154 protein-coding genes (1 of these 154 running past the window's edge) are annotated in these 174,102 nt (G+C 72.8%); 95 read left to right on the plus strand and 59 right to left on the minus strand.

Going from position 1 to position 174,102, the window contains the following annotated elements; translation table 11 throughout:
- From GD748_RS15195 to GD748_RS15225, 7 genes are all read left to right on the plus strand, one after another.
- Positions 1-124 carry the 3' end of a carbohydrate ABC transporter permease gene (locus GD748_RS15195; protein WP_152196061.1) on the plus strand. The gene continues 824 nt to the left of window position 1, outside the view, so 124 of the gene's 948 nt are visible here — the last part of the coding sequence; its start codon lies off the left edge, out of view; its stop codon occupies positions 122-124.
- Entirely contained in the window at positions 121-960 is an 840-nt protein-coding gene (locus GD748_RS15200; RefSeq protein WP_152196062.1) for a carbohydrate ABC transporter permease, read from the plus strand. The genes GD748_RS15195 and GD748_RS15200 overlap by 4 nt, the downstream gene beginning before the upstream one ends.
- Positions 957-3,065 carry an ADP-ribosylglycohydrolase family protein gene (locus GD748_RS15205; protein WP_152196063.1) on the plus strand — a complete coding sequence of 703 codons (2,109 nt, stop codon included), beginning with the start codon at positions 957-959 and terminating at the stop codon, positions 3,063-3,065. Before GD748_RS15200 ends, GD748_RS15205 begins: the two co-directional genes overlap by 4 nt.
- Positions 3,065-3,973: a ribokinase gene (locus tag GD748_RS15210; RefSeq protein WP_152196064.1), complete on the plus strand. Its 909-nt coding sequence runs from the start codon at positions 3,065-3,067 to the stop codon at positions 3,971-3,973. Before GD748_RS15205 ends, GD748_RS15210 begins: the two co-directional genes overlap by 1 nt.
- A complete protein-coding gene (locus tag GD748_RS15215) occupies positions 3,970-4,914 on the plus strand; it encodes a nucleoside hydrolase (RefSeq protein ID WP_152196065.1) in 945 nt (314 codons plus the stop codon). The genes GD748_RS15210 and GD748_RS15215 overlap by 4 nt, the downstream gene beginning before the upstream one ends.
- Before the next feature lie 59 nt (positions 4,915-4,973).
- On the plus strand, positions 4,974-7,112 hold the full coding sequence (locus tag GD748_RS15220) for an ADP-ribosylglycohydrolase family protein (RefSeq protein ID WP_152196066.1): 2,139 nt from the start codon (positions 4,974-4,976) through the stop codon (positions 7,110-7,112).
- A 175-nt stretch (positions 7,113-7,287) separates the two neighbouring features.
- The gene (locus GD748_RS15225; protein WP_152196067.1) at positions 7,288-7,935 is read left to right on the plus strand and encodes a cyclase family protein; all 648 of its coding nucleotides are present in this window, start codon (positions 7,288-7,290) and stop codon (positions 7,933-7,935) included.
- A gap of 13 nt (positions 7,936-7,948) precedes the next feature.
- On the opposite strand, the gene GD748_RS15230 is transcribed toward GD748_RS15225, so the two are convergent.
- Positions 7,949-8,539, minus strand: a complete 591-nt coding sequence (locus tag GD748_RS15230) for a GNAT family N-acetyltransferase (protein WP_152196068.1) — start codon at positions 8,537-8,539, stop codon at positions 7,949-7,951.
- A 109-nt stretch (positions 8,540-8,648) separates the two neighbouring features.
- On the opposite strand from GD748_RS15230, the gene GD748_RS15235 reads away from it, so the two are divergent.
- On the plus strand, positions 8,649-9,386 hold the full coding sequence (locus tag GD748_RS15235; RefSeq protein WP_152196069.1) for a hypothetical protein: 738 nt from the start codon (positions 8,649-8,651) through the stop codon (positions 9,384-9,386).
- Positions 9,387-9,416: 30 nt separating this feature from the next.
- On the opposite strand, the gene GD748_RS15240 is transcribed toward GD748_RS15235, so the two are convergent.
- A complete protein-coding gene (locus GD748_RS15240; protein WP_152196070.1) occupies positions 9,417-10,067 on the minus strand; it encodes a response regulator transcription factor in 651 nt (216 codons plus the stop codon).
- A gap of 9 nt (positions 10,068-10,076) precedes the next feature.
- Complete coding sequence (locus GD748_RS15245; protein WP_226921418.1) at positions 10,077-11,366, minus strand: sensor histidine kinase; 1,290 nt, start codon at positions 11,364-11,366, stop codon at positions 10,077-10,079.
- 135 nt (positions 11,367-11,501) lie between these two features.
- Here GD748_RS15245 and GD748_RS15250 point away from each other — a divergent pair, with 135 nt between their 5' ends.
- Positions 11,502-12,305 (plus strand): class I SAM-dependent methyltransferase, encoded by an 804-nt coding sequence (locus GD748_RS15250; RefSeq protein WP_152196071.1) that lies wholly within the window; start codon positions 11,502-11,504, stop codon positions 12,303-12,305.
- A 29-nt stretch (positions 12,306-12,334) separates the two neighbouring features.
- Here the strand turns inward: GD748_RS15250 and GD748_RS15255 are convergent, their stop codons facing one another.
- Positions 12,335-13,048, minus strand: coding sequence for a DUF4386 family protein (locus GD748_RS15255; protein WP_193312972.1), 714 nt, complete (start codon positions 13,046-13,048; stop codon positions 12,335-12,337).
- Positions 13,049-13,298: 250 nt separating this feature from the next.
- Here GD748_RS15255 and otnK point away from each other — a divergent pair, with 250 nt between their 5' ends.
- Together otnK and GD748_RS15265 are read left to right on the plus strand one after the other, a co-directional pair.
- A complete protein-coding gene (gene otnK / locus GD748_RS15260) occupies positions 13,299-14,528 on the plus strand; it encodes a 3-oxo-tetronate kinase (RefSeq protein ID WP_152196073.1) in 1,230 nt (409 codons plus the stop codon).
- A complete protein-coding gene (locus GD748_RS15265; RefSeq protein WP_152196074.1) occupies positions 14,525-15,181 on the plus strand; it encodes a class II aldolase/adducin family protein in 657 nt (218 codons plus the stop codon). Before otnK ends, GD748_RS15265 begins: the two co-directional genes overlap by 4 nt.
- A 45-nt stretch (positions 15,182-15,226) precedes the next feature.
- Here the strand turns inward: GD748_RS15265 and GD748_RS15270 are convergent, their stop codons facing one another.
- Positions 15,227-15,490: a type II toxin-antitoxin system RelE family toxin gene (locus GD748_RS15270; RefSeq protein ID WP_152196075.1), complete on the minus strand. Its 264-nt coding sequence runs from the start codon at positions 15,488-15,490 to the stop codon at positions 15,227-15,229.
- On the minus strand, positions 15,487-15,762 hold the full coding sequence (locus GD748_RS15275; protein WP_152196076.1) for a type II toxin-antitoxin system Phd/YefM family antitoxin: 276 nt from the start codon (positions 15,760-15,762) through the stop codon (positions 15,487-15,489). Before GD748_RS15275 ends, GD748_RS15270 begins: the two co-directional genes overlap by 4 nt.
- Before the next feature lie 155 nt (positions 15,763-15,917).
- Here GD748_RS15275 and GD748_RS15280 point away from each other — a divergent pair, with 155 nt between their 5' ends.
- The 5 genes from GD748_RS15280 (at position 15,918) to GD748_RS15300 (ending at position 20,275) form a co-directional block, all read left to right on the plus strand.
- On the plus strand, positions 15,918-17,177 hold the full coding sequence (locus GD748_RS15280; protein ID WP_152196077.1) for a sensor histidine kinase: 1,260 nt from the start codon (positions 15,918-15,920) through the stop codon (positions 17,175-17,177).
- On the plus strand, positions 17,174-17,830 hold the full coding sequence (locus GD748_RS15285) for a response regulator transcription factor (protein ID WP_226921420.1): 657 nt from the start codon (positions 17,174-17,176) through the stop codon (positions 17,828-17,830). Before GD748_RS15280 ends, GD748_RS15285 begins: the two co-directional genes overlap by 4 nt.
- An 81-nt stretch (positions 17,831-17,911) precedes the next feature.
- The gene (locus tag GD748_RS15290; RefSeq protein ID WP_152196079.1) at positions 17,912-18,628 is read left to right on the plus strand and encodes a DUF2306 domain-containing protein; all 717 of its coding nucleotides are present in this window, start codon (positions 17,912-17,914) and stop codon (positions 18,626-18,628) included.
- A 166-nt stretch (positions 18,629-18,794) separates the two neighbouring features.
- The gene (locus GD748_RS15295) at positions 18,795-19,166 is read left to right on the plus strand and encodes a type II toxin-antitoxin system RelE/ParE family toxin (RefSeq protein WP_226921422.1); all 372 of its coding nucleotides are present in this window, start codon (positions 18,795-18,797) and stop codon (positions 19,164-19,166) included.
- Between the two features lie 17 nt (positions 19,167-19,183).
- A complete protein-coding gene (locus GD748_RS15300) occupies positions 19,184-20,275 on the plus strand; it encodes a HigA family addiction module antitoxin (protein WP_152196080.1) in 1,092 nt (363 codons plus the stop codon).
- 310 nt (positions 20,276-20,585) lie between these two features.
- Here GD748_RS15300 and GD748_RS15305 read toward each other — a convergent pair whose 3' ends face one another.
- Positions 20,586-23,348, minus strand: a complete 2,763-nt coding sequence (locus GD748_RS15305) for a glycoside hydrolase family 2 TIM barrel-domain containing protein (RefSeq protein ID WP_193312973.1) — start codon at positions 23,346-23,348, stop codon at positions 20,586-20,588.
- A 202-nt stretch (positions 23,349-23,550) separates the two neighbouring features.
- Between GD748_RS15305 and GD748_RS15310 the strand changes: the two genes are divergently transcribed.
- Genes GD748_RS15310 through GD748_RS15330 form a run of 5 tightly spaced genes read left to right on the plus strand, consistent with a single transcriptional unit; the run spans position 23,551 to position 26,575 of the window.
- Positions 23,551-23,805 (plus strand): type II toxin-antitoxin system Phd/YefM family antitoxin, encoded by a 255-nt coding sequence (locus tag GD748_RS15310; protein WP_319593321.1) that lies wholly within the window; start codon positions 23,551-23,553, stop codon positions 23,803-23,805.
- A 1-nt stretch (position 23,806) separates the two neighbouring features.
- Entirely contained in the window at positions 23,807-24,187 is a 381-nt protein-coding gene (locus GD748_RS15315) for a type II toxin-antitoxin system VapC family toxin (RefSeq protein WP_226921424.1), read from the plus strand.
- Between the two features lie 30 nt (positions 24,188-24,217).
- A complete protein-coding gene (locus tag GD748_RS15320) occupies positions 24,218-24,583 on the plus strand; it encodes a DMT family transporter (protein WP_152196083.1) in 366 nt (121 codons plus the stop codon).
- Positions 24,580-24,894 (plus strand): DMT family transporter, encoded by a 315-nt coding sequence (locus tag GD748_RS15325; protein ID WP_152196084.1) that lies wholly within the window; start codon positions 24,580-24,582, stop codon positions 24,892-24,894. Before GD748_RS15320 ends, GD748_RS15325 begins: the two co-directional genes overlap by 4 nt.
- A 58-nt stretch (positions 24,895-24,952) precedes the next feature.
- A complete protein-coding gene (locus GD748_RS15330; RefSeq protein ID WP_226921425.1) occupies positions 24,953-26,575 on the plus strand; it encodes an AAA family ATPase in 1,623 nt (540 codons plus the stop codon).
- Positions 26,576-26,586: 11 nt separating this feature from the next.
- Here the strand turns inward: GD748_RS15330 and GD748_RS15335 are convergent, their stop codons facing one another.
- Complete coding sequence (locus GD748_RS15335) at positions 26,587-28,011, minus strand: APC family permease (RefSeq protein WP_152196085.1); 1,425 nt, start codon at positions 28,009-28,011, stop codon at positions 26,587-26,589.
- 203 nt (positions 28,012-28,214) lie between these two features.
- On the opposite strand from GD748_RS15335, the gene GD748_RS15340 reads away from it, so the two are divergent.
- Positions 28,215-28,964 carry a VIT1/CCC1 transporter family protein gene (locus GD748_RS15340; RefSeq protein ID WP_152196086.1) on the plus strand — a complete coding sequence of 250 codons (750 nt, stop codon included), beginning with the start codon at positions 28,215-28,217 and terminating at the stop codon, positions 28,962-28,964.
- Positions 28,965-29,070: 106 nt separating this feature from the next.
- Here GD748_RS15340 and GD748_RS15345 read toward each other — a convergent pair whose 3' ends face one another.
- The 3 genes from GD748_RS15345 to GD748_RS15350 all read right to left on the minus strand — a co-directional run bounded on the left by GD748_RS15345 (position 29,071) and on the right by GD748_RS15350 (position 31,194).
- Positions 29,071-29,526 (minus strand): hypothetical protein, encoded by a 456-nt coding sequence (locus GD748_RS15345; protein ID WP_152196087.1) that lies wholly within the window; start codon positions 29,524-29,526, stop codon positions 29,071-29,073.
- A 321-nt stretch (positions 29,527-29,847) separates the two neighbouring features.
- Positions 29,848-29,991 (minus strand): hypothetical protein, encoded by a 144-nt coding sequence (locus GD748_RS19615; RefSeq protein WP_193312974.1) that lies wholly within the window; start codon positions 29,989-29,991, stop codon positions 29,848-29,850.
- A gap of 81 nt (positions 29,992-30,072) precedes the next feature.
- Positions 30,073-31,194, minus strand: a complete 1,122-nt coding sequence (locus GD748_RS15350; RefSeq protein ID WP_152196088.1) for a class I SAM-dependent methyltransferase — start codon at positions 31,192-31,194, stop codon at positions 30,073-30,075.
- Between the two features lie 182 nt (positions 31,195-31,376).
- On the opposite strand from GD748_RS15350, the gene GD748_RS15355 reads away from it, so the two are divergent.
- From GD748_RS15355 to GD748_RS15365, 3 genes are all read left to right on the plus strand, one after another.
- Positions 31,377-32,084, plus strand: a complete 708-nt coding sequence (locus tag GD748_RS15355; RefSeq protein WP_152196089.1) for a winged helix-turn-helix transcriptional regulator — start codon at positions 31,377-31,379, stop codon at positions 32,082-32,084.
- 290 nt (positions 32,085-32,374) lie between these two features.
- Positions 32,375-34,075 carry a calcineurin-like phosphoesterase C-terminal domain-containing protein gene (locus tag GD748_RS15360; protein WP_193312975.1) on the plus strand — a complete coding sequence of 567 codons (1,701 nt, stop codon included), beginning with the start codon at positions 32,375-32,377 and terminating at the stop codon, positions 34,073-34,075.
- A 48-nt stretch (positions 34,076-34,123) separates the two neighbouring features.
- Entirely contained in the window at positions 34,124-35,176 is a 1,053-nt protein-coding gene (locus tag GD748_RS15365) for a glycerophosphodiester phosphodiesterase family protein (RefSeq protein WP_152196091.1), read from the plus strand.
- A 201-nt stretch (positions 35,177-35,377) separates the two neighbouring features.
- Here the strand turns inward: GD748_RS15365 and GD748_RS15370 are convergent, their stop codons facing one another.
- Positions 35,378-36,613, minus strand: a complete 1,236-nt coding sequence (locus GD748_RS15370) for a saccharopine dehydrogenase family protein (RefSeq protein ID WP_152196092.1) — start codon at positions 36,611-36,613, stop codon at positions 35,378-35,380.
- Between the two features lie 140 nt (positions 36,614-36,753).
- On the opposite strand from GD748_RS15370, the gene GD748_RS15375 reads away from it, so the two are divergent.
- Positions 36,754-37,740: a chymotrypsin family serine protease gene (locus tag GD748_RS15375; protein ID WP_152196093.1), complete on the plus strand. Its 987-nt coding sequence runs from the start codon at positions 36,754-36,756 to the stop codon at positions 37,738-37,740.
- Between the two features lie 30 nt (positions 37,741-37,770).
- On the plus strand, positions 37,771-37,989 hold the full coding sequence (locus GD748_RS15380) for a hypothetical protein (protein ID WP_152196094.1): 219 nt from the start codon (positions 37,771-37,773) through the stop codon (positions 37,987-37,989).
- Between the two features lie 202 nt (positions 37,990-38,191).
- On the opposite strand, the gene GD748_RS15385 is transcribed toward GD748_RS15380, so the two are convergent.
- The gene (locus GD748_RS15385; RefSeq protein WP_152196095.1) at positions 38,192-38,524 is read right to left on the minus strand and encodes a TfoX/Sxy family protein; all 333 of its coding nucleotides are present in this window, start codon (positions 38,522-38,524) and stop codon (positions 38,192-38,194) included.
- Positions 38,525-38,899: 375 nt separating this feature from the next.
- Between GD748_RS15385 and GD748_RS15390 the strand changes: the two genes are divergently transcribed.
- From GD748_RS15390 to GD748_RS15445, 11 genes are all read left to right on the plus strand, one after another.
- Entirely contained in the window at positions 38,900-44,575 is a 5,676-nt protein-coding gene (locus GD748_RS15390; protein ID WP_152196096.1) for a metallophosphoesterase, read from the plus strand.
- A 9-nt stretch (positions 44,576-44,584) separates the two neighbouring features.
- Positions 44,585-45,151 carry a hypothetical protein gene (locus GD748_RS15395; protein ID WP_152196097.1) on the plus strand — a complete coding sequence of 189 codons (567 nt, stop codon included), beginning with the start codon at positions 44,585-44,587 and terminating at the stop codon, positions 45,149-45,151.
- 632 nt (positions 45,152-45,783) lie between these two features.
- Positions 45,784-47,589 (plus strand): HNH endonuclease, encoded by a 1,806-nt coding sequence (locus tag GD748_RS20005; RefSeq protein WP_405002689.1) that lies wholly within the window; start codon positions 45,784-45,786, stop codon positions 47,587-47,589.
- A gap of 108 nt (positions 47,590-47,697) precedes the next feature.
- Positions 47,698-48,075 carry a VOC family protein gene (locus GD748_RS15410; RefSeq protein WP_152196098.1) on the plus strand — a complete coding sequence of 126 codons (378 nt, stop codon included), beginning with the start codon at positions 47,698-47,700 and terminating at the stop codon, positions 48,073-48,075.
- A 166-nt stretch (positions 48,076-48,241) separates the two neighbouring features.
- Positions 48,242-48,838: a CueP family metal-binding protein gene (locus tag GD748_RS15415; RefSeq protein ID WP_226921427.1), complete on the plus strand. Its 597-nt coding sequence runs from the start codon at positions 48,242-48,244 to the stop codon at positions 48,836-48,838.
- A 149-nt stretch (positions 48,839-48,987) separates the two neighbouring features.
- Positions 48,988-49,242, plus strand: a complete 255-nt coding sequence (locus GD748_RS15420; protein WP_152196099.1) for a hypothetical protein — start codon at positions 48,988-48,990, stop codon at positions 49,240-49,242.
- A gap of 73 nt (positions 49,243-49,315) precedes the next feature.
- Positions 49,316-50,347: an Rv2578c family radical SAM protein gene (locus tag GD748_RS15425; protein ID WP_152196100.1), complete on the plus strand. Its 1,032-nt coding sequence runs from the start codon at positions 49,316-49,318 to the stop codon at positions 50,345-50,347.
- Between the two features lie 128 nt (positions 50,348-50,475).
- On the plus strand, positions 50,476-51,636 hold the full coding sequence (locus GD748_RS15430; protein ID WP_152196101.1) for a toll/interleukin-1 receptor domain-containing protein: 1,161 nt from the start codon (positions 50,476-50,478) through the stop codon (positions 51,634-51,636).
- Between the two features lie 187 nt (positions 51,637-51,823).
- Positions 51,824-52,033 carry a hypothetical protein gene (locus GD748_RS15435; protein ID WP_152196102.1) on the plus strand — a complete coding sequence of 70 codons (210 nt, stop codon included), beginning with the start codon at positions 51,824-51,826 and terminating at the stop codon, positions 52,031-52,033.
- A 78-nt stretch (positions 52,034-52,111) separates the two neighbouring features.
- The gene (locus GD748_RS15440) at positions 52,112-52,888 is read left to right on the plus strand and encodes an AfsR/SARP family transcriptional regulator (protein ID WP_152196103.1); all 777 of its coding nucleotides are present in this window, start codon (positions 52,112-52,114) and stop codon (positions 52,886-52,888) included.
- 60 nt (positions 52,889-52,948) lie between these two features.
- The gene (locus GD748_RS15445) at positions 52,949-53,974 is read left to right on the plus strand and encodes a M12 family metallopeptidase (protein ID WP_226921430.1); all 1,026 of its coding nucleotides are present in this window, start codon (positions 52,949-52,951) and stop codon (positions 53,972-53,974) included.
- A 189-nt stretch (positions 53,975-54,163) separates the two neighbouring features.
- Here GD748_RS15445 and GD748_RS15450 read toward each other — a convergent pair whose 3' ends face one another.
- From GD748_RS15450 to GD748_RS15470, 4 genes are all read right to left on the minus strand, one after another.
- Entirely contained in the window at positions 54,164-54,562 is a 399-nt protein-coding gene (locus tag GD748_RS15450) for a hypothetical protein (RefSeq protein ID WP_226921432.1), read from the minus strand.
- 13 nt (positions 54,563-54,575) lie between these two features.
- Complete coding sequence (locus GD748_RS15455) at positions 54,576-55,721, minus strand: eCIS core domain-containing protein (protein WP_226921434.1); 1,146 nt, start codon at positions 55,719-55,721, stop codon at positions 54,576-54,578.
- A gap of 9 nt (positions 55,722-55,730) precedes the next feature.
- Positions 55,731-56,948 carry a trypsin-like peptidase domain-containing protein gene (locus GD748_RS15465; protein WP_226921436.1) on the minus strand — a complete coding sequence of 406 codons (1,218 nt, stop codon included), beginning with the start codon at positions 56,946-56,948 and terminating at the stop codon, positions 55,731-55,733.
- 68 nt (positions 56,949-57,016) lie between these two features.
- A complete protein-coding gene (locus GD748_RS15470) occupies positions 57,017-57,424 on the minus strand; it encodes a hypothetical protein (protein WP_152196104.1) in 408 nt (135 codons plus the stop codon).
- A gap of 160 nt (positions 57,425-57,584) precedes the next feature.
- On the opposite strand from GD748_RS15470, the gene GD748_RS15475 reads away from it, so the two are divergent.
- The 8 genes from GD748_RS15475 (at position 57,585) to GD748_RS15510 (ending at position 70,714) form a co-directional block, all read left to right on the plus strand.
- The gene (locus GD748_RS15475) at positions 57,585-59,147 is read left to right on the plus strand and encodes a phage tail sheath family protein (protein ID WP_152196105.1); all 1,563 of its coding nucleotides are present in this window, start codon (positions 57,585-57,587) and stop codon (positions 59,145-59,147) included.
- A gap of 11 nt (positions 59,148-59,158) precedes the next feature.
- The gene (locus GD748_RS15480) at positions 59,159-59,680 is read left to right on the plus strand and encodes a phage tail protein (RefSeq protein ID WP_152196106.1); all 522 of its coding nucleotides are present in this window, start codon (positions 59,159-59,161) and stop codon (positions 59,678-59,680) included.
- Positions 59,681-59,697: 17 nt separating this feature from the next.
- The gene (locus GD748_RS15485; protein WP_152196107.1) at positions 59,698-60,378 is read left to right on the plus strand and encodes a hypothetical protein; all 681 of its coding nucleotides are present in this window, start codon (positions 59,698-59,700) and stop codon (positions 60,376-60,378) included.
- Entirely contained in the window at positions 60,375-61,577 is a 1,203-nt protein-coding gene (locus GD748_RS15490) for a hypothetical protein (RefSeq protein ID WP_152196108.1), read from the plus strand. The genes GD748_RS15485 and GD748_RS15490 overlap by 4 nt, the downstream gene beginning before the upstream one ends.
- Positions 61,574-62,827: a DUF4255 domain-containing protein gene (locus GD748_RS15495; protein WP_152196109.1), complete on the plus strand. Its 1,254-nt coding sequence runs from the start codon at positions 61,574-61,576 to the stop codon at positions 62,825-62,827. The genes GD748_RS15490 and GD748_RS15495 overlap by 4 nt, the downstream gene beginning before the upstream one ends.
- Positions 62,828-62,988: 161 nt before the next feature.
- The gene (locus tag GD748_RS15500) at positions 62,989-64,887 is read left to right on the plus strand and encodes an ATP-binding protein (RefSeq protein ID WP_152196110.1); all 1,899 of its coding nucleotides are present in this window, start codon (positions 62,989-62,991) and stop codon (positions 64,885-64,887) included.
- On the plus strand, positions 64,887-70,274 hold the full coding sequence (locus GD748_RS15505) for an eCIS core domain-containing protein (RefSeq protein WP_152196111.1): 5,388 nt from the start codon (positions 64,887-64,889) through the stop codon (positions 70,272-70,274). Before GD748_RS15500 ends, GD748_RS15505 begins: the two co-directional genes overlap by 1 nt.
- A gap of 26 nt (positions 70,275-70,300) precedes the next feature.
- A complete protein-coding gene (locus GD748_RS15510) occupies positions 70,301-70,714 on the plus strand; it encodes a hypothetical protein (protein WP_152196112.1) in 414 nt (137 codons plus the stop codon).
- A gap of 49 nt (positions 70,715-70,763) precedes the next feature.
- On the opposite strand, the gene GD748_RS15515 is transcribed toward GD748_RS15510, so the two are convergent.
- From GD748_RS15515 to GD748_RS15560, 10 genes are read right to left on the minus strand one after another with little or no spacing between them, the layout of a single operon-like run.
- Entirely contained in the window at positions 70,764-73,916 is a 3,153-nt protein-coding gene (locus GD748_RS15515; RefSeq protein WP_152196113.1) for a DUF6519 domain-containing protein, read from the minus strand.
- 1 nt (position 73,917) lies between these two features.
- Positions 73,918-76,056 carry a phage tail protein gene (locus tag GD748_RS15520; protein WP_152196114.1) on the minus strand — a complete coding sequence of 713 codons (2,139 nt, stop codon included), beginning with the start codon at positions 76,054-76,056 and terminating at the stop codon, positions 73,918-73,920.
- Positions 76,053-78,602, minus strand: a complete 2,550-nt coding sequence (locus GD748_RS15525; protein ID WP_152196115.1) for a putative baseplate assembly protein — start codon at positions 78,600-78,602, stop codon at positions 76,053-76,055. The genes GD748_RS15520 and GD748_RS15525 overlap by 4 nt, the downstream gene beginning before the upstream one ends.
- Positions 78,599-81,136: a baseplate J/gp47 family protein gene (locus tag GD748_RS15530; RefSeq protein ID WP_152196116.1), complete on the minus strand. Its 2,538-nt coding sequence runs from the start codon at positions 81,134-81,136 to the stop codon at positions 78,599-78,601. The genes GD748_RS15525 and GD748_RS15530 overlap by 4 nt, the downstream gene beginning before the upstream one ends.
- Positions 81,133-81,501, minus strand: a complete 369-nt coding sequence (locus tag GD748_RS15535) for a GPW/gp25 family protein (protein WP_152196117.1) — start codon at positions 81,499-81,501, stop codon at positions 81,133-81,135. The genes GD748_RS15530 and GD748_RS15535 overlap by 4 nt, the downstream gene beginning before the upstream one ends.
- Positions 81,498-81,815 carry a hypothetical protein gene (locus tag GD748_RS15540; protein WP_152196118.1) on the minus strand — a complete coding sequence of 106 codons (318 nt, stop codon included), beginning with the start codon at positions 81,813-81,815 and terminating at the stop codon, positions 81,498-81,500. Before GD748_RS15540 ends, GD748_RS15535 begins: the two co-directional genes overlap by 4 nt.
- Complete coding sequence (locus GD748_RS15545; RefSeq protein WP_152196119.1) at positions 81,815-82,312, minus strand: phage baseplate assembly protein V; 498 nt, start codon at positions 82,310-82,312, stop codon at positions 81,815-81,817. The genes GD748_RS15540 and GD748_RS15545 overlap by 1 nt, the downstream gene beginning before the upstream one ends.
- The gene (locus GD748_RS15550) at positions 82,309-83,451 is read right to left on the minus strand and encodes a hypothetical protein (RefSeq protein ID WP_152196120.1); all 1,143 of its coding nucleotides are present in this window, start codon (positions 83,449-83,451) and stop codon (positions 82,309-82,311) included. Before GD748_RS15550 ends, GD748_RS15545 begins: the two co-directional genes overlap by 4 nt.
- 4 nt (positions 83,452-83,455) lie before the next feature.
- Positions 83,456-83,755 (minus strand): LysM domain-containing protein, encoded by a 300-nt coding sequence (locus GD748_RS15555; RefSeq protein ID WP_152196121.1) that lies wholly within the window; start codon positions 83,753-83,755, stop codon positions 83,456-83,458.
- Positions 83,755-84,405 carry a hypothetical protein gene (locus GD748_RS15560; RefSeq protein ID WP_152196122.1) on the minus strand — a complete coding sequence of 217 codons (651 nt, stop codon included), beginning with the start codon at positions 84,403-84,405 and terminating at the stop codon, positions 83,755-83,757. The genes GD748_RS15555 and GD748_RS15560 overlap by 1 nt, the downstream gene beginning before the upstream one ends.
- Positions 84,406-84,589: 184 nt before the next feature.
- On the opposite strand from GD748_RS15560, the gene GD748_RS15565 reads away from it, so the two are divergent.
- The gene (locus GD748_RS15565) at positions 84,590-85,726 is read left to right on the plus strand and encodes a serine hydrolase domain-containing protein (RefSeq protein ID WP_226921462.1); all 1,137 of its coding nucleotides are present in this window, start codon (positions 84,590-84,592) and stop codon (positions 85,724-85,726) included.
- A 19-nt stretch (positions 85,727-85,745) separates the two neighbouring features.
- On the opposite strand, the gene GD748_RS15570 is transcribed toward GD748_RS15565, so the two are convergent.
- Positions 85,746-86,585 (minus strand): hypothetical protein, encoded by an 840-nt coding sequence (locus GD748_RS15570; RefSeq protein WP_152196124.1) that lies wholly within the window; start codon positions 86,583-86,585, stop codon positions 85,746-85,748.
- A gap of 141 nt (positions 86,586-86,726) precedes the next feature.
- Positions 86,727-87,362, minus strand: a complete 636-nt coding sequence (locus GD748_RS15575) for a DUF2461 domain-containing protein (protein ID WP_152196125.1) — start codon at positions 87,360-87,362, stop codon at positions 86,727-86,729.
- Positions 87,363-87,531: 169 nt separating this feature from the next.
- Between GD748_RS15575 and GD748_RS20010 the strand changes: the two genes are divergently transcribed.
- The 3 genes from GD748_RS20010 (at position 87,532) to GD748_RS15590 (ending at position 88,785) form a co-directional block, all read left to right on the plus strand.
- Complete coding sequence (locus tag GD748_RS20010) at positions 87,532-87,756, plus strand: type II toxin-antitoxin system Phd/YefM family antitoxin (protein WP_226921439.1); 225 nt, start codon at positions 87,532-87,534, stop codon at positions 87,754-87,756.
- Positions 87,747-88,142, plus strand: a complete 396-nt coding sequence (locus tag GD748_RS15585) for a type II toxin-antitoxin system VapC family toxin (protein ID WP_152196126.1) — start codon at positions 87,747-87,749, stop codon at positions 88,140-88,142. The genes GD748_RS20010 and GD748_RS15585 overlap by 10 nt, the downstream gene beginning before the upstream one ends.
- A gap of 94 nt (positions 88,143-88,236) precedes the next feature.
- On the plus strand, positions 88,237-88,785 hold the full coding sequence (locus GD748_RS15590; protein WP_152196127.1) for a type 1 glutamine amidotransferase domain-containing protein: 549 nt from the start codon (positions 88,237-88,239) through the stop codon (positions 88,783-88,785).
- Between the two features lie 15 nt (positions 88,786-88,800).
- On the opposite strand, the gene GD748_RS15595 is transcribed toward GD748_RS15590, so the two are convergent.
- The 4 genes from GD748_RS15595 to GD748_RS15610 form a co-directional block, all read right to left on the minus strand.
- Positions 88,801-89,223: a type II toxin-antitoxin system VapC family toxin gene (locus tag GD748_RS15595; RefSeq protein ID WP_152196128.1), complete on the minus strand. Its 423-nt coding sequence runs from the start codon at positions 89,221-89,223 to the stop codon at positions 88,801-88,803.
- 6 nt (positions 89,224-89,229) lie between these two features.
- Positions 89,230-89,493: a type II toxin-antitoxin system Phd/YefM family antitoxin gene (locus GD748_RS15600; RefSeq protein ID WP_152815591.1), complete on the minus strand. Its 264-nt coding sequence runs from the start codon at positions 89,491-89,493 to the stop codon at positions 89,230-89,232.
- Between the two features lie 223 nt (positions 89,494-89,716).
- Positions 89,717-91,054 (minus strand): hypothetical protein, encoded by a 1,338-nt coding sequence (locus tag GD748_RS15605; protein ID WP_152196129.1) that lies wholly within the window; start codon positions 91,052-91,054, stop codon positions 89,717-89,719.
- Positions 91,054-91,581 (minus strand): RNA polymerase sigma factor, encoded by a 528-nt coding sequence (locus tag GD748_RS15610; RefSeq protein ID WP_152815594.1) that lies wholly within the window; start codon positions 91,579-91,581, stop codon positions 91,054-91,056. Before GD748_RS15610 ends, GD748_RS15605 begins: the two co-directional genes overlap by 1 nt.
- Positions 91,582-91,818: 237 nt before the next feature.
- Between GD748_RS15610 and GD748_RS15615 the strand changes: the two genes are divergently transcribed.
- A complete protein-coding gene (locus GD748_RS15615; protein WP_152196131.1) occupies positions 91,819-92,736 on the plus strand; it encodes a GDSL-type esterase/lipase family protein in 918 nt (305 codons plus the stop codon).
- Positions 92,737-92,786: 50 nt separating this feature from the next.
- On the opposite strand, the gene GD748_RS15620 is transcribed toward GD748_RS15615, so the two are convergent.
- Positions 92,787-94,058, minus strand: coding sequence for an MFS transporter (locus tag GD748_RS15620; RefSeq protein ID WP_152196132.1), 1,272 nt, complete (start codon positions 94,056-94,058; stop codon positions 92,787-92,789).
- Between the two features lie 135 nt (positions 94,059-94,193).
- On the opposite strand from GD748_RS15620, the gene GD748_RS15625 reads away from it, so the two are divergent.
- A complete protein-coding gene (locus GD748_RS15625) occupies positions 94,194-94,610 on the plus strand; it encodes a VOC family protein (protein ID WP_152196239.1) in 417 nt (138 codons plus the stop codon).
- A 2-nt stretch (positions 94,611-94,612) separates the two neighbouring features.
- On the opposite strand, the gene GD748_RS19620 is transcribed toward GD748_RS15625, so the two are convergent.
- The 3 genes from GD748_RS19620 to GD748_RS15640 form a co-directional block, all read right to left on the minus strand.
- Complete coding sequence (locus GD748_RS19620) at positions 94,613-96,316, minus strand: hypothetical protein (protein WP_193312977.1); 1,704 nt, start codon at positions 96,314-96,316, stop codon at positions 94,613-94,615.
- Between the two features lie 52 nt (positions 96,317-96,368).
- Positions 96,369-98,792 (minus strand): DNA/RNA non-specific endonuclease, encoded by a 2,424-nt coding sequence (locus tag GD748_RS20015; protein WP_226921441.1) that lies wholly within the window; start codon positions 98,790-98,792, stop codon positions 96,369-96,371.
- Positions 98,793-98,885: 93 nt separating this feature from the next.
- On the minus strand, positions 98,886-99,941 hold the full coding sequence (locus GD748_RS15640) for a C40 family peptidase (RefSeq protein ID WP_152196133.1): 1,056 nt from the start codon (positions 99,939-99,941) through the stop codon (positions 98,886-98,888).
- 314 nt (positions 99,942-100,255) lie between these two features.
- On the opposite strand from GD748_RS15640, the gene GD748_RS15645 reads away from it, so the two are divergent.
- Positions 100,256-101,842: a serine protease gene (locus GD748_RS15645; protein WP_152196134.1), complete on the plus strand. Its 1,587-nt coding sequence runs from the start codon at positions 100,256-100,258 to the stop codon at positions 101,840-101,842.
- A gap of 198 nt (positions 101,843-102,040) precedes the next feature.
- Here GD748_RS15645 and GD748_RS15650 read toward each other — a convergent pair whose 3' ends face one another.
- Positions 102,041-102,514: a hypothetical protein gene (locus GD748_RS15650; protein WP_152196135.1), complete on the minus strand. Its 474-nt coding sequence runs from the start codon at positions 102,512-102,514 to the stop codon at positions 102,041-102,043.
- Positions 102,515-102,677: 163 nt separating this feature from the next.
- Between GD748_RS15650 and GD748_RS15655 the strand changes: the two genes are divergently transcribed.
- Complete coding sequence (locus tag GD748_RS15655; protein WP_152815103.1) at positions 102,678-103,067, plus strand: PRC-barrel domain-containing protein; 390 nt, start codon at positions 102,678-102,680, stop codon at positions 103,065-103,067.
- Positions 103,068-103,155: 88 nt separating this feature from the next.
- The gene (locus GD748_RS15660; RefSeq protein WP_152196137.1) at positions 103,156-103,419 is read left to right on the plus strand and encodes a hypothetical protein; all 264 of its coding nucleotides are present in this window, start codon (positions 103,156-103,158) and stop codon (positions 103,417-103,419) included.
- Positions 103,420-103,490: 71 nt separating this feature from the next.
- On the opposite strand, the gene GD748_RS15665 is transcribed toward GD748_RS15660, so the two are convergent.
- The 4 genes from GD748_RS15665 to GD748_RS19625 form a co-directional block, all read right to left on the minus strand.
- Entirely contained in the window at positions 103,491-104,411 is a 921-nt protein-coding gene (locus GD748_RS15665) for an LLM class flavin-dependent oxidoreductase (protein WP_152196138.1), read from the minus strand.
- Positions 104,412-104,510: 99 nt separating this feature from the next.
- On the minus strand, positions 104,511-106,649 hold the full coding sequence (locus tag GD748_RS20020) for a M1 family metallopeptidase (protein ID WP_193721597.1): 2,139 nt from the start codon (positions 106,647-106,649) through the stop codon (positions 104,511-104,513).
- A gap of 115 nt (positions 106,650-106,764) precedes the next feature.
- Positions 106,765-107,622, minus strand: coding sequence for an ABC transporter permease (locus GD748_RS15680; protein ID WP_152196139.1), 858 nt, complete (start codon positions 107,620-107,622; stop codon positions 106,765-106,767).
- On the minus strand, positions 107,622-108,344 hold the full coding sequence (locus GD748_RS19625; protein WP_193312978.1) for an ABC transporter ATP-binding protein: 723 nt from the start codon (positions 108,342-108,344) through the stop codon (positions 107,622-107,624). The genes GD748_RS15680 and GD748_RS19625 overlap by 1 nt, the downstream gene beginning before the upstream one ends.
- 490 nt (positions 108,345-108,834) lie before the next feature.
- Here GD748_RS19625 and GD748_RS15690 point away from each other — a divergent pair, with 490 nt between their 5' ends.
- The 6 genes from GD748_RS15690 (at position 108,835) to GD748_RS15715 (ending at position 114,345) form a co-directional block, all read left to right on the plus strand.
- Complete coding sequence (locus tag GD748_RS15690; protein WP_226921443.1) at positions 108,835-110,844, plus strand: PQQ-dependent sugar dehydrogenase; 2,010 nt, start codon at positions 108,835-108,837, stop codon at positions 110,842-110,844.
- 186 nt (positions 110,845-111,030) lie between these two features.
- Entirely contained in the window at positions 111,031-112,155 is a 1,125-nt protein-coding gene (locus GD748_RS15695; protein ID WP_152196142.1) for a sensor histidine kinase, read from the plus strand.
- On the plus strand, positions 112,152-112,799 hold the full coding sequence (locus GD748_RS15700) for a response regulator (RefSeq protein ID WP_152196143.1): 648 nt from the start codon (positions 112,152-112,154) through the stop codon (positions 112,797-112,799). Before GD748_RS15695 ends, GD748_RS15700 begins: the two co-directional genes overlap by 4 nt.
- A gap of 41 nt (positions 112,800-112,840) precedes the next feature.
- The gene (locus GD748_RS15705) at positions 112,841-113,062 is read left to right on the plus strand and encodes an antitoxin (protein ID WP_152196144.1); all 222 of its coding nucleotides are present in this window, start codon (positions 112,841-112,843) and stop codon (positions 113,060-113,062) included.
- Positions 113,059-113,442, plus strand: coding sequence for a type II toxin-antitoxin system VapC family toxin (locus tag GD748_RS15710; RefSeq protein ID WP_152196145.1), 384 nt, complete (start codon positions 113,059-113,061; stop codon positions 113,440-113,442). The genes GD748_RS15705 and GD748_RS15710 overlap by 4 nt, the downstream gene beginning before the upstream one ends.
- A 120-nt stretch (positions 113,443-113,562) precedes the next feature.
- Complete coding sequence (locus GD748_RS15715) at positions 113,563-114,345, plus strand: CDP-alcohol phosphatidyltransferase family protein (RefSeq protein WP_152196146.1); 783 nt, start codon at positions 113,563-113,565, stop codon at positions 114,343-114,345.
- Here GD748_RS15715 and GD748_RS15720 read toward each other — a convergent pair.
- Entirely contained in the window at positions 114,342-115,145 is an 804-nt protein-coding gene (locus GD748_RS15720; protein ID WP_226921445.1) for an FkbM family methyltransferase, read from the minus strand. The genes GD748_RS15715 and GD748_RS15720 overlap by 4 nt on opposite strands.
- Positions 115,146-115,280: 135 nt before the next feature.
- Here GD748_RS15720 and GD748_RS15725 point away from each other — a divergent pair, with 135 nt between their 5' ends.
- Positions 115,281-116,075 (plus strand): SurA N-terminal domain-containing protein, encoded by a 795-nt coding sequence (locus GD748_RS15725; RefSeq protein ID WP_152196148.1) that lies wholly within the window; start codon positions 115,281-115,283, stop codon positions 116,073-116,075.
- Positions 116,076-116,141: 66 nt separating this feature from the next.
- On the opposite strand, the gene GD748_RS15730 is transcribed toward GD748_RS15725, so the two are convergent.
- Genes GD748_RS15730 through GD748_RS15740 form a run of 3 tightly spaced genes read right to left on the minus strand, consistent with a single transcriptional unit; the run spans position 116,142 to position 118,865 of the window.
- The gene (locus GD748_RS15730; RefSeq protein ID WP_152196149.1) at positions 116,142-116,933 is read right to left on the minus strand and encodes an ABC transporter ATP-binding protein; all 792 of its coding nucleotides are present in this window, start codon (positions 116,931-116,933) and stop codon (positions 116,142-116,144) included.
- Positions 116,933-117,847 carry an ABC transporter permease gene (locus GD748_RS15735; protein WP_152196150.1) on the minus strand — a complete coding sequence of 305 codons (915 nt, stop codon included), beginning with the start codon at positions 117,845-117,847 and terminating at the stop codon, positions 116,933-116,935. Before GD748_RS15735 ends, GD748_RS15730 begins: the two co-directional genes overlap by 1 nt.
- 7 nt (positions 117,848-117,854) lie before the next feature.
- Positions 117,855-118,865: an ABC transporter substrate-binding protein gene (locus GD748_RS15740; RefSeq protein ID WP_152196151.1), complete on the minus strand. Its 1,011-nt coding sequence runs from the start codon at positions 118,863-118,865 to the stop codon at positions 117,855-117,857.
- 427 nt (positions 118,866-119,292) lie between these two features.
- Here GD748_RS15740 and GD748_RS19630 point away from each other — a divergent pair, with 427 nt between their 5' ends.
- Positions 119,293-119,451: a hypothetical protein gene (locus tag GD748_RS19630; protein ID WP_193312979.1), complete on the plus strand. Its 159-nt coding sequence runs from the start codon at positions 119,293-119,295 to the stop codon at positions 119,449-119,451.
- Positions 119,452-119,605: 154 nt separating this feature from the next.
- Positions 119,606-122,479: a helix-turn-helix transcriptional regulator gene (locus tag GD748_RS20225; RefSeq protein ID WP_193312980.1), complete on the plus strand. Its 2,874-nt coding sequence runs from the start codon at positions 119,606-119,608 to the stop codon at positions 122,477-122,479.
- A 228-nt stretch (positions 122,480-122,707) separates the two neighbouring features.
- Here the strand turns inward: GD748_RS20225 and GD748_RS15750 are convergent, their stop codons facing one another.
- Positions 122,708-123,700, minus strand: a complete 993-nt coding sequence (locus tag GD748_RS15750; protein WP_152196153.1) for an AraC family transcriptional regulator — start codon at positions 123,698-123,700, stop codon at positions 122,708-122,710.
- An 81-nt stretch (positions 123,701-123,781) separates the two neighbouring features.
- On the opposite strand from GD748_RS15750, the gene GD748_RS15755 reads away from it, so the two are divergent.
- Together GD748_RS15755 and GD748_RS15760 are read left to right on the plus strand one after the other, a co-directional pair.
- On the plus strand, positions 123,782-124,642 hold the full coding sequence (locus tag GD748_RS15755) for a Rossmann-fold NAD(P)-binding domain-containing protein (protein WP_152196154.1): 861 nt from the start codon (positions 123,782-123,784) through the stop codon (positions 124,640-124,642).
- A complete protein-coding gene (locus tag GD748_RS15760) occupies positions 124,639-125,100 on the plus strand; it encodes an anthrone oxygenase family protein (RefSeq protein ID WP_152196155.1) in 462 nt (153 codons plus the stop codon). The genes GD748_RS15755 and GD748_RS15760 overlap by 4 nt, the downstream gene beginning before the upstream one ends.
- 73 nt (positions 125,101-125,173) lie before the next feature.
- On the opposite strand, the gene GD748_RS15765 is transcribed toward GD748_RS15760, so the two are convergent.
- Positions 125,174-126,784 carry an ATP-dependent DNA ligase gene (locus GD748_RS15765; protein ID WP_152196156.1) on the minus strand — a complete coding sequence of 537 codons (1,611 nt, stop codon included), beginning with the start codon at positions 126,782-126,784 and terminating at the stop codon, positions 125,174-125,176.
- A 71-nt stretch (positions 126,785-126,855) separates the two neighbouring features.
- On the opposite strand from GD748_RS15765, the gene GD748_RS15770 reads away from it, so the two are divergent.
- The 8 genes from GD748_RS15770 to GD748_RS15810 all read left to right on the plus strand — a co-directional run bounded on the left by GD748_RS15770 (position 126,856) and on the right by GD748_RS15810 (position 138,630).
- Positions 126,856-127,776, plus strand: a complete 921-nt coding sequence (locus tag GD748_RS15770) for a DNA-3-methyladenine glycosylase family protein (RefSeq protein WP_152196157.1) — start codon at positions 126,856-126,858, stop codon at positions 127,774-127,776.
- 382 nt (positions 127,777-128,158) lie between these two features.
- A complete protein-coding gene (locus GD748_RS15775; protein WP_152196158.1) occupies positions 128,159-129,664 on the plus strand; it encodes a xanthine dehydrogenase small subunit in 1,506 nt (501 codons plus the stop codon).
- On the plus strand, positions 129,661-132,069 hold the full coding sequence (gene xdhB / locus GD748_RS15780) for a xanthine dehydrogenase molybdopterin binding subunit (RefSeq protein WP_152196159.1): 2,409 nt from the start codon (positions 129,661-129,663) through the stop codon (positions 132,067-132,069). Before GD748_RS15775 ends, xdhB begins: the two co-directional genes overlap by 4 nt.
- Before the next feature lies 1 nt (position 132,070).
- Positions 132,071-132,982: a xanthine dehydrogenase accessory protein XdhC gene (gene xdhC, locus GD748_RS15785; RefSeq protein WP_152196160.1), complete on the plus strand. Its 912-nt coding sequence runs from the start codon at positions 132,071-132,073 to the stop codon at positions 132,980-132,982.
- A 20-nt stretch (positions 132,983-133,002) separates the two neighbouring features.
- Entirely contained in the window at positions 133,003-134,370 is a 1,368-nt protein-coding gene (locus GD748_RS15790; protein ID WP_152196161.1) for an 8-oxoguanine deaminase, read from the plus strand.
- Between the two features lie 132 nt (positions 134,371-134,502).
- Entirely contained in the window at positions 134,503-135,615 is a 1,113-nt protein-coding gene (locus GD748_RS15800) for a M14 family zinc carboxypeptidase (RefSeq protein ID WP_152196163.1), read from the plus strand.
- Positions 135,616-135,900: 285 nt separating this feature from the next.
- Positions 135,901-138,225 (plus strand): HelD family protein, encoded by a 2,325-nt coding sequence (locus tag GD748_RS15805; protein ID WP_152196164.1) that lies wholly within the window; start codon positions 135,901-135,903, stop codon positions 138,223-138,225.
- Positions 138,226-138,303: 78 nt separating this feature from the next.
- Complete coding sequence (locus tag GD748_RS15810) at positions 138,304-138,630, plus strand: hypothetical protein (RefSeq protein WP_152196165.1); 327 nt, start codon at positions 138,304-138,306, stop codon at positions 138,628-138,630.
- 116 nt (positions 138,631-138,746) lie between these two features.
- Here GD748_RS15810 and GD748_RS15815 read toward each other — a convergent pair whose 3' ends face one another.
- Positions 138,747-140,672: a penicillin-binding transpeptidase domain-containing protein gene (locus tag GD748_RS15815; RefSeq protein WP_152196166.1), complete on the minus strand. Its 1,926-nt coding sequence runs from the start codon at positions 140,670-140,672 to the stop codon at positions 138,747-138,749.
- Between the two features lie 187 nt (positions 140,673-140,859).
- Here GD748_RS15815 and GD748_RS15820 point away from each other — a divergent pair, with 187 nt between their 5' ends.
- The 6 genes from GD748_RS15820 (at position 140,860) to GD748_RS15845 (ending at position 146,191) form a co-directional block, all read left to right on the plus strand.
- Positions 140,860-141,633, plus strand: a complete 774-nt coding sequence (locus GD748_RS15820; RefSeq protein ID WP_152196167.1) for an SDR family oxidoreductase — start codon at positions 140,860-140,862, stop codon at positions 141,631-141,633.
- Positions 141,634-141,777: 144 nt separating this feature from the next.
- Entirely contained in the window at positions 141,778-142,224 is a 447-nt protein-coding gene (locus GD748_RS15825; RefSeq protein ID WP_152196168.1) for a hypothetical protein, read from the plus strand.
- A gap of 219 nt (positions 142,225-142,443) precedes the next feature.
- Complete coding sequence (locus GD748_RS15830; RefSeq protein WP_152196169.1) at positions 142,444-143,049, plus strand: dihydrofolate reductase family protein; 606 nt, start codon at positions 142,444-142,446, stop codon at positions 143,047-143,049.
- 86 nt (positions 143,050-143,135) lie between these two features.
- Positions 143,136-144,152, plus strand: a complete 1,017-nt coding sequence (locus GD748_RS15835; protein ID WP_152196170.1) for a PHP domain-containing protein — start codon at positions 143,136-143,138, stop codon at positions 144,150-144,152.
- 127 nt (positions 144,153-144,279) lie between these two features.
- A complete protein-coding gene (locus GD748_RS15840; protein ID WP_152196171.1) occupies positions 144,280-145,269 on the plus strand; it encodes an NAD-dependent epimerase/dehydratase family protein in 990 nt (329 codons plus the stop codon).
- A gap of 25 nt (positions 145,270-145,294) precedes the next feature.
- Entirely contained in the window at positions 145,295-146,191 is an 897-nt protein-coding gene (locus GD748_RS15845; RefSeq protein WP_152196172.1) for an LLM class F420-dependent oxidoreductase, read from the plus strand.
- Between the two features lie 169 nt (positions 146,192-146,360).
- Here the strand turns inward: GD748_RS15845 and GD748_RS15850 are convergent, their stop codons facing one another.
- Both GD748_RS15850 and GD748_RS15855 read right to left on the minus strand, forming a co-directional pair.
- Positions 146,361-147,083: a DNA alkylation repair protein gene (locus GD748_RS15850; protein ID WP_152196173.1), complete on the minus strand. Its 723-nt coding sequence runs from the start codon at positions 147,081-147,083 to the stop codon at positions 146,361-146,363.
- 24 nt (positions 147,084-147,107) lie between these two features.
- Complete coding sequence (locus GD748_RS15855) at positions 147,108-148,139, minus strand: LLM class flavin-dependent oxidoreductase (protein ID WP_226921447.1); 1,032 nt, start codon at positions 148,137-148,139, stop codon at positions 147,108-147,110.
- 244 nt (positions 148,140-148,383) lie between these two features.
- Between GD748_RS15855 and GD748_RS15860 the strand changes: the two genes are divergently transcribed.
- Positions 148,384-149,136 carry a hypothetical protein gene (locus GD748_RS15860; protein WP_152196175.1) on the plus strand — a complete coding sequence of 251 codons (753 nt, stop codon included), beginning with the start codon at positions 148,384-148,386 and terminating at the stop codon, positions 149,134-149,136.
- Between the two features lie 69 nt (positions 149,137-149,205).
- On the opposite strand, the gene GD748_RS15865 is transcribed toward GD748_RS15860, so the two are convergent.
- Positions 149,206-150,276: a DUF932 domain-containing protein gene (locus GD748_RS15865; RefSeq protein ID WP_152196176.1), complete on the minus strand. Its 1,071-nt coding sequence runs from the start codon at positions 150,274-150,276 to the stop codon at positions 149,206-149,208.
- A gap of 332 nt (positions 150,277-150,608) precedes the next feature.
- On the opposite strand from GD748_RS15865, the gene GD748_RS15870 reads away from it, so the two are divergent.
- From GD748_RS15870 to GD748_RS15905, 8 genes are all read left to right on the plus strand, one after another.
- Entirely contained in the window at positions 150,609-151,364 is a 756-nt protein-coding gene (locus GD748_RS15870) for an SDR family NAD(P)-dependent oxidoreductase (protein ID WP_152196177.1), read from the plus strand.
- A 73-nt stretch (positions 151,365-151,437) separates the two neighbouring features.
- Entirely contained in the window at positions 151,438-151,839 is a 402-nt protein-coding gene (locus GD748_RS15875) for a DUF6855 family protein (RefSeq protein WP_152196178.1), read from the plus strand.
- A gap of 99 nt (positions 151,840-151,938) precedes the next feature.
- Complete coding sequence (locus tag GD748_RS15880) at positions 151,939-152,925, plus strand: ABC transporter ATP-binding protein (protein WP_152196179.1); 987 nt, start codon at positions 151,939-151,941, stop codon at positions 152,923-152,925.
- 1 nt (position 152,926) lies between these two features.
- The gene (locus GD748_RS15885) at positions 152,927-154,093 is read left to right on the plus strand and encodes an ABC transporter permease (protein ID WP_226921448.1); all 1,167 of its coding nucleotides are present in this window, start codon (positions 152,927-152,929) and stop codon (positions 154,091-154,093) included.
- Between the two features lie 5 nt (positions 154,094-154,098).
- Complete coding sequence (locus GD748_RS15890) at positions 154,099-155,253, plus strand: ABC transporter permease (RefSeq protein ID WP_152196243.1); 1,155 nt, start codon at positions 154,099-154,101, stop codon at positions 155,251-155,253.
- A 55-nt stretch (positions 155,254-155,308) separates the two neighbouring features.
- Positions 155,309-156,250: a 5'-3' exonuclease gene (locus GD748_RS15895; protein ID WP_152196180.1), complete on the plus strand. Its 942-nt coding sequence runs from the start codon at positions 155,309-155,311 to the stop codon at positions 156,248-156,250.
- Positions 156,251-156,543: 293 nt separating this feature from the next.
- On the plus strand, positions 156,544-158,250 hold the full coding sequence (locus GD748_RS15900) for an HNH endonuclease signature motif containing protein (RefSeq protein ID WP_152196181.1): 1,707 nt from the start codon (positions 156,544-156,546) through the stop codon (positions 158,248-158,250).
- A 180-nt stretch (positions 158,251-158,430) separates the two neighbouring features.
- Positions 158,431-159,063 (plus strand): ATP-dependent endonuclease, encoded by a 633-nt coding sequence (locus tag GD748_RS15905; RefSeq protein ID WP_152196182.1) that lies wholly within the window; start codon positions 158,431-158,433, stop codon positions 159,061-159,063.
- Positions 159,064-159,088: 25 nt separating this feature from the next.
- On the opposite strand, the gene GD748_RS15910 is transcribed toward GD748_RS15905, so the two are convergent.
- Together GD748_RS15910 and GD748_RS15915 are read right to left on the minus strand one after the other, a co-directional pair.
- On the minus strand, positions 159,089-160,171 hold the full coding sequence (locus tag GD748_RS15910; protein WP_152196183.1) for a GNAT family N-acetyltransferase: 1,083 nt from the start codon (positions 160,169-160,171) through the stop codon (positions 159,089-159,091).
- A gap of 232 nt (positions 160,172-160,403) precedes the next feature.
- Complete coding sequence (locus GD748_RS15915) at positions 160,404-162,449, minus strand: glycoside hydrolase family 3 protein (RefSeq protein WP_193312981.1); 2,046 nt, start codon at positions 162,447-162,449, stop codon at positions 160,404-160,406.
- Between the two features lie 243 nt (positions 162,450-162,692).
- On the opposite strand from GD748_RS15915, the gene GD748_RS15920 reads away from it, so the two are divergent.
- Positions 162,693-164,210 (plus strand): molybdopterin-dependent oxidoreductase, encoded by a 1,518-nt coding sequence (locus GD748_RS15920; RefSeq protein ID WP_152196185.1) that lies wholly within the window; start codon positions 162,693-162,695, stop codon positions 164,208-164,210.
- Between the two features lie 108 nt (positions 164,211-164,318).
- Here GD748_RS15920 and GD748_RS15925 read toward each other — a convergent pair whose 3' ends face one another.
- Positions 164,319-165,131 carry an ABC transporter permease gene (locus GD748_RS15925; protein WP_152196186.1) on the minus strand — a complete coding sequence of 271 codons (813 nt, stop codon included), beginning with the start codon at positions 165,129-165,131 and terminating at the stop codon, positions 164,319-164,321.
- Positions 165,128-166,153 (minus strand): ATP-binding cassette domain-containing protein, encoded by a 1,026-nt coding sequence (locus GD748_RS15930; RefSeq protein ID WP_152196187.1) that lies wholly within the window; start codon positions 166,151-166,153, stop codon positions 165,128-165,130. The genes GD748_RS15925 and GD748_RS15930 overlap by 4 nt, the downstream gene beginning before the upstream one ends.
- Positions 166,154-166,366: 213 nt before the next feature.
- On the opposite strand from GD748_RS15930, the gene GD748_RS15935 reads away from it, so the two are divergent.
- The 3 genes from GD748_RS15935 (at position 166,367) to GD748_RS15945 (ending at position 168,780) form a co-directional block, all read left to right on the plus strand.
- Positions 166,367-167,164 carry an MBL fold metallo-hydrolase gene (locus GD748_RS15935; protein ID WP_226921449.1) on the plus strand — a complete coding sequence of 266 codons (798 nt, stop codon included), beginning with the start codon at positions 166,367-166,369 and terminating at the stop codon, positions 167,162-167,164.
- A complete protein-coding gene (gene idi / locus GD748_RS15940; RefSeq protein ID WP_152196188.1) occupies positions 167,161-167,718 on the plus strand; it encodes an isopentenyl-diphosphate Delta-isomerase in 558 nt (185 codons plus the stop codon). The genes GD748_RS15935 and idi overlap by 4 nt, the downstream gene beginning before the upstream one ends.
- An 87-nt stretch (positions 167,719-167,805) precedes the next feature.
- The gene (locus tag GD748_RS15945; protein ID WP_152196189.1) at positions 167,806-168,780 is read left to right on the plus strand and encodes an aldo/keto reductase; all 975 of its coding nucleotides are present in this window, start codon (positions 167,806-167,808) and stop codon (positions 168,778-168,780) included.
- 10 nt (positions 168,781-168,790) lie between these two features.
- Here the strand turns inward: GD748_RS15945 and GD748_RS15950 are convergent, their stop codons facing one another.
- On the minus strand, positions 168,791-169,435 hold the full coding sequence (locus tag GD748_RS15950; protein ID WP_152196190.1) for an NADPH-dependent F420 reductase: 645 nt from the start codon (positions 169,433-169,435) through the stop codon (positions 168,791-168,793).
- A 377-nt stretch (positions 169,436-169,812) separates the two neighbouring features.
- Between GD748_RS15950 and GD748_RS15955 the strand changes: the two genes are divergently transcribed.
- A complete protein-coding gene (locus GD748_RS15955; RefSeq protein WP_226921450.1) occupies positions 169,813-170,262 on the plus strand; it encodes a VOC family protein in 450 nt (149 codons plus the stop codon).
- Positions 170,263-170,608: 346 nt separating this feature from the next.
- Here the strand turns inward: GD748_RS15955 and GD748_RS15960 are convergent, their stop codons facing one another.
- On the minus strand, positions 170,609-170,815 hold the full coding sequence (locus GD748_RS15960) for a hypothetical protein (RefSeq protein WP_152196192.1): 207 nt from the start codon (positions 170,813-170,815) through the stop codon (positions 170,609-170,611).
- Between the two features lie 68 nt (positions 170,816-170,883).
- Positions 170,884-172,134, minus strand: a complete 1,251-nt coding sequence (locus tag GD748_RS15965) for an aspartate aminotransferase family protein (protein WP_152196193.1) — start codon at positions 172,132-172,134, stop codon at positions 170,884-170,886.
- A 234-nt stretch (positions 172,135-172,368) separates the two neighbouring features.
- Between GD748_RS15965 and GD748_RS15970 the strand changes: the two genes are divergently transcribed.
- Complete coding sequence (locus tag GD748_RS15970; RefSeq protein WP_152196194.1) at positions 172,369-173,835, plus strand: NAD-dependent succinate-semialdehyde dehydrogenase; 1,467 nt, start codon at positions 172,369-172,371, stop codon at positions 173,833-173,835.
- Positions 173,836-174,102: the final 267 nt, after the last annotated feature.

Consider the following 174,102-nt stretch of genomic DNA (forward strand, 5'->3'; position numbering starts at 1 on the left):
CAGCCTCGCGTTCGCCACGTTCCAGTTCGGCAAGGCTGCCGCCGTCGGCGTCGTCATGGGTCTCTTCGGCCTTGTCGCCGCGGTCTTGTACACCCGTCTGAGCAGAAGGGGCATGGACGTATGAGTACCCGAACCGTCCGTCGCGCGCTGCGCGCGACCCCAGGGCACGTCGTCCTCGCCGTCCTGGCGATCATCGCGCTCTTCCCGATCGCGCTCGTCCTCGTCAACGCGCTCAAGGACGCCCCCGAGGTCGTCCGCAACCCGCTTGCCCTACCCGAGATCGTGGACTGGGCGAACATCCCCGAAGCCTGGACGTACGGCAACTTCGGGCGCGGGTTCATCAACAGCGTCCTGCTCACCGGGACCACGATCATCACGGTGCTGGCCACCGCCGCACCGGCCGCGTACGTCCTCGCAGCCCGAAAGATCAAGATCGCCGGGCCGGTGATGATCTACCTCATGATGGCGATGACCGTCCCCATCCAGCTCTTCCTCTTCCCGCTGTACGCCGCGTTCGCAAGGCTCGGCCTCCTCAGCAACGTCTTCGCCGTTGGTGTGGTCATCGCGGCCATCAACATGCCGCTCGCGGTCCTGCTCCTGCGCACGTTCTTCCTGCGCATCCCGGCGGAGCTGCCGGAGGCGGCGGCGATGGACGGGGCCAACACGTGGCAGGTCCTGCGCCACGTGCTCATCCCGGCGGTCAGCCCGGGGATGATCACGGTGGGGATCGTCGTCGGCCTCATGGCGTGGAACGAGTACCTGATCTCGGTGACGTTCCTCCAGGACCCGACCAGCTACACCGCAACCCTCGGATTCCTGTCCCTGACCGGGACGTTCGCGGTCGACCAGGGCGTCCTCATGGCGGGTGCCGCGCTGCTGATCGTCCCCATCATCGCGCTGTTCCTCGCTGCGCAGCGCCGGTTCGTCGACGGTCTCGTCAGCGGCTCGGTGAAGGGGTGAGCACTCCCGAGGACTACCTCGTCCGCACCTACGCCGGCGTCCTCGGCAAGATCATCGGGGTCTATCTCGGCCGGCCAGTCGAGGGCTGGCCGGTCGAGGACATCGAACGGCGGTTCGGGACGTTGCGCCACTACGTCAACGACCAGCTCGGGATCCCGGTCGTCACGGCAGACGACGACATCTCCGGCAGCTTCGCCTTCGCCCGGGCCGTCGTCGACCACGGCCGAGCGGGCGTGCCCACCGCGCGGCAGGTCGGAGAGACGTGGCTCAACTACATCATCGAAGACAAGACGATCCTCTGGTGGGGCGGGCGCGGGCGCTCGACCGAGCACACGGCCTACCTCAACCTCGCGGCCGGGGTGCCCGCACCGGAGAGCGGCTCCTTCGCCCGCAACGGGCGCACTCTGCCCGTGCAGGTGGGCGCCCAGATCTTCGTCGACGCCCTCGCGATGATGTCCCCCGGAGACCCCGAGCGGGCAGCCGCCACAGCCCGGGCGGCGGCGAGCGTCAGCCACGACGGCGTCGCCGTCGAGGCCGCGGGGTTCGTCGCCGGCATGGAGGCGCTCGCGTATACCGAGCGGGACCTCGACATCATCGTCGACACCGCCGTGCACCAGCTCTCAGACGCGACCCTGCTTCGCATCGTCGAGGACGTGCGCTCCTGGTGCGCGGACACCGATGACTGGCGCACCGTGCGGGACCGCATCGAGCACCGGTACGGCTACTCGGTCTTCGACGGGCCCTGCCCGGTACCAACGAACAGCGCCGCCGTGCTGGCGGCGCTCCTCCTCGGCGAGGACAGCTTTCACCGGGCCGTCTCCGTCGCTGCGTCCGCCGGGTGGGACACGGACTCCAACGCAGGCGTCGTCGGCGCCCTGAACGGCATCCGCCTCGGCCTCGCCGGCCTCGACGCGGAGGCGGACCTGCGCGGTCCCGTGGCCGACCAGCTGCTCGTCGTCACCGCCGACGGCGGCGAGTGCCTCACCGACGCCCTCCGAGAGACCCTGGCCGTCGACGCGGGCCGTCGGGTGCTCGACGGGGACGCGCCGGCGCCCCGTTCGCCGCGGTTCTCGTTCGCGCTGCCGGGATCCGTCCAGGGGTTCGGCCGCTGCGAGGACGCCTCGTCTCCCTACGTCGCCGTGAGCGTGACCAACGCTGGACCCGGCCTGCGGGTCACCGTCCGCGGCGTCAGCGCGGGGGCCGACGCGGCAGTGTCCACGCCGACCTTCCTCGCCCGCCCGGGCGACGGAGACAACTTCTCGACCCTGGCCAGCCCCACGCTGTACCCGGGGCAGACCATCCGGGCGCGCGTCCGGCTCGAGCATGAGCGCGACGACGTCGAGGCGTGCCTGTACGTCCTTGCCGAGGATGCCCACGGCGACCTCGTCGCGACGGTCTCTCCGCCGGTGACACTCGGGACGGCCGGCCGTGATCTCGGGTGGACGGTCCCCGACGTCGGGCCGAACCCAGTCCTGCGGGTCGGTCTGCAGGTCAGGACGGCGCGGCGGCTCGACGGTGACGTCGTGGTCGAGCATGTCGACTGGGCCGGCGCGCCCGAGCGGTACAGCCAGTCGGGTGTCCTGCTCACCTCGATCTGGGACCTCGAGCCGGAGTCGCTGCGCCAGTGGGTCAGCTCGGCCAAGAACTTCGAGCCGGACTTCCGGTACACCTACTCGGTCTCGCACCCGCAGGGCACAGGACTCGCGACAGTCGGCACCCGGGACTGGGACGACTACACGGTCAGCTCCACCCTGGTCTTCAACCCGCACGAGCGGGGCGGGATCGTCGCCCGGGCACGCGGACACCGGAACTACTACGCCGCCGTGCTCGACTCGTGGCGCACGCTCACCCTCGTCCGGCGCGACCACGACGAGGAGCACGTCCTCGCACGCGCCGACGTGGAGTACGCCGAAGACTCCCCGCTCGACCTCGCTCTCACGTGCCGCGGCACGCAGCTGTCATGCACTGTCGGCGGGAGAGCGGTGCTCGTCGCGGAGGACGACTCCTCCAGGGCTCTGCGCAGCGGTGGTGCCGGGTTCCTGGTCACGACCGGGACCATGCTCGCCGACGGCTTCACCGTCACCGCACAGGAGGGCAGGAGCTGATGGTCGACGTCGCCGTCGTCGGCAGTCTCAACCTCGACCTCGTCGTCTCCACGGCGGCCGTGCCGGTCGCGGGTGAGACGATCCTCGCCCGCGGCCACCGGCAGGGGCTGGGCGGTAAGGGCGGCAACCAGGCGGTGGCCGCCGCGAGGCTCGGCGCCGCCGTCGCCATGGTCGCGCGGATCGGCGAAGACGCCGCCGGAAGCCGGTACCTCGACCTGCTCGACCGCGAGCACGTCGACCGCCGGGCCGTCACCAGCGGCGCGGGGGAGACCGGCCTCGCCGTCGTCCTCGTCGAGGACACGGGAGAGAACCGCATCCTCGTCAGCCCGGGCGGCAACGCCGCGCTCTCCCCGGCCGACGTGACCGCGGCGGGCGAGACGGTGGGTGCGGCCAGAGTCGTCCTCGCCCAGCTCGAGGTGCCCCTCGCGACCGTCACAGCCGCCTTCCGGCTCGCCACGGGCACCCGCATCCTGAACGCCGCACCACCGACGCAGCTGCCCGCCGAGCTCCTCGACGTCGTCGACGTCCTCGTCGTCAACGAGACCGAGCTGGCCGCGGTCGCCGGCGCACCGGTGCCACGCGACCCGGCCGAGGCGGCCGAGGTAGCCGCGCGCACCGGCTGCCGCGGAACAGTCGTCGTCACTCTGGGCGAGCGGGGCAGCGTCGCCCGCACTCCGGACGGCCGGTGGTGGCACGAGCCCGCGCGACCCGTCACCGCGGTCGACACCACCGCTGCCGGCGACGCGTTCTGCGGGGCGCTGGCCGTCGAGCTGGGCCGCGGCACACCGCTCGACGAGGCGCTGAGCCGGGCGACCCTCGTCGGTGCCGTGACAGTCAGCCGTCCCGGCGCCATCGACTCTCTGCCCACCGCGGCCGACCTCATCAGTGAAGGACAGACCACGACATGAAGCTCCTCATCGACTGCGACCCCGGCATCGACGATGCCGTCGCCATCATCTCCGCGCTCAAGCGCAGTGACGTCGACGTGCTAGCCCTCACCGCCGTCACGGGCAACCTCCCTGCCGACCGGACGTCGGTCAACGCCCGGAAGATCCTCGAGCTCATGGGCGCCACCGACATACCCGTCGCGCAGGGCCCGCTCCAGCCACTGTCCCGTGAGTACCCGGCCGACCCGTTCTCGCACGGCGACGACGGCCTGGCCAACACCGGCCTTCCGGAGCCGACCGCTCGGCTGGACCCCCGCGCGGCCGCCCAGCTCATCGTCGATGTCGTCAACGACCACCCCGGCGAGGTGAGCATCGCCGCGCTCGGGCCGCTGACCAACCTCGCACTCGCCCTGCGGATCGACCCTGAGCTGCCCCGCAAGGTCCGTCGCGTCGCCGCGATCGCGGGCTCCTTCGGCTTCACCCCGTACGCCTGGACCCAGGCCACCGGCGACAACCCGGTCAGCGAGTGGAACGTCTACGTCGACCCAGGCGCGGCCGCCGAGGTATTCGCCGCCGGCTTCGACCTCACCGCCGTCGGCCTCGACACCGCCACGCACCCCGCGGTCAACCTGGATGAACGACGGTTCTCCGTCCTGCAGGACAGCGACCGACCGGAGGCGCGCTTTGCTGTCGACACCGTCCACTTCGTCCGGGGCCGCAACTACCAGAGCTACTGCGCGCTCATCGACGCGATGGCCGTCGCGGTGCTGACCAACCCCGAGTGGTTCACCACCGAGCAGGTGCGGTGCGCCGTCGAGACGGCCGGCGAGCTCACCCTCGGCATGACGGTCGTCGACCGGCGAAACCATCACCGATGGCAGCACCTGCCGCTACTGCAGGCCGTCAGCGACGTCGACTACGCCGCGTTCCTCGATGACCTCGTAGCAACGCTCACCCGCTAGGCCGCAGCCCCGACAGCGCTGCCAACTCGATTGTCCCCCCCAACCCATCAGAGGTGCTCATGCTCGTCCAGGCCGACCCGTCGACCCTGCCCGCCGCGCTGCCGGCGGCCTACCCCGAACAGGTCTATGCCGGAGTCCTCGGCAAGATCCTCGGCGTCTACCACGGCCGGCCCGTCGAGGGCTGGGCGTACGAGGACATCCAGGAGCGGTTCGGCGACATCCATCACTACGTCGCCGCCGACACGGGCTGGCCGCTCATCGTCCCGGACGACGACATCTCGGGCACCTTCGTCTTCTTCCGCGCGCTCGAGGACAACCTCGACCGACTGCCGCTCACTGCTGACATGGTCGGCGACAGCTGGCTCAACTACATCATCGAGAACCGGACGGTCCTGTGGTGGGGAGGGCTGAGCCGGTCCACCGAGCACACCGCGTACCTGCGCCTGAAGTCCGGCCTGCGCGCCCCCGCCTCTGGAGCGATCTCCCTCAACGGTCCGTCGATGGCCGAACAGATCGGCGCCCAGATCTTCATCGACACCTGGGCGCTCGTGAACCCCGACGACCCGGAGCGCGCTGTCGCGATGGCACGTGCGGCGGCGTCCGTCAGCCACGACGGCCTGGCGGTCGAGGCCGCCAGCCTCCTGGTCGCGATGGAGTCCATGGCCTTTGCCGAACGCGACGCGGGCGTCCTCCTGGACCGGGCGACGCAGTTCGTCGCCGACCCGCGGCTGCTCCGGATCGTCGACGACGTGCGCGAGCAGTGCGCCCGGACCGACGACTGGCGCGTGGTGCGCGACTGGATCGAGACCCACCACGGCTACGACCACTACCCCTCGAACTCGCCCGCGGCGACAAACCACGCCGCGATCCTCATGGCGCTGCTCATGGGCGGGGAAGACTGGCAGCGCGCCTCCATGATCATCACCTCGGCCGGCTGGGACACCGACAGCAACGCCGGGAACCTCGGCTGCCTCAACGGCATCCGGCTCGGGCTCGAGGGCCTCGACGCGGGCTCCGACTTCCGCGGTCCGGTCGCCGACCGGATGTACGTCGTGAGCGCCGACGGCGGGGAGTGCCTGAGCGACGCCGTTCGCGAGACCCGCCGCATCGTGCGGACGGCCGCCGCCATGCGCGGCGCCGAGCTGGCCGACCCCAAACGGTTCGCGTTCGAGCTGCCCGGTTCGGTCCAGGGGTTCCGCTCTCACCCGGATCTCGGCGTGCGCCAGGCGTGCACGAGCGTCAGCAACGAGGGCGACGGGCTGGCGATCGCGTACCGGTCACTCGGTGCCGGCACCGAGGCGACCGTGTGCGTCGACACGTGGGTGGAACCCGCGGGGCGGGGCGTGGCCGGGACGAGCTACTTCGAGGTCGTCGGGAGCCCGAGCCTGTACCCGACCCAGCACGTCACCGCGACGGTTCGCGCCGACGCCGACGCGCCGGCGCTGGCGTTCTTCATCGAGAGCTATGGCGACGACGGCGTGATCCGGCGGACCGTCGGCGACGCCTTCGCCCTCGTCCACGGTGAGAACCAGCTGCGGTGGACGGTCCCCGGCACCGACGGCCGGCCGATCTTCCGGCTCGGGTTGCGCCTCACCTCGGCGTACCGCACCGACGGGGCCGTCACACTGGTGGATCTCGACTGGACCGGCGCGCCCGAGGACTTGCTGCTCGGCCGCTCCTACGAGCTCACGCCGGGGTTGACCCCGTGGACGACGGACACGGCGTGGCTACGTTCCTTCGTCAGCTCGGCGACGAATCTTGCGCCCGACTACACGACGACGATGTGCGTCTCGCACAGCGGCCGGCACGGCCTCGTCACGACCGGTACCCGTGACTGGAACGACTACTCCGTGAGTTCCAGGATCGAGTTCAACCAGAACGACGGCGCCGGTCTTGTCGCACGCTCTCGGGGCCACCGCCGCTACTACGCGGCCATCATGAGGGGACGGGAGCTTCAGATCCTGCGGGTCCGGGATACCGACGAGGCTGTGCTGGCGGCGACGCAGGTCGACCATGAGACGGACCAACGCCACGACCTCGAGTTCCGCGTCTCGGGGCGAGACCTCTCCGTCGTCCTCGACGGCGAGCAGCGGCTCAGTGCGACCGACGACGCCTACGTCAGCGGTGGTGCTGGCTTCGTCATGAACGAGGGTGCGATGCTCGTTGACGGTTTCCGGGTGCGTCGGATTCCGCGGTGAGCACCGACTGGCGATGGGTCGCCACGATGTCATCCCGCGCCCGCGCGTTCGGCTAGGGGGTGGGTCACTGTCGGCGCCGTGCACCAGGACCTGGCGGAGCACGCCGCCGAACCTGCCAGCACTCGGTGAGGTCAACGCCCTGTGCAGGGGAGTGTGACGGTGTCATCCTCGAGGCATGCCACTGGTCGATCTCAGCCACGACATCGAGCACGGGATGCTCACCTACCCCGGCCTGCCCGGCCCGGAGATCGGCGAGCACCTGACCTTCGACGCATCCCGGGAGAGCTACGCGGCCGGCACCGAGTTCGCGATCGGGCGCATCAGCATGGTCGCCAACACCGGCACGTACCTCGACACGCCGGCGCACCGCTACCGCGACGGGCACGACCTCGCCGGTCTCGCGCTCGAGCGCTGCGCGGATCTGCCGGCCGTCGTCGTCGACGCGGACGGGGTCGTCGAGGCCGACGCCTTCGCCGGACTGGCGGTGAGCGGTGCGGCGGTGCTCCTGCGGACCGGGTGGGACCGGCACTGGGGTACCGACCGCTATGGCGACCCCGCACACCCCTCTCTCACCGCGGAGGGTGCTCGTGCCCTGGTCGACGGGGGAGCGGTCCTCGTCGGGATCGACTCGGTCAACATCGACGCCACCACCACCGGCGAACGGCCAGCCCACAGCCTCCTGCTCGGGGCCGGCATACCCGTGGTCGAGCACCTGACGAACCTGGCTGAGCTACCCACCACCGGAGCGCGCTTCACCGCCGTGCCGCCCAAGGTGCGCGGGATGGCCACGTTCCCGGTGCGGGCGTTCGCCGTCGTGCCGTAGGGGCCCGCCACCATCACCGCCGGCTGTGCTCGCCCCACTCGTCGGCCAGAAGCGCGTAGCCCATGCCGTCGAGCCACCCGTCGGTCCGGTGGAGCGACTCCCGGACCGTGTAGAGCTCTCGGCGCATGCCGAGGCGCTCCATGAGCCGCCACGACGGCTCGTTGGCGGCGAAGCAGTTCGCCGTCACCCGCCGCAGGCGGAGGTCCGCGAAGCAGATCCGGAGGAGCTCGCGCACCGCCTCGGTGGCGTAGCCGCGGCCGGCGTAGTCCGGGTGCAGCGACCAGCCGAGCTCGGCCTGCACGCCGCGTGCGTGCTCGGCCACCTCGGCCTGGGCCCATGCGTCCTCGACCGCGACCATGAGATCGCCGACGACGACGCCGTCGAGCTCGACGACGAGCGTCTTCGCCAGCGATGCCGGTTCCTCGAACTGCACCCGATAGGCCTCGAACGTCTCAGGCGCCCGGGTGAGCCAGCGGTTGACGACCTCGAGCCGGCGGTAGCGCCACGTCGCCTCGGCGTCGGCCGGCGTCGCCGGCCGGATCGCCAGACGGTCGGTGTGCACGGGCCACGCCACGGCTGCGAGCGGCGACGGATCGGCAGACATGGTCACCAGCATGACAGCGCCCCGGGACGGAGGATGCTCCACCCTGCGGCGTCAGGGTGGAGCCGAAAGGTGGATCACGGGAGCTGCGCCGTCGCCGTAGCGTCGAAGCGTGACCGAGATACAGCGCTGGGACCTCACTGTGCGCGGCAGGCGCCACCGGGTCGAGATCACCGGTGGCGCGCCACGGACCGTCCGGTGGTACGCCGACGACGACCTCCTCGCGACGCGGACGACCGCCGACGACACCGTCCGCCTGGCGCCGGAGGACGGTGGCACCGAGGCGGTCAGGGTGAAGTTCACGGCCCTGGGGCGCACCCGGCGCGTGACGCTCTTCGAGGACACCGCGGAGCAGGACGCCGAGGCACAGGCACTGCTCGGGCTCGGCGGCATCGACCTCGATCCCGAGGCCGGGTCGCCGGCCGCGCTGCGCGAGCAGCGGATCCGTGAGCACCCCGGCCGGTACGCGGCGATCGCGGCGGCGGGCGGCGTCGCCAAGGTGGTCGTCCCGCTGGTGCTCAGCCTGCTGGCGGTGCGGTTCGTCGTCGACCTGCCATGGCCGAGCTGGGACATCCCCTGGCCCGAGATCGACCTCCCGAGCATCCCGTGGCCGGACATCGACCTGCCGGACATCGACCTGCCGGACTGGCAGGCGCCGGCATGGCTCGCGTGGATCCTCGAGCGCGCCAGGTTCGTCTGGCCCGTGGTCCTCGCCCTCGTCCTCGCCAGGGGAGAGATCGCCCGCCGGCGCAAGCAGGACGCGCTCAAGGCCGAGCTGGCCGGCCAGGCCGACGACGAGTCCGGGTCGACAATGCCCGCCGAGCCGGCGGACCGGGACACCACGCCGTAGCCCCGACGGCGCCCGGACGGCCGGTGCCCGCTACCGGCGGTGGGCCCGCAGCCAGGTCAGCACGGCGAGCACCCGGCGGTGGTCGTCGGCCGACGGCGGGAGGTCGAGCTTGTCGAAGATCGAGGACACGTGCTTCTCGACGGCCTTCTCGGACACGAAGAGCTCGCGGGCGACGGCCGCGTTGGTGCGCCCCTGCGCCATCTGCTCCAGCACCTCCCGCTCCCGCGGGGTGAGCCGGTCCAGCGGGCTCGCACGCCGGCGGACCATGAGCTGGCGGACCACCGTGGGGTCGAGGACCGTGCCGCCGGCGACCACACGCTCGAGCGCGTCGGAGAGCTCGGCGAGCGAGGCGACGCGGTCCTTGAGCAGGTAGCCGAGGCCGCCGTCGCCGCTGGCCAGGAGGTCCTCGGCGTAGGACTCCTCGACGTACTGCGACAGCACGAGGACAGCCGTGCCGGGCAGCTCGGTGCGGATCTCCGCCGCCGCCCGCAGCCCCTCGCTGGTGAAGGTCGGCGGCATCCGCACATCCGCGACCACGACGTCGGGCCGGTGCCGGCGGGCCTCGGCGACGAGGGCCTCGCCGTCGCCGACCGCCGCCACCACCTCGCAGCCCGCCTCGGCGAGCAGCCGGACCAGCCCCTCGCGGAGGAGGACCGAGTCCTCGCCGAGCACCACCCTCACGGAGTCAAACTACCGGCCGACAGGGATCCGTCCGGTCACGACCGTGCCACCGCCGTCGGGGCTGCGGACCTCGAGCGTGCCGTCCAGGCCGGCGAGGCGGTCCGCGAGACCGGACAGCCCGTGCCCCTTGCCCAGGTGCGCACCACCGTCACCGTCGTCCGCCACCGTCACCGTGACGACGTCGCCCGAGCGCGTGACCTCGACGTCGATCTCGCCGGCGCCGCTGTGCTTGGCGGCGTTGGTGAGGGCCTCGACGACGAGGAAGTAGGCCGCGTTCTCGCGCGGCCGGAGGAGCCGCTCGCCGTCGAGGTCCACGCGCAGCCGCACCGGGATCGGGCTCTGCGCGGCGGCGGCGCTGAGGGCCGCCTCGAGCCCGCGGTCGGCCAGGACGGGCGGGGCGATCCCGCGGGAGAGGGCGCGGAGCTCGGCGACGCTCTCCTGGACCTGGAGCACGGCCTGGTCGACCAGCTCGCGTGCGGCAGGCGTGTCGTTCTCGGCCAGGCGACGCTGCGCCGCCTGCAGGTCCATGGAGGTGCGCAGGAGGCGCTGCTGGGGTCCGTCGTGGAGGTCGCGCTCGATGCGACCCAGGGTGTCCGCCTCGGCGTCGACCGCTGCCGAGCGGCTGCTGGACAGCGCATCCACCTGCTCGCGGAGCCGCGCGGCGTGCGTGGCGCCGAGCGTCGCGTACGCCAGCCCGTGCTCCAGCGCGAACGCCGCCCGGACGACGAAGGGCAGCAGGAGGAGGAAGACCAGGCCGACGGCGGTGCTCAGGACGACGTCGGCCGTGCGGCCGGGGTACCCCAGGAGGTCCGCGAGCGAGGTGTTGTCGACCGGGAGGAACTGCTCCCACACCACGTAGGTCAGCCCACCGAGCGCGACGGACCACCAGGTGACGAGAAGGACGAACGTGAAGGTGGAGACCGGGAAGCGCAGGAACGCGTGCAGCAGATCGAGCCAGCTCTGGCCGTGACGCAGGCGCGCGAGCACCCGTGCCAGGCCGCGCTTCTCGCGGCGGAACGGCTGCGTGGGCGGTAGCGGCCGGCCGACAGCGGCGAACCGGCGCCGCTCGAGGTCGCCGAGGCCCTGGGCGACGAACAGGGTGCCCGCGACGACGAACAGCCCGACGAAGATGATCAGCAGGCCGGCGCCGAGCGCCACCCCGGTGACAGCGACGACGAAGGCGACGATCGCCAGCGGGAACGAGGCGAGGAGGAAGGCGGACTCGCGGCCCAGACGGGCGAGGAGCCCGGTCCGGGGGAGCGGCTGGTGGATGGGGATGGTCATGGTCTCGGTGCTCATGGAACCACTCTCCAGCGCCCGGCAGGTGCCTCCCAGTGTGCCCGCACCCGAACGGGGGTAGGGACAACCCCCCGAGATCACGTGGACGCCCGGTACACCCCGGCTCCGGGTCTCCGGCGGCCGTAGCCTGTCCGCATGAGAGTGCGCGGGCTCGCGTGGCGAGGGCTGTACGAGGTGCTCGCCGTGCGGATCCGCCGGTCCGAGTGGGCTTTCATGAACTACGGCTACGCACCCCCGCCAGGAGGTCCACCCCTGCTCCTGGACGCTGCCGACGAGCCCGACCGGCTGTGCATCCAGCTCTACGACCACGTCCTCGGGGACACGCCGCTACAGGACGCCGACGTGCTGGAGGTCGGCTGCGGACGCGGTGGCGGCGCCTCGTACATCGCTCGTGACCGCGGCCCGCGGAGGACGACGGCGGTGGACTTCTCCCGCAGCGCGATCGCCCTGTGCCGACGGTACCGGCACGGCCCCGGGCTCACGTTCACCTGGGGGGACGCGCTGGACCTGCCGTTCCCGGACGGCTCCTTCGACGCCGTCGTCAACGTGGAGTCGTCCCACTGCTACGGCTCGATGGAGCAGTTCCTCGCGGAGGTGCACCGGGTGCTCCGGCCGGGCGGCCACCTCCTCTTCGCCGACCTGCGGTCCGCGGATGGCGCGACCACGCTCCGGGACCAGCTCGGCGCGAGCCGGCTGGAGGTCGTCGAGACGCACGACATCACCCCGCGCGTGCTTGCCGCGCTCGATCTGGACGACGACCGCAGGCGCAGCCTCGTCGGGACGTGGATACCCCGCGCGTTCCGTCGCCCTTTCAGCCGCTTCGCCGGTCTGCGGGGCACCCGGACCCACGCGCGGCTGACCGAGCGCGAGACCCGGTACCTCAGCGCCCGCCTGGTCAAGCCGGGGGCGCCAGCTCGCGGGGCCCACGCGCAGCCGTGACCGACGCGAGCCGGCCCGCGGGGAAGCCGTCACTCCTGATCGGTCGGACCACGTCCTGGGGCGGCGAGCGGGACGGCGAGGGTGCCACGAGCGGCACGGACGAGGAGCACGACGCTGAGAACGGGCAACCAGAGCCCGAACGCGAACAACCCGAAGGCGGGGACGGCGACGGAGACCAGCGAGGCCGCGGCGACCACGAGCCCCACGTATCCCAGCCAGCGGGGCAGGAGGCGGGTCCGCAAGGCGAGGACCGACACCGCGAGGACCAGCAGGCCACGAGGGATGCCGGCGACGTCCCCGAAGGTCTCGCCGAGCCGCCCGATCGGCTCCAGCGCGAGGAGAGTGCCGTCGTCGTACGCGGCGAGCGTGCCGTCGTCGTCAGCCAGCACCAAGGGGATCGCGTCCAGGCTCGCCTGGAGCGTCAGCCACACTGCGACCACCGCGCCGCACACGATCGCCAGGTCGCTCCAGAACCGGCGGGGCGTCTCGGCCGGGCGCAGCAGGGAGTTCAGCGCCGCGACGAGGACGAGGACGGCACCCACGCCGACCAGCTGTCCCGCCACGGCCCAGGTGAGGGCGTCGAAGCTCTCCTCCACGTGGCGGCGGACCGCTTCACCGGACGCGCCGCCCGCGGGGTAGCCCGGGGAGTCGACCCAGAACGCCGCAGCGGTGACAAGTCCAGCGCACCCCGCAAGGAGCCCGGCGCGCCGCAAACCCAGATCGTCGGCGACCGTTGCCGTCATGATGACGCCTCTCGCGCGTGGCGGCGCCCACCACACCGCCACGTCCGAGTATGCGCTCCACGCCACCTGACGTGGTACCCCATGGTCTCGACTGCTCTCACCGTCCCCGTCCTCGTCATGGGCGTCGGATCTTGCGTCGGTCAGCCGGCGTCGACTCGCCCTTGCCCGGCCTCCCCGGCACCATCGACCCGACACCACCCTGAGGAGAACGAACCATGACCCACGGTGCTCCCTCGTCGGAGCCGGCCCGATGATCCGGCTCGGCGCCATCGCCGACGACCTCACCGGCGCCACCGACCTGGCCATCACCCTGACCGCCGCCGGGTTCCGCTCGGCCGTCGTCGTCGGCCACGAGGCGGTCACCACGGAGCTCGGTGAGCAGGCCGACGCGGTGGTCGTCGCCCTGAAGTCGCGCACGTCCCCGGTCGACCAGGCCGTGAGCGCCTCCCTGGCCGCTCTCGACGCCCTGCAGCGGATCGGCGCCGAGCGCTTCTACTTCAAGTACTGCTCGACCTTCGACTCCACCCCGGAGGGCAACATCGGCCCCGTCACGGAGGCCCTGCTCGACGCCCTCGACGAGGACGCAACCGTTGTGTGCCCGTCGTTCCCGGCGAACGGCCGCACGGTCTACCAGGGCCACCTCTTCGTCGGCTCGCAGCCGCTGGACGAGAGCCCGATGCGTCACCATCCCCTGACACCGATGACGGACTCGAATCTCGTGCGCCTCATGGCGGCCCAGACGAGGGCGACGGTGGGACTGGTGCCGCTCCAGGAGGTGCACCGCGGGTCCTCGGCCCTCCGAGAGGTCCTCATGAGCCGCGCCCGCGACGGAGTGCGGCACCTGGTGGTCGACGCGGTCACCGACGACGACCTCAGGACCGTCGCCGAGGCCGCCGGTCACCTCAAGCTCCTCACCGGCGGCAGCGGTCTCGCCCAAGGGCTCGACGGGCCGCGTGCCCGGGCGCAGGAGCCGATCACGGTGCGTGACCGGCGTCGAGTCGTCCTCTCCGGCAGCGCGTCGAGCATGACCCAGACCCAGGTGCGCCACGGCCTGGAGGAAGGCGACGGGGTGCAGCTGGACCCGAGCGCCCTGCGGGCCGACCTCGCCGGCTGCGTGGGAGGGATCGTCGCGCGCGCACTCGCCGGACCTGCCACCCCGTTCGTCGTCTACGCGACGGCCGCGCCGTCCGACGTGCGCAACCTCGACGACGCGCCGCTGATCGAGGAGGCGCTCGGTGCGATCGCCCACGACCTCGTGGATCGGGGGGTGGACTCCCTCGTCGTGGCCGGCGGCGAGACCTCGGGCGCCGTCGTCAGCGCGCTGGACATCACCGACCTCAGGCTCGGGCCGACACTCAGCCCGGGCGTGGCGTGGGCGCGCGCGGCCCGTCGGTCGGGGGATGACGTCATGGTCGTTCTCAAGTCCGGCAACTTCGGCGGTGCCGACCTCTTCACCACGGCCTGGGACGGTGTCGCGTGACTGCAGGCGACCCGGACGCGAACGCCGCCGAGCTCCTGTGCGAGGCCGGCCGGCGCGTCGTCGACCTCGGGCTGAGCCCAGGCAGCTCGGGCAACATCTCGGTCCTGGTGGACGGGCACATCCTGATCAGCGCGACCGGCACCTCGCTCGGCGCCCTGCGGCCGGACGACCTGTCCACCATCGGCCTCGACGGTGCCCTCGGCGACGGACCGAAGCCCTCGAAGGAGTACCCACTCCACCTCGAGATGTACCGCCGTGAAACCTCCGCCAGGGCGGTGGTGCACCTGCACTCCCCGGCCGCGACCGCCGTGTCCTGCCTCTCGCCGTGGTCCGAGCACTCGGCCCTGCCTCCGATCACGCCCTACCTCGTCATGCGGGTCGGACAGGTGCCACGCGTGCCGTACGCCGCGCCCGGCAGCCGCAGGCTCGCCGAGAACCTGGCGACCGTACCCGGCGAGCTCCGCGCCGCACTGCTTGCCAACCACGGATCCATTACCTCCGGGCGCGACCTCGAGGCGGCGATCGACGCGGCCATCGAGATCGAAGAGGCCGCGCGGATAGTCGTCGCGTTGTGCGGGCGCGAGGTCGACCTGCTCAGCAGGCAGGACGTCGACGAGCTCACGGCACGGTACGGGACCGTCTGGGACTGGTGAACAGCCGGTGCCAGCCGGCGAGCAGGACGTAGGGAATCGTCCGGTTCAGCGCTTTCGGTAGACCGCGCCGCGGTGTCCGGCACGGAGAACCAGGACGACCAGTCGATCGTCCTCGATCTCGTAGATCACGCGATAGTCGCCCGTCCGGACGCGCCACTCGCCGGTGCCGCCGACGAGGCGTGTCGCGGCCGGTGGGCCGGGATTCTCGGCCAAGAGCTCGAGCACGGCCTGGATCCTCCGTCGAACGGGTGGATCGAGCTTGCGGAGCTCGCGGGCAGCGGCCGGCGAGAGGACGACGTCGTAGGTCACGACAGGCCCAGGTCCGCCTTGACCTCTTCCCAGGGGATGGGTTCCTGCGCCGTCGCTCGCATCTCCTCACGGGCGGCCTCGGCGGCGAGGACATCTTCCATGTCCTCGGCCAGCTCGGTGATGCGGTCGAGCTCTGCCGCATCGATGATCGCTGCGACCCGTTTGCCCCGGCGGGAGATGTAGACGGGACGATGGTTGGTGGTCGCCTGCTCGATGACGGCGGCGAGCCGCTCCCTCGCCTGAGAGACGCTCAGCTGGTTCATCCCGCTCATGGACGGATCGTACAACTGAGGATCTAAGTGTACGAGAGTGCGACGGTCGCACCTGCCATGCGTGGACGGTCCAATCTGCGCTGGAAGGCCCCGTCCGTCGGTGCGGCGGTGGCCGGCCTCAACTTCCGGCCACGGGGCGCGGTAGCGTCACGTCCATGCTGGGGACCGTGCGTTCCGCCCTGCGGGAGCCGCTCGCCGGCCGGCGGCTCATCACCCCGCTCGCGGCCCTGTTCTTCCTGGCCGCCGCGGTCGACACCGGCCGGTGGTGGGAGCTCGCCCTGCTGGCAGTGCCGGTCGCACTGTTCGGGATCTGGTACGTCCGGCCGCGCTTCCTGCCCGTGCTCGCCGTCGTGACGCCGGTGACGGTCTGCCTCGCCCTGTGGGACGGCGGGCTCGAACCCGGGGTGTTCCTGGTCTCGCTGCTCGCGCTGACCGTCTCGGCGTGGGCGGACAACCGCGTCTTCGCGGCAGTGGTCGTGGTCGCCTGCCTGCTGACGCCCGTGGTCGTGGACGTCCTCTCGCCGGAGGCCCACATCGTGTGGGGCATCTGGATGCTCGGCATCATGTTTCCCGCAGTGCTGGGCCTGACCGTCCGGCGGCTCGAGCACGTCACGGCCGAGCTCGCCCGTGCCCGCCACGAGCTCGCCGAACGGGCGGTCGTCGACGAGCGCCAGCGCATCGGCCGCGACGTGCACGACCTGGTCGGGCACGGGCTCGCCGCCGTCATGCTCCACATCACGGGCGCCCGGCACGTGCTGCGCCGCGACGTCGACGCCGCGGACGAGGCGCTGCGTACCGCGGAGGAGGCGGGTCGGGCGAGCATGCAGGAGCTGCGCCGCACCGTCGAGCTGCTCAGGCGTGATGACGAGACCACCGGCGCGAGCGCGCCGGGCGGGGCCGACCCGCCCGCGCCGGGGCTCGGCCAGATACCCGACCTGGTCGCCACCTACCGGGCGGCCGGCCTGCCGGTGCGGCTCCGGTCCACCGGTGACCTCGACATTCCCGACGGCGGCCTCGACGTCCCGGCGACGGTGGGCCTGACGGCATACCGCATCGCGCAGCAGGCCCTGGCGAACGCGGCGCAGCACGCGCCGGAGGCGGCCACGACAGTCACCGTCGAGGTCACCGGCACCGCCGTCCGCCTCGGCTTCGACACCGTCGGACCGACGAGGGCCGGCGTGCCTGGGCACGGTCACGGGCTCGTCTCCATGCGCGAGCGGGCGCGGGTGGCCGGCGGAGCGCTCTCTGCCGGCCCGACCGCTACGGGCTGGTCGGTGCGGTGCACGCTGCCGCTCGACCCCGCGGCAGACGCCGGCCCCGCCGAGACGGACGGATGGATCACCGGCGCCGGGCCGGGCGGGCAGCACGACCCCGCCGAGCCGGCCGCCATGCCGGGCGAGGAGGCCCGGCCGTGATCCGGGTGGTGCTCGCCGACGACCAGCAGATCGTGCGGGCGGGCGTGGCCCGCATCCTCGGGCCCGGGGACGGGTTCGAGGTCGTCGCCGAGTGCCGGGACGGCTCCGAGGTCGTCGCTGCCGTGCGCGCGAGCAGTCCGGACCTGGTCGTCATGGACGTGCGGATGCCGGGTGTCGGCGGGCTCGAGGCCACGCGGCTCGTGCGTGCCGAGCCGGACCCGCCGCCGGTGCTCGTCCTCACCACGTTCAGCGACGACGACGTGCTCTGGGGAGCGCTCGAGGCCGGGGCAGGCGGCTTCGTGCTCAAGGACACGACGGCGACCGATCTGATCGCGGCCGCCCGCGCCGTCGCAGCCGGGGCGGCCTGGTTCGACCCGGCAGTCACCCCTCGGGTGCTGTCCGCCTACCGCGGCTCGGTCGCGCCCGCCCAGCGCGACGTCCGCAGGCTCGAGGCCCTCTCCGACCGCGAGCTCGAGGTGCTGCGGCAGATGGCCCGCGGAGCCACGAACCGGGAGATCGCCGCGTCGCTCGTGGTCAGCGAGGGGACGGTGAAGTCCCACGTCGGCGCGATCTTCACCAAGCTCGATGTGCGCGACCGAGCCGCGGCGATCGTGCTGGCCTACGACCGCGGCGTCGTCACCCCGGGCGGATGAACCGACTCAGACCACGGTCCAGGTCCAGGTCTGGACCGCAGGGGGAGGTCCGCCGTCGCCGCGCGCGCCAGCATCGTGACCATGACCGCCACGACCCGCACCGCTCCACACCCACCGGCGCGACGCCTAACGAGGCCGCCCGCGCGCGGCCCACGCCGGGGACGTCGGCTGTGGGGCCTCGTCACCTTCTTGTCGCTCGGCGTCGTCGGGTACGCGGTGGTGGTCTACTTCGGGTTCGACCCGTCGAGGTCGACGGTCGAGCTGCGCGAGGACGTGCCCTGGCACTACGCCGTGCTGATGGGGCACATCGTCACGGCGGCCGTCGCGCTCGCCGTCGGACCGCTGCAGCTGTCTCGGCGCATCCGGGCGCACCGGCGGGTGCACCGCTGGATCGGGCGGACCTACCTCTTCGCCGGCGTGCTGCCCTCGGTGGTGTTCGGCGTGCCGGCCGCGATCCTCTCGACCCAGGGGGCGGGGGCCGCCGCGGGGCTCCTCGTGGGCGACGTCGCATGGGGCGTGACCGCCGTCGTCGCCTACCGCGCCGCCCGGCAGCGGCGGTACCGCGACCACGCGCGGTGGATGGTCCGGAACTTCGCTCTGACTTTCGCGGCTGTGACGTTCCGGGTGTGGCTGCCGCTGCTGATCCTCGCGCAGGTCCCGTTGCTGGAATCGGTGCATGGCGGGGACTTCGACGCCCTGTTCACCGTGGCGTACACGGCCACCTGCTGGCTGGCGTTCCTGCCGAACCTGGCCGTCGTCATGCTGATCCAGCGACGCCAGGGCGTGCCGAGCAGATGACGGTGGCCGCCAAGTAGGGCCCCCACCGTGGCCGCTACTGAGGGCTGACGCCCGCGGGGTGCCGCAACGCCGCGCCCCATCCTTGAAGTTGCCGTGCCGTCACGTCCGGCAGTCAGTGTCAACCGATACGGTCCGAGCACGGTGGCGTCATTGAGGTGCGGTCATCGTGTGGCTGGGAAGATCCAGCCTCGTTAATACGCTATGCTGTAACGAGATCGGTGACAGGATGCAGGTTCGGTACGACGACAAGTCGCTCGAGCGGCTGTGCACTGATGAGAGAGAGATGAAGAGGAAGCGCGCCGATATCGCACGGAAACTCCCGTTGCGTATCAAGGCGCTTGAGGCAGCACCGAACGTCGGAGCGCTGAGGCAGTTCGACCCGCTGGGTAACTGGCACCCGCTGACCGGGAATCGTGTCGGTACGTGGGCGGGATCGGTTAGCCGCAACCACCGCATCATCATCCGCCCGGAGGGCGGTAACCCTGGCGTCGAATCCGTCACGGTCACCGTGCTCGAGGCAGGCGAGGACTACCACTAGAAGGAGGGGCGAGCACGATGGCGACGACCAACTACGCAGTTCCCCCTGGTGCCTTCCTGGAGGAGTGGCTCGACGACGAGGCCATGACCCAGGGGGAGGCTGCCGCACGACTCGGCTGCAGCCGCAAGCAGATCAACGAGATCGTCAACGGTCGTGCCCCCGTCACCGCAGACACGGCCTCACGGCTGGCCCGTCTGACGAGTGTCCCGACGGACGCCTGGCTGCGGTACGAGGCCCTCTACCGTGCTGACCTTGCGCGCATCCGTGACGAGGAGACTCTCGCCCAGTACGTGGACGCCATCCACCCTGGCGCCGCGTCCTATCTGCGCGAGGTCGGCGCGACGAGGGCCACGAGACGCCGGCCGGGCGAACTCGTCTCCGACTTCCTCGCGTTCCATCGGTGCGGCACGTGGGAGGCGTACGAGCAGCTCCAGCACACCGAGTCGTCAGGTGACTACGCCCTCGCCGCATTGACGGAGAGCAGGGCAGATCTTGATCCGACCCTGCTCTCTACGTGGGTGCGCGCCGGTGAGCTCGATGAGCGGTTCGAACTCGGACGCCGCGGCGACTATGACGAGCGCGAACTTCGCGCCTTGCTGCCCGAACTACGCGAGCGCACGGCCAGACCGGACCAGAAGCTGCTGGCCGACGTCGGCCAGATCCTGCGTCGGGCCGGCGTCGTCTTCATGCTGATCTCGCCGCCCAGGGGACTTCCGCTGTACGGCGTGACTCGCTGGATCGACAAGCAGGTACCCATCATCCAGCAGAGCGGGCGCCGCCAGCATGACGGGTTCGTCATCTGGACCCTGTTCCACGAGATCGGACATGTTCTGAACGATCCGCGCGGTGAGCTTCATGTGGAGTACTCCACGAAGAAGATGCGCACCTCGGTCGCCGAGAGGTCCGCCAACCAGTTTGCCCTCGACACGCTGTTCGGTCCGGAGGGGTTGGCGCCGTTCAGCGACCTGAGGTACGACCGTGAGATCCGTGACACGGCTGCACGCATCGGTGTGGCCCCAGGGGTTGCCGTGCAGCAGATGCACCGCAACCGCATCCTTGACTACTCCCGTGGCAACAGGCTTTTCGTCGACGTCGGCACCGCCGAGTAGGCGACGGTGGACTCGCCGCGCCATTCCAGCGCATCGGCGTGGTGAGCGGGAGACGGACGTGGACTCGAGGCTCTGGGAGACGATGACCCGGGATCTTCCGCCTATGGCGAGGCACGTTCAGGACATCCTTGGCCGCTGAGCGGCGGATCGCTCCTCGTCGGCAGCTGGTCGCCGTCAGCCGCGGAGCGTCTGGCCGTGCCGGCAGGCGACGGCGGCCGCCCCGTGAGGGAACGGCCGCCGCCGGTCACGCCTTACCCACAGCCTCCTGGCGGTCCGGACCGAAAGCCTCCTGGCGGTCCGGGCAGTGCGGTCAGGAGGCCCGGCGCACGTCGATCGCGCTGACGACCGGAACGTTCTTCAGGCCGGTGAAGCCGATCTCGATGCCGTCGCCCGACGCGGTGACCGTGGTGGTCACGTCGTACGGCGTGTGCTGACCGACCTTCGCGACGAGGTCCAGCCCGGTCTCCAGCGCCTCGCCGTTGACGGCGACGTCGAAGATCCGCCACCCCTCGGGCACCTGCACGGAGCCGTCCGGCGCGGGCACCGCCGTGCCGTCGCCCCCGGTGTCACCGGCGGAGGTGATCTCGGCGAACCGCAGCGTCACCTCGTAGGTGCCGTCGGGCACGTCGAAGCGGTAGCCGGACATGCCCTTGCGGTAGGTCTGGTAGAGCGGGTCCTCCTCGGTGCCGTTGACCCAGTTGTTCTTCATCCACCCGTAGCCGGCGGTGAAGTCCTCGGTCACGGCGCCGAACCCGCCCGGGGCGTACTCGCGGTCCTCGAGCCAGACCGTGCCGTCCGGGTCCTCGTACTGCACGATCGCACCGGCCGAGACGCTGAGCCGCTCGAACGGCACGTCCGGGTCGGCGAGCGTGGGGGAGTGGTACGTGAAGCGCACGGTCTTCTCGTCCGTCAGCGTTGCGCCGGACGGGGCCGTGCCGACGGCGGCCAGGTGGTTCTCGCCGTCGACGAACGGCACCATCCAGGAGACGTACCCGATGGAGTCGGTCGCCTTCGTGCCGAGCGAGGTGCCGTTGTGGACGAGCTCGACCTCGTCGGCGTTGGAGTAGACCGTGACCGTCTGCTCGATCGGCTGGTACCCGCTCGCGCCGTCGGAGCCCACGCCCGCCCGGTTGTCCCACAGCCCGGCGGCGATGTGCAGGACGTCGACGCCGCGCCAGGCCTGCATGAGGTGGTAGACGGGCTTGGGCGTGCGGTCGGTGAGCATGAGCCCCTTCATGTTCACGTGCGGGACCGAGCCCGTGCGTGACTCCGAGCCGAAGTCGAACTGCGACCAGTACGTGGTCCCGGCGAGCCAGGGCCGCTCGTCGATCTGGCGCAGGTAGCTCTCGAGGAAGTACTGCTGGAACTCGGTGGACTGGTCCTGGTAGATCCGCTGGCCGGCGAGCTCGGGCAGGTCGCCGGGGACGACCTTGTGGAGCCGGGGGTCGGAGTCCGCGCCGAACTCCGAGACCCACACCACCCGGTCCGGGTACGTCGCGTGCTGCTCGTCGAGCCACGGCCCGAACTGCTCGGCCCTGCCGCCGTACCACCCGTGATAGAGGTTCCATCCCCAGATGTCCGGGATGTCCGCGATGCCGGCCTCGTTGTAGGCGTTCGACTGGTGGCCGACCATCGCCGTCAGACGGTCGGTGCCCTCGGCACGCAGCGCGTTCTCGCCCTGCTGGAGCATGTCCCGGGTCCACTCGAAGTAGTTCTCCGGCTGCGGGTCCGGACGGCGCAGCAGGATCTCGTTCATCGTCCCGAAGACGAGGATCGACGGGTGGTTGAAGTGCTGCCTGGCCATGTCGCGGATGTTGCTCACGTGGTTGTCGATGAACGGCTGGGTGAGGATGGCTCGGTTGACCATCGGTGCCTCCTCCCAGATCGCCAGGCCGAGCTCGTCGGCGGCCTCGAGGACGGCGGGCGCCTGCGGATAGTGGGCGAGCCGGATGACGTTGGCGCCCATGTCCTTGATGATCTGCAGGTCGCGGATGTGGTCGGCGTCGGACAGGGCGTTGCCCTTGCCGACGATGTCCTGGTGACGGTTGGTTCCACGCAGCGGGTAGCTCTTGCCGTTGAGGTAGAAGCCACCGTCGGCGTGGGCGGAGAACCAGCGCACGCCGAGCGGCGCGTCGACGCGGTCGCGTCGGCCCTGGCCGGAGTCGACGACGGTGACGACGCGGTACAGGTACGGCGACTCCGGCGACCACAGGTGCGGGTCCTTGATGGCGGGCAGGTGGAGCGTGAACTGGGCAGTGCCCCATGCCTCGAGCCGTACCGTCTGGCGGAGCTCGGCGACCGTGACTCCGTCGGCGTCGACGACGGCGCTGTGCACCTGCGCGGAGGTGGGTCGGTCGGAGTCGTTGACGACTCGCCCGCGCGTGCGGACGGCGGCACGGGACACCGTCGCCAGGGGCGTGTCGACCCTGACTCCCGGCGAGGCGTGGTCGAGGACGTCGAGGTGGACCTCCTCGGTGGCCACCAGCCAGACGTTGCGGTACAGGCCGCCGTAGAAGGTCCAGTCGCCGGAGAAGGGCGGGATGTCGTCGACATGGGTGTTGTCCACCCGCACGGCGACGACGGCCTCGCGGCCGGGCCCGACCCGGCGCAGCTGGTCGGTGATCTCGACGCTGAACGCGGTGTAGCCGCCGACGTGCCCGCCCACGCGCTCGCCGTCGACATAGACGTCGGCCACCTGGAAGGCGCCCTCGAAGTAGAGGAAGACGCGCTTGTCCTTGAGCTTTCCGGTCATCTTCACGCCGCGGCGGTACCAGCCCGGGCCGCGGTAGAAGCCGGCCTCGTCGTCGAGCGAGTCCTGGGCGTTCCACGTGTGCGGGACGGAGAGCTTCTCCCAGCCGGCGACGTCGGCGTCGGGTCGCTGGGCACCTGCCGGGTCGCCGAGCGTGTGCAGCCAGCCGTCGTTGAGCAGCTCGCGCTCGCGGTTGCGGGTGGCGTGCGGCGGGCGTCGGTTCTGCGCCTGGGCGGGCTGCGCCAGGATCGACAGCGCGGTACCGGCGGCCATGCCGGTCAGCACGGTCCGGCGGGAGACGCCGGCTCTTGCGGAGTTGGTCATCGTTGATTCCTTCCGTGGCTGACGCACCCCCTGCGCGTCAGCGCACCGACCATCGCCGTCGCGGGCGTCACATGGCAAGGCGGTTGCCATCAGTTGCCCGCGGACCGCCGCGGTGCGGTGGGCGGCGTCCGCCGTCGTTCCAGAGCCCGTGCCTGTGCTTGTGCCTGTGGACGAGCCACGTTGGTCAACTAGACTAAGCACCGTGGTGACCGAGGTGAACGTGCACGAGGCGAAGACGCACCTCTCGCGTCTGCTCAAGCAGGTCGAGGACGGCGAGCGTGTGGTCATCTCGCGCGGTGGCTCGCCCGTGGCCGATCTGGTCCAGCACGTGCGACCGCGCCTGACCGCGGGGTTGCTCAGGGGCCAGCTCCACTACGACTCCGAGACCTTCGACGACCCGGACCGTGCGCTCGCGCGCCAGATGGTCGACGGTCCCCTCGGTCCCGAAGCGGGCTGAGGTGCTGCTCGACAGCCACGTCCTGCTGTGGTGGATGGACGACGACTCACGGCTCGGCCCGCAGTCGCGGCGGTCCTTGAGCTCCGCCGCGCGTCCCTCCTTCTCTGCCGCGAGCATCTTGGAGCTCATGCTCGAGGTGCGCGAGGGAGGCCTGACCATCCCGGAGACGTTCGAGAGTGAGGTCCGGCGGAGCGGTCTGGACGAGATCCCGGTGACCGCCGAGCATGCGCGCGCCGTGCTGAGCTTCCCTGAGCTCGCCCGGCACGACCCCTTCGACAGCCTCCTCGTCGCGCAGGCGCACGCCGAGCGGCTGGAGCTGCTGACCGCGGACCGGGTCCTGCTGGCGCTCGACCTGCCGTTCGTCAAGGACGCGCGTGCCTGACCTGGACGACCTACCGGAAGCGACACGGGTATGAGGAAATGGCTGCTGCTCGCCGGGGCGATCGTCAGCGAGGTGATCGGCACCATGTCCCTGCGGGCGGTGATCGACAACCCCGCCTGGCTGCCCCTCGTCGTGGTCGCGTACCTGGCCGCCTTCACGCTGCTCGGGCTGACCCTGAGGACCGGTATGGCGCTCGGGGTCGCCTACGGCATCTGGGGCGCCTGCGGAGTGGCCCTCACCGCGGTGCTCGGTGCGCTGATCTTCGGCGAGTACCTCAGCGTCACCGCGGTGGTGGGCATCGCCGTCATCATCGTGGGCGTCATCGTCGTCGAGACCGGTGCGCACCGGCCCGGGCCGGACTCCCGAGCCACCGAGCCCACCGAGGCCACCGCGTGAGCTGGGTGTGGTTGGCCGCAGCCATCGTGGCCGAGCTGGCCGGCACGCTCAGCCTCCGCGCCTCGGACGGCCTGCGCGAGCGCGCCTGGCTCGTCCCGGTCGTGGCGGGCTACGCGGTCGCGTTCACGTTCCTCGGCCTCGCGCTGCGTGCGGGCATGCCGGTCGGGGTCGCCTACGGCATCTGGACGGCCACCGGCATCGCGCTGATCGCGCTGCTCGCGCGAGCCATCTGGCAGGAGCCACTCACGCGGCGGATGCTCGCCGGGATCGCGCTCATCACGCTGGGCGTCGTCCTCGTCGAGATCGGGTGAACGCCAGCTCCGTCCGAAAACCTGCGCACGCCGGGCGGGTGCCTGCAAGGATCCGGGCATGACCGACTCCCACCACCGTTCCGAGGCCTCCGGCGACGTCGACTCCTCGATGGCCGCCGCCGACCACTCCGCCGATGCAGCGTCTTTTGGCTGGTCGGCCGCGCCCGGCTGGGCTCCCGCGCCGGACGGGCTCCCGGCACCTGGCTATGGTGGCGTGCCGACGCCGGGCGCTGCCTCGCCGGCGGACGCCGCCTCGACGGCGGATGCCGTCCCCGAAGGGAGGCTCGCCGAGTTCCTCGCCGCCTTCCAGCGGCTCAGCGAGGCCGCCGCCGAGCAGGCGTCGGCCGCCCGTGCGTCGGGCGGGAACCCGCTGCTCCCGCCGCTGACCGAGCACCTCGGGGTCGACCCGCGCAGCCTGCCGGTGCTGACCGAGCTCGTCAGCCCCCTGCGTGAGGTCGACGCCGACGTCGGCCTCGAGCACGTGATCGCCGCGCACGGCGGCGGCACCCTGCTCGGCGTCGGCGGGGGCGAGCAGCGCTGGCACCACAGTCTCTCGGAGATCCTCCAGATGGCGGGCAGCTACGGCCAGTTCCGCCTCGGGCCCGTCGACTACCGCACGGCCCCGGTCGGCCCGGACGCCGAGCGCGCGACGGTCGCCTTCGGCCTGCACCTGTTCCACGTCGGCGACGACGGCGACCGCAGGCCCGTCGTCGTGCTCGAGCGGATGGGCAACGCACGCTTCGGGCAGCCGCCACAGCTCGAGGTGCTCGCCGAGGACGGCGTCGCCGCCGCCGTGCTCACCGAGATCCGTGACGCCATGAACGCCCACAGCGTCCTGCGCGGGCAGGTGGTCACCTTCACGGGGTCGGTGTACGAGCCGAGCTCCGGCGGCGTCACCTTCGTGCGCCGGCCCGATGTCGCGGCGGCCGACGTCGTCCTCCCGGCCGGGCGGCTGGACCGGATCGAGCGGCACGTGCTCGGCATCGCCCACCACCGTGACGAGCTGGTCGCCGCGGGGCAGCACCTCAAGCGCGGGGTCCTCCTCTACGGACCGCCCGGGACGGGCAAGACGCACACCGTGCGCTACCTGGTCGGTGCCGCGCAGGAGGCGACCGTCATCCTGCTCTCGGGCATGTCGCTGCAGTTCGTCTCGCAGGCGGCCGAGACCGCCCGGGCGCTGCAGCCGGCGATCGTGGTGCTCGAGGACTGCGACCTCGTGGCCGAGGAGCGCAGCCACCACAGCTCCTCGCCCCTGCTCTTCGAGGTTCTCGACGCCCTGGACGGCCTGGCCGCCGACGCCGACGTCGTCTTCCTGCTTACGACCAACCGCGCGGACATCCTCGAGCCGGCGCTGGCGCAGCGTCCCGGCCGGGTGGACCTGGCCGTCGAGATCCCGCTGCCGGGCACCGGGGCGCGGCGCGCGCTGCTCGACCTCTACGCCGCCGACCTGCCGTTCTCGGCCGCCGTGCTGGACGAGGTGGCCGGCGCCGCCACGGGGACGACCGCGTCCTTCACCAAGGAGCTCGTCCGCCGGGCGGTCCTGCTCGCCGTCGAGCGCGGCGACGCGAGCGGCGTCGGGGACGCGGACCTGCGTACCGCCCTGACGGAGATGATGGACGACGGCGGAGCCCTGACCCGGTCGCTGCTCGGCGGGTCCGGGAGCGGAGGCGACGAGGGGTAGCCGTCGGATCCTCAGCGCGGCTCGTCGCCCAGGGCCTCGGGTTCCCGGAACCGCGTCGTCTTGGCGCGGACGCCGCGGTTCCACAGGAACGTGAGGACCCACAGGAAGACGCCGAGACCGAGCATGACCCCTGCGATCCGGTACTCGATCGGGTCCTGCGCCCACGGACCGACCAGGAACGCGCACGTGAGCGCGCCGAGGTACGGCAACCCGCCCGGGGAACGGAAGTGCTCGCCGTCGTGCGGGCGGCGGCGCAGCACGAGGACGGCGATGTTGACGATGGTGAACACCGCGAGCAGCAGCAGCGCGGTGGTGCCGCCGAGGGCGGCGACCGTCTCCTCGCCCATCACGTTCGTGACCGTGACGATGAGGCCGACGGCGATCAGCGTGGTGAAGACGATCGAGCTCCACGGGGTGCGGTTCCGCGGCAGGACCTTGCCCAGCACGCCCGGCAGCACGTCCTGCCGGGCCATCCCGTAGATGAGGCGGCTGGCCATCATCATGTTGATGAGCGCGGTGTTCGCCACCGCGAACATGGACAGGAACGGGTAGATCGTCTCCACCGGCAGGCCGGGCGCGCCCGTGCGGACGACCTCGAGCAGCGGTGTCGCGCTCTCGGACAGTTCGCCGACCGGGACGAGAGCTACCGCGACGATCGAGACCAGCACGTAGATCGTCACGGTGATCCCCAGGCCGGTGAGCATCACCTTGGGGAAGGTCCGGACCGGGTCCTTGGTCTCCTCGGCCATGTTGACGGAGTCCTCGAACCCCACCATCGAGAAGAACGCCAGCGACGTGGCTGCGGTCAGGGCGAGGAACACGCTCTTGTCGGCGCCTGCCTCGAACACCGTGACCCGGCTGAAGTCGGCCTCGCCCTGGGTGACCGCCGCGAACCCGATCACGATGACGATGAGCAGTCCGGTGAGCTCGACGAGCGTGAGCACCACGTTGAACTTCAGGCCCTCGGTGACACCGCGCAGGTTCACCAGCGCCAGCAGGGCGATGAAGGTCACTGCCACGGCCGTGACCCCGCCGGCCCCCCAGTCCACCCCGAACCCGACGACGAAGTTCTCGGCGAGGAACTTCGCCGCGGTCGAGGCCGAGGTGATGCCCGAGCTCAGCACGGCGAAGGTGACGAGGAACGTCAGGAAGTGGATGCCGAACGCCTTGTGCGTGTACAGCGCGGCGCCGGCCGCCTGGGGGAACTTGGTGACCATCTCGAGGTAGGACAGCGCCGTGATCGTGGCGACGGCGAAGGCGAGCAGGATCGGTGCCCACGCCGCGCCGCCGATCTCGCCGGCCACCTGGCCGGTGAGGGCGTACACCCCCGTGCCGAGGATGTCGCCGATGATGAACAGCAGGAGCAGCTTCGGGCCGATGACGCGCCGCAGGCGGGGCCGCTCCGTCTCGGTCTGGGCGCTCGTGTGCCCACTCATCTGCCCCACCCCCTCGTGGCTGTCCTTGTGGACTCTGTCGGAGGCGGCCGGTGCCCGCAACTCGGTGGTCCGGGGCCCGCGGGCCGGCCGGCGGCCGCGGCGCGCCGGCTCTCGCTGCCGGGTGCGCCGCAGCGGTAAAAGACCAGGTCAGGACAGCCTTTCCTTGCTGGTGGACGCTCGGGAAGGCGCCTAACGTCGTGACCATGGATGGGTCGTCGACCGTCGAGGCGCATCCGCCGGGGGTGTCGGCGCCGCCGGTGGAGCGGCAGGGGCGTGGGCTCGAGCAACGACTGAACGCGCTGCGCGCCGGCGTGCTCGGGGCCAACGACGGCATCGTCTCGACGGCAGCCGTCGTCGTCGGCGTCGCTGGCGCGACGACCGCCACCGGACCCATCGCGATGGCCGGGCTGGCCGCCGCGATCGGTGGTGCGGTGTCGATGGCGCTGGGCGAGTACGTCTCGGTCAGCAGCCAGCGCGACAGCGAGCAGAACCTCATCGCCGTGGCGCGTCGATCTCTCGCCGAGGATCCCGAGCGCGAGTTGCAGGCGCTCGCCCGGCTGTACGAGGCGCGCGGGATCTCCGCGGCGACCGCCCGTCAGGTGGCCGAGGAGCTCTCGTCCCACGATGCGCTCGACGCCCAGGTGCGCGCCCGGCACAACATCGACACCGACGACGTCGCCAGTCCCTGGCACGCCGCCGTCGTCTCGTTCCTGGCGTTCGCGCTCGGCGCCGTGCTGCCGCTCCTGGCGATCCTCCTGCCGTCGCCGGAGGTGCGGGTGCCCGTCGCCTTCGTCGTCACGCTCGCCGGGCTCGCGCTCACCGGCACGGTGGCTGCGGCCATCGGCGGCGGGTCGAGGCTGCGGGCCGCGGTCCGCGTGGTGGCCGGCGGTGCGCTGGCGCTGCTGGCGACCTACGTCGTCGGCGTCCTGCTCGGCACCTCGGGCATCCTCTGAGGCCGCGCGTCCCGGACCGGGAGGCAGCGCGGGCTGCCCGGCACGCGCCACGGACCGCCGCGACCTCGAGCGCCCGTGACAAGCCCCTCGCTGCGCGAACGCCCGATCAGTTCCGCTCGAGGTAGCGCTCGTACGCGGGCAGCGTGCCGTCGAGCACCGGGATGAACGCCTCCTGTGAGCCGGCCTGGTCGAGCGAGAGGGTGGCTTGGAGCGTCGCCCCCGGCGGGTCGTCGACGCTGGCGGGGGTGAGCTCGGCGTCGGCGAAGTTCACGACGTCCTGAGGGCCGAGATCGAAGTCGTAGACCGGTCCGCCCGCCAGCTCGATCTCGACCGCGACGTCCTCGTCCGACCGGTTGACCACGGCACCGAGGAGATGGCCCTCGCGGCCCTCGCCCCGGGTGAGGATCATGAGGTTCTCCGCCGAGACGTTCTCGGAGAGCTCGACCCGGACGCCGTCGCTCGGTGCGTACTCGAGCTGTGTCGTGATGGGGTTCGCCACGGAGCAGCCTGCGAGCGTGGCGAGCAGGGCGGCCGCGGTCAGCGATCTCGTCGGTCGGGCCATCGCGGTCTCCTTGTCCGGTCTGTGTCTGTGTCTGTGCCTGTGCTGCCTGTGCCTGTGCCGCGTCGGTCCGGCGGCACCGCGCACGTACGCCGGCGTGCGCCTCCGGGTGTCCCCGTTCCCTGCTCCTGCTTCGGTAATCCATTAGTAAATACTTCGCCTCGGCGCGCAACCGGAGGGACGGCGTCAGCGCCGTGCTGCCCGGGGCCGTGCCGCCCGGGGCCGTGCCGGTCAGGGCCGTGCCGCCCGGCGCCGCCGAGCGGCCCCCGTGCGCCTGGCTTAGCGTCACGAGGGCCGCCTGGGTGGCCAGGGCACTCGACGTCGTCAGGTCACCGGTGGACTCCCAGGTGTGCGGAAGTCGGTGTGCCGCCGCGGCGCACGGCTCGTCGTCCGGCGGGCGTGGGCGTCTTCCGCCTCGCGCACCAAGTCGCGGTAGCGGATCTCGTGCAGATACAGCCAGTCGTCCATGACTGAGGTCTCCTTGCTCTCGAATGTTTGGTCGCTGAGTGCTCAGTTGCTCAGGCGTGCCGGTACCTAGGTGCGCAGGTATCAGGCGCGCCGGCCCCAGGTGAGGGCGTGCACCGGGGTGAGGCTGGTCGAGCCGATCTCGGTGAAGCCGTGGCGCTCGAGGAGATCGTCGTACGTGGCGCGGGGCAGCAGCTGGTCGTCGATCTGCGCCTCGAAGAACTGGATGCCGGACATGATCCGGCCCGGCACGGTGCGCAGCCCGGCGTCGGTGTCCGGGAACGGGAAGTCGGAGATGACGAACCAACCGCCGGGCACCAGGGCCTCGCGCACCCGTTCGGCGACGAGATCGATGTCGCGGCACTCGTGCATCGAGATGTTGTTGACGACGACGTCGACCGGATGGTCCACGCGTAGCTCCTCGAGCGGACTGACCGTGACCTGGACCCCTTCGATGCCGGCCTCGGCGAGGAGACCACGTGCGGCGGAGACCGAGTGGGCGTCGCCGTCGACCCCAGAGACCGTGGCGGCGGGGTAGGCCCCGGCGAGGCGCAGCAGGCCGTAGCCGGAGCCGCAGGCGGTGTCGAGCACGTGGCCGCCGGCGGCGAGCCGTTCCGACAGCCCGGGCACGTTCTGGAGCCCGGCGGGGACCAGCCGGGTGTAGAACGGCCGCCCGGTCTGGGCGACGCCGGCCGTCCAGCCGTCGCTGGTCTCGTCCCACCACAGCCGTGTGCCGGTGGCGAGCTCGCGCTCGAACCGCCCGAACATCTCGTCCTGCTCGAAGACGGTGAACAGGCCGCCGGCGAAGGCGGGGGAGTCCGCGTCGAGCAGGAGCGTGCCGATGTGTGGCGCCAGGCGGTAGCCCGTGGCGCTCCGCTCGAGGATCCCGGCCGCGAAGGCCGACCGGGCCCAGACCGAGACGTAGAACGGGTCTAGACCGAGGGCGGCGGCGAGCTCGTCCGTGCTCGCTCCGTCCATGTCCGCGAGCCGTCGTACCAGGCCGGTTCGCAGCCCGGTCGCGACCGTGCGGTGGGCGATGTACCCGGCGACGTGCTGCAACAGCTTGGGGGCCTGGTCGGCCAGGGTGACCGGGGCCTCCTGAGCGACCGGAGGTTCTTGTGCGACCGGCGCTTCCCGCGGGACCGGCGCTTCCTGTGCGGCTGGTGCCTGCTGCGCGACCGTCGCGGTGCCCTGCTGGTTGTCCATGGTGGTTGCCTCTCGTGGTGGGTGGACGTGCGAGCGCAACGATCCGCCGTCGTCGAGGCCGTGGGCAGTGCACGATCCGGTACCTCGCCAGTACTGGATCTGTACCGCCGCAACGGCCCCGAAGTGCTTGGAGGCCGCATGGGTGCGCGCGTACCGTTGAGCCGTCGACAAGGAAGTGGACGATGACCGGGTATGGACAGTTCTGTCCCATCTCGAAGGCGATGGAGCTCCTGGACGAGCGGTGGACCGTGCTCGTCCTGCGCGAGCTGATGCTGGGCAGCACGCACTTCAACGAGCTGCGCCGCGGAGTGCCGCGGATGTCGCCCGCCCTGCTCTCCAAGCGGCTGCGCAGCCTCACCCGCGCCGGGCTGGTCGTGCGCCGCACCGACCGCGGCGACGTCCGTTACGAGCTGACCGAGGCCGGCCGTGAGCTGGGGCCGATCATCGAGAGTGTCGGCGCATGGGCGGTCCGGTGGATGCCCGACCTCGGTGACGCCGATCTGGACCCGCACCTGCTCATGTGGGACGTGCATCGCAACATCGACCTGCAGGCCGTCCCGCCCGGGCGCACCGTTCTGCACTTCGCCTTCACCGATCTCGCGCAGTCGGGCCGCTGGTGGATCGTCGTCGACGGCGGCGACGTCGACCTGTGCGACTTCGACCCGGGTCACGGCGTGGACGTCACGCTGACCACCGACCTGCGGACCATGGTGCGGGTGTGGCGCGGCGACGTCGCCTGGGTCGAGGCCATGCGCGACGGGCGGCTGGACGTCGCCGGCCCCAGCCAGGCGCGCCGCGGCGTGGTCCGCTGGCTGATGCTCTCACCCTTCGCGAAGGTGCCCAGGCTCCCGGCAGACTCGCCCGCAGTGCGGGTTGCCGAGCCCGCGTAGCCCCCTTCGGCGCGACGGGCCCGCGGCTGACGAGAGCCGCGGTTACTGGCCGCTAGTGCACTGACAGCCAGTGCACCGCGCGGTAGCCGCGCGATGCGTACGCGCGTCGCGGAGGGGGCCGGGGGTGGCGTCGCCCACCGTTAACCGGCGCGTTCATCCCGCGACGCCAGCGCGGAGGTGTCGCCTCATCCGATGTTGCAGGGACCGACAGACGCCGTTCACGGCCTCGTGGCACCGGACTCCTACGGTCGGGAACGTCCGAGCCACCCAGCAGAAGGATGTGTCCCGAGATGATTGTGACAACGCGCAGGCTGACCTTGGCCTGCACCGTGGTGACCGCCGCCGTGCTGCTCCCGGGGGCGGCCGCCGTCGCCGCCCCGACGAGCGAGAATGCCGAGGGCGTCGTCTACCACGACCTCAACGAGAACGGCTCCCGCGACGCCGGTGAGCCAGGCATCGCCGACGTGCCGGTCTCCAACGGCTTCGACGTGGTGACCACCGACGCGGACGGTGCTTACACGCTCCCCGTGGACGACGAGACGATCATCTTCGTCAGCAAGCCGAACGGGTACATGGTGCCCGTCAACGAGGTCCAGCTCCCGCAGTTCTACTACCTTCACTACCCGAACGGGACCCCGCACGAGCTGCGCTACGGCGGCATCGCGCCGACTGGGCCGCTGCCCGAGTCGGTGGACTTCGCGCTCGTGGCGCAGGAACAGAGCGTCGAGTTCGACGCGCTCGTCTTCGCCGACCCGCAGACGCGCACGTCCGGCGAGATCAGCGAGCTGCGCCAGGACCTCGTGGCCGAGCTCGTCGGCTCGGACGCCGCGTTCGGCCTCACCGTCGGCGATGTCGTCAACGACCCGCTCCACCTCTTCCCGGAGCACAACGCGGCCGTCGCGGAGATCGGGATCCCGTGGTGGAACCTGCCCGGCAACCACGACATGGACTACGACGCGCCCAGCGACGAGCACGCGACCGACACGTTCAAGTCCGTGTTCGGCCCCACGAACTACTCCTTCGACTACGGCCAGGTGCACGTGGTCGCGATGGACAACATCGAGAAGACCGGTGCCGGTTCGGCCTACCGCGCACACCTGAGCGAGGCGCAGCTCGCCTGGCTCGCCAACGACCTCGCACTCGTTCCCGACGACAAGCTGGTCGTGCTGGCCACCCACAGCCCGCTGCGCACGGACGCCACCATCTCCAGCGGCCTCAACCTCAGCGACGAGAGCCTGCAGGGGCTCTTCGACGTCCTCGGCGACCGCGAGCACGTGTACAGCTTCGCCGGCCACGACACGTCCAACAGCTGGCAGATGTTCCTCGGCGAGGAGGAGGGCTGGACCGGCGCCGAGCCGTTCCACCACCAGGTCCTCGCCGAGGCGCGCGGTGGCGGCTGGGGCTCCGGGCCCGTGGACGAGCGCGGCGTGTCCGCCGCCGATATGGCCGACGGCAACCCCAACGGGTACTACACGATGAGCTTCGACGGCGTCGACTACACCCCGCGCTACAAGGCGGCCAGCCTCCCGGCCGACTTCCAGATGCGACTGACCTTCGACGGCGGCGCTTCGGACGAGGTCCACGTGCCCACCGGCCCCAGTGGTTCCGGCGGGTTCACCGAGCCCGTCACCTACCACCCGCGGGACTGGGACACCGAGCGGTGGACCGCGCCCACGGTGACGGCCAACGTCTTCGACGGCGGTTCGCGCCACACGGTCGAGGTCTCCGTCGATGACCGGCCCTTCGCCGAGATGACGCACTCCGAACCGGTCACCGACCCCTACATCTCCGCCCTGTATGAGCAGTACCGGGGCACGCCCGAGCAGCCCGCCCGACCGGAGTGGTCCTCCCACCTGTGGACTGCGGCGCTCCCGACCGACCTGGGTCCGGGCTCGCACACCGTCACGGTGCGCAGCACCGATCCGTACGGCCAGGTGTCGACGTCCACCAGCGAGATCGAGATCGTGGCCGGCCGGCCCACCCACGGCTGAGCCGCGAGCCCGCACACGCCGAGAACGACCCACCGAGAGGACACACCCATGAACGTGAAGACAACCGTCGTCGCCGTGCTCACCGCCGCGGCCGCCGTCGTGCCCGCCGCATCGGCATCTGCCCAGAGCCCGGCCGACCGGTTCGACCTCCAGGCACACCGGGGCGGGATCGCCCTGTACTCGGAGAGCACCCTCGAGGCGTTCGCCAACGCTCTCGAGCTCGGGGTGACCACGCTGGAGCTGGACACTCAGGTCACCCAGGACGGCGCCGTCGTCGTCACGCACGACAGGCAGATCAGCGCCGGCAAGTGCGCCGACACTGGGCCCGCCTTTGAGGGCGACCCGGAGTTCCCGTACGTCGGGAAGTACATCACCGACCTCACGCTCGCCCAGGTGCAGACCGTCGAGTGCGGCATCGCACCGGTCTACGAGGGGCAGCAGCTCGCTCCCGGCCCGATGGTCGAGGTGGGCGAGGTGTTCGACCTCGTGCGGTACTACCGTGCGAACAACGTCATGCTCAACATCGAGACGAAGGTCGAGGCAGGGGCACCGCACGAGACCGCGCCTCGAGACCTCTTCGTCTCTCGGGTCGTCGAGGAGATCAAGGAGGCCAAGATCGGTCGCCAGGTCAGCATCCAGAGCTTCGACTGGGGATCCCTCCGGGTGGTCGAGGAGCTCGCGCCCGAGCTCGACCGGGTGGCACTGACCAACGGGGACTTCCTCCAGGTCGGCCTGCCGGGGGCGTCCCCGTGGCTCGGCGGGCTCGACGCAGACGACTTCGACGGCGACCTCGTCGCGATGGCCGAGGAGCTTGGGGTCGAGGCGATCTCCCCGGTTCACGGCAACCCGCAGGGCGGGAGCGTCGCGGACGAGGGCTACGAGCCGTACGTCACGGCCGGGATGGTCACCGACGCTCACGACGCCGGGATCGAGGTGATCCCGTGGACGGTCAACGACCGGCCCACCATCGAGCACCTCATGGACCTCGGGGTCGACGGCATCATCACGGACCGGCCCGACCTGCTGCGAGAGCTCATGGCCGAGCGAGGGTTGAAGCTGCCCCGGCCGCTGAGCGCGCCGCACGGATCGATCCTGGGATGACGACGGGCGTCGCCGGGCCGGACTAGAGGCGCCGACCGTGCCGCGCGTGGCCGCCTCCCCGCGGGGAGGCGGCCACCACCGCGTCACCGCCGGCCGCGGCCACCCTGCGTCGCCGAACTGGTGCGCATGGTGCCCCCGGCACTCCTGAATGGAACACGGGAGGCGGCCGGCCACGGTCCGACGGGCCTTTCGAGCGCCGGCCTACGCGGGATCGGCTGACGGCACGACCTCGTAGGCGTGTCCCGCCGCACGGAGCCGCCTCACCAGCACGTCTCCGAGTGCGGTGGCCGGCGTCAGCGAGCCGGCCCGAGGGGGCAGCCGGTCGCCGTCGAGCGCGAGGGCCAGCGCGCTCTCGCCGAACATGACGGCCGTCGCCGCGTACCCCGGGTCGCCTGGCCCGGCCGCGGTGGCGCGGTAGCGGCGGCCGAGGTCCGTGCGTGCCTCCACGACCATGCGGAACCAGCCGCTCTGGCGAGCAGCGTGGTCCGGGCCGGTGCCCGGTGCCGGGAGGAACCGGTCCAGCAGCGCGCGCGAGGGGGCGAACCTCATGGCGCCGAGCAGACCGGCCAGTCCGGCAGTCATGCCGACGGCGGTGGCCGCACCTCTCGCTCCCCGTCCGCAGCCCATGACCTCCCCGTAGGTGAGGCCGCGTCCGTAGGACCAGCTCTGCAGGGCGTTGCTGCGGCGCACCAGCCGGGTGTTGTACGGCGCCATGACGAACGGTGCCGTCCAGCGGCCGTCGCGGGTGCGGGACGGGAGCGTGGCGTCCGGCGGCTGAGAGGTATCGGGCTCGGCGGGACGGTCGGGGCTGAGCGCGAACGGGTCGTCGGCGAGGCGCCGTGCCGACGGGTCACGCCGTCTGATCGCGGCCTGTCCCCGCATCGAGGCGACGGTCCCGCCGCTCACGCCCCCGCGGGAGGTCGCGACCAGGCGGACGTCCCGCAGCTCACCGGCCCCGTCGGTGCGGGCCTGTTCGGCGAGCAGGAGCACGGCGAGGTCCGACGGGAGGGAGTCGTAGCCGCACGAGTGGACGATGCGCGCACCCGACTCGCGAGCCGGTGCGTCGGTGCGGTCGATGGCGTCGCGGGTGAAGGTCAGCTCACCGCTCAGGTCTGCGTAGTGCGTGCCGGCCCGGGCACAGGCCTCCACGACCGGCATCCCGAGGACGGCGTAGGGGCCGACGGTGGTCACCAGCACCCGGGTGCTCTCGGCGAGCGCGACGACGGAGCCCGGGTCAGCGGTGTCCGCCAGGACCAGCGGCCACTCGCGGGCCGCGCCCGGCAGTTCCGCCCGGACGGCCGCGAGCTTCTCCCGTGAGCGTCCGGCCAGCGCGACCCGCAGGCCGGCTGGGGCAGTCTCGGCCAGGTAGGCGCTGAGGAGCTTCCCGACGAAGCCAGAGGCGCCGTAGACGACGAGGTCGTGCTCGCGGCGGCGCATGGCCCCCATGCTCACCGGTGGACGCGGGCACCGCCACAGCGCCGCGCGGTCGGCCGTCGTCGGGAAGGTCGGCACACCGCGACCGTGCGGGAGGTCGAGCCGGCGGGCCGATGTCGGTGCCGGCCGCCAGACTCGGTGCCATGGATCTGGACGAGGCGAGGACCCTGAAGCAGCAGCTCGCCGCCCATGCGGCGGACCTGCTCACCGATCGTGTGAGCGCGGAGTCCGCGACGGCCCCGGTTGCGGTCGCTGTCGGGATCGCGCCGCTGGCCGACGGGTCGTTCGGCGTCGCCGTCCGGTATCCGCTGGGGACCCCGACGGCGCGGATGGTCGCCCGGCGCCTCGAGGCGGCGGCCGGACCCGTCGTCGACGTCCGACGCACCGGACGGGTGCGTACGCTCGCCGTCCGCGGGCCACGTGGCCCCGTCGCCACCGCGCAGGCGCAGGGGGAGACCGGCCGGGTCCGGCCCCTCCGGCCGGGCGTCTCGATCGCCCACCAGGCGGTGAGCGCTGGCACACTCGGCGCCTTCGTCACGCTCGACGGTGCTCCGGGCACCCACATCCTCTCCAACTACCACGTCCTGGTCGGATCCCCGACGGCGCGCACGGGCGATCCGGTCCTGCAGCCCGGCCCGGCAGACGGCGGATCGGACTCGGACCGTGTCGGCCGGCTCGCCGGGTTCGTCCCGCTCAGCGCGGGGGAGCGGGCCCGCGTCGATGCGGCTTTGGCCCTGGTCGACGACGGCGTCGGGGTCGACCCCACCTACCCAGTTGGGCTGCTGGCCGGCGTCGCCGAGGCCATCGGTGACGACGTCGTGCAGAAGATCGGCCGTACCACCGGGGTCACCGACGGCCGGGTCACCGCCATCGAGCTCGACGGGGTGGTCGTCGGTTACGGGCCCGAGCTCGGTGAGCTCACCTTCGACAACCAGATCGAGGTCGAGGGCAGCGCCGACCTGCCCTTCTCCCGGGGCGGGGACAGCGGGTCGCTGGTCTACCGGCCGGCGGACCGCCGCGCCGTCGGCCTGCTCTTTGCCGGGAGCGAGACGGGAGGGGAGAATGGCAGGGGGCTGACGTATCTCAATCCCGTCGACGAGGTGCTGACCGCGCTGCGTGCCACGCTCTGACCGCGGCCCGGCGGCACACGGAGGTGTCCGATGGCCGACCTGCCGCAGGCACGTGCCGCGAAGGAAGGCCTGCGCGCCCGGATCCGCGACCGCGACGGGGTGGTCGGCGTAGGGATCGCGCGCAGGGGCGACGGATACTGCCTCAAGGTCAACGTCACCACCGAGGACGTCGCCACCCGCGTGCCGTCCGACATCGACGGCGTCGAGGTCCGCGTCCGCGTCGTCGGCCGGATCACCGCCCAGGCCTGACCCGCCTCGCCGGCATCTCTCCGAACGTCGCCGGGCCCTCGCCCTCGTCGTCGATACCTCGCCTACGTCGTGGGTGGGTCACCTTCGTCGCCGGTACCACGCCTACATCGTGGGTGGCTCGCCTTCGTCGCCGACACGTCGCCAACCTCGCTGGCACTTCCACTGACGTCTCCGGCACCTCGCCGAGGTCGTGCACCTCGTCCTACTTCGGAGGAAGGGTGCGGGCGCGGGTGAGTCCGTGGCGCACCCAGCGGCGCAGCTCGTCGTCGCTCTCGAGCCCGTCCGGAGCGATCCTGACCCAGCCGGTCATCCTGTGCCCGCGCATCTCGACGAGTCCGACGTGCGGCTCGTCGAGAAGGGCGGCGATCTCGGCCGGGTCGGCCCGGACCATCATCCCGCCGGCACTGCTGGCGCTGACCGCGAGGTTGCCCTCGACCAGGAAGCCGAGTCCGCCGAACATGCGCTTCTCGCGCACGCCGGGCTCACGCTCGAGCATCTGCCGGATGCGCTGCGCCAGGACGTCGCTGTAGGGCATGGCACGAGTATGCCGCCGGGTTCGCTCCGCCGGGGCGTCGCCGCCGTCGTCCTCGTTCGGCACGCATCGGGAGCGTCGTCGTGTCCGCCGGCCCGACGCCGTTGGGGTCGTCCTCACCCTTCGCCCCACCCGGCTGGCGGCCGGCCGGCCGCCGCGCTCAGCGCAGAACGGGGTGCGGTCGATGACGACCTCGACGTCGGCCGGGACGTCACGGCTGGTGCGGCCGCGGCGTCGACGAGCGGGTCGGAGCGGTCGACCCCATCGTCCGACACCGATCTGCCCGCTGGCGTTCACACCGCGGCCACCTGCCGTGCCCGTGCCCGTCATCGACCGTCCGTAACTTCTCGTCTCGGACATCTCGACCGAGGAGACACGATGATTCGCCCCAGACCCGCCGTTGGCACGACAGCCGCAGGTATCGCAGCAGCACTGGCAGCGGCTGTCGCCGGCGCCGTCGTCGTCGCCGCTCCGGCGGTGGCGCAGAACGCCGACGACGCCGCGCACCCCGAGTACCTCGGTCGCACCCACTACACCGGCGAGTTCCACTCCCACACGTCGATCAGCGACGGCCAGGCCCTGCCGGTGGACGCCTTCACACACGTGGCGGAGAACTCCGACGCCGACTTCTTCGGCCTCGCCGAGCACGACGTCACCTTCGACCTGCGCAACGCCGACGACTTCATCACCGACTGGCGCGACGCCGCCTCCGACGAGTGGCGGTACCTGCACGAGGAGTCCGAGGCGTTCAATGCGAACAGCGACCTCGAGACGGTCATCGGCGAGGAGCTGACCTGGTACGACGGCACCGGTCACATGAACATCTTCAACGCCGACTGGCTCGCGACCGCCAACAGCCCGTCCGGCGGCACCTTCGGGACCGGCAACATCATGTACGACCTGCCCACCATGTACGCCCGGCTGGCGCTCGACCCCGAGGCGGTCGCGCAGTTCAACCACCCGGGCGCCACCGGCTGGGGCGACTTCTACGACTTCAGCCACCTCACGCCCACCGCAGACGAGAGCGTGCAGCTCTTCGAGTACAAGTCCCCGAGCTACCACAGCCAGTGGATCCTCGCCCTCGACAACGGCTGGCACCTCTCGCCCACCTACAGCGGCGACGAGCACGCGCGCACCTGGGTCACCGGCAACCCGGCCACCACGGGAATCTGGGCCACCGAGCAGAGCGCCGACGGCCTGTACCAGGCCATGCGCGAGCGGAGCACCTACGCCACCTTCGACGCCGACGCCATCCTCCAGCTCGGCGCCAACGGTCGGATGATGGGCTCGATCCTCCCGGCCGGGACCACCGAGCTCACCCTCGACGTCGACCTCACGGACCCCGAGGACACGTTCGAGACCGTGCAGGTCTACACCAACGGCGGCGAGGTCGCCGCCGAGTTCACCGATCTCGACACCTCCACGGTGAGCGTGGACCCCGTCATCGACGTCGCCGACGGCGACTACTACTTCGTCAAGGCGACCCAGGCCGACGGCGAGGAGGTCATCTCCGCACCGGTCTGGATCGGCGAGCGCGTGCGCGGGGCGAACTACGCGCCCGAGATCACGGTAGCCGACACGCTGCCGGCGAGCGCCGCCGACGGCGAGGTCGTCGCGCTCCCCGAGGTCATTGCCACCGACGACAGCGGCGCGGCCCCGCAGATCGACATCACGGTCTTCACCGGATCCGGCGAGCTCCCCGTCGCCGACGGCACCTTCACGGTGACCGGGCACGACGACCACTTCGTCGTCGTCAAGGCCACCGACGGGAACGGCTCGACCGCTGCCGACCTCGTCCGCACCACCGTGACCCAGGACCAGCTCGACCCCGACACCGTCTTCCGGCACCAGGGCACCGTCGCCGCCGTCGGCGCCCGGCCCGGCGAGGCCGGCGTCACTGCGGTGACCGACCGGTCGATCACCGAGACGTACCTCCAGGTGCTCCCCGCCGGCGCGTCCGACTGGGCGGCGGCCCAGACCGTGGCCTCCGACGGCGGCACGGTCTTCGAGATGGACCGCATCGCCCGCGAGGCCAAGAGCTACCAGGACTCCATCACCGGCCAGGTGCTGCGCAGCCACGAGTTCGACCTCACCGCCCTCACCCCCGGCGAGCGATACCAGTACCGCCTCGGTGTCACGCCGGAGGGCGGCTGGACCGATGTCGCCGGCGAGTTCGTGGCCGGCGGCGAGACGAACGAGCCGATCTACGTCCTCGGTGACCTCCAGGTCGTCAGCTCGGAGCCGGCCGACTACGCACTCTTCGACGCCATGCTCGAGCGTCTGCGCGCCGAGCACCCGGGCGGTGACCTGCTCGTCCAGATGGGTGACCTCGTCGACCGCGGCGGGCGCGCCGAGTACTGGGACCAGGCCTACGAGCACGTCCTGGACGACCTCGACCTGCAGGTGGCGACGATGGTCGGCAACCACGAGACCTACGGGGACAAGGAGTTCCACGACGTCATCGCCGACGAGCGCAGCGCCATCTTCGCCGGTATGTACAACCTGCCGGGCAACGGCTCGGCGGTGGGGGAGTCGAACTACTCCTTCGACCGCGGCGACATCCACTTCGCCGTCCTGAACTCCAACTACGACCTCGACACCCAGCTCGACTGGCTGATCGAGGACATGCGCGCCACCGACAAGCCGTGGAAGGTCGTGCTCAGCCACTTCCCGTACTACGGGGGCAACCACAGCGACGACGCCGGCATGGCGAACCAGCGCGCCCAGATCACCGAGGTCCTCGACCAGCTCGGCGTGAACCTGCACGTCGGCGGGCACGACCACGTCTACAAGCGGTCCACCGTCTACGACGGCCGGCTGGCCGAGACTCCCGAGGAGGAGGCGGCCGGGACGACCTTCGTCACCACCGGGTCCGCCGGGCCGAAGTTCTACAACAACCAGGTCCAGTGGTGGGACGACGTCGTCTACGACGACGACCTCCAGACCGGCACGGTGCTCGAGGTGACCGACGCCGGGCTGCGGCTGCTCACCTACAACAGTGCGGGCGAGACCGTCGACGACTACACCGTGACCAAGCCCGAGAGCACCTGGGAGCTCAGCTCCGCCCGGATCGTCGACGACGAGCTCGCGGGCGTCGGGTTCCTCAGCTATCCGGGCGCCCGCGAGGGCCTGACCGTCACCGCCGTCGCCATGGACCACGCCCAGGAGGAGACCCTCGCGGTCCGCACGGCCGACGTCACGCTGAACCACTCGGGGACCGAGCAGTACGTCGCCTTCGACGCACCGCTGCCCGTGGACCCCAACAACGCGGTGAAGATCATGGTCTGGGACAGCCTCGGGAGCGGCCGCCCGCTCGTCCCCGCCACCGTGCTGCGCGAGGGGGTGCTCGGCGAGGGCACCGCGGAGGAGCCCTTCGAGGTCCGCACCTGGGCCGACGTGGAGAACATCCGCCACGCCCCCGAGGCGCACTACGCCCTGATGAACGACATCGAGCTGGACGACCTCGAGCGGGCGCAGATCGGCTCCGGCACCGAGACCTTCCGCGGCGTCTTCGACGGTCGTGGGCACGCCATCAGCGGCTTCCGGGCGAACGCCGACGGCGGAGGCGGGCTCTTCGCCACCAACGAGGGCACCATCCGCGACCTGGCCGTCACGGACGCGGACATCGACACCACCAAGGGCACCATCGGCATCCTCGCCGACTACAACACCGGCACGATCGAGAACAGCTGGAGCTCGGGCTCGATCATCGGCCAGGGTCGGGTGGGCGGCCTCGTGGGCGACTCCACCGGAGTGGTGCGCGACAGCTACTCGACGGCGGACGTGCGCTCGCGCTCGACCGAGGCCGGCGGCGTGGTCGCCGTCGCGCTGGCGGGCTCGACCACGGAGAACGTCTACTCCACCGGCAACGTCACCTCCGACACGCGCAACGTCGGCGGCGTCGTCGGCTACGGCTACACCGGGACCACGGTGCGCAACGTCCTCTCGCTGAACGAGTCGGTGACGGCGCCCAACTACGCCCACGCCGTCGTCGGCCGGGTGCTCAGCGGCCACACGGCCACACTCGAGGGCAACCTGGCCACCGACGCCGCCTACGTCAACGTCCAGAGCCTCGACGAGGAGCCGGCCGAGACCAACCTCAAGGGCCGGGTGGTCCCCGCCGACGCCACCCGCACGCAGGCCCTCTACTCCGACGATCTCGGCTGGGACCTCACCGACGTGTGGGTCTGGGACGAGGAGGCCGGACGACCGCTGCTGCGCGCCAACACGGAGGACTACGTCGCGAAGAGGCCGGCCGGCGAACCGAACGCGGACGGCTACTACGAGATCGCCAGCGCCGAGGACCTGGCCCAGATGTCGCAGTACCGGAGCGAGAAGTACGTCCTCACCGCGGACCTCGAGGTCTCCGGCGTCTCCGACTGGACCCCGATCGGCGGGCTCGCCCCCTTCACCGGCGAGCTCGACGGCAACGGTCACACCATCAGCGGCCTGACCTCGACCCGCGGCGGGCTGATCAACATCAACAACGGCACCGTCCACGACCTCGGCATCGTCGACGCCGACGTCTCCCTGGACGGCGGACGCGTGGGCATCCTCGCGAACGTCAACGGGGGCGTCGTCAGCGGCGTCTACACCACTGGGTCTGTCAGCGGGACCTCCCGGGTCGGCGGCGTGGTCGGCGACTCCGCCGGGACGGTGCGCGACTCGTACTCCACCGCGACCGTGCGCTCCGCCTCCACGGAGTCCGGCGGCGTGGTCGGCGTGGCGCTGGCGGGCTCGGTCACCGAGAACGTCTACTCCACCGGCGCTGTGTCGGCCGACACCCGCAACACCGGCGGTGTCGTCGGCTACGGCTACACCGGCACCGAGATCCGCAACGGCATCGCGCTCAACCCGAGCGTGACCGCCCCGAGCTACGCCCACCGGTTCCTCGGTCGCGTGCTCTCCGGGAACACGGCCACGCTGGAGAACAACTGGGCCTCCGCGGGCGTCGTCGCGTCGGTCCAGTCGAACCTCGACGAGCCGACCGCCACGAACTGGTCCGGGGCGACGGCAAGCCTGCACCAGACCCGCGACCCGCTGTTCTTCGCCGAAACCCTCGGCTGGGACTTCGAGAGCGTGTGGAGCTGGCACGACGCGGCGGCCCGGCCGGTCCTCACCGCGGCGCCGGAGCGCTACACCGGCGAGCCGGTGCCGCCGCTGCCCGCGCCTGAGCTCCCCGCGCTCGAGCAGGACACAGACGGTGCGTACCTGATCGACGAGGTCGCCGACCTCGCCGAGGTCACGGCACACCCGGACCAGCAGTTCCGCCTCGCCGCGGACCTGGACCTCACGGGCCAGGACGTGCGGATCGCGCCAGAGGGCTTCACCGGGGTGCTCGACGGGGCAGGCCACGTCGTCACCGGCTACACCTCGGACGACGGCGGGCTGTTCCCGCTCAACGAGGGCACCATCACCGCGCTGAGCCTCGACGCCGTCGTGACGACCACCGCCGACAACACCGGACTGCTCGTGGACGTCAACCGTGGGGAGATCTCGCAGGTCTCCACCTCCGGCGCGATCAGCGGCGGCTCCACCGTCGGTGGCGTCGTCGGCTACTCGTACGGAGAGCTCCGCGACTCCTACTCGACGGCGGACGTCACCGCCACGGGCGGGCGCCAGGCCGGGGGCGTCGCGGGCATCACCGGTCGGGGCAGCCTCACCGAGAACGTGTTCGCCACGGGCCGGGTGGAGGTGGTCGGCAACATGAACGCCGGCGGCGTCAGCGGCTACGCCTACACCGGCACCACGCTGCAGAACAGCGTCGCGCTGAACGAGGCGGTCGTCGCGACCGGGTACGCCGGGCGGGTCGTCGCCCGGGTGCTCTCCGGCGACGTCGCCACCCTGGTGAACAACTACGGCGTCGAGACCGTCGAGGTCGGCGTCGAGACCGAGCCCGAAGAGGGCACCGACACCACCAAGGGCGCCACCCTGACCACCGAGCAGGCCACTGACCGGGGGACCTACGAGAACGTCCTCGGGTGGGACTTCGCCGCCATCTGGGCGTGGGACGACACCAGCGCCCGCCCCGTCCTGCAGCACGAGATCGCCTGAGGAGCCACCATGAACCGCATCGTCACCTCTGTCACCGCCGTCGGCGTGCTCGCCCTCGGGGGGCTGGCGCTGAGCACCTCGGCGTCGGCCACGGACCCCTTCGCCCACGTGGCCACCGTCGCCGGCGACCGCGTCGACGTCGTCATCGCCGGCGAGGGAGCGCTCGCGGGGGAGGAGGTCAGCATCCTCATCCTCGACGGCGACGCCGACCCGTGGGATCCCGTCGTGGCGGACATCGTCTATGCGAACCAGCTCGTGCTGGACGCCGAGGGCGACGCCTCGCTGCGCGTGGCCCTGCCGACGACGGAGCTCGAGGACTACGTCATCGCGCTGAACACGAGCGGGGAGACCGAGCGGTATGTCGCCCTGCTCGACGGCTCAGAACTCGCCGACGACGATGGCCGCCCGGGTAACCGTCCGGACCATGCTGACGAGACGGGGCGTCCGGACCACGCCGATGAGACGGGCCGCCCGGACCACGCCGGTGAGAAGGGTCGCTCGGACCACGCCGGTGAGAAGGGTCGCTCGGACCACGCCGGTGAGAAGGGTCGCCCGGACCACGCCGGTAGGCCGTAGCCGGACAGACCGGGCCCGCCAGCCCTAGTCGTCCCGACCGCGGTTGGCAGGCCGTAGCCGACCAGGCCACGCGGCAAGCGGAAGCCGGCCTGACCAAACCACCGAGTCGCGGCCTGCCCTGCGCCAGCCGGGGAAGGCGGCGTCGTGCCTTCCCCACCGTCGTCCCGCACGGTCGGAGTGTGATGCTGCCGGCCTGCGTGACGGTCGGAGCTGGTCGGGTCGGGATGTCGGAGGGCGCCGATAACGTCAGCGACATGGTGGAGCGGCAGCGTGGCCTGGGCCGGGGCGGTGAGCGTCCCGGCTCTTCGGCTGCCCGTCCGGCGCCGTTGGACCAACCAGGGGCTACCGGTGGTCCAGCGTCGTCGTGGATGTCGGCGGGCGCCGATAGCGTCAGCGACATGGTGGAACGGCAGGGTGGCCAGGACCGGGACGCGACGCGTCCCGGGCTCTCGGCTGCCGCCGCGCCGATGTCTGCGAGGGAGACGAGCGCGCCTGACGCTCGCTCGGCCGCCGGCACAGCGGCTACTGCCGACACGGCGTCTCCGGCCTCTACAGCCGGCACGGCCTCTGCTGCCGGTTTTGGCTCTGCTGCCAGTCCTGCCAGTCCTGCCGGTCCTGCTTCTGCTGGGGGCGTGCTGTCGCGAACGGGTCTTCTCGTGGCGGCGGACGTGGCCGGGTGGCGGGAGGCGGTGGCGAGTCTGGATCGTGACGTCTCGGACGCGGAGCGGGTGGACCAGCTGCGGGCGTTGGAGGACCTCAAGGCCGCGGCAGCGGCCGCGCAGGCGCGGATCGCGGTGGATCTGCAGGCCTCGCAGCTGCAGGCCCAGGCCTCCGCCGGGGTCCCGGCCGCCCGGCGTGGTCGGGGTATCGGCGCTCAGGTCGCCCTCGCCCGACGTGAGTCGCCCGCCCGCGGCGGGCGGCTGCTCGGCTTGGGCAAGGCGCTGGTGACCGAGATGCCCCACACCCTGGCCGCCCTGAGTCTCGGGGTGATCAACGAGTGGCGTGCCACGCTGCTGGTGCGTGAGTCGGCCTGCCTGTCCGTGGTCGACCGGGCCGTCTTCGACGCCGAGGTCGCCGCGGATCCTGCCGCCCTGGCGGGTCTGGGCGAGCGGCGCCTGGTCGCGCGGGCCAAGCAGGTCGCCTACCGGCTCGACGCCGCAGCGGTAGTCGCTCGGGCGGCCAGGGCGAGCAACGAGCGGTGTGTGTCGCTGCGCCCGGCGCCGGAGACGATGACGTACCTGACCGGGCTGCTGCCCGTCACCCAAGGCGTGGGTGTCTACGCGGCGCTGACCCGGGTCGCCGACGCGCTGCGCGCCCAGGGCGATGCCCGCAGCCGGGGACAGATCATGGCCGACACCCTCGTCGAGCGCGTCACCGGCCAGGCCCGCGCCGAGGACGTCCCCATCGAGGTCCACCTCGTGATGACCGAACGGACCCTCCTCGGCGGCGATGACGAACCCGCCCAGATCCCCGGCTACGGCACCATCCCCGCCGAGCTCGCCCGCCAGCTCATCAAAGACCGCACCCAGCACCCAGACACCACTCAGGGCGCCGGGGACCCAGACACCGCCAGCGGGACGGACACCGGCGCCACTGCCGGCAGGCCGGACGCCGCCGGCGGAACCGACACGGACAGCACCGCCGGCGGGCCCGACGCCGACGCCGCCGCCAGCAAGAGCGACACGGACAGAGCCGCGGGCTGGCCGGACACCGGCGCCACAGCCGGCGAAGCGCCCGGGCCGACGAGTTCCGGCGCACCGATGAGCATGGTCAGCGGGGACGACGCCGGCACCGGCTCCGGCAAGACGGATCCCGCGGTGCTGTTGTGGCTGCGGCGGTTGTTCACCGCCCCCACCACCGGGCAGCTGATCGCGATGGACTCGCGGCGCCGGACCGCACCGCCCGGCCTGGCCCGGTTCATCGATGCCCGCGACCAGACCTGCCGCACCCCATGGTGCGACGCCCCGATCCGCCACCGCGACCACATCACCGCCCACGCCGACGGCGGCGCCACCACCGCGACGAACCTCGAAGGGCTGTGCGAGGCCTGCAACTACGCCAAAGAGGCCCCCGGCTGGCACGCCCGCACGATCACCGAGAACGAACACGCCAGAGCCGAGACAGACCACCCGCGACGCGCCGGACCCGAGCCCGACATCGACCAGGATGCCGGACCCGAAACAGGCCGCGCGCGACGCGCCGGACTCGACCTCGACCTCGACCTCGGCCTCGACATCGACCAGCGCGCCGGACCCGACCCCGGACACGTCGTTGAGATAACCACCCAGACCGGGCACCGGTACACCTCGAGCGCCCCACCCCTGCCCGGACACCGAGACAGTCCACGACAACCGGGCACGGCGCCACCGGCGACGCCACTCGCCCAGGCCGACAGCCCCGTCGAACGACTCCTCGCCGAGTACATCCGAGCGGCCTGATCGCCGGTCCATGCGGGAGTCGGTGGACGGACGTCGAGGTCGCCTTGTCCCGGACGTGGTGGAGGGGAAAATGAGCGTGAGGTCTGGTCCTCGTCACGGAGGTGCACGATGAGCGCCGAGCTCAACCACACCATCGTCAACGCCACGGACAAGCACGCGTCCGCCGCCTTCCTCGCCGAGATCCTCGGTCTGCCCGCGCCGACCACGTACGGGCCGTTCGCCGTCGTCGAGCTCGCCAACGGCGTTTCGCTCGACTTCGCCGACGACCATGGTCCGGTCGTTCCCCAGCACTACGCCTTCCTCGTGAGCGAGGAAGAGTTCGATCTGATCCACGGGCGCATCGTCGAGCGCGGGCTGACCTACTGGGCGGATCCCTTCCACCGGCGCTCGGACACCGTCAACACCAACGACGGCGGGCGTGGGCTGTACTGGTCAGACCCGGACGGGCACAACCTGGAGATCATCACCCGACCCTACGGCGGCTGAGTCCTGGCGAGCGGGCTCACCTGCAGCGGCCTGGCAAACGACGGGGCGCTCCGTACGTCGGCACGGTGGCGGCGGGATGGGCCGTTCGGCCCATCCCGGGCATCTCGGGCAGTGCGAGCATGGCGTGGTACCGGACCCAGGGGTGGTCGGCACGGCAGGAGGAGACATGATGGTTCGCCGGTTCACGGTTGCGCTCGGAGGCGTCGCGCTGGTCCTGACAGGCTGTGCGGCGGAGCCCGAGACCGGTGCCGAGCAGACCACCGTGCAGTCGGCCGTCACGTCGGGCGTGGAGGAACGCCTCGCCGCGCACGGCCTGGACGGGCTGCCGGCCACCGAGCTCATCGGCGAGCTGGACCAGCTCGCGGTCGAGGACCGGCCGAGGGATCTCATGGCCTCGGTCCGCGTCGACGAGCTCGTCCTCGCCACCGAGGACGAGGAGGTTGCGCTCGACCTCCCCGAGGACAGCTTCTACGTCTCCATCGCCCCGTTCATGAACCAGACGCACGAGTGCTTCTACCACTCGCTGACGACCTGCACCGGCGAGCTCGGCGCCGAGGACGTACAGGTCACCATCGTCGACGACGCCGGCGAGGTCCTGGTCGACGAGCAGACCACGACCTACGACAACGGCTTCGTCGGGTACTGGCTGCCACGCGACATCGGCGGCACTATCACCGTGACCCACGACGGGCACACCGGGGAGATGGCCTTCTCCACCCAGGAGGACAGCCCCACCTGCGTGACGACGCTGCAGCTCCTGTAGCCCACGACACGCTGCGGCTCCTGTGGCCCACGACAGCGTCCGAGTGCGCGATCCCACACCGGGGGATGGCGGCCGGGGCCGGTCTGCGCGAGCATCGATGGGATATACCGGTACGTAGATCCCGTACCGCCGTCGAGAAGGGGCTGATCGTGCCCAACACCGCTTCGCACACCCACACCACCGTGGGCGGCCCGTCAGCACCGATGCACGTGCACACGACGCCCGACGGTCACCACTACCTCGTCGACGGCCCGGCGGAGTCATGCCCCGCCCACGCGACGGCGGAACGGATCATCGAGCCCCGTGCGCTGGACCGATCCGAGCGCCGGGGCGTGGCTCCCAGGGTTCTCGCCGCGGCCGCGGTCGCCATCGCGCTGGTCGTGGCGGTCCGCCGGCTTCGCTGAACCCGGCAGCGCGCCGTCGCCCGCGCGGCGCGCCAGTGTGGACACCTGTTCGAAAGCGTGCTCGAATGGGACCGTGCGATGGGAAGCGCGGGAGCTCAAGGTCACCGACGAGGCGGCACTGCTGCCGCTCGCCGGCCTGGTCCGCAGCGTCCGGACGCCAGAGTTCGCCGGGGTGACGTTCCACGAGGTGCTCTGCAAGAGCGCCCTCAACCGTGTGCCGGCGGCCTCGTCGATGCCGTTCAGCTGGACGATCAACCCCACCCGCGGATGCCTGCACCGCTGCACCTACTGCTTCGCCCGGCGCACCCACGAGTATCTCGACCTCGACTCCGGCAAGGACTTCGACACCCAGATCGTCGTCAAGACCAACGTCGTCGAGGTGCTGCGCAAGGAGCTCGCCCGGCCGTCCTGGAAGCACGAGCACGTGGCGCTCGGGACGAACTCCGACCCCTACATGCGGGCCGAGGGGCGCTATCGCCTCATGCCGGGGATCATCACCGCGCTCGCCGGATCCGGGACTCCCTTCTCCATCCTCACCAAGGGCCCGCTGCTCAAGCGCGACCTGCCGCTCCTCGTGGAGGCGGCGCGCACCGTGCCCGTGTCCGTCGCCGTGTCGCTGGCGCTCGTCGACCCCGAGCTCCAGCAGAAGGTCGAGCCCGGCACCCCGACCCCGAAGGCCCGCCTCGACCTGGTCCGTGCGCTGACCGACGCCGGCCTCGACTGCTCGGTGCTGGCGATGCCGATCCTGCCCTGGCTGACCGACTCCGAGGAGCAGCTCGACGCGTTGTTCGGAGCCCTCGCCGAGGCCGGTGCCGCGGACGTGACAGTCGGTGCCCTGCACCTGCGGCCCGGCGCGCGTGAGTGGTACCTCGCCTGGCTCGCCCGCGAGTACCCGGCCCTCGTCCCGCGTTACCGCACGCTCTACGGACGCGGGTCCTACGCCCCGGCCGACTACCGCACCTGGCTCGCCGAGCGTGCGGGCAAGGCTCGCCGCCGGCACGGCTTCGACCGTCGCGCCCCGCGACGATGGGCTCGATCGCCGGAGCCCACCGCGATGCCCGGCCCGGTGCGCGCCCTCGAGCCGGCGCAGCAGGCGCTCTTCTGATCGTCGAAAGGTCTCTCGACCCTGGCGGCGACGACGTCCGTCCGCGTCACGGGTGACGGCGATACCCTGGCTCTGACGGCTCGTCGTCGCGCGGGCCGAGACGTGACCTCTTGACAGGAGGCGCAGAGATGCGCCGCGAATCGCAGCCTTCGCCACTCGCGATCTTCATCAGCTACCGGCGCAGCGGCGCGGCCGGCACCGCCGGACGGCTCTACGACACCCTCGCCAACCGGTTCGGCGACGACCACGTCTTCATGGACGTCGACTCCATCGAGCCCGGAGAGGACTTCACCGAGGTGCTGGCGCGCACCCTGCGCCGCTCGCGCGCGATGGTCGTGGTCATCGGACCCACGTGGCTGGACGTGCGCGACAGCGAGGGCAACCGGCGGCTGGACGACCCCGACGACTTCGTCCGCATGGAGGTCGAGCACGCACTCTCGGCCGGCCTGAAGGTCCTCCCGGTCCTGGTGGAAGGGGCCACCATGCCGACGGCGGACCAGCTCCCGGGACCGATGCGCAAGCTCGCCGCGAGGCAGGCCATCGAGATCAGCCCCACGCGTTACAGCTACGACGCCGGACGGCTCGTCGCTGCCCTGGCGCCGAAACCGTCGGGGCACCCGTCGCGACGGATGCTGGCGGCCGCGGGCACGGTGGTCCTCGTCGGCGGGGCCGGCGTCGCGTGGGCGGTGCAAGGGCGGGACCGCGAGCCGGACCCGGACGGCACCGGCACGGCCACCACGGCGGATCCCACGGATGAGGTGACGCCGGAGCTGCTAAGACTGCGGGTCAACTTCCAGAACGCTGCGGCGCAGACGCCGGAGGGCTACCTGGCCGACTTCGGGGAGCCGTTCGGTCCGCGTACCGGCCCGGACCAGGGGGAGGGGCAGGTGTACGGCTGGGTCCACGAGGGGACCCACGACCCGCTCGACCTTGTGGCCATGGGCCGTGACCGGGACACCCCCGGGCAGGAGGACCAGCGCCTCGACACCCTCATGCACATGGAGGGCGCCGACCCGCAGACGGGCGAGCTCGCCAGGGGCGCCTGGGAGATCGAGGTGCCGGACGGACGGTACGTCGTCACGGTCGTCGTCGGGGACGCGGCGCCGACGAGTATCCACACGATCAACGTCGAGGGCGTTCCGGTGATCCGCGGGTTCGACGGGCTGAGCGAGAACTACGAGGAGAGCTCGGCACAGGTCGAGGTGACAGACGGCGTGCTGACGGTCGACAGCGTCGGCGGGACCAACACGAAGATCAACTACCTGCACGTCGTCGAGGTGCCTTCCTGACGTGGGGTGGCGCGACGTGGCCTAAGCACAGGGCGCGCTGGGGGGCAGCGTGCTTCGCCCGGACGCGCGTCGCCGCGGCACGCTTCGCCCGGACGCACATCGTCTCCGACGTCGCTCGTGCCCCGCCGTGTGCCGACGGTGACGTCCGCGTGCCGTCGCCGTGACGTCCGGCCTCCATGCTGTGCGGATGACGGGCGGGTCCGAGCGGGTCGGGGTGTGCACGTTGCGGGCCTGGCGGTACGGCGGAAAGACCGTGGTCCGGCTCCAGATACGCGACGACGTCGAGGCGCTCGGCAGTGAGCGCGTCATCCTCGCCACCGACGTCGAGGCCGCCCTGGAGGAGGTGCGACTGTTCCTCGAAGGGCTGTCGGTGGACGACGCCACCTCGACCTCGTGACCCCCAGAGCCGTGACGGTCGTGTGACGGTGCTCGCTATCATGGGACGCGTAACTCTGCGGGGCCACCGGGGGTCGCGATGACGCTACATCTGGTCAATGCACTGGCGAACGAGGACACCGAACGACCTCTCGTCCATCTGCTCGGGCGGCCGTACGTGAGTCGTGGCACCAGCTCGTGCGCCGTGGGCGAGGGAAGCTCACGGTTGCTGGCGTTCCTCGCCGTCAACCGCGGGGACAAGGAGCGGCGCTACGTCTGGGGCCGGCTGTGGCCCGACGCCGAGGAGGAGCGCGGAGCGGGCAACCTCCGCTCCGCCATCTGGCGGCTCAACGGGCTCGGCCCGAACCTCGTGCACTCCGACAAGCACACGGTGCGCCTCCACGACGCGGTCGAGGTCGACGTCGAGCTCATCGGTGCCTGGGCGAACCGCCTCATCACCGGGATGCACCGCCCCGAGGACCTCACCATCATGCCGTGGGACCTCGACCAGCTCGACATGCTTCCCGGCTGGTACGACGACTGGGTCCTCCTCGAGCGCGAGCGGCTGCGCCAGCGGCTCCTGCACGCCATGGAGTGCCTGAGCCGGGAGCTCCTCCGGCTCGGGAGGTACGCCGAGGCAGTCGAGTCCGCGCTCGTCGCGGTCGGGTCGGACCCGCTCCGCGAGAGCGCCCAGCGGGTCCTCATCGAGGCCCACCTCGCCGAGGGCAACCGGTGCGAGGCCCTCCGCCGGTTCGAGGAGCACCGGGCGCTGGTGCGGCGCGAGCTCGGCGTGGACCCGTCCCCGGCGCTCGCGACACTGGTCGCGCTGCGCCGCCCGGCGGTGTCGGCGCCGTCGCCGTTGCACGCTGCCGTCTGAACGCCCTGCACGCTGCCGTCCGACAGCCTGCACCCAGCCGTCTGACACGAGGAGGCCCTGGTGGACACTCCGTCCGGCCCGCACTGCGACGTGCGCCCGCGAACCGCTCCGGCGCTGCCGCCGGACCTGGCGGTGCCGCGCGAGCGCCTCATACGGCTGCTGCGCTCCCAGTGGGTCAACGGGACGCGGCTGCACTACTGCTTCATGGACGGCCCGGCTCCCCAGCGCGACGCGGTCCGGGCGGCCTTCGCGGAGTGGAAGGACCTCGGGATCGGGCTGGAGTTCGCCGAGGTCGCCGAGCCAGGTGAGGCCGAGGTGCGGATCGCGTTCGACCAGAGCGACGGCTCCTGGTCGTACATCGGCCGGGACGTGCTGCAGATCCAGGTGGGCGAGCCGACCATGAACTTCGGCTGGGACCTCACCACCGAGTACGGCCGCAGCACCGCCCTGCACGAGATCGGACACACCCTGGGGATGCCGCACGAGCACCAGAACCCCTTCGCCGGCATCGTCTGGGACGAGGAGAAGGTCTACGCCTACTTCGGTGGCCCGCCGAACGGCTGGTCCCGTCAGCAGACCCACCACAACGTGCTGCGCAAGATCGATCCGAGCGAGGTCGAGGGCTCGACCTGGGACCCCGACTCCGTCATGGAGTACTGGTTCCCGGCCGGCCTGATCAGGGAGCCGGCCAGGTTCCAGGCCGGCCTCAACCCGCCCGGGGGCCTCTCGGCCGCCGACCGGGAGTGGGTCAGCACCTTCTACCCGCCGCTGGACACCTCCGCGCCCCTCCTCGAGCCCTTCGCCTCCCGTCCGCTCTCCCTCGCACCCGGGGAGCAGGCCGACTTCCGCATCGAGCCCCCGGCCTCACGCAGCTACCAGGTGGCGACCTTCGGGACCGCGGACACCGTGCTCGTCGTCTTCGAGGACGTCGACGGCGACATGCGCCACGTGGCCTCGGACGACGACAGCGGGGAGGACCGCAACGCCACCGTCACGGTGACGCTGCTGCACGGCCGCCGCTACGTGGTCCGCGCGAGGCTGTACTGGGCGGGGGCGTCCGGTCAGACCGCGGTGATGTACTGGTAAGCGCGCCTCCTCCTGTGCCGCCCGGCGCGGTGGTGCCTCCCGGTGCGGTGGTGCCGCCCGACGCGCGGTGATGCCGCCCGGCGCGCGGTGATGCCGCCCGGCGTGGCGATGCCGCCGTCGATCTCAAGCGTCGCCACCTGGCCGACCTCATGCGTCGCCGCCGGCCGAGGCGTCGCCGCCCGGCCGGCCTCAGGCGTCCCTGGTGCCGGACTGGGTCGCAAGGAGGTACGCCGTGCCGTCGGCGTACCCCATCGCGAGCCACCCGCCCGGCACTAGAGGTCGGGCGCGCAGGTCCCGCAGCCCGCTCGGGTCCGTGGGCCACCAGGACGGCGGGTCTCCCGGTTCGACGCGCCAGCCGGCCGGCATCAGGACCGCGGTGAAGGCGCGTGCGGCCGACGTCGCCAGCCCGGCGGCCGCCCACAGCGCCTCGGTTCGCTCCGGCGGGACCGTCAGGGCACCGTAGGACACCCGGTAGTCGAGCCCGCCGGACAGCGAGAACGTCTGTCCGCGCAGCGGCAGCCCGCGGTCCACGGGGCTGCCCAGCAGCTGCTCGACGTCGTCGTGCGTCAGTGCCCTGGTCTCGCTCACTGGTCCGGCTTCCTCATCTGTTCACGTCCTCCGAGCCCTGGGCCCCGATCTCGCCGCCGATGTCGGCGCCCGGCGGACCCGCGGGCGCCCCGGCCACCTCGCCGCCGGCGATGTCCGCACCGGTGGTCCCGGCCCGGTCCGGCACGTGCACCGGTGCCGCCATCGTGCCCCACTGAGCCCGGACGTCGGAGTCGGACTGGGTCACCGCCACCGCCGTGCTCTCGATCGCGAACGGGCTGCCAGGCAGGAGGGTCGCGGCGACGCGGACCTTGACCTCTGCGCCCAGCGGCCTGCCGGACCCGCTGCCCTTGGGGTCGAAGTCCCAGTAGTCGTAGAAGGTGAGCACGCCGGTGAAGGTCCAGGTGCCGTCGGCCCTGACGACGACAGAGCCGTAGTACCTGATCGTGAAGTTGCCGAGCGTCCCGTTGGTCCGGGCGCCGCCCCACCCGCTCACCTGGACCGGCACGGTCCCCCCGCCGGCCGCGGCGAGGCGGGCCACCAGGGTCATGAAGGCGGTGCTGCGGCGGATGTCGACGATGGCGTTGCAGTCCTGCATCTCGGTCGGGGTGAGCACGATGGTCCGCCCCGTGTCGTCCATGTAGTTGCCCAGGAACTTGCGCGGCAGGTAGTGGGAGTAGAGCGACAGCCATGCCCGGCGCTCGAGCCAGGTGGCGGAGCGCAGGTGCACACCCGGGACCCCGGCGGCGACGTGGCTGAGCTCGTGGCGCATCAGCGCGGCGTCGGTGGGGGACTCACCCTCGGCGAGGAACACGTCCCGGCCGTGGGTCGCCGCCCGCGCACCGAGCCGCGCGGCGAACCGCCTGTCCGCCGGCCCCTGGTGCACCCGCACCCGCGCGAGGTCGGGCCCCAGCGGCAGCGACCCGGCGGCCCGGCGCACGGACTCGTCCAACGGTCGGCCCTCGTCCCCGGCGAGGGGGGACCGGGCCGGCGCACGTCCAGCCGGCGCGCGTGCGGCCGCAGCGCCGGCTGCCGACCGGGATCCGGTCCCGGCTGCCGACCTGCCAGGCTCCGACGGGGTCCGCCCGGACTCCGCGGCGTCGGCCGCCCGCTCGTCGGTGCCGTGGCGGGGCGCGACCCTGGGCAGGTCGGTGTCGCCAGGGACCTGCTCGCGCTCCCGCCACATCGACGACCCGGCCACATCGCTCCTTCAGGGCAGCAGCGTCGCCATCACGGCGCGGGTGCTGGGCCCGACCTTGCCGTCGGCGGCGAGGGAGTGCTCGCGCTGGAACGCCCGCGTGGCGGCGTCCGTGGCCGGGCCGAAGATGCCGTCGACCTCGATGACCGCGCTGCGCACCTGGTTGAGCTGGCCCTGCCACTCGGCCACCTCCAGGCCCTCGCTGCCCAGCTGCAGCAGGGTGATGCGGTCGAGCATCCCGTCCAGCAGCGGGGTGAAGACCGTGGTGCGCGTGACGTCCTCGCCGCGGCAGCCGCTCGTCGGGCACACCAGGGAGATGTCGCAGCTGCCGGTGCTGACGAAGTCGGTCTCCCCGCGCACGAGCACCCCCTCCACCTCGTGGGTCTCCGAGCTGATCACCGGGGAGCCCGAGTTGCCGCCGTAGGTGTCCAGGTTGGCCACGAACATCGCGACCTCCGTGCTCTCGCGCACCTCGGCACCGCCCGCGACCTTGGTGGGCAGCCCCACCGGGTGGCCGATGACGTGCAGGTCCTGCCCCACGGCGACGGCCCCGGCCCGGCGCACCGGGAGCGCACGGTGGTCGGTCGCGGGCCGGTCGAGGCGGACCAGCGCCCAGTCGGGTCCCGGGGTGTCGGCCAGCTGCCGCCCGAGGATGGCTCGGGCGGAGAAGACCTGGTCGTTGTGGACGACGGACGGCGCCGTCGTCGCATCGCTCATCCGGAAGCCGAAGACGAAGCGCACGTCCGCCAGGGTCGACGCCGTCAGGCAGTGACCGGCCGTGGCGACGACGTCGGAGTCGACGAGGAATCCCGAGCAGAACGGGCCGGTGGGCTGGTCGAAGAACCGTTCCTCCGCGCAGAGGCCACGGGAGAGCCCGTACGGCGCGGTGACCAGCGTCGACGTCCCGTCACCGTTGTCGAGGACGCGGTCGGAGGCGAAGAGGGCGACGACGCCGTCCGCGTCGGCCAGGAGGTCCTCGTCCGTCACGGCGAAGACGTCCTGCCGGTCGTCGACGCCGTAGATCACCTTCTGTCTGGACAGGAGCTCGCGGGTCAGGGTCGCGGTGTCGACAGCCGCCAGGCGGTCGGCGGTGACGGCGTCCGCGGCGGCCGGGTCGCTGGGGCGGCCGGGGCCGCCGGCAGGCTCGTCGGAACTGGCGGTCTCGCGGGCACGCAGCTCGTCGAGGAGGTCGGTGACACTGACGTCGTCGAAGCTCTCGGTCGTGGTCATGACGAGCCTCCGCTCTCGGTCGTGGTCATGACGCGCCTCCGCTCTGTCGTGATCATGACAAGCCTCCGCTACGCGCCGGTGTCGAGACCGGTGAGGATCTCGACGGTCACCGGCACGTCGGTGTGGTTGGTGAGCGTGAGCGAGCGCGGCCCGCCCTCCACCAGCGCGGCGAGCACACCCGCGCCCGGCAGGAACAGGGCGCCGTCGACCTCGAACGCGGTCCCGGTCGCCGTCGGGCCCGCGGGGGTGACCTGCACCCGGGCGGCGGACCCGTCGCCGCGGCGGGCGGCCAGCGCGAGCAGGGCGACGGCGCCGCCGTCGGGCAGCAGCGGGACCACCTGCTCGTCGTCGTCGCCGCCCGCGGGTCCGAGTGCCTGCCCGGCGAAGGTGTACGACTCCGGCTCGAGCACGCCGCCGACGTCGAGCGACGGCCCACCGGAGGCCTTGACCGTCGCCGTCACCAGCACCCTGACCATGTCAGCCTCCCCGTGGTTGCCCCGGTCCGAGCTGCGGGGTGGACCCACCGTGCCGGGAGCACGTCACGGCGGCGTCGCCCCCGCGTCACCGGTGAGGTGACGTCCCGGTGACGGCAGGTCGCCAGAGTCGTCTCAGGCGCGGGACGACGAAGGAGCTGCCATGTCCGTTCTCACCACCTACCCGGGGGTCTACATCCGCGAGATCCCCAGCGGCAGCCGGACGATCACCGGTGTCGCGACGTCGATCACCGCCTTCGTCGGCCGCGCCCAGCGGGGCGAGCTGGACGAACCCGTCCCGATCGGCAGCTGGCCCGACTTCGAGCGCCGCTTCGGCGGCCTGTGGCGCGAGAGCGGCCTCGGCTACGCCGTCCGCGACTTCTACCTCAACGGCGGCTCGACCGCCCTGGTGGTACGGGTGGCGCGCGACGCGGCCACCGCGACCTTCGAGGTGGGGGAGGTGACCGTTGAGGCGCTGGGCCCGGGCTCCTGGGCGAACCCGATGCTCCTCAGGGTCAGCCACCCCAGCCCCGGTGACGCCGCCGAGGTGGCCGCGGGGCAGGGCGGCGACGTGACCGCCACCGACCTGTTCACCTTGGAGGTCTACGAGGATGCCGAGAAGGTCGACGACGAGGCCCCGGTCGAGACCCACCTCAACGTCACGATGGTCGACGGCCCCCGCCGGTTCGACCTCGTTCTCCAGTCATCCCGGCTGCTGCGGGCCACCGGCGTGCCCACCGGTGCGCGGCCGGACACGGGGGACATCACGCCGGCCACCGAGGGCTCCGACGGCGACGCCCCGGAGGCCGAGGACTACGTCGGGGACCCCGCGGCCGGCGACGACTTCGCCGCCGACAAGCGCGGCCTCTACGCGCTGAGCAAGGCCGACCTGTTCAACCTCCTCGTGCTGCCGCCGCCGACCCCCGCGGGCGACCTGCCCGTCGGCCTCTGGGTCGACGCCGCCGCGATGTGCGTGGACCGCCGGGCGTTCCTGATCGTCGACCCACCGGGCGCGACCACGCTCGACCAGCTCAAGACCTGGCCCGCCACCAGTGCCGGGCTGGGTGGGCCGGCCACCCGGAACGCGGCGGTGTACTTCCCCCGCATCCGCCGGCCCGACCCGCTGCGCGGCGGCGCCGTCGCCGACTTCGCCGCCTCGGGCGCCGTCGCCGGCGTCATCGCCCGTACCGACGCGACCCGCGGCGTATGGAAGGCGCCCGCGGGCACCGACGCCTCCGTCGTTGGGGCAGTCGGCCTGAGCGTGCCCCTGACCGATGCCGAGAACGGTCAGCTCAACCCGCTGGGGCTGAACTGCCTGAGGACCTTCCGGGTCATCGGATCCGTCGTCTGGGGCGCCCGCACCCTGCGTGGCGCGGACGCACTGGCCGACGAGTACAAGTACGTCCCCGTCCGCCGCCTCGCGCTCTTCCTCGAGGAGACCCTCTACCGCAGCACCCAGTGGGCGGTGTTCGAGCCCAACGACCGGCCGCTGTGGTCCCAGCTGCGCAGCTCCATCGGGGCGTTCATGCAGGACCTCTTCCGCCAGGGAGCGTTCCAGGGCGCGTCCCCGCGCGAGGCCTACTTCGTGCGGTGCGACGAGGAGACCACCACCCAGTACGACATCGACCGCGGGATCGTGAACATCATCGTCGGCTTCGCCCCGCTCAAGCCCGCGGAGTTCGTGGTCGTCGGCATCCAGCAGAAGACCGCACAGAACAGCGCCTAGGAGGAAGTGGGATGGCCGAGTTCACCGTCAACGCCTCGCGCTTCGACCCGTACAAGAACTTCAAGTTCCGGGTGAAGTGGGACGGCCGCTACGTCGCCGGGGTGTCGAAGGTCGGTGCCCTCAAGCGGACCACCGAGGTGGTCAAGCACCGCCACGGCGGCGACCCGAGCACGAGCCGGAAGTCACCGGGCCGCTCCGAGTACGAGGCCATCACCCTCGAGCGCGGCGTCACCCACGACGTCGACTTCGAGCAGTGGGCGAACAAGGTCTGGAACTGGGGGGCCGGGCTGGGGGCCGAGACGTCGCTGGCCGACTTCCGCAAGGACGTCATCATCGAGGTCTACAACGAGGCCGGCCAGGTGGTGCTGACCTACACCGTCTTCCGCTGCTGGGTCTCCGAGTACCAGGCGCTGCCCGACCTCGACGCCAACGCCAACGCCGTCGCCATCCAGACGATCAAGCTCGAGAACGAGGGCTGGGAGCGTGACTACGCCGTGGCCGAGCCGGCCGAGCCCTCCTTCGTCGAGCCCTGACCGGCTCGGGGACGACGGTGTCCGCCCTGCGTGAGGCCGAGCTCCTCCACGCGTGGGAGCGTGGCGCCGCGGCACCGCCCGCAGCCCGCGGCGCACGGCTGCTCGACGCTGCCGAGCAGGCCACCCTCGCGGAAGTCGCCCACCGGGCGGCCGCCGTGTACGCCGAGACCTTCTCCGCGGCCGCCGAGGTGCTGCTGACCTGCCGCTGCGGCGAGACCCTCGAGCTGTCCCTGGACCTGGCCACGCTGGCCGGCCCCGCACCCAGGCCCGAGGAGCGGACCGTTCCCGGGGTCGACGGGGACCTCACCGTACGGGCCCTGCGGGTCGGTGACCTGGTCGCCTCCGCGACGGCTGCCGACCCCGTCACCGAGCTCCTCGCGCGCACGGTCACCCGGGCCGGCCTCACGGCGGCGCCGACGACGCTCGCACCGGCCGAGCTCGAGGCGGTCGACGACGCCGCCCGAGACCTTGCGGGGGCGGCGGCCATCACCGTGCGCACCACCTGCCCGAGCTGCCACGACCTCCTCACCGCCGGCGTCGACGTCCTCGCCCTGCTGTGGGAGGCGGTCGACCGCAGGGCCCGCACGCTCCTCGTGCAGGTCGTGACGCTGGCCGCCGCGCTCGGCTGGAGCGAGGCCGATGTCCTGGCGCTCACCCCGCAGCGCCGCCGCGCCTACCTCGAGCTGGTGGGTGCATGAGCTTCCTGCAGGAGGTCGTGGCACGTGCCCGGGGCACCGAACGGGTCGTGCGGCTGCGAAGCCCGCTCCCGTTCGAGGACGGCGCCAGGCCCGGGCCGGCCGGCGCGGACCGGCTCCGCGCCGAGGATTGGGAGCCGCGGACTCGCCCGGCGGTCCGGACACCCGTGGCGACCACACCCGACGAGGGCCTCGGTGTGCAGGCACTCGACGGCGAGCGCGGCGACGGGCGTCGTGACGTCCGCCTGCCCGGGCGCAGCGGGGCTGGAGCCGGTGCCGAGGCAGGACGTCCGCCGCCCGGGAGCACCGTGCGAGAGCCTGCCGGTGCCGCCCCGATCACCGAGGGCCCGCTCGGCCGCGGCCTGCGGTCGGGGGAGCGGACCGACCAGGGGAACGTGCCCGGGACGGCCCGGGTCGGGGACCTCGCGGACCCGTCCGGCCGAGAGGCCGACGACGTCCCGAACGACCTGCCCGCGATGGGGGCACGGGCCGGTGTCCCGACGGTGAAGGCGAGCGACGGCGCGGCCGGCACGCGGATCGGCGGCGTGCCGGGCGGGGAGGCGGGCGTTGCTGTCACTGCTGTGCCGCTGCCCGTCCGGAGCGTGCGAGATGGGCGGCGGGTCGGGCGGGGGAATGGCTCGCCCGCCGGACGCCCAGGAGATGGCGAGCCCGCGGGGGACGACTCTCACGACGAGCGCCCGGGGGACGACGGGCACCTGCGGGACGATGAGCGCCGGGCGGACGACGACCGCCCGAGGGGCGACGAGCGCGCGGGGAACGACGAGGACCCTGGGGACGACGAGCGCCGGGGGCATGAGGTGCCCGACGGCTCGGTGCCGCCGCGGCGCGCCCAGGCCCGGAGTGCGTCCGAGCCCGTGTCCGACCTGGTCCGCGCCCAGGTGGTGCGCGCCCTGCTCGCGCGAGGGGTGGTCGACCCTGGCGAGCGCCTGGAGGTGCACGTCGGCGGCGCCGCGCCCGTGCCCCACCGCCGGGTGAGCCCGAGCGGCGCGCGGTCCACGGCCGTCTCCACGACGCCGGCCTCCACAGTGACGTCCGACGGCGCCGTGGTCGTGCACATCGACCGCATCGACGTCGTCCGGCCCACGCCCGCAGCGCCCGCAGCGCCGGCCGCGGCCCCGCGGCGGCCCCGGGTAGAGCACGATTCGTACCTGGCCCAGCGTCGTCGTCGGGGCGGGCCATGAGCAACTCCCTCGCGATCGCCGCGGTCACCTCGACGCTTCGCTACGTCATCGACCGCTCCCTCTCCGGTGGTGCCGCCCCCGTAGGCGGGGCGCGGGTGACGACGCTGCGACCCGACCGGATCGCCGACCTCACCGCCGGCGACACCCCGACCCCGGGACTCAACCTGTTCTGCTTCCAGCTCACGCCCAACCACGCCTGGAACCTCAGCGACCTCCCCACCAGGCACACCGACGGCTCGCTCGCCCGTCGGCCGGTTGCCGCCCTCGACCTGCACTACCTCCTCACCGGCTACGGGGCCGAGCCCACCCTCGACGCGCAGCGACTGCTCGCCCGGGCCGTCCTCGCCCTGGCCGTGACCCCGGTGCTGACCAGGGCCGTCGTCACCGAGGCGCTCGACCTCTACGCCGCGGACGACGGCATGGACTTCCTCGCCGCGGCCGACCTCGCCGACCAGCTCGACCTGGTGAAGCTGTCCCCGGATCCGCTGTCGCTCGAGGAGGTCTCCAAGCTGTGGGGGGTGGTGGGCAGCCACTACGAGCTCTCGGCCGCCTACGTCGCCTCGGTCGTCCTCCTCGAGGCCGACGTCGTGCCGACGACCGCGCTGCCGGTCCGCTCGCGCCACGTCGTCGTCTCGGCGGCGGGACCCCCGCGCATAGCCGAGGTCGCGACCGTCCCCGCCGGCGGCGCCGTGGTCACCGGTACCGAGCTCGTCGTCTCCGGCACGGGCCTGCTCGGCCCGGCCACCGAGGTGCGGGTGGGTGCCGCGGTGCTCGATCCCGCCGACGGTGCCACCGCCCAGCGGATCGGCGTCACGGTGACCGCGGACGTACCGTGCGGGGTGCACAGCCTCCGGGTACGGCACCGCGCCGCCCCGGACGGCGCCGGCGGCCCGCAGCGGGTGCTCGCGACGTCGGGCGCCGTGCCCCTCATGGTCCGGCCGACCGTCACCGTCAGCCCGCCGGAGCCGGGTGCGGAGCTCGCCGTCGGGCTCGTGCCGGCGGTGCAGGCGGGGCAGCGCGCCGTCGTGACGCTGCGCCGCCTCTCCGGCGGGGACCCGCAGGACCCGTCGTACCGCTCGGTCGACTTCCCGCCCGCACCACCAGGCTCGCCCCCGCGGGACACGTTGCTCGTCGACCCGGCCGACGTCGGCCCGGGTCGATGGCTGGTTCGGGTCGCGGTCGACGGCGTCGAGAGCCTGCCGGAGCTGGACGGCGACACCTACGGCAGCCCGTCCGTGGAGCTGCCGTGATCACCGACCCGTCACAGCGCCTGTCGACTGCGGACGAGCGAGTCGGGCGGGCGTCCGCAGTGCACTCGCCCGACGGCCGCGCACGCACCCAGCTCGCGCCCGATGGGGGCGTCGCCGACGGACGCGCCGACGGACCCATTGACGGGCGCACGGGCGCACCTGTGCACCCGCGTCCTGTCGAGGAGCGCAACCGCGACGTCGTGGTGGCCGAGCTCGCCCTCCTGCGGGCGCGGATACGGGGCGACCCGGCCGGCGCGGCGCTGGAGTCGCTCCGGCACGCCCGTCGCGAGCTCGGGCTGGCCAGCACGCTCGACTCGGTGGTCGAGGCGGCGCGGCTCACCCCGTTCGAGCGCGACGTGCTGCTCCTGGCGGCCGGCCCGGACTTAGTGGCCGAGACGGCCGACGACCTGGTGGCAGCGGGCTGCGGCGCGCGCCTCACCTTCGGCGCGGCCCTCGCACTGCTCGACGGCGCCCACTGGAGTGCGCTGACCCCAACAGGGCCGCTGCGTCGCTGGGACCTCGTGCGGCCCGCCGAGCCGTCCGCGCCGACCGCGAGCCCGCTCGTCGTCGACGAACGGGTCCTGCACCACCTCGCGGGAGCCGGGGACGTCGATCCCGAGCTGGCGATGCTCAGCTGGCCGGCCCCGCCGGTGCCTGACCTGCCGCGCTCCCTGCTCGTGCGGGCGCGGGAGGTCGTGGAGGCCTGGCGAGGGGACCGCGCGGCGGTGCTCCACGGACCGCAGCCGGGCAACCTGCGCACGGTGGCCGCCGCGGCGGCGGCGCTGGTCGGGATGCAGCTGCGCGAGCTCGCCGGCATTGACCTGCCACCCGACGCAGCCGGACGCGCTCGCCTCGTCCGGCTCCTCGGACGCGAGTCCGTGCTCTCGGCGACGGCGTGGGCCGTCGACCTCTCGGACGCGCGCGCGGAGGACGCACCGGGGATCGCCCGGGCGCTGGTCGGCTGCGGCACGCCCCTCGTCCTGCTCGACGGCGGTCCGCCCCGGGCATGGCCCCGCGCCGTGCCCGTCGAGGTGCCCCGCCTCGAGCCGCGGGAACGACGGGAGGTCCTGACCGTTGCCCTGCGCCGGCACGGCGCCGCGGTGGCCGAGGAGGTCCTCGACGAGGTGGCCGGTGTGTTCGACCTGCCGGTCGGCGACCTGGAGGAGGCCGCCAGGGAGACCGCTGCCGGCACCACCCTCTGGCACGCCTGCCGGGAGCGGTCGCGCCCGCACTTCGACGGCCTTGCCGAGACCGTCACCCCACGAGCCGGCTGGGACGACCTCGTCCTCCCGGAGGCCCAGCGGGCTCAGCTCAGGGCGCTCGTCGCCGCCGTCCGGCACCGTACCCGGGTGCTCGACCAGTGGGGTCTCGCGGCCCGGTCGTCCCGCTCGCAGGGCGCGACGGCGCTCTTCGCCGGCCCGAGCGGCACGGGCAAGACCATGGCCGCGGAGGTGATCGCCGGCGACCTCGGCCTCGATCTCGTCCGGGTGGACCTGAGCCAGCTCGTGGACAAGTACATCGGCGAGACCGAGAAGAACCTCAAACGGGTCTTCGACGCCGCCGAGGACTGCGCGGCGGTCCTGCTCTTCGACGAGGCCGACGCGCTGTTCGGGCGGCGTACCGAGGTCCACGACAGCCACGACCGGTACGCCAACGTCGAGGTCGGCTACCTCCTGCAACGGCTGGAGAGCTTCCGGGGCATCGCCGTGCTCACCACGAACGCCCGGTCCGCGATCGACCAGGCCTTCCTCCGGCGTCTGCGGGTGCTCGTCACCTTCCCATACCCCGACCTCGCCGCCAGGGTGGCGCTGTGGCAGCGGGCCTTCCCGCCGTCGACGCCCACCCGGGGCCTGGACCCGGCCCGGCTGGCCGCCATCGACCTCCCTGGCGGCGGGATCACGGCCGCCGCCCTGACGGCGAGCTACCTCGCCGCCGACGACGGCGAGCCGGTCTCCGAGGACCACGTGCGCCGCGCAGCCAGGTGGGAGCTGTCGAAGTCCGGTCGCACCGCCGCCACGGTCGGTCCTGCTGCGGCCGGCAGCCCCGGGAGCAGGCCCTGATGGGACAGGTCCGCGCCCAGGACCGTGACCGGCGTGACGCCCCACGGGCGCACGAGAGCGCCGACCCCCGGGCCGCGGCGGTCGCCGCCGCGGTCAAGGAGCCCGGCCGTCCTGCCGGCGCGGACGTCGGCGCCGCCCTGCCGCCGCACCTGCGGTACGACCTGGGCAGGGTGCGGGTCCACACGGACGCCCCGGCGGACCGGGCCGCCCGGGCCGTCGGCGCGAACGCCTGGACGGTGGGCAACCATCTCGGCTTCCGGGCCGGGCGCTACCGCCCCGCCACAGCCGAGGGACTGGCACTGCTGGCCCACGAGCTCGTGCACGTCCGCCACAGCCCCGCCGGCCCGGACCCGGCGGCCGTGGACGGTGCCACCTTCCTGCTCGCCGACCCCGCCGGGGCTCAGGAGGAGGCGGCACGGCACGCTCTCTCAGGCGGGGCGGCGGAGCCGCTGCGGACGACACGGGCCGGTCAGGACACCACCTGGTACATCCACCGCCAGGAGGTGGGTACCGCGACCCTGGAACCGAGCGCGGTCCTCGCCGCGGACGAGGGGTTCCGCTGGACCGGCACGTCCAAGCGACCGCTGCTGGTGATCCGACCGTCCTGGCTGGTGGCGCAGGGCGTGCCGCGGGGGACCACTCTGATCCACGGCTCCGAGCACCCCCGGGTTCTGGAACCGGTCCTGCGGGGCCTCCTCGCCGCACTCCCGTGGACGGACCCCGCGCGCGCTCTGGCCGGCATGGACGGCCTCGCCATCCAGCTCAGCCCCGAGAGCTGGGGGGTCGAGGAGGCCCAGGTCCCGGTCGGCAGCTCGGTGTTCGAGATCATCGGGCTGCCGCCCCAGGCCCCGATCTTCATCACCTACCTCGCCGACGGAGGCATCCGGATCCTCGTCGACATGGTCCACCTCGCACCGCAGGCGCCGGCCGACGGGACGCTCACCGCCGACCCTTCGGCGGACGTGCCGGCGGCTGATGCGGCCGCCGAACGGGTGGTGCAGACCCTCGAGCGGACCGTCGGGGGCCCGGTCGTCCCGCAGTCCCGGCACCTCCTGGTCGAGGTGGTCCGGCGTGGGCTCGCCGCCGAGACCGGGGTGTGGACCGGTGGACTGAACGCCGAGAGCATGACCGACCTCTTCGGCGAGGCGACCTACCGCGGCTACGTCGGGCGCCAGGGGGAGGGCGGTGAGCACGGGTCGGTGGTGCCGCTCGCCGGGGGCGGGACGGTCACCCTGCCACCGGGCGTCACGGTCGGACAGCTCGAGATCCTCAGTGCGTTGATGGACGAGCTGGGGGTCGCCGGGGAGCAGTCCTCCGCCGAGACGCCCGTACCGCTGACCACCTCCGACGTCGAGGCGCTGCTGGAGCTCGCGCAGAGCGAGGACCGGGCGGAGGTCGTCGCCGAGATCCGCGCGGCCAGGACGGCCGCACCCGGGGCACCGTCGACGGCAGCGACCGTGCGGGACGTCATCGAGTCCGCGCGCGAGATCCTCGACTGGCGCGCGTCCGCCGCGTCCATCGGCACCGACTTCGACGAGGGCAGGGCCGAGGAGCCGATCGTCCCGCGGCCGGTGCACGGCGAGATCCTCAACCCCGACCGGCTCGTGCCCGGCCTGGAGGCCCACTTCACCTTCCGCACCACCGACGCCGTCGACGCGTTCCGCGTCCCCCACGTCGCGATCCACTGGTACGCCCGGGCCGCCCCGGCCCCGGACGGCACCCCCGGGCGGGTCGTCGAGGACGACGTCACGCGGTACATCGAGGTCCGTCCGCACGGGGTGCTCAACGAGCGGATCTTCGAGGTGACCTTCACCGAGCCGGGGATCTACGAGGTGCACGCCTTCGTCAACCACAACTTCTACCTGCCGGCCCACATCAGGTCCACGGTGGAGGTCGTCACGGAGGCCACGGTCCTGGAGGAGCTCCGGGCACAGGCGGCACCGGGCTGGGGCGCGGACGAGACGACGGCGGAGTTCGAGTTCGCGGAGATCGCCGCCGACGAGGAACGCGACCTCGCCCTGGCGGTCGCAGTGCCGCTGGCCGTCGCCGCCCCGCGCCTGCTGCCGCTCGCCGAGACCGTCGCGGGCCAGGCGTCGAGCGGCTACGCCGTCGGGACCCGGTCCGAGGGCCGGCTCACGGCCGCCGCAGCGGCCGAGTCGCCGGTGGTCTTCGCCCGACGGAAGGCGCAGCTCGAGGCCGAGCTCACCCGGCTCGCCGAGCTGGAGGCGGACTACGGCGGTCGGGGGCACGAGGGCGCGCTCGACGCCATCCGTGAGCGCCGTGACCGCGTGGGCGAGACGGTCGCCGAGCTCGACCGCCTGGCGTCCGACACCACCACCCGCGCGGTCCCCAGCCGAGGGTTCTTCGCCAGCCGTACCCACGGCGTCCCGAGCGCACCGCTGACGCTCGTCACCTACTTCACCACCAGCGGCACGGGGGACGAGCTGCGCTACCACGGGCACATCCTCGACCAGAGCCAGCTGCTCGAGGCCCGCCACTACCACCTGACCCGGTCGGGGAGGACCTTCGCCGAGGTCATGGAGGGCCTCTTCGTCGACCTCACGCAGGTGTACCCCAACGGGCGGGTCAGCCTGGCGTTCCAGCAGTGGGACGAGGCGTCGGGCGCGTGGACGGACCGCTTCGTGCGGTTCGAGCGCGTGACCGACACGCTGGAGCAGGACGTCACGGACGTCGCCTTCTCGCCAGGGGTGTCCCTCGGCGTGAACATCCTCGCCACCCTGCTCACCCTGTTCCCGCCGACGGCGCTCGTCGGCATCGGCCTGGGGCTCGCCTACAACGCGGCGTCCGTGGCGCACAACATCTCCGACGACCTGCGCCGCGGGACCCTGACGGCGGAGCGGACCACCGTCGAGCTCCTCATGCTCGGCCTCGACCTGGTGCCCGTCGTCGGCAAGGCCGGCCGGTTCGTGACGATCGGTGCGCGGACCTACCGGGTCGTCGACGTCGCCCAGCTGGCCGGGATGTCCTACCTGCTCCACGAGGACGCCGAGCTGCAGATCCGCACGCTGCGGGAGGGCGGGATCACCGAGCTGGCCGCGCTCGACGCCGAGATCGAGCGGATCAGCGCGGTCAACGCCTCCGACCCCGCCCTGGGGGACCTGCGCCGCCGGCGCACCGAGGTGCTGGAGCGGGTGCAGACCGCCGCGTCCCGCGTCTACACCGAGGCGATCACGACCCAGGCGCTGACCCTGGGCGCGACCGCCGTCATCGGCCGCGTGGGCGAGGCCGTGCTCGAGCGGCCCGGTTCGGCCCCCCGCACCGGCGAGCCCGCGGTCCGTCCGGACACGGACACCGCGCCCCGGCCGACAGATGTCGCCGGACGACCGGGGGACGCCGGCCGGCCAGGGGACGCCGGACGACCAGGGGACGCTCCGGGCCCACGGACGGACGTCGCGGGCCGACCCACCGGCCCCGCCGCCCGCCCTGGGGACCCTGCCGCCCGCACCCCCGCGGCCCCGACAGAGACCGCGGCCGAGGGTGGTGCGACGCAGCGACGTGAGGCCGAGAGCCCGACGGCCCACCGGGAGGGCCCCGCCGCGCCCGAGAGGACACCTGCCGAGTGGGAGGCCCTGCAGGACGCACTCGGCGACCTGGCGGACCGCGTGCCGATCCACGCCGGCGAAGGCCTGGGCGGCAACACCGTGCGGGTGCACTACGGCGAGGACGGCGACCTGCGGGTGGTGGTCGGCCGCGAGGCGGGCCCGGCCGACATCCGGCGCCACCTGGCGACCATCCGCATGCTGCGCCGCTTCGAGGGCCCGCTCGGCCGCCTCCTCCGGCTGGTCGACCGTGCCCGGTCGCTCCTGACCGGCTACCCGCCCTACGGGTCGGCAGGTTTCGAAGCGCGCGCAGAGATCACCAAGCTCACCTCGATCATCGACGAGCTGACCGGGCAGCGCCGCACCGTGCAGGAGCGGGCCGACCGGATGACCACCGACCCCGCCGCCGCCCGCGCCGAGGTCGAGGCGATCGACCGGGAGATCGCCGCCCTGGAGGAACAGCTCGCCAGGTACGAGGGGGAGGTCGACTCCCTGCGCGCCGGCCGCGGCTACGTCGCCCAGGAGGACACCACCGGCGGCGGCACCGCCCGACCCGAGGGCGAGCCCCGCGCACCGCCCGAGGTGGCGCAGGAGGCACCGCAGGAGGCGCCGGCGGCACGGCCGGCGGGCGGTCCACGACCGGCCGCCGGAGCGGCGGCCGACCTCGGCACCGTCGAGGGACTGCAACGTGCGCGCGACCAGGCGAGCGCCGACGTGGACAGGCTGCGCGCCGAGCGGGCCGAGCGTCACCGGTGGAACGACGAGGTCAACCGGATCGAGACGGAGCGTGCGGCGGTGGCGCGCGCCCCGTCGAGCGCGGAGCGCACCGCGCAGCTGCGCGAGCTGGTCCGCCGTCGCGAGGAGGCGAGAGCCAGCCGTGACGAGCTCCGCTCCCTGGGGGACATCGCCGACGACCTCCGGGCCGCCGAACGCCGACAGGCCCGCTTCGAGACGTTGCTCGACCCACAGTCGCGTGCCCCGATCCCGTGCTTCCACCCGAGCACACCCGTCCACGTCCCCGACGGCGTCCGCCCCATCGCCGAGCTCGCCCCGGGGGACCGGGTCCGCACCTACGACCGGGCCCGCGCCGCCACGGTGACCGGCACGGTCACGGCGGTGCACCGCAACCGCACGGCGCACTGGTACGTGCTCGACGTCGGCGGGGCAGCCGTCCGGGTCACCGGCCGGCACCGGTTCGACGTCCCCGGCGCCGGCTGGGTCGAGGCGCGCCGGCTCGAGGTCGGGGACGAGGTCCGCTCCGCCGACGGCCGAACCGTCGAGGTCACCGGCGTCTCGTTCGAGGACGGGCTGGACACCGAGAGCTGGAACCTCACCGTCGCCGGTAGCGCGTCCTACTTCGTCGGTCCCGGGATCCTCGTCCACAACCAGGGCGTGGACCTAGGCTTCGACGGCCCGTGGGTGGTGTACCGCGGCACGAACCCGGCCTACCCCGGCCTCGTCTACATCGGGCAGACGGACCAAGGCGCGGAGACCCGTCAGGGGCAGCACCGTGCCCTCGCGGAGGCGGAGATCGCGGTGCTGGACGCCGTCGCCCTCCGTCGACCGCTCACCCTGAAGGAGACGCAACGGCGCAGGTTCTTCGAGTTCATGCGGGCGGTGGACCTGGAGGTGGCGGTCAGCGGGATCCCCGACCAGGCGCTGGCCGACTACCTCGAGCAGCACAACATCGACTACGAGCGCACGTTCGTCGGCGGCGAGGAGTCGCTCATGAACCGGCGCGAGCAGATCACCCGGGAGATCCACCGGGACGAGGTCCTGCGACGGATCCGGGAGAATCCGGTCCTCGCCCCATACTGCCCTTCCTGAGGACTCCCAGAGCGAGGAGGAGAAGCATGTCCTGGTGGGAGCTCGCCGACGGGGCCTGGCTCGGCGACGGCCCGGCCGACGCGCTCGGTGCGGCCCTGAACCAGGCCGCTGCGGAGTCGTTGGCGGAGGTCGTCCCGGTCCCCGACCTCCTCGCAACGGTGGTCGAGGGGATCACCGGTGCCCTCGGCGACGACGCCCGGGTCCAGGTCTCGCTCGGCGACGAGTCGTCGGAGCAGGGGAGCCCCGTGCCGGCGCTGCGTCAGGCACTCGCCTCGGCCCTGGAGGCGGTGGTGGGGCAGTACCGCCGCGAGTGGGGACGCGACCCCACTCCCACCGAGCTGGTGCACCTGGTCGTCTTCTGCCTCGCGCCGGACGGCGCGGGCATCGTGGCGCCCCTCGCGCCGGGGAGCCGTGCGGTGGTCCGCCCGGACCGTGGCTAGCCGGCGGCGCCCGCTCTGGTCGTGCCGTCGGCGTGCCGTCCGTCCGGCTCTACCCCCGTCCGGTCGAGACCCGCAGCACCACCGTGGCGCCCGGTTCCGCCTCGGCGCCCGCCGGTGGGTCGGTGCCCACCACGCTGTTGCGGCGGACCTCCTCGCTGGTCTCCTCGGCGAGCTCGACCACCAGGCCCGCCTCGTCGAGCAGCCGCTCCGCCCGCGCCCGGGTCATCCGCGTGACGTCGGGCACGGGCACCCGGATGGGCCGCACCGGGTCGACCGGGACAGGCCGTCCCGGGTCGATGGGGTCGAACGGGTCGTCGGGGATGATGCGCGTCATCGCGACGGTCAGGTTCACGGCCGTGCCGACCGGCACGCGCGTCCCCGGCGTGGGCTCCGCCGCGATCACGGTCCCGCGCGGCACCCCGACCGCCACCTGCTGACGGACCCGCCCCACACCGAGGTCGGTGCGTGCCAGGAGCTCGCGCGCCTGGTCCAGCGGCGTCCCGACGACCTGCGGCACCACCACCAGCCGGTCCTCCTGGGTCTGCTGGGAGAGCCGGAACCACTGGACGAAGGTGCCGCCGGCGACCTCGTCGTCGGTCGGCAGCCGCAGCCGGGTGCGGGGGCCGACGAGCACCGCGTCGGCGTGGGTGTTGACGTGCTGGGACTCGTCCTGCTCGTGGACGACGGCCCAGCCCTCGAGGACGAAGCGGCCGGTCAGCGGCGGCTCGCGGCCGAGCTCGGCGAGCATCGTCCACAGCTGCTCCATCAGCCACCGCCGGGTCAGGTCCGCCGGGCGCCAGACGATGAGCGGCCCGTCGGCGTTCCACTCCGCCGCGAGCTCGACGGTACGGAAGGCGACCATCTGCTGGGCCCAGATGTCGCCGTCGGGACCGTGCGGCCACGGCAAGTCGAGCTCGACGCGCACCACCGGCTTGCCCTGCACCGAGCGCTGCGCGACGGGCGCGTCGAGGTTGACGACGATCCCCGTGGCCAGGTCCGCCCCGGTGAGGTCGGAGTCGTTCTCGAACGGTGCCCCCGTGCTCAGGGCGAGCCCGGTGATGTGCACCCCGGGACGTCGTGCACCCGCAGCCGCGATCTGGGCGGTCACCCGGACCGGTGCCGCCTCCTTCAGGGACAGGTCCACGACGGCGGAGCGCAGGTCGCCGAACCCGGGCTGCCACCACAGACTCACGACACCGTCGGCACCCGGGCGGAACGAACCCTCACGGCTGCCGGTGCCCTCCAGGGTCTCGGGGGTGGGCTCGTCCTCGGCGGCGGGCTGGATCAGCCCGTCCTCGCCCGCGCGCACCTGCACCTCGACGTCGGTGACCGGCCCGCACGCGCTGTCGACGACCACCCGCACGGGACGGGGAACCAAGGCGCCGCGCCGGGGCACGGTCTGACCGTCCCCGCCGAGCAGGCGGAGCTCGGGGGTCGTGACGATCAGCTCCAGCGCGTCCTGGACCGTGCGGGTGCGGCCGAACCGGTCGCAGGCCGGGTCCCACTGCACCTGCGCCGCGACGGACAGGCGGCCGGTGACCACGACGGACGCGCCGACGTCGTCGAAGTGGTCGTCGACCAGGCGGGCCCGCAGGGTCTGGGTCGTCGGGTCGCCGGCCGCGCTGCCCAGGCGCCAGCGCATCGTCGCCAGGCCGTCCGGGCCGGTGACCACGTCGGCCTCGAGGTCGGCGGCGGGCGTCGCCGGGTCGATGCCGCCGCGCTCGGCGGTCCAGCGCACGGTGGCGCCGGCCACGGGCAGCCCGCCGCGGCGCACGACGACCCGGACCGGCTGGGGCAGCGGGTCGCCGGGCATCGCCTCCTGCCCGTCCCCGCCCACCAGGTCCAGCGACACGAGGTCGGTCAGGGCCGGGAAGAGGTCCCGGCAGTCGGAGTCGAGGGTCCAGGCGCCGCCGGTGCCGCTGAGGATGCCCAACGGAGCGACGTGGTGCACCGGGCCGGCGGGCGGCAGCGGCGCCCCGCTGCCGTCGTCGAGGGTTGGCCACTCGATGGTGCCGCTGACCGCACCGACCCCCCAGGCCACCTGGACGGTGCGCGCCGGGACCAGCCAGTGGTCGCCGGTGCGCGGCTCGCCCATCACCGGGAAGGACACGAGGATCCCGCCCTCGAGCTCCTGGGGCTCCGCCTGCAGCGGCAGCGGGCCGCCCTCCCAGCGCCGCACGAGGGGGTGGTCGCCGAGGTCGTCGAGGGTGGGCGCGCCCGCCGGCCAGGCGACGGCGAGGTCGAGCCCGTCCGGCGCGGTGACCGACGTGAGGAACCCGCGCCGCCCGCCCAGCTGCCAGGCGGTCGAGGTGAGCTCGACGACGTCGCCGGCGTGGAAGGACAGCGCGTCGTCACGCCCGAGCCGGTCCAGCGCCAGGACCGCGTCCGGGTTGCTCGCCGTCGGCGGGGTGATGGAGAGCAGCCGGGCGACGACGCTGCCGTTCTCCCGCGACCACAGGAAGGTCGCCGCGGCGCCGCCGTCGTGCACCTGGACGCGGTACAGCTGGTTCTCGAGCAGCTCGTACCCCTGCACGGCGGTGATCTGGCACGGGTCGTCCGACCCCGCCTTGACCTCCAGGGCGGCGACCATGGTGGGCGGCTGCGGGCGCAGCCACCCGGGGTCGCGCAGGTCCGAGCACCGCTGCTCGTCCAGCTCCGCGGTGCGCACCTGCCAGACGGTGCGGGCCCGGGTCGTGGTGTCGGGCCCGCCCAGCGCCGGGTCGGCGAGCGCCGGCTCCTCGTCGGCGGTGACGTGGTGGGTGAAGACGTCGAGGTAGAGCGCGTGACGCCGCTCCTCGCCGTCCGGAACCTCCGGCTCGGGCAGCGTGGTGCTCCCGTCCTCGCCGGTCCCCAGGTGCGGCTGGCCGGCCAGCGGCCAGCCCGGGTCGGGGGCGTCGCCGCTCTCGCACAGGACGCCGTCGACGTAGTAGCGGCCCGGGACCACGAAGAGCTCGGCCCACGGCCGGCCGGCGGGTCTGGCACCGTCCGGCCCGACCAGCGCGAACGCCCCGGGGCTGCCGTCCGTGGGGGCGCGCGTCCCGGTGCGGCCGACGACGTCGAGCGTGCGGGTCTCGTCGTGGTGCGCGGTGATCGCCGTCTGCTCGTTCCAGTCGGCGTCGAGCAGGACCCGACCCTGCTGGAGCAGGACCGAGCGGTTGTGGTCCTCGGGCCGGTGGGTCCACCGCGTGAAGTCGCCGTGCATGTCAGCTCCTGAAGATTCCGGTCTCGAGGCCGACGGGGACGTAGGGCGCCAGGAGGCGCCCGGCCGCGGCCAGGCGCTGCGGGCGGTGCAGGTGGTGGTGGGCGCCCATCTCGGACTCGTCCTCGCCGCCGGCCGCGATCAGGGGCGAGCAGTCCCGCGACAGCGCCAGGTAGCCGGGGGAGCCCGCGTCCTGGGCGGCGTAGACCGGCCGCGGTGCGGGTGCCCCGTCGGCGCCCGGGACGCACCGGTAGCGGCGCGGGACCCTCGACCCCGGACCCACGTAGCTGAAGCGCACGCAGCCCGTCTGGCGGTGCTCGGCGGTGACCGTGCCGTCCAGGATCGCCGACGACGCGTCGAGGACCCGGACCCCGACCGTGCCGCGCACGGTCGCGCCGGACACCGACAGGTGCGTCCCGGAGGCGTCCACCGCGGTCCCCGCCGGGGCGTCGACGACGGCGTCGACCAGGTCGAGGGCGGGGACGGTGCCGGCGAGGACGACGCGTCCGACCAGGGAGCGCACGAGGCGCACTCGGCAGTTCTCGTTCGGCTCGGCGGCGGCCTCGACCCGCACCCCCGCCACGGTGCACTGGCCGAGCGTGAGGTCGCCGAGGTCACCCGGGCCGACGACCACGTCGCCGGTGACCACCAGCCCGTCGAGGAGGACGGCGCTGCCCGGGTCGCCGGTGACTCGCAGGTCGCCGACCACGACCGGGCGCAGCCCCTCGGTGCCGTACACCCCGGGCACCGGCGGCACGACGTCGCCCAGCGGCAGCGTCCGCCCGCGCCACGCGGCGGCGACGACCACCAGCCGGGTCGCGGTGGGCACGTGCACCGCGAGGTCGCCGACGTGCCGGTCGCTGTCGCCGACCGAGACCACGTAGGTGCCGCCGGCGGGGGAGCCGGGGGCAGTCCACTCGGCCTCGGCCGCGGCGAGGGCGTCGGCCAGACCGAGCGCGGGACCGACCGCCACCTGTGCGCGCACCGCGGCCCCGCCGCCGTCGCCGACGTAGCCCTGGGACTGCAGGAGGTCCTCGTGGACGCCGGTGCGGTCGTACGGGCCCGCACCGATGTCCGCCGTCGAGCCGTAGGCGTGCAGCACCCGCACGCGGTCCGGGGTGGCCGGGCTGCCGTCGAGGTAGGTGTGCACCCGGCCGGTGACGGTGTCGACCATGGCCTGCCAGCCAGGCAGCGCGGCGGGCGGGTCGCTGCCGAGGACGGTGGCCAGGTCCTCCAGGCGGCACACCCGCACCCGGACCGGCTCCAGCGGGTCGTCGTCGTCCACCTGGACGCCGACGGGCAGGGTCTCGGGGTCGGCCCCGGCGGCGCGGGCCGCGCGCAGCAGGGCGAGCAGGCGGCGCGGGCGCAGCGGCACCGGCAGCTCCTCCTCCCGCGCGAGGGCGTCCACGTGCTGCTCGGCGGGGACCGCGAAGAGCGGGGTGTCCAGGCCGAGCGGGTGCACGGCCCAGCCCGCCGGGGTCGGCGTCGCCTCCGGCCAGGCGACCTCGTCGCGCTGCGCCGCGAAGGCGTTGGCCCGGTCGCCGAAGAGGAAGACCCCGACGTTCGGGATGCCGTAGCGCCCCCGCCCGGTCGCGATGCGTCGCACCTCGGCGCTGTGCGCGAGCGACTCGAGCGCCCCGCGGGCGCCGCTCCGCAGGTCGAGCGCGTCGGCGTCGCGCAGGGAGGCGGTGGCCGGCCGGTCCAGGCGCACGTGCCGGGAGTGCGTCGAGGTCGCGAGCAGGCGGTAGAGCTCGACCACGCGCGCCGGCCAGCCCGTCACGTCCCGGGCCACCTGCTCCAGGGCGCCCGGTGTGCCCTTGCGCCGCCGGTACGCCAGGGTGTTGGCGACGAACGCCCGCCGGCTCAGTGCCGCGCCGGCCGCGGCACCGCCGAGACCGCCCGGGCCCCCGGACAGGTCGGGCGGCAGGTCCTCGACCCCGACGAGGTCGGCGAGGTAGGGCACCACCCACTCGGGGCACGTCTCGATGAACCACGACGCGTACAGCGCGTCGAGGTCGTCCTCGAGGACCTCCAGCTCGTGCCCGGCGGCGTCGAGGAGCGCCCGCAGGAGTCCGCCGGTGGCCTCGTCGCGCGCTCGCACGTGCACGGGGAGCAGGTCGAGCAGCCGGTCGGCGGTGCTCATGTCATCACCCCGATCACGACGACGTCGGTGGCCAGCGCCGGCAGCTCGGCGGGCAGCGGGCCGGGGACGGCGGGGTCGTACCGGCCGGGCCGGGCGCGCAGCACGACCGGGGAGGGGTCGGTGCCGCCGAGGTCTGTGAGCACGGGCATCGTGCAGGCAAGCACGCCCGCCACGCCGCGCACGACGACGAGCGCCTCCGCGGCGGTCACCGGTCGGGCGAAGGCCCGGGCGGGTGGCCCGAGCGCGTGTGCCAGCGCCGACCGGACGGCCGCCTCGACGTCGGCCCGCTCGTACGCGGGGTCGTGCTCGACCAGCACCGAGACGCCGAGGTCGAGCACGTCGCCGACGAGCACGTGCACCGGAGTCCCGGGGTCGCGGACCTGCTCGACGGCGGCCGCCAGGTCCGTGAGGAGGGCCGGCCCCGGGTCGGTGGCGTCGACGCCCCGCACGGTCAGGACGAGCCGGGTGCGCCGCCCGTCCCAGACCGTGTCGGTGCGGGCGGGCCCGACCCCGGCGTAGCCGTGCGCGAAGTCGGTGAGGTCGGCCGCCGAGACGACGCGGTCGAGGGTCCGCACCAGCAGCGGGGCGCCCCGGCGGGCGTCCTCGAGCGTCTCCGCCGGTGCCCAGCCGTGGGCGGGCGCGGGGTTGGTCACCGCGTGCAGCCCCAGCGGGCGACGCACGAGCTGGCTGACCTGGTCGGCGCCGACCGCGCCCTCGGCACCGATGCCGACCCGGTACGCGGCGGTGATGTTCTCCTCGCCCGCGGCCGGCCGGGCGCCGTGGCTGCCGTCGCCGAACACCACCCGGGGCGGGGCGTCCTCCTCGTGCCGCAGGACGTAGACGCGGTCCTGCGGGCCGGCGGCGTCGAGCCCGGGGACCTGCTGCCAGGCGACGCCGTCGACGCGGACCGTCAGCTCCGCCCGGGTGCCGCCGGGCGTGGTGGAGCGCACGTGGGTCAGCGGCCCACGACGCGGCCGCACCTCCGCGAAGTCGGTGCGGCCATCCCCGCTGCCGAGCACCTGGGCCACCGACTCCCCGTGCGTGGCCGTGACGACGTTGCCGTGCACCACGAGGCTCGCCGGGGCGTAGCCGTGGACGAGCGGGTGGTCCAGCGTCAGGGTCATCCACTCCGCGCCCGGGCCCGCCGCGCAGGAGACGACGGCGGCGAGCTCGGTGCGACGCTGACCGTCGGCGGCGTCCGTGCCCTCGACGAGGACCGCGCGGCCGGGCGGCAGCGGCGGGTCGGTGGCAGGCACCTGCAGGACCGGGGTGCCGGTGACCGGCCCGGTGAGCGGCACCTCCTCGGCAGGCAGCGCGACGGACGTGCCGTGGACCTTCACGCGCCGGGGGGTCAGCGCCCCTAGCTGCTCGGCGAGGTCGACCTGGACACGGGTGACGGGGCCGGCCAGCCCCCACCGGGCGGCACCGTCCGGAGTCGCCGCGACGATCTGCACCGCCGCCGCGTGGTCGGGCTCCTCGAGCACCAGCCAGCTGCCGACGACGACGCCGGGGTGGTCGCCGTCGAGCTCGACGACGTCCGCCGGGTCGAATGCATCGATGCCGTCCCAGACCCACCTCTTCCGGGTCGGGGGCGCGGGGTCCTCCCGCGGGTCCTCCCGCAGGTCGGGGACCGGCGAGGCGCCCGGCGGACCGCCGTCCTCGGTGACGAGCAGGCTCGGGTCCGGCGCCTGGTGGCCGAAGACCCGGGTGCGCTCGGTGAGCAGGTGGACCCGGGGGTGCTTCTGCGGGACGAGCGGCCGGTCCGGGGTGTGGCCCAGCGGTCGGTCCAGGTCCAGCCGTACCCAGCCGGTCCGGCCGTCCGGCTCGGCGGTCACCGCCACCACCCGTCGCGCCGCCCAGGTCTCGGCCCAGTCCGCGAACGGGGGGCGGTCCGCCGGGGCGAGCGCGGCGTAGGCGACCCGCTCGTCGCCGACGACCAGGACCGTGTCGCCCGGTCGTACGGGCGTCGTCGGGGTGCGCAGCCAGATCTCGGCGGTGCCGAGGGCGAGCTCCTGCGGCGCCGACGCCCGCACCGGCAGGTGGTTCCAGACGCCGCGGGCCTCGAGGTCGGTGCCGGTCTCGAAGATCTGCGGGAGCTCGCCGGCTCCCGGGACGCTGCGCACGGGCGTGGCCCGGGGCACGGTCACGACCGCCGGCGCCCCGGGAGCGGTCTGCGCCTCCAGCACGAGGTCGACCTCGGCGGCCACCCCCGGGCGCAGCTCGTGGCCGAGGGTGCGGGCGAGCTCGCGCACCGAGCGTCGCTCGGTCGCCGTCCGCAGGAAGCCCTCCTGGGCGATCCGCTCGGAGTAGAACGTCACGACGTCGGCGACGAGCGCCCACGTGTCCAGGAGCGCGATCGCGGGGTCGTCGGCCGGATGGCGGGCGAGGGTGCGCAGCTTCTCCGGCCGGCCCGGCGCGCCGGCCGCGAGGTCGCCGCGCATCCGGGCGAGCGAGGTGGAGTGGGCCGTGACCCGACGGCGCAGCCGGTCCGCGCCCGGCGGGTTGGCCGGGCCGGCGTCGGGCACCTCGCACCCGCAGTCGTTCATCGTCCCTCACCCACCCGGACCTCGACCCGGCCCATCTCCGGGTTGTCGGGGTCGGTGTCGCAGCGCAGCACCTCGCGCGGCGCCATCGCCAGCCGGCCGGCGGCGAGGGCGGTGGCGCTGCCCTCCGGGGCGTCCAGGCGGGCGAAGGTGGTGACCTCCACCCAGGACAGGCCCGTGACGGCCATGGCGGCGGCGACGACGTCGCTGAGGAAGAGAGGCTGGCCGAACGTGAACGCGTCGGGGTGGAAGAAGCCGGGCCGCCCGTCCGGTCGCACCCCCGCGGAGAACACCTGGCGCAGGCCCGCCTCGACGTCGGTGCGGTGATGACCCGGCGCCGCGCAGCCCTGGAGGACGATGAGCAGCGGGACGTGGACGGGCCCGGCGAGGGTGACGTCGACCCCGGCCATCCGACGTCCCTCCAGGACGGCCCGCAGCGACTCGCGCAGGCCCGGGTCGTCGGTGCGCGCCGCGACGGGGTCGATCGTGACCTCCTGGGCGTACCAGGACCCGGTCCACCGGCGCCGGGCCACCGCCCGCTGCAGGCCCGGGTCGAGCATCGCCGTGGCGGCGTAGTCGCTGCTCGTCACGGCCCGCAGCGGGGCACGGAACGCCAGCGGTGCGAGCTCGCGCACCTCGGCCAGCGGCTGCGGGTCGGTCCCGCCCGTCGCCGGCAGCGGGTTCCGCACGGTCACGGCGGCCCCGGACGGGACCGGCGGCGAGCCGTCGGCGCGGGGCAGGAGGTGCACGAGGCGGTCGGCGGCGACGTTGCCGCGGCTGCCGCCGCCGATGCGGTACCAGGCGCGCATCGGTGCGCCCGACGGGCGCCGACCCGTGACGCCGTCGCCGAAGCGCAGCCAGGTCACCCCGTCGTCGTCCGGCTCGGCCACCACGTGCGCGGCCAGCCGGTCGCTGGCGAGCAGGTCGGGCCGCGGCTCCCAGCGCCGTCGGCCGTCGTCCAGGACGAGCTGCGCGGCCGCCCGGGCCGGGTCGGGGGAGAGCAGCTCGGCCGCGCTCGCCACGGGCGGGTCGAGCCTGACCGGGTCGGCGAACGTCAGGCCGGTGCGCGCGAGGCGGGCACGGCGGGGCCGTGACCCTTCGACGAGGTCCTCGCCGGGCACCGTGGCGCCGTGGTCGGCGAGCACGACGTTGGCGAGGGCGACGGCCCGGACGACCGGTCCGCCGTCGGGGCCGGGCTCGCTGACCACGAGCGGGTGCGGCAGCGCGTCGCCGCCGGCCCAGTGCACCTGCAGGACGGCCACGCCGGTGACCTCGTCGGTCAGCGGCACCGGGTCGCGGTCGAGGCGGACGGCATGCCGCCGCCCGGGATCGCCGTGGCCGTCGAGGGTGCCGCGCGTCGTGTCGGCCAGCACGAGGAGGTCGCCGCGGGCGAGGGCGGGGCCGGTAGCGCCGTGCTCGGCCGCGAGGAAGGCGGTCGTCGCCCCGACCGGCAGGCAGTGGGCGGGATCGCCCCACGGGTACAGGGCGATCGCGTTGCGCACCGCGCGCAGGCGCGCGCCAGCGGCGGTCTGCACGACCACCGCGCCCGCCTCCGCGGCATCCACGGGCGCCGGCGGCGCGGCCGGGTCGAGGACGCTGTCCGCGACCGGGGTGCCGGCCGGGAGGGTGACGTCGGTGTCGGTCGTGAGCGCGAGCAGCACCCGCGCCGCGCACCCCTCGTGGACGCGGTAGTCGAGCAGCCGGGCGTGCCGGTGGACGGAGGTGCGCAGCCGGGCCCGGCCGAGGTAGGCCTCCTCGGCGACGGCGTCCTGCCAGGTGGCGAGCCGGTCGCCCAGGTGGGCGAAGAGCTCCATGACCATGACGGCGACGTCCGCGGGGTTGCGGTCGTCCCAGCCGGGCACCAGGGAGGCGAACCGGTCGAGGAGCCGGCCGCGCAGCGCGTCGTAGTCCCGGGCGAGGTAGTCCAGCAGCGGTGAGGTGACGGCCTCCGGGGGACAGCTCGGCTCGACGGCGCAGTCCAGGTCGGACGGGCAGTCGACGGAGAACACCACCGGTGCCTCGGCCAGGACCGCGTCGAAGCCCTCCGGGTGCCCGGTGCCGTCCGCCCCGAGCAGGCGCAGCACGTAGCCCGACCGGTCCCCGCTGCTGGTGGTGCGGACCACGAGGACCCCGCCCCGGTCGTCGGCGGGCACCGCACCGGTGACCAGCGCCTGGTCGAGGGCGTCCCACGGCGCCTCGGGCGGGGGCGGGGCGCCGTCGCCGACCACCTCGTCCGCCGGTGCGGCCCACGCCACCCGGACCGGGTTGATGGCCGGGTCGTGCCGTACCCCGCCGACGACGGCGACCCGGGCGGCGTCCCAGCCGGCGGGGACGTCTCGCTTGAGCAGATGGACCAGCAGGGTGCGCTGCCGGGGCGCGCCGGGCACGTGGCCCGGTGTGCCGGGGGCGTTGGCGAGCACCTCGACGAAGTCGATGCCCTCGAGGTCTCCTGGCCCGCCGGTGACGCCGAGCACCAGGCGGCGCCGGGCCGCCCGGTCGACGTCGGCACCGAAGGTGGTCGGGGGTGCGGCGCTCATGCCGGCCCCTGCACGGTCAGGGCCCGGCGCGGGTCGTCGGCCGGTGCCCGCAGCGGCCGGTAGACCACCGTGACGTCGAGGACCGCGTCGCGCGCCTCCACCCGGACCTCCTCGATGCGCAGGAGGTCGCCGAGCCACTGCTGCAGGGCGCCGTGGACCAGCGCGTGGGTGGTGCGGGCGACCTCGTCCCCGCCGGGGTCGAAGACGAGGCGGTCGATGCCGCTACCCAGCTCGGGGCGGTTGACCCGCTCGCCCGGCCGGGTGAAGAGCACCTGCTCGATCAGCCCGCGCAGGTAGCCCTCGTCGTCGGCGAGGGCGGTGCGTCCGCGGCTGTCGAGGCGGAGCGGGAAGGCGACGTGGGTCATGTCGCGATCACCCGCTGCTGCGCGCGGGTGACCTGCAGCGGCACCGCCGTCGGCGCGCAGGTGGAGGTGCCGGTGCTGAGCACGAGCGGCTGCCCGCCGGAGGTCACCCGCGTCGTGCCCGCGGTCCAGGACGCCGTCGCGCACGGCCCGCCTGAGTTCGGCGGCAGCGTGCAGCTCGCAACCGTCCACGGGGTCGGCAGCAGGATGGCCGCCGCGCCGTCCAGGCTCACCCGCGGCGAGCCTGCGCCGGGGCTCGCCTGGCCCTGGTGGGGGCAGGTGACGGTCGCCCCCTGCTCCACGAGGCTGCCGGCCATCAGATCACCTCCAGGGCGCCGCCGTTGACCGAGACCTTCGCCGCGGTGAGCTCGACGGTGGACGCGCCGACGGACAGGGCGATGCCCTCCGAGGTCATGGTCAGCTTCATCGGGGTCTGGACGGCGGGGGAGGCCACCTCGACGGTGAGCCCGCCGGCGCCCGGGAGGTCGCTGAGCGTGAGCGTGACGCCCTCGGTGCGCCAGACCTTCACCTCGGGCACGGCCGGGTCGGCGGGGACCTCGTCCGGCGCCCAGTAGCAGCCCGCGACGATCGGGCGCTGGCTGTCGCCAGCCTCGAACTCGACCCACACGTGGGCGTCGACGGGCGGTACGGCGAAGAGCCCCACCCCCTTGCCCGCGTAGGGAACGCACACCTCGGCCCAGCTGAGCTCGCCGTCGCCGAGGACCGCCGGCACCGAGACCTGGACCCGGCCGAGGAGGAGCGGGTCGACGTTCTGCCTGACGACGCCGCGGTACTTGCCGTAGAAGGTGCTCACGCGACCACCGCCGGGACCGTGGAGCCGTAGCCCTCGCGGGCGATGGTGAACTCCTGCTCGTAGGACCCCGGCCGGAGCCGGTGCACGACCCGCCGCACGTACCACAGGCCGTCGTGGGACCAACCGGCGCCCCGGACGCCGACGAGCGCCCGCGGACGCAGGACGCCGCCGTAGCGACCGCCGTCCAGGGTGCCGTCCCCCACGACGCAGTCGTTGCTGCGGTCCACCTCGGCCTGCGCCCGCGCCTGGGCGGCGACGGGCGAGAGGCCGCTGTCCCGGAACCGGCGCTCGCGGAGGTCGCCGCCCAGGGTGGTCCATGCGGGCACGGCGGCCAGCGGCGGCCGCAGCGGGGTGCGGGCCTGCACCGCGGTGGTGGTCCCGGTGCGCGGGTCCTGCACGCTCCCGGTCACGCTCGCCGGGGCGAGGGAGTCGAGGCGGAAGCGCGGCGGGCCGAGGACGTTCGTGTGCGGACCGAGGTCCACCGAGATGGCGGGCTGGGGGAGCCCGACCCGCACCGGCGGGCCCCAGTAGAAGCTCGAGGTGCCCGGGGCGGGGCCGGGGACCATGTAGGCCACGTACCCGTGCCGGTGCGCGAGCTCGACAAGATGGTCGAGGTCGGTGCCGTGCTGCGTGGGGATCCGCTCGATCGGGAGCGGCGGGTCCATGTCCACGGGCGGCACCACGAGCGGGACGATGCCCTGCGCGGCGTAGGGCGCGAGGACGGCGAGGACCTGGGGGTAGTCGTCGAGGGCGGGCCACTCGGCGTCCCGCTCCTGCCGGTCCAGCAGCAGGGTCGTGTCCTCGCCGGTGACCTCGAGGGTGGCGGATCCCGGCCCCTCGGCGGGCGTCAGCTCGACCCGGGTGACGATCCCGTCGAGCAGGACCGTCGGCACCGCACCCAGCGTGACGACCAGGCAGACCCGGGCGTCGACACCGACCGGTGAGTCCAGCAGCAGCGGGGAGTCCAGGGCCGCGAGAGGGCCCGACCGGCCGGCGTCGAGCGTGAGGGTGAAGGCCGATCGCTCGTCGTCGGTCTCCGTCACCACGACCTCGCGCAGGCGCACCGCGATCTCCCCGGGGACGGGGAGCGGGATGGTGCTCCCGGCCAGCAGGCTCAGGCGAACCCCGGGCGCGCTCATGCCGTCACACGCCCGGCGTCGGGATCACGAGGATCCTGGACTCCGCCCGGGGGCCCACCAGCTCGTCCGGGTCCAGGGCGCGGTTCGCGTCGCAGATCCGCCAGGACGCCGTCGGGTCGCCGAGGTAGCGGGCGCTGATCAGGTCCAGGCGGTCGTCCGGCCGGACCCGGTGGTGGGCGAGGGGCACGGCGGCGACCGCGGGGATCGGGCGACGGCGCAGGTACCGGACCTCCCGCTCGCCGTCACCGTCCGCCACGACCACGACGGCGACCTCCAGGCCGTCGTAGCGGCTCCGGCCGGCCATCAGGGCCCCCCGGTGAGGGCGTCCACCGCGCCGGTCACCCCGCCGACGACGGCCATGGTCTCCTTGAGGACCTGGTGCACGAGGAAGAGGGCGTACCCGGGGTCGGTCACGGGCAGGTCGTCGTAGCTGAGGACCTGCACGGCCAGGGCCACGGTCGCCCGCACGGGGAAGAGCAGCGTGTCGAACGCCTGCTCCGTGACCGTCATGCTCTCCACCCGCACCGGGACGGCGCGGCCGGGACCCAGGACCAGCACGGTGAGCGGACCCTGCGGGGGGAGGATCTCGATCGTGCCGGCCTGCAGGAGCACGGCGTTGGCGATGACCAGCGCGCTGGACGGGTAGAGGAGCATCTCCAGCGCCGCGAGCTGCGGGGCGATGCCGCTCACCGCGGCGACCGGGTCGGAGTCGGCGAGCTGGTCGGTGGCGTCGACCTCGACGGTCATCGTGATCTTCTCGACCGGGGCGCCCCAGATCCGGTGCGCGTCCGCGGCACCGCCGGACGTCTCGGTGTTCGGGCCACGCCGGGTGAGCGCGCGGGTGACCTCGTCGGGGTTGTACTGGAAGATGACCAGCCGGGAGAGCGGGCTCAGCGGGTCCACGGCCACGATCGCGCCGCGGAGCGTGCGGGGGCTGCCGGAGAAACCGCTCATGTGCCGAGCGTGGCCGGGCGGCGTCACCCGGGCGTCACCCCGACGTGGCCCCCGCGCCAGGGTGAGGCCGTTGACCGTCGTGGTCACTGTGCCCTGGACGGTGGACGCCGCAAGGCATCGACTTGCGGCCGTCGCAGGAGGATCATCGAGCCATCACGACTCCTCACAGACGCGGGGCGTGGCGATGCGCGAGCTACGGGCGGCTGCCGCCCTCCTCCTGCTGCTGACGGCCTGCGCCTCCGCCGCCGAGCCCGACGGCGACACCACGACCGGCGTCGAGACCCTGGCGCCGTCCCCCGACGAGACCGCGACGCCTCCCACCGGCTCCGACGCCCTTGCCGCCGCGGTCGAGGACAGGTTCGTCAACGACCCCAGCGACCGCGGCTACGAGGACGTGCGCGCGTTCCTGGTCGTCGCGGGCGGTGAACCGCTGGTCGAGCGGTACGACGACGCCACACCGGAGACCGGGCACAACGTCTTCTCGGTCACCAAGAGCGTCACGTCGGTCCTCGTCGGCATCGCCCTGGCGGAAGGACACCTCACCTCGGTCGACCAGACGCTGTCCGAGCTGCTGCCGGAGCACGCGCCGGACATGGAGCCCGAGCTCGCGGGCGTCACGCTCGAGCAGCTCCTGACGATGACCTCCGGGCTGCCTCTCAGCTTTCCCCGCGTGACGGCCGAGAACGACGTTGTCGCGGCGATCGTCGAACGAGGCCTGACCGGTCCGGCCGGTGAGCAGTTCTTCTACTCCGACGCCGGGGTGCACCTGCTCTCGGCGATCCTCACCCGGGCGACCGGGATGTCTGCGATGCAGTTCGCCCGAGAGCATCTCTTCGACCCGTTGGGCGCCTGCGCGGGCCCAGCACCCGAACCGCTCGCCCTGGCGGAGGACCAGACCTCGTACGACGAGGCGAGCTGCGCCTGGCCGGTCGACGCGCAAGGGCACAACATCGGGAGCTGGGGGCTGAAGCTGATCCCGGAGGACATGGTCAAGATCGGCCGGCTCATGCTCGACGGCGGAGCGTGGGAGGGCGAGCAGGTCGTCCCGGCCGAGTGGGTGGCCCGGTCGACCGAGGCGCACGTGGACGTCCGAGGGGCACCGGACTACATGCCCTCGTACGGCTACCTCTGGTGGGTGACGACCGCCGGTGGCCACGACGGGTTCGCGGCCCTGGGGTACGGCGGGCAGATGATCGAGGTCGTCCCGGCGCTCGAGCTCGTGGTCGTCGCGTCGACGACCGTGCCCGAACGCCCGAACATGGAACCGGCGTTCCTGGTCTACGTCGTGGACCGGGACATCGCCCCTGCCCTCGAACCGTGAGCCGCCTGCGGGCGTCGGGTCAGGAACCGAGCGTCGCGGTGATCGTGAACCGCTCGCCGAGCTCGACGTCCAGGCTCGTGAGGCGGGCGCCGGCGAAAGTCTGCTCGGTCAGCGGGAACGACCGGTTCCGGTAGCGCCCGAGCACGGACTCGATGATGCCGCCGGCCAGCGCGCCGATGATCCCGCCGGCCTGGGCCGTCAGCTCGTCGACGTGCAGCACGAGGGCTTCGTCCAGGCGCACCTCCGCGCGTGCGGTGACGTTGCTCGAGGCGAAACCCTTCGTCACCCGCGCGGCGATGTCCACGCTCCACCGGTTCGGTCCGACGGTGCGCGGCCGCACCTGGACGTCCTTGACGCTGACGCCCTTCTGGCGTCCGACCGCTGCGGCCGCGGTGCCCACGGCCTCGCTCAGGGCTGCGACGTCGCCCTCGACGACCGCACGACCCGCCGTCGCGCCCGAGGTCGACCGTTCGTCGCGGAACGCGAGCCAGAGCCGGTCGCCGTCGTCGTGGAGCCATGCGGCGGGCACGTGCTCGACGTCGAGCTGGAGCTCGACAGGCGCCCCGAAGACGACGAGCGGGCGCCCGGTCAGCGTGCCGGACTCCAGCGTGGCGGGCACGCCGCCGGTGGTGGACGCCGGCGGGCGGAGACTGATGGCGCTGCCGGAGAGGTACCGGTTGTCGATGACGCCGCCCGAGAGGTCGACGGCCAGCCGGGTCACCCTCTCCTGGGACGGCAGCTCGGCCGAGACGGCGACGTTCTCGGGCTGCAGGTGGAGCGACTCCGTCAACGCGTGGGCCACCCGGTGCGCCAGCTCGTCGCCGTCTGCCGGGATGTCGGCGCTGCCCACAGGGATCATGTGCACTCCTCGAGAACCTGGCAGCCGCGGCTGCGTCGTCGCGGCTCCGAGCTGGAGCCTGTTCGATCGTACGCAGCCCGCGGTGTGCTTCGCTGCCGCTGCCGCTGCCGCTGCCGCTGCCGCTGCGGGGCGCAGGACCCGTCAGTCGGTGCCGACGTTCGCGTCGAGCCAGTCGGCGAGCGGCCGGACCTCGCGCCAGGCCGCGCGCACGTGGTCGAGAGCAGTCGGCGTCCGCAACCACGTCGGCTGTCCCACGTAGCTGATGGCCATCAGCTCCTTGCGGCGCAAGAGGCCGATGCGCGGATGGTCGTCCCGGTACCCACGTGGACGGGTCTTCACGGAGGCTCCCTCGATCGAGTACCCCCTCGCCACGAGGTCGCCGACGATCGCGGGCAGGACGCCGTCCGCGTCCTCGTCGACCGCGCGCCGGAACCGGGCCGTCTGAGCGGCGGAGCCTGACCGGAAGCCGCCGCCGACGGCGAGACCGTCGGCGTCGAGGTGGAGGTAGAAGCCGAGGCCGGGGCTGGGGCCGTTGATGACGCCCTGGTGGGTCTTGTACGGCGAGCGGTCGGCGCTGAACCGCAGGTCGCGGTTCGGCCGGCGGACGGTGAGAGGACCGAACTCGGGCTCCAGCGCCGCAGCGAGCGCACGCATCGGGTCGCGCACCTCGCGCTGCCAACGGTCCTTGTTCGCGGTCCAGTACTCATGGGTGTTCTGGCCCTCGAGCGCGGAGTAGAACTGCGGTCCCCACGGCGAGAACCCGGTGAAGTCGCCCATGGCCGACATCATGCACGCCCGCCGACGAGGCGCGTTCGGGGGTGTGGATGCCGTGCGGCTGTGGACGCCGGCGGTGGACGACGTGCGGCTATCGACGACGTGCGGCTGTGGATGGGGGAGGTCGCCTTGGTCTGGTCAGGCTGGTCAAGCAGGTTGTACGTTGAGGTACGTGGCGGTGACCGTGAACGTTCAGGAAGCGAAGACGCGGCTCTCCGAGCTTCTCGGCCGGGTCGAGCGCGGCGAGGAGATCGTGATCGCTCGGGCGGGCGTGCCTGTGGCCAGGCTGGCGGCTGTCGCTCCGGTCCCGGCCCGCACGTTCGGCACGATGTCGTTCCACGTCCCGGACGCGTTCTTCGAGGCCCTTCCTGACGCGGAGATCGACGCATGGGAGTGAGATATCTGCTGGACACGCACGTCGTGCTCTGGCTGCTCGGCGACCCCGACAAGGTGCCGTCGACCGTCCGCGAGCAGCTCGCCGACCGGTCGAACGAGCTGCTGGTGTCCGCCGTCTCGGCGATGGAGGCCGCGACCAAGGTCCGCCTCGGAAAGCTCGAGGCCGCCCGTCCGCTCGTCACCACGTGGTCGGTGCGTACCGCGGAGATCGGTGCGGCGCCGGTGCCGCTCTCCACAGAGGCGGCGCTGCTCGCCGGATCGCTCGAGTGGGAACATCGCGATCCGTTCGACCGTCTCCTCGTGGCACAGGCGATCGAGGGCAACCACGTCCTGGTGACCAGCGATGCAGCCCTGCAGGTGCCCGGGGTGCGGATCCTCGGGTGGTGACCCCTCCCACCTTCGCCGCGCTCGAGAGGCACGGACCGGTCACGGCTCGTACGGTCGAGAGCGACGACGAACCACCACCTGAGAGGAGTGCACCATGGCAGAGCTCAACGGGAAGCGCGTCGCCTTCCTGCTCACCAACGGCTTCGAGGACTCCGAGTTCACCGATCCGTGGGAGGCCGTGACCAAGGCAGGCGGGGAGGCAGTGCTGGTCTCGCCCGAGTCAGGCACCATCTCCGGCAAGAACGGTCACACGGCCACCGTCGACCTCGCCGCGAGCGAGGCCAAGGCGGAGGACTTCGACGGTCTCGTCCTGCCTGGCGGTGTCGCCAACGGCGACAAGCTCCGCATGGACGACGACGCGGTCTCGTTCACGCGATCGATCTTCGACCAGCACAAGCCGGTCGGGGTCATCTGCCACGGCGGCTGGATCCTCACGGACGCCGACGTGCTGAAGGGCCGGACCCTCACGTCCTACCCGAGCCTGAAGACCGACCTGAAGAACGCCGGTGCCACCTGGGTCGACGAGGAGGTCCACGTCGACGCCGGACTGGTGAGCAGCCGCACCCCGAAGGACCTGCCGGCGTTCAACGCCAAGCTGGTCGAGGAGCTGGCCGAGGGCAAGCACAGCGGCCAGACCGCCTGACCCCTGTTGTGGTGATCATGCCGCCGGTGCCAACCGGACGCCGGCGGCATGTGCGCCGGCGCGGAGCGTTTTGTCCCACACCGCGAACACAGTGTTCTGCAGGCCGACGGCGAACACGCTCGCGAGGTGCACCGCGTCCGCCCCGCGCAACCCGTAGCGACCCGCGAGATCCCCTGCGTGTGCGGTGACCGCTTCGCTGAGCTCGACACGTTGAGTGACCGCCCAGTAGTCCTCGAAGGCTCGCTCTGCGAGGTCGCGATCCCGTCGGCCGAGCCGGTGAGCTCGACCGGCGGCGGCGAGAGCCGCTCGCACCTCGGGATAGGCGAGCCGGCTGGAGAACGGGGCATCGCACGCATCCCAGAGCGTTGCGACCAGCTCGGTCCCCTCCTCCTGGACGACGAGCTTGACCAAGGCGCTGCTGTCGAAGTAGACGATCACGAGCGATCAACGTCGTTGGTCACCGACGAGGTCGGACACTGAGCCGATGGCGTGGGCGCGCGCTGCCGTGCGCGCGGCGGGCCGGGCAGTGTTGACCGGAGGACTGACGATTCCGCGCCTGACAAGTTCTTCGAGCACCGGAGCAGAGTCGACCGGTACGAGGCGCGCCACGGGCGTGCCGCGATCAGTGATCACGACCTCGTCGCCCGACCGGACCTTGTCGATGCAGTCCGAAAGGTGCGCGCGGAACTTGCTGATGGCCACCTCCATGTTCTTAATGTACATTCCGGGCCCCCTTAGCTTGTACATAGGAAGCCCCAGGTGGGCCACCGGCGCGACTCCCTCAGAGGACGTGCACGGTGCGCCGGCGTCATCCACAAGCGGTGGCGGCGTACCTGGTCGTCCGGCGCGACGGTCCCGGTTCCCTGAGCTCAGGAACCGGGGCCGACGCGTCCGACGGCGAGCCCTCCGCACGCCGCCGAGGAACCGGCTGTCAGTCCATCGTGATCGACGTGCCCAGCCGGACGACGTCCGCGAACTCCTGCGAGTCGAGGTACGCAGCCCGCTCGTCGTCGTTGCGGAACTGGTAGCGGCCCCCGTCGAACCGGACGACACGGTCCCCGACGGTGTGCTCGGCCGGCAGGTCGCACCGGGCCCCGGTGTCCGGCGCCGACCCGGGTACCAGCATGGCGGTAGAGACCTCCACACCCACGCCGTCCGACCAGGTCACCAGGGCGACGTCGAGCCTGCCCTCCGGTGACTCCAGCGCCGTGGCCGCGCGTCCCTCGATGACGTAGGTCGAGTTGGGGAGCGCGCACCCGCCGCTGCCCTGCGGGTGTGTCGAGACCAGCAGCTGGGCGACGTTCTTGCCACGGGGGTCGAAGTAGGTGAAGACCTCCTGTCCCCGATCGCCAGCATCCTTCACGGCATCGCTGGAGGATCCGTCGTGGAGCACGGTCGATGCGGAACCCGCGCCGTGCCAGACGGCGTCCGAGCGCCACAGGAACGCCACCTGGCTCCCGGCCGGCCGGTCGGCACCGCCGGGCGTCCAGCTCTCCGCGGGTGTGTCGACCGTCCACACGACGGTCTCGGGTCCGAGCAGGCGCTCGCCGGTGACGGCGTCGACGCCGATCTCGGCGTACTGCTCGGCCATGCGTTCCGCAGCGGGCGGGTCGCCGGGCAGTTCGTAGCCGATGAGGGTCGGCCAGGAGCTGTAGACGCGGAGGTCGAGCTCGCCGTCGGGCGTCTCGTGCGCTCCCTCCATGGTCCACGTGCCGTCCGCCCACCGGGCCAGGACGATCCCCATCGCGATGTCGTCGACGCCGGACTCGTAGAACCAGCGGTCCGACATCTGCAGCGCCGCGACACCGTCCACGCAGCCGACCACCGGGTACTCCCAGGGCTCGGTGGCGAGCGGCTCGCCGTCGGGACCACTGGTGCGGACCTGGGTGACGTCGAGTGCGTCGCACGCCGCGGAGTCCTCGAGGTAGACGTCGTCGTGGGCGGGGACCAGCCCGTTGGGCAGCCGGGCCGCGTCACCGGACGGCGACGGGGTCGACGGCGGGTCCGTCACCACCGGCGCCGAGCCGTCGGGCTCGGCCGGCTGGGCGGGGGCGTCCGGTGTCGTCTGCCACTGGTTCGCGATGACCAGGCCGCCCGCGAGTGCTGCCGCGACGCCGACCGCGCCGCCCCATACGGCCAGGTGCTCACGGCTGCGTCGCCGCGCCGGCCTCGTCGCGGGGCTCGTGATCTCGGCGACGCGGAACGGGCGGGGACCCGGAACTTCGCGCGCAGGGTCGGCAGCCCTCATCAGCTCTTCGATGCGGTCCATCAGCGCCGCCCTCCATCCATGACGATCTCGTGGCCGACCAGCTCAGGAGGAGCGAGCCGGGCGAAGGCCTTGCGGGCACGGAAGAGCCGGGAGGCCGCCGTAGCCGCCGGGCAGTCGAGGACGGCGGCCAGCTCGGCACCGCGGAACCCGTCCCAGTAGGCGAGCATGAGGATGTCGCGGTCCTGCTCGCGCATCGTCGCCAGCACCTCGTGCACCCGGTCGCGCACACCGTCGTGGCCCGGGACCGACGAGTCGGTGACGGCGTCGTCGTGCAGCCGCGCGCTCAGCCGGGCGCGTCGGCCGCGTGCCCGTACCTCGTTCAGCACCAGGTTCTTCGCCGTGCCGATCAGCCACGGCAGGTCCACCGAGCGGGCCTTCCTCAGGTTCTGCCAGGCGATCCGGAAGACGTCGTTCGTCAGCTCGTCCGCCACCTGCCGGTCGAGCACGCGACGGTAGACGTAGCGGTAGACGGTGCCGGCGTGCTGGTTGTACAACGCCTCGACGGCCGTGTCCTCGTCGATCGGCACGTCATCTCCTCCCTGGCGGTCCGACGGCCGCTGTCCCGGCCTTCTACCCCCTACATGTCCGGGAGGCCCACCAAGATTGCACCCGCCGATCGATTCTCATCGGAAGCGCCGCGGCACGGGCCCCCGTCGCCGCGGCGCGGCACCCGCCGGCCGTGCCGGCCGGCTGTCCGTCACCCGGCAGAATCACCCGCCACTACCGCTGTGTGCCATGGACGTGAGGCCTAGCGTGAGGAGCGGGTGCTGCGCGAGCGCACCACCGAGGGCCGCGACGGTGCGGCCACGACCGCAACGGAAGGCTTCGTCATGCTCACCTCGCTCCGTCGTCGCGCCGCCTCGGCGCTCGCCGTCGGCTCGGCCGCCCTGCTCCTCGGGGCCGCAGGTGCCTCTCCGGCCTCGGCCCGGCCGCCCCAGGTGGACCTCGTCAACCTCGGCGACTCCTTCTCCGCGGCCATCGGCACAGGCGCGATCACGGCGTCCCCCGACGACCCCGCGTGCCTTCAGGGGCAGGGCCCCGACCACGTCTCCAAGCTCGACAGCCACCCGCGCATCACGCTGCTCCTCGACGCCGCGTGCTCGGGGCTCGACAGCGCCGGCGTCGGTGCCGTCGCCGCGCTCCCGCCGGTGGCCGCCGCGCTGGCCGAGGCCGAGCTCGTGACCCTGACCCTCGGGGGCAACGACGTGCCGTGGATCCCGACGATCCTCGCGTGCTCCACCTTCGGCGACGACCAGAGCTGCGACGGCGCACTCGGTCTGGCCGCGCTCGCCGTCGCGGCCGCGGCGGCCTCGGCCGGGACGACCGTCGACGCGATCGATGCGGCCACCGACGCGAAGATCGTCGTGCTGGGCTACCCGCACCTCGTCGACCCCTCGGCGGCCGGGCTGCCGATCACCCCGGAACGGGCGGCCGACCTCAACGCCGTCACCGACCAGCTCAACGCCGCGCTCCAGGCGTCGACCGAGGCGAACGGTGCCACCTTCGTCGACGTGACCGCACGCTTCGCCGGACACGGCGTCGGGTCCGACGACCCGTGGATCCACCTCGACCTCGCCGACCTCTTCGACCCGAACAACCTGCACCCGACGTCCGAGGGCTACCTCTCCGGCTACCACCCGGCGGTGATGAGCGCGATCAGCATCGGGCAGCTGGGCCGCTGAGCGGGGGTGGCGACGTCGTGCTGACTCCGCCGGGGGTGTCGACGTCGTGCTCACTCCGCCGGGGTGCCCGGCTCCGCGGCCGGCGAGGGGGCGGTGCGCACGTCAGCCGGTGCTCGCTGTGCGCGGGAGAGCGCGAGGAACGGCAACGCCAGGAGCGAGATCCCGGCCCCGATGAGGTAGGACGCGCCGTAGCCCCACACGTCGGCCGAGCGGCCGAGCACCGGCTGCGACCACACCCCGCCGGCCGAGTCCACGAGGGAGTCGAACGAGAGGATCGTCGCCCGCTGCTCCGAGGGGATCAGGCCGTTGAGGTAGGCCTGCCGGATCGGCATCGCTGCGGCGAACAGCAGCGCCCACACCACGATGAGTGCGACGACGGCCACGAAGCTCTCGGTCAGTCCGATCATCGCCAGCGCCACCACGCTCGTGCCCGCCGTCGCGATCAAGGCGGACGTGCGCCGTCGGAAGAGCCGGCGGATCTGCGGCGCGGCGAGCCCGCCGAGGATCTGCGCGCCCGCGACGATCGCCGCCACCAGTCCGGCGATCTGGTAGGCCTCCGGGTCGCCGTAGAGCTCGAGCAGGTACGGCTGCAGCGCGTAGAAGGCGTAGAAGCCGACGCCGCCGGTGAAGAACGCCTCGACCATCAGCCACTTCACCGCCGGCACGCGCCAGCCGTGGTCGATCGAGTCCCTGAGTATCCGCCGGACCTCCGCGAGCGGGCGTCCGCCCCGGCGCGGGGTGAAGCCGACGTCGTGCATCACCTTGAAGGCGACGGCGAACATCACCACGAGGATCGCCGCACGCAGCACGAACGGCACGCCCAGGGTCGTCTGCTGCGCGATCACGCCGCCGGCGATCGAGCCGGTGAGCATGGCGACCCCCGAGACGATCTGCCCCCGGCCGAACACGGGCTCCATCTCGCCGGTGTACCCGGTGGCGGCGAGCGCGTCGACGAGCCACGCCTCGACGGCGCCGGAGAAGAACGTGAAACCCAGACCGAGGAGCATCGAGGACAGCGCCCACTGCCAGAACGGTGCCTCGGTGTACCAGAGGAGCACGTACAGCAGCGTGGTCACCGCGAGCGTCACGGTGCCGAGGAGGTAGGACGCGCGGCGCCCGATCGTGTCCGCGACGATCCCGGTGGGCACCTCGAAGAGCACCATGCCCAGGGTGTAGAACGCGTTGGCCGAGAACGCCTCGAGGTTCGACAGTCCGGCGTCGAGCAGGAAGATGGTGTTGATGCCCCAGATCAGGGACGCCGCCAGGGTGTTCCCCAGCATCAGCACCAGGTAGATGCGCACCACGGAACGAGGCGTTCGCATGGGACGTCAACTCCTGGCCGACGGGTGATGTTCCCGCCGGCCGACACCGCTGGAGACAGGGAAGCCGGTGGCCGAGTGCGGGTGGGTCGGGCGAGGATGGCACCTCAGGGCATGACATCGACGCAGGAGGCCCCCATGGACTGGACCCTCGAGGTCGTCATCGTCCCGGTCACCGACCTGGACCGGGCGATCGCGTTCTACCGCGACCAGGTCGGCTTCGAGCTCGACCACCACACGGTGAACGAGCACATGACCGTCGCTCAGCTCACCCCGCGCGGCTCCGGCTGCTCCATCGTCATCGGCAGCCTGCCCGCCCAGAACCAGATGGCGCCGGGCTCGCTGCACGGCACCCAGCTCGTCGTCTCCGACGCGGCTGCCGCGCGCCGCGAGCTCGTGGACCGCGGTGTCGAGTGCACCGAGGTGACGGTCTTCGACGAGCGCGACGGCGGCACGTTCTTCGGCTTCAGCGACCCCGACGGAAACACGTGGGCGGTCCAGCAGATCAGGGCCCGCGCCGAGAAGCCGCTCATCCCGAAGGCGCCGCCGAGCTGAGCTCATCGCGACGGCGCCGCTGAGCCGAGCTGGGCGCGGGAGGTGCTCGTGGCGGCGCGGGCCAGCGCGTCGAGCAGCGCCATGGCGTCGCGGTGGCGGTCGCCGGTGGCCGGCACCGTCCGCAGGGCAGGCGCCGGGTCGGCGTGCACCGGTGAGTCCCGCGGGGCGAGCGCCGCGGCACGGTCCAGGGCGTCCCGCAGCGTCGCCGCGTCCGTGGTGGCGTCCGTCATGGCCACCACCCGCTCCAGCGGCAGCAGGGCGACGAGCTGGTCGATCTCGTGGAGGACCCCGGTGTTGGCGGGCGTGAGAGCGCGCAGGTCGACCAGCACGGCGTCGGCACCGGTGACGAGGGCACGCAGCGCGGGGCGCCAGGTGTCCTCGTGGCACAGCAGCTCGTTGACCCGGTAGCGCCCGTCGCGGTCACGTCGCAGGTCCAGCCCGCGCAGGCGACGGGCGAGCTCGCCCTCGTCGCGGACGAAGCGGTCCCGGAGCCGGCCGGTGAGGTAGTCGACGAGCTCGTGCGGCTCGAGCGTCTCCGTGGCCAGGTCCGCACCGGTGATCAGCTCGACGCTGCCCACCCACCGCCAGCGGCTGGTGAGGTCGCGCAGCAGCCGCGAGCTGCGCCGTCGGGAGCCGAAGGTCCGCAGGAGCAGCAGCCGTACGGGCGGGGCGGTGGGCGGGCGGTGCACCAGCGCGACGACCAGGAGGAACGCCAGCATCAGCGCGAGAGGGGTGACCGCCGCGACCGCGTCCGTCCATCCCTGGGTGCCGAGCAGGAACGCCTGGGTGATGGCGAGGACGACCCACCACTGCAGCACGAGCAGCGTGTCGTCGCTCGCGACCTTGCGCGAGTAGAACCACGCGGCGGTGCCGGCGTAGACGACGAGCAGCCCGACGAGCCCGGCGGCGACCGCGACGAGCGACCACGCCAGGCGGTCGAGCGCGACGCCGACCATCAGGTACGTCAGCGGCACGTACAGGATCAGCGCGACGGCGGCCAGCACCCCCACCGTCGGGAAGACCAGCCACGCGACGCCGCGGATACGACGTCCGGAGGTCAGCACGATGACCAGCCCGGGGACGGCGACCACGACGACGAAGAGCTGGAGCACCTCGACGAAGGCCGTCCCCGTGGCAGCCGGCAGGCCGAGGGTGAGGACCAGCAACCCGGCCCACAGACCCACCTGGGCGCGCCGGTCCGTGATCCCGGTGGCGATCAGCGCGGGGACGAGCACCCAGCCCAGCAGCGCGACGAGGGCGACGGTGCGTACCGGCAGCCACTCGAGCCCGGCGACCGCGTGGTAGGCGACGGTGGAGCCGACGCCGAAGATCACGCCGGCGACGGCGAGCACCACCTGCGCCCGGCGCAGCGACGACGCGGCCCGCGCCGTCAGGGCGGCGGGCTGGGTGCGCGGCCCGGTCGCCGGCGCCTCGACCAGGGCGATGGACGGCGCCGGCCCGGCCGCCACGGGCCGGTGGGGCGACGGGGCGGACGGCGGCGCAGCGCCTGCCTGCCCGTACGCCGGTGCGGCTGCGGGGCGGGCCCGCCGGCGCATCCCGCTCGTCACCGAGCGGCGGTAGCGCCAGAGCACGAGCGCGGAGAGCGGCCAGGTCAGCACACCGGCGGCGAGGACGGCGGTCGTCCCGGTGGCTAGGATGACGGTGCGCAGGTCCAGGCCCAGCAGGGTGAGCAGGTCGTCGAGCATGTCGCCCCCTGGTGGGCGGTCGGGCCGCCGGCGTCGGGTGACGGGTGAGTCGTCAGGTGAGGATGTCGTCCGGGCGGACGATCTCGCGCGGCAGCGAGGTGGCCTCGAGCCGTTCGAGGGGGTCGCCGGCCACGTACGCCGTCAGGTCCATGCCGGTGAGGTCGCCGACCCGGCGCACGGGCACCTGGAACGTGCGGTACGCGCCGAAGGAGAACTCCTCGTCCCCGGTCTCGAACTCGTCGAGCAGCGCTTCCTGGCTGAGGAGGTAGGCGGTGACGGAGAGCTCCCCGGCCGTGGTGCGCATGGCGGCGAGCTTGAAGAACTGCAGCGGCAGGGCGACGCCGCGGTACTCGGGGTCGCCGTCGGCGAGGACGGGGCCGCTGAGCACGCTCACGGTCAGGCCCTCGGTCTGGGCGCTGCGCAGGACGTAGTCCTCCAGGCCGAGCCACAGGTCCCGGCCGGCGTTGAAGCCGTGGTGCTGCGGGGCGCAGTTGGTGAAGTGGAAAGTGTCGTCGTTGGCGGCCTTGGCGCGCCGGCCCCAGGCCGGGTCGAGCCGGCGCACCAGGTGGCCGCGGTCGAGGTCGTTGTTCGCGTACACGTCCTCGCCGGTCTGCTCCTCGCGGGGCAGGCGCGGGTCGAGGATCCACCGGTCGGACTCGCGCGTCATGTCCTCCGGCGCCTTCGCGCCGTCGATGTTCACCGCTGCGACCCGTGCGAGCCGACGACGGCGGTCCATGACGACGCTGAAGTGGTGGTACCTCAGCTCGGGATGCTCCTCGTCGACGCCGGGCAGCGGCAGGTGGGTGCCGAGGAAGTCGGGGTCGTAGCCGGACCGGTTGCTGTAGTCGGGGTCGATGGAGATGGCCTCGCTGAGGCGGCCGTCCCCTGCCGCCGGTCCGACCGGCACGGTGGCCGACGGCGGCCCTGACGGTGGTGGTGACGTCGTCGACGCCGGCCCGGTGGTGGCGCCGACGGCCGGTGCGGCGGGGGCCGGTGGGGCGGCGGGGGGACCGAGCTGGATGGTGATGCGCAGCGGGACCTCGAGGGTGACGGAGCCGTCGCCCGCCGGGAAGGTCGACGGTGTGCCGTCGCTCTCCGCGCTGACGGTGGGGACCGGGCCGCCTGGAACCGGCGCGTGCTGCGCCGTCGCGGCGACGTGCGGTGCGGCCTGGTCGGCTGCGGAGGCCTTGGCGGCCTGCGGGGCCGACGCCGGCACGGCCGACGCCGGCACGGCCGACGCCTGCGGCGGCGATGTCTGCGACGGCGCATTCGTCCCGGCCGCCAGGCCGTTCCCGCCGGCTCGTGAGGTCCTCGTGCCGTTCTTCGTGGCGAGGGCGTCGACCAGCGCACGGCGCTCGGGGGTGAGGTCCGCCGTCGCCAGGAAGCTCAGGATCCTGCTGATCCGGATGCCCTCGTTGAGGAAGGTGTACTCCGGGGCGCGCTCCGGCGTCGGCACGCTGGCGTGGTGGAGGGCGACCACCTCCCACTGGTCGTTGAAGACGGGCGAGCCGGAGGAGCCCGGCTCGGTGTCGGCGGCGTAGTGCACCACCAGTTCGGGGATGTCGATGATCCGGTTCTCGCGCAGGGCGATCTGCTTCTTCTCCCCGCGCGGGTGCTGGACGATCGTGACGGACTCGCCGATGATCACGGTGCCCTGCGCGGCGGTGAGGTAGTTGTAGCCGTACCCGGCGAGCACCTCGGGCGGGGCGTCGACGGCGACCAGGGCGAAGTCGAGCTCGCGGTCGGCGACGAAGAACCGGTCCGGGGCGAAGGGGTGGACCTCCGGCAGCAGCGGCTTGCCGTCGACGCCGTCCTGGTAGTTGAACTCGATGATGCTGGTGCGCGCGGTGCGCTCGTCCGGCAGCACGTGGTGGTTCGTCAGGAGCAGGGCGGGGGAGACGAGGAACCCCGTCCCGTACCCGCGCAGGACGCCGCGGTCGTCACGGATGTTCACCCGGCCCACCGAGTGCTGGGCGAGCACGCCGGAGTCGAGGTAGCGCACGCTGACGAAGTCGGCGGTGTTGATGATGCGCTCGAGCAGGATCGTCTCCGGTGCGGCGGCGCCCTCGCCGTCCGGTGCCGGTGGGAGCGACTCCAGGCCGCGGTCCGCGACCCGGCTCCGGTAGCCGTCGCGGTCCACGGACGGCGCCGGTTCCTCGAGCACCTCGGTCGCCCGGTCCATCGCGCTCTCGACGAGGACCTCGGGCGGGGCGTCCGCCGGCGACTCCAGCGGGTCGCCGCCGGCCAGGTAGCGGGTCACGCGGTCCAGCCGCTTGGCCACACGCACCGGGTCGTTGGCCTCGACGAGGCCGTCCGGCTCGCGGAGCTTCGCCTCCGTGGCCCGGCGCTGTGCCTCGCGTTCCTCGGCGCGGCGGCGAGCCAGGTCCTGCTGGTGGCCGAGCTCCTCGTTCAGCGGGGTGGGCGGCGCCGCCGTCCGCGCGCCGTCGGGTCGGTGCTCAGGTGCCGCGCTCGACATGACCGCTCCTCAGGTCGGGTGCCCGACCGGTCGGGCACGCCAGTCCCCCTGGCCTCAGTGTTCTCTCCCGCTCCCGCTGCCACAAGAGGCAGGTCAGGGGACGCGGTCGACCTCGTGGAGCAGGGCGGAGACGTGCAGGTCGCGCGGGGTGACGAAGTTGGCGTTCGTGGAGAACAGCGACCGCAGCGCGCCGACCGGGTCGATCGCCGACTCCATCACGGCCCCGCCGGGCTGCCTCGCCCGCGCGGCGGCCGCACCGAGGGCGGCCGCGGCCGCGGCGATCTCCTCGTCGGTGACCTCCGGGAGCACCGCCTCGACCTCGAGCACCGCGCCGGCAGGGGCGACGGCGGAGCCCTCCTCCGCCACGAAGTACCGGGCGAGGAGCTCGTCCACCTCGTACTCGGCGCGCTCGGCGACCGCGGCGGGGTCGGCGGTGGCGCCCGCCACCGGGGCCGACTCGGGCAGCGGCCTGGTCTCGAGCCACTCCATCAGCACCACCCCGTCGCCCGGCCCGGCGGGGACAGCCGCTGCCTCCGGGACGGCCCCGGGCGCAGTCGTCGCCTCCGGAACCGCACCTCCCGGCAAGGCCGCCGCCTCTGGCGCAGCCCCGGGCGCGGCGGCGGCCTCGGGTACGGCAGCTCCCGGCACGGCCGCCGCCCCGGGTACTCCGGGGACGAGGTCGAGCCCTGCCTCGCGGTAGCACCGGTAGACGTACTCCGAGCAGATCATCAGGTCGGTGCCCCGGTCCACGAGGGCGTTGAGCAGCTCCGCGGCGGCCTCGAGGATGCGCCGCAGCGCCCGGCGGAACAGGGCGTTGTCGATCGGGACGCGCCGGGTCAGGCACAGGCCCGCGAGCAGGAGGATCTGCTGGTAGGCGTACGGGACGCCGTCGTCGAGGTAGGCGCGGGCGCGGGCGACGGCGGCACCGGTGTCCGCGTCCTCGGCCCGCATGACGATCACCGCCTGCGCGCCCTCGGCGGCCCTCGCGATCAGCGACACGTCGAGCCCGTGCGCCGCCGCCTCGGCCTGGTCGGTCGCGCTCAGCGCGATGGCCGCGTGGTTGACCTCGCCGCCGTCCAGGAACCGGATCGCCCGCGAGAGGAACCCGTGGCCCCGGTAGAGCAGCACGTCACCAGCAGTTACGTCCATGACGACCTCACCAGTCCCCAGTTGCGCCGACGCGGCGAACGTTAGTCCTCCGCCCCCGGGGGCGAAAGGGTTCGTCCGGTCGGTACCGGAAGGGTTCGTCCGGTCGGTACCGAAAGGGTTCGTCCGGTCGGTACCGGAAGGGTTCGTCCGGTCGGTACCGGAAAATACCGGCCTGGTCACGGCGAGCGTTCCTGAGGACACTGGTGGCCGGGACCCCCGACGGCGGAGGCGGCCATGGTCCGGAACGCGCGACGGCTCAGCCGCCGGTGCGCTCGTGCGACCGGCGACGGGATCCGGAGCGCGGGGCGCCGGCGATGAGGGCGCCCGAGGAGCTCAGCCGGTCGTGGCCGGAGACCGCCCGCGCGCTGGAGGTGGCGCTGGAGGAGCGTGACGAGGACGGCGCGGCCCGGCTGGTCGGCGCGCTGGTCGCCCGCCTCGACGGCGCCGAGGACGCGGGGACCGCCCCCGAGGCTCTCGACCTGCTCGAGCTGCTGCGCCGCCACCGGCGCCTCGCGCTCGTCGAGCGGCTGGCCGAGGCGCTGCTGCGCACCGACGCGCCGCCGCCGGCCGTGCACCGTCACTACGCGCAGGCCCTCATCGAGCGCGGTGCGCTCTCCGCCGCCGTCGCCGTGCTCGACGAGCTCGTCCGGGGGAGCGACCCGGCCGAGGTGGCGGAGGCGCGCGGCCTCCTCGGTCGTGCGCACAAGGAGATCTTCCTGACGCTGGCCTCGCCGCTGCGGCGGCGGGCGGCGCTGGAGCGGGCGCTCGAGGCGTACGGGTCGGTCTACCGGGCGGACCCCACGCGACTGTGGCACGGGACCAACACCGCCGCCCTCCTTCTCCGGGCCGCCCGCGAGGCCTGCCCGGTCGCCGGGGTCGACGACCCGCAGGCCGCCGGTCTGGCCATCGCCGCGGACGTCGCCGGGCGCGTGGCCGCGGGCGGGGGCGGCAGCTGGGCCTGGGCCATCGGCATCGAGTCCGCCGTCGCCCTCGGGCGCATCGACGACGCGCTGGCCCTGCTGAGGGACCAGGCGCAGGACGCCGGCGCCTTCGCCCTCGCGAGCCTGCGCCGCCAGCTCGTCAGAGTCTGGGAGCTGCGGCCCGACAGCCCGCCGGGCTCGCTGCTGCTGCCCCCGCTGGAGGCGCTGCTGCTGACCAAGCAGGGCGCCGAGCTCAGCCTCACGGCCGCTGCGCCGACCTCCGGCGCCGGGTTCGAGAAGGTCTTCGGAGCCGAGGGCGCCCAGACGCAGGCCTGGTTCGAGGACCTGCTGCGCCGCTGCCGGGCCGTCGCGCGCATCGACGGGCCGTACGCGCGCCCGGTCGGCACCGGGTTCCTGCTGCGCGGCGCCGACCTGCACCCGGCGCTGCCCGCGGTCGTGCTCGTGACCAACGCGCACGTGGTGCCCGACGCCGTCGCCCCCGAGGACGCCGTCGTGACCTTCCTCGGGCTCGGCACGCCGCTGCCCGGACTGGTCGTGCGCCGGCTGCTCTGGAGCTCGCCGGCCGGGAAGCTCGACACGGCGGTGCTCGAGATCGACCCGCCGTCCGGCGTGGACGTGAACCCCGTCGCCACCCGTATGCCTCCGCTGGGGGCCAGCCCACCGAGCCGGGTCTACGTGGTCGGCCACCCGATGGGATCCGGCGCCGTCCGGGTCACGATCCGCGACAACGACCTCCTCGACCACGACGACACCATGGTCCACTACCGCGCGCCGACGGAGCCGGGCAGCTCCGGCAGCCCGGTCTTCGACGACCGCTGGCGTGTGCTCGCCGTGCACCACCGTGGTCTGGACGCCATGCCCCGGCTGCACGGGTCCGGCGTGTATCCCGCCAACGAGGGGGTCCAGCTCGGCCGGATCCGGGCCGACATGGCGGCCGAGCTGCCGCGCGGCGAGGGGTGAGCGGCACCGGTCGCAGCCGGCGGCCTGGCCGCCGAGCTGCCGGGCGGCGAGGGGGGAACGCGAACCGGTCGCAGCCGACGGGCCGCGGGGCTGGGGCGGCGTCAGTCGGTCCTGACGATCGGCGGCCCTCCTGCCGGAGGGCGTCCTCGCGACGAGCAGGTGGACGGGGGTGCTCGCTCGGCACCCGACCGGCTCGCCTCAGGATGGTGGCTGGGTGGCCATGTCGGGGAAGAGGCGCCGGGCCGCCTCGGCGTGCCGGCGGCGCACCTCGTCCTCCTGGCCCGGCGCGGGCAGGGCCTCGAGTCCTGCGGTGTCCCGGGGTGCGTCGTCGGCCATGGTCATCGCCGCCAGTGCCCGACCGTTCGTGGCTGCCGTGGCGTTCTTCTTGGCACTGGCCTCGGCCTTCTTGACCCGCTCGCTCTGCACGCTCACCCCGAAGATCGCGCCGGCACCGGCGAACGCGACCGCCTGCACCGAGGCGAACACGAACGTCAGCCGTGTCCAGCGCGCCTCCTCGGCGCCGAGATTGAGCAGCAGGACGATCACGAAGACGACCCAGGCGATGACGACGACCACCGCGACGGCCATCGGGACACCGGCCAGGCCGCTGCGCGTCTGCTTCTCGTCGGCCATCGCACTGCCCTCCGGGCTCGTCGGCTCTTGCCAGCGCATCCTGCTCGCACCGTCCGGCGCGGTCAACGGCTCGCAGCGCGCTCGGACCGTCGCGCCGGCCCCGGCACAGCTCCGGGGCCACCGCGATTGCGCCGTCGCCGGACCGGGCGGATGGTGGGTGGACGAGCGGTGCACCCGCCCGAGCCGAACCGAGGAGGGCACGATGAGCGCCACGTGGGACGCCTGGCAGTACCGGGAAGACCTGACCGACAGCTCCGCCGGCGAGTCGGTCGTCGGGTACACCGTGCACGCCACCGACGGCGAGATCGGGAAGGTGGACGAGGAGACCGGCGACGTCGGCGCGGCCGGCGTCGTCGTCGACACCGGGCCGTGGATCTTCGGCCGCCGGGTGCTGCTCCCGGCCGGCACGGTGCAGCGTGTCGACCGCGACGCGGAGGAGCTCTACGTCGATCTCACCAAGGACCAGGTCAAGGGCTCGCCCGAGCTGCCCGAAGGGATCGACCACACCGACACCGCGTACCGCGAGCGGCTCGGCGGCTACTACGGCGGCGTGTACGGACTGCCGCCGGGCACCGTCAACCCCGCTGTCTGAGAGCCAACCCGCTGTCTGAGAGCCAACCCCCGCTGTCTGAAAGCCGACCCGCTGACCGCCAGCATTCGAACGGCTGTACGATGCTGATGTGGTTCTCGGAGCGGACGGGGTGGCCCCGTGGTGGGCCGGGCGGCAGCGCATTCTCAACGCGCGCGGCGTCCCGCCGCGCTTCACGCGGGGTGCCGCGCCGATCCCGGTGACCGCGCGGGTCTGCTGGTCCGACGACGGCGAGGAACGGCTCCAGGCCACGGCGACGGCGTGGACCGTGCCGCTGGTCCTGGTGGAGATCGCCGACCCGCGCTCGGCGTTCCGCGGCGTCTGGCTGCCGGCCGGGGACGTCCGACGGCGGTAGGGCGGCCGGCGTCGGCGGAGCGGCAGTGCCGCCAGGCCGCGGCGAGCGATCGACGACGCGGCGGCGGAGCGTCAGAGCTCGGCGAGCCGGGGGAGCAGGGTGGCCATGTCGTCGAGCATGTCGGCGGCGCGCACCACGTAGCGGGTGATGCCCCAGCGTCGCTTGTGCTCGGTCACGGCGGCGACGATCTCGTCCTCGGTGCCGGCGAGCACGTACGGCACGGTCAGCAGGTCCGCCTCGCTGAGCCCGATCTCCGTGGCGAGGTCGCGCACGGCCGCGCCGGCGTCGTCGGTGACGACGAGGAGCTGGACGAGCGCCTCGAGCTCCGGCCCGTGGTCCCGGCCGGCGGCCCCCTCGGCGACGAGCCCCACCTGGGCGTCGACGTCCTCGGGCCGCCAGCGCACCGTGTGGTTGTGGCCGTCGGGCAGGGTGCGGCCCAGGCCCGAGAGACCTACGACGTCGGCCCGGGCACCGGCGAAGCGAAGCAGCCTCGAGTTGGAGGTGCCGATCGTCAGCGGGATGCGGTCCTGCACCGGCCGCGGCGCGGCGAGCGTCGCACCGCGGGCGACCACCGGACCGTCCGCGTCCACGCTCTCCCCGGCGAGCAGCGCCTGCACCGCCTCGACCACCGCGATGCAACGCTCGACCCGCCCGGCGACGTCCGGGCGTTCGCGCCCGACCGCCCGCCACTCCGCCGGGGTGTGGCCCGCGCCCAGGCCCAGCCGGGCGCGGCCGCCGGAGACGACGTCGAGGGTGGCGACGTCGGCGGCGATGTGCGCGGGCTCGCGGACCCCGCCGTTGGTGACGTAGGAGCCGAGCCCGATGCGCTCGGTGACGGCGCCGGCCGCGGCGAGGGCGACGAACGGGGCCGCCGACGCCCCGGGATGGTCCGCGGCCGTGAGGGCGTCGAAGCCGAGCTGCTCGGCGCGGCGGGCCAGGTCGAGCCAGGTGGCGGAGTCGGTGGTGCGTGCCTGCAGCGAGACGGAGACCATGCCTCACCCTGGCCCACGGGTGGCAGCGGGCGCAGGATCTTTTCACCCTAGAGCGGCCGTACCGCTCAGTACCGGCGCATCCGCCTCGACCCGGTGCGTTCAGCGACGGGCGCCCGTGAGGCTTTCCGGAGTGCGTGGTTCCTGGAGCTGGAGCACGGCCGCCCCTTCCGGTGACTCGGGCGGCACCGGCTCCACCTCCGGCAGTCCCGCGGGCTTGGCGGCGGTGAACAACCACTGCTCGAAGAGCTCGTCGAGCTGCTGCCCGGAGACCCGCTCGGCGTGCGCGATGAAGTCGTCGACCGAGACGTGCCCGCCGGCGTGGCTCCTTATCCACGTGCGCAGGGTGGTGAAGAAGGCCTCGTCGCCGACCTGCAGCCGCAGCGCGTGCAGCGTGCCGGCGCCGCGGAAGTAGACAGCGCCGTCGAACATGGCCTCGGGCCCGGGGTCACCGATGGTGACCTGCCAGAACGGGTCGTCGGCGGGGATGGCCACGAGCCCGTCGTAGATCTCCTGGGCGGTGATGACCCCCTCCTCCTCGGCCCACAGCCACTCGGTGTAGGTCGCGAAGCCCTCGTTCAACCAGATGTGCTGCCACCGCTCGACGGTCAGGAGGTCCCCGACCCACTGGTGGGCCAGCTCGTGGACCACCACCGAGGTCCCGGAGAACTCGTCGGTGAAGAAGTCGCGCGCGTAGATCGGTCGGGTCTGGGTCTCCAGGGCGAACCCGAGCTCGGGGTAGTCGTCGACGATCGCGCCGGACGCCCGGAACGGGTACGGCCCGAAGAGCTCGCTCAGGAACGAGGTGACCTCGGGCTGCCGCGCGAGCGCCAGGTCGACGATCTCGCCGGGTGACGGCGGGAACAGGTCTGCGGGCCCGAAGGTCCAGTCGTTCGCGTTGCCCGGGCTGCCGGCGGGCGCGCCCAGGACCGACCAGCCGTCCGTCGTGTCGCCGTCCTCCTCGAAGGACGTCGTCCCCTCACCGGTGGAGACCTCGACGTCATCGACGAACAGACCGGGATAGGCCACGGTCTCGTCGCCGACGGTGCTGATCGCGACCTGGACGTCGCTCCCGGCGTACGCGCTCAGGTCGAGGGTCCACTGCTCGTACCCCGCGCTCTCCCCGGTCGCCGCCCACCACTGGCCTGTGGTGCCTGTGGGGTCGCACCCCTCGGCCGTGGGTGTGAGGTAGTGCTCGAGGAAGGGGTGGATCATCACCAGGTTCTGGCAGCTGAAGCCCACGTCCTGCCCGGCGTGCCCCTCGGCCGGGGGCAGGGTGGTCCAGTCGTCGGTGCCGGCCGGCGCCGCCTCCACCATCATGAAGTCCCAGCCGGGCTCCACCCGGCGGTCCACCCAGAAGCTGAGCGTCGCTCCGTCGGCGGGGACCGTCAGGGTCCGGCCCAGCCGTTTGTAGGCCAGGTCCGCACTCTGCGACAGCGCCGCCTGGTCCCCGGTCCGCGGGCCCGCCTGGACGTAGAGGTCGGGGTCGACGGCGTCCCAGTACCTGATGCCGTCCGCCCGGTACGCGCGAACGTCGAGCTCCCCGATCGCGAGGACGGTGAGGTAGGACGCCATCGGCTCCTTCGCGTGCCACTCCCAGGTGGTCCACCCGCGGCGGGTGTCCGTGTCCTCGAGCACGCCGTTGGACACAGCCTCCAGGCCCTCCGGGACCGTGACGCGGACGGTGTAGGACGCCTTGTCGATGGGGTGGTCGTTGACCGGGAACCAGGTCGCCGCCGCGTGCGGCTGGCCGACGGCGAGCGCGCCGTCGTCGGTGTGGATGAACCCGCTGACTCCGAGCGGGTCGGCACCTGCCATCTCCGGCACACCCGCGTACGTGACGACGACGGCGAACCTCCGGTCGTCGCGCAGCGGGTGCCGGGGCGAGACGGTGAGCTCGTTGCCGTCCCGCTCCCAGGTGGCTCTCGAGCCGTTCACGCGGACCGACTCGACTTCCATGCCCTGGAGGTCCAGGTTGAAGCTGCGGAGGTCCTCGGTCGCCCGCGCCACGATCTTGGCCCGCCCGCGCAGGACGTCGGACGCCGGGTCGTAGCGCAGCCGGAGGTCGTAGTGGTCGACGTCGTAACCGCCGTTGCCGTCGAGCGGGAAGTAGGGATCCCCGATCCCCGGCGCACCCCGCTCGGGGTGGGACCTGTCACCGTGGGCCACCGCCGCCGGGGTGCCCAGAGCAAGTGTGAGCGTCGCGACGAGCGAGACGAGGGCAGCCTTCATTCGGTACATCGGTCGCTCCCTTGCGCCGGCGCCCCAGAACTTCTCAGCTGGTCCAACGGTAGAACCGGGTCCCGGGCAGCCGCAAGGGTTGCCTGGGACCCGGCAGGCCGAGGTTCTCGGCCGACTAGCCGCGCCGGGTCACCGCCTCCCGGCGGGCCGCCAGCAGAGCGAGCCCGGCGAGGACGACGGCGGACCCGAGCACCCAGGTCAGGTGCACCCAGGTCGCACCCGTGGCTGCCCCGGTCCAGGCCTCGACGTCGCCGTCGGGCATGACCACCCGGTAGGCGAGCTGGCCGAAGTGGAACGTCGGCAGGAACTGCGCGACGTCCCGCAGGACCTGCGGCAGCTCGCCGAGCGGGACGAAGAACCCGGACGCGAAGGCGAGCGGCAGGAAGATCAGGTTGGCGATCACCGCCGCCGTGCGGGGTCGCGCCAGGAACGCGATCGCGAACCCGAGCGTGCTGAAGATCAGCAGACCGGCGACCATCGTCGCGCCGAGCGCGAGCCAGGACCCCGGCGGCAGGCTCACCCCGCCGGCGGTGGCCGCCAGGGCGAACATCACCGCCACGATCAGGACGGCGAGCAGCACCCCGTTCGCCACCTTGCCGACCAGGTGCACCCAGGTGGGGAACGGCGTCGCCCCCAGGGTGCGGGTCCACCCGCGACCGCGCTCCTTGGCGAGGTTGTCGCCGAAGGTGAAGATCGCGAGCGAGACGACGCCGTAGGCGGACATCGACACCAGCATCGCCAGACCGACGCGGGTGCCGCCGTCGAGGACGGACGAGGCGTTGGGCAGGCCGAACATCGCGTAGAGCAGCACGGGAACCGCGATGGCGCCGACGGCGAAGTCCGCGGTGCGGAAGCTCGACCGGATCTCGGTCCACACGCTCACGGCGAGCAGACCCAGCCGGCCCCCGTTCGGCGTCGGCCGCCGACGTGGGGCGCTGCGGGTCGGGGCGGGTGTCGTGGCACGGACGCTCATCAGTCGTCTCCTTCGTCGAAGGCGGAGGATCGCTCCGCGGTGAGGGCGAGGAAGACCTCCTCGAGGTCGTCGTCGCCTTGGTGTGTCAGCTCGTCCGCCGTGGTGTCGGCGACCAGCCGGCCGGCCGAGACCACCAGCACCCGGTCCGCGACGGCCGCGGCCTCGGCGAGGTCGTGGGTGGCGAACAGGACCGTCGCGCCGTCCTCCACGCTGGCGCGCGCCTGGTCCCAGAAGGACCGGCGGGAGGCGACGTCCATCGCGGCGGTGGGCTCGTCCAGGAGCAGCACCTCCGGGGCGCCGACCAGGGCGAGGGCCAGCAGCAGACGCTGCCGCTCGCCGCCGGACAGGTTCGTCACCGTCCGGGCGGCGCGCTTGGTCAGCGACGTGCGGGCGAGCACGTCGTCGACCTCCAGCGCCTGGGGATAGCTGCGCCCGACGAGGCGGACCAGCTCACGCACGGTCACCTGCTCCGGCAGCCCGGCCGACTGCAGCATCGCGCCGACCCGGCCGCGCACCCGGCCGGGTGCGTGCCCGAGCACCTCGACCGTGCCCGCGGTGGGGCGGACCAGGCCGAGCAGCAGCTCGAAGGCGGTGGACTTGCCCGCGCCGTTGGGACCGAGCACGGCGACGATCTCGCCGCGTTCGACCGCCAGGTCCAGCCCGTCCAGGGCCTCGACGCCGGGGTAGCTCTTGCGCACGCCGCGCATCTCAAGAACGGTCATGATGGTTCTCCTTCCCGTCGACACCAACGCTAGGAATCGCGCGGTGACGGCGGATGTGCCGGTCGGCACCAGTTGGACCCATGACCAATGGCAGGTCCGTCGGCGCCGTCCGGACACGGGCCCCGCGACCCTCGTCGCGATTGCGACTGCCGGTCCGCGGTGGGAGACTCGCCGTGATCCGGGCGCCCCGACTGCTGGGCGCGGCGGAGTCTGCACATCTCCTGGCCGCCGAGGTCGTCGGTCGACGCCCGGCCGGCCCTTCGGGACCGTTCCATCACGGGGTCGAGGACGACCCGGGAGACGAGGGGTCAAGGACGACCCCGGAGACGACAACTGAACAGTCATCGCGGTGCGCACCCGAGCAACGCGATCGCTGTGCGCACGGCGCCTCGCGCCGAGCCGCACACGCATGACACGCACCTGCAAGGTTCCGGAGGAACCGATGCGCAGATCGACGATCGTGACGTCTTCTTCATTCACGCTCGCCCTCGTGGCGAGCGCACTCGTCCTGGGGCCCGCGCACTCCCAAGAGGCTCCGCCGCCCCCGCAAGAGTCGGTCCCGGCAGAGGACGACATGCCCGGCGACCGCCACTGGATCCGGCCCGAGGACCTGCCGGCGCCGGTCAACGAGGGCGACCCGGAGGCGCCCGACTTCGAGAACAACCCCGTGCTGGTCGACGCACCGGCGGGGAGGATGCCGGATGTGCCCGATGGCTTCGAGGTCGAGGTGTTCGCCAGCGGCTTCACCCAGCCCCGCGTCATGCGGACCGCCCCGAACGGCGACATCTTCCTGGCGGAGAGCGGGACCGGACGCGTCCTGACCTTCGACGCCGACGCGGCCCTGCCGGCGGAGCCCGAGGTCTTTGCCGAGGGGCTGGACCGGCCCTTCGGTATCGCCTTCTACCCGGTCAGCGAACCGCGGTACGTCTACGTGGCGGCGGCCGACCGGGTCGTGCGTTACCCGTACGACGACGGCGACCGCGAGGCGACGGGCCCGGGCGAGGTCATCATCTCGAACATCCCCACCGAGCGGCACTGGACGCGCGACCTGGCGGTATCCCCGGACGGGGAGCACCTCTTCGTCTCGATCGGCTCGGCCTCCAACGTCGCCGGTGCCATGTCGGAGACGCCGCCGGGAGGGATCGAGGCCTGGGAAGCGACGCACGGGCTCGGCGCCGCCTGGGACGACGAGACGAACCGGGCCGTCGTGCGCGTGTTCGACCCCGAGGGTCTGAACGTGCGCAACTATGCGACGGGCCTGCGCAACTGCTCCGGCATGACGATCCAGCCGGAGACCGACCAGCTCTGGTGCACGGTCAACGAGCGTGACCACCTCGGCGCCGACGTCGTGCCCGACATGCTGACCACCGTGGAGGGTGGGGCGTTCTACGGCTGGCCCTGGTACTACGCCGGGGGCTTCGAGGACCCGGCCCACGCCGGTGAGCGTCCGGACCTCGCGGACCAGGTCACCGCGCCCGACGTGCTGATCCAGGCGCACTCGTCCACCATGCAGCTTCTCTTCTACGACGCTCAGGCGTTCCCGGCCGAGTACCACGGCGACGCGTTCGCCACGCTCCGCGGCTCCTGGAACCGCGAGCACAGGACCGGGTACAAGGTGGTCCGCGCCATCATGGAGGACGGTGTGGCCACCGGTGAGTACGTGGACTTCATGACCGGTTTCGTTCTGGACGCGGAAAGGGTCTGGGGCCGCCCCGTCGGCATCACGCTCACCCACGACGGCGCTCTGCTCGTCGGCGACGACGCCAACGGCACCATCTTCCGGGTCTCCGCGACCGAGCCGGAAGCACCGGAGGAGCCGCCGTACGGGTTCTTCCTCAACGATGCGTGGGACACCACGGCGAACCATGTGTTCATGTACGGCCGGTTCGCTGACGAGGTCCTCATCGGTGACTGGGACGGTGACGGCACGGACTCCATCACGGTCCGGCGCGGGAACACGTACTACGTCAACAACACTCTCGGCGGCGGGGAGGCCGAGCACGTGTTCGTCTACGGCCGCCCCGACGACACGGTCCTCGTGGGCGACTGGGACGGCGACGGCGTGGACACGCTCGCGGTTCGTCGCGGCGCCGAGTACCACGTGAAGAACGACCTGGCGGGCGGTCCCGCCGACCAGGTGGTGGTCTACGGCCGCTCCGGCGACCAGGTGGTCGTGGGCGACTGGGACGGTGACGAGCTGGACACCTTCGCGGTGCGTCGTGGTGCGACGTACTTCGTCAAGAACACCATCGCCGCCGGTGAGGCCGACCAGGTCGTGGTCTACGGCCGGGCCGGTGACATCACCCTCGCCGGTGACTGGGACGGCGACGGCGACGACACCTTCGCGGTGCGTCGTGGTGCGACGTACTACGTGAAGAACACGATCGCTCCGGGAGAGGCGGACATCGTGCTCGTCTACGGCCGCGCCGGTGACGAGATCTACGTCGGTGACTGGAACGGTGACGGCGAGGACACCCTCGGCGTTCGCCGCGCACCCTGATCCGACATCCGACGGTGCGGTGCCCGACCGGGAGGAGGCGGGCACCGCACCACCAGCAGAGCAGAACCGGCGGGGCTCGCGTCCGAGGGCGCGGGCCCCGCCGCGCTGCGCGCCTCCGCCAGCCGGCGCGTCGACCCATGACCAATGGCAGGTCCGTCGGACCCGGTGCGCTCGTACAGTTCAGGCATGGCGAGTCGCGCGCAGGAGCGGCTGAGTGCCGGGGCGGGGCTGGCCGCCGTCCTGGTCGTCGGCCTCTCCGTCCTCCTCTACGGCGTCCCGGTCGGTGACTCCGCGGCCGCCGTCGCGCTGTGGTGGGTCGGGTTCGCCGTCTACGTGCTGACCTTCGCCGCCGACTCGGAGATCTTCGGCCTCCGCACGCCCTGGCCGGACGCCGTCACGGTCGCCGTCCTCACGGTCAGCGGCCTGACGCTCTGGCTGCTCGCCCCGCACCTGGGCTGGACGGCGCTCCTCTTCGTCGTCACCACTGCCGCTGCGGCGTACGTCCTCGTGCCCCGCGTGGTCGGCGCCCTCGTCGTGCTGCAGACGGTGGCGGTCGCGGTCGGTGGGGCGATGGCGGGCCTCACCACCGACAACGTCGTCTTCGCCACGCTCGCCTACCTCGCGTTCCAGGTCTTCGCCGCCCTGGTCGTGGTCGGCACCCGGCGCGAGGCGGAGGCCCGCGCCGCGCTCGCCGTCGCCCATGCCGACCTACGCGCGGCGACGGCCCTGCTGGCCACGTCCAGCCGCAACGACGAGCGGGTACGGATCGCCCGCGACCTGCACGACGTGGTCGGCCACCAGCTCACCGCGCTGGCCCTCGAGCTGGAGGTCGCCGCCCACCGCGCGACCGGCGACGGCGCGGAGCACGTCGCCCGGGCACGCGGGATCGCGAAGGACCTGCTCGCCGACGTGCGCGCGACCGTCGGGGAGCTGCGCGACGCCCCCGCCGGCCTGGAACCAACGCTGCGCGGCATCGTCGAGCACGTCCCGGGTCTCGCCGTCGAGCTCGAGGTCGACGAGCGGCGGCCGCTCGACGACGCCGCCACGATCGCCGTCGTGCGCTGCGTCCAGGAGATCGTCACCAACACCGTCCGGCACGCCGGTGCCGCGCACCTGCAGGTGGCCGTGGTCTCCGACGACGACGGCCTGCGGCTACGGGCGCACGACGACGGCGTCGGCGTGCGCGCCGTCGAGCCCGGCAACGGTCTGACCGGCATGGCGGAGCGGTTCGAGGAGCTCGGCGGCGAGCTGTCGCTCGACTCCGTCCCCGGCAGGGGCTTCACCGTGAGGGCGCGGGTGCCCGCGCGATGAGGGTGGCCATCGTCGACGACCAGACCCTGGTGCGCCAGGGCATCCGCAGTCTGCTCGCGCTCAGCGACGAGATCGAGGTGGTGGGGGAGGGCGAGGACGGCGACGACGCCCTGCGGCTGCTCGCCGGCAACGATGTCGACGTGCTGCTGCTGGACCTGCGGATGCCGCGCCGGGACGGGATCGCCACTCTCGAGGCGCTCGCCGAGCGGGGGTCGAGCGTGCCGGTGCTGGTGCTGACCACCTTCGACGACGACGAGCTGGTCCTCGGTGCACTGCGGGCCGGCGCCAGGGGGTACCTGCTCAAGGACGTGACGCTCGAGCAGCTGGTCGGTGCGATCCGCACCCTGGCCGGCGGTGGCACGCTGCTCCAGCCTGGGCTGACGGAGCGGCTCTTTCGGGCGGTGTCGCAGAGGCCGGGCACGGTGACGGGGTTCGACCGGCCGGAGCCGCTCACCGCGCGCGAGCTCGATGTGCTGCGGCTCGCGGCGTCCGGGTACTCCAACGGCGAGATCGCCGCCGCCCTGCACCTGGCGCCCGGGACGGTGAAGAACCACCTCTCCAGCGTCTTCCTCAAACTCGGCGTGCGGGACCGCACGCGGGCGGTGCTGCGGGCGCTCGACCTCGGGATCCTCGAGGGGAGCTGACTGCTAGCTCGCTGTGTTGCCAGTTGCTAGCATTGTGCGACATGAGGACTTTATACCTGCGTAACGTGCCGGACGAGGTCCTCGCCCGGCTGGAGTCGCTGGCGAAGCGGGAGCAGATGTCCGTCTCCGCATTCGCGGTCCGCGAGCTCAGCGCCGCCAGTCGACGGGCCGACAACGCCCGTCTGCTCGCAGAGCTTCCGGTCCTCGAGCTGTCGACGACCGACGTGCTCGCAGCGATCGACGAGGGCCGAGCAGGGCGGTGATCGTTCTCGACTCCTCTGCAGCCATCAAGGCGCTCGCCGGTGACGACGACGCGCGGCACGCGATCCGGTCCGCGCCCGTCTTCGCCCCGCACCTCATCGACACGGAGGTCACCAGCGCGCTGCGCGGCCTGGTCCTCGGGCGCAAGATCTCGGCAACCGAGGCGGAAGCCATGATGGACACCTGGCCCCGGCTCGGGGTGGTGCGGTTCGCGGCGCACCCGCTGATGCGGCGGATCTGGGAGCTGCGAGACAACCTCACGGCGTACGACGCCACGTACGTCGCCCTTGCCGAAGAGCTCGGCTGCCTGCTCCTCACGGCGGACGCGCGGATACCCGCAGCGCCCGGGGTGCGTTGCGCGGTCACCGTGCTGCGCGCGTAGGCGTCACGCTCCCGGCGCCGGTGGCCCGAGGCCAGCGGGAGTCCGGACGATCATGCCCGCGCAGTTGGTCGAGCTCGGGCCGCCTCGAGCGTCCGCGCCGTCCGCTCCTACGCTGGTGGCATGGCCCTGGGCAGCGCCACCACGGCAGCCACCGCTGAACCCGTCGAGGGTGGGCGGGGTCCTGGGGTGGCGGATGCCCGGGCATGGCCGCGGCGGGCGCTTCTCGGCGGCCTCCTCGGCAGTCTCACGCTGCCGGTCCTCCTGACCGCCGCGGGGCACGGCGGGCCGGTGCTCGTGGTCGGGTCGTTGGCGTACGTCGTCGGGGCCGCTCTCGTCGCGCTGTGCTGGCCGAGCCGGGCGCTGGGAGCAGCGAACCAGCTCACCCTGGCGCGGCTGGTGTTGACCTCGTGGGTCCTGGCAGCCCTGGCACCGGCCCACCACGACTCCTGGGCCGTGCCCGTCCAGCTCGGCATCGTGGTCGCCGGCGTCACCTGCCTGGTGCTCGACGGGATCGACGGTCGGGTGGCGCGCGCCCGCGGCAGCGCCAGCGCCTTCGGTGCCCGATTCGACGTCGAGGTCGACGCCGCCCTCGTCCTCGTGCTCAGTGCGGCCGTCCCGCTGCTCGGGGTCGCGGGCTGGTGGGTGCTCGGAATCGGTATCGTCCGCTACGCCTACGTGGCGGCCTCGCTGCGCTGGCGGTGGCTGCGCGGCGCGGTGTTCCCGAGCACGGCACGCAAGGTCGTCGGAGTCTGCCAGGTGGTGGCGCTGCTCGTCGCCCTGCTGTGCCCGCTCCTGCCGGAGATGCCCGTCCGCGCGCCGAGCGTGATCCTCGGCCTCGCGCTCGCAGGCCTGTGCTGGTCGTTCGGCCGGGATGCCCGGTGGCAGCACGCCCGGAGGTTCTAGCCGCCGCGCCGGCCCGTCACCTCGACGAGGCGGTCGGCGCGCACGGCGTAGATGTCCCCGGAGCGCCCTCCCGGCGGCAGCGAGCGCAGCGCCGCCACGATCTCGCCGGTGTCCAGCCAGCCCGACGTCGTCCAGCGCAGGGTCTCCAGCCGGGAGCGCCGGAACCGGTAGTCCCCGAGCTCGGCCAGGCGCTCCACGCACGCCACGGCGCGCTCGACCACCACCGGGATGTACTCGAAGGACAGCGCCGCGAGCGGTCGGCTCAGGCCGGTGAGGACCGCGAGCTCGAGCCCCTCGACGTCGATCTTGCAGAACCGCGGCTCGCCGTGCCGGGCGATCAGCTCGTCCAGCGTGGTCACCGCTACGGTGACCTCCGCGTCCCAACGGGTCGAGGCGAACCGCCGGTCGGCGGCGACCTCACGCATCCACGACGGTGCGAGCGAGGAGACGGTGGGATGCCGGCTGCTGACGTGGAGGAGAGCCCGCCCCGCCTCCGCCCCGACTGCACAGGCCTCGATCCGCACGCCCCGGTCGCGTCCGTAGAGCCACCTCAGCACCGTCACCAGCTCGGGCTGCGGCTCGACGGCCACCACCTTCGCCCCGATGCGGCGGAAGACCCGGACCCGGTTGCCCGCGTGCGAGCCGACGTCGAACGCGAGATCCCCGGGGTCGACGAACTGCCGGTAGAACGCCACCATCGGTCGCCGTCGCCACACGGTGGCGTAGGACTCCGCCGTGGACCTGGCAAGGCCGGCTAGCCGGACGATGGCCCACGCGCGAGTGCGGCGCCGCTCTGTCACGGGCGCATCGTGGCACAGGCCGGACATGGCTGGACGGTCATCCGAACAGCGGTCAAGCACCCTGAGCTGAACCTGGGAGTCGGGTCGAGGTGGGCGTGCTAGCGTGCCCGGCTTCGCAACGGGAGGAGTTCGATCATGCTCAAGAAGACCTTGCTGGGTGTCGGCCTGGCACTCTCGCTCTTCGGCGTCGCTGCCTGTGGGAGCGCCGACCAGGAGGCGAGCCGAGGTGCGACGTCGAGCGCCACGGAGCAGCAGTCCCCCGGCGCAGCGGGGCAGGCGCCGGGCGCGGGGGAGCAGCCCGAGATGCCCGAGCCGGATCTCGCGGGCATCCCCGAGGTCGTGGCCGAGGTGAACGGTGAGCAGATCGGCAAGGAGGACTTCGTCGCGGCCTACGAGGGGCAGTTCCAGCAGATGGCCATGCAGGCTCAGATGGCTGGTGAGGACCTCGACCAGGATCAGCTCAAGAAGCAGACAGCCGAAAACCTCGTGGGCACCGAGCTGCTCGTCCAGGAGGCCGACCGGCGTGAGCTCACCGCCACGCAGGAGCAGATGGACAGCACGCTCGACGAGCTGGCGCAGCAGAACGGTCTGGGCTCGGCCGAGGAGTTCCTCAACGCCCTCGGGGAGCAAGGTATGCCCGAGGACGAGGTCAGGGCCCAGCTGGAGATGCAGGTCAAGCTCGACCAGCTGGTCGCCGAAGAGGCCGGCGACACGGCTCCCACCGAGGACGAGCTACGCGCGCTGTACGACCAGATGGTGGGTCAGCAGGAGCAGCTGGCTCCGGAAGGCGGCGAGGGTGCAGAGACGCCACCGTTCGAGGAGATGAGGCCGCAGCTCGAGCAGCAGCTGCGGTCGCAGAAGGAGGGCGAGGCCGCGCAGGCCTTGGTCGGTGAGCTTCGCGAGGGTGCAGACGTCACCATCCACGTGTGACGCAGGCCGTCGTGTGACGCAGGCCGTCCCCGCTACCTGAGGGGTGATGGATCAGCCGACCCGCCGCTACTGCAGCAGCGTCCGGTCGTCCAGGGCCGCGCCCTTGATCTTCTCGAACGCGCCGAGCAGGTCGGCGACGGTCGCGCGCTTCTTGCGCTCGGCGTCGAGGTCCAGGACGACTTGTCCCTCGTGCATCATGATCAGCCGGCTCCCGAGCCGCAGCGCCTGCTCCATGTTGTGGGTGACCATCAGCGTGGACAGGTGGTGCCGCTCCACGAGCTCCGCGGTCAGCCGGGAGACGAGCTCAGCGCGCTGCGGGTCAAGGGCGGCGGTGTGCTCGTCGAGCAGGAGGATGTCCGGCTCGCTGAAGGTGGCCATGAGCAGCGACAGCGCCTGCCGCTGCCCGCCCGAGAGCATGCCGACCTTGGCGCCCAGCCGGTTCTCCAGGCCGAGCTCGAGGGTGGCCAGCTCCTCGCGGAATCTCGCGCGCTTGGCGTTGGTGACGCCGCGCCGCAGACCACGGAACCGGCCCCGCTCGAGCGCGATCGCCAGGTTCTCCTCGATCGTCATGTGCGGGGCGGTGCCGGCCATCGGGTCCTGGAAGACACGGCCGAGATACTTGGCCCGCTGATGGTCGGCGAGACGGGTGACGTCCTTGTCGTCGATGCGCACCGTGCCGGTGTCCGGGCGCAGCTTGCCCGACGTGATGTTGAGCAGCGTGGACTTGCCGGCACCGTTGGAACCGATGACGGTGACGAACTCGCCGGCGCCCAGGCGGACCGAGATGTCGTGCAGCGCGACGCGCTCGTTCACCGTGTTCGTGAAGAACGTCTTGGACACGCCATCGATCTGCAGCATCAGCCCTCCACCGCCGCAGGCTCACGGGTGGTGCCCGAGGTCCGCACGCCCCGGACCCGGCGGAACCGGCGCAGCACCGACCAGCGGGGGAGCACCAGCGCGGCGACGACGAGGACGGCCGAGATCAGCTTCATGTCGTTGGGGTCCAGATCGGCGTACAGCGCGAGCTGGATGAAGCCGCGGTAGGCGACCGAGCCCAGCACTGCAGCCAGCGCCGCCACGAAGATGGTGCGCTGACCGAGGATCGCCTGGCCGATGATGACCGAGGCGAGCCCGGCGACGATCAGGCCGATGCCCATGCCGATGTCCGCGAACCCCTGGTACTGGGTGATCAGCGCCCCGCAGCCGGCGACGAGCCCGTTCGACAGCGCCAGGCCGAGAACCTTCATCCGGTTCGTCGAGACGCCGAACGAGCGAATCATCTCGCCGTTGTCGCCGGTGGCCTGCAGCGCGAGGCCCATGTCGGTGTGCAGGAAACACACGAGCAGCGCCAGGACGACGACGACGACGGCCGCGAAGATGCCGATCGAGGTCGCCGTGCCCATGAGGTCGTTCTCCCGCAGCGGCGTCATGAGGGTGTCCTCGCGCAGCAGCGGGAGGTTCGCCTTGCCCATGATGCGCAGGTTGACCGAGTACAGGGCGATCTGCGTGAGGATGCCGGCGAGCAGGCCGTTGATGCCGCCCTTGGTGTGCAGGAGCCCGGTGATGACGCCGGCGGCCAACCCGGCGGCGACGGCCGCGGCCGTCGCCACCAGGGGGTCGGTGCCGGAGATGATCAGCGCCGCCGCGGTCGCGCCCCCGGTGGTGAAGGAGCCGTCCACCGTCAGGTCCGGGAAGTCCAGGATCCGGAACGTCAGGTAGACCCCCAGCGCCATGACGGCGTAGAGGATGCCCAGCTCGAGCGCGACGGTCATGACGGTGCTACTCGATGACCGTGTCTGCGCTGTCGATGAGGTCCGCGGGGATCTCGACGCCCATGCGCTCGGCTGCGGCGGGGTTCACAACCAGGCTGAGCTCCTGGATCGTCTGGATCGGCATGGTGGCCGGGTCCGTGCCCTCCTGCAGGATCTCCACGGCCATCAGGCCAGTCTGGTAGCCGAGCTTCTCGTAGTCGATGCCCCACGTCGCGACGCCGCCGCGGGCCACGGAGTCGCCCTCGCCCACGATCAGCGGGATCTGCTTGTCCTCGGCGACGGCGATGACGGACTCCAGCGCGGAGACAACGATGTTGTCGGTCGGGACGTAGAGGGCGTCGACGTCAAGGGACTGCGCGGCCTGCTGCACCTCGCCCGAGGCGGTGACGGTGGCCAGCTCGAGCTCGATCCCGAGCTCGTCCGCGGCCTCCTGGGCGATCTCCACCTGCACCTCGGAGTTGACCTCGCCGGAGCTGTAGACCACGCCGACGGTCTGCGCGTCGGGCGCGATCTGGGTGAGGAGCTCGAGCTGGTCGGCCACCGGGTTGAGGTCGGAGGTTCCCGTCAGGTTGCCGCCCGGCTCCTCCCAGCTGTCCACCAGGCCCGCCTCGGCCGGCTCGGTGACCGCCGTGATGAGGATCGGGACGTCGGTGATGGACTGGGCGGCCGCCTGCGCCGTGGGGGTGGCGATCGCGAGGACCAGGTCGACGCCGTCGGTCGCGAACTTCGTCGCGATGGACGTGGCGGTGCTCTGGTCACCCTGTGCGTTCTGCTCGTCGTAGGTGACGTTCTCGCCCTCGGTGTACCCGTTCTCCTCCAGCGCCCGCTTGAAGCCGTCCCGGGCGGCGTCCAGGGACGGGTGCGAGACGATCTGCGAGATGCCGATGGTGACCGGCTCGGCGGCGCCGCCGGCCGCGCCGGCGGTGTCGCCGTCGCCCGCGGTGTCGTTGCCGCCGCCGCAGGCGGCGAGGAGGAGGGCGAGCCCTGCGGCCGCGGTCAGGATCTTCGTTCGCTTCATGGGGAGGGACCCCTCCGGGGATCCGGGGCGGGGGCGGCCGGGTGCCGCCCGACGCTGCGCAACGTACGCAGTCTGTCTGCGCTTCGGTCGTTCGATCTTACGATGTGGTCAGCACAGAGCAGCCACCTCCTGGGTGACGGGCCCGATCCGCGCGCTGTTCTCCGCAAAGGGCGGAGGGGCTCGCGACGACCCTTGGACCGGGTCGACGATCGTCTGGACCGGGTCAACGATCGTCGCGCAGCCGAGCACCGGCAGGGGTGGTCTCCCTGGTGTACGCAGTGAGCAGGACCGACACGCGCCTTAGCCGGTTGGTGGCGCGGACGGCGACCTCTGCGCGTACGGGTAAGGCACCTTAGGGCGGTGCGACGCGGCCAGAACTGGGCGAACTCCCGATGTTCTCGCGGCCGCGAACGAGCAGGCTCGAGTCATGAGCTACTACAGCGACACCACCCACCACGTCCTGCACCAGATCCACGAGAGCGAGCTCGCCCGGCGTACCGGCGAGATCCGGATGCTCGCCGAGCTGCGCGGCACCGACCGCAGGTCCCGCCGTCGCGCACGCTCCGCCAGGGAGAACCTCGCGTGACCCGGTGACGTCACCGGCGCGTGTCCCGGTGAGGTCACTGGTGCGTGCCCGGTGAGGTCACCGGTGCGTGCCCGGTGAGGCCACCGGTGCGTGCCCGGTGAGGCCACCGGTGCGTGTCCCGGTGACGTCACCCCTGCGTGGCACGATGGCAGATGTGACGCAGAGACAGCCCGCGCTCGTCGTCGGGCGGTCGGCGGAGCTCCACGAGCTGGCCGAGACCTGGACCGCCGCCCTTCGCGACGGCGCCCGGGTAACCCTCGTCGGCGGCTCCGCCGGCATGGGCAAGACGACGCTGGTCAACGCCTTCGCCGGCTCGATGGCCGACGACGCCGAGGTTCTCGTGGGCCAGTGCGTGGCCTTCGGCGGGGAGGGGATGCCCTACGCCGCCGTCGCCCAGATCCTGCGCGAGCTGGTGCGCAGCCGCGGCCAGGACCAGGTGATCGCCTGGGCCGGCGCCGGCTGGGAGTCCCTGGGCGCCGTCCTGCCGGGGATCGGCTCCTCGCCCGGACCCTCCAACGTCGAGCGGCTGCGCCTGTACGAGGCGGTCACGCTCGTGCTGGAGGAGGCCGCCCGGGAGCTGCCGCTGCTCCTCGTGATCGAGGACCTGCACTGGGGCGACCCCTCCACCTGGCACCTGCTGCGCTTTCTCGCCGCCGCGCTGACCGACGCCCCGCTGATGGTCCTCACGACCTACCGCGACGACGAGCTCCACCGCCGTCACCCGCTGCGGGCCGTCCTCGCCGAGCTGGTGCGGCAGCGGGGGACGAGCCGGCTCTCCCTCGGGCCGCTCGACGACGGAAGCACCTCCGAGCTGGTCACGGCGGTCACCGGCGAGCCGCCCTCGTCGGCCGTGACGGCCACGGTGTACCGACGCAGCGAGGGTGTGCCGTACTTCGCGGAGGAGCTGGCCCGCGCGGCCGCGGAGGGCGTGGACATGCCCTGGACGCTGCGCGACGCGCTGCTCGCCCGCGTGCGCCAGCTGAGCGAGGCGACCCAGCAGCTGCTGCGGACCGCCTCGGCGGCCGGCACCCAGTTCGACCACGACCTGCTCGCCGCCGTCGTCGACACCGCCCCGGAGTCCTTGGACGCCGCGCTGCGCGAGGCCGTCGACGCAGCCATCCTGGTCCCGGACGACACCGGCTACCGCTTCCGGCACGCCCTGCTGTACGAGGCGGTGCACGACGAGCTGCTGCCCGGAGAGCACACCCGCGTCCACGGGCGGTTCGCCGACGTCCTCGGTCAGCGGCCCGAGCTCTCGGCCGCACGGGGCCACGACCTGATCCACCATCTCTTCGCCGCCCATCGCATGGACGAGGCGTTCCGTGCCGCCCTCGGCAAGGCGTCCGACCGGTCGGTGGCGCACCACGTGGCGCTGTCGCTGTACGAGCGCGCGCTGGAGGTCTGGGACCTCGTCGAGGAGCCGGAGTCGGTGCTCGGGGACCATCCGGTCGTGCTGCAGATGGCCGCCGGCGCCGCCGTCTGGGCCGGCGAGCCCGAGCGGGCGCTCGCGCTCATCGAGGCCTCGCTGCGCGAGACGCCTAGCGACGGCGACCCGGAGCTGCTGGCCAAGCGCCTCATCATCAAGGCCCGTGCCCTCGGCCCGCTGATGCGCCCAGGGGCCCTCGAGGCGCTGGAGGAGGCGGTCGCGCTGACGTCCTCCGAGGAACCGACCCTGGTGCGGGCCTTGGCGCTGGACTTCCTCGGCTCGCAACTGATGCTGGCCGGTCGCTTCGCAGACTCCAAGGTCGTCGCCGAGGAGGCCATCGAGGTGGCGACGGCGACCGGTGGCGCGGCGTACCGCGGCAGCGCCCGCAACACGCGGGCCATCGCGCTGTGCGCGCTCGGCGAGGAGGAGCAGGGGCTGGCCGAGATGGCCGCCGCCCGGGAGGACTCCGAGGCCCGACCGCGCACCGCCTCGCGCTTCTGGGTCAACTGGTCGAACCAGCTGATGCTCGCCGGCAGGTACCAGCAGGCCAAGGACGCGGCGCTCGAGGGCGTCGAGCTTGCCCGCGCCAAGGGGCTCGAGCGCTCGAGCGGGGCGATGCTCCTGGGCAACGCGGCGGACCCCATGATCGCCCTCGGTGAGCTCGCGGAGGCCGGGCGGCTTGTCGACCGGGCGCTGGACCTGGCGCCGCCGCGCAACCACATGATCCAGCTCCGGACCCTGCAGGCGGTGCTGGCCCTGTGGGGCGACCGGCCCGAGGAGGCGGAGCGGATCCTCGTCGACTTCACCGCCGCGCTGGAGGGGCGGACCGAGCAGGTGCAGTTCCAGAGCGAGCTGGCGATCGCCTACGGCTGGCTCAAGCTGCTCGGTCCCGAGCCCGATCCCGCGGCGGCGTGGACGGCGGCGCAGCGCGTGCTCCGCGGGCCGCTGCCGCACAGCCCGAGCCGGTCCTGGCAGCTGGGGTTCCTGGCGGCGTCGGCACTCGGGGCGGGGGCGGGCACGCGAACCGACCGAGACCTGCTGGCAGAGCAGCTCGCCGGACTGGCGCCCTGCCTGAACCGGCCCGTCTGGGAGGCGATGGTGGTCGCCGAGCTCACGGACGACGTCGAGACCTGGCGCGCGACCGTCGACAGCCCCACCGTCGCGGCCGGGCCCGCCGTGCTCCTTCCGTATGCGGGCATCCGGCTCGGCCGGGCCCTGATCGAGCAGCAGGACCGGGCGGCGGCGCAGCCGGTGCTCGCCCGGGCCGCGGAGCGAGCCGCACGGATCGGTGCCCGGCTGCTCGTCCGCCGCGCCGAGGACCTGCAGCACCGCGCCGGGCTCGGTGCGCCACGCCGCCGGTCGGCCGACCCCACCGCGCTCACGGTCCGGGAGCGCGAGGTGCTCGCCCTCGTGGCCGCCGGGCACTCGAACGGCGAGATCGCCGCGAAGCTGTTCATCAGCACGAAGACCGCCAGCGTGCACGTGTCCAACATCCTGGCGAAGCTCGGGGTCGCCAGCCGGGGCGCCGCTGCCGCCCGGGCCCACGAGGAGCCCGAGCTGGTCGGCGGTGGCGCCGGCGGCCGGTCCGCCGGCACTGCCTGAGCGACACCGCACGGCCGGTTGCGCGGGTCGGCTCTCGGCTGGGAAGGGCGGAAACGTCAGCGGTGAGGATTCGGTGCGGAATCCGCACCGTTCTCTCACCACAACGAGCGGGGAGGTCGCGGTCGGTCGGAGACCCGGGTCCGGTCTGGGCCGAGCTGCAGTGCCTGATCTCGGCTGACGGCGGCGGACGACCGGGCGGGATCGGGAGCGATACGGCCCGATGTCCGCTCACCGGCTCTCTGGCGCCGTCGCTGTCGCCCCCGCCGTCGCCGTGGACAGTGTTCTCGATGTGGTCGTGCCGCTACGGTGCTGCTGCGGGCTGACGCCCCGGACCCGCTTGAACGCCGCGCTCAGGGCGAACGGGCTCGAGTAGCCGACCTGGCTCGCGACGGAGGCCACCGTCATCGCCGGGTCGGTCAGGAGGTCCGCGGCGAGGTCGAGGCGCCAGGTGGTCAGGAACGCCATCGGTGGCTGACCGGCCAGCTCCACGAATCGTCGGGCGAACGCCGCGCGGGAGACCCCGGTCTCGGCGGCGAGGTTCGCCACGGTCCACGGTCGGGCGGGGGCGTTCTGCATGAGTCGCAGCGCCCGGCCGACGACTGGGTCGCTGGTGGCGCGATACCAACCGGGCTCATCGGCCCGGTGGTCGAACCAGGCACGCAGCGCGGCGACGAGGAGCAGGTCGAGGAGGCGGTCGAGCACCGCCTCCTGCCCGGGGCGGTCCAGCATCGCCTCACGGGCGATCAGGGTGACGAGAGGCTGGTCCCACTCGTCCGCGCGGAGCGTCAGCAGGGGCGGCAGCGCGGCGACGAGGTGACGACCGAGCTCGTGGTGCTGCTGGTAGGTGCCGGTGAGCATCACGACGGGCCCGGAGGGATCGTTGCCCCACGTGCGCACACCCAGGGCCGCGATGTCCGTGAGCTCCTCGCCGTCCACCGTCGTGCACCGCTGGCCCGGGTGGATGACAGCCTGCGGGCTCGTGGCAGGACTGTCGGCGATCGTGTAGGCGTCCGGGCCGCGCAGCACGGCGACGTCTCCGGGATGCAGCACGACGGCTGGGCCGGAGTCGGGCTGCAGGTGCGCGGTGCCGTCCACCATCGCCACGACGGTGAGCGGTGCTCGGTCCTGGATCCGGAGCGACCACGGTGGCCGCATGACAGAGCGCAGCACGAACGCACCTCGGGCGTGCGGGCCGTCCAGCATGCCAACGACGGAGTCCACGACACCCAACGTAGACGATCGCGTATGTATCCGAGCGTCTCAACCATGGAGCGTCTCGCCCGGCACCGCTGGAATGGTCACATGGACACCACCACAGACTCCTTACCCACGCTGGTCCTCGGCGGGACGGGCCACACCGGTCGCCGCGTCATGGACCGCCTCACCGCGCGCGGCGTGCCCGCTCGGGTCGGTTCCCGCTCAGGCGAGCCGCCGTTCGACTGGAATGACAGCAGGACCTGGGATCCGGTGCTCGACGGCGTCAGGGCGGTCTACCTCTGCTGTCACCCAGATCTCGCGGTGCCAGGTGCCGCGGCGACCGTCGCTGCTGTGGCCGCCGCCGCCGTGTCGGCAGGAGCCGAGCGTCTGGTGCTGCTCTCTGGCCGCGGGGAGGCCGAGGCCGAGCACGCCGAGACCCTCGTCCGGCAGGCCGGTGCGGGAGCCGCCGTCACGGTGGTGCGGGCCAGCTGGTTCGCGCAGAACTTCAGCGAGAGCTTCCTCCTCGACGCAGTCCTGGCCGGCGAGCTGGCTCTGCCGGTCGGGAACGTGCGCGAGCCGTTCGTGGACATCGAGGACATCGCGGACGTCGTCGTGGCGGCCCTGACCGAGGACGGACATGCGGGGGAGCTCTACGACGTCACGGGTCCCCGGCTGCTCAGCTTCGCCGATGCGGCCGACGAGATCGCGCAGGCGGCCGGAATCGAGGTGCGTGCTCGCACCGTCCCGCTCGAGGAGTACGTGGCCGGGGCGACCGCCGCAGGCGCCTCGGTCGAGGAGACCGAGCTGATGGCTTACCTGTTCACCGAGGTGCTCGACGGACGCAACGAGAGCGTGACCGACGGGGTCGAGCAGGCACTGGGGCGCCCGGCCACCGACTTCGCCGTCTTCGCCGCACGGGCCGCGGCCGAGGGAACGTGGACGCGGCGAGCGGCGGTCGTGCGATGACCGGGGAGAGCGTGCTCGTCGCAGCGACGGCGATCGGGAGCGCGACGGTCGGCGGGGTGTTCTTCGCCTTCGACGCCTTCGTCCTGCACGGGCTCGCCGCGCTGCCGGCGGGCCGAGGCGCGGAGGCCATGCGCTCGGTCAACGTCTCGGCCGTGCGGCCCGGCCTCATGATCGCGCTGTTCGGCACGGCGGCGCTGTCCGCCGGAGTCGTCGTCCTCGCCGCACGGTCGGACGACGGCGTCCGGGCAGCACTCCTCGCCGGCGGCGCCGGTGCGTACCTCCTCGGCACGGTGGGAACGACGATCGTGCGCGACGTGCCGCTCAACGACGCCCTGGGCGCGCAGCGTGACGCGAGCGTGTGGGCGGACTACGTCAGCCGGTGGGGGCGGGCCAACCGCGTACGCACGGTTGCTGCGCTGGTCGCGGCCACAGCGCTCACCGCCGCTCTCGGCCGGTGAACGGCCTTGCGCACCGGCCGGGACTACGGCGTCGGAGACGCGCTCGACGCGGCGCCCCGGGATGTGGTCGTGCTCAGGCGCCGGCCAGGGAGCGCACAGTCTCGACCGTGTCGGCCTCGGCCGCCGACTTGTCGTCCCGGTAGCGCAGCACCCGGGCGAAGCGCAGCGCCATCCCGCCCGGGTAGCGGGTGGAGCGCTGGATGCCGCCGAACGCGATCTCGACCACCTGCTCGGGGCGGACGTGGACGACGTGCCCCTCTCGCCCGGTCTCGAGCTCGAGGAACCGGTCGGTCTGCCAGGTGAGCATCTCGTCGGTCATACCCTTGAACGTCTTGCCCAGCATGACGAAGCCGTCGCCGTCGCGGGCGCCGAGGTGGATGTTCGACAGCAGGCCCTGCCGGCGGCCGCTGCCCCACTCGACCGCGAGGACCACCAGGTCGAGGGTGTGGCGCGGCTTGACCTTGACCCACGCCGAGCCGCGCCGGCCGGCGTCGTAGGGGCTCTCCAGGTTCTTCAGCACGAGGCCCTCGTGGCCTGCGGCAAGCATCTCGGCGAAGAAGGTCTGCACCTCGGCCGGGTCCGCCGTGATCCGGCGGGGCACCAGCGACGCCATGGGTACGACCCCCTCGAGCGCGGCGAACCGGTCGGTGGCGGGGGAGTCGATCAGATCCCGTCCGTCGAGGTGCAGGAGGTCGAAGAAGTACGCCGTCAGCGGCACCGCCTCGCGCAGTGACGCACCGTCGCGGCTCATGGTGCGCGACCCCGTCTCCTGGAAGGGGCGCGGGCGTCCGTCCGGCCCGAGCGCGATCGCCTCGCCGTCGAGCACCAGATCGTCCGGCCCGAGCGTGCGGACCGTCTCGACGACCTCGGGCACCCGGCCGGTGATGTCGTCCAGCGATCTGGTGAACACGGTGACGTCGTCGCCGGAGCGGTGCACCTGGATGCGGATCCCGTCGATCTTGCCGTCCGCGGCAACGTGAGAGCCGACCTTCTCCAGGGCGGCGTCGACGTCCGGGGCCGTCGCGGCGAGCATCGGGCGGACGGGGCGGCCGACCTCCAGGCGGAAGTGCTCCAGCGCCTCGACACCTCCGGTCAGCGCCGCGCGGGCGATGGGGCCGGTCAGGGCGCTGAACATCGCTGCCCGGCGCACGGCCTTGACCGGCACCTGCGCGGCCTCGGCGATCGCGTCGAGCAGGAGCGAGTCGAGCGCGCCCTGCCGTAGCTCGCCGAGGATGAGGGCGCGCAGGAAGTGCTGCTCGTCGGTCGTTGCGGCGCCGAAGAGTGCTGCGACGGCAGACGCGCGCGCCGCCTGCGAGCCGGAACCGGCGAGCGTCCCGAGCTCCTCGAGGGCGGCGTCGACCGCCGTCGGTGTCAGGACCGGCGACGGGGCGGCTTGCGGAAGCTGGGCGAGACTGCGCCAGCCCACACCCGTCCTGCGCTGACGTGGCCGTCCGGAGAGGTAGGAGGCGACGACCTCGACCTCCTCGGATCCCGTGTCTGCCTCCGCGGGTCGGTCCGCATCTTCCGTCGGGGCGCCCGCCGCATCCGTCGGGCTGGCTCCCGCCTCCGTGGGGCCGCCGCCCGCAGCAGCGCGGAGGGCGTCGGCGAGGAGGGCGCGCTTGGTCAGGCGCGAGCGGGTGGCCGCCACGGCGGCGGAGGTCGCGACGACGTCGGCGAGGAGCACGGCACGATTGTGCAGGCGTCACCGGGCGGGCGCCTCAGGAGTGGTGACGCTCCGGCACCTACCCTGATGAGGTGAAGGCAGCCGAGCGGACGTGGCGGCCGGGCTGGCCGTGCCCCGTCGACCAGGTGCTCTCCGTGGTGCGCAAGGGCCCGGGCGACCCGACCTACCGGCGCGATCCCGACGGCGTCCTGTGGCGCGGTGTCCGCACCCCGGTCGGGCCGGCGACCCTGCGGCTCGAGAGCCGTCCGACCGCCGGCGAGGTGCACGCGACCGCCTGGGGCGACGGCGCCGACTGGGTCCTCGACTCGGTGCCGGCCATGCTGGGTGCCGACGACGACCCCACCGGCTTCGCCGCCGAGCGCCACCCGGTGGTCGAGCGGCTGCACCGGCGGCACCCGCACTGGCGCGTGGCACGCACGGGGCTGGTCATGGAGGCGCTGGTACCGGCGATCATCGAGCAGAAGGTCACCGGTGCCGAGGCCTACCTAGGGTTCCGGCGTCTCGTGCACCGCTTCGGCGAACGTGCGCCCGGGGCCGGCCTCGAGCGTGGTGTCTGGGTGCAGCCGGCCTCTGAGGTGCTGGCCCAGATCCCCTCGTGGGAGTGGCTGCACCTGCCCGTGACACCCGCGCGCTCGCGCACGCTGATCCAGGCGGCGCGCGTCGCCCCGGCGCTCGAACGCACTATGACGGTCGACCACGACGAGGCGGACCGCCGGCTGCGCTCCCTTCCCGGCATCGGGGTCTGGACCAGCGCCGAGGTGCGGGCCCGCGCGCACGGCGACGCGGACGCCGTGAGCTTCGGCGACTACCACGTCGCCAAGGACATCGGCTGGGTGCTGACCGGCACGCCCGTCGACGACGCCGGCCTCGCCGAGCTGCTCGAGCCGTTCCGTCCGCACCGCTACCGGGTGCAGCGCCTGGTGGTCCTCGCCGGGCTGGGCCGACCACGCCGCGGGCCGCGGATGCCGGTGCGCGCACACCTGCCCGCCTGAGTGTTCGACACCCGCTGGCCGCCCCCTCCTGTTCTCGACGGTAGATGGCGAACACGCATGCGGTGGATGAGGACGCATGCCGCAGGATGCGTGCTCGTCCACGGTGTGCGGTCTGGGTGCGGCGTCCGGCCGCGCCCAGACGGTGGACTCGGAATTCGCACGGTGAGCGGCCTATCGAACTCCGCCATGCGGAAACACACTTCCGAAGAGGTGGATTCCACGTACCCGAGCCGAGTATGGTCGGGGTCACAGCGGAGCTGCTGTTCGCATGGATAACCAGCGGCCCGTTCCAGTCCTTGAACCATGCACCCGCGGCACCGGTCTGCGCAGCGCGCGGGGACGGTCTGATGCAGCGGGGCAGACGGGTTGAGGAGCGTGAGCGATGGACCCCATCGAGATGACGGTCAACGGCAAGGTCCGCACCGGGACCGGCGCCGGTCCCCACACCAGCCTCCTGGACTGGTTGCGCGGTGAGGGCCTGACCGGAGCCAAGGAGGGCTGCGCCGAGGGGGAGTGCGGCGCCTGCGCCGTCCTGGTGGCCCGCCCCGACGGCCCCGACCGCACCCGGTGGACCTCGGTCAACGCCTGCCTGCCGCCGGCCCTGGCCTTCGACGGCCAGGAGATCGTCACCGCGGAGGGACTCGGCACCGCCCCCGGCGCGTGCGCCGTCGAGGACCTCCACCCGGTCCAGCGGCAGATGGCGGACCGCGGCGGGTCGCAGTGCGGCTACTGCACGCCCGGCTTCGTCTGCTCCATGGCGGCCGAGTACTACCGGCCGGAGCGCCGCCCCGCCGAGTCCAGCGCACCGGACGCCACCGGCACCTCCGCCGTCGGGGAGGAGCACGCGGCCGACCACGAGACCGGGCCCAACGGGTTCGACCTGCACGCCCTCAGCGGGAACCTGTGCCGCTGCACGGGCTACCGCCCCATCCGCGACGCCGCCTACGCCCTCGGCAGCCCCGCCGGCGACGACGCCCTCGCCCGCCGGCAGGACCAGCCCGCCCCCGCCCCGCGGCACACCCGCCTCAGCGCCGACGGTGGCGAGTTCGTCCGCCCGGGCAGCCTCGAGGAGCTCTTCGAGCTGCTGGAGCAGACCCCCGACGCCGTGCTGGTCGCCGGCGCCACCGACGCCGGCGTGGAACGGAACATCCGCCACGCGCGCCCGCCGCTCGTCGTCGCGATCGACCGGCTGGCACCGCTGCGCCACCTGGAGACCACCGAGGACCGCATCGAGCTCGGCGCGGCGCTGACCCTGACCGAGATCGAGCGCGCCCTCGACGGCCGGGTGCCGCTCCTCGCCCAGCTGTTCCCGCAGTTCGCCTCCCGACTCATCCGCAACGGCGCCACCCTCGGCGGCAACCTCGCGACCGGGTCCCCGATCGGCGACGCAGCCCCCGTCCTCCTCGCCCTGGACGCGTCCCTCGTCCTCGCCTCGGCCGGCGGGGAGCGCGAGGTGCCCCTGGCGGAGTACTTCACCGGTTACCGGGAGAGCGTCCGGGCGGCGGGCGAGATCATCCGTGCGGTCCGCATCCCGCTGCCGCTGGCCGAGACCGCCGCGTTCTACAAGATCGCCAAGCGCCGCTTCGACGACATCTCCTCGGTCGCCGTCGCCGTCGCGCTGCGCCTCGACGGCGACACCGTCACCCAGGCCCGGATCGGCGTCGGCGGGGTGGCCGCCACCCCGATCCGTGCCCGCGCCACCGAGGAGCTGCTGACCGGCAGGCCCTGGACCCGCGAGAGCGCCGAGGCAGCGGCCGCCGCGCTGGCCCACGAGGGCACGCCGATCGACGACCACCGGGCCAGCGCCCGCTACCGCAGCGCCATGCTCGGCCAGGCGCTGCTGAAGCTCTACGCCGAGAACACGCCCGCTCTGGAGGTGGCCCGATGAGATTCCTGTCCGAGCGCCCCGTCAACCCCTCCGTGGGGACGACGGTCTCCCACGAGAGCGCCGCCCTGCACGCCACGGGCACCGCGCTGTACACCGACGACCTCGTCGGGCGCAGCCAGAACGTGCTGCACGCCTGGCCCGTCCAGGCCACGCACGCCCACGCAGAGGTCACCGCCCTGTGCACCGAGCCCGCCCTGCAGGTGCCCGGCGTGGTGCGCGTGCTCACGGCCGCCGACGTCCCGGGCGTGAACGACGCCGGGATCAAGCACGACGAGCCGCTCTTCCCCAGCGAGGTCATGTTCTACGGCCACGCCGTGTGCTGGGTGCTCGGCGAGACCCTCGACGCGGCCCGCCGGGGCGCCGAGGCCGTCGAGGTCGAGTACGCCGAGCTGCCCTCGCTGCTCACCCTCACCGAGGCCATCGAGGCGGAGAGCTTCCAGGGCAACCGGCCCACCATCAGCCGGGGCGACGTCGACGCCGGCCTCGCGCGCTCGGCCCACCGCTTCTCGGGCGAGATCGAGTTCGGCGGCCAGGAGCACTTCTACATCGAGACGCACGCCGCCCTGGCGCACGTGGACGAGTCCGGCCAGGTCTTCGTGCAGTCCAGCACGCAGCACCCCTCGGAGACCCAGGAGATCATCGCCCACGTCCTCGGCCTGCACAGCCACGAGGTCACCGTGCAGTGCCTGCGCATGGGCGGCGGGTTCGGCGGCAAGGAGATGCAGCCCCACGGGCTCGCCGCCGTCGCCGCCCTCGGCGCGGTCCTGACCGGCCGCCCGGTGCGGCTGCGCCTGAACCGCACGCAGGACATCACCATGACCGGCAAGCGCCACCCCTTCCACGCCACCTGGGAGGTCGGCTTCGACGACGACGGGCGCCTGCACGCCCTGCGGACCACCATCACGTCCGACGGCGGCTGGAGCCTCGACCTGTCGGAGCCGGTCCTGACCCGGGCCATGTGCCACATCGACAACTCCTACTTCGTGCCCGACGTCGAGGTGCACGGCCAGATCGCCAAGACCAACAAGACGTCCCAGACGGCGTTCCGCGGCTTCGGCGGGCCCCAGGGCATGCTCGTCATCGAGGACATCCTCGGCCGGTGCGCACCGCTGCTCGGGATCGATCCCGGCGAGCTGCGCCGTCGCAACCTCTACACCGACGGGCAGAGCACCCACTACGGCCAGCCCGTCCGCCACGCCGAGCGTCTCCACGCCATCTGGGGCCAGCTCCACGAGCGGGCCGAGGTCGACGCCCGCCGCGCGGAGGTCGACGCCTTCAACGCCGCCCACCCGCACACCAAGCGCGGCCTGGCGATGACGCCGGTGAAGTTCGGCATCTCCTTCAACCTCACCGCCTTCAACCAGGCCGGTGCGCTCGTCCACGTCTACAAGGACGGTTCGGTCCTGATCAACCACGGCGGCACCGAGATGGGGCAGGGCCTGCACACCAAGATGCGCCAGGTCGCCGCCACCGCCCTGGGCGTGCCGCTGCACTACGTCCGCCTCGCCCCGACCCGCACCGACAAGGTCCCGAACACCTCCGCCACGGCAGCGAGCTCTGGCGCCGACCTCAACGGCGGTGCGGTGAAGAACGCCTGCGACCAGATCCGCGACCGGCTCGCCGAGGTCGCGGCCGGCAAGCTCAACATCCACCCCGACGACGTGCGCTTCGTCGACGGCGTGATCACCGGCATCGGCTTCCACGACGACGGCATCGCCTGGTCCGACCTGGTCAACGACGCCTACTTCCAGCGCGTCTCGCTCTTCGCCGCCGGGTACTACCGCACCGAGGGCATCCATTGGGACGGGAAGAGGATGCAGGGCGAGCCGTTCAAGTACTTCGCGTACGGCGCCGCGGTCTCCGAGGTCGAGGTCGACGGCTTCACCGGTGCCTACCGGTTCCTGCGCACCGACATCATCCACGACGTCGGCGACAGCCTCTCTCCGCTGGTCGACCTCGGGCAGATTGAGGGCGGCTTCGTCCAGGGCGCCGGCTGGCTCACCCTCGAGGACCTGCGCTGGGACACCAGCGACGGCCCGAACCGGGGTCGGCTGGCCACGCAGGCCGCCAGCACCTACAAGCTGCCGAGCTTCTCGGAGATGCCGGAGGAGCTCAACGTCCACCTCTTCGAGCACGCCACGGAGGACGGGGTGGTCTACGGCTCCAAGGCCGTCGGCGAGCCGCCTCTCATGCTCGCCTTCAGCGTCCGGGAGGCCCTGCGCGACGCCGTCGCTGCCTTCGGTCCGGCAGGCCGTGCGGTGGAGCTGGCGAGCCCGGCCACCCCCGAGGCGGTCTTCTGGGCGGTCGAGACGTCCCGGCAGGCCGCCGCGGCGGCGCCGGCGCCGGTGGGCGCGACGGCGGGCGACGGGCAGGCTCGACCGGCGCCCGCACCCGTGGGGAGCTGACATGGACTGGCTCGACGCCCTCCACCACCTGCGGGCCGACGGCGTGCCGGGTGTGCTCGTCACCGTCACCGCCGTGCGCGGGCACGCCCCCCGGGAGGCCGGGGCGAAGATGGTCGTCGGTACCTACGACGTCTGGGACACCATCGGCGGCGGCAACCTCGAGGCCACGGTGATCGACCGGGCCCGGGCGATCCTCGCCGGCGGCCAGGCCGTGCCGGAGGAGCTTCAGATGGCGCTCAACGAGCACGCCGACAACCGGCACGGGCGCCAGTGCTGCGGCGGCGAGGTGTCGGTGCTGCTCGAGCCGGTGCGCACCCGCGCCACGGTCGCCGTGTTCGGCGTCGGGCACGTCGGGTACGAGCTCGCCCGGATCCTCTCGCGGCTGCCGCTGCGGGTGCACCTGGTGGACTCCCGGGGCGACCAGCTCGACACCGGCCGCCTCGCGGACGTCACGAGCGGCTCCGCGGACGTCGAGGTCCACCACGCGCCGGCCCCGGAGGTCGTGCTGCGGACCCTCCCGGCCGGCGCCCACGTCTTCGTCATGACGCACGACCACGCCGAGGACATGGTGCTGTGCGACGCCGCCCTCAACCGCGGCGACCTCGGCTCCGTCGGCCTCATCGGCTCCCGGGCCAAGTGGCTCCGCTTCCGCAAGCGGCTGCTCGAGGGCGGCCACGAGGAGGCGGCCGTCGAGACGATCACCTGCCCGATCGGGCTGCCCGAGATCACGGGCAAGGCGCCCGCCGTGATCGCCGTCAGCGTCGCGGCAGACCTGCTGCGCACCCTCGAGCGCACGGCCGCGACCTCGGCCATCCGGACGAGCACGCCCGCCGACGGTCGCGCGACGACCGCACCGACCCCAGGCACAGCCACGACCGCGCCGCACGGACAGACGCCGGCGGGTCTGCGTTGAGCGCGCCGGAAACGGCAGGTGTGAGCGCACCGGGGGACAGCACCCGGCTCTGGATCAAGAACCCGCTGGCGGTCCTCACGCCTGACGGCGTCGACGCTGCGGGCGGCATCGTCGCTCAGAACGGCGTCATCACCGAGGTCCTCGGCGCGGGCGAGGAGCCGGCCACACCGTGCGAGGAGGTCTACGACGCACGCGAGCACGTGGTGATCCCGGGCCTGATCAACACCCATCACCACTTCTACCAGACCCTCACCCGGGCCTGGTCGCCGGTGGTCAGCGTCGAGCTCTTCCCCTGGCTGGTCAACCTCTACCCGGTCTGGGCGCGGCTGCGGCCGCGGGACCTCGAGCTCGCCACCACCGTCGCGCTCGCCGAGCTGCTGCTCTCGGGCTGCACCACCGCCGCCGACCACCACTACCTCTTCCCCGGCGGCCTGGACGACGCGATCGACATCCAGGTCGAGGCCACCCGGCGTCTGGGCATGCGGGCCGTGCTCACCCGCGGGTCGATGACGCTGGGCCAGGACGACGGCGGGCTCCCGCCGCAGGAGGTGGTCCAGGACGCCGAGACGATCCTGGCCGACAGCCAGCGACTCATCGACACCCACCACCAGCGCGGCCCCGGCGCGCAGATCCAGATCGCCCTGGCACCCTGCTCACCGTTCTCGGTGACCCGGGAGATCATGCGCGAGAGCGCAGAGCTCGCCGAGCGCAACGACGTGCGCCTGCACACCCACCTCGCCGAGACGCTCGACGAGGAGGACTTCTGCCTCGAGCGGTTCGGCATGCGCACCGTCGACTACCTGGAGTCCGTCGGCTGGCTGAGCCCGCGCACCTGGCTGGCGCACGGCATCCACTTCGACGACGGCGAGATCGCCCGCCTCGGCGCGGCCGGCGTGGGGGTGGCGCACTGCCCGTCGTCGAACATGCGGCTGGCGTCCGGCACGTGCCGCGCCGTCGAGCTCGAGGACGCAGGGGCCGCCGTCGGGCTCGGCGTGGACGGGTCCGCCTCCAACGACGGGTCGAACCTGATCCTCGAGGCCCGGCAGGCGCTGTACGTCCAACGGCTGCGCTACGGCGCGGAGATCTCCCCGGAACGGGCGCTGCGGTGGGGGAGCGCGGGCTCGGCCCGCGCGCTCGGGCGCGACGACCTCGGCGAGATCGCCGTCGGGAAGCAGGCCGATCTCGCGCTCTTCCGCCTCGACGACCTGCGCTTCTCCGGCAGCCACGACCCGCTGGCCGCGCTCCTGCTCTGCGGGGCCGACCGGGCGGACCGGGTCATGGTGGCGGGGAGCTGGCGCGTCGTCGACGGTGCTGTCGAGGGGCTCGACGTGCCCGCGCTGGTCGCCGAGCACTCGGCCGCCGCCCGCCGGATGGTCGCCGGCGCCTGACGGGCCCCCATCCCCGCCCGGGTCGAGAGCCGCCGGACCGGTGCGCCCCTGCTACCGGTTGCACATCTTTGGCGCTCCGGTAGCGTGCGCCGCGCGTGCTCATCCAGACGAAGGACAATCCGGAGGTTTGGCATGAAACGAAGGCTCATCGCCCTGGCGGCCGCGGTCGTCATGGTTCCGCTCGGGATCGCGTCGACGGCGACGGCTGACCCGCAGAGCAAGCCCAACGGCCCATGGGGTGACTCCAACCTGGCGGCGATCCACAGCTACGAGGAGCTGTGGTCGACGCTGGAGAGCATCGAGAACCGCGCCAAGGGCGCGTTCGAGCTCGAGGCGGCACCCCAGACGAGCAACACGGGCCGGGAGATCCCGGTGGTCACCATCGGGGACGGACCGACGCAGGTCATGTACATCGCGAACCAGCACGGCAACGAGTTCGTGGTGAGCGAGGCCATGATCAGCATCGTCCGCAACCTCAGCGGCAACAACCCGACGGCGCGGGCCGTCCGGGACGCCCTCACGGTCACGATCGTGCCCCGTGTCAACGTCGACGGCTTCGACGCCGACGTCGTCGACAGCGACGGGGACACCACACCGTGGCGGCAGAACTACGACCCGACCTGCACGCTGGCGTGTGAGTTCTACGCCGACGGCCGCGGGTACGACATCAACCGCTACCACTCCTACAGCGACAACCCGTTCGACCACCCGTACCTCGAGGGCGACGACGACCTCAATCCGGTGCCGGAGGCCATCGCGATGCGCCAGCTCTGGGAGGAGCGCCGGCCGGAGCTAGTGATGGACTTCCACCACCAGGGCTCCTACGTCGACGAGGACGGTGGGCTGATCACCGGCTCGACCATGTGGCCGAACGCCGAGGACGAGGCCGCCGTGCTCGGGATCTCGGAGGAGTTCGCCGAGACCGTGACACTGTCCCAGCGGGTCGTCGGCATCATGCTGACCGAGCTGGACCAGTACGGCTACGCCAACATCACGCGCTACCCCAGCACCGAGACGCCGGGGATCGCGCGCAACGCCTACGGCCTCCTCGGCTCCGCCTCCGTGCTCTTCGAGATGCGCGGCGACATCGGTGCCAAGTCCAACGGCTACATCGCCAAGACCGCCGAGAACGCCGGCATGGCGGTGCTCGAGGCCGTGGCCGACGGCTCGTGGACGACCGCCAGCCTCGAACCGGTCGAGAACATCCGCGAACGGGGGGATTTCATCACCGACCCGCACGAGTGAGACATCGGTGAGCACGCACTCACCCGGACCCCGTGGCGCTCCCTCCCGCCGCGGGGTCCACCCGTCTGGTCACCCGGCGTCCGCAGGTCGACGCCGAGGGGTGCGGAACGACGTCGCCGCCCGTGCGTGCTTCCCGCCCTGCTTGGCGCCGAGGGGTGCGGAACGACGTCGCCGCCCGTGGGTGTCTCCGCAGCTCGACGCCGCGGGGTAGGGAATAACCTCCGCACCCCGGGGTGTTCTCGCCCGCCGGACCGGCGAGCACCCGCCGGGCGGTGAGAGGGGCGCATGAACGAGGAAATCGACCGCGAGCAGGACCATCTCGACGGGCTGTACGCCAGGGTGGACGAGCTGCGCCGCGAGGTCGCCGACCGGCTCGACGCGGCCCTCGCCCCGGCCGGCAGGCGCGGCCAGGACCTCGTCGAGCGCGACGCCCAGGTGACGCGCCTGACCGCTCGGCGCACCGCGCTGGACCACGCCGAGGAGGGCCTGTGCTTCGGCCGGGTCGACCGGACCGACGGCTCGCACCTGTACGTCGGGCGCCTCGGCCTGCGCTCCGCCCCGCCCGAGCGGGCCCCGCTGCTGCTGGACTGGCGTGCGCCCGGTGCGCGCCCGTTCTACACCGCGACGGCCGCCAGCAACCAGGGAGTGCTCCGCCGTCGGCACCTGCGCACGCAGGGACGCCGCGTCGTCGGCCTCAACGACGAGCTGCTCGACCTCGACACCGACCGGGGCGGCGACGGCCTCGTGGGTGAGGGCGCCCTCATGGAGAGCCTCACCGCGCACCGCACCGGCCGGATGCACGACATCGTCGCCACCCTCCAGGCCGAGCAGGACGAGATCGTCCGGGACCGCCCCGACGGCGTGCTCGTCGTCCAGGGCGGACCGGGGACGGGCAAGACCGCGGTGGCGCTGCACCGTGCCGCCTACCTGCTGTACTCGCACCCGACGATCGCCGAGCGCGGCGTCCTCGTCGTCGGCCCGAGCGAGACCTTCCTTCGCTACATCGGCCAGGTGCTGCCATCCCTCGGCGAGACCCACGTGGTCCTCACGACGGCGGACGGACTGTTCCCGGGCGTCGTCGCCGACCGCACCGACACCGACGCGGTGGCGCGTCTCAAGGGCGACGCACGCACGGCCGCCGTCCTCGCGCTGGCCGTACGCGCCCGGCAGGGCGCCCCGGGCGCCGTCGAGGTCTCGTTCGAGGGCGACACCTACCGCCTCGACGCCGACCGGCTCGGCGCCATAGTCGAGCGCGCCCGGGCGAACGGGCTGCCCCACAACCTCGCCCGGCGCACCTTCCGCCGCGAGCTCCTCGGCGCGCTCGTGCAGGACGTCGTCGAGCACGACCGCCGCCTGCTCGTCGACGTCGAGGAGGGCCTCGACGAGGACCTGGCGCGGTTCGACGCGTCGCTCGCCCGGACGCTCGACTCCGTTCCCGCGACGGTCGGGGGCACGGGCACCGAGGTGGACGGCGCCGTCGCCCCGCACGAGCTCGACCGGGTCCGCCGCGAGCTCCTGCTGGACCCGGGCGTCGCCCGGGTCGTGGAGGAGCTCTGGCCCCTGCTCGCACCGGAACAGCTGGTCGAGGACCTGCTCACCGACCCCGAGCGCCTCGCGGCCGCGGCGCCCGGGCTGGCCGACGCGGACCGCCGGTCGTTGCTGCGCGAGCGCAACGCCGGATGGTCGAGCGCGGACGTGCCGCTGCTCGACGAGGCCGCCGAGCTCCTCGGCGAGGACAACACCGAGCAGCGAGCGCGCGAGCGGCAGCGACGCCGAGAGGCCGTGGCGTACGCGCGCCAGGTTCTCGGTGCGACGACGACCGACCTCGTCGAGGAGTTCCTGCCCGCCGTAGAGGCGGAGGACCTCGCCGAGCGCCACCGCGACCGGGACCACCGCACCCTCGCCGAGCGCGCCGCCGCCGACCGCACATGGGCATACGGCCACGTGATCGTCGACGAGGCCCAGGAGCTCTCGCCCATGGCCTGGCGCGCGGTGCTGCGCCGCTGCCCGGCCGTCTCGTTGACCGTCGTCGGTGACGTCCACCAGACGTCCGGCGCCGCCGGGACGGACTCGTGGGAGACCGTGTTCGGCGATGACCGACGGTGGCGACGGCGCGAGCTCAGCGTGAACTACCGCACCCCGAGCGAGGTGATGGCTGCTGCCGCACCGGTGCTCGCCGCGCTCGACGCCGATGCCCGGCCGCCGCAGTCCGTGCGGTCCACCGGCGAGCGACCGTGGCGGCGCCGGGTCGGGGAGGAGGGCCTGGCCGGCGCCGTGGTGGCAGCCGTGCACGAGGAGCTCCGGGCGCTCGACGGCGGGAAGCTCGCCGTGGTCGCGCCGGTCGTACGGGTGGCCGCGCTCGCCCGTGCCCTCGACCTCGCTGCACCCGCCGGCAAGGTCGACCTCGACGCCGACGTGGTGGTGATGACGCCGGAGCAGGCCAAGGGGCTCGAGTTCGACGGCGTCGTCGTCGTCGACCCGGACGCGATCCTCGCCGGCTCCAGGGGCCTGAACGCCCTGTACGTGGCGCTGACCCGACCGACCCGCCGGCTCGGCGTGCTGCACCTCGGAACGGCGCCGGCGGTGCTGGCCGACGTGCCCGAGGTCTGACGGCATCGACGGCGGACCCGGGACCTCGGTCCCTTTCTTCTCGACTGGCGGCTTGTTGTCGTAGAAGGGAGCCCCCAGATGGGAGAGACCACCATGACTGCACGCACGACACTGACACCCGCCGCCCGCGCGTCCGCGGCCGCCACGCCGGAGGGCGGACCGGCTACCGAGGTCCCGCCGGTGCCCGGGGTCCTGGACCTGACCGGCCGGGACCACGAGGAGTGCCGCCGGATCCTACGGGCGACCCTGCGGTCCCTGGGGCCAGGGGACGACGTCGACATCATCAGCGGGCCGGAGCTCACGGCGCTGCGGTACGAGATCGACGCCGTGCTACCTCCGGTCTACCGCTGGTCGCTGCCCAGCGGCACGCGGGCGCGCTCCACCACGGTTGTCACGCGGCTGTAGCGGCCCGAGCCCGATTGCGGGCCGGTGCGGTTGCCGCCGGCAGCACCCTCCCGGCATCCCGACCCCGCCGGTACCGGCCACGTGCCCGGGCTGCAGCCTGGCTACTCACCTGCTGGTCACGCGGCCGCGCGGAGGAAGTTCTCGAGCAGCGGCCCGGCGGTCGCGGCACCGGAGTGGCCGTCCTCGACGAGCACGGCGACGGCGAGGTCGCCCTGGAAGCCGATCATCCACGCATGGGCGCCGCCGGCGTCCTCCGCGCCGAACTCCGCGGTGCCGGTCTTGGCGAAGACCTCGCCGCCAGGCACGTCGGCCAGGAAGGTGGCGGTGCCGTCGGTCACGACCGAGCGCATCATCTGCCGCAGCGCGGCAGCCTCCTCCTCGCTCAGCGGCGAGGCACTGGCGGCCGACGCGTCGGTCGCCGCCTGCGTCGGCGGCTCACCACCGACCGCCGTGACCAGCACCGGAGTGACGCGCGACCCTGCCGCGACGCTCGCCGCCACCGTGGCCATCGTCAGGGGCGACGCCACGACGCGGCCCTGACCGATCAGCGAGGCCGCGTGCTCCGTGCCGGCGGCGTCGGTGGGCACCTCGCCGGCGACGACGGGGACACCCACCTCGGCCGCGACGCCAAGGCTGAGGGAGGCTGCAGCGTCGGCGACGTCCTGGGCGCCGATCCGGTCACGGGCAGCGATGAGGGCGGTGTTGCAGGAGGTGGCGATGACGCCCTCGAGGGTCGTCGCCCCGACCGCCTCCGCCGGGAAGCCCGGGTAGTTCGAGAACTCGCGACCGTCGGCGGTCGCGCTCGGGGTGCAGTCCATGGGGGAGTCGACGCTCAGCCCCGAGCGCAGCAGGGCCAGTGCGGTCGCGACCTTGAACGTCGACCCCGGCGCGTAGCTGCCGAGGGTGGCGGTGCTGAACCCCGCCGAGCCCGGCCCGGACGCGGCGGCGAGCACCTCACCGGTGGACGGGCGCACGGCGACGACGGCAGCGGGCGACTCGACCGGCGCCAGCAGGTCCTCCGCCGCGAGCTGGAGCCGCGTGTCCAGGGTGATGGTCACGTCCGCGCCCGGTCGCGGCTCGGTCGAGAAGATCTCGGTCTCCTCGCCGCGGGTCGTGAGCAGGACGGTGGTCCCCGGCTCGCCGCGGAGCGCCTCGTCGTACTGGCGCTGCAGCCCGGACAGCCCGGCCAGGTCACCGGGCTGGACGGCACCGTCGGACTCCTCGACGAGCTCCGCAGTCGCCGCGCCGACGGTGCCGAGGACCGGGCGGGCGAACGCGGCGGTCGGGGCCAGCGGGAGCTCGTCCTCGACGAGCAGGACGCCGGGCAGTGCACGCGCTCCCTCGACGTCGATGTCGCCGTGGTCGTGACGACGGACGACGATCGCCTCGACGAAGGCGCGCGGCCCGGCCGCCACCGCGCGGTCGGCGAACGCCTTCGGGTCGCCGAACCCGAGGGTCTCGGCGAGCGCCGTCGCGGCGCCGGCGACGTCGGCCTCGGGCACGTTGGCCTTGTCGATGCCGATGCGGAGCACCTCGCGCGAGGTGACGATCGCCGTGCCGTCGGCCCCGAGGACGTCGCCGCGCTCGGCCGGGGTGCGGCGCGAGGACAGGGTGGAGCCCGCGGCGGCGTCGGGGTGCATGACCGTCTGCGTCCAGTGCGCCGTCCAGGTGTCGTCGTCGAGGCTCAGCTCGGTGGACGTGGTCCAGGTCAGGTCGTTCTCGGAGGAGTCGACGTCGACGGTCCAGGTCAGCTCGACGGGTGCCGTGAGAACCTCGCCGGACTCGTCCACCTCGCCGACCTGGGCGACGACCTCACGCGGGAGGTCTGCCAGCGGGCCGAACAGCGCCGCGAGGTCGGTCGCGGCCAGTGCCCGGTCCGCCTCGCTCAGCGGCGCCTCGGCGAGCGTGCCGGAGGCGAGAGCAGCGGCGAGGTCGGTGGCTGCGGGACCGGGTTCCGGGGTGGTGGCGGTGCACGCCGAGATCCCGCCGACGCCGAGCAGTGCCAGGGCGGCCACCAGCGCTGGCCGGGTGTGGGTGGGCATGGGAGTCATCCTGGCAGCACCCGCCCACACCGCGGAACAGATTTAGGACGGCTTCCGCCCGCTCAGACGGCTGGACCGGGGGGGGACAAGGGACCGAGCCGCAGGATCCAGGTAGCGTGTCGGGCGTGCTGCTCGCCGACGAACATGCTCTCCTCCGGGACCGGGCCGGCCTGCCCGGGCCGACGCCATGACGACCGTGCTGGTGACCGGCGCGAGCGGACAGGTCGGCCGGGCGCTGGTTCCCCTGCTCCTCGCCTCCGGCTACGAGGTGCGGGCGATGAGCCGCGACGAGCGGCCTGGCGGCGACGGTCTGCAATGGGTGAGCGGGGACCTGGCGACCGGCGCCGGACTGGCCGAGGCGGTGGACGGCGTCTCCGCCGTCGTACATCTCGCGTCCGCGCCGTACCGGCGCGGGTACACCCGCAAGGTCGACGTCGATGGCACGGCGCGCCTCGTGCGGTTGGCCAGGTCGGCCGGCGTGGCGCACGTCGTGTTCCTGTCGATCGTCGGCGTGGAGGACGTGCCGTGGGGCTTCTACCGCACCAAGCTGGCCGCCGAGGAGATCGTCCGGACCGCCGGGGTGGGCTGGACGGTGCTCCGCTCGACCCAGTTCCACACGTTCACCGACCGTGTGCTGACGAGGAGCGCCCGGCTGGGTGCGCTCGTCGTCGACCCGGGCATCCGCAGCCAGACCGTCGACCTCCGGGACGTCGCGGCGCGGCTCGTAGGAGTGGTCGGCTCCGGACCGGCCGGCCGGGTGCTCGAGCTGGGCGGTCCAGAGGTCCTGGACGCCGAGCAGGCGGCCCGGGAGTGGCTCGCCGTCCGGGGCCGACGGCGCCCCGTCGTCCGACTACGTGTCCCCGGCCGGCTCGGGGCAGCGTTCCGCGGCGACCACCTCATCACCGACGCCGAGCCCCAGGGCCGCACCACGTGGCGCGCTTATCTCGAAGCGAGCGGATGAGGGCTGTCCGACCGGCCCCCGCTTGATGCGCGGGTTCACCCACGGCGTGTCGCTGGGGAGTGCGACGAGACGTTGGGCCGCTGAGCGCGCAGGCTCGGCGTCATTCCCTGGCGCACGCACGCCTTCAGGGACCACCATGCGGAGATGGCAGAACTCTCCGGCGAGGCGCGGGACCGGGTGCGGGCCCTGGGGCTGTGGCTCGTCGGCGGGATCCTGCTCGCCGGTGTGCTCGTCGGCCTCTACGCGACCCTCGTCGGCTTCGACCGGGTGAGCCCCGCGGCGGTGGACGCGGTGGCACGCACCGCCGAGGGACGGGACCTGCTCGTCCGGTACATCGGTGGCTCACCCGGCTGCGGCGATCCGCACCGCATCGACGTCACCGAGGACGACGAGACGGTGGTGATCTCCGCCTACACCGTCGCGCCGCACGGCACCCGGGCCGGCTTCGGGTGCGACGACCGAGGTGTCGTCATGCTCCAGACCGTCCGGCTCGGCGAGCCGTTGGGGGAGCGGCAGGTGCGTGATGGCGCGCGCGACAGTGCCGTCGTCGTGCACGACTCGCCCGCGGCGCTGCTCGACGGCGCGGGCTGACCCACAAGGCGGGGGACCATAAGGTGCGGGACCCCCGAGGTGCGGGCTGGCCCATAAGGCGCGAGATCCCCGAGGCGCGGGCTGGCCCATAAGGCGTTGATCGTCCGGCGGCGCCTCGGGATGCTTGTCACCGGCACTGTCGATCCCGGCGGTGCCCGTTCGACGTGAGTGCACAGGGGTGCGTCAGTGTGCCCCGGACCGACGACGAAGGAGCAGTCCATGCGCAAGCTCGTGATGGGGACGTTCGTGTCCCTCGATGGCGTCATGCAGGCACCCGGCGGGCCGGAGGAGGACCCCGAGGGCGGCTTCCCGTACGGGGGTTGGCAGTTCCCGTTCGGCGACGAGGAGCTGGGCGAGATCGTCACCGAGCTGTTCACGAGGACCGGAGCGTTCCTCCTGGGCCGCAAGACCTACGACATCTTCGCCGGCTACTGGCCGAACCAGGCGGGCGACGACCCCGTGACCCGTGGGCTCAACGAGCTGCCGAAGTACGTCGTCTCCACGACCCTCGGCGAGCCGACCTGGAACAACACCACGGTCATCCGGTCCGACGTGCCCGCGGCCGTGCGGCGACTCAAGGAGCAGGACGGTGGTGACATCCTGATCCAGGGCAGCGCCGCCCTGCTGCCGACGCTCTACGAGCACGATCTGGTCGACGAGTTCCTGGTCGGCATCTACCCGGTGGTGCTCGGGCAGGGCAAGCGGCTCTTCGCCGAGGGTCTGCCGGGGCGGACGTTGCGGCTGACCGACTCCCGACGCACCAACAAGGGAGCGGTCTTCAACACCTACGAGCCGGTCGGAGAGGTGCAGACCGGTTCCTTCTGATCCGATGCCGGGGCGGTGTCGGCGCGGCGGGTCCAGGCTAGGCGCCGGTCGGGCAGGGCCCGGCCGAGGGCGCTAGCGTCGTGCGGATGGACCCGGTCTCGGCTCTGAAGCGCGTGGCGTACCTCCTCGAGCGCGAGCTCGCCGAGCCGCACCGCGTCAGGGCGTTCCGCAAGGCTGCCTGGCGGCTGGAGTCGCTGCCCGAGGCCGAGATCATGGAGCGGATCGCCGCCGGGACGCTCACGACGCTCGCCGATGTCGGCCCGAAGACTGCCAAAGTCGCTGCGCAGGCGGCTAACGGCGGGGTGCCCGACTACCTGGCCGACCTCGAGGCCCGGGCGAGCGTGCCCCTGGTCGACGGCGGCCAGGAGGTGCGCAGCTGGCTCCGCGGTGACCTGCACGCCCACTCGGACTGGTCCGACGGCGGCAGCCCGATCGCGGAGATGGCGCACGCCGCGATCGACGCCGGACACGCCTACCTCGCGCTGACCGACCACTCGCCGCGGCTCACCGTCGCCCGCGGGCTCAGCCCCGACCGGCTGCGCGAGCAGCTCGACGTCGTCGGCCGGCTGAACTCCGAGCTGGCCCCGTTCCGGATCCTCACCGGCATCGAGGTCGACATCCTCGACGACGGCGAGCTCGACCAGGAGGACGAGCTGCTCGACCAGCTCGACGTCGTGGTGGCCAGCGTGCACTCGAAGCTGCGGATGGACGCCCGTGCGATGACCCGACGCATGGTCCGAGCCGTGTCCGACCCCCGCGTCGACGTCCTCGGCCACTGCACCGGGCGGCTCATCACCGGTGGACGCGGCACCCGGCCCGAGTCGGTGTTCGACGCCGACGCGGTCTTCGCGGCCTGCCGCGACCACGACGTCGCCGTCGAGATCAACTCCAGGCCGGAGCGGAGGGACCCTCCCACCCGGCTGCTCGCCAAGGCCGTCGACATGGGGTGCCGCTTCTCCATCGACACCGACGCCCACGCGCCCGGCCAGCTGGACTTCCTCGACCACGGCTGCGCCCGCGCCCAGGCACAGGGGATCCAGCGCGAGCGCATCGTCAACGCCATGGAGCTCGAGGAGCTGCTCGCCTGGACGCGCGCGTCCTGACGTCGATGTGGCCTATCCGGTCGTGAGCGTGTGAGGATCGGGCAGGTCGACCCGTCCGGGTCGACGGCAGCCGGACCGGGTGCACGACGGCGCCGCTCGCGAGGTGGCGGTCGGACAGGGGAGCGACGTGGCGCAGAGCGTGCTGTTCATCGGCGGGTCCGGGGTAATCAGCGCGGCCTGCACCCGGCTGGCCGTCGAGTCCGGGCTCGACGTGACGGTCCTCAACCGTGGGAGGTCGACGCTGCGGCCCCCGCCGCCGGAGGTCCGGGAGGTGCACGCCGACGTGCGTGACACGGCCGCGGTGCGCAACGTCCTCGGCGCTGCTGAGCACGACGTCGTCGTCGACTTCGTGGCCTTCACGGCCGAGCACGCCAGGGCCGACGTCGAGCTCTTCGCCGGGCGCACCGGCCAGTACGTGTTCATCAGCTCCGCCTCCGCGTACGAGAAGCCGCCCAGGCACGTGCCGATCGTGGAGTCGACCCCGCTGCACAACCCGTACTGGCAGTACGCACGCGACAAGATCGCCGCCGAGCACGTGCTGATGCGTGAGCACGGCGAGGCCGGGTTCCCGGTGACCGTCGTGCGGCCGTCGCACACGTACGACGCCACCAAGGTCCCGATCTTCGGCGGCTGGACGGCCGTCGAGCGGATGCGCCGCGGGCAGCCGGTCGTCGTCCCGGGGGAGGGGACGACCCTCTGGACGCTGACCCACAGCAGCGACTTCGCCGTCGGGCTCGTCGGCCTGCTCGGCCGGCACGAGGCGATCGGCGAGGCGTTCACCATCACCGGAGACGAGACGCTCTCGTGGAACGAGATCTTCGAGACCCTGGCCGCGGCGGCCGGCGCCGAGCCGGACCTGGTGCACGTACCCGGCCCGGCCATCGCCGCCCTCGACGCCGAGCTCGGGGCGTCGCAGCTGGGCGACAAGCTGCACCCCGGGGTCTTCGACACCAGCAAGCTGCGTGCGCTGGTCCCGGGCTTCGCACCGCGCGTGCCGTTCGCCGACGGCGCCCGCGAGATGGTGGCCTGGCACGACGCCGACCCCGCCCGGCGCGCGGTCGATCCTCGCATCGACGGCATCCTCGACACGCTCGTGGCGGCCCACGGACCGCGCTGAGCGCTCGAGGGAGGATGATCGGGCCATGGACGTCGGCTTCGCCCTCCCGGTCTCCGGGTCCTGGGCGACGCCGGGCAACGTCCTCGAGGTCGCCCGGCGTGCGGAGTCGCTCGGGTACGCGTCGTTGTGGACGTTCCAGCGGCTGCTCGTCCCGGTGGGACGGCCGACGGCGGCCGTGTACACCAGCGTGCTCGACCCGGTCGTGGTGCTCGGCCACGCCGCCGCGGTGACCGAGCGGGTCCGCCTGGGCACGGCAATCGTCAACGTCCCCTACGTCGCCCCGGCCGTCCTCGCGAAGCAGCTCGTCACCCTCGACGTCCTCAGCTCGGGCCGCCTCGACGTAGGGCTCGGGCTGGGGTGGTCCCGGCCGGAGTTCGAGGCGACCGGTGCCCCGTTCGAACGGCGCGGCGCGCGTGCGGAGGAGTACCTCGCCTGCCTGCGGGCGCTGTGGGGTCCCGACCCGGTGGCGTTCAGCGGCAGGTTCTACCAGGTGCCGCCGTCGGTCGTGGCCCCGAAGCCGGTCCAGCGGCCCGGCCCGCCGATCCTGCTCGGCGGCGACGCGCCGCGGGCGCTGGAGCGGATCGGCAGGTTCGCGGACGGGTGGATCAGCAGCAGCCGCGCCGACCCGGCCGCCCTGCGCGGACCGGTGGACACGGTGCGCGAGGCGGCCGTCAGGGCCGGGCGTGATCCCGACCGGATGAGGTTCGTCTGCCGGGGCGTGGTGCGGGACGTCCCGCGGTCCGGGCCGCTGACCGGGACGCTCGAGGAGGTCCGGGCGGACCTGCCCCGGCTGGCGGCACAGGGAGTCACCGAGGTCTTCGTGGACCTCAACTTCGACCCGTCGGTCGGCGACCCGGACGCCGACGCCGCCGCGTCGATGCGCCGGGCGCACGAGGTGCTCGAGGCGCTGGCGCCGCGCTGACGGCTGGTCGTCGTAGGTGGTCATCGATCGCGGCCGGGGCGGTCGTGACGGGTGGTGGTCGGGGCGGGCCCGTGACCGGTGGTCGGTCGCGGCCGCGCCGACAGGTCGGGGTCGGTGGCCGGTCGCGGCCGGGCCGACAGCTCGGGGTCGGTGGCCGGTCATGGCGCGCTCAGGCCTTCGCCGCCAGGTGCTTCAGTGCCTCGCGTCGCGAGAGCGGCGACAGCCGGTCGCCCCGGTCAGCCACGAGATCTTTGACCCAGTCCGAGTCCGTCTTCGCGTAATCGCGCAGCGCCCAACCGATGGCCTTGCGGATGAAGAACTCGTTGCCGTGGCGGCTGCCCTGGAGGTTGGCGTCGAGGCAGTCGGTGAGCAGGGCGGTGTCCGTCGCTGCCTTGGCACCGAGCTGGCTGAGGATCGCCGCACGGCGGACCCAGAGGTGCTCGTCCTGCGCCCAGCGGCGCACGACGTCCGCCGTCTCGGCGTGGTGCGCCCGCAGCACGGGCGCGAGCAGGTGGGCGGCGACGTCGTCCACGTAGTCCCACCACGCGCCGGTCTCGACGAGGTGCCGGTACAGCGGGACGGCCCCGTGCCCGGTGCTCCAGGTGCGGTAGCGACGGTCCTTGGCGATCGCCAGGGCGGCGTAGCGCTCCTCCCGGTACTCGGCTCCGTCCCAGAGCCGTCGGACGGTGTCGTCCCAGGACCGCTCGTCCGCGAGCCGGAACCGCTCGTCGGTCAGCAGGGCGCGCATGCGAACCTTGAGGTCGGCGCTGGTGAGACCGCGGTACGGCATGGCGGACTTCATGTAGCGCTGCTGGGCGGCGGCGCGGACGGGGTCGGCAGCGTCGGCGAGAGTGCGGCGCACCGCCGTGATCAGCTCCGCGTGGACCGGCATCGGTTCGTCGGGCTCCCTCCGTCGTCAGGCAAGCATCTCGCGAACCATCGGAGCCACCTGCGTGCCGTACAGCTCGATGCTGGACATCAGCTTGTCGTGCGCCAGCGTCCCGTTGGAGTACTTCAGGTCGAACCGTGAGAGCCCGAGCGTCCGGACCGTGCCGGCGATCTTGGTCGCCACCGTCTGCGGCGAGCCGACGTACAGGGCGCCGTCGGGTCCGGCCTGGTGGGTGTACTGGTCCCTCGTCATCGGCGCCCAGCCCCGCTCACGACCGATCCGCGCCTGGACGGCCGCGTAGTGGGGCCACAGCTCCTCCATGGCCTGCTCGTCGGTGGCGGCGACGTGCCCGGGCGAGTGCGCGCCGACCGGCTGGTCCGGCTGCTCGAACTGGGCGAGCGCGCGGCGGTACAGGTCGGCCAGCGGTGCGAACTGGGCCGGGGAGCCCCCGATGATCGCGAGCATCAGCGGCAGGCCGTAGTGCGCGGCACGCACCACCGACTGCGGGTGCCCGCCCACGCCGACCCAGGTCGTCAGCGCCCCGGAGTCGGTCGTGGGGTAGACGGCCTGGTTCGCGAGGCCCGCTCGGGTGCTGCCCGACCAGGTGACGGGCTTCTCGGCCCGTAGCGCGGCGAACAGGTTGAGCTTCTCGTCGAAGAGCTGCTCGTAGTCCTCGAGGCTGTAGCCGAAGAGGGGGAAGGACTCGGTGAAGGATCCGCGCCCGAGGATGGCCTCCGCACGGCCGGAGGAGACGGCGTCGAGGGTCGCGAAGCGCTGGAACACCCGGATCGGGTCGTCCGAGCTCAGGACGGTGACGGCGGAGCCCAGGTGGATCCGCTCGGTGCGGCCGGCGATGGCGGCCAGGACCACCTCGGGGGCGGAGACGGCGAAGTCCTCGCGGTGGTGCTCGCCGATCCCGATGAAGTCGAGCCCCACCTGGTCGGCGAGGACGCCCTGCGCGACGACGTCACGCAGCACCTGCGGGTGCGACTTCGGCCCGTCGGTGCCGGCCGTGACGTCGCCGAAGGTGTCGAGCCCGAGCTCCAGCTGCTTGTCCAAGGTGCGGCCTCCAGGTAGATGCAAAGGTATCGACTGCGGCAACCGCAGGGCTGGTCGGACTATTCCGCCGCACGCCGCACGCCGCGCGCCGCGCGCCGCGCGCCGCACGCCGCACGCCGCAGGCAGGTGGCGGGTTGAGCAGCCGGTTTGTGGATGCACGGCCGTTCTCGGGACGGGCGGCCGGACTGGTGCTTGACTGCGCGTACCGCGGGCCATGGACGTCCTGCCGCAGGAGGGTGGAGAGATGCCGACACGTGCCGAGCCTGCCGCGCGAGGTCTGGTCGTCGTCGCCCTGCTGGTCAGTGCGTTCTACGGTGCCCGGGCGGGCTGGGCGCGTTGGCACGTGTGCGTCGACGGCTTCGACACAGCGGAGTGCCTGCGGGTGCAGGACCACCTGTACGACTACTGGGTGCCGACCGCGCCATGGACCCCGATCGAGGGGGCGGCTCTGAACGAGGGCATCAGCCTGCTCGCTCTCGGGCTGGCCATCGTGCTGCTCGGGTGGTGGGCAGGTGGCGCACTGACCGTGCGTGACGGCGCCTGGATCGGCAGGAAACGGCTCGGCGTCCGGCTGATCGGGCTGCCGGCGGCGGCGAGCTGGATATGGGCCGGCGTGCTGACCGCACGCTCCGGCGTCACCGGTGAGGTCAACGAGCTCGGGAGTCTGGTCGGCGTCGGGGTGTCGGCCTTCGGCACGGCGATCTCGCTGGTGCTGGCGGGCCTGGCCTGGGGGGTGGAGCAGGTCGGCAGCGCTCGGGTCGCCGCACGGCGGATGGTGGTCGCGTGCGTGCTGCTCACGCTGGCGCACCCGCTGCCGGAGCTGGTGCTGACTGGCCTTGTCTATTCCTCGCACGACGCCAATCCCGGTGACGGACTGGTCCGCTCGGCGATGCTGGCACTGTGCGCGATCGCGCTGGCCCTGCCTGCCCGGACATGGCGGGTGAGTCCGCGCGTCACCGTCGGGGCGGTGCCGTCCGCCGCCGACGACGCCCGATGACCACAGGCGGCAGCCTTCGCACTCGGCCTCGCCCGCGCGCTCGCGACTGCCTCGTCCTCGCCGCGGGCCTCAGGCGTCCACGAGCACCCGCTCCAGCGTCTCCCACACGGTCTGGTCGAGGGTCGCGAAGTCACCGTTGACCGTACGCAGCATGTTGCGCTGCACCCGGGACCTCCCGCGCACCGGACTGACGTGGTGCTCGTAGGTGTTGACCGCCTGCAGCACGGCGTGCGCGGTGCCGGCCCAGGGCTCGACCCGCCGGTCGTGGACGTAGAGCGAGCTGATCGCCTCACGCTTCTGCTCGGCGAACCGTGCCGCCCGGGGCGGTAGGCGCTCGCCGTCCCGACCCGTCATCGGGACCCACGAGTCCAGGAACCGGCTCCAGGTGCGCCGGTCGACGTCGACCTCGCACAGCCGGCTCACCTGGGCGGCGAAGATCTCCGCCGTGGTGTGGACGAGCGCGAGTGCCCGCCGCGCCGGTTCCAGCTGGAGCCTGGAGTTGCGCGAGTGCCGGATCTTCAGGTCCTGCCCCGGCTCCCGCAGGGCGACCATGCGGGTGTTGTCGCAGACGACGTCGGTCACGGTGCGCTTGTAGGTGGTGGCCAGCGAGCCGTCCAGCGTGGTCGTCGCGAGCAGGTTCGGCCGGAACTGCACCCCCTCGGGCGTGGTGATGGACTTCGGGACGCTCACCTCCACCCAGGCGATGGCGCCGTCCTTGAGCAGCCCGGCCGAGCTGATGGACAGGCTGTCGTCGAGGATGTTCGCCAACGAACTCAGCAGGTACTCGGTGTACTGGTGCGGGATGTAGGAGTCGGTGAAGACGCCGAGCACGCCGCCGTCGTCGCGGTCGGAGCGCACGATGGCCTGCCTGCCCTTCACCGGTACCCACCGCATGGGCTCGCCCCGCTCGTTCAGGTGGGTCATGGTCATGGCGTCGGCCGGACGCTCCACGGCGAGCGGCCGGGACTCGGCCTGCCAGTCGAAGAGCCGCCGTGCGACGTCCTCCACCGGGATCGGTCCTGGGTAGTGGTTCGGTTCCTCGCCCTGGAGCTCGCGCCTGTAGTGCCAGGCCGTGCCGCGGTGCTCGGTGTTGCCGATGAGGGTGTTCGTGTTCAGGGACTGCAGTGTCTCGCTGGTCATTGGGATCTCCTCCTTGGCCGTACTCAAGCGGGCCCCACCCACACCGCGCCGGCGTCCTCCACAGATGTGCGCGGGGCCTGGACCGCGACCGCCTGTGGACGAGGGCGGTCCCGACGTCGGGCGGCCGGGTCTTGGGCGGTGTGCCGGCCGGGACAGGCGCACGGCGCTGGGACGTCGGCGGCCGGGCGGGCTGGGACGTCGGCAACGGAGTGAGCTGGGACTCCGTCGACCGGCAGGGGCCCGTTCGGGGCCGGGACCTTCGTGCCAGGTGGGACGGCAGGCCGTGCCGGAGGATGGAGCCACCACCAACACCAGCGGAGAGGATGACGGCGATGTCGACATTCGAGGGAAAGGTCGCGATCGTGACCGGCGGCGGTTCGGGTCTGGGCGAGGCGATCGCCAAGGACCTGGCCGTCCGGGGCGCGAAGGTGGTGGTCACGGACATCAACCTCGACGGCGCCAGGCGGGTCGCGGACGAGATCGCTGCCGCGGGCGGGACCGCGGACGCCGTCGTCCACGACACCGCTCTGCCGGAGGACGCCGAGAGGGTGGTCGCCCACGCCGTCGAGACGTACGGCGCCCTGCACCTGGCGGTCAACAACGCCGGTATCGGGGGCGCGCCGGCACCGGCCGGAGAGGTCGACCTGGCCGACTGGGACAAGGTCATCGCCATCAACCTGAGCGGCGTGCTCTACGGGATGCGCTACCAGATCCCCGAGATGCTCAAGGCCGGTGCGGAGAGCTGCGCGATCGTGAACATGGCGTCGATCCACGGCAGCGTCGCCGCGCTCGGTAACGGCGCCTACACGGCCGCCAAGCACGGCGTCGTCGGCCTCACGAAGAACGCTGCCGCCGAGTACGGTCCGCAGGGGCTGCGCATCAACTCCGTCGGCCCTGGTTACATCCGCACCCCGCTCCTGGAGAACCTGCCGCAGGACGCCTTCGACGCGCTCACCGGCAAGCACCCGCTGGGCCGGCTCGGCCGGCCGGAGGAGGTCGCGTACCTGGTGAGCTTCCTGCTCTCCGAGGAGGCGTCGTTCATCACCGGCGCCTACTACCTCGTCGACGGTGGCTACACGGCTGTCTGACCGCCTCGATAGGCTGGGCCCAGGCAGCGGCGCCGCCGGTGCCTGGGCACCGATGAACGGGCAGGAGCCGAGGATGGCCGAGGGCACGAAGGACGACCCCTGGGAGCTGAGGACCGCCCCCGGCTCCTCCTCGTACACGATGTACCGGGACCCCGGCGCGGACCCGCCGGCTCTGGTGTGCCAGGTGGGCTCGACGGCGCTGCGCTACCACCTCAGCGCCGTCGAGGACCTCCACGCCTGGCTGAAGGAGCGCGGGGACTGGGTGCCGCTCGGCGCCGCGGACGAGAGCAAGCCGGCCGCCGAGGGCAGCGTCGAGGCCTGGGGCAGAGCCGAGGACAACCCCGTGGGCGGCTGGTACGGGTTGCGCAAGGGCTACCGGGGGCGGTTCGGCATGTACCTCCCGCCGCTGCTGGAGGAGCTGGGCCTGGTAGAGCTCACGCACGACAAGCGCAACAACCAGGTGCGGGCGCGCTGAGGGAGCACGGCCGCCGGCAGCCGACCACCGGAAAATGCGTCGGGTCCGCCGTCGGGCCTGTGGCAGCATGGCCGCGCGAGCACCGGAGAAGGGCGGGCGATGACGACCAACACGGTCACCGAGCAGGTGCACGAACGGGACGGCGCGCGGCCGGACGTGCTCGTCGTCGAGGGGCTGGTGCACCGCTTCGGCGATCTGACCGCCGTCGACGGCGTCTCGTTCCGGATCGCGTCCGGCGAGACCTACGGGCTGCTCGGTCCCAACGGCGCCGGCAAGACCACCACGATCTCCATGGTCGCGGGCCTCCTTCCCGCCCACGCGGGAGTCGTCACGGTGGCCGGCGAGCCGATGGGGCCGAGCAAGGTCGACCCCAAGCGGCACATCGGTCTCGTCCCGCAGGACCTGGCGATCTACCCCGAGCTCTCCGCGCGCGAGAACCTCACCTTCTTCGGCCGGCTGCAGGGGCTGCGCGGCAAGGACCTCGCCGGGCGGATCGACGAGGTCCTCGACCTCATCGGCCTGGCCGACCGCGCCAAGGACGCCACGAAGGAGTTCTCCGGCGGGATGAAGCGACGGCTGAACATCGGCATCGGGCTGCTCCACCGGCCCACGCTGCTGATTCTGGACGAGCCCACCGTCGGCGTGGACCCCCAGTCGCGCAACGCCATCCTGGAGTCCGTCGAGGCGCTGTCGGGCGAGGGCATGGCGGTGCTCTACACGACGCACTACATGGAGGAGGCCGAGCGGCTGTGCGACCGGATCGCGATCGTCGACTCCGGTCGCATCCAGGCCGAGGGCACGCGTGACGAGCTCATCCGCCTGACCGGCGGGGTCGACCACATCCGTGTCGTCGGCTCGGGCGACACTGACGCGGCCGCCGAGGCGCTGCGCGCTCTGCCTGCCGTCGAGCAGGTCGACGCCGACCGGCACTCGCTGGTGCTGACCGTCCACGACGCGCCGACCGCCGTCGCCCAGATCGTCACCGGTGCGACAGGTGCCGGGATGTCGCTCAGCGACGTCGAGATCACCCGTCCGAACCTCGAGTCGGTCTTCCTGCACCTGACCGGGAAGGCCCTGCGGGACTGACGTGAACCAGCTCTGGACCATGACGGCGTCCGACCTGCGTCAGCGGGTGCGCGACAAGTCCGTCATCATCTTCGCGCTCGTCGTCCCGCTGGCGCTGATGTTCGTCTTCAACCTGGTCTTCGGCGGCGCCCAGGACCTCGAGCTCGAGCCCGTCACCGTGGCGGCCTCCGCGCCCGACGGCGACCAGCTCGCCGGCGTCGTCGTCGACGCCCTGGGCGAGCTGGAGTTTCTCGACGTGACGGTCGAGGAGGTGGCGGCCGACGAGGTCCGCCCGATGGCCGAGGCCGGCGACGCCCAGCTGGGGATCGTGGTTCCCGAAGGCTTCGGCGCGGCGGTCTCCGGCGGTGAGGGCACGGTCGTCGAGATCGTCGAGGGCGACGGCGCCGGCATCGAGACCGACATCCTCCTCTCCGTTGTCCAGGGCGTGCTCGACCAGCTCGCCGCCGGCACCGTCGCGGCGGCGGCCGGCGCGGAGCTGGGGCTACCGGGCGAGGAGCTCGGCCGGATCGCGCAGGAGGCCGCCGACGCCGGCCCTGCCATCGCCCTGGCGGAGGGCGAGTCGTCCGACGAGCAGCTCGGGGGCGCCGCGACGCTCGTGGCCGGCCAGGCGGGCCTGTTCCTGATGTTCACTGTCGGGTTCGGAGTGCTGGGCCTGCTCTACGAGCGCGAGTACGGCACTCTGGCGAGACTGCGGTCGATGCCCATGCGGCCCGGCCTGATCGTGGCCGCCAAGGGCCTCGTGAGCTTCATCCTCGGGGTGGTCGCGACCAGCGTGCTGCTGACCGTGGGCTCCCTGTTCTTCGGCGTCTCGTTCGGGTCGACCATCGCCGTGGCGGTGCTCATCGTGTGCGTGGTGGCCGCCGCGACGTCGCTGATGTTCATCATCGCCCGGGTGGCGAAGACTGCGGAGCAGGCCAGCATCGCGCAGTCCATCCTCGCTCTCGTGCTCGGCATGACCGGCGGTGCGTTCTTCCCGATCACAGCCACTGGCGGCCTCGCCCAGGTGCTCGACCTCAACCCGATCGCCGCCTTCACGCGCGGACTGGGGATCACCTCCGGCGGAGGCGGGCTGGCCGACGTCGGCGTACCCGTGCTGATCATGCTGGGGTTCGGCGCCGTGTGCGCCGTCCTGTCCCGTGTCGTTCCCGACCGGGGGTCGGCGCTGTGAGATCCATGGTCGCCATCACCGCCGTCGAGCTGCGCCGCTTCCTGCGCGATCGCTCCAACATCTTCTTCGTCTTCATCTTCCCGCTGCTGCTGGTGCTGGTCATCGGCTCGCAGTTCGGCGGCGACGGCTCTGCGGGGCGCATCACCGTGGCCGGCGAGGCCGGCGAGCTGCGCACCGCCCTGGTCACCGAGCTCGAGGACGACGGCGTCGCCGTCACCTTCGCCGACCGGGACGGCATGCTCGAGCAGGTGGCGCGCGGGCGCACCGACGTCGGGCTCATCGTCGACGGCGAGGCGGCGGCAGCGTTCGAGTCCGGCGACGACGTCAGTCTCGAGATGATCGCCGGCTCCGGCACCGGTGCGCCGGCGACCGTCCAGCGCGCGCGCACCGCCGTCCAGGCGGTGACGGCGCAGGAGGGCCAGCTCGCCGCCCTGACCGGCGCCGGGCTCGGGGAGGACGAGGCGCGCGAGGCACTGGCCGCGGCCGGGGAGTCGGTGACGCCGCCGACCATGGAGGTCGTCGACGTCGACGAGATCGCCCAGGAGTTCTCCGGGCTCGGGCAGTTCGACCTGGGCGCCGGCTCGCAGGTGCTGCTCTTCGTGTTCCTGACGTCCCTCGCGGGCTCGGCCACGCTCATCCAGGCCCGCCGCCACGGCGTGATGGGACGGACCCTCGCGGCCCCGGTGTCCACCACCCAGGCGCTCGGCGGTCAGGCGCTGGGCCGCCTGGCCATTGCGGTCTTCCAGGGCGGCTACATCATGGCGGCGACCGCCCTGCTGTTCGATGTCGACTGGGGCAACCTCGGCCTGTCGCTGCTGGTGCTGCTCTTCTTCAGCGCCGTCTCCGCCGGGGCTGCCATGGTGATCGGCGCGCTGGTCGACAACGACGGCGCTGCGACGGGTCTCGGGGTCGGCTTCGGGCTGGTCCTCGGCGCCATGGGTGGCTGCATGTTCCCGCTCGAGCTGTTCCCGGACACCCTGCAGACGATCGCCCACGTCACCCCGCACGCCTGGGCGTACGAGGCGTTCGCGGAGATCCAGCGGCACGAGGGCACGCTCGTCGACGTCCTGCCGCAGCTCGGCGTGCTGGCTGCGATGGCGGCGGTCCTGCTCGGCCTCGGCTCGTGGGCGTTGCGGCGGAGCCTGGCTCGCGCGATGTAGCCGCACGCGGGCGCGCCGGTATCACCGTGACCACGCCGCACGGCATGCTGGGCACATGAGCCCGACAGGTCCGCTGCTCCTTCTCGACTCCGCCTCGATGTACTTCCGAGCCTTCTACGGGGTGCCGTCGAGCATCACCGCCGCCGACGGCACGTCGGTCAACGCGGTCCGCGGGTTCCTGGACATGATCGCCCAGCTCGTCACCGACCGCCGACCGGGGCGGATCGTCGCGTGCTGGGACGACGACTGGCGTCCGGCGTTCCGGGTCGACGCGATCCCGTCGTACAAGGAGCACCGGCTCGCCGCCGACGGGGGCGAGGAGGTTCCGGAGGCGCTGAAGCCCCAGGTGCCGATCGTCGTCGACGTTCTCGCCGCGCTCGGGATCGCCCGCGTCGGTGCCCCGGGATTCGAGGCCGACGACGTGATCGGGACGCTCGTGGCGCGCGAGCTCGCCGCCCCCGCAGCCGAGCGGGCCGACGCCGTCGAGGTGGTCACCGGTGACCGGGACCTCTTCCAGCTCGTCGACGACGCGGCCGGCGTCTCGGTGCTCTACCCGGCCAAGGGCTTCAAGAACCTGATCGTCGTGGACCAGGCGGTGCTGGCGGAGAAGTACGGCGTCCCCACCGGTACGGCGTATGCGGACATGGCGACTCTTCGCGGAGACCCGAGCGACGGCCTGCCCGGCGTCGCGGGGATCGGTGAGAAGACGGCGGCCTCGATGCTCCGGACCTACGGAACCCTCGCGGGAGTGCTGGCCGCGGTCGACGCCGGCGAGCTCAGCGCCACGCAGCGCGCCCGCATCGGGGCCGCCCGGGCCTACCTCGACGTCGCACCGACCGTGGTCCAGGTGGCCAGAGACGCTCCGGTCGGTGAGTTCGACGACGCCGTCCCGACCGTTCCGGCCGACCCGGAGACTGTGGCAGCACTCGCCGAGCAGTGGAACCTCGGCGGCTCGATGACGCGAGTCGTCGAGGCGCTCACGAAGGCAGGTCAGTAAGCGCGCGCCGGCGGCACTGTCTCGGTTGCCGTGTCCGTCTGCGTAGTGGCGTAGCTCGGCTGCGAAGTGGCGTAGCTCGGCGCCGACCCGGTTGGCGGCCTCGGACCTGATCCACCGCGCGGTGAGTGATGGCCCGCGAGGTGAAGAGACCGTCATCGTCGGCGCGTCTCTGAGCACCAGGCATCCGACCTGCGCTCGCGCAGGAGCTGAGGATTGCGCGGTCATCGCGGGTCTTTCCACGGGATCCACACCCTCTGGGTCGGATGTCGGTGGCCCGGACTAGTGTTTGAGACATGCTCGAGGACGAGGTGGCGGGGTCGGCCGGTGGTGCACCGGTCGGGCCGGGCGCCGCCATGGAGTTCTCGCCGCTCGAGGCGCGTGTGCGCGGGCGGGTCTCCTCTGTTCGTCGGGCGGTCGGGGTGGTGTGCGTGGACGACGGTCGTGTGACGGTGACCGGCTGCTCGGCCGGCGGGTCTGGGGTGGACTTCGCTCGGCCGCCGGGGGTGTGGGAGCTGGAGTCGATGGTCCTGGACCCTGACGAGGTCGATGCACGGAGGTCTCCGCACGGGCTTGTCTCGGTCGCCGCCCGGTTCTTGGAGGACCAGCCCGGTGGTCCGGTCCTGGCGCACGTGCTGGATGCGCTCGAGCCCGCCGGGGTCGGCGAGCAGGAACTTGTGGAGGCGATCGCGGGGTTCGAGCGTCTGGCGTCGTGGGCGATGTCGGCCCAGGCCAGGTTCGTCGCGGAGCTGACCGACCGGCGCGGGAGCGGCTCGAACGCGTTGACCGAGGCCGGTGCGGAGATCGGCGCCCGTCTGGGCACCACGACCAGGGCGGGGGAGGCGAAGGTCCACTTCGCTTCCGGGTTGTGCCTGTTCCCCAGGGTCGCCGACGCGTTGACGACCGGGACCATCGACACCAAGAAGGCGAGCATCCTGTCCTCGCGGGAGCCGGGGATGAGTATCGAGGACCACCGCAAGGCCGTGGACGAGCTGTTGGACCAGGCCGGTGCGCTGTCCGGGACGACGCTCAAGGCGAGGTTGCGCAAGGCCGCGCTGACCATCGACCCGGACGCGGGGGCGAAACGTCGGGTGGCGGAGCATGCGGACCGGCGGGTGGTGTTCGACCCGGTCCCGGACGCGATGGCCTGGATCAGCGCGTACGTGCGCGCGGACGACGCTGCCCGGGTCCGCACCATCCTGGACGCGGTCGCCAAGGCCGCGAAAGGTGACAAGGACATCGACCCCAGGTCCCTGGACCAGGTGCGGGCGGATGCGTTCGTGGACGTCTTCACCACCCTGGCCGACAAGGGCGTCGACCTCACCGGCCAGCCCCTGCCCAACCGCACCGGGTCGGGCGGGGGTGTGGCGGTGCAGGTCACGGTCGGGGCCGGGACGCTGCTGGGTGTCGATGACGAACCGGGCATGTTGGGTGGGTACGGGCCGATCCCGGCCGACCTGGCCCGGCAGATCGCGCAGGACGGGACGTGGCGGGCGTTGTTCACCGACGCCGATGGCCAGTTCCGTGCCCTGGGGAGGAAGAAGTACCGCCCCGGCGCGGACCTGACCCGCACGATCGTCGCGCGGGATGTGACGTGTACTTTCCCGGGGTGCCGCCAGCCGGCGGTGTGCTGCGACCTGGACCACATCGTCGCTTATGACCCGGCGTGTGCGGCGCGGATCGCGCAGACCACCGAGGTCAACCTCCACCCGCTGTGCCGGCGCCATCACAACCTCAAGACGAACAAGAAGTGGGGCGCCAGGCGCGCTGCGGACGGGACGATCGTCTGGACCGCACCCACCGGCCACACCTACCGACGCCGACCCGAACCCATCCCCGGCACACCCACCAGCCGTGGCGGAGGTGGCGGAGGTGGCGGCGGAGCCGGCGGCCGAGGCAGCGGCGGCGCCGGGAGCCGCCGGAACGGTGCCGGCGGGACCAGCGGCACCGGCGGCGGAAACAGCGGTGGCGCCAGCCCACCCGACCACCAGGCGCGAGTCTGACGACGACATTCCGTTCTGAGCGTCCTGACGACGTCGGGTGCTAGACGAGGCGGCGGGCCGTGCAGTGCGCATGTCTGGGAGTGAGGCGTGCTTGTTCGCCGTGCACACCTGCGCCGTTACTGACGGGGAAGCCTGATGACTTGACCCCGTTCTCTTGAGCCCAGCGCCATACTGGCGGACGTGGACGAGCTCGCAATCTTCCGCGAGGTGCTGACGACCGGTGCCGTCGGTGGCACGGCTGCCGGGACCCAGGTGCGGCTGCGAGAGACCGGTGTGCGCGCCGTCGTCCTGGTCGAGGGCGTCAGCGACCAGGCGGCCGTCGAGGCGCTGGCCGAGCGACTCGGCCGAGACCTCGCCGCTGAGCGCGTGGCAGTGGTGCCGATGGGAGGTGTCACCAACACCGACCGGTTCCTCCGGACGCTCGGTCCGGCCGACGGTGGGCCCAAGGTGGCGGTCCTGTGCGACGCGGGTGAGGTGCGCTTCGTGGAGCGCGGGCTGGAGCTGGCCGGCATGGGCGGCAGCCGGCCCGGAGGTACCGGTTGCTACGTCTGCGTCCAGGACCTCGAGGACGAGCTGCTCCGGGCTGTCGGCGCGGACGCCGCGCAGCAGCTCCTGGACGCCCACGGCGACCTCGCCCGGTTCCGCCTCTTCCAGCGCCAGCCCGCCCAGCGCGACCGCACCGTCGAGCGGCAGCTGCGCCGGTTCCTCGGGACCACGAGCGGGCGCAAGGCCGCCTACGCGCGCCGGCTCGTCGAGCACATGGATCTCGACCGGACCCCGGCGCCGCTGGCCCAGCTGCTCGCAGACGTGTGAGGCGCCGAGGCCGGAGCGGCGGGGCTCACGTGCTCGTCGACAGCTGCCGGTGCCACGACTGAGTGCTGTACGACGTCGCGAACCCCGTCGAGGTGTAGAGGCCGACGGCCCCGGTGGGGGAGTCAGCGTCGACCTCGAGCCCTACCCGGTTCCGCCCTCGCGCAGCGGCGTCGGCGATGATCGTGTGCAGCAGGGACCGGGCTACGCCCCTGCCACGGGCCGCGCGGAGCACGCCGAGGTACTCGACATAGCTGCCCTCGGGCCCACCGCCCGCGCCGGGCGAGACGGCGCCGAGGAGCGCACCGGCCGGCCGCGGTGCCGCACCCGGCTCGTCCACGATCTCCGCCACCCACCAGTGGTCCCACCGGTGGCCCGGGTCGGCACGGAGCCGCTTGAGAAACTCGTCGAACGTCTCGGCGTGATAGTTGAAGTGGTCCGTGAACGCCTCCTCGAGGATGTCGTGCACCGTCACCAGGTCGTCCTGGTCGGGCATGCCGTCGCCCGACCGTCGGACCCGTCGGATGACGACGGTCGGGTGGGGCTCGGGGAACGTCCCGGGATCGCCGTCGGCCTCGGTGACCGGACGGCTCATCTGCAGCCAGGTGCGAGCACGGACGAAGCCCGCGCGTTCGAGCCATCGCTGCTGCCGGCCGTCCTCCACGTACGCGCCGCTGTCCAGCTGTGTCACGTCGAGACCGCGCGCGCGTGCGTGCCCGCCCGCGGCCTTGGCCGCCCAGGTGAACAGGGCGTCGGCGACCGTGTCCGCCGTCGTCGGCTCGAGGTCGTGATCGACGACGACGGAGAGCACGGTCCGCCCTGCAGCGCGGTCCGTGGCACTCGCCCAGGCGCGTACCTGTGTCGCGTCGTCGCGCACGAGGAGGTGGCTGCTCGTCGGTCCTGCCGCCGGCGAGATCTCTGCCTCGACGGCAGCCCTGATCGTCGACGCCCGGCCACGGATCGCGATCTCCTGACGGTTGAGCAGCGCATGGAGCTCGGGAATGTCCACGAGCCGCGCCGCCGTCGGAGACCAGCCGTTCGGCAACGCTGCCGAGATCACCGCGTCGCCGGTCAGGGAGTCATGGGCACGCGGACCGGTTCCGGAAGTCATCCGGCAATCCTTGCGCACGTCCCCGCCCTCGCGCAGGTTCCCTGTCGGGCGGAGCATGCTCGGCGACCGGCCAGCGGCGGAGCGCCGCCCTCCCGCAGGAGGGCGGCGCGCCGTGCTGTGCGCGTCCACCTAGGACGGCGGACTGTGCTGTGCGGGTCCGCCTAGGGGCGGTCCGTGCTGTGCGGGCCCGCCGTAGGACGGCGGACCGTGCTGTGCGGGCCCGCTCCCTCGCCTAGTCCTCGTAGCCGAGGCCGAAGCCGAAGGTGTAGTCATCACCGGCAGCGTTGGAGTACGCGTAGTCGAAGTCCTCGGCGTACCCGGGAACGTCGGACGCGTTGGCCTCGACCGCGGCCTGGTCGGCGGGGATGGTCAGCGGAAGCTGACCGACCGGGTCGAAACGCCCGCGCAGGACGTCCAGCAGAGCCTCGGCCTTGACGTTGAACGTCCCGACCACGGCGGCTGCGCCGGGCTCGATCTCGTTGACGACCCACGGGTTGGTGAAGTTGATCGCCACGGCCGTGGGCACGGCTGCCTCGATCTCCTTGACGCGGTCGACGTCGATGCCGGTGAGGTCACCGAGCTGGATCTCCACCGTGGAGTTGTCCTCGTACTCGAAGGTGCTGGGGCGCACCCACACCAGGGCGGCCTCCGCGTCTGCCAGGTCGTCCACCACGTTGATCGCCGGGTCCTCCTCAGCGATCAGCTCCTTCAGCGCCGCGGTCTGCTCGGCGCTGTCCTCGCCGTTGAAGACCTCGACGTACACGTCCGTCGCAGCGACCGCCTCGTCCGTGAGCGGCAGCAGCCCCTCGTCGTTGCGCAGCAGCACCACGGACTTGCGGTGCGCCTCGTCCGCCAGTGCCTGGGAGGCTGGGTCGTCCGCGATCTGCTGGGCGAGCTCGGGGTCGGTGTACGGGTCCTCGAAGAGGCCGAGGTCGAAGATCTCGGTCAGCAGCAGGGCGACCGAGGGGTCGAGGTCGGACGGGTCGACGAGCCCCTGGTCGATGGCCGACAGGAGACCCGACGGGTCGTTGTTGTCCGAGAAGATGTTCGTGCCGGCGTCGATCGCCTTGGCGAACTTCTCCTCGATCGTGAGGTCCTGGACACCCCAGTCCCGGCTCGTCAGCACGCCCGAGTCGGAGTTGACGTACCCGGTGAAGCCCATCTGACCGCGCAGCAGGTCAGTCAGGATCGTCTTGTTGTAGGCAGCGGCCACCTCCTCGAACTGCTGGTCCGGCGACTGCCACAGGTCCATCGGGATCTGGTCTGCGCTGAAGGCGTTCGACGGCACGTTGTAGTAGGACATGATCGAGCTGGTGCCGGCGTCGATCGCCGCCTGGAACGGCGGCAGCTGGTACGCCTCGAGGCTGCCCGGCGTCGGGTACACGGCCCACTGGCCGGCCTCGTTGTGCGGGTCCAGTCCGCGGAGCACCGCGCCGTCACCGGGGAAGTGCTTGACGGTCTGGGCGACTGACTCCTGGGACAGCTCCTCGCCCTGGAAGCCGAGGACGAGCTCACGAGCGATCCCGGCGCTCAGGTCCGGGCTCTCGCCGAAGGTCCCGGAGATGCGTCGCCAGCGGGGCTCGGTGGCGGTCTCGATCTGGTAGCCGTAGATCTTCTGGATGCCGGCCGAGCGCCACTCGTCCTGCGCGATCTCGGCGAAGTCCCGGACGAGGTCCAGGTCGTTGGTGGCGGCGAGGCCGAGAGTGCCGGGCCAGGTCGAGAACTGGCCGGAGGCCTCGACGATGCCGAACTCGAGGTCCTCGTTGATGTGGTTGCGCGGGTTCGACGTGAACACGAGCGGGATACCGAGATCGGAAGCCTCCGCGACCTCCTGGTAGCTGTTCGCCCGTTCCGCCAGCTCGGCGGCGGTCGGGTTGTCCCGGATGATGAGGAACCTGATGTGCCGGTTGTTGATGTAGTCGTCGACGTCGCCGCGCAGCGACGTGATCTGCATGAGACCCGCCTTCTCCTCCGTGCTCATGCGCGGCAGGAGGTCGGCGACCCGCTCCTCGGTGCTGCGACGCCAGTCCTCGTACGGGTCGAGGCGGCCGTTGTCGTTGAGGTCGCGGAAGTCCCGCTGACCGATCGTGATGATGTCCTTCACCCGTGACTCCACCTCCGGGGCGTGGCGTCCGCCGGCGTTCGAGTGGTCCGGAGGGTTGCCACCGGCGCTGGAGTGGCCCGGCGGCGCGGCCATGGCACCGCCCGCGAGGACCAGGGTGAGGGGGACGGCTAGGGCGAGGCCGGCAAGGCTGTGCCGCGAACGTGACGTGCTCATCTTGGGTCTCCTTCGACCTGACATGCTGGGTTGGGGTGCGCGGCCGGCCGCGCACCCCGGGGATCTGACGTCGTCGTCGGTACTGCTCCGCGGTAGTCCCCACCATTGCCTCGGGTCAGGGCGTTCCCCACCGGTTGCCATTTGTTGCCCCGGAGGAGAAGCGGCCATGGCAACTCCATGCCAACCCGGGCACGGCCGCGGGCGGTACTGGCTCGCCCGCCACGCCAGGCCTACGCTCGGAGCATGGCCAGCCGCTGGTTCGCGGCGCTCGTCGGCGTCATCGTGACGGGCTGCGCGATCGCGCTCGCCGAGATCCTCGCCCGCTTCACCGGAAGCGGCCCGGGCCCCGTCGAGGCCGTGGCCGAGGCGTTCATCGACCTGACCCCGGGCTGGCTCAAGGACCTGGCGATCGACTGGTTCGGCACCAACGACAAGGTCGCCCTCGGCGTCGGCATCGCCGTCGTCATGCTCGCTCTCGCCGTCGTCGCGGGCCTGGCCGAGCGTGCGGTGCGCTGGCGCGGTGCGGGCGTCGTCATCCTGCTCGGGCTGGTCGCAGCCGTGGCCACCCTCACCCGGCCCGACGGCGGGGTCGTCGCCGTGTGGCCGGTCGTCGTGGGCACCGTCGTCGGCGCGCTCGCCCTGCCCGGGCTGCTCGCGCCGCCCGGGACCGCCGACCCCGAACGGGCCATGGCGGACCGCCGGGTGCTCGACCGGCGCGCCCTGCTGCTCGGGGCCGGTGCCGTCGGCGGTCTCGCCCTGGTGGGCGCGAGCGTCGCCCGGGTGGTCGGCGTGCGCCGGGCACCGGTCGCCCCGGCGCTCGAGCTCCCGGACGCCGCGAGCACGGTGCCGCCGCTGCCGGCCGGCGCCGATCTCGACATCGAGGGGCTCGCACCCTTCCGGACCCCGAACGAGGAGTTCTACCGGATCGACACCGCGTTCGTGGTCCCGCGCGTGGACCCCGCCACCTGGACCCTGCGCGTGCACGGCATGGTCGAGCAGGAGGTGACGATGACCCTCGACGACCTGCTCGCCGACGACCTCGTCGAGGCGTGGGTGACGCTGTGCTGCGTGTCCAACCAGGTCGGCGGCGACCTCGTCGGCAACGCGCTGTGGCTGGGCCTGCCGGTGCGTGAGGTCCTCGACCGTGCCGGCGTGCGGCCCGGCGCCGACATGGTCCTGTCGCGCAGCGTCGACGGGTTCACCGCCTCCACCCCGCTCGAGGTCCTCACCGACGACCGCAACGCACTGCTCGCCGTCGGCATGAACGGCACCGACCTGCCCCCGGAGCACGGCTACCCGGTGCGCGTCGTGGTGCCCGGCCTCTACGGCTACGTCTCGGCCACCAAGTGGGTGAGCGAGCTGCAGGTGACCCGCTTCGCCGACGAGACGGCGTACTGGACGGACCGGGGCTGGTCCGCCCACGGACCCGTGAAGATCTCCTCGCGCATCGACGTCCCGCGTGGGCGCTCGGTGGCGGCGGGGGAAGTCGTCGTCGCCGGGGTCGCCTGGGCACAGCACACCGGGATCGCCGCCGTCGAAGTTCGGGTCGACGACGGCGAGTGGCAGCCCTGCGAGCTGGCCGAGCAGGTGCACGTGGACACCTGGCGGCAGTGGTTCTTCCGCTGGGACGCGCCGGCGGGCACGCACTCGCTGGAGGTCCGCGCCACCGGGCAGGACGGCGAGATCCAGACGGGGGAGCGGGTGGGGGTGGTGCCCGACGGCGCGACGGGCTGGCACCGCGTCGACGTCCAGGTGGGCTGACCCGCCCCGGTCGGCCAGGCGTCCGGGCGACCGGACCGTGGCCCGACCGGACCGTGGCCCGACCGGACCATGGCCTGCCGGTGCCGGCCGTCCGGGGCGGGCGCCGCGCTACCGGCTCGCCGAGCGCTGGTACTGCCAGGTGGCCAGCGGCACGAAGATCAGCAGGACGATGCCCGCCCACAGCATCGTGTACAGCTCGGGGTTCTGCAGCGCCCACGACGTGGGATCCGGGGCGGCGGGGTTCGGGTCCGGGTTGCCGAAGTTGTCGCGGGCGGCCTGCGTGACCGCCGAGACGGGGTTCCACTCGGCGAAGCGCTGCAGCGGCCCGGGCAGGGACTCCAGCGGCACGAAGGTGTTCGCCACGAAGGTCAGGGGGAAGATCACGATGAAGGCGGCGTTGTTGACGACCTCCGGGGTCGGCACGAGCATGCCGATCCATGCCATCACCCACGAGATGGCGTAGGCGAAGAGGAGCAGCAGCACGAATCCGAGCAGCGCCTCCGGCACGGAGGTGCGGATCCGCCACCCTACGATCAGGCCGGTCAGGCCCATCACCACGAGTACCAGCACGTTGTTGACGACGTCGGAGAGCGTGCGGCCCACCAGCACGGCCGAGCCGGACATCGGCAGCGACCGGAAGCGGTCGATGATGCCCTTCTTGACGTCGTCGGCCAGGCCGGCGCCGGTGATGGTGGCGCCGAAGACCACCGTCTGGGCGAAGATGCCCGCGATGAGGAACTCCCGGTAGGCGGCGCCGCCGCCCTCGGTGTCGATGGCGCCGCCGAAGACGTAGGCGAAGAGCAGCACGAACATGATCGGCTGCAGCGTGGTGAAGACCAGCAGGTCGGGCACCCGCTTGATCTTGATGAGGTTGCGTTTCGCGACGACCCAGCCGTCGACGACGGCGCCCGGCAGGCTCATCGTCCCTCCCCGGCCACGTGCCGGCCGGAGGCGGCCGGTGCAGTCTCCGTGCCGCGGCCTGCCGGCTGCCCGTCGCCGCCGTCCTCCGCCGTGTGCCCCGTCAGGGCCAGGAACACGTCGTCCATCGTGGGGCGCCGGATCCCGATGTCGTCCACCGAGAGCGCGGCACCGTCCAGCAGGTGCAGGGCGTCCACGAGCGGCTGGGTGCCGCCCGCCGTCGGCACGACGAGCAGACGGGAGCGCTCGTCCTCGGTGACCGGACCGACCGCCAGCGGCTCGAGCAGGGACCGCGCCGCGCGCAGCTGTGCCGGGTCGCTGACGACGATCTCGAGCCGCTCGCCGCCCACCTGGGCCTTGAGCTGGTCGGAGCTGCCGCGCGCGATGGTGCGGCCGTGGTCGATGACGATGATGTCGTCCGCCAGCACGTCGGCCTCCTCCAGGTACTGAGTGGTCAGCAGCACGGTGGTGCCCCGCCCCGCCAGGGTCTGGATGACCTCCCACATGTCGAGGCGGGAGCGCGGGTCGAGGCCGGTCGTTGGCTCGTCAAGGAAGATCACCGGGGGTTCGGCCACCAGCGCCCCGGCCAGGTCCAGGCGCCGGCGCATGCCGCCCGAGTACGTCTTCGCCGGGCGGTCCGCGGCGTCGTCGAGACGGAACTGGGCGAGCAGCTCGCGAGCCCGCTGCCGGGAGCGGTTTCGGCCGAGGTGGTACAGCTGGCCGATCATGTCGAGGTTCTCGAAGCCGGTCAGGTACTCGTCGACGGCGGCGTACTGGCCGGAGAGCCCGATCCGCTCGCGCACCTTGCGCGGCTCGGTGAGGACGTCCGCGCCCGCGACCGTCGCGGTGCCGGCGTCCGGCCGCAGCAGCGTGGTGAGGATGCGGATGCACGTGGTCTTGCCCGCACCGTTGGGGCCGAGCAGCCCGAGGATGCTGCCCGTGGCGACGTCCAGACTCACGTCGTCCAGCGCCACGACGTCGCCGTAGCGCCTGGTGAGTCCTGCTGCCTCGATGGCGAAGGTCACACCGGAACGGTACGCGCGTGGCGTGGCGCTGCCCAGAGGATTTTCGAGTCCACGATCCGCGCCTCGACGTGCCTCACCACCCGCCTGCGGAAGCGAGGTTTGCACGGACAGCGGCGTCACCACACCTGCCCGCGGCGAGAGGTGCTGCACGGCCAGGGACGTGCCTCACCACCTGCCCGCTGGTGAGAGGTGGTGCGCGGATAGGGTGGCGGCGTGAGCACCACGACGCCCTGGACCGGTGGCCGGCTGACCCCGCGGGCCACCTGCGTGCTGGCGCCGAACCCCGGCGTGATGACCCTGGAGGGCACGAACACGTGGCTGCTGCGCGAACCCGGCGCCGCGGACGTCGTCGTGGTCGATCCCGGCCCGGCGGACGAGCAGCACCTGCGCCGTGTCCTCGACGCCGCCACGACCGACGGTGGCCGGGTCGCGCTGGTCGTCCTCACCCACCACCACAGCGACCACGCGGGCGGTGCAGCCCGTCTCGCCGAGGTCACCGGCGCGCCCGTTCGCGGGGGCGGTCGCGGCGCCGAACCGGCCGACGGCGAGCGGATCGACGTCGGCGGCCTCACGATCGAGGTGGTGGCGGCGCCCGGGCACACCGCGGACTCCGTCTGCCTGATCGTCCCCGCGGACGGGCTGCTCCTGTCGGGCGACACGGTCCTCGGACGCGGCACCACAGTGGTCTCCTGGCCCGACGGCGACCTCGGCAGCTACCTCGCGACGCTCGAGCGCCTGGTCGAGCTCGTCGAGCAGGGGCGGTTCAGCCAGATCGCGCCCGGGCACGGGCCGGTCGTCACCGACCCGGTCGGGGCGCTCCGGACGCTGCGCGCACACCGCCTGCACCGCCTCGAGGAGGTGCGTGGCGCCGTCCAGGCCGGCGCGGAGGGCCTGGACGCCGTCGTCGAGGTCGTGTACGGGCACCTCGGCCCCGACCTGCACCGCGCTGCCGCGCTGACCGTGCAGGCCCAGCTCGACCACCTCGGCATCACCATGGAGGAGCCCGCATGACGGACCTCGGTACGGGCGACGGCTCCGGCGTGGAGGAGGTCGTGCTCCTCGACGACGCCGGGACGCCCGTCGGGACGGCGGACAAGGCGCTCGTGCACACCACCGATACCCCGCTGCACCTGGCCTTCTCCTGCCACCTCTTCGACGACGCCGGCCTGGTGCTGGTCACGCGGCGCGCCCTGAGCAAGCGCACCTGGCCGGGCGTGTGGACCAACGCCTTCTGCGGGCACCCGGCTCCCGGGGAGCCCATGACGGACGCGATCCGTCGTCGGGGCGGGTTCGAGCTGGGCGTCGAGATCGACGACCCGGTTCTCGTCCTGCCCGACTTCCGCTACCGCGCGGTGGACGCCTCCGGCGTCGTGGAGAACGAGATCTGCCCGGTGCACACGGCCAGAGCGGTCGGCACGCTGCGACCCGAGCCCAGCGAGGTCGCCGAGCACCGATGGGTCCCTCCCGAGGACCTGACCGCCGCCGTGGCTGCCGCGCCCTGGGCGTTCAGCCCCTGGCTGGTCGACCAGCTAGCCGACGCACGGCTCGCCGCACTCCTGAGCTGACTCTGCCCGCACGACCGGCGGCCCTGGCTCGGCCGCTGGTCGGACGACCGGGGCGCCACCTCCCGCCCGACTCATAGGGTGCGAACCATGGAACTGAAGCGACTGGGCCGCTCGGGCCTGTCCGTCTCTGCTGTCGGCCTCGGCTGCAACAACCTCGGCCGCGCCGGCACCGTCACCGAGAGCGCCGAGGGCGCGTCCGCCGTCGTCCACGCGGCGCTCGACGCCGGCATCACGCTCTTCGACACCGCCGACACCTACGGCAAGGAGCCGGGCCTGAGCGAACGGCTCCTGGGTCACGCACTGACGGGCCGGCGGGACGACGTCGTCGTCGCCACCAAGTTCGGCATGGACATGCGCGGTGCCAACGGGCCTGACTTCGGGGCCCGCGGCTCGCGCCGGTACATCGTCCGCGCTGTCGAGGCCTCGCTGGCGCGCCTCGGGACCGACCACATCGACCTCTACCAGTTCCACACCCCGGACCCGCTCACCCCGGTCGAGGAGACGCTCTCGGCCCTGGACGACGTCGTGCGCGCCGGCAAGGTCCGCTACGTCGGGCACTCGAACCGGTCCGGTTGGCAGATCGCGGAGGCGGCTCACCTCGCCCGTGAGCTCGGCACGACGGCGTTCGTGTCGGCGCAGAACCACTACAACCTGCTCGACCGCCGCGCCGAGGTCGAGGTCGTGCCCGCCGCCGCGCACTACGGTCTGGGGGTGCTGCCGTACTTCCCGCTCGCGAACGGCCTGCTCACCGGGAAGTACAGCGACGGCCGTGCCCCGGAGGGCAGCCGTCTGACCCGACAGCGTCAGGAGCTGCTGGAGCGCGCCGACTACGACCAGCTCCGCCGGTTCGGCGAGTTCGCCCGGGCACGGGGGCTGACGGAGGTCGAGGTCGCGTTCTCCTGGTTGGCGTCGCGGGACGTCGTCGGCAGCGTCATCGCCGGGGCGACCACGCCCGAGCAGGTGCGCCAGAACGCCGCGGCAGCGTCCTGGGTGCCGTCGCCCGACGACGAGGCGGAGCTCGACGAGCTCTTTCCGCAGGTGCCGAGGGTGGCGCTGTTCTGATCCGACGCGGTCAGCGCTGTACGGCCGCCAGGCAGGCGTGCTCGAGCAGCCTGGTCAGCTCTGCGCGGTCGTGCCGTCCCGCGAAGATCTCGGTGCCTGGTTCGAGCGCACGTCCGGCGGCCAGCGGCCCGGCGTCGACGGCGTCGAAGCCGAGGCGCTCGATCAGGTCGGCGACCACTGCGCGGGCGTCGTCGTCGTCGCCGGCCACCGCAAGGGCGCGCCGACCCGGCGCGCCGGCCGGCACGTGGTCCGACTCGAGCTCGTGGTACCCGATGTGGTTGAGGGTCTTGACCACGCGGGCGCCTGCCAGGTGAGCCTGGACCGCCTCCGAGGTGGAGGACGCGCCGTCCAGGTCCGGGACGTCGCCGTCGGTCTCCGCCCAGTGGTTCATGACGTCGACGACGACCCTGCTGGCCAGGAGCTCGGGGTCGAGCGTGTCGTACTTGCGCATCGGGACGGCGATGACCACGAGGTCGGCGGCGGCCGCCTCGGCGGCCGTGACGGCGCGCGCCCCGGGGGCCATCACCTCGACGATCAGCGAGATCTCCGCGGGGTCCGCGGCCGTGGCGACCACGACGTCGTAACCGGCGCGCAGCGCCTGCCGGGCGATGGCGGTACCGACCCGGCCCGCGCCCAGGATGCCGATCGTGCTCAATGCTCACCTCGTGGCTCGACGGCGGGCACAGGCCCGCTCGGACACAGGTTGAACGCCAAGGCGGTCCGATACATTCCGGCCCGGCGGCGGGATCGGGCTTGAAGCGTGTTCTCCGCTGCTGGAACAGTCGCGAGGCCGGTTGAGCACGGCGGGAGGGCGTGCCGGTCGGCGCCCCTCCACCGAGAATCGCTCTCGGACGTGTCTTGCGGGACGTCCGACGCCGCGCGCAGCTGCCGGCCTGGCAGTTTTCCCGCACGGGGTTCGGCTTACGGGATGCGCGAGCGCGTTCTGTCGGTGGCTCGTGGAAGTGTGTCTCCATGACAGAACAGCGAGAGAAGGTCGTCGTCCCTGCCCGCTATTCCCGTGTGGACCCTTGGGTGATCAGCACCGACACCGCAGCCGAGATCGCGTTCCTTGAAGCAGCGTTCCAGGCGCGAGAGACCCCTGGATCGCGGATGGTTGGACCTGACGGACGAATCGGACACGTCGAGGTGGAGATCGGTGATGCTGTGATCATGATGTTCGATGCCGGCCCCGAATGGCCGGCCACGCCCTCACATCTGCGCGTCTACGTCGCCGATACCCAGGAAGCCGTCGACCGTGCAGTGGCAGCCGGCGCTCGGGTCGTCACCCAGCCGACCGAGCTGGCCTTCGGCGAACGCGTGGCCCGAGTGCGTGATTCGCACGGCCACCTCTGGTGGGTCCATGAGCGCTTTGAGGACGTCGACCCAACCGACCTCGCGTCAAGGTTCGCCGATCCGGCCGCGCAGCAGGCGATGGCCTACGTCCAAGATTCATTGACGAACGAGATGTCCCGCGTCCGGTAGGCCATCGGCTACCGGGATGCTGCAGAACAGCAGGCTGCAGGTTCCTCAGCTCGCCCGGTGAACTGCCTCATCGAGGACGCGCCGCACCCATTCCGAGCAAGACGCTCCGGCTCGCCGGGCGGCGTCGCTGACGGCTGCATCCAGGTCACGCGGCAGACGGACACGTAACAGCGGTGATTCTCCCGCCTTCGAAAGTGATGGACGTCCTCGTCCGCGGACCTGCTCGATGGCCTCTTCGACGGCCGCGTCGACGTATGCCCCATCGATCAGCCGATTCCGGCTGTCGCGCAGCTCCTCCTCGTCGGGCACGTCCGGTCCGAGTCGATATCTCACGTGTTCACTCATCTCATCGCCTCCGCAGTTCGGTCGGCATGACGTGGATCACGACGACAGCGTCATCGAGGTCCAGCGACACAATCTCCAGCTCGACGCCGCGATCGTCGTCACCGATCCACGCGATCGAGCAGTTCGGTAGCCAGGGCTTCTCCGTCCTCACTGTCGGGAGCCAGGTGAGAACGACCTTGCGCTGGCCGGCGGCCACATCGGACGCCACCCGGCCCTGGTGCGGCGACGGTTGAATGTCCTCTCTGCGCTCCGGCGCAGCCCTGTCGGACCTCCGACTCAGCTCACGGCCGCGACGGCGTCGGCCCAGATCCCGGCCGCCTCGGCCACCTGCTCGTAGCTGACGACGAGCGCCGGGATGAACCGCACGACCTCGCCCCACGGGCCGCAGGTGAGCAGCAGAAGGCCCCGCCGGGCGGCCTCCTGCTGCGCCCGGGCGGCCGTGGCGCCGTCGGGATGCCCGTCGCCGTCGCGGAACTCGTTGCCGAGCATCAGGCCCAGGCCGCGCACGTCCGTGACCGCGGTGTGCCGACCGGCGACCTCCTCGAGCGCGCGGCGTAGCTCGACGCCGCGCTCGGCGGAGTTCTGCACGAGGCCCTCGTCGGTGATCACCTCCAGCGTGGCCAGGGCGGCCGCGCACGCCACGGCGTTGGCCCCGTACGTGCCGCCCTGCGAGCCGGGCCACGCCTTGTCCATGAGCTCGGCGGGCGCCGCGATGGCCGAGAGGGGGAAGCCGGAGGCCAGGCCCTTGGCGGTGATGAGCACGTCGGGGGAGACGTCGAAGTGCTCGGCCCCCCAGAACGTGCCCGTTCGGCCCCAGCCGGTCTGCACCTCGTCGAGCACCAGGTGGATGCCGTGCCGGTCGGCGCGCTCGCGCAGGCCGGCGAAGAACCGGGCGTTGCCCGGGACGTACCCGCCCTCGCCGAGCACCGGCTCGACGAGGAAGGCCGCGGTGTCCTGCGGGAGCGTCACCGTCTGGAAGACGTAGTCGAGCTCGCGCAGCGCGAAGTCCGTCGCCTCCTCCTCGCTCCAGCCGTAGTGCGCAAGGTTGGGGAACGGCGCGACAACCACCCCGCCCATCAGGGGGCTGAAGCCGGACCGCACCTTGGTGGCCGACGTCGTCAGCGACGCCGCGCCGACCGTGCGTCCGTGGAAGCCGCCGTGGAAGACGACGACGTTGGGCCGGCCCGTGGCCTGGCGTACGAGCCGCAGCGCCGCCTCGACGGCCTCCGAGCCCGAGTTGGCGAAGAACATCCGGTCCAGCCCCGCCGGGAGCACGTCTCCGAGGCGGTCGACGAGGTCGAGGAGCGGGCGATGCATCACCGTCGTGTACTGGCCGTGGATCAGCGTGGCGACCTGGCGCTGCGCCGCCTCGACGACCCGGGGATGGCAGTGCCCCGTGCTGGTCACGCCGATGCCCGCGGTGAAGTCGAGGTACCGGCGATCGTCCTCGTCGAAGAGGTAGACGCCCTCGCCGCGCGCGGCGAGGACCCCGGTTGCCTGCTTGAGGGTCTCGGACAGCTGGACCACGTCGTCCTCCGGATTGTCGACAATCTGGTGCCCGCGACACTACCGTGGCAGCGTCGTCCCGCACAGGACCCCGCCGCGGTGCGGTGGAGCACCGGGACGAGAAGCCGGCCTGGGTGCGGGGCGACGGCAGATGGGAGAACCTGACCCTGGCGCCGAGAACCTGACCTTGGCGCCGGAGCCGGGCACGGTGCCGGGGCCAGCTCGGCGCCGGACCACGTAAGAGGGGAGAGGGACATGCTCCAGGCCCAGGAGGAGGCCGTCGTCCAGGCGGTGCCCAAGCAGCTCTTCATCGGCGGGCGGTGGGTCGACGCCACGTCGGGGAAGACCTTCGACGTCCACGACCCGTCCACCAGCCGCGTGCTGTGCCAGGTGGCCGACGCCGCGCCCGCCGACGGCATGGCGGCGCTGGAGGCCGCCGCGGCGGCCCAGCGCGACTTCGCCGCCGTCTCCCCGCGCGAGCGCTCCGACATGCTCATGAAGGCGTTCGAGCTGCTGCACGAGCGCATCGACGACCTCGCCCTCGTCATGACCCTCGAGATGGGCAAGCCGGTGACCGAGTCACGGGGCGAGATCACCTACGCGGCCGAGTTCCTCCGGCACTTCGCCGAGGAGGCCACCCGGATCGACGGCGGCTACCAGGTCTCGCCCGACGGCAAGGCCAGGTTCCTCATCGCCCGGCAGCCAGTCGGCCCCAGCCTGCTCATCACGCCCTGGAACTTCCCGATGGCCATGGGCACCCGCAAGATCGGCCCGGCCATCGCCGCCGGCTGCACCTGCGTCATCAAGCCCGCCTCGCAGACCCCGCTGTCGATGCTCGCCCTGGTGGACATCCTGCGGGAGGCCGGCGTCCCCGACGGCGTTGTCAACATCGTCACCACCTCCAGCTCTGGCGACGTCATGGAGCCGATGATCCGCTCCGGCGTGGCCCGCAAGCTGTCGTTCACCGGATCCACCGCCGTCGGGCGAAAGCTCCTCGAGCAGTGCGCGGACAAGGTGCTGCGCACGTCCATGGAGCTCGGCGGCAACGCCCCCTTCATCGTCTTCGACGACGCCGACCTCGACGCCGCCGTCGAGGGTGCGCTGCTCGCGAAGATGCGCAACACCGGCGAGGCGTGCACGGCCGCCAACCGGATCTACGTCCACGCCGACGTCATCGACGAGTTCGGTGCGCGGCTGGCGAAGAAGATGGGCGCCCTGCCCGTCGGCCGGGGCACCGAGGACGGCGTCCGGGTCGGTCCGCTCATCGACGCCGAGGCCCGCGAGAAGGTGCAGGGCCTGGTCGACGACGCCCGCGGCCGCGGCGCCGAGGTCCTGACCGGTGGCGAGCCGCTGGACGGCGACGGCTACTTCTACCGCCCGACCGTGCTGACCGGCGTGCCGGAGGACGCGCGCATGCGCCACGAGGAGATCTTCGGCCCGGTCGCACCGCTGAGCCCGTTCCGCACGGAGGAGGAGGTCCTCGCGCTGGCGAACGACACCGAGTACGGCCTGGTGTCCTACGTCTACACCCGGGACCTGAACCGGGCGCTGCGGGTCGCGGAGGCGCTCGAGAGCGGCATGGTGGGGCTGAACCAGGGCGTGGTGTCCAACCCCGCCGCGCCCTTCGGCGGGGTCAAGGCCTCGGGCCTCGGCCGCGAGGGCGGCACCCTCGGCATCGAGGAGTACCTCGAGACGAAGTACATCGGCATCGCCATGGGTTAGGACCCGCGACCAAGCACCGTCGAACGGCACGTTCTGGTCGTCGATTCCTCGGGCGGGTGGTGCGCAACGTGTCTTTCGGCGTGGTTCCTCGGCGAGTGACGCGTTCTGGTCGGTGATGCGTCGCGCGGACGGTGCGGAACGTGATGGCATGAAGGAGCGGGGCCTCCGCTCCTCGGGAGTCCCTCCAGAGGTAGATCCTGGAGGTGGCTTCACTCTCAACGACGATGGAGGCCCCTGATGGAAGGGTACGCAAGTAGTCAGCAGTTC

The organism is Georgenia subflava (assembly GCF_009193155.1).
GTDB classification, from domain to species: domain Bacteria; phylum Actinomycetota; class Actinomycetes; order Actinomycetales; family Actinomycetaceae; genus Georgenia; species Georgenia subflava.

What these genes read in the sequence shown, in the direction of transcription:
- GD748_RS15200 (WP_152196062.1), top strand. Translation starts at nt 121, where the DNA reads ATGAGTACCCGAACCGTCCGTCGCGCGCTGCGCGCGACCCCAGGGCAC.
- GD748_RS15210 (WP_152196064.1), top strand. Translation starts at nt 3,065, where the DNA reads ATGGTCGACGTCGCCGTCGTCGGCAGTCTCAACCTCGACCTCGTCGTC.
- GD748_RS15215 (WP_152196065.1), top strand. Translation starts at nt 3,970, where the DNA reads ATGAAGCTCCTCATCGACTGCGACCCCGGCATCGACGATGCCGTCGCC.
- GD748_RS15220 (WP_152196066.1), top strand. Translation starts at nt 4,974, where the DNA reads ATGCTCGTCCAGGCCGACCCGTCGACCCTGCCCGCCGCGCTGCCGGCG.
- GD748_RS15225 (WP_152196067.1), top strand. Translation starts at nt 7,288, where the DNA reads ATGCCACTGGTCGATCTCAGCCACGACATCGAGCACGGGATGCTCACC.
- GD748_RS15230 (WP_152196068.1), bottom strand. Translation starts at nt 8,539, where the DNA reads ATGTCTGCCGATCCGTCGCCGCTCGCAGCCGTGGCGTGGCCCGTGCAC.
- GD748_RS15245 (WP_226921418.1), bottom strand. Translation starts at nt 11,366, where the DNA reads ATGAGCACCGAGACCATGACCATCCCCATCCACCAGCCGCTCCCCCGG.
- GD748_RS15250 (WP_152196071.1), top strand. Translation starts at nt 11,502, where the DNA reads ATGAGAGTGCGCGGGCTCGCGTGGCGAGGGCTGTACGAGGTGCTCGCC.
- GD748_RS15255 (WP_193312972.1), bottom strand. Translation starts at nt 13,048, where the DNA reads ATGACGGCAACGGTCGCCGACGATCTGGGTTTGCGGCGCGCCGGGCTC.
- otnK (WP_152196073.1), top strand. Translation starts at nt 13,299, where the DNA reads ATGATCCGGCTCGGCGCCATCGCCGACGACCTCACCGGCGCCACCGAC.
- GD748_RS15275 (WP_152196076.1), bottom strand. Translation starts at nt 15,762, where the DNA reads ATGAGCGGGATGAACCAGCTGAGCGTCTCTCAGGCGAGGGAGCGGCTC.
- GD748_RS15280 (WP_152196077.1), top strand. Translation starts at nt 15,918, where the DNA reads ATGCTGGGGACCGTGCGTTCCGCCCTGCGGGAGCCGCTCGCCGGCCGG.
- GD748_RS15290 (WP_152196079.1), top strand. Translation starts at nt 17,912, where the DNA reads ATGACCGCCACGACCCGCACCGCTCCACACCCACCGGCGCGACGCCTA.
- GD748_RS15300 (WP_152196080.1), top strand. Translation starts at nt 19,184, where the DNA reads ATGGCGACGACCAACTACGCAGTTCCCCCTGGTGCCTTCCTGGAGGAG.
- GD748_RS15305 (WP_193312973.1), bottom strand. Translation starts at nt 23,348, where the DNA reads ATGACCAACTCCGCAAGAGCCGGCGTCTCCCGCCGGACCGTGCTGACC.
- GD748_RS15320 (WP_152196083.1), top strand. Translation starts at nt 24,218, where the DNA reads ATGAGGAAATGGCTGCTGCTCGCCGGGGCGATCGTCAGCGAGGTGATC.
- GD748_RS15330 (WP_226921425.1), top strand. Translation starts at nt 24,953, where the DNA reads ATGACCGACTCCCACCACCGTTCCGAGGCCTCCGGCGACGTCGACTCC.
- GD748_RS15335 (WP_152196085.1), bottom strand. Translation starts at nt 28,011, where the DNA reads ATGAGTGGGCACACGAGCGCCCAGACCGAGACGGAGCGGCCCCGCCTG.
- GD748_RS15340 (WP_152196086.1), top strand. Translation starts at nt 28,215, where the DNA reads ATGGATGGGTCGTCGACCGTCGAGGCGCATCCGCCGGGGGTGTCGGCG.
- GD748_RS15345 (WP_152196087.1), bottom strand. Translation starts at nt 29,526, where the DNA reads ATGGCCCGACCGACGAGATCGCTGACCGCGGCCGCCCTGCTCGCCACG.
- GD748_RS19615 (WP_193312974.1), bottom strand. Translation starts at nt 29,991, where the DNA reads ATGGACGACTGGCTGTATCTGCACGAGATCCGCTACCGCGACTTGGTG.
- GD748_RS15350 (WP_152196088.1), bottom strand. Translation starts at nt 31,194, where the DNA reads ATGGACAACCAGCAGGGCACCGCGACGGTCGCGCAGCAGGCACCAGCC.
- GD748_RS15355 (WP_152196089.1), top strand. Translation starts at nt 31,377, where the DNA reads ATGACCGGGTATGGACAGTTCTGTCCCATCTCGAAGGCGATGGAGCTC.
- GD748_RS15360 (WP_193312975.1), top strand. Translation starts at nt 32,375, where the DNA reads ATGATTGTGACAACGCGCAGGCTGACCTTGGCCTGCACCGTGGTGACC.
- GD748_RS15365 (WP_152196091.1), top strand. Translation starts at nt 34,124, where the DNA reads ATGAACGTGAAGACAACCGTCGTCGCCGTGCTCACCGCCGCGGCCGCC.
- GD748_RS15370 (WP_152196092.1), bottom strand. Translation starts at nt 36,613, where the DNA reads ATGCGCCGCCGCGAGCACGACCTCGTCGTCTACGGCGCCTCTGGCTTC.
- GD748_RS15375 (WP_152196093.1), top strand. Translation starts at nt 36,754, where the DNA reads ATGGATCTGGACGAGGCGAGGACCCTGAAGCAGCAGCTCGCCGCCCAT.
- GD748_RS15380 (WP_152196094.1), top strand. Translation starts at nt 37,771, where the DNA reads ATGGCCGACCTGCCGCAGGCACGTGCCGCGAAGGAAGGCCTGCGCGCC.
- GD748_RS15385 (WP_152196095.1), bottom strand. Translation starts at nt 38,524, where the DNA reads ATGCCCTACAGCGACGTCCTGGCGCAGCGCATCCGGCAGATGCTCGAG.
- GD748_RS15390 (WP_152196096.1), top strand. Translation starts at nt 38,900, where the DNA reads ATGATTCGCCCCAGACCCGCCGTTGGCACGACAGCCGCAGGTATCGCA.
- GD748_RS15395 (WP_152196097.1), top strand. Translation starts at nt 44,585, where the DNA reads ATGAACCGCATCGTCACCTCTGTCACCGCCGTCGGCGTGCTCGCCCTC.
- GD748_RS15410 (WP_152196098.1), top strand. Translation starts at nt 47,698, where the DNA reads ATGAGCGCCGAGCTCAACCACACCATCGTCAACGCCACGGACAAGCAC.
- GD748_RS15415 (WP_226921427.1), top strand. Translation starts at nt 48,242, where the DNA reads ATGATGGTTCGCCGGTTCACGGTTGCGCTCGGAGGCGTCGCGCTGGTC.
- GD748_RS15430 (WP_152196101.1), top strand. Translation starts at nt 50,476, where the DNA reads ATGCGCCGCGAATCGCAGCCTTCGCCACTCGCGATCTTCATCAGCTAC.
- GD748_RS15435 (WP_152196102.1), top strand. Translation starts at nt 51,824, where the DNA reads ATGACGGGCGGGTCCGAGCGGGTCGGGGTGTGCACGTTGCGGGCCTGG.
- GD748_RS15440 (WP_152196103.1), top strand. Translation starts at nt 52,112, where the DNA reads ATGACGCTACATCTGGTCAATGCACTGGCGAACGAGGACACCGAACGA.
- GD748_RS15465 (WP_226921436.1), bottom strand. Translation starts at nt 56,948, where the DNA reads ATGACCACGACCGAGAGCTTCGACGACGTCAGTGTCACCGACCTCCTC.
- GD748_RS15470 (WP_152196104.1), bottom strand. Translation starts at nt 57,424, where the DNA reads ATGGTCAGGGTGCTGGTGACGGCGACGGTCAAGGCCTCCGGTGGGCCG.
- GD748_RS15475 (WP_152196105.1), top strand. Translation starts at nt 57,585, where the DNA reads ATGTCCGTTCTCACCACCTACCCGGGGGTCTACATCCGCGAGATCCCC.
- GD748_RS15480 (WP_152196106.1), top strand. Translation starts at nt 59,159, where the DNA reads ATGGCCGAGTTCACCGTCAACGCCTCGCGCTTCGACCCGTACAAGAAC.
- GD748_RS15490 (WP_152196108.1), top strand. Translation starts at nt 60,375, where the DNA reads ATGAGCTTCCTGCAGGAGGTCGTGGCACGTGCCCGGGGCACCGAACGG.
- GD748_RS15495 (WP_152196109.1), top strand. Translation starts at nt 61,574, where the DNA reads ATGAGCAACTCCCTCGCGATCGCCGCGGTCACCTCGACGCTTCGCTAC.
- GD748_RS15505 (WP_152196111.1), top strand. Translation starts at nt 64,887, where the DNA reads ATGGGACAGGTCCGCGCCCAGGACCGTGACCGGCGTGACGCCCCACGG.
- GD748_RS15510 (WP_152196112.1), top strand. Translation starts at nt 70,301, where the DNA reads ATGTCCTGGTGGGAGCTCGCCGACGGGGCCTGGCTCGGCGACGGCCCG.
- GD748_RS15515 (WP_152196113.1), bottom strand. Translation starts at nt 73,916, where the DNA reads ATGCACGGCGACTTCACGCGGTGGACCCACCGGCCCGAGGACCACAAC.
- GD748_RS15520 (WP_152196114.1), bottom strand. Translation starts at nt 76,056, where the DNA reads ATGAGCACCGCCGACCGGCTGCTCGACCTGCTCCCCGTGCACGTGCGA.
- GD748_RS15525 (WP_152196115.1), bottom strand. Translation starts at nt 78,602, where the DNA reads ATGAACGACTGCGGGTGCGAGGTGCCCGACGCCGGCCCGGCCAACCCG.
- GD748_RS15530 (WP_152196116.1), bottom strand. Translation starts at nt 81,136, where the DNA reads ATGAGCGCCGCACCCCCGACCACCTTCGGTGCCGACGTCGACCGGGCG.
- GD748_RS15535 (WP_152196117.1), bottom strand. Translation starts at nt 81,501, where the DNA reads ATGACCCACGTCGCCTTCCCGCTCCGCCTCGACAGCCGCGGACGCACC.
- GD748_RS15540 (WP_152196118.1), bottom strand. Translation starts at nt 81,815, where the DNA reads ATGGCCGGCAGCCTCGTGGAGCAGGGGGCGACCGTCACCTGCCCCCAC.
- GD748_RS15550 (WP_152196120.1), bottom strand. Translation starts at nt 83,451, where the DNA reads ATGAGCGCGCCCGGGGTTCGCCTGAGCCTGCTGGCCGGGAGCACCATC.
- GD748_RS15555 (WP_152196121.1), bottom strand. Translation starts at nt 83,755, where the DNA reads ATGGCCGGCCGGAGCCGCTACGACGGCCTGGAGGTCGCCGTCGTGGTC.
- GD748_RS15560 (WP_152196122.1), bottom strand. Translation starts at nt 84,405, where the DNA reads ATGAGCGGTTTCTCCGGCAGCCCCCGCACGCTCCGCGGCGCGATCGTG.
- GD748_RS15565 (WP_226921462.1), top strand. Translation starts at nt 84,590, where the DNA reads ATGCGCGAGCTACGGGCGGCTGCCGCCCTCCTCCTGCTGCTGACGGCC.
- GD748_RS15570 (WP_152196124.1), bottom strand. Translation starts at nt 86,585, where the DNA reads ATGATCCCTGTGGGCAGCGCCGACATCCCGGCAGACGGCGACGAGCTG.
- GD748_RS15575 (WP_152196125.1), bottom strand. Translation starts at nt 87,362, where the DNA reads ATGGGCGACTTCACCGGGTTCTCGCCGTGGGGACCGCAGTTCTACTCC.
- GD748_RS15585 (WP_152196126.1), top strand. Translation starts at nt 87,747, where the DNA reads ATGGGAGTGAGATATCTGCTGGACACGCACGTCGTGCTCTGGCTGCTC.
- GD748_RS15590 (WP_152196127.1), top strand. Translation starts at nt 88,237, where the DNA reads ATGGCAGAGCTCAACGGGAAGCGCGTCGCCTTCCTGCTCACCAACGGC.
- GD748_RS15600 (WP_152815591.1), bottom strand. Translation starts at nt 89,493, where the DNA reads ATGGAGGTGGCCATCAGCAAGTTCCGCGCGCACCTTTCGGACTGCATC.
- GD748_RS15605 (WP_152196129.1), bottom strand. Translation starts at nt 91,054, where the DNA reads ATGGACCGCATCGAAGAGCTGATGAGGGCTGCCGACCCTGCGCGCGAA.
- GD748_RS15620 (WP_152196132.1), bottom strand. Translation starts at nt 94,058, where the DNA reads ATGCGAACGCCTCGTTCCGTGGTGCGCATCTACCTGGTGCTGATGCTG.
- GD748_RS15625 (WP_152196239.1), top strand. Translation starts at nt 94,194, where the DNA reads ATGGACTGGACCCTCGAGGTCGTCATCGTCCCGGTCACCGACCTGGAC.
- GD748_RS19620 (WP_193312977.1), bottom strand. Translation starts at nt 96,316, where the DNA reads ATGCTCGACGACCTGCTCACCCTGCTGGGCCTGGACCTGCGCACCGTC.
- GD748_RS20015 (WP_226921441.1), bottom strand. Translation starts at nt 98,792, where the DNA reads ATGTCGAGCGCGGCACCTGAGCACCGACCCGACGGCGCGCGGACGGCG.
- GD748_RS15640 (WP_152196133.1), bottom strand. Translation starts at nt 99,941, where the DNA reads ATGGACGTAACTGCTGGTGACGTGCTGCTCTACCGGGGCCACGGGTTC.
- GD748_RS15645 (WP_152196134.1), top strand. Translation starts at nt 100,256, where the DNA reads ATGAGGGCGCCCGAGGAGCTCAGCCGGTCGTGGCCGGAGACCGCCCGC.
- GD748_RS15650 (WP_152196135.1), bottom strand. Translation starts at nt 102,514, where the DNA reads ATGCGCTGGCAAGAGCCGACGAGCCCGGAGGGCAGTGCGATGGCCGAC.
- GD748_RS15655 (WP_152815103.1), top strand. Translation starts at nt 102,678, where the DNA reads ATGAGCGCCACGTGGGACGCCTGGCAGTACCGGGAAGACCTGACCGAC.
- GD748_RS15665 (WP_152196138.1), bottom strand. Translation starts at nt 104,411, where the DNA reads ATGGTCTCCGTCTCGCTGCAGGCACGCACCACCGACTCCGCCACCTGG.
- GD748_RS20020 (WP_193721597.1), bottom strand. Translation starts at nt 106,649, where the DNA reads ATGTACCGAATGAAGGCTGCCCTCGTCTCGCTCGTCGCGACGCTCACA.
- GD748_RS15680 (WP_152196139.1), bottom strand. Translation starts at nt 107,622, where the DNA reads ATGAGCGTCCGTGCCACGACACCCGCCCCGACCCGCAGCGCCCCACGT.
- GD748_RS19625 (WP_193312978.1), bottom strand. Translation starts at nt 108,344, where the DNA reads ATGACCGTTCTTGAGATGCGCGGCGTGCGCAAGAGCTACCCCGGCGTC.
- GD748_RS15695 (WP_152196142.1), top strand. Translation starts at nt 111,031, where the DNA reads ATGGCGAGTCGCGCGCAGGAGCGGCTGAGTGCCGGGGCGGGGCTGGCC.
- GD748_RS15700 (WP_152196143.1), top strand. Translation starts at nt 112,152, where the DNA reads ATGAGGGTGGCCATCGTCGACGACCAGACCCTGGTGCGCCAGGGCATC.
- GD748_RS15705 (WP_152196144.1), top strand. Translation starts at nt 112,841, where the DNA reads ATGAGGACTTTATACCTGCGTAACGTGCCGGACGAGGTCCTCGCCCGG.
- GD748_RS15715 (WP_152196146.1), top strand. Translation starts at nt 113,563, where the DNA reads ATGGCCCTGGGCAGCGCCACCACGGCAGCCACCGCTGAACCCGTCGAG.
- GD748_RS15725 (WP_152196148.1), top strand. Translation starts at nt 115,281, where the DNA reads ATGCTCAAGAAGACCTTGCTGGGTGTCGGCCTGGCACTCTCGCTCTTC.
- GD748_RS15730 (WP_152196149.1), bottom strand. Translation starts at nt 116,933, where the DNA reads ATGCTGCAGATCGATGGCGTGTCCAAGACGTTCTTCACGAACACGGTG.
- GD748_RS15735 (WP_152196150.1), bottom strand. Translation starts at nt 117,847, where the DNA reads ATGACCGTCGCGCTCGAGCTGGGCATCCTCTACGCCGTCATGGCGCTG.
- GD748_RS15740 (WP_152196151.1), bottom strand. Translation starts at nt 118,865, where the DNA reads ATGAAGCGAACGAAGATCCTGACCGCGGCCGCAGGGCTCGCCCTCCTC.
- GD748_RS19630 (WP_193312979.1), top strand. Translation starts at nt 119,293, where the DNA reads ATGAGCTACTACAGCGACACCACCCACCACGTCCTGCACCAGATCCAC.
- GD748_RS15755 (WP_152196154.1), top strand. Translation starts at nt 123,782, where the DNA reads ATGGACACCACCACAGACTCCTTACCCACGCTGGTCCTCGGCGGGACG.
- GD748_RS15760 (WP_152196155.1), top strand. Translation starts at nt 124,639, where the DNA reads ATGACCGGGGAGAGCGTGCTCGTCGCAGCGACGGCGATCGGGAGCGCG.
- GD748_RS15775 (WP_152196158.1), top strand. Translation starts at nt 128,159, where the DNA reads ATGGACCCCATCGAGATGACGGTCAACGGCAAGGTCCGCACCGGGACC.
- xdhB (WP_152196159.1), top strand. Translation starts at nt 129,661, where the DNA reads ATGAGATTCCTGTCCGAGCGCCCCGTCAACCCCTCCGTGGGGACGACG.
- xdhC (WP_152196160.1), top strand. Translation starts at nt 132,071, where the DNA reads ATGGACTGGCTCGACGCCCTCCACCACCTGCGGGCCGACGGCGTGCCG.
- GD748_RS15800 (WP_152196163.1), top strand. Translation starts at nt 134,503, where the DNA reads ATGAAACGAAGGCTCATCGCCCTGGCGGCCGCGGTCGTCATGGTTCCG.
- GD748_RS15805 (WP_152196164.1), top strand. Translation starts at nt 135,901, where the DNA reads ATGAACGAGGAAATCGACCGCGAGCAGGACCATCTCGACGGGCTGTAC.
- GD748_RS15810 (WP_152196165.1), top strand. Translation starts at nt 138,304, where the DNA reads ATGGGAGAGACCACCATGACTGCACGCACGACACTGACACCCGCCGCC.
- GD748_RS15815 (WP_152196166.1), bottom strand. Translation starts at nt 140,672, where the DNA reads ATGCCCACCCACACCCGGCCAGCGCTGGTGGCCGCCCTGGCACTGCTC.
- GD748_RS15820 (WP_152196167.1), top strand. Translation starts at nt 140,860, where the DNA reads ATGACGACCGTGCTGGTGACCGGCGCGAGCGGACAGGTCGGCCGGGCG.
- GD748_RS15825 (WP_152196168.1), top strand. Translation starts at nt 141,778, where the DNA reads ATGGCAGAACTCTCCGGCGAGGCGCGGGACCGGGTGCGGGCCCTGGGG.
- GD748_RS15830 (WP_152196169.1), top strand. Translation starts at nt 142,444, where the DNA reads ATGCGCAAGCTCGTGATGGGGACGTTCGTGTCCCTCGATGGCGTCATG.
- GD748_RS15835 (WP_152196170.1), top strand. Translation starts at nt 143,136, where the DNA reads ATGGACCCGGTCTCGGCTCTGAAGCGCGTGGCGTACCTCCTCGAGCGC.
- GD748_RS15845 (WP_152196172.1), top strand. Translation starts at nt 145,295, where the DNA reads ATGGACGTCGGCTTCGCCCTCCCGGTCTCCGGGTCCTGGGCGACGCCG.
- GD748_RS15850 (WP_152196173.1), bottom strand. Translation starts at nt 147,083, where the DNA reads ATGCCGGTCCACGCGGAGCTGATCACGGCGGTGCGCCGCACTCTCGCC.
- GD748_RS15860 (WP_152196175.1), top strand. Translation starts at nt 148,384, where the DNA reads ATGCCGACACGTGCCGAGCCTGCCGCGCGAGGTCTGGTCGTCGTCGCC.
- GD748_RS15865 (WP_152196176.1), bottom strand. Translation starts at nt 150,276, where the DNA reads ATGACCAGCGAGACACTGCAGTCCCTGAACACGAACACCCTCATCGGC.
- GD748_RS15870 (WP_152196177.1), top strand. Translation starts at nt 150,609, where the DNA reads ATGTCGACATTCGAGGGAAAGGTCGCGATCGTGACCGGCGGCGGTTCG.
- GD748_RS15875 (WP_152196178.1), top strand. Translation starts at nt 151,438, where the DNA reads ATGGCCGAGGGCACGAAGGACGACCCCTGGGAGCTGAGGACCGCCCCC.
- GD748_RS15880 (WP_152196179.1), top strand. Translation starts at nt 151,939, where the DNA reads ATGACGACCAACACGGTCACCGAGCAGGTGCACGAACGGGACGGCGCG.
- GD748_RS15890 (WP_152196243.1), top strand. Translation starts at nt 154,099, where the DNA reads ATGGTCGCCATCACCGCCGTCGAGCTGCGCCGCTTCCTGCGCGATCGC.
- GD748_RS15895 (WP_152196180.1), top strand. Translation starts at nt 155,309, where the DNA reads ATGAGCCCGACAGGTCCGCTGCTCCTTCTCGACTCCGCCTCGATGTAC.
- GD748_RS15900 (WP_152196181.1), top strand. Translation starts at nt 156,544, where the DNA reads ATGCTCGAGGACGAGGTGGCGGGGTCGGCCGGTGGTGCACCGGTCGGG.
- GD748_RS15910 (WP_152196183.1), bottom strand. Translation starts at nt 160,171, where the DNA reads ATGACTTCCGGAACCGGTCCGCGTGCCCATGACTCCCTGACCGGCGAC.
- GD748_RS15915 (WP_193312981.1), bottom strand. Translation starts at nt 162,449, where the DNA reads ATGAGCACGTCACGTTCGCGGCACAGCCTTGCCGGCCTCGCCCTAGCC.
- GD748_RS15920 (WP_152196185.1), top strand. Translation starts at nt 162,693, where the DNA reads ATGGCCAGCCGCTGGTTCGCGGCGCTCGTCGGCGTCATCGTGACGGGC.
- GD748_RS15925 (WP_152196186.1), bottom strand. Translation starts at nt 165,131, where the DNA reads ATGAGCCTGCCGGGCGCCGTCGTCGACGGCTGGGTCGTCGCGAAACGC.
- idi (WP_152196188.1), top strand. Translation starts at nt 167,161, where the DNA reads ATGACGGACCTCGGTACGGGCGACGGCTCCGGCGTGGAGGAGGTCGTG.
- GD748_RS15945 (WP_152196189.1), top strand. Translation starts at nt 167,806, where the DNA reads ATGGAACTGAAGCGACTGGGCCGCTCGGGCCTGTCCGTCTCTGCTGTC.
- GD748_RS15970 (WP_152196194.1), top strand. Translation starts at nt 172,369, where the DNA reads ATGCTCCAGGCCCAGGAGGAGGCCGTCGTCCAGGCGGTGCCCAAGCAG.